The organism is Methyloceanibacter superfactus (assembly GCF_001723305.1).
GTDB classification, from domain to species: Bacteria; Pseudomonadota; Alphaproteobacteria; order Rhizobiales; family Methyloligellaceae; genus Methyloceanibacter; species Methyloceanibacter superfactus.
The window spans coordinates 56839-271514 of record NZ_LPWF01000004.1; the positions used below are offsets into that span (position 1 = coordinate 56839).

The window sequence follows — 214676 nt, forward strand, 5'->3', positions numbered from 1 at the left end:
TTGCCGCGCCGCCGGAGCCGCCGCAGGGCCGCGAGCTCGAGATCCTGAACGAGGTGAAGGATCAGGTGCCGACGGAGGTGTTCACCGAGATACACAAGAACCCGGTCAACGAGGAGCAGGCCGATCTGCGCGGCAATTTGCGTAAAGCGGTGATGCTGCTGAAAGAGGCCGGTTGGCAGGTGAAGGACGGCGTCCTCACCAATGCGAAGACCGGCCAGAAGATGACAATCGAGTTCCTGCTCGTGTCGCCCCTGTTCGAGCGCATCGTGCAGCCTTACTTGCGCAATCTGGAGCGGCTCGGCATCAAGGGCTCGATCCGCCTCGTGGACTCCGCGCAATACACGCGCCGGCTCAACGTGTTCGACTACGACATCATCGTGTCGACCTTCGCCCAGTCGGAGTCGCCCGGCAACGAGCAGCGCGACTTCTGGGGCAGCGAGGCGGCCGACCGCGAAGGCAGCATGAACCTGATCGGCATCAAGGACCCGGCCATCGACAAGCTGGTCGACCGCATCATCTATGCCAAGGACCGGGAGGAGTTGGTCGCCGCCACACGCGCGCTCGACCGCGTGCTCTTGTGGCACGACTTCGTGGTGCCGCAGTGGTTCTCGCCCTATGTGCGCATCGCCTATTGGGACCGCTACGGCCAGCCCGAGCAGTTGCCGGGGCTGACCCCGGGCTTCCTCCAAGTCTGGTGGTACGACGAGAAATTGGGCGAGCGTCTGCCGGGACCGTCGAAGCGTTGATGGGGACGGCGCGCGCAATCACCAATCTTGCGGCCCTGCTTCTCTTGCTGTCCGTCAGCCCCGCCGCGGCCGCCGAGCGCGCGCATGGCCTGTCGGCCTTCGGCGACCTCGCCTACCCGCCCGACTTCGACCATTTTGCCTACGCCAACCCGGATGCGCCCAAGGGCGGCACGTTTGCGCTGGTCGGCTGGGGCGGCGTCACCACCTTCAACAGCCTCAACAACTATATTCTCAAGGGAGACGCGGCGCAGGGGCTGGAGCTTCTGTTCGACTCCCTCATGGTCCGCGCAACGGACGAACCCGACGCGGTCTATGGACTGGTCGCGGAGAGCGCCGAGGTCGCCGATGACGGCATGTCGGTGACCTTCCACTTGCGGCCCGAGGCGCGCTTCAGCGACGGAAGCCCCCTCACCGCCGACGACGTGGTGTTCTCGTTCGAGACGCTGAAGGAGAAGGGCCACCCCATCTATCACCAGACGCTGCGTGACGTGGTGACGGCGGAGGCGCTCGACCCAGCGACCGTGCGCTACACGTTCCAGGGTGATCTCGTGCGCGACCTGCCGCTCACCGTGGCCGAGCTGCCGATCCTCTCCAAGACATATTACGCCACGAAGCCCTTCGATCAGACCACGCTCGAGGCGCCGCTCGGTTCGGGTCCCTATCTGGTCGATCAGATGATGCAAGGGCGCACCATCGTCTACCGCCGCAACCCCGACTATTGGGCCAAGGATCTGCCGGTCAATCGCGGCCGCTGGAACTTCGACAAGATCCGCTACGAATATTTTCGCGACCGTACCGCGGGCATGGAGGCGTTCAAGGCGGGCTTCTATGATTTCCGCGAAGAGTTTACCTCGAAGGTGTGGGCGACCGAGTATGATTTTCCGGCGATCCGCGACGGCCGCGTGAAGAAGGAGGTGCTGCCCGACGAGACGCCATCCGGCACGCAAGGCTTCTTCATCAACACGCGGCGGGACCAGCTCAAGGATCCGCGCGTCCGTGAGGCACTCGATCTTGCTTTCGATTTCGAGTGGACCAATCGGAACATGTTCTACGGTCTCTATGACCGCACCCAGAGCTTCTTCGAGAACTCGCCGATGAAGGCGGAAGGCGAACCTTCGGAGGCCGAGACGGCCCTGTTGCAAGGGCTCGGCGTGCCGGTGCCGGAAGCCGCGCTCGGGCCGGTCTATGTGCCTCCCAAGACCGACGGCTCGGGGCGCAACCGGGAGCTCTTCGTGCAAGCCGGCAAGCTCCTCGACGAGGCGGGCTGGACCGTGAAGAACGGCGTCCGCGTCAACGACAAGGGCGAACCGCTCAAAATCGAAGTGCTGATGTACGAGCCGGTCATGGAACGCATCGCCGCGCCCTACATCAAGAATCTCAAGCTGCTTGGTATCGATGCGCGCCTACGTATGGTCGATCCCGCGCAATATCAGCAGCGGCTGAAGGACTTCGACTTCGACGTTACCACGCAGCGCTATTCCATGCGCAGCACGCCCGGCGTCGAGCTCCGGAGCTATTTCGGTTCTGAAGCCGCCGATATCGACGGGTCACTGAATCTGGCGGGCGCAAAGGATCCTGCGGTGGATGCGCTGATCGAGCGCGTGGTCGCGGCCAAGACCCGCGAGGATATGACCACCGCGGCGCGCGCGCTCGACCGCGTGCTTAGGGCGGGCCATTACTGGGTGCCCCACTGGTATAAGGGCTCCAACTCCGTCGCCTACTGGAACAAGTTCTCCCGGCCCGAGACGAAGCCGAAATATGACCGGGGCATTCTCGATACGTGGTGGTTCGACGAGGCCAAGGCTGCGGCGATCGAGACGACCAAACCGTCGGCGGGTGCGGCGGCGACCGAGGAGGCCGAGCCCGGGAGCATCCGTCTATGGCTGATCCTGGCCGCGCTGCTCGTGGCGGGGATCGTCGTCACCTTGGTGATGCGGGCGCGCCGCAGGCCGAAATCTTGAGATATCGCTATCAAGACGGATCAGGGCGTGGTGCGCGTCCTGTAGGCCCGACTACTTGTAGTAGCCGACGCCGCAGATCTGATCGCCGACCTTGGTGATGTAGCTGGCCTTGGGCACGGGATCGTGCTCGCCCGGGCGCGGAAAGGAATAATCGACGATGTTGAACTCGCCCTCCTTGGCGACGGCATAGATCTCCTCGCCGTATTTCTTTCCGTTGACGTCAACCTGCCCGCGCAAGGTGTCTGTCCCGACGCGCCACGGCTCGGTGCCGTGGGCAGTCTCCATGCCGGTGTCGGCATTGCCGCAGAAGACGTAGAGATCCTTCTCCCTGAAGCCGTCCGCTGCGGCGCTGAACGCGGCAAGCGCGGCGGCCTGATCCTGCTGGAGCGCGGCGACGGCCCGCTCGAGCATGGCTTTCGCTTCGGCGGGCGTGGCGTGGTCTTGCGCTGCGGCGGGCGCAGCGGCGAGGACCACGAACAGGGCGAGGCCCGCAAAAGCTCCAAGGCGGTGCTTCCAGGGTTCCGTCATGGCTCAGCCCCCTCTGTGATCGACCTGGGACGTAGCCTAGCGGACGCGGCCCCCTCGCCACAATCGGGACCGTGCGATCCTTTCCAAATTGCAATGAATCCACGGCCCTCTGTCGGGTTCCCCCTCGGGCTAGAATCCAGTAAGCATCAGGGGTGCAGGCACCGAACCGGACCGCCAAGGCGGGGCAGCGGCCGGGGAACCCTCAACGACAGGACATTTCGCGACATTGGCCGCCTATATCCTTCGCCGCATTCTTCTGATCATTCCCACCATGCTTGGCATCATGCTGGTGACGTTCGTCATCGTGCAGTTCGCGCCAGGCGGCCCGGTGGAACGCCTGATTGCCCAGCTCGCCGGCACCGATCCGGGCGCCACCGCCAAGTTCAGCGGCGGGGGTAGCGATTTCGCCGGGGGCGCCGGCACCCAAGGCATGCCGGGCGATGTGTCCGCGGCGCCGTCCAAATATCGCGGCGCGCAAGGTCTCGACCCGGAATTCATCGCGAGCCTGGAAAAGCAGTTCGGCTTCGACAAGCCGGCGCATGAGCGCTTCGGCATGATGCTGTGGAAATACATCACCTTCGATTTCGGCGAGAGCTATTTCCGCGACACCAAAGTTCTCGACCTGATCGCCGAGCGCATGCCGGTGTCGATCTCGCTGGGCTTGTGGATGACGCTGATCGCCTATGCGATCTCCATCCCCCTCGGTATCCGGAAAGCCGTGCATGACGGATCGCGCTTCGATGTATGGACCTCGAGCGTCATCGTCATCGGCTACGCGATTCCTGGCTTCCTCGTCGCCGTGTTCTTGATCGTGCTATTCGCCGGCGGTTCGTTCTTCCAGATCTTCCCCTTGCGGGGACTGGTGTCGGAGGATTTCTGGTCGCTGCCTTGGTACGAGAAGATCCTCGACTATTTCTGGCATCTGGTGCTGCCGCTGACCGCCATGGCGCTATCGGCCTTCGCCACCACCACCTTCCTCACCAAGAACTCGTTCCTCGAGGAAATTCGCAAGCAATATGTGACCACGGCGCGCGCCAAAGGTCTCGCCGAGCACAAAGTTCTCTACGGGCACGTGTTCCGCAACGCCATGCTGATCGTCATTGCCGGCTTCCCCGGCGCCTTCATCGGTGCGTTCTTCGCCGGCTCGCTGCTCATCGAGACGATCTTCACCCTCGACGGGCTGGGGCTCCTGGGCTTCGAGGCGGTCGTCAACCGCGATTACCCGGTGGTGTTCGCCACCGTCTATATCTTCTCGCTGCTCGGCCTGTTCATCAATCTCATCTCCGACCTCACCTATACGTGGATCGATCCGCGCATCGATTTCGAGACGCGGGAGGTCTGACGCGATGGATGCTCCTACCGATGTCAGCGTCACCGAGGAGATCGCCGCCGAGGGCATCCCAACGCCGCGCCCATGGCTGTCGGCCCTCAATCGCCGGCGTTGGACGACCTTCAAGAAGAACAGGCGGGGCTACTGGTCGTTGTGGATCTTTTTGATCCTGTTCGGCATCAGCCTGTGCGCCGAGTTCATCGCCAACGACAAGCCTATCCTCGTCGAGTACGAGGGCCAACTCTACTGGCCGATCTTCAAGGCCTATCCGGAAACCGACTTCGGCGGCATCTTCGAGACCGAGGCGGACTATCGCGATCCGGTGGTCAAGGAGCTCATCACCGACAGCGGCGGGTGGATGCTGTGGCCGCCGATCCGCTTCTCCTACAACACCCAGAGCAAGAATCCGCCCATGGCCTTCCCGGTGAAGCCCACTTGGCTGCTCACCAAGGAGGACTGCAAGCTCGCGGTGGAGCGGGGATTCCACCCTTGCGATTCAAGCCTCGAGTGGAATTGGCTCGGCACCGACGATCAGGGCCGCGACGTGGTCGCCCGCATCATTTACGGATTCCGCCTGTCGGTGCTGTTCGGGCTGGTGTTGACCCTGTTCTCGTCCCTCATCGGCGTGGCGGCGGGCGCGGTGCAAGGCTATTTCGGCGGCTGGACGGACCTCCTGTTCCAGCGCTTCATCGAGATCTGGACCAGCGTGCCGCAGCTCTATCTGCTCATCATCGTCGCGGCGGTGATCGAGCCGAATTTCTGGATCCTGCTCGGCATCCTGCTCGCCTTCTCCTGGGTGGCGCTAGTCGGCGTGGTGCGGGCCGAGTTCCTGCGCGCCCGTAATTTCGAATATGTCACGGCGGCTCGCGCGCTCGGCCTCTCCAACATGAAGATTATCTTCCGCCATCTCTTGCCGAACGCCATGGTGGCGACGCTGACCTTCATGCCGTTCATCCTCAACGGCTCGATCACCACACTCACCTCGCTCGACTTTCTCGGCTTCGGCCTACCGCCCGGCTCGCCCTCGCTCGGCGAGCTCCTGGCGCAAGGCAAGGACAATCTGCAAGCGCCGTGGCTCGGCCTTACGGCCTTCTTCGTCATCGCCGTGATGCTCAGTCTCCTCATCTTCGTCGGCGAGGCGGTGCGCGACGCGCTCGACCCGCGCAAGACCATGGTGTGAGGCAAGAGATGCACGGCTCCCACGATCACGGACACAGCCATGGCCCCGGCGAGGTCGACGCCAATAACGAGAAGCGCATGGGGCTCGCGGCGCTTCTGACCGGCAGCTTCATGTTCGCCGAGGTGGCGGGCGGCATCGCCGCGGGATCGCTGGCGCTGTTGGCCGACGCCGGGCACATGCTGACCGACTTCGCCTCGTTGTCCCTCGCCTGGTTCGCATTCCGGCTGTCGCGGCGCCCGGCCGACTGGCAGCGCACCTACGGCTTCGACCGCTTCCAAGTTCTGATTGCCTTCGCCAACGGCCTGGCGCTGTTCGTCATCGCTGGGTGGATCGTCTACGAGGCAATCGAGAGGCTGACGGGAGCGCCGCATGTCTCGGGCGGAATCATGGTGGTGGTGGCGGTCGCCGGACTCATCGTCAACATCGTGGCGTTCTGGCTGTTGCAGGGCGCCGACCGGGAAAATCTCAATGTGCGCGGCGCCGCCATTCACGTGCTGGGCGACCTGCTCGGCTCGGTCGCGGCTCTGGTCGCCGGCGCCGTGATCCTGCTCACCGGCTGGACGCCCATCGATGCGCTGCTGTCGATCCTGGTCGCGGCCATCATCGTGCGCAGCGGCTGGCACGTGGTCGCGGCATCCGCCCATATCCTGCTCGAAGGGGCGCCGAAGGAGCTCGACACGCGCGATATCGGTCCCGACCTCGCCGCCAACATTCCAGGTGTCGAGGGTGTGCACCACGTGCATGTGTGGTCGATCACCCAGTCCCGGCGCATGGTGACGCTGCACGCTGTGATCGGCGACACCGCGGATTCCGACACATTGGTCAAAGCGATCAAGACGCGTCTCAAGAACAAGTTCGGTCTCAGCCACGCGACGATCGAGATCGAGCGGGGCGAATGCGCTGACGAAGCGCCGGAGCAGGCCAAGGCATGAGCAAAGAGCCCCTTATCGCGGTCGACGACTTGTCAGTGGACTTCACCGCGGGCAGCACGGTGACGCATGCGGTGAAGAACGTCTCGTTCGATATCGGCCCCGGCGAGACCGTGGCGCTGGTCGGCGAGTCGGGCTCCGGCAAAACGGTGACGGCGCTGTCGATCCTGCAGCTCCTGCCCTATCCGGCGGCGTCCCACCCCTCCGGGGCCATCCGCTTCAAGGGCGAGAACCTTCTGGCGCTGCCGCCGGACGGCTTGCGCCATGTGCGCGGCAACAACATCTCGATGATCTTCCAGGAGCCGATGACCTCGCTGAACCCGCTGCACACGATCGAGCGGCAGATTGCCGAGGTTCTGCGCATCCATAAGGGCCTGTCGGGCCAGGCATGCCGGGCGCGGGTGATCGACCTTCTCGCCAAGGTCGGTATTGAAGACCCGGAGGGACGCCTTGCCTCCTATCCGCATCAGCTTTCCGGCGGGCAACGCCAACGCGTGATGATCGCCATGGCGCTCGCCAACGAACCGGACCTGCTGATCGCCGACGAGCCGACCACCGCACTCGACGTCACCATTCAGGCGCAGATTCTGCAGCTTCTCCTCGATCTCAAGGCCGAGTTCAACATGGCGATGCTGCTCATCACCCACGATCTCGGCATCGTGCGCAAGATGGCCGACCGGGTCTGCGTGATGAATAGCGGCGAGATCGTCGAGCATGGCCCGACCCACGACATCTTCGACCATCCGCAGCACGCCTATACCAAGCATCTGATCGCGTCGGAGCCCAAGGGCTCGCCGCCGCCGGCCAATGCCAAGGCCAAAGTCATCCTCAAGACGGAGGACTTGCGCGTGTGGTTTCCGATCAAGCGCGGCTTTCTGCGGCGCACGGTCGGGCATATCAAAGCCGTGGATGGCATCGACCTCGAGGTGAAGGAGGGGCAGACCCTTGCCGTCGTCGGCGAGTCCGGCTCGGGCAAGACGACGCTGGGGCTTGCCCTGCTCAGGCTGGTATCGAGCGATGGGCCGATCGTCTATCTCGGCGACCGCATCGACGGCTACGACTCAAAGCGCATGCGGCCGCTCAGGCGCGACATCCAGATCGTGTTTCAGGATCCTTACGGCTCGCTCTCTCCTCGCTTGTCCATCGGACAGATCATCGAGGAAGGTCTTGGCATTCAGGCGCCGGATTTGAGCCGGGCGGAGCGCGAGGCCCGCGTTGCCCGCGCCTGAAGGAGGTCGGACTCGACCCGGCCGTCCGCGACCGCTACCCGCACGAGTTCTCCGGCGGCCAACGACAACGCATCGCCATCGCCCGTGCGTTGGTGCTCGAACCGAAATTTCTCATTCTCGACGAGCCGACCTCGGCGCTCGATGTTTCGGTGCAAGCGCAGATCGTCGACCTGCTGCGCGAGCTGCAGCGCAAGCACAAGCTGGCTTATTTGTTCATAAGCCACGACCTCAAGGTCGTGCGCGCGCTCGCCAATTCCATCATCGTGCTCAGACACGGCAAGGTCGTCGAGCAAGGCACGGCGCGCACCGTGTTCTCCAAGCCAAAGACGGACTACACCAAGGCGTTGCTGGCCGCCGCATTCGAGCTCGAGCAACCGGCGGGTCCGCGGTTTCCACCTAAGCGGAACCAAAATCACCGTCCTCACGTTTATGCCTGCAGGTTTCACGGCAACGGAGGACAAAAAAGTGCGCGGCATTCTGTTGTGGCTGATCGGCATTCCGATCCCCATCATCATTCTGCTCTATCTGTTCGGCGTGTTTTAGCCGTGGCGCGTAAGCGGCAACCGGCGCACGTCGGTTATCTCGAAGCCCGCCGCTTTGATGCGGTCACGCGCTTCGGCGAAAGGCTCGGCTTCGACAGCCATGTGATGGGCGTTGGCGTGCAGGAAGTCTTCCGGGCTCGTCATGATGCCCACATGGCCCTCCCAGAACACAAGATCGCCGCGCGCAAGCGCGGCACCGCCCCGCCAGTCGATGGGGTCGCCCGCCTCGGCTGCCTGCATGTCGGCGTCGCGCGGAACGGCGTGGCCGCCGGCGGCGGCAGCAAGCTGCACCAAGCCGGAGCAATCGAGACCCACGCTGGTCCTGCCGCCCCATAGATAGGGCGTGCCGAGAAATGACTCGGCGACGGCCACATAGTCGGCGGCAACTTCCCCCTCAGGCACCGCATGGCGAGCGTAGACGAAACCGCCGCCGGCGAGCCGCAGATAGCGGCCGGCGGCCTCGGCCACGGCGACGCGGGCCGTGAGACTGAGCATCGCCAGTGGCGGCACCTTGGAATCCGGCTCGGGGAAGACGTAGGTCCGCAGCACCGCGACGCGGTGGGTCGGCAAGGTAACGTCCGCGCTTAGGCCTCCGCTCGGCACGTAACCGACATAGTGGTCATGGTGGAGTTGGACCCAGGCCCAACCTTCTTGCTCGTCATAGACGGTCACCCTCTCGCCATGCAGCACCTCGGTGTCGAGGGGCGCATCGAAGCGCGGTTCGCGCCGCAAGGGCAGCGAGGCCGCGGCCACCTGACGATGCTCGCCGGTCGCAAAGCGTTCGGCCTGCACGGTGCCGCGCAAATGCTCGGCGGCCAAATCCGCGCGATAGACATGCCGGCGCGGATCAAGCCGCTTGGTCATGATCCGAGCTTCTGGCGGAAGAACTGGAACAGGGCGCGCGCGCCTTGCGGCTCACCGCCCTGGGGGCGTCCCGGCTGATCGCGCGGCACCCAGCCATAGATGTCGAGATGGGCGAAGTGCTTGGCGTCCTTGACGAAGCGCTTCAGAAAGAGCGCCGCTGTCACCGACCCGGCGAAAGCGCCGTCGGAGATGTGGCTGACGTCAGCGACATTGCTCTTGAGCAGCTTGTCGTAGTTCGCCCAGAACGGCATGCGCCACAGCGGGTCGCCGACAGCGTGGCTGGCGTCGAGGAGATCGCCGGCGAACGCGTCGTCATCGGTGTAGAGCGGCGGCAGGTCTGGGCCGAGCGCCACGCGCGCCGCGCCGGTCAATGTGGCAAGCGTGATGAGATAGTCCGGCGCTTCCTCGTCGGCCAGGCTGAGCGCGTCGGCCAGAACGAGACGGCCCTCGGCGTCGGTATTGCCGATCTCCACAGTCATGCCGTTGCGGCTGGTGAGCACGTCGCCTGGGCGGAAGGCGTTTCCGGCGATGGAGTTGTCGGCTGCCGGAATCAGCACACGGAGACGAACGGGCAGGCCCGCCCGCATGACGAGCAGCGCGAAGGCGAGCGCCGCGGCCGCCCCGCCCATGTCCTTCTTCATCAGGCCCATGCCGCTTCCGGGCTTGATATTGAGGCCGCCGGTGTCGAAACAGATGCCCTTGCCGACAACGGTCAGCTTCGGGGCGTGCTCCGAGCCCCAGTGCAGATCGATGAGCCGCGGCAGCCGGTCGCTGGCGCGGCCCACCGCGTGGATCATCGGAAAGTTGTCGGACAGCAGGCTCGAGCCCTCCGTCACCTTGACGCTGCCACCGAAGGCATTGGCGAGATCGCGCGTGGCCGCCTCGAGCTCAGCCGGGCCGAGATCGCTGGCCGGGGTGTTGATGAGGTCGCGGCCGAGATAGAGCGACTCGGCGAGCGCCAGCACCTGATTGCGGTCGGCGCCCTCCGGCAAGACAAGGCGGGCCGGCTTCTGGCCGTCCGAGGTCTTATAGCGGGTGAAGCGGTAGCCGCCGGCGAGAAACCCGAGCGCGGCGAGCTCCGGGTCGGGAAGCTCGGCCTCGAAGCGATAGTCGCCCGGCGGCAACGCAGCCGCCAGGACGCCGGTGAGCATGGGCGCCGCCTTTGCCCAATCCGCACCGCCGGTGGCGAACAGAACCGCGCCGATCGAACCGCCCTCACCCGGCAGCGGCAGAACCGCGCCTTGCGCCGGCGTCCAGGCGCGTGCCTCGACCCAGCGCCGCTCCAAATCGCCAAGCGCATCAAGATCGCTCTCCGATGTGATGAGACGGATGGGAATGGCGGGCGCGCCTGGTTCGAGCAGCAAATCTTCGAGGTTACGGCGCGTGGTCTCGAGCGTCACAGCTTTGGTGGGCATGAAAAATCCGCAAGTGTCTTGAAGGGGCCGCGCATTAATGGCAGGGGAGCGGAAACATGACAATGGCGGAAGGCGCTGAGATGACAGGGACAGGCTATACGCTCGTAATCGGGGACAAGAACTACTCGTCGTGGAGCTTGCGGCCCTGGCTCGCGCTCAAGACCGGCGGAATCCCCTTCGAGGAGGAGCGCGTGCGCCTGCGCCAGCCCGACAGCAAGGCCGAGATTTTTCGCCATTCCCCGTCCGGCAAGGTGCCGGCGCTCAAGACCGATATCGGCATCATCCACGACAGTCTGGCCATCCTCGAGTATCTCGCCGAGCAGCACCCGCAAGCGCATCTCTGGCCTGAAGACCGCGAGGCGCGGGCGGCCGCGCGCAGCATCTCCGCCGAGATGCATTCGAGCTTCGTGGCGCTGCGCAACGACATGCCCATGGATCTTCTGTCGCAGCTTCCGGCCCCACCCATGAGCGAGGCGCTGGAGGCCAATATCCGGCGCGTCGTGGCCATCTGGGGAGATACGCGGGACCGCTTCGGCAAGAGCGGCCCGTTCCTGTTCGGGGCCTTCACCAACGCGGACGCCATGTACGCCCCGGTGGCGACCCGGTTCCGCACCTATGGGATCGACCTCGGCCAGTTCGGCGACGACGGCGCAGCATCCGCCTATGTGGATGCGATCTACGCCATGCCTGCCATGGCCGAATGGACCAAGGGCGCCGAGGCGGAGATGAAGGCCCGCGCGTCCTAGGAGCCAGCGCCCTCCTATGGTTAATACTTTTTTGACGCCTGTCTCACATCATAACAGCAATCGAACGCGCAAGCCCTCGAGCCAGCTTGTGCCCGTTAAGGATTGCTTAAGTGATGGCCAAAATCTCCCGACCACGCCGCTCCATGGTGTTCGCTCTTCTCGCGACCACCGCTGCCGCGGCGCTGCTCGGCGCCTGCAACCAGACAGGCGGGCTGTTTGCGCGCAATAGCGCATCGAGCGAGGTGAAGATGACGGCGCAGGAGGCTGCCACGGCCACTTCGCGCTGGGCGGTGGCTTACGGCAAGAAACCGAACGATCCGGAACTGGCCCTCGGCTACGCCAAGTCGCTTCGCGCCATCGGCTCCAAAGAGCGAGCGTTGCAAATTCTGAAGACCGCCTACCAGGCCAACCCCGAGGATGGTCAACTCGCGGCCGAGCTAGGCCGTGCTGCCCTCGAAACGGGCCATTTGGATGTCGCTCAGCACGCGCTTACGGTAGCCAACTCGCAAGGCGTGACCGACTGGCGGACGTTATCGGCGCAAGGCACGTTGCACGCCAAGAAGGGCGAGCATGCCGAGGCCCAGCAATATTTCAAAGCGGCGCTGGAGAAGAATCCCGACTCCGCGTCGGTGATCAACAATCTGGCGCTGTCCTATGCCCTCGACGGCAAGGCCAAGGAGTCCGAGGAGCTGCTGCGACAGGCAGCCGCTACCGGGCATGACGACAAGCGCATTCGCCAGAACTTGGCGCTGGTGCTCGGCGTTCAGGGCAAGTTCGACGAGGCGCGCCAAGTCGCCGCCGTCGACATGACCGAGGCCCAAGCCAAGTCGAGCCTGTCCTACTTGCGCAACATGCTGGCCAAACCCACCCAGGTTGCCGCTGCTGCCCCGCGGAACACGCAAGCCTCCGCCGAGGATTGGTCGCCTTTCGCCTCGAATGAGCCGGCGACTCCTCAGACGCCCGTTCACACGGCGTCCGAGACCGCACCCCAGCCGGCGCAACGGGTCGCCAAGGTGCAGGTGGTCAAGCCGATCGACGAGGTCGCGGCGCCCGCCAAGGTCGCCCAAGCGCAGACGGCCAAGCCCGCCGCACCGACGAGCCTGCTCAGGGCCGACGTCCGCTAGGCTCTCATCCACGCATTGCAAGACTGACGGACGTCGCCGGCTCGCGCGTTGGCGCCTCGAGCCGACCGTCTTTCGCGGTGCAGACCCAGACGAGCGTTGCGCCTAGTTGCCGGCCCGCGTGGCCATGAACTGAATCGCCGCCGGACCGAGAATAACGACGAACAAAACCGGCAGGAAGAACACGATCATCGGCACGGTGAGCTTGGGCGGCAGAGCCGCCGCCTTCTTCTCGGCTTCCGCCATACGCATGTCACGGCTTTCCCTGGAGAGCACGCGAAGCGCCTGACCTACCGCCGTGCCGTAGCGTTCGGCTTGGATGAGGCTGGTCCCCACGGCTTTGACCCCCGCCAGCCCGGTACGCTTGCCGAGATTTTCGAACGCCTGGCGGCGTTCCGGCAGATAAGAGAGCTCCGCCGTGGTGAGGCTGAACTCCTCCGCCAACTCAATCGAGCGGGAGCCGATCTCGCCCGCCACCTTGTTCATCGCCGCTTCGACGGACATGCCGGCCTGAACGCAGATGAGGAGCAGATCCAGTGCGTCCGGGAAGACACTCTTGATGGATTTCTGGCGCCGCTGAATGAGATTGGAGATGAAGATGTTGGGGAAATAGAAGCCGAGATAGGCCCCGCCAATGGACATGCCAAGGCGCACGATGGGGGCCAAGTCGTAGGACTTCACGAAGAATAAGTAGAAGAAGACGATCAGGAAGCCGACGATCGGCAAGGTGGCGCGAAAGAAGAGGAACGCCACGACAGGCGCTTGGCCGCGGAAGCCAGCCATCTTCAGGCGCTCGCGCGTGGTATCGGTCTCAAGCGCCTTGCGCAGATTGAGCTGCTCGACGACCTGCTTCATGAAGCTCTTGGGCTCGCGCCGCAGCTTGGCGTTGCGCTGCTCTTCGGCGAGGCTGGCGATGCGTTCGGCGCGAAGCCGCTCACGCTCGCTGGAAACGTATTTCATGCGCGCGCCGAGACGATCGCCCGTCAGAAGCGGCAACACGAAAGAGGCGACAGTTGCGAACGCGGCAATCGCCGCCAGCACCATGACCATGAATTCCGGATTGAGCAGATAGTCTATGATCGGGGACATGGCGCGCGCCTAATATTCGAAGTTGATCATCTTGCGCATGACGAGGATGCCGATGAGCATCCACGTTGCGCCCGCCATCATCATGACTTTGCCCATCGGGGTGGTCCATAACAGCGAGATATAGTCCGGAGAGGTGAGGTAGACGACACCCATGACCAGCGGTGGCAATGCGCCGATGATCATGGCGGAGGCCTTCGCCTCGGCACTGAAAGACCTCACCTTGGCCGCTAGGCGGTAACGATCGCGGAGAACTTGCGAGAGATTCCCCAGGGCTTCGGCGAGATTGCCGCCCGTCTGCGACTGAATGGCGACGACGATGGCGAAGAAGTTCACTTCCTGGAGCGGCATGCGATCGTGCATCCGATCGAAGGCGCGCTGCAGGGGCACGCCGACTTTCTGCTGCTCGACAAGATCGATGAACTCACTGCGTACAGGCTCGGGCGACTCTGCCGCGATAACCTGCATGCAATCGCCAAGGGGTAGTCCGGACTTGATACCGCGTACAATAATGTCGACGGCATTGGCGAACTCGGTCAAGAACTTGGCCTGACGGGACTTGATACGGCGCGCCAACAGCCAGCGCGGCAGGCCAAACGCGAAGGCAAACGCGGCCAGCAGGGAGACAAGCGGCGAGAATCCGGAGAGGAGCACCACGAAGCCGCCAACCAGCCCGGCGATTGCGCTGAAGACATAGTAGATATGCGGTTTGACGTTGAGACCGGCGCGCATGAGCTTGGTTCGAAGCGATATCCGCTTCTTCGCCTTCTGCTTGGCCTCGATATCCCGGATAGTGTCCTGCACTTGCTTGCGGCGCATTTGCAGAGGTTGCGGCGCACCGACTCGCGTGCGCACCCTGTTCTGGCCCTGGGCGACGTTGGCGACGCGCTTGCTCACTTTGCGCTCGTCGCTGAGATACGGCATCATCAAGACGTAGACGATGCCGCCGACGGACAGCGCAATCAGAACGATCGCCGCCAACTGGACTAGCTCAGGACTGAGCAAGACGCTCTCCTAATGCGCGGCCGTGCTCATCGAGCACCTCGCCGGCTCCTAGAATCTCGGTGAGGCGCTTATCCTCGCCAAAATAGCGTGCCTTGTCGTAGAAATACGGCCGCGCGATTCCGGTCGAGCGATGGCGCCCACTGATGCGGCCATTCGCATCCTCGCCGAACATGTCGTAGACGAAGAGGTCTTGCAGGGTCACGACATCACCCTCGACGCCAACCACCTCAGTCACATGAGTGATCTTGCGGCTGCCGTCACGCATGCGCGAGGCTTGGACGATGATGTCAACGGACGATGTGATCATCTCACGGATGGTCTTGCCCGGGAGATTGTAGCCGCCCATCAAGATCATGCTCTCAAGACGGCTGAGGCATTCGCGCGGGCTGTTGGAATGGAGGGTGCCCATGGAGCCGTCATGGCCCGTATTCATGGCCTGCAGCAAATCGAACGCCTCTGGTCCGCGCACCTCGCCGACGATGATGCGGTCGGGACGCATGCGAAGGCAGTTCTTGACGAGGTCGCGCATGGTGATCTCGCCCTCGCCCTCGAGGTTTGGCGGTCGCGTTTCCAAGCGCACTACATGGGGCTGCTGCAATTGCAACTCGGCGGAGTCTTCACAGGTGATAACCCGCTCGTCGGGCTCGATATAGCCCGTCAGGCAATTGAGCAAGGTCGTCTTGCCCGAGCCGGTACCGCCGGAGATGAGGACGTTGCAGCGCACGCGACCGATGATCGCGAGCAGTGTGCGCCCCTCCGGGCTGATCGTGCCGATCCTGACAAGCTGATCGAGAGTGAGCCGCTCCCGCCTGAACTTGCGGATCGTGAGGGTTGGACCGTCGATGGCAAGCGGCGGGGCGATGACGTTCACACGACTGCCGTCAGGAAGGCGGGCGCGCAGATGGGACTGGATTCGTCGACGCGGCGGCCGACTTGGCTCACGATGCGCTGACAGATATTCATCAGCTGCGCGTTGTCGGCGAAGCGGATCGAGGAGGCCTGCACTTTACCCTCGACCTCGATATATGTGGTGTCGGCCCCGTTGACCATAATGTCAGCGATATCGTCGCGGGCAAGCAAGGGCTCGAGTGGGCCGTAGCCCAACACATCGTTGCAAATGTCTTCGAGCAATTCTTCCTGCTCGGCAATCGACATCACCACGTTCTTGATGGCGACGATCTCGCTGACGATGTCGCGGATCTCCTCGCGTGCAGCATCGGGTTCGAGCTTGGCGAGTTGCGTCAGATCGATGGTATCGATGAGCGCGTTGAAGACCGTTGTCTTGACGTCGTAATACTCCTCCGAGCGAGCGCGCTCGGTGGGCTTGCGTTCGGCCTTGGGGGGCGGCGTGGCGGGGCGTGGCGCGGCCGCAGGCGCGGCGCAGCGGGACGTGGGGACGCGGATGGCGGCGGCGCGGCGTCACCGTGAGACTCTGCGCGCGGCGACTCAGGCGCCGCATCCCGGTCGGGGCGAGGCGGGGTTGGGGCCGCAGGCGTACTCCGTTTTCCGAACATGGTCCTACTTTATGCGCGCGCTTTAGTGAGCCTCAGCCGGTTGAGCAAAGGCGCGAGCAGCGAGGTCCGCTCACTCTTCTGCTCTGCCCGATCCGTCAAGAGATTGGCTAGGGTGCGGAAAGCCTCGGCCGCCTTCGACTTGTCGGAGACTTCCTCGATCATCTGACCGTTATTGGCGGCGGTGCCGAAGAGATGCGCGTCGAAGTCGATGACGACCTTCGGATCGAGCTCGATCGCCTGGCCGAAATCCTTCACCGAGATCTCGGGCCGCTTCGGCAGGCCGACCTGGTTGAGCAAGAGAAGCGGCGGCCGGTCGTTGGGGCGCGAGGCCTTGAGCTGATCGACCAGATTCTTGGTGTTACGCAGACTGGCGAGGTCTGGCATCGCCGTGATGACGACGAAATCCGCCTTGAGCACGACCTCCTTGGCCCACGCCGTCCACAAATGGGGCACATCGATGGCCACCCATGGCACGTTTTCGCGGACAACATCGAGCACCGTCTCGCAAGCGCTCATGTCGACATCATAGGGCCGGTCGAGGGCGGTCGGTGCCGCGAACAGGCTCAAATGGTCTGAGCACCGCGACAGCAGCCGGTCGAGCAGAACCTCATCGAGACGCTCAGGCGAGGCGAGCGCGTCGGCGATGCCCTGGAGTGGATCTTGATTGAAGTCGAGCCCGGCGGTGCCAAACGGCAGGTCGAGATCGGCGATGACCACGTCGGCCTCTAGAGTGCCGGCAATAGCGAAGGCGGTGTTGTGGCACACGGTGCTCGAGCCTGCGCCGCCCTTGGCGCCGACAAAGGCGATGACTTGGCCGACGGGGCCGGTCTCCGGGTCGGTATAGACGGACGCGACACTCTCGATCACCTGGGAGACTTTGACGGGCGCCACGACATAGTCGCTGACGCCACGGCGCAGCAGCTCGCGGTAGAGCAGCACGTCGTTGATGTGGCCGATCGCGATGACCTTGGTCCCGGGATCGCACACCTCGGCCAGACGCTCCAGATCGGCGAGCAGCTCCGTCCGATCGAGCAGGGATTCGATGATGATAAGGTTGGGCGTCGATGCATTCCGGTAGAAAGCCGTGGCAGCTTCCACCCCGCCCATCTGCACGGTGACGTGCGCCTTGGCCAGGCGCCGATCCTCGGACGCCCTTTGAATGACCGAAGCGGTGTCCTGGTCCTCGCAGAAGGCCTGAATGTTCACCCGCGGGATCGCCCGCGCGCGCGGCTCCTCAGGCGTCGACTCCGGCGTGGCGGCCGAATCGCCCTCCACCGCGTTCAGCGAATATGCGGCGTCGCTGATCACTGATCCCCTCCGACGTCGGCATCGGTCGAGTTGGCGCGCTCAGACAGCGGGCGATCGTTGGGCGCCCATTTCGATCCAGTCATGTCGCCCTTCACGTACTTGCCCCAGACCACGTCGCGGCGCTCGCTCGGGCGCGGCATCTCGGGATGCGGGCTGAGGAAGTCCTGCGGGTCCGCAACCATAGCGGCGAGATTCTTCTGGGTGGCGCAGCCATATTCGGCCAAGGCAGATTTTGTGGATCGCGCGCCAGGTTCTCCGACCAATCGGGACAATCCGGCCCTTGCGCCACATATTCGAGATAGGACAGGCGCAGGGGCGCACCTCGGTCCCATTTGGCGGAATAGGGCTCGAGCATGACCTCTTTCGGGCTGATGCCGACCCGGCGCATGGCGTAGCGCACGTCGTCATAAGCGCGCATGGCTGCTTTCTCGTTGGCGCCGCCGGACGGCGCCTTGATGACCAGGCCGCCGGCACCGCGCTCGCGATAGCCGTTCAGATAGCCGTAAAGTTGATTCCGCTGCGCGGAGCTCAGGCCACGCGCGTTGGGTGAAACCGCCAAGTCGAGCAACGCCTCTCCCTGCTTGACCGCGATCGGATGCCGCTCGCTCGCATTGGACAGCGTGAAGGGGGCGTTCATGCGCGGGCTGTTGACGCAGCCACCGGCCGGCGCGGCGATCATGATCACCGCGAAGAGGGCGATTGCGGGCCGTGCGCGCGTTCGCGCGTGCGCCCTGTAATGTACGGTTGCCATGATACTGTCCCTCTCCATCCCCTACTCGACGATAAAGCCGACGTCGCCCGTGAAGTTGCCGACAGGCGCCCGCTCGGGATCCCGGCCATAAATGCGGTTCATCTGCCCCAGAAGATCGGCGTTCACGTCCGACGCCCAGCCGAAGCCGTCGTCGGGTTTTGCTAGCTGCTGCTGGGCCACGGGCTTGACGACATAAGGCGTGACCATGACCACGAGCTCGGTCTCGCTTTTCAGGAAGTCGCGGCTGCGGAACAGCGTGCCGATGACAGGCAAGTTCTTGAGACCTGGATAGCCGCTGATCGCCTGGCGCGACTGATCCGAAAGCAGACCGGCGATCACCAGGGAGCCGCCACTCGGCAGCTCAACCGCAGTCTCCGCGCGCCGGACTTTCAATGCCGGGATCGAAATATTGCTGAGAACGACGGCGCCTTCATTCGACAGCTCGCTCACCTCAGTGGAGATCTTCAGGCTGATCAATCCCTCGGACATGACCACGGGCGTGAAAGCGAGGCCGATACCGAACTTCTTGAAGTCGACCGTGATGGTCGGCGTGGCGGAACCGGCATTGTCCTGAGCGACCGGCACCGGGAACTCGCCACCGGCGAGGAAGTTCGCGGTTTCGCCGGAGATCGCGGTCAAGTTCGGCTCGGCCAGAATATGCACAAGGCCGTCCTGCTCGAGAGCCTGCAGAATGGCGCTCACGTTGCTGCTTCCGTCCGACCAGGCGGCACCGGCGACGGCTTGACCCAACGCCCCGGAGATCGGGAACGGCAGGGCCGAGGAGGCGGCGAAGGCGAAGTTGCCGGTATTGATCAGCGCGTCGAGATTGACGCCGAACTGCTTGATAATGTTTCGCTGCATCTCGACCACGGAGACCTTGAGCAGCACCTGCTCGCGGCCTTCGACGGTGATCATGTTGATGACGCGGCTCGGCCCGCTGCTGGAGCCGCCGGACGCGCCCGTGGTGTTGTTGATGGTGACGGCCGCGCCACCGGCCGCGGCCGCGGTCGAGTTGCCGTCGTCGCTGGCGCCGAGGAAGCTGTTGACGATCTCGGCCGCGCGCGTCGCGTCGATCGGCCTCGGCACGCGGCCCGTCAACACGACGTTCTCGCCGATGGTTTCAACCGACACCATTGAGCCGGGAATGAGGCGCGCAATCAGGTTCTGGAGCGCGCCGAGATCGCGTTCGATCGTCACCTCGAAGGTGGCGACTTGATTTCCGTCGCGTCGACAAACAGGATATTGGCCTCGCCGGACTTCTTGCCGATGAGGTAAGCGCGGGTGGAGCTTTGCATCACGGCGTCGATCTGGTCCGGATTGGACACGATCACATCGCGAACGGGACGTGGCAGCTCGACGATCATCGACTTGTTCAGGCCGAGCTTGATCTGACGCGGCGGCTCATTCGCCCCGACCCGCAGGAGCGAGCGGTGCTGGGATTGAGCCAGGACCGCGCTCGCGGTGAAGACGCTGCAGAGCCCCAAGCCGAGAATGGCGGAGACGCCTAGCGCAGCCAGGGCCTTCAATGGAGAGCGACGCATCCTGTTGCCTTTTCGATTATCGCGCCTGCTGCCTGTCCGCATGATCAGTTGATTCCGAAAGTGCGGGAGGGGACGCCGTATTTGAGTACTTTCACCGAGCCCGAGCTCGAATCGCCCAGCTTGGCCGTCGGCTCGCTCCCCGGAACGGCGTCGGCAAGGCTGCGCAGGGACAGAGAGATCTCGCCCATGGACTGCGCCAGAGTGAGAACTTCGGCCTGACGCGGCGTCAGCTCGAGCGTCGCGGTCTTGCCGGTGGCAACCTTCTCGCCGTCCTTGTTCTCGAGCGCTTGGCCGATGGCGAGCACGCGCACATTGCGCAGCACCGCCTCGCTAACGGGCTCTTCCTTGGAGCCGATGCGCATCTTGTAAGAGAGAATGACGTCGACCCGGTCGTTGGGCAGGATGAAGCCGCCGGCCGCCGTCTCCTCGCGGATCGGGGTCGAGATGGCGCGCATGCCCGAGGGCAGGATGGCAGCCATCACGCCGCCTTCCGAAATCTTGATCAGCTTCTGTTCCTTGATTGGCTCGCCGGCGATGAACGGCGCGCGCGCCACCGCGCCAGACAGCTCCGACGGAGCGTCAGGCTGAGATTCCTTGGTGATCAGACCCGGGGTGACCCCCTCGACCGGCCATTGCTGCCATTTGAAATTGTCGGCACGAACCGAGTCGCCAAGATTGATATCGGTGGCGGCGACCAACACGTCGGTGGCGCCCACGGTCTTTTCGACCTGCCGAACCTCAGGCGTGCTGGAGACCATGGACCGGGCAATCCAGGCCGCGCCCAGCGCAGCGGTCACGGCGACGGAGAGGACGACCACTCTTGCTCTTTTCATGACGGATTCTTTCTCTCGAACGCCCCACGTCCCGCGAAGACTGGATTCACTCTGACCATGAAATCTCAACGCGAAGTTAATGAGCGTGCCAATTTGGCCGACGGCCAGGCTTGGCGCCGGGCGAAGAGTCGCGCGAAGCGGGCGGTTTGGCGCCGCCCTCCGCTACGGTCCGAGATTGTGGGTCAGGCTTGGGGGGCTGGATCAGACGCCCAGTGCCGCCATGAAAGGCGTGTCGGGGTAGACGAGCAGACCGGCGGCGGCCAGGGCGATCCCGTAGGGCACGCCCTCCTCGGGGCTATGCAGCCTGGCGAGCCACCCTTGGGAGCTGAGAGTGGCCGGGAGCGGCACCGACCTCAAGAAGAGGATCAGCAGGGTGAGCGCGCCTCCGAGCAACGAGGCGTAGATGCTGTAGATCAGGATCGTCTCAGGACCGAACCACAGGCAAGTGGCGGCGAACAGCTTGGCATCGCCGCCGCCGATCCAGCCGAAGGAGAACATGGCGAAGGTGACGACCAACGCCGCGGCGGCGAGGAGCACGTGCAGCCCGATTTCCGACCATCCGAGCCCCACCAAGGGCGCAAGTACGGCAAAACCGGCGACCAGCAGGAGCGCGATCTTGTTCGGAACCGTCATGGTGAAGAGGTCAGTGGCCGCCGCCAGGGCCATGGCCAACGGGAAGACCGTGATAATGAGAAGGTTTGTAATCATTTGCCTCTTCGTCCCGCCGGTCTCGTGCCGTCCGTGGCGACTTTGGCCGCGAAGGGCTGAAAACTGGGTTAATCGCGCCGCCGGCGGCGTCCGCGGTTTGCCAATCCTTCACCTTTTCGGCGTCAGATGAAGATGACGGACACTCCTCGATTTCAGTTCAGCGTTAGGGGACAGGGCACCAATGGTTTTCCGGTACCGCCCGGTGCGGTCGCCCCGCGGGCTTGTGTTGGCTGCGATGCTGACCACCGCTTCGATTCCAACGGTTTTGGCCGCGGGCCCCGAAGTCGTCGTCATGGTCGACGAGGCCACGATGTTGCGGCTCGAACGGTCGGCGGCGGAGATCGTCGTCGGCAATCCCTCGATCGCCGACGTGTCCGTGCAAAGCGGCAAGGTGCTCGTGTTGACCGGCAAGTCGTTCGGCCAAACCAACCTCATCGTGCTCGACGCGCAAGGCAAGGTCATCATCAACCGACGCGTGGTCGTTCAGGAGCCGAGCGGTGGATATGTGACCGTTTACAGGGGCTCCAGCCGCCAGACGCTCCATTGCGCGCCGGATTGCGAGACGCCCCTCGTCATCGGCGATGAGGCGGCCTATTTCGAGGCCATCGCCAAAGAGATCAAGACGAAGCAGGCGATCGGCCAGTCCTCGGCCGAGGGTTCCAAGCAGGACGAATAGGCGCCCGGCGAACGCCAGCGCCGCATCATCCCGTCTCGACAGTCTGGGATTGGGCGATCCTCAGATCGCCCAAGCCACTCTTACTGGGCAATCCTCAGATCGCCCAAGCCCTGCGCAATGTCCTGAAAGACCGACGCCAGCTGATCGTTGCTCGGCGAGTTGAAATACATGTCGTCCTTGGTGGCGCAGGCCTTCAGCATGTTCTGCGTGGTGGTGTCGTAGACCTTGAAGCCGATCGTGTAGACCAAGATCCCTTTGGCCTTGATGCGGCTGCAAACCGTCGCAGTCTTGCTGTTGAGCTCACTCTCGGCATTGTTGCCGCTCTTGTTTCCGAGATGTCCATTCCGGGCGTAGCCGAAGGCGTTGTAGACGGAATGGTTCTTGCCGTTGCGGCCGCCGCTCACCGAGTTCTCGCCGTCGGTCAGGAGCACGATCGCCCTCACCCGCTCCTCATCGTCCCGTCCCTTACCTTCGGTGAAGGGCGCGGCCGGTGAGAGCACTCGCCAGCCCCAGAGCAGGCCGGCGGGTATGACGGTGTTACCGCTCGGCTGCAGCGCGTCGATGGCGGCGGTCACCTTGCTCTTGGTGTTGGTCAGGGCCGTGACCGCCTTGGGCGGGCAATTCCAGTTCGGACCGCTCGCCCGATAGCTGTCCCTCTTTGGATTGGCGTACTTGCCCGTATATTTCTGGCACCGAATAGCCTTGCGCTTGCTGTTGTTGTTGGTGCCGCAATCATCGTCCTCGATATAGCTGTTGCTGTAATTGTCGCCTTGGTCGTGATCGTCATCAGCCTCGTCGGGCGCGAGATAAGGCGCGAACAGCGACGCGGGTGTTCCCGTGCTCGGCGTGGCGTCGGTCAACTCGTAATCGTCGCCGTCCCGCTCGCGCACGCAGCCGTTCCAATCCCAAGAGCTCTTGTAGTCGGAGAGATCCTTGTAAATGTCGAAGGTCTTCGCCTTGTTGGAATTGTAGTCCTCGGTGGCGATGTCCGACTTGGCGTTGTCGTCGATCCAGTCCTTGTCCTTCATGGCCGTGCCCACATTCACCGCCCCGGCGAAGGGGATGACAGCAGCGGTCAAGGTGTCCGAGGTCGACCGGCCGTTGAACAGAGTCTCGATCATCTTTTTAGCGGCGCTCTGCATCGCGGACATCTTGCCGCTCGAGCCCATCGACCCCGTGGTGTCGAGCACGAGAGCCAGCTCGATATTGCGCTGGCGCCTGGTGACGGTGGTTGTGGCGTCCACACCGATGCTGGGAATGTTGGCCAGCTCCATGAAGGTCGTGGGCACCGAGCCCGAGACATTGACCTTGATGTTGTCGCCGACGAATTTGACATCAATGGCTCCCGCCGTGCCGAGCTCGGAAGGCGGGTAGTTGGCATTGAAAAATTTCTGGCCTTTGACTTTCAGCTCGGCCTCGGTGAGGCCGGACCACGAGCCAATAGCAAGCGCCGCCGCATCGGCCGCATCGGCCATGCGCTCGCGGACCAGAAGTGCGCGCCCGTAATCGACCGCACCACCAACGCCAATCATGATGGGAATGAGTGCAAGTCCGAAAAGGACCGCAACGTTGCCCCCAGTCTCGCGCGCGAAACTCGATAGTCCGAAAAGCGCTGCCTTGCGCATTTTCTACTCCTCTTGCTTGGAAGAGTGCGCCAACCTTCTGGTGGCACCCAGCCTTTCTAAAAATGAAGCATCGGCCGCGAAACGAGCGGCCGATGCTCCGATATGGTGACTTCAGTTATTGAGCGATGCGCAGTTCGCCCAAGCCCTGGGCGATGTCTTTGAAGATCGACGCCAGCTGATCGTTCGACGGCGAGTTGAAAAACATGTCGTCCTTCGTCGCGCAGTTCTTCAGCAGGGTCTGCGTGGCGGAATTGACCTGGAAGCCGATCGTATAGATGAGGATCCCTTTGGCCTTGATACGACTGCAGACGGTCGTCGTCTTACTGTCCAGAGTTGCCTCGGCGTTGCTGCCGTTCTTGCTGCCAAGATGCCCATTCCGAGCGTAGCCGAAGGCGTTGTAGACGGATTTGTTCTTGCCGTTGCCGCCGCCGCTCACGGAGTTCTCACCGTCGGTCAGAAGCACGATCGCCTTCACCCTCTCGTTCTCGTCATAGGCCTTGCCTTCGGTGAACGGCGCGGTCGGCGACAGGATTCGCCAGCCCCACAGCAGGCCGGCGGGGATCACCGTATTGCCGCTGGGCTGCAACTCCTCGATCGCGGAGACCACGGGACCTAATTTGTCGGTCAGCGGCGTGACTGCACGAGGCGGGCAGTTCCAATTGGGACCGCTCGCGCGGTAGCTGTCCTTCTTTGGCTTGTCGTACTTGCCCGTATATGCCTGGCACCTCATGGCTTTGCGCTTGCTGCTGTTGCTTGTGCCGCAGTCACCGTCCTCGATATAGCTGTTGCTGTAGTTGTAGCCTTCATCGTGATCGTCATCGGCCTCGTCGGGCGCAAAGTAAGGTGCAAACAGCGACGCGGGTGTTCCCGTGCTCGGCGCCGTGTCGGTGAGCTCGTAGTCGTCGCCGTCGCGCTCGCGCACGCAGCCTGACCAATCCCAGTTGCCTTGGAGGTCTTTGTAAAGATCGAAGGTCTTCACCTTGTTGGAATCGTAGTCCTCGGTGGCGATGTCCGACTTGGCGCTATCGTCGATCCAGTTCTCGCTTTTCATGTCAGTGCCCACGTTCACCGCGGCGGCGAACGGAACCACAGAGATCTTCACAGTGTCCGAGGTCGGTTTGTCATGAAACATGTCCTGGACCATCTTCTTCGCGGCGTTCTGCATTGCGGCCATCTTGCCGCCGGAGCCCATCGAGCCTGTCGTATCAAGCACGAGAGCCAGCTCGATATTGCGCTGTCGCCGAGTGACCGTGGTCGTGGCCCCCACACCGATGCTGGGGATGTTGGCCAGCTCCATGAATGTCGTGGGCACCGAGCCAGAGACGGTCACATTGATGTTGTCGCCGACGAACTTGACGTCGATGGCGCCGGCCGCTCCGAGCTCGGAGGGCGGATAATTGGCATTGAAGTATTGCTGCGCCTTGACCTTCAGCTCGGCCTCGGTGAGGCCGGACCACGAGCCAATGGCGAGCGCCGCCGCATCAGCCGCATCGGCCATACGCTCACGGACAAGGAGTGCGCGCCCGTAATCAACCGCGCCGCCAACGCCAATCATAATGGGGATGAGTGCCAGTCCGAAAAGGACCGCGACGTTGCCCTTGGTGTTCCGGGCAAAGTGCCGGAACCACAGTCCCACCGCTTGAAGCATCTTACGCCTTCCACCTGTTGCCGGAGGCTTAACCTCTCGGACGCACCTATGCATCGTGCTTAGGGGCAATGTAGGCGTAAAAGTTCTTACGCTTCGTAGTCCGGTTTATTCAAATTCGAGTCAAAGTTACTTAAACTACAACTTAGATAAGCATTTACCTTGTTGCATATCGGTTTTCCCTCTACACAACTCGTTAAGCAAACCTTCTCTATACCTAGCCCCATGGCAAAGGGTGCGGGACAACAAAAAAACAGAGCGGGGTGGCTGGGGCGCTGGCACCGCCTGCGCGGCTTTCAGCACGACACCTCCGGAGCTTCGGCGCTTGAATTCGCCATCGTGGCGGCTCCTCTGATCCTGCTGCTCTTGGCCGTGCTTCAGCTCGGCATCGTCTTCTTCGCGAACTTCATGCTTGAGAGCGCGACCGCACGGGGCGCGCGCCTCATCCGCACGGGTCAGGCCCAGACACAAGGGCTCGACGCTGCGAAATTCAAGCAGGAAGTCTGCAAGCAGCTGACTGCACTAATCAGTTGTTCGAACCTCAAGCTCGATGTCCGCAGCTATCCCAGCTTCGGCGGCGCCGCCGCCGGCTTGACCAGTCCGCTCGGCGCCGACGGCAAGCTCAAATCGGCCTTCAGCTACGACCCCGGCAGCCCGGGCGACGTGGTTGTCGTGAGGGCCTTCTATCCCCTGGATATCGGGACGGTGCTGCCGACGGAAGTCAATCTCAGCAACATGGCGGGCGGCAACCGGCTGATCGTTGCCACCAGTGCTTTCCGCAATGAGCCCTATGAATAAAGAACAGAAAAGCGCACGCGTGCGATTGTATCTCATCGCAATGGCGGGTATCGCGGCGAAGATCACACGCATGGCCCGCGATCAACGCGGCGTCTCGGCGATCGAATTCGCCATGATCGTGCCGGTGCTGATCTTGATTTATGTCGGCACGGCTGAGATCGGCAACGCGCTGACCATCTACCGCCGCACTTCGCAGGTCGCTTCCACCGCCGCCGATCTGACCGCGCAGGTCAGAAGCGTCAACAAGAACGACATCAAGGATATCCAGGCCGCCTCGGGCAGCATTCTCGCGCCATATCCGACGGACCCGCTCAAGATCGTGCTCACCAGCGTCGTGGCCGACGACAAGAACAAGACAAAGGTCGAATGGAGCTGCGCCAACAAAGGCACGGCGCACGTCGCGGGTGCGAATTTCACCCTGCCTGCGGGTCTTACGGAGGCGGACAGCAGCGTCCTCGTGGCAGAGGTCACCTATTCCTTCACACCGTTGCTCGGGATGACGACTTTCTTCAGTCCCGGCTCCTTCGATATGAAGCGGACGTTCTACACGCGGCCGCGCCAGAGCCTCAAGGTCACCAAGACCGACAACGGCTGCTAGCCCGAGGCCGGGGCCTTCGCCGCGAACGGCATGGATGCCGGGGCGACCGGGCTGCCCCACAGATCGTACTCGTTCGCCTCTTCTACCGTGACCATGAGCCGGTCGCCCGGCTTGAGCCCGGTTTCGCCCTCGAGAAAGACATTGCCGTCGATCTCGGGCGCGTCCCAATGGGAACGGGCGATGGCGCCCTCCTCGTCCACCGTATCGACCATCACCTCGATCGTGCCGCCGACACGTTCCGCCAGGAGCGCCTCGCTAATTGCCTGCTGATGCTCCATGAGACGCGCGAACCGCTCGGCCTTGACGTCGTCCGGCACCTGACCGGGAAGCGCATTGGCGGCCGCGCCGTCGACGTCCTCATATTTGAAGCAGCCCACGCGGCTCAGCCGTGCTTCGCTTAGCCAATCGAGCAGCATGGTGAAATCCTGCTCGGTCTCGCCGGGAAAGCCGACGATGAAGGTGGAGCGGATGGCGAGGTCAGGACATATCTCCCGCCACGCGGCGATGCGCTGGAGCGTCTTCTCGCCATGAGCGGGACGCCGCATCGCCTTAAGCACCGTAGGGCTCGCATGCTGGAAGGGGATGTCGAGATAAGGCAGCACACGCCCCTCGGCCATCAACGGAATGACGCGGTCCACATGGGGATAGGGATAGACGTAGTGCAGACGCACCCAGACGCCGAGGCTGCCGAGGGCGGCGGCGAGATCGGCAAAGCGCGTCTCGTAGGTCTCATCACGCCAAGAATTCTCGACATAGCCGAGATCGAGACCATAGGCGCTCGTATCTTGTGAGATGACCAGGAGTTCCTGCACGCCGGCGGCGACCAGACGCTCGGCCTCGCGCATGACGTCCGAAAGCGGCCGGCTCTTGAGCGGCCCGCGCATACTCGGAATGATGCAGAAGCTGCAGGTGTGATTGCAGCCCTCGGAGATCTTCAAATAGGCATAGTGGCGCGGCGTCAGCCGGATGCCTTCCGGCGGGACGAGATCGACGAAGGGATCGTGCAGTCGGGGCACGGCCTCGTGTACCGCCTCGACCACGGCCTCATATTGTTGCGGCCCGGTCACCGACAGCACGCCGGGATATTGGTCACGAATGCGGTCCGCTTCCACCCCCAGGCAACCGGTGACGATGACGCGGCCATTCTCGGCCAGCGCCTCGCCGATGGCTTGAAGCGATTCCGCCTTGGCGCTGTTCAGAAAGCCGCAGGTGTTCACCACAACCGCGTCGGCATCCTCATAGGTCGGCGACAGCGTGTAGCCTTCAGCCCTGAGCCTCGTGATGATGCGCTCGGAGTCGACCAGCGCCTTGGGGCAGCCGAGGCTGACAAAGCCGATTTTCGGGGCAGTCTTGGCTGGCGGCATGGGGGCTCCGCTTGGGGGTTGCGAGGCACATACAGGCAGAGGCTGGCGCGTGGCAAGCATATTGCCTAAGACGTGTTGCCTAAGATTTGAGGCCCGGCTGTCTTGGTCATGAGTTGGCCACGCCGCCTTGTTGAGCTAGCCGTTGGGCACGAACGTTCGCCGCGAGGTTGGAATGAAGTTGTCGGGTTTCAGGGTCGCAAGCGCCGCATTTCTGTTCGGCGTCTTGTTGCTTGGCGCCATGTTGCTCGCGTTGGCTACGGGGCGGGCGCTGGCTCAGGATGGCGGCAACTCGAGCGCAGCCAAGAAGCAGGCACCGCCGGCCGCGGCCCAAAAGAAGGCGCCGTCCGCCGCCCCGAACTGGGCGGCGCCCGCGGACGCCGCGAACAAGCCGCCCCCGGCAAAAGTGGCGGGCAGTTTCGGTAGCTGGACGCTGCTTTGCGGCAAGGAGGCCAAGGATGAGAAGGAGCGCTGCTCGCTCGTCATGCCGCTGATCGAGAAGGAAACCCAGAAGCTCGTGTTCCGGGTGATCGTCACCTACGGACCGAAGGGCAATCTGGTGTTGCGCGTGGACGGACCGACCGGGGTCGCGCTGCAGCGTGGCGTCGAGTTCTCTCCCGATACCAAGAAGATCTATCGCATGCCGTTCCAGACCTGCCTGCCCATGGGCTGCAAGGCGCTGCTTCTGGTCCCGGACGAGCTCAAGAAGGAGCTGTCGGCGTCAAAGCAAGGCGCCATCACCGTCTATGCGCTCAACGGCAAAGCGGTGCAGACGGTCACGGCATTTAGCGGATTTGGCAAAGGCATGGCCGCGCTCGACAAGCATCAGGCAGGCCAATAGCGCCGGGACGGGTCAGCGCAGGATTTCTTCCAGCTCAGGGTCCATCGCCTCGTCGGTGTCGCCCTGATCGGGCTCGGGCGCTTGCGGCGGCGCCAGGCTTGCGGCGCACGCTGCGGCGCCGGCTTGCCGCCACCAATTTGCACATTGCCGAGGAAGCGGCCGATGGCCTCGCCGACCGGCTTGCCCTTGAATTTCTTCTGCAACGCCTCGCCGATCTTGTTCACGGTCTTGGAGGCGCTTTCGGGATTGGCGAAGACGCCACCGATTTGCGGCTTGATCCGCGGGTCTTCGAGCGGACCTATGATCTGCACCGGCACCGTCAGTCCGGCGAGATCGTTGGCGCCGCTCTGACCCTCGGGCCCGGCGATGATCTCCGGATGCGCCAGGATATCGAGATTGCTCCGCGCCAGATCGACCGTGCCTTCCGCGGTCACCTTGAGCAGCGGGCTCACCATTTTGAGGTTTTGCGTCTCGGCGATGCCGTCGGAGATGGTGAAGCTGCCGCCGAGGTCGCTGAAGGCCGTCTTGGCGTCCGGCCCCTGGCGGAGATTGAAATTGCCTTCACCGAGGCCACTGATGAGCGCTGTGACATCGATGCCGGCAATTGTGCCATCGCTTACCACCACGTTGCCCTGGCCGCGCAGCGACGCCTTGATTGCCTCGGCATCCTCGCCCTTGCCGCTGACGCTAAGGTCCAGCTTGGTGCGCCCCGCGAGCATGGTGAACTGAGCCGCGTCGCTGAGCAGCGGTAGGGCCTCGACGCCGTCGAGACGGAAGTCGCCGGTGAAGGCGGGGACGGGCTTTGAGGCATCGACGATTAGCTGGCCACTGGCGCGCCCGTCATAAAGCTCCATGCCGCCGAGCGTGGCGTTCATCACACCGTCGCGGAAGACGAGACCGAGCGAGCTGGGGCCAATGTCCAGATGTCCGACGCGAGCCTTGCGGATATTGAGATTGACGTCGGCGTCGAACGAGGCCGGCGGTGCAACGCGCACGGCGAGCGGCGCGGCGCTTCCGGCCGCATTCGTGTCCGTTTCCGCAGGCGGCGGCGCGACGGCTGTCTCAACTTCCGCGGGCGCGGGATTGCTGAACCAATCCTTCGGCGCGGGCTCCCTGCCGCCGGATGCGCTGTCCACCGGACCGCTGTCCTTGGAAGCAGCCGCGCGCTTCTTCTTTTTCTTCTTCTCGGGCGCGGCGATGAAGGGGTTGAGGTCGAGATGATCCAGGGCGAAGGCGGCGCGGAGATGCGGTCTCGGGCTCTTCAGCGCCACCACGGCCTGGCCTTGACCACTGGCATGCTCGAGGGCGAAGCGCGCATGGGAGAAGGTGATCTCGCTCTTGGTCCAGGAGACGTCGCTCGCCAGCTCACCATCCCCGATCCCGGTCGCCACGGCTGGCTTCTCGCGCATCCAGGCGAGCACCGAGGGGATGGAGCTCGCCTTGGCGGAGAGCTGACCTTGACCGGACAACTGCGGCGCGGTGGCGAGGCTGCCGTCGAACCGCGCGGAGAGCGCCTGCGTGTCGAGCGCAACGAAGAGCCGGGCCGGCCGTTCCGCCCTAAGATCGGCCGGCGTGGTCACCTCGACGCTGAAGTCGACCCTCTGGTCTTTCCACACGAAGCTGCCGTTTCCGGTCAGCGGGTCGTTGATCGCGGGGAGGCTGAGCTGCGCATCGATATGCTCGACGCGCTTCGTGGCCTTGGGGTCCTTGTCGTCATAGACGATGACGACCGTGCCATTCTTGATGCGCATATCCTTGAGGCGAACTTCACGGCTCAGCCTCTGCGCGCCGCTGCCTTGCACCATCTCGCCCGCGGCTTGCGCTTTGGCGAAGCGGATCTTCTCCGCCCCGGTGCCAGGCGCATCGTCTGTCTTCCCCCAGCGCAGCGGCAGCGTGTCCTCACCGAGGCGGACGGTGAGCACCGGTCGCGTCAGCACCACACGCTTGGCGTCGATCTGGCTGCTCAGGAGCTCGCCGAAATCGAGATCGAGGGTGAGCCTTGCCACCGAGAGATCGGCACTGCCTGCGGCGGCGTCAGGATCGGTGATCTTGGCGTCGGTGATGACCACATGCGGACCGGGCGTGAACAGCAGCATGGTGGACCCATTGACCGTGAGGTCGCGTCCGGTCTGCTCCTTGATGCGGGCCGCCACCCGTGACGTCACCCAGTCGGCCGAGAGGATGACATTGACGGCGACGAGGGCCAGCATCAGCACGCCGACGATGCCGCCGGCGATCATCGCGCCGAGCTTCACCGGACGCCGCCTCAGCAGGTCACGCGTCTTGGCGACAATCGGTTTGAGACCATGCATCCTCGCGCCGAGCGCCGTGCGCGGCGGCGCCTTGGCCGGCTCGGGCGCACGCGCAGGCAGATGCGGCTTATGGGGGTCTTGGCTGTTGTGCATTGGGGTCCCGGACGAGGCCCGAATAGGCCCGATAATTAAGGTAACAATAGGAACCGGGCGGCACAGCGTCAGCCAGGGTGCGGCGGATTGGCCCGGCCGTTATCGGACCAGGATGGCGTGGTTGTCCCAGTGGTAGCGCGAGGGGTGACGCCACAGCGAGCCGTCTGCTTGCGCCGTGGCCAGCCAGCCGTCGCCGCTGGTCAGCAGGAAGCTCGCGCTGTGATGGGTGGGCGCCAAGCCGCAACCATCCCCGAGCTCGCTGGTGCCGAGGAAGCGCCTCGCGGCGACGTCCCAATAGGTCACAAGCCCGCCTTTCGGCGCCGAGGCGGCGACGATGCCGCCGGCCGCATCGGCCGTCACCGAACCGATATAGTTGCGCAAGGAGAGCTGCGTGGCAGCGGGTGTCGGTACGATCACCGGCTTCTCCCCGCGGGCGTGGAACCCGATCAGTGGCGGCGTTTCCCCGTCCGGCCCGTGGAACTGGCAGCCGAACACCACCGTATCGTTTTGCGCGACGGCCAGATGACGGATCGACAGTTGATGCAGGTCCGCCGCGAGCTTCTGCTCCTCCAGAAGATCGCCGGTCTCGATATCCACATAGACGAGCGAGGGCTGCATGGTCGGGATGTTGAGCTCCTCCCGTGCGCTGTCGGGATGGGTGAGGATGCCGCCATTGGCGATGACCATGGTGCGGCCGTCGGAGAGGAGCGCGAGATCGTGGGGACCGATACCGTAACCCGGAAACTCGCCGATTTGACGATAGCCCGCGCTCGCGTCGCGGACGCCGATGACGCCGAGGCCGCGGCCGTAGTCGTTCTCCGTGGTGTAGAGCAGACGGCCGTCGGCCGAGAACACGCCATGGCCGAAGAAGTGCCGGTCGGGCTTGGCGGCGAACCACACCGGCTCGCCCGAGCCTACCGGCACCGCCACGCCGAAGCGGCCGGGACGCCTGGCGAAGGCCACCCACTCCTTGCCGCCGGGCCGCAGCGCGACATCGTGGCCACGAGCAGGCAATTCGACGGCGCGCAAATCCCCTCGCTCGAGATCGAACATGGCGGCAGAGAAGATGCCGCGATCGTCCATGCGCGCGGCGGCAAAGCATTCAGGCACAAACGCCGCGGCGAGGCTCTCGGGCACTGTCAGCGCCGTGGCGCTGCCCGCGAGCCTGCAAGAAAAGCGCGGCGGTCGAGCTGCATGATCAATCTCCGTCCAAGGCGTTGAACCCGAAACTCAAGCCCGCGCCGCGCGCGATCATCGTGGCGGCGGTGTCGCGGGCGAACTTCAACGCGACACGCAAGGCTTCCAATTTGTTGCGCTGTGCCGGATCGCGCACGGCCTGGGCGATCGGCTCATCGGCGGCACGAAGCACGTTGATGACACGGTCGAGGTCGAACAGGACCGACTGTTCGACGCCGGGCGATTCCTCGGCAACGACGCTGGCAAAGCCGCCCTCGGCAAAGAGCGCGCGGACGCCTCGAGATTGCCCACCATGTTGGGGAAGGTCAGCCCGCTCCGCCAGAAGGCGGCAAGACGCGGACGCGCTGTCTCGGCCGACGTGCCGAGCGGCTTGCCAAGTTTCTGATCGCGCACGAGCTCGATGCCGGAGGTGAACGCCTTGTAGAGCTCCAGCGTGACATCCTTGGGCGCCCGGTAGAGCGGATCGTCGGGGCCGGGGCTGAGGAAGAGCTTGCTGTATTCCGCGCCGTCGCGCCATTCCTCGGCGACGCCGCGGGCGATGCGGTCGACATTGGTCGCGACGCTCGCGGCGAAGCTGCACCGGAAGCCGACCTCGGGATCGCCGCGCGCCAGGGTTTCGGCGCCGTCGCCATAGAGAAGGTATTCGAGCGCCGGCAGGCCTTGCAGCGCCACGCTTTTGCCGACCAGCATATCGGCCTGCGTCACGGTCTCGTCGTTCTTGGCGAGCGCGGCCTTCACCTGCCGCAAGCCGATGCCCTTGGGGTCGGGCCAATAGAACATGCGCTCGTAGCGGTGCTCCTTATTGATCGGACCGAAACGGAAGATCTCGACCTTGCTCCAGCTTTCGACGGTGGCGGCGAAGGCTTCCTTCGCATCCGTCAGCGCCGCGGCGGATGGTGCGGCACAGAGCGCTTCCGCCTTGTCCTTGAGGCGGCCGGTGCTCACCGTGAGCGCGTCGTAGCCAGGGCGAATGACATTGTCGAGCGCAGCGCGGGCAATGGCGCCATGATCCGCCTCCGCATGCGCGGACGGCAACCCGGCGCATAGGAGCACGGCAGCAAGCAGGAGCGGCCTCATCGGACCCATTATAACGAACTCACAAAGGCAAGGAGCCGGTCACGGTCCACCTTGGACAGCGCGGCGAAGGCATCGCGCGCTGGCTCCGCCTCGCCGCCATGCCAGAGAATGGCCTCGGTGAGGTTACGGGCGCGGCCGCATGGAGAAACAGCGTGTGGCCGCTCACTGTTTCGGTAAGGCCAATGCCCCAAAGGGGGGCCGTACGCCATTCGGTGCCGCCCGCCTCACCGTCGGGACGATTGTCGGCGAGCCCCTCACCCATGTCGTGCAGCAACATGTCCGTATAGGGATAGATCAGCTGGTTCGACAAATGCGGCTGTTTCGGCGCTTTGCCGGTTACGAATTTCGGATTGTGACACTTCGCGCAGCCGATCTCGTAGAACAGCGCCTTACCCTTAAGCACGTCCGGATCGTCTGGGTTGCGTCGCCGCGGCACGGCGAGATTCTGCGAGTAGAAGGTGACGAGCTTAAACAGCTCATCGCCGACCTCGACGTTTTGATATTTCGGCGAGTTGCCGGAGGGCGCGTTCCAGCACTTTTCCTGCTTTTCCGTGCACTCACCAGCACCGCTTGGATGCAGCGTGGTGGAGATGCCGATATCGCCGGAGAACGCGGCAGCCGATTGCTCGGCGATGCTGGGGACGCTTGCCTTCCAGCCGAAGCGGCCGAGCATCGGTTTGTCCTTCTCGATGGACCACACGCGGTTCGCCTTGCCGGAGATGCCGTCTCCGTCGGCGTCGTCGGGATCGGCATGAGCGAGGATCTGCTCTTCCGGCACGGCTTCAAGCAGGCCGAGGCCGATCATCGGCGGCGCACGCGGGGGCTCAGCATGATGTCCGGATGCATGGGCCCATAACCGAGATCCACGATCTCGTATGTGGGCGCGCGCAAGCTCACCGTCTCGCCATCCGCCAGGGTGACGGGCTTCTCTTCGTAGGTGATCTTGGTCTTGCCCTCGGACTCGAAGCCTTGGATGGCGAAGTCCTGGAGTTGGCCGCCATAGACGGGGTCGGGAATGGAGCTGACCTTCCCTGACGCAAGCAGTGCCTTCTCCGCGTCCGTCTTGGGCGGCACGGAAAGCCTGATCAGCATGGAGCCGGTCCGGTCGGGGACGTCGGAGGAGAGTGGCGGATGACCTCGCCCGTCCTTCAGGTGACAGCTCTGGCAGCCGCGCGAATTGAACAGCGGTCCCAGCCCGTCGGACGCATCGGTCGACGACGGCGCTGACACCCAGAGCCGGCGGAAGACGCTGTTGCCGATCTTGAAATTGAGTTCCTTGCGGAAGCCCATATTGCCGGAGGACAGCGAGAAGGCGTTGGCGGTGTCGGTGGAGCCGCGTGAGGTCGCCGCGCCGCCGGGCTTGTCCTCGCCCTGTTCCAGCTTGGAGAAATCGCTGGTCGGCGCGAGCAGGCTCGCAAGTCCGGCATCCTGACCCGTGGCGTAGGTGGTCACCGCGCCGGCAAGCAGCGGCAACGTCGCGCCAAGTGCGAGCGCACCGCCAAGCCAGGCTCGGTTAGCCTGCCTTGACGGCGCTTGCTGGGACGACTTGGTTGCAGCGTTAGACCTTGAACTTGAACGCGTTCTTTTCACTCGGCCTTCTTCAGAATGTGATTGTGGTGCGTGCGCCTAGCACCGTCGCGTCATCCACTCCGGCCACACCGCCGCCTGGGTTCCAGAAGTATTGGAAGTCCGGCTGGAGAATCCAGCCTTCTTTGATTTCGAAGGTATAGGCGATCTCGACCAGGGATTCATAGTTGCGGGCCACCGGCTCGCCGGAATCGACGTCGAACGCCGCCGCCTCGTCGGAGATGCCGGTATAGGCAAAGCCAACCGCCAGCGCATCGTTAGGCCGTCCGGGTATCATGCCGGTGAAGGTGAAGCCGCCGTCGAAGTAGAAGTCGACGAGGTTGCGATCCTCCGGGGCGCCGGCGAAGCGGGCGAAGATGCTCACGCCTTGCGGGTCCTCGCTGCCCGGCACGCGCCAGATCAACTGGTCGATGATGCCATACAACGCCCAGTCGTGATCGAGCGGCTTGCCGCTGTTGCCGGTGACGGCGATCAACTCGCCGCCGACGTCGACGCGCTGATGCTCGAAGCTGCCGAAATGATTCCAACCACCGATCTTGATCGCGCCCGGAAGGCGGCCGCCGGCCAGATCGTAGTGATAGGCGGCTTCAGCCAAGAGCAGCGGGTCGTCGTCGAGTTCGAAATCGAGGCCGTGATCGTTGCAGCGCTGCGGGTCCCCACCAGCCTTGCTACATTGCGGCGCGGGATCGCCGTTATAGAGTCCGAGCATCATGCTCAGCTTGTCCGTCGGCGCTACGGCGACACGAACACCGGGCGTGGCCAAGGGGTAGGCCGGACCGCCATTCGGATTGTTCTCCGCAGCGATCGGGGCCCAACCCCAGGTGCCGTTGAGGAAGTATCCGCCACCTTCGGCGAAGAAGAACTCCGCGTCGGCGGCGAGCTGCCCGATCTTCACCGCCACGGTGTCGTTGAACATGTGCTGCTCGAACCACAACTCGAACAGGCGCGTGGACGGCTCCGCCTCGAGGCTCGAAACGGGCATCAGGCCGCCCACATTCTCGCCGGTGATCGACCGGCCGTGGATCTGGTAGCCGTCAGTGTGGAAGCAGAGGCCCTTCCAGAGTCCGAGCTGTTGCATGTCGGCGTTCAAATAGAGTTCGAGCACGCCGTCATACTGACCACCATCCTTGATGCCGCCCCAGTTGTAAAAGGCCTCGCCGTAATAGGCGCCGCCGACCTCCACGCCATGCTTTCGAAGTTCCCGGCGCACGCCGCCAGGATCGAGCGCGACGGCCGCGCCATCCGGAATGCCCGGTCCTGCCCCGTGAACGATATCCGCTTCGGAAAGATCGCAGTTGGCCGCATGCGCCAGGGTGGGCAAGCTCATGAGCGTGAGGACGAGCATGGAAGCCATGCTCACAGCCTTGGCCAATTTCGCGGTGCCGCGGCCAAGCCGGGTTAGTGGACGCGTGGTGCAGAGTGTTAGTCTCGTTCGGTCGCGGGTCGCGATCGTGGTCTTCGTCATTTTATCAGCCCCCCAAGGCTTTTCTTGCTCTGCCCAGACTGGTTGAGAACTTGTTATGTTATAACGTTGATCAGCTCAGACCCCGAGTCAACGGGATTTTCTTTACTCCCCTGCCACTTTCTCGGGTGAGTCCAAGGAATCGGAGCCTTCGAACTCGATCGACTTGAGGTCGAGGGCCGCCACGGCCCGCTCGATCGCCTTGGTCTGGGCGAGCAGCGCGTCGACCACGTCCTGGACCACCTTGTTGCCCTCGTCGTTGTCCTCGCCGATCATCTGGTCATAGGACTCGGTGGTCAGCGCGCGGAGATACAACGTGTTCATGGCGTCCATGGTGGCGTCGAGCTTCTGGCGCATCTCGGCGTCGACCTCGGGCGCCTTGGCCTTGACGAGATCCGACACGCTGGCGCCGCCGACAATCGTCCCGTCGGCGCGGCGATAGCGGCCGAGATAGACATTGCGAATGCCGAGCGCGTCGAAGAAGTGCGAGGCATGGGTGTTGTCGGAGAAGCAATCGTGCTCCTCCTCCGGATCATGAATCATGAGTCCGAGCTTGATGCGCTCGCCGGCAAGCTCGCCATACGAGAGTGAGCCGAGCCCGGTCATGAGAGCGGTCAGGCCTTCTTCGTCGCTGCCATCGGCGATCACCTTGCGGGCCTCGCCGCCTTCGGCCCACTGGTCGGCCATCCAGGCGAGATCGTCGATGAGAAGATCGGTGACGGTGCTGAGATATTCGGCGCGGCGTGCACAGTTGCCGTTGGTGCAGTTCTTAGGATCGAAGTCGGTTGCGGGCCGCGCGCCCGCGCCGGGGCCGGTACCGTTCACATCTTGACCCCAAAGCAGGAACTCCACGGCGTGATAGCCGGTGGCGACATTCGCCTCCACGCCGCCGGCCTCTTGCAAGTCGTCGGCGAGCAGTTCCTTGGTGAGTTTCGCGGTGTTGAGCGTCTTGCCGCCGATGGTGAGCGAGACATTCTTGATGACGTTGGCGACGTAGAGTTCATTCTCGGGCGACTCGTCTCCGTAAGCCGCGGCGACGTAATCGATCAGGCCCTCGTCGAGGGGCCAGGAATTCACTCTGCCCTCCCAGTCATCGACGATGGCGTTGCCGAAGCGGTAGGCCTCGGTCTGCATGTAAGGAATGCGGGCGGCGATCCAGGCGGCGCGGGCGCCGCGCAAATTCGCCTCGGTCGGCTCGGCAATGAAGGCGTCGATTGCGAGCTTGAGTGTCTTGGCGGTGTCGAGGGAATCCTCGTATCCGGCCTGCGCGATATCCGCGTAGTTCTTCAACACGTCCTTGGACGTGTCGGCCGCGGCCGGTGTGAAACAGAAGCCAAGCGCTAGGGCGGCGGCGGGCAGAGCAGTCAACGGTCCTCGAAACATCTGCATCCCTTTTTCGTAGTTCGGCCCTTCGCCATTGGCTCTGGAACCTCTTCCCGGTTTCTGCCAGCAAACCGCCCGAAAGCGGAAGAATGCGGCGGTCCGCCGGCCGGGACCTTTGGACCGCCGCAAGGTTGAGATGAGGAAGCGTCCAGGCTCGGGCCGAAGACGCTTCAGACATTCGGGCTGGGCGGCCGAACGTCTTGTCAAAACACTAGCCCAGGGCCTAACATGCACGTAGTGAACTCTTTTCAGCAGAATAGTTGAACGAAATGCATTTAAAGGAAATCGACGCCAATCTCCTGGTCACCCTCGACGCCTTGCTGGTGGACGCGAGCGTGACCCGGGCCGCCGAGCGGCTGGGGCGCAGCGCCTCGGCTATCAGCCACGCATTGGCTAAACTCCGCGAAATTTTCGCCGACGAACTGTTCGTCAGGGCCGGCCAGCGGCTGGTGCCGACGGCCAAAGCGCTGGAGCTGGCGCCGACCGTTCACGTCATCTTGGCGGGTATGGAAAGCCTTCTGCGGCCCAATAAACCCTTCGATCCCACGCTTTCCGTGCGCGAGTTTGCCGCAGCATCGGGCGAGGCGGGGGAATTGATTCTGGTCGAACCGTTGCGGCAGCGGCTGCAATCGCTGGCCCCCAGCGTGAAGCTGAGTTGGACGCCGTCGAGTCGCGCCGAGGATATCGACGCGCTGCGCAACGCGCGAAGCCACTTCGTCATCGATATCGAGGGGACGGCGGTCGCCGCTCCCGATGTGCGCGTGGCAAAGCTGTTCGACGACACGCTGGTGACGCTGGCCCGGCCGGCCACCCCTTCACCGCACGGAAGCCGAAGCCGGCCGCCTTTGCCGCCGCCGACCATATCGCCGTAAACGGCCTTCCCACATTGGAACGTCTGGATGAGATGCTGGCCCCCGAAGGGCTTTCCTGCAACGTCACCTCGCAGGTTTCCTCGGCCCTGGTCGGCATTCTCGTGGCGCTCAATCACGACGCCCTGCTCACCCTGCCCGGCTCCCTTGCCGCCATCCTGCAGTGGCAGTTCGGCATGGCCCGCCTCGTTCAGCCGCTTCCGCCGATCGCCTTTCCCCTGCGGCTCATGTGGCATTCGAGCTACGATCGGGACGAGTGCCATCAATGGGTCCGCGGGGAGCTGGCGAAGATCGCCCAAGAGATTGCCGCAGGCACTTAGAGACGCCAGCGCCTGGAGACGAATCCTTACGGCGAATTTAGCAGCGGCTTCCTCGCGGGCCTCTGGCGCCCGTCACAATGGTCCATTACCATGGGCGCCATCGCCCGCCTGCTGCCGAAGGCTGGGCGCTTGGAGGACATAAATGGTCGCATGGTTCCGCGCTGGCCTTGCTGCCGCGCTGCTTTGTTTCGTCTCCGCTCATGCCTCTGCCGCCGACAAGACCTTCCAGGACGACGCGCTCGCCGACGCCGCCATCACGCTTGAGGACAACCTCAAGAATGAGTCCGGCACCGTCGAGTTGCCGGTCGCCAAGCTGAAAGAGCAGGCGGCCGTTCAGTTGCGGCGGCTCGATCTCGAAAGCGCCGCCTTTACCTACGGGCAGATCGTCGCCGTCTCGCCCGACGATTCTCTCGCTTGGCGCCGACTCGCCGATCTGTGGCTCGCCATCCCGCCGGATGAGAATGACGATGGCAGCCTGCGTTATGAAAACGCGCGAACCGCCGCCTATATCGCCTATCAGCGGGCGACCACGCCGCAGTCCGAAGCCGCCGCGCTGACGACCCTCGCCACGGCTTACGGCAAGACCGGCGACTGGCGGCCGGCATTGAATGCGCTCCATCTCGCGCTGCGCCTCGAGGCCAACTCGGGGCGCCAAGCGACCTACGACCAGTTGCGCGAGAAATACGGCTTCCGCGTCTCCAATTTCAGCGTCGACTCCGACGCGGCGTCCCCGCGCGCCTGCTTCCAATTCACCGAGCCGTTGCTGAAGCGGGCCGACTTCTCGCCCTTCGTGTCAGTGGTCGGCGACGATAAGCCGGCGCTGTCCGCCGAGGATCAACAGCTTTGCGTCGAAGGGCTGAAACACGGCGAGACCTACGCCGTCACCCTACGCCAAGGCCTGCCCTCGGCGGTGGACGAGAGTCTGCTCAAGGACGCTGAATTCACGATCTATGTGCGCGACCGGGCCCCGTCGGTCCGGCTCGCCGGCAAAGCTATGGTGCTGCCGAATACCGGTCAGCAGGGCATCCCGCTCGTTTCGGTGAACACCGACGCGGTCAAGGTAACGATCTACCGGATCGGCGACCGCAGCCTGATCGACAACGTGCTCGGCTACGATTTCGAGCGCAATCTCTATCAGTACAGCCTCAACGACATCGCCGACGAGAAGGGCCAGGAGGTGTGGTCCGGCGAGCTCAAGGTCGAGAAGGAGCTGAACGCCGAGATCACCACGGCCTTCCCGATCAGCGAGGCGGTGCCCGAGATGGCGCCGGGCGTCTACCTTCTCGCCGCCCAGCCGGCCGGCGTGCCTGGTGACGACTACGGCGAGCGGACGACCCAATGGTTCATCGTGTCCGACTATGGGCTCACCGCCTATTCGGGAACGGACGGCATTCATGCCTTCGTCAACTCGCTCGCGAGCACTGCGCCGCTCGCAGGCGTCGAGTTGCGGCTGATTGCCCGCAACAACGAGGTGCTTGCGACCGAGACGACCAACGCCAACGGCAGGGTGACTTTTGCACCGGGCCTGGCGCGCGGCGAAGGCGGACTCGCGCCGGCGCTGCTCATCGCCTCGGGGACAGGCGGCGACTATGCCTTCCTCAACCTGAAACAGTCGGGCTTCGATCTCACCGACCGCGGCGTCGCCGGACGCGAGCCACCGAAGGGGCTCGACGCCTTCGTGTTCACCGAGCGCGGCGTCTACCGCACCGGGGAGACGGTGCATGTCACCACGCTGTTGCGGAACGGCGAGGGCGTGGCCGTCGACGGCGTGAACCTGACACTGGTGATGGAGCGACCCGACGGCATCGAGTATCGCCGCACCGTGGTGCCCGACGAGGGGATCGGCGGCCGGGCGCTCAACGTACCGCTCATCGCCTCGGCGCCCACGGGCACGTGGCGTGTGCAGGTCTATTCAGACCCGAAACAATCGGCCATTGGCACAACGAGCTTTCTCGTCGAGGACTATGTGCCGGAGCGGCTCGCCTTCGATCTGAGCACGGAGGCCAAGACGCTGTCGCCGTCGGCCCCCGCCGAAATTTCGCTCGACGGCCGCTTCCTTTATGGCGCGCCCGCGTCGGGGCTCGCCATTGACGGCGAGGTGAACATCATCAAGGCGGCCGAGCGTCCCGGCTTCAAGGGTTATGTGTTCGGTCTCAACGATACGGACTCGCAAGACCAGTTCAGCGTCGAGAGCCTGCCGCTGGCCGACCTGCCGGACACGGACGAAGATGGCCAGGCGACGTTCCAGGTGGCGCTGGACAAGGTACCGGCCTCGACCAAGCCGCTCGAAGCCACGGTCGTGGTGCGGCTTGCCGAGCCGGGCGGCCGTGCCGTCGAGCACACGCTGTCGCTGCCCATCGTGCCCACCGGACCGATGATCGGGGTGAAGCCGCTCTTCACTGGGTCGGCGCTCGGCGATCAGGACATCGCCAAGTTCGACGTGGTTATGGCCGCGCCGGACGGCGCCGCGCTGGCCGCCAAGGGACTCAAATGGCAGCTTCTGCGCATCGAGTCGAAATACCAATGGTATCGCCAATACGGCCAATGGCAGTACGAGCCCATCAAGATCACGCGCCGCGTGGCCGACGGCACGATCGACGTGGCCGCCGGTCAGCCGGGCCATATCGAGGTGCCGGTGACCTGGGGCCGCTACCGTCTCGAGGTGGAAAGCCCGGAGGCGCAAGGACCGCTCACCACCTACGGCTTCGATTCGGGCTGGTACGCGGACGCCTCCGCCGACACCCCGGACTTCCTGGAGATCGCGCTCGACAAGCCGGGCTACGTGGCCGGCGACACCATGACCGTCGCGGTCACCGCGCGTAGTGCGGGCAAGGTCACCCTGTCGGTCATCGGCGACCGCCTCCTCTCCACGACCACCACGGATGTCGAAGCGGGGCTGAACAAGCTGCCGATCACGGTGGGCGACGATTGGGGCACGGGTGCCTATGTGCTCGCCACGCTGCGACGGCCGCTCGACATAGCCGAGAAGCGTGTGCCGGGCCGCGCCATCGGCGTGCAGTGGTTCAGCGTCGACAAGGCCGAGCACACGATCGGCGTGGGCCTCGACCTGCCCGACCTGATCCGGCCCGAGACGACGTTGCGTGTGCCGGTGAAGCTCGCGGGGCTCGCGGGCGAACAGGCCCGCATCGTGGTGTCGGCCGTCGATGTCGGTATTCTCAATCTCACCGGCTACGAACCGCCGGCGCCGGACGACTATTATCTCGGCCAGCGCAAGCTCTCCGCCGAGGTGCGCGATCTTTACGGTCAACTGATCGACGGCATGCAAGGCACGCGCGGCCAGATCCGCACCGGCGGCGATGGCGGTGCGGGCGTGCTGCAAGGCAGCCCGCCGACCCAGCCGCCGCTGGCGCTCTATTCCGGCATCGTCACTGTGGGCGCCGACGGCACCGCCGAGGTGGAGTTCGCCATTCCCGCCTTCACCGGGACGGTGCGGGTCATGGCCGTCGCCTGGAGCAAGGACAAGGTCGGTCACGGCTCCGCCGACGTCGTGGTGCGCGATCCGGTCGTGGTCACCGCCACGCTGCCACGCTTCCTGTTGACCGGAGATCGATCCACGCTTCGCTTGGACCTCGACAATGTCGAGGGCGCCACGGGCGCGTACCAGATCGCGATCTCGACGGGCGGACCGCTCAGCGTCGAAGAAGCGGACCGGTCGATCACCCTCGACGCCAAGAAGCGCGGCGCGGTGACCTTCCCCATCTCCGCGCTCGGCGTCGGCGAGGGCAGCGTGGAGGTCGCGGTTACCGGACCGGAGGATTTCTCGGTCTCCCGCACCTACGCGTTGAACGTCGATCCGGCGACGCAGATCTTGGCGCGGCGCACGGTGACGCCGCTCGAACCGGGCAAGAGCATCACGCTGACCAACGACGTGTTCGCCGGGCTCGTGCCGGGCACGGGCAGCATCGCGCTGTCGGTCACGCCGTCCGCCGCGCTCGACGTGGCGAGCCTGCTCGCCGCGCTCGACCGCTATCCACTCGGCTGCACCGAGCAGGTCATCAGCCGCGCGCTACCGTTGCTCTATGTCAACGAGATGGCGCTCGACGCCAAGCTCGCCGTCGATACCAATGTCGATGAGCGCATCACCAAAGCGATCGAGATCGTGCTGGCTCGCCAAGGCTATGAAGGCGCGTTCGGCCTATGGTCGCCGGGCGGCGAGGACCCGTGGCTCGATAGCTACGTGACCGACTTCCTCACGCGGCCCCGCGCTCGCGGGTTCGCAGTGCCCGACGACCGCTTCAAGCTCGCGCTCAACCGCTTGCGCAACTATGTGAGCACCGCGCCGGACGTCTCGACCGACGGCGGGCTGGCGCTATCCTATGCGCTTTACGTGCTCGCCCGGAACAGCATGACGCCGGTCGGCGACCTCCGCTATATCGCCGATGTCAAACTGTCCGCGCTTGGCACGCCGACCGCCCAGGCCGAGATCGGCGCGGCGCTCGCCATGCTCGGCGACAAGGTTCGGGCCGAGACGGCGTTCCGCGCCGCCGCCAGCGCGCTCCCCGACGACACCGACCCGCTGGTCGGCCGCGTCGATTTCGGCTCGCGCTTGCGCGACGCGGCGGCGGTCGTGACACTCGCTGCCGAAGGCGGCGCGCCGAAGGTGCTGCTGACCCACGCGACCACGCAGATCGGCAAGGCGCGCGATCACGTCACCTATACCTCGACGCAAGAGGACGCATGGCTGGTGCTCGCCGCGCGCGCGCTTGGCACGCAGGGCGTCAAGCTCACCGTCGAGGATGGTGGGTCCGAAGGCGGTCAAGACGGGCCGCTCTATCGCACCTTGAGCGAGGAGGACATCGGCATCAATCCGCTGACGGTGACCAATGCCGGCGATACCCAACTCGATGCGGTGATCTCGGTGAGCGGCGCCCCGACCACGCCGGAGCCCGCCGCCGAGCACGGCTTCAAGCTCGAGCGCAGCTATCATACGCTCGATGGCGAAGAGATCGATATCGCCACGGTGAAACAGAATGAGCGCATCGTGGTGCTGCTCACCGTCACCGAGCCGCAGCCGCAATTCGCCAGAGTGGCGCTCACCGACTACGTGCCGGCGGGCTTCGAGATCGACAATCCGCGGCTCGTCTCGTCGGCCGACACTGGCGGCCTCGATTGGATCAGCCATGCGGCGGACCCGGTGCATACGGCATTCCGCGATAACCGCTTCGTGGCGGCATTTGAGCGGCGAGCCGACAGCAAGCCGCTCTACACCGTGGCCTATGTGGTGCGCGCGGTGTCGCCCGGCAGCTATGTGCTGCCGCAAGCCGTCGTTGAGGACATGTATCGGCCCGACCGTTTCGGCCGCACCGACACGGGCAGCGTGAAGGTGACCCCGCCCAAATGAGCATGCTGGGACGCCGAACCGCTTACGCCGCCATCGGCGCGGCGTGGATCGCCGCGGCAGCCGCCGGGGCCACCATGGGCCTCATCGACTCCTACGGACCGGCGCCGCTGGGGGAGGATCTCGAAATTTCCCGAACGGTGCTCGACCGCGACGGCAGACTGCTGCGCGCTTATCTCACCGAGGAGGGCCGCTGGCGGCTCCCCGCCACGCGCGACGACGTGGACCCGCGCTTCCTCGAGGCGCTGCTCGCCTACGAGGACAAACGCTTCTTCGACCATCACGGCGTCGATCCCCTGGCTATGACGCGGGCGGCCTACCAGCTGGCGAGCCAAGGCCATATCGTCTCCGGCGGCTCGACGATTACGATGCAGGTCGCACGATTGCTCGAGCCGCGGCGGGAGCGGTCGGTCTCCGCCAAGCTGCGGCAGTCGATCCGCGCGCTGCAGCTCGAATGGGCGCTGAGCAAGGACGAGATCCTAGGCCTCTACCTGACACTCGCGCCGTACGGCGGCAATCTCGAGGGCATCCGCGCCGCCTCGCTCGCCTATTTCGGCAAGGAGCCGCGCCGGCTCACCTTGGGCGAAGCCGCCCTCCTTGTGGCGCTGCCCCAATCGCCGGAATATCGCCGGCCCGACCGCTACGCGGAAAAGGCACGGGCCGCGCGCGACCGCGTGCTCGACCGTATTGCCGGCAGCGCCCTCGTTCGCGCCGACGAGATCGCCCGGGCCAAGACCGAACCGGTGCCCGACGCGCGCAAGCCCATGCCCCTCAGCGCACCCCATGCCGCCGACGAAGCGATGACTGCTTCGCAAGAGAACGCCATACGCCTCACTATCGACGGCCGTTTGCAGCGTCGCTTAGAGCGGCTAGCGCGCGAACGGTCAGCGGCGTTGGGTGACGCCATGTCGGCGGCGATCGTGGTGGTCGACAACGAGAGCGGCGAGATCCTGGCGCGGGTTGCCTCCCCCAATTATTTCGATGCTGGCCGCGCGGGGCAGGTGGATCTCACGCGCGCGGTGCGCTCGCCGGGATCGGCCCTGAAACCCTTCATCTACGGGCTCGGCTTCGAGGACGGGCTAGTGCATCCCGAGACGCTGATCGAGGACCGGCCGATCCGCTACGGCGACTATGCGCCGGAGAATTTCGACCTGACCTTCCAGGGCACGGTGACTGTGCGCCGCGCGCTGCAACAGTCCCTTAACGTGCCGGCCGTCGCCGTGCTCGATGCGGTGGGGCCGAGCCGGCTGCTGGCGCGGCTCGGCGAAGCGGGTGCATCCTTGGTCTTGCCGAAGCACGAGACCGCGGGGCTGGCGCTCGGCCTGGGCGGCATCGGCGTGCGACTCATCGACCTCACGGCGCTTTACTCGGGGCTTGCACGGCAAGGCAGCGTGGCGCCGCTCTTCGAGCGCCTCGGTGCCACGCCAAAGCCCGCCAAACGTCTCATAGAGCCGGTGGCCGCGTGGTATGTGGGCGACGTGCTGCGTGGCGCGCCGCCGCCGGTCAACGCGCTCGGCGGGCGCATCGCCTTCAAGACCGGGACGAGCTACGGCTACCGCGACGCGTGGGCCTTGGGCTTCGACGGTCAGTATACGATCGGCGTTTGGGTCGGGCGGCCGGACGGCGCGCCGGTCAGCGGTCTCGTCGGACGCAGCGCCGCGGCGCCAATCCTGTTCGATGCTTTTGCCCGTTTGGGGCGCGATCTCAAGTCGCTGCCGCCGGCGCCGAAAGGCGTTATCTTCGCCAGCACGTCCAAGTTACCGCCGCCGCTGAAGCGGTTTGCCGGGCGCGGCAATGCCGGGGCCGAAACGGCATCGAAGGTGCACATCGTGTTTCCGCCGCATGGGGCGAGCCTGGCGCTCGCCTCGGACGGGACCGTGCTCGATCCGATCGCCATCAAGATCGCCGGCGGCAAGCCGCCTCTCAACCTGCTCATCAACGGCCTGCCGTTCGAGACCGCCAATGCGCCGCGCACATTATTCTTCGACCCGGACGGACCGGGCTTCGTGCGACTCACGATCATGGACGCGGCCGGCACGGTCGACAGCGTCGTGGTCCGGCTCCAGTAGCTATGACTTCTTCGACTTCGAGACGTGCTCCGGCTTCCCTTTGCGCTTGGTGGAAGCCATGTCGTCGAGCTCTTTCTCGCTCATGGATTTATACATGGACTTGGACGCGCCCTTGAGCTCGCTCACTGGCGTGTCTCCCCGCTTGGCGGACAGGGCCGCGCCGGCGGCTTTCTGTTGGGCTCCTGACTTGGCTGGCATGGTCAATCTCCGTGTTTCACAACCAGACGTAAGAAACGCTTCCCCCGCAGAGGCGTTCCCGCTTGGCCGCAGGCCGCTTCCCCTGTAAGCACCACCCCATGGTGGCACCCACCTCACTTGCAGACTTGGCCGTGCCCTTGGACCTCGAACCCATGGAGGCCAAGCTCGTCACGGACCTGCCCGAAGAGCCCGGCTGGCAATTCGAGCCCAAATGGGACGGCTTCCGCTGCTTGGCGTTCCGCGCCGGCGACGAGATCGATCTCAGAGCGAAGTCCGGCAAGCCGCTCACACGCTATTTCCCCGAAGTGGTCGCCTTCCTGAAGACGTTGAAGCCGAAATGCTTCGTGCTTGACGGAGAGTTGGCGATTCCGGGCGGCGACACGCTGTCCTTCGACGATTTACAGCAGCGCATCCATCCCGCCGAAAGCCGCGTCAAGACGCTGGCAGCCGAGATGCCCGCCCTCTTCATCCTGTTCGACATGTTGGTCGACCCGAAGAACAAGAGCCTGATCGAGATGCCGCTGACCAAGCGGCGTGCGGCGCTTGAGGCCTTCTACAAATCGGTGAGCGATCATCGGAATCTAAAGCTGTCGCCCTACACGGTCGATCGTGGCGAGGCAGAGCGTTGGCTCGCCACGGCAAGCGGCGCACTGGACGGCGTCGTCGCCAAAGAACTCGACGGGCCCTATTTGCCGGGCGAGCGGGCCATGCTGAAGGTGAAGCATCTTCGCACCGCCGATTGCGTCGTCGGCGGCTTCCGCTACGCCGCCAAGAGCGACGAGGTTGGCTCCCTGCTGCTCGGCCTCTACAACGAGGACGGCAAGCTCGACCATGTGGGCTTTACCTCGAGCATCACCGACAAGGAGCGGCCGGCGCTGACCAAGCTCTTGAAGACCATGATCGCGCCGCCCGGCTTCAGCGGCAAAGCACCGGGCGGGCCGAGCCGCTGGTCGACGGAGCGCTCGAGCGAATGGGAGCCGCTCGAGCCGAAGATGGTGGTGGAGGTGCGCTACGATCAGGTGACCGGCGGGCGCTTCCGGCACGGGACCAAGATGATCCGCTTCCGGCCGGACAAGGCGCCCGAGCAATGCACCTTCGAGCAGATCGCCCCGCCCGGGAAGCCGCCAAAGCTGGTGGCCGCCATGCTTGCGGAATGACGCAAGCTCTTGACGCGGGCGGCCGTCGTGCCCAACAACGGAGCATGGCGCAGAGCCCCGACAAGCCTTCTGCGAAGAAGCTGCATATCAAGACCTTCGGCTGCCAAATGAATGCGTATGATTCCGAGCGCATGGCCGAAGCGCTTCAGCCTGCCGGGTTCCAGCTCACCGCACAGATGGCCGAGGCCGATCTGGTCATTCTCAATACCTGCCATATCCGGGAGAAGGCGGCCGAAAAGGTCTATTCGGAGCTTGGCCGGGTGCGGCTTGCCAAGGAAGCGCGCAAGGCCCAGGGCCGGGATACGATGATCGCCGTGGCCGGCTGCGTCGCCCAAGCCGAGGGCCGGGAGATCATCGCCCGCGCACCCGTGGTGGACATCGTCGTCGGCCCGCAGAGCTATCACCGATTGGGCCAGCTCGTCGCCGAGGCCGCCTCGACCGGCAAGCGCTCGGTCGAAACGGAGTTTCCGGCGGAAGACAAGTTCGCTGAGCTGCCGGCGCGACCTGCGGGCAAGCGGCAAGTGTCCGCTTTTGTCACCGTGCAGGAAGGCTGCGACAAATTCTGCAGCTTCTGCGTGGTGCCCTATACGCGCGGGGCGGAATATTCACGCACGCCGGGCGAGATCGTCGCCGAGGTGGAGCGGCTCGCCGCGCGCGGAGTCCGCGAGGTCACCCTGCTTGGGCAGAACGTCAACGCCTATCATGGCGACGGCCCGGACGGCGCCGCGTGGTCGCTGGCGAGCCTGTTGCGGCGGCTGGCGGGAATTCCGTCCATCGAGCGCTTGCGCTTCACCACGAGCCATCCGCACGACATGGACGATGGACTGATCGATCTGTTCGGCGAAGAGCCGAAGCTGATGCCCTATCTGCATCTGCCCTTTCAAGCCGGCTCAGACCGCATCCTGGCGGCCATGAACCGCAAGCACACCGCAGACGACTACGAGACGCTGGTCGCCAAGATTCGGCAGGCCCGTCCCGACATTGCCCTCTCCACCGACATTATCGTCGGCTTTCCCGGCGAAACGGAGCGCGACTTCGAGGAGACCTTAGCCTTGGCGGGCCGCGTTCGCTTCGCCCAAGCCTACTCCTTCAAATATAGCGCGCGGCCCGGCACGCCGGCGGCCAAGCTTGAGGATCAAGTGCCAGAGCCGGCAAAGAAAGAGCGTTTGGCCTCCTTGCAGGCCCTGCTCGAGGAGAGCCGCCGCAGCTTCGACCGGCAGACGGTGGGCCGCAGGCTCCCAGTACTATTCGAGGGCAAAGGACGGAAACCGGGACAGATCGCCGGGCGTTCACCCTATCTCCAGGCGGTCTACGTGGATGCGCCTGAGGGGCTGATCGGAAACATCGCCGAGGTTGACATCTCGGCCGCCGGGCCGAACAGTCTTACCGGTGTCATAGACTCGGGATTTGAATGGCGCGAGCCAGTTCAGGCGGCCCTGTGACGAGCAAGGCCAGCGTGCGGAAAACATCCTTGGCCCGCGGGCGTGGATCAGCGGCGAAGCGCCCCGAAATGGCGCCAGGCGAGGCGGGTGGAGAGCCCATCGTCGTCTATTTCGACGACGTGCGGCTCGTGCGCGACCTACTCGGCGACTATGACGCAAACCTTGCCGTGCTTGAGGATCGTCTCGGCGTCGAGGCCGTGGTCAATGGCAACGCCGTGGCCTTGCGCGGTCCTGAAGACGCCTGCGCGGTGGCGCAATCGGTTCTCGAGCAGCTTTATGGCCGACTGGCACAAGGCGAGACGATCGGCGTGGGCGATGTGGCCGGCGCCATCCGCCATGCCCGCGCGGCCACGCCGAAAGAGGGCGCCGAACCCGGTGCGGCCGGCCCCACGGCGCAGCAGATTCGCACGCGCAAGCGCCTCATCACCGCCCGCACCCCGACGCAGAGCGACTATCTGGCTTCGCTCGATCAAAACGATCTGGTCTTCGCCACCGGACCGGCCGGCACCGGCAAGACCTACCTCGCGGTCGCCTTCGCCGCCGCCTGCCTCGAGGCCGGACGTTGCGACCGCATCATCCTCTCGCGGCCCGCGGTCGAAGCGGGAGAGCGTCTCGGCTTCCTGCCCGGCGACATGCGCGAGAAGGTCGATCCCTATCTACGCCCGCTTTACGACGCGCTCTATGACGTGCTCGCGCCGGAGCGTGTCGAGCGCGAGCTTGCCGCGGGCGTCATCGAGATCGCGCCGCTGGCCTTCATGCGCGGCCGCACTTTGTCTCATGCCTGTGTCATTCTCGACGAAGCGCAAAACTGCACGGCGGTTCAGTTGAAGATGTTCCTGACGCGCCTCGGCGAGAACAGCAAAATGATCGTGACCGGCGACCCGACGCAAGTCGACCTGCCGCCGGGCAAGGATTCCGGACTGAACGAGGCGATTGAAATCCTGCGCGGCATCGACGAGATCGGCCATATCGCCTTCACCAAGGCCGACGTGGTACGCCGCGAGCTCGTCGGTCGGATCGTCGAGGCCTACGAGTCCGCGCCTCAGAACGGCGGCCGCTCATGACCGCGGACGGTCCTAGTCGCAACATCGCCGCGCCTGCCCAACCGTTGGCGCTCACGGTCGAAGTGGTCCGCCATGGCAGTGCCTGGGCCCACGCCGGGATCAGCGACGCGACGGTGGAGCTCGCCGCCCACGCGGCCTTCACCGAGGCTCGGCCCTCGCGGCCGGCCTCCTACGAGATTACCATCGTGCTGACGGACGATGCGGAGATGCGGACGCTCAATCGCGACTGGCGCGGCAAGGATGCGCCGACCAACGTGCTGTCCTTTCCGGCGGGCGACGCGCCCGGGGAGCCGGGCCCGCTCGGCGACGTCGTGATTGCCTATGAGACCGCCGCGAAAGAAGCGGCCGACGACAAGCTGACACTCGCCGATCATATCTCTCATCTCGTGGTTCACGGTGTGCTTCACTTGCTTGGCTTCGATCACATGCAGGACGACGAGGCGGAGCGCATGGAAGCTCTGGAGCGACGCGGCCTCGCCTCCCTGGGGATCGCCGACCCTTATCGCGACGAAGGAGAGGCCGGCCTAGCGGAGGCAACATCATGAGCGACGGCCCGTTAGCCGATCACGAACACGAGGCCGAGCAGGCACGACGTGCCGACGAGGATGCATCGTGGTTCGAGCGCTTGCTCCAAAAACTCGGTCTCGGCGAGGAGCCCGACCTCCGCGAGTTGATCGAGGATGCGCTGGCGCGCAGCAAGAGCGACACGCTCAGCGCACAGGAGCGCAGCATGCTGCTGCGAATCTTGCGCTTCGGCAAGCTCACGGTCGAGGACGTCATGGTGCCGCGCGCCGACATCGTCGCGGTCGATGAAAGCGTCTCGCTGGAGGAGCTGATGTGGGTGTTTCGCAAGGCGGAGCATTCGCGCCTGCCGGTCTATCGCGAGACGCTCGACGACCCGCTCGGCATGATTCACATCCGCGATCTCATGTCGTGGATCACCGAGGAAGCGAATGGGGACGACGGGCTCGATCTCGGCAAGGTCAACCTCAAGCGCAGCGTCGCCTCCATCAACATCATCCGCCAGCTGATCTACGTGCCTGGATCCATGTCGGTTCTCGACCTTCTGCTCAAGATGCAGACCTCTCAGCTCCATCTTGCGCTCGTGGTCGACGAATATGGCGGGAGTGATGGCCTCGTTTCCATCGAGGATCTGGTCGAGGAGGTCGTCGGCGAAATCGCCGACGAGCACGACGTGGAAGATGAGCCGATGATCCGCGTCGATCCGCGACTCGGCCTAATCGCCGATGCCCGTACACCGGTCGAGGATCTCGAGGAGCATCTCGGGGTCGAGCTGGTCACGGAGGAACAGGATGAGGACATCGACACGATCGGCGGTGTGGTGTTCTCGATCATGGGCCGCATCCCAGCGCGCGGCGAGCTGGTGAAACATCCGACGGGAATCGAATTCGAAGTGCTGGACGCCGATCCTCGCCGGATCAAGAAACTTCGCATACACCTCCCGCAACCCTCGGGCACCGCATCCGACCCTAAGGCAGGGCAGAGCGCGACCTAGTGTCCCCTCTCAGCCAAGCCGCTGCCTCGGTCGGCCGCTTGCAGGGCGCCAAGCGGGCCGGCTTGGCGATCCTGCTCGGCGCCCTCTCGGTGCTCGCGTTCGCGCCGGTCCATGCGTGGCCCGTGCTGTTCGTCACCTTCGGGGGACTTGTTTGGCTTCTGGATGGATGCCATGCGAAATCGACGCCCAGCGCACGGCTCAATTGCGCGGCCCTCACCGGCTTCTGGTTTGGATTCGGCTATTTCCTCGCCGGCTTTTATTGGGTCGCCGAGGCCTTCCTGGTCGAGCCTTGGCGGCATGGCTGGCTCATTCCCTTCGTCATGGCGGCGCTGCCCGGCGGCATGGCGCTGTTCTTCGCTGCTGCTGCTGCGATCGCCATTGTGATGTGGCGGCCGGGCGCGGCGCGCGTCTTCGCGCTCGCCATCTCCCTCGGTCTTACGGAATATGCCCGCGGTCACGTCCTCACCGGGCTTCCCTGGAATCTGATCGGCTACGGGCTTCTTCCGGAGGGCCCCATGATGCAGATCGCCGCTCTGCTCGGCGTCTACGCGCTGAGCCTTGTCGCGGTCGCGCTGTTCACGGCGCCTGCAGCAATTTGGAGCGCGTCTGAGCCTCCCAGCAAAGGTGCGCCGCACTTGCCGTCTGCCTGCTTGTGGCGCTCGCGCTCGGCTATGTATGGGGCGACCGGCGCTTGGCGGCAGCCACCGATCAGGAAACGGGGGTGCGATTGCGCATCGTCCAAGCGAATATCGACCAGGCCAGCAAATGGCGTCCCGAGAACAGCGCCGAGATTTTCACCGACTATCTCGAGCTCACCCAAGCGCCTGGGGATCGGCGACATCGACATCGTCGTCTGGCCCGAAACGGCGGTCCCGTTCCTTCTCGCGGATTCGCCCGAGGCACTCCAACTGGTTGGCGATGCCTTGCCAAAGGACGGCACGCTTCTCGTGGGCGGCGCGCGTCTCGTCCAGGCCCGGGACGCGGCTGGCCGCTTCGTCGGTCAGCGCATCTTCAACAGCCTTCTGGTGATTGACGACGGAGGCGAGGTCCTCGACAGCTACGACAAGATCCATCTTGTGCCGTTCGGCGAATATCTGCCGTTCCAGGATTTCCTCGAGAGCCTCGGCTTCATGCAGCTCACCGGCGTGCGGGGCGGCTTCAGCGAAGGCGCCGGTCCGCGCCTGCTGCCGATCCCCAGAGCCCCCGCGGCGAGCCCCCTCATCTGCTACGAGATCATCTTTCCCGACGACGTCACCGACCCGCAGGCGCGGCCGGGGTGGCTTCTCAATCTCACCAACGATGCATGGTTCGGGACAAGTGCCGGTCCCTATCAGCACTTTCACCAAGCGCAAGTTCGGGCCGTTGAGCAGGGCCTGCCGCTGGTCCGCGCCGCCAATACCGGCATCTCTGCGGTGGTCGACTCCTACGGCCGCGTTCTCGCCGAGATCGGTCTTGGCGAGAGGGGACTTATCGACGCAGGACTGCCCAAAGTGGGCCCGCCGACCCTGTTCGCGCGCGGCGGAATCGTGCTGGAAATCTCGGTTTTGTTGCTCGCCCTCGCCGGCTGGCTAGCCTTTCGCGTGCGTCAAACAAGCTGAAATGCGCTGCGCAATCGTCTCAAACTTGACGGGGCAAGGAGCCCCCCCTATGAACCGCTTTGCCGAGGGACCCCTGGCAAGACTCTGAACAACCTTCTTTTTTCTTAGATTGCGAGAAGCGGATGGCAGGTAAGAAGCCGAACCCAATTGATACGCATGTAGGCAGCCGCGTGAGATTGCGCCGAATGCTGCTCGGCATGAGCCAAGAGCGTCTTGGCGACAGTATGGGGCTCACATTTCAGCAGGTTCAAAAATACGAGAAGGGCGTGAACCGCATCGGCGCCAGCCGGCTGTTTCAGATCTCCAAAATTCTCGACGTGCCCGTTCAATTCTTCTTCGAGGAAGCACCTTATGCCGGCGATGCCAACGCCCCGCGGGGAATGGCCGAGCCGGATTCCGAAGCCTTCATTTTGGAATTCTTGAATAGCCGCGAAGGGCTCGAACTGAACCGGGCTTTCGTCAAGATCAGCGACGCCAAGGTCCGCAAGAGCGTGGTCGACTTGGTCCGCGCCTTGAGCGCGAGCACAATACCTCCCAAACCGACGTCCTAGTCGAGGGGGGCAGACCCTATAGGTTTGCCTCCGACTTCAAGCTCGGGCTTGACCTCGGGCCTTGCGATTGCCAGAACCGGCCCCAGCTTTGAGGCCTCCGGGCCCATCAACCTATTCCAATGGGGAGTTCTAAGTGTCCCGCGAAAACTACCTTTTCACCAGTGAATCGGTTTCGGAAGGCCATCCCGACAAGGTGTGCGACCGCATCTCCGATGCCGTGGTCGACCTCTATTTGGCTGCCGATCCCTACGCTCGCGTCGCCTGCGAGACGCTTGTCACCACCAACCGCATCGTGCTGGCCGGCGAAGTGCGCGGGCCCGAGAGCATCACTTCCAAGGCCATCGAGGACGCCGCGCGGCGCGCCGTGCGCGAGATCGGCTACGAGCAGGAAGGCTTCCACTGGAAGAATGCCGAGTTCCAGAACTACCTTCACGAGCAGTCGGCGGACATCGCCATGGGCGTCGATGCCAATGTCGAGAGCGAGAAAGACGAAGGCGCGGGCGATCAGGGCATCATGTTCGGCTATGCCTGCCGCGAGACAGAGCCGCTCATGCCGGCACCGATCTATTATTCTCATCGCATTCTCCACGAGATGGCGAAGGCTCGGCATTCGGGCCGCACACCCGAGCTCGGCCCCGACTCCAAGAGTCAGGTGACGCTGATCTATGAGGGCGGCAAACCAGTGCGCGCCGACTCCATCGTGGTCTCGACGCAGCACAGCGCCGATGCCAGCATGGCGCGGATCGAGGAGATCGTGCGCGGCGTCGTCGACGAGGTGCTGCCCAAGGGCTGGGTGAACGGCCACACCAAATTCTTCGTCAATCCGACAGGCCGCTTCGTTATCGGCGGACCGGACGGCGACGCGGGCCTCACGGGCCGCAAGATCATCGTCGACACCTATGGCGGCGCAGCGCCCCACGGCGGCGGCGCCTTCTCCGGCAAGGACCCGACCAAGGTCGACCGCTCTGCCGCCTATGCCGCGCGCTACCTCGCCAAGAATGTCGTGGCCGCGGGTCTCGCCGACAAATGCACCTTGCAGGTCGCTTACGCCATCGGCGTGTCGCAGCCTCTCGCGCTCTATGCCGACCTGCACGGCACTGGAACGGTCGATGAGGCGGATCTGGAAAACGCGTTGCGCAAGGTGATGGATTTGAGCCCGCGCGGCATTCGCGAGCATCTTGGTCTGAGCCGGCCGATCTACGAGCGCACGTCGTCCTACGGCCATTTCGGCCGTCAGCCCGACAATGACGGCGGCTTTTCTTGGGAAGACCTCGATCTCGTCGAGCCGATCCGGGGCGAGCTCAGCTAGTCAGCTTTCGGTCTCGAAAATTGCGCTATGGCCGGCTCGCCGGCCATAGTCGTTTTTGGGATGGATAAATCCGTGGATGCCCGGCACAACGCCGGCATGACGAAAAACCGCGAAAAGCGGGCCGCGGCCGAGACACGGCCGCTCAGGTCCTACGGCCGGCGCAAAGGCAAGCGCCTCAGCCCCCGGAAAGAACGGCTCGTCGCCGACCTGCTGCCTCGCTTGCGCCCCGATCTCGAGCATTCGCCGCCGGACGACTTACGCCTGCTTTTTCCTGTTTCTGTCCGGGAGGTGTGGCTCGAGATCGGCTTCGGCTCGGGTGAGCATCTCCTGTGGCAAGCCGAACATGCCCCGGATGTCGGCATCATCGGTTGCGAGCCCTTCATCAACGGCGTCGCCGCTCTCCTCGGCGGCATCGAGGATCGCAGCCTTGAGACCGTCCGCATTCATGACGGCGATGCGCGCGATGTCCTTGCTTGGCTGCCCGATCAATCGATTGCCCGGGTGTTCATTCTGTTTCCCGACCCCTGGCCCAAGGCGCGGCAGATGAAGCGGCGGCTCGTGTCGCCCGAGCTCGTTCAGTCCCTCACGCGCGTCATCCGGCCCGGCGGCGAGCTCCGCTTTGCCAGCGACGACACCGGCTATGCTGGCGAGGCCCTCCTCGCCGTGCAGCAGAGCGGCGCATTTACCTGGCAGGCTCGCCGGGCCGACGATTGGCGGATCCGCCTGACGATTGGCCAGAGACGCGCTATGAAAGGAAGGCCTTGAGCGGCCGCAAGCCCGTCTATCTCAAATGGGAGCGCCGCTGACCGTTAGGAGAATCCCCATGCGCGCATCAGCTCTTGTTCTTGGCGTATTGGCGTCGACGCTGCTCCTCGGCCCGACCGCGGCCCAAGCCGGGATGGATATTGGCGCCACCTGCTACACCGCGTGCGAGCGGAGCACGACCTCCAACCCCGAATACAAAGCCTGCCTGGCGCGCGCGCGGATGCGGCCGACCGCAAACTGAACGAGCCTATAAACGGCTGCAGACCGCCATCCGCGCCGGGGCCAAGGAGATGGGCCAGCGCCCGGACGAACAGCTCCGCGCGCTCGTCCGGGCCCAAAAAGCGTGGATCGCGTATCGCGACGAGAACTGCACCTTCGAGGACGAATTGGCCTTCGGCGGGACGTCGATCGGCGGCAACTATTCGGCCTGCCTGTGTGCCCTGAGCCATGAGCGGGTGGAGGATTTCGCCCGTATCCGCCAGCACCTCCTGTTCGGCAACTGAGAAAATCTCAGCGAATGGGGCGTTTTGGGCACGCTGGAATGGCTTGAAACCTCGGAAAAAGCTCGTATATTAGCCCCGAACTCATGATTGGATTTTAGTCAGGGGTGGGCCGTCGGCCCGCTCCTTTTTGTTAGGTTCCTCGCCTTCTCGCATCGAGGAGCACGAGACCCCACCATCGATGCCGAGCTCTGCGACACCTGAAGATCGCCGCTTCACCCGTGAGACCGGGCAGGAGCGGGTGATCGCCGATCTCGCCGAGCCCATGCTCGAGGAACTCGGCTTTCGTCTAGTGCGGGTGAAGGTTTCGGCCCGCGACGGCGGCACGGTGCAGATCATGGCCGAGCGGCCGAGCGGTGAAATGACGGTGGACGATTGTGCGATCATCAGCCGGAGGCTGTCTCCGGTGTTCGAGGCCCACGATCCGATGCCGGGACATTACTACCTCGAGGTCTCCTCGCCGGGCATCGACCGCCCGCTGGTCAGGCCGAGCGACTTCGCGTTATGGACGGGTCACACCGCCAAGATAGAGCTGAAAGAGGCGGTCGACGGGCGCAAGCGCTTCAAGGGCACGATCGAAGACGTGGCCGACGAGGAAGTGCATTTGAAGATCGAGCTAGATGGCCAGGCCGAGCCAATCATTATCGGCCTGCCCTTCTCGCTTATCAGCGAGGCGAAGCTGGTTCCCGATCCAGACAGCTTCAGGGCGGATCTTACGGGCAGCAAGCCCGCGAATTGAGCAAGTGACCGGGTGTGCCAGAACGCGCATCGCGGCGAACGTAACTATTGGAGGCAGACAGAATGGCTCAGGCAGGCGTAAGCGCCAATAGGCTGGAGCTCTTGCAGATCGCCGATGCGGTCGCGCGTGAGAAAGCGATCGACCGCCAGGTGGTAATTTCCGCCATGGAGGACGCGATCCAGAAGGCGGCCAAGTCCCGCTACGGCAGCGAGAACGAGATCAAGGCAGAGGTCGATCCCAAGACCGGCGAGATTTCGCTGGCCCGCCTGCTCGAAGTGGTCGAGGACGTGACCTTGGAGGCGACGCAAATCGCGCTGGCCGAGGCGCGGCGCAAGAACCCGGCCGCGCAAGTCGGCGACTTCATCGCCGAGCCCCTGCCCCCGCTCGATTTCGGCCGTGTGGCGGCGCAGAACGCCAAGCAGGTCATCGTGCAGAAGGTGCGCGAGGCCGAGCGCGAGCGTCAGTATGACGAGTTCAAGGATCGGGTCGGCGAGATCGTCAACGGCATCGTCAAGCGCGTCGAATACGGCAACGTGATCGTCGATCTCGGCCGGGCCGAGGCCATCGTGCGCCGCGACGAAACGCTGCCGCGCGAGAACTTCCGCTACGGCGACCGCATTCGCGCCTTCGTCTACGACGTGCGCCGCGAGCAGCGCGGCCCGCAGATTTTCCTGTCGCGCACCCATCCCGAATTCATGGCCAAGCTATTCGCCCAGGAAGTGCCCGAGGTCTACGAGGGCATCGTCACCATCAAGTCGGTGGCGCGCGATCCCGGCAGCCGCGCCAAGATCGCGGTGGTGTCGCGCGACGCTTCCATCGATCCTGTCGGCGCCTGCGTCGGCATGCGCGGCAGCCGCGTGCAAGCGGTGGTCAACGAGCTTCAGGGCGAGAAGATCGACATCATTCAATGGTCGCCCGACGCCGCCACGTTCATCGTCAACGCACTGGCCCCGGCCGAGGTGGTCAAGGTCGTGCTCGACGAGGATGCCGAGCGCATCGAGGTGGTGGTGCCAGATCAGCAGTTGTCGCTCGCCATCGGCCGTAAAGGCCAGAACGTGCGGCTCGCTTCCCAGCTCACCGGCTGGGACATCGACATCATGACGGAGGCCTCGGAGTCGGAGCGCCGCCAGGCGGAGTTCGCGGAGCGGTCGGCGACGTTCATGGAAGCGCTCGACGTCGACGAGGTGATCGCCCAGCTGCTCGCCTCGGAAGGCTTTTCCTCGGTCGAGGAAGTGGCCTTTGTCGAGCCGACCGAGATCTCCTCGATCGAAGGCTTCGACGAGGACACGGCAGCCGAGATTCAGGCACGCGGCCGCGAGCATCTGGAGAAGCTCGAGGCGGAGCTCGACGCCAAGCGTAAGGAGCTCGGCGTCGCCGATGAGCTTTTGGAAGTGCCTGGCCTCAATACGGCGATGCTCGTCGCCCTCGGCCAGAACGACGTGAAGACCGTCGAGGACCTGGCCGATTGCGCCACTGACGACCTCGCCGGCTGGAGCGAGCGCCAGGAGAAAGAGACTATTCGCCACGACGGTTTTCTCGACGGCTTCGGCCTGACTCGTCCGCAGATCGAGGACCTGATCCTCGCGGCGCGGGTGAAGGCCGGCTGGATCGACGAAGCCGACCTCGTCGAGGAAGAGGCGGAAATCGAGGGCGAAGGCGAGGCTGGTGCCGAGCCGGAGGCCACGGAAGCGGGCGAAGCGCCGGCGGCGGACGACGCATCCGCGTCATGAGCCGGCTAGGAGACAGAAGCGTTGCGGCTAGAAGCGGCCAAGCAAGACGAGACCCAGCATGGGCAGACGGCGGATGCCGTTCGCCGCTGCGCCGTCACGCGCGCCCATCGGCCTAAAGACGCCCTTCTACGCTTCGTGCTCGGGCCCGACGGCTCGATCGTCCCGGACTTGAAAGAGAAGCTGCCGGGCCGCGGGGTCTGGCTCACGGCGGCCCATGATACGGTCGCCGAGGCGGTCAAGCGCAAGGCCTTCGGCCGGGCGCTGAAGGCGGAAGCCAAGGCGCCGCCAGAGCTTGCGGACCGGGTCGACCGGCTTCTCGCAGAGGCGGCCGCGGGCGCTCTGGCCATGGCCAACAAGGCCGGCGGGGTCGTGTTCGGCTACTCGAATGTCGAGGAAGCTTGGCCAAGGGCCGCGTGATCGCGCTGATTCACGCACGCGACGCCGCCGAAGATGGTTGCCGGAAACTTGACGGTAAGGCACGCGGCGCCACGGGCGGCGTTGGAATCCCGTCGGTCTGCGCATTTAGCGCGGATGAATTGAGTTTGGCATCGGGCAGGACAAATGTGATACATGCTGCCCTAATCCAGGGCGGAGCGGCTCGAAAGTTTCTCGCGGCAGCCTCGCGCGTGAGCGCTACCGCAGGGGTAGTTCCGCATTTGCGGACCAGAACGGATCGGATACGGACGAAGAATGAGTGAGACCAACGAGACTGAAGGCAAGACTGGCGGGCGCAAAATGACGCTCAACGTGCGCCGGACGGTGGAGTCCGGCCATGTGCGCCAGAGCTTCAGCCATGGGCGCAGCAAGTCCGTCGTGGTCGAGAAGAAAAAGCGCCGCTCGATCGGCTCGGCGCCCGCGGCACCCGCCGAAGAGGCCAAAGCCAAGCCGGCGGAAGCGGCCCCTGCCGCGCCGAAGCCCAAACCCACGCCCGCCGCTCAGCCGCGCCGTCCGGGCGTGGTCTTGCGCCAGCTTTCCGAGGACGAGAAGGGCGCCCGCGCCAAGGCGCTCGCCGATTCGAAGGTGCGCCAAGCCGAAGAGACCGAGCGGGCCAAGGAGATGGCCGCGCAGGAGGCCCTCGCCGAAGTGCAGCGCGCCAAGGAGGCCAAGGAAGCCGAGGCGCGCAAGCTCGAGGAAGAGGCGAACAAGGCAGCCGAGGAACAGGCGAAGCCGAAGGCTGAGGAGCCGCCGCGCAGCAAGCACCTCAAGCAAGAAACCGAGGAAGCCCCGTCACGCACGCCTGACGCCCGCCACAAGAAGGGCACGCCCGCGCCCCGCCGCAACGAGGAGCGGCGCGTCCGCGGCCGCCTCACCATCACCAACGCGCTCGACGAGGAGCAGCGCCAGCGGAGCTTGGCCTCGCTCAAGCGTCACCGCGAGCGCCAGAAGAAGCAGGGCACCGGCCCGCAATCCACTCAGAAGATCCAACGCGAGGTGGTGATCCCCGAGGTCATCACCATCCAAGAGCTCGCCAACCGCATGGCCGAGCGCGGCGTCGACGTCATCAAGTTCCTGATGAAAGACGGCGCCATGCACAAGATCACCGACGTCATCGACTCCGATACCGCGCAGCTCATCGCCGAGGATTTCGGACATACAGTGCGCCGCGTCTCGGAGGCCGATGTCGAAGAAGGCTTCATCGGGGCCAAGGACGAAGACGAGGATCTTCAGCCGCGAGCGCCGATCGTCACCATCATGGGCCATGTCGACCACGGCAAGACGTCGCTGCTCGACGCCATTCGCCTGGCAAATGTGGTTTCCCAGGAGGCTGGCGGCATCACCCAGCATATCGGCGCCTATCAGGTCGAAGTGCCGTCGGGCCAGAAGATCACCTTCATCGACACCCCTGGCCATGAGGCGTTCACCGCCATGCGGCAGCGTGGCGCCAAGGTCACCGACATCGTCATCCTGGTGGTGGCTGCCGACGACGGCGTGAAGCCGCAGACGATCGAGGCGATCAATCACGCCAAGGCCGCGCGCGTGCCCATGATCGTCGCCATCAACAAAATCGATAAGCAAGGCGCCGATCCGAAGCGCGTGCGCACCGAGTTGCTCAGCCACGAGATCGTGGTGGAGAGCCTGGGCGGTGACACGCTCGAGATCGAGGTTTCGGCGCTCAAGAAGACGGGTCTCGACAAGCTGCTCGAAGCCATCGCCCTGCAGGCGGAAGTGTTGGAACTCAAGGCTAATCCCGAACGGGACGCCGAAGGCGTCATCGTCGAGGCCAAGCTCGAGCGCGGGCGCGGCCCGGTGGGCACGGCGCTCGTGCAGCGCGGCACGCTCCGGCTCGGCGATCTGATCGTGGCGGGTTCGGCCTATGGCCGCGTCCGCGCGCTGATCACGACCTCGGCGATCAAGTCAAAGAGGCCGGTCCGTCGGTGCCGGTCGAGGTGCTGGGATTCGACTCGGCGCCCGAAGCCGGCGACCAGTTCGCCGTGGTCGAGAGCGAGGCGCGTGCCCGCGAGATCACCGACTATCGCATGCGCGAGCGGCGCAAGCGGCTGGCGGTGGCCGGCCAGCGCGGCAGCCTCGAGCAGATGATGAGCCAGTTGAAGGAAACCGGCGTCAAGGAATTCACGCTCGTGATCAAGGGTGACGTGCAGGGCTCGGTCGAGGCCATCACCTCGGCGCTTGCCGCACTCGGCACCGATGAGGTCCGGGCCCGCGTCGTGCACGCCGGCGCGGCGGCATCACCGAATCGGACGTGTCGCTGGCGGCAACGTCGGGCGCGGTCTTGCTGGCCTTCAATGTGCGCGCCAACGCGCAGGCCCGGGAAGCGGCCGAGCGGGACGGCGTCGAGATTCGCCAATACGCGGTGATTTACGACCTGGTCGACGACATCAAACAGGCCATGTCCGGCCTGCTGGCGCCGACCAGGCGCGAAACCTTCCTCGGCAATGCCGAAATCCTGGAGGTGTTCACCATCTCCAAGGTCGGCAAGGTGGCCGGCTGCCGCGTCACCGAAGGCAAGGTCGAGCGTGGCGCCCATGTCCGGCTGATCCGCGACAACGTCGTGGTGCACGAAGGCAAGCTCTCCACTCTGAAGCGCTTCAAGGACGAGGTGAAAGAGGTGGTGTCCGGCCAGGAATGCGGCATGGCCTCGAGGCTACCAGGACATGCGCCAGGGCGACGTCATCGAGTGCTTCGAAGTCGAGCACGTTCAGCGCACGCTCTAGGCAGCTACGGCCGCATCGGCCTCACGCCAGAAAGAGAGCGAGCATGACGCGGGCGAAATCAAAAGCCTCCAGAGCGCCAAGCCAGCGCCAATTGAAGGTGGGCGAGCTGATCCGGCACGCGCTGGCCGAGATTTTCACGCGCGGCGAGGTCATGGACGAGGTGGTCAGCAAGCACTCGCTCACCGTGCCGGAAGTCCGCATGACGCCCGACCTCAAGCTCGCCACGGCCTATGTGATGCCGCTCGGCGGCGGCGAGGCGGAAGAGGTGGTGGCTCATCTCGAGAAGCATAAGCGCTTCCTGCGCGGCGAGATGGCCAAGCGGGTGAACCTCAAATTCATGCCGGAACTTCGGTTCCGGGTGGACGTCTCGTTCGAAGCGTCCTCCCGCATCGACGAGTTGCTCGCCTCGCCGCAGGTCGCCCGCGACCTCGACGACTAGCGGCCGAATCCGGAGCAAACCACCATGGCGCGGCGGCGAAAGGGCCAATCGGTCAACGGCTGGCTTATCCTCGACAAGCCGCAAGGCCTGACCTCGACCAAGGCGGTTGGACGGGTGAAACGTCTCTACGACGCCAATAAGGCAGGCCATGCCGGCACCCTCGATCCGCTGGCTACGGGCATCTTGCCCATCGCTTTCGGCGAGGCGACCAAGACCGTGCCGTTCGTGGTCGACGGGACCAAGGCCTACCGCTTTACCGTGCGCTTCGGCGCGGAGACCGACACCGACGACGCCGAAGGCACGGTGACGGAGACGAGCGACCGGCGGCCCTCGCGCGCAGAGATCGAGGCGGCGCTTCCCCAATTCACCGGCGAAATTTCCCAGATGCCGCCGCGCTATTCGGCGCTCAAGGTGGACGGCGCGCGGGCCTACGACCTGGCCCGCGACGAGGAGGCGTTCGAGCTGGCGCCCCGGGTCGTGACCATCGAGCGCTCGAGCTGATGGAATGTCCAGACCGGGACATTTGCGTGATCGAGGCCGAGTGCGGCAAAGGCACCTATGTGCGGTCGATCGCCCGCGACCTCGGCCGGGCGCTGGGCTGCTTTGGCCATGTGGAGGCCTTGCGGCGGACCCGGGTGGGCACTTTCAGCGAGGCGGACGCCCTGCCCCTCGACCGGATCGAGGAGGCCGGCGCGCAAGGCCCGGACGCCCTATTCAGCCTCTTGCGGCCGGTGGAGACGGGTCTCCAGGATGTCCCGTCCCTCAATCTGAGCAGCGCCGATGCGGCCCGGCTCCGGCAGGGCCAGGCCGTGCTTCTGCGCGGCCGGGATGCCCCGATCATGACCGGGACGGTCTATGCGACCTCAAAAGGGGCGCTGGTGGCGCTGGGAGAGGTGAGCCAGGGCGAGTTCAAGCCCCGGCGAATCTTCAATTTGCCGGGCTAGAGGGGCCTCTTCTCCGGCTCTAGGGAGCCAGAGATTCCGCTGGTCTCGGGCACGATTATCCCTATATTGCAGCGGTTGCGCGGGAGGCTGCTTTGGCGGCCCGATTGCGCATATTTTGAGCTGACCGTGCTGGACGACATCCCGGCCCGGCCCTGAAAACCCCTAACAGCAAGGATTTTACGATGTCGGTTAGCGCTGAGCGTAAGCAAGAGCTCATCCAGGAATATGCGACCAAATCAGGCGATACGGGATCTCCCGAGGTCCAGGTTGCCATCCTGACCGAGCGGATCACCAATCTCACCGAGCATTTCAAGACGCACGGTAAAGACAATCATTCGCGTCGCGGCCTGCTGAAAATGGTCAGCCAGCGGCGCCGGCTGCTCGACTATGTCAAGTCGTCAGACCAGGACAGGTATCAAAAGCTCATCAATCGGCTCGGCATCCGCCGGTAACGTCTTCGCTTTCGCGAAGGCGTTTTTGGTTTGAGCTTTTGCATTTGAACGGGCCAGTCCCCGCGCCACCGGGCGTTGGGACCGCCTTATCTTTCCCCACACAATGGGACATGAACATGTTTGAAAAACACACCGTAGAAATCGAATGGGGCGGCCGCCCCCTGACGCTGGAGACTGGCAGGATCGCCCGCCAGGCCGACGGCGCCGTGCTGGCCACCTATGGCGAGACATCCGTTCTCGCCACCGTCGTTGCCGCCAAGGAGGAGAGGGTCGGCATCGACTTCTTCCCTCTGACCGTGAACTACCAGGAGAAGACCTTCGCCGCGGGTAAGATCCCGGGTGGCTTCTTCAAGCGCGAGGGGCGTCCGACCGAGAAGGATACGCTGACCTCGCGCCTGATCGACCGGCCGATCCGTCCGCTGTTCGCCAAGGGCTTCAAGAACGAGACGCAAGTCATCACCACCGTGCTGTCGCACGACATGGAAAACGATCCCGACATTCTGGCCTTGGTTGCCGCCTCCGCCGCGCTGACCCTTTCCGGCATTCCCTTCCTGGGGCCGATCGGTGCCGCGCGCGTCGGCTATATCGAAGGCAAGTATGTGCTCAACCCGATGATCGACGAGATGCCCGAGACGGCGCTCGATCTCGTGGTCGCGGGCACGGCGGACGCCGTGCTGATGGTGGAATCGGAGGCCAAGGAGCTTGACGAGGACATCATGCTTGGCGCCGTGATGTTCGGCCATCAGCAGTTCCAGCCGGTGCTCGACGCCATCGTCAAGCTCGCCGAGAAGGCTGCCAAGGAGCCCTGGGCGCTCAAGAAGATCGACAATTCGGAGCTCGTGGCCAAGGTCGGCGCGCTTGCCGAAGCCGGCCTGCGCGACGCCTACTCCATCGCCAGCAAGCAGGAGCGCCGCGACGGCATCGCCAAGGTCAAGGAGACGGTCATCGCCGCGCTCGTGCCCGAGGACGCCGACGCGACCCTGGCATCAAACGTGTCCGCTGCCTTCAAAGAGGCCGAGAAGAACCTCGTGCGCTCGGGCATTCTCGACACGTCCCGGCGCATCGACGGCCGCGACCTGTCAACGGTCCGCCCGATCGTGTGCGAGGTCGGCATACTGCCCCGCACCCATGGTAGCGCGCTGTTCACGCGCGGCGAGACGCAGTCGCTCACCGTCGCCACGCTCGGCACTGGCGAGGACGAGCAGTTCGTCGACGCGCTCCAGGGCACCTACAAAGAGTCCTTCATGCTGCATTACAACTTCCCGCCCTTCTCGGTCGGCGAAGTTGGCCGCATGACAGGTCCGGGACGGCGCGAAATTGGCCATGGCAAGCTGGCTTGGCGCGCCATTCATCCGGTGCTGCCCGACCATGAGCAGTTCCCCTACACCATCCGTCTGGTTTCCGAGATCACGGAGTCGAACGGCTCCTCCTCAATGGCCACGGTGTGCGCCTCCTCGCTCGCCATGATGGATGCGGGCATTCCGCTCAAGAAGCCGGTCGCCGGTATCGCCATGGGCCTGATCAAGGAAGGCGAGCGCTTCGCCGTCCTGTCGGACATTCTCGGCGACGAGGATCATCTCGGCGACATGGACTTCAAGGTTGCCGGTACGTCCGAGGGCATCACCTCCCTGCAGATGGACATCAAGATCACCGGCATCACCGAGGAGATCATGAAGGTCGCGCTCGATCAGGCGCGCGGCGGCCGCCACCATATCCTCGCCGAGATGGACAAGGCGCTCAACACCGCCCGTCCGGAGCTCGGCGAATACGCGCCGCGCATCGAGACCATCCACATTCCGGTCGACAAGATCCGCGAAGTGATCGGCTCCGGCGGTTCGGTGATCCGTGAGATCGTCGCGGAGTCCGGTGCCAAGATCGACATCTCCGACGACGGCACGGTCAAGATTGCATCGTCGAACGCGGAATCGATCCGCGCGGCGATGGCCCGCATCAAGGGCATCACCGCCGAGCCCGAGGTCGGCGAGATCTACCAGGGCAAGGTCGTGAAGGTCATGGAGTTCGGCGCGTTCGTGAACTTCTTCGGTCCCAAGGACGGCCTCGTGCATATCTCGCAACTCGCTGAAGGGCGTCCCGCTTCCGTCGCCGAAGTCGTCAAGGAAGGCGACCAGGTATGGGTGAAGTTGCTCGGCTTCGACGATCGCGGCAAGGTCAGGCTGTCGATGAAGGTCGTCGATCAGAAGACCGGCAAGGAGATCGAGAAAGCCGAAGCGAGCTAGAACTCGCGGAGCTTACATCGCAAACGATGAGAAAGGGGCGCTTCGGCGCCCCGATCTTTTTGTGCCGATAGGCGGTTTGTCGCCCCCCGCTATTGCGCGGAGGGGGCTTCGGGCGCCTTGGAGTCTTTGGCGCAACGCCAGCCGATGACGAAGTATTTGTTGTTGGCCTTCTGCCACTCGTCGGCCTTCTCGCCGCCGGTCCTGATGCAGGACACGACGTCGCCGGCGCCGCACCGGGAACCTTGTATTCCTCGCACTTCTCCGGCGTGGCCAGGAGACATACCATCACAATGAGCTCGGCCATGCGTCCTCCTTTTACTTGCTGTCCGACGCCATCCGGGCGTCCATACGCGGACAGGATCCTTCTTATGGGGGCCTAGATCGTAAGCCCGTCGGCCCGTGTCAATATGGCGGGCGCCTTGTCCTTACTACTGCGCCGCCTCACGCGGGGTCACTTTGTCGACAGCATTCTCAAGTTCTTCGGCCCGCTCCATCGCCTTGAGCGACTGCAGGTCGGGCATGAAGGTGGTCGAGTAGCCGCAATCCACGAAATGGACCTCGCCGGTGACCGCGCCGGACAGGTCCGACAGCAGATAGAGCGCGGCACCGCCGACCTCGTCCAGCTTCGGCGAGCGGCGCATGGGCGCATGGCGCTGCTGATAATGGAGCAGCGTGCGCGCATCCGAGATGCCGGCACCGGCCAGCGTGCGCATCGGCCCGGCTGACAGGGCGTTCACCCGGATGCCGCGCGGGCCGAAATCGGACGCCAGATATTTGACGCTGGTCTCGAGCGCCGCCTTGGCCACGCCCATGACGTTGTAGCAAGGCACCACCCTGGTCGCGCCGCCATAGGTCAGGGTCAGCAGCGAGCCGCCTTCGCTCATCATGTCGGTGGCGAGCTTGCAGATCTCCGTGAACGAGAAGCAGGAGATCACCATGGTGTGCTCGAAATTCTTGCGGGTCGTGTCGCAGTAGCGGCCCTTGAGCTCGTTACGATCCGAGAAGGCCAGCGCGTGCACGACGAAATCCAGAGAACCCCACTCTTTCCGGATCACGTCGAACATTCGCTCGACGCTCGCGAGATCCTCAACGTCGACCTCTTCGATGATCTTGGCGCCGATGGACTCAGCCAAAGGCACGGCGCGACGGCCGAATGCGCCGCCCTGATAGCTGAAGGCAAGCTCGGCGCCTTGGCCGTGCAGCACGCGGGCGATGCCCCAGGCGATGGAGCGATCGTTGGCGACGCCCATCACCAGGCCCCGCTTTCCCGCCATCAGCGGTCCTGCCTCAGCGATGTCTCTTGTTGGTGCCATGGTACTTACTCTGCTTAGGGGTTAATTTCCGCCGGGTTCCCCGTTCCTCAGTTATCCAAACGACGGAATACGAGTGTGGCGTTGGTGCCGCCAAATCCAAAGCTGTTCGACATCACGGTGTTAATGGCGACATTGTCCTGCCGCTTTAGCGCGATGGGCATATCGGCGACCTCCGGATCGAGATTCTCGATATTGGCGGACTCGCAGACGAAGCCGTTATGCATCATCAGCAGCGAGTAGATCGCCTCATGCACGCCAGCGGCGCCCAGCGAGTGGCCGGTGAGCGACTTGGTAGCGCTGATGGGCGGGCAGTCGTCACCGAATACTTCCCGGATCGCCTCGATCTCGCGTATATCGCCCTGCGGCGTCGAGGTCGCATGCGGATTGATGTAGTCGATCTTGTCACCGTTCAGGTTCTGCATGGCCATGCGCATGCAACGCACCGCGCCCTCGCCCGACGGCAGCACCATGTCGAAGCCGTCCGACGTGGCGCCGTAGCCCACCAACTCCGCATAGATATGGGCACCACGCGCCTTGGCGTGCTCCAGCTCCTCGAGCACCACGACGCCGGCGCCGCCGGCAATGACGAAGCCGTCGCGGGCGGTGTCGTAGGCGCGGCTCGCCTTCTCGGGCTGATCGTTGAAGTCGGACGACATGGCGTTCATGGCGTCGAATAGGACGGACAAGGTCCAGTCGAGCTCCTCGCCGCCGCCGGCGAACACGATGTCCTGCTTGCCGAGCTGGATCAGCTCGCTCGCATTGCCGATGCAATGGGCGGACGTGGAGCAGGCCGACGAGATGGAATAGCTCACGCCCTTGATGTGGTAGGGCGTCGATAGGGTGGCCGAATTGGTGGACGACATCGATTTCGGCACCTCGAAGGGCCCGACCTTTTTCGGACCCTTCTCGCGCGTGGTGTCGGCCGCCTGGACGATGGCCCGGGTCGAGGGGCCGCCGGAGCCCATGATCAGGCCGGTGCGCTCGTTGGAGATGTCCTTCTCCTCGAGGCCCGCATCGCGGATCGCCTGCTCCATGGCAATGTAGTTCCACCCGGCGCCGGCGCCCATAAAGCGACGGACCTTGCGGTCGATCATCTCCTCCCAGTCGAGCTTGGGCGCGCCATGAACCTGACAGCGGAAGCCGAGCTCCGCATAGGTCTCGGCCTTGACTAGGCCGGACTTCGCCTCGCGCAGCGATGCCAGCACCTCCTGGGCGCTGTTGCCGATGGAGGACACGATGCCCATGCCGGTCACGACCACGCGTTTCATGGGGTCAACGTCCTTGAAATCAGTGCCGCAAAAAGATCAAGCACCAGCAGGTGCGGCTTCGTCCGCTTGGAACAGGCCGACCCTCAGGTCCTTGGCCGTGTAGATCGTCTCGCCGTCGGCCTTGACCCAACCATCGCCGGTGCCGAGGGTAAATTTGCGGCGGATGACGCGCCGCAGCTCAACGATGTATTCGACCTTACGCATGGTGGGCAGCACCATGCCGGAAAATTTCACCTCGCCGACGCCAAGCGCGCGGCCCTTGCCGGGGGCGCCGAGCCAGCCGAGGAAGAAACCGAGCATCTGCCAGAGGGCGTCGAGGCCGAGGCACCCGGGCATCACCGGGTCGCCCTTGAAGTGGCAGTCGAAGAACCAGAGGTCGGGCTTCACGTCGAACTCGGCCACAATCCGGCCGTGACCGTGCTCGCCGCCGTCTTCCTCGACATGGGAGATGCGGTCGAACATGAGCATGGGCGGCAGGGGCAATTGAGCATTGCCGGGGCCGAACAACTCGCCCCGGGCGCAGGCAAGCAAATCCTCATAGTCGAATTGGCCCCGCCGTTCGGTCGTCGGTTTCTGCACTCTGTTACGTCCTTCGTTCACTTCGATCCTCAATATCGGCTGGTTTCCTAACACAGTCGAAGCCCCACCAAAAGCCCGGGGAGGCTCCGGTCGGGACCCAGCCAAGTGCAAGCCAAGTGTATGACTCGCCAGCCGCAACCCGCCTCACGACCGCCCGCCCGACCCGGGCTAACGCGGCAAAAAGTCAGCCAAACCACAACGTTGCGGCGGACGCCCCTACCCCCTATATTCGTCGAGCAAATCTATAAGCGAAAAGATCAGATGGAAAAGTTGCCCCAAGGGCCCCATGAGGCCGAAACCATGACCGGAAACGTCGCCGGACTGCTGCGCGGCGCTGGCCTACGGCCAACACGTCAGCGGGTCGCGCTGGCGCGTCTGCTGTTTGCCGAGGGCGACCGGCATGTCACGGCCGAGCGGCTGCACGAGGAGGCCTTGGCCTCCAGGGTGCCGGTATCGCTGGCCACCGTCTACAACACGCTGCACCAGTTCACGCAGGCGGGGCTTCTCCGGGAGGTCGCGGTTGAAGGCGCCAAGACCTATTTCGACACCAATACGTCGAACCACTACCACTTCTTCTGCGAGCGCTCCGGCCGACTCCTAGACATCTCGACCGGTGACATCCGTATCGACGGGCTGCCCGAGGCGCCCGAAGGCATGGCGATCTCCCGTGTCGACGTGCTCGTGCGGCTGGTCAAGAAGGCCGGCAGCTAGGCTCTTGGGCCGCTAGGCTTCGTCAAGGCTGGCTACTACTCGATCGCTTCGCCGCGGTAGACCCCCCAGAGCTTGTTCTGCTCCACATAGCCCGAATAGTCGCCGACGGTGAGTTCGCACCACTCGCCGTCGCATTCGACCACGTTGCCGAGCACGCCGGCCTGAAGCTCGGCGACAGCGCGAGAGCCCGTGGACGCGCTGTCATGCAGCGGGACGCTCTCCTGGCCCTTGGCCCAAGGGCTGATGAGCACCGTGCGCCGCCCGCTCAAGAGGCTATGGAATACCCAGCCCTCGGACCCCTCGCTGTCGCGCACGCGGCGCCAATTCTCCGACTCGGCGACGATCTCGACCGGCAGGCCCGCCCGCGAGAAGACCCAGACGATGGCCTGGTCGGTGCTCGGTCCCCGGCGCACATTGACCTTGTCTGATTTGAGGCTGACGAAGCGCGGCACGGCCAGGCCGGTGGACCCATTGGCGGGAGGTTGCTTGACGCTGTCCTCGGCGGCGCTCTTGGCACTTCCGGCCAAGGCGAGGCCCAGGGCCAGCCCCAACCCGATCAAGACACGATAGCGCAACGTCTCACCCCCATATTGCCCCCCCGAATCGATGGTCCTTCAATGGCCGAGAAAAGTGAAAGGATCGTGGCTCCGCGCTTTTTCGGGGCCCTAAGCCAATATGACGCTTTATCTCGCGAAGCCCCTTCTGTTAGACAAAGCGCGCAAATCAAGCACCTGGCAATTACCCAGGGGGATCCTCCCCCGCCGCCGCTAGCCTCCTGACGGGAAAAGTTATGTCTTCTGATCGTCCGCTCGTTATCGTCACCCGTAAGCTCCCCGACGTCGTGGAAACACGGCTCAGAGAGCTGTTCGACGCGCGCCTCAACATAGAAGACAAGCCGTTTTCGCGGGAAGAGCTGATCGAGGCCGTGAAGACGGCGAATGTGCTCGTGCCGACGGTCACCGACCGCATCGACCGGGCCGTGCTCAGCCAAGCGGGACCCGATCTCAAGCTGATCGCCCAGTTCGGCACCGGCGTCGACAATATCGATCTGGATACAGCGCGGAACCGGTCCATCCTCGTCACCAACACGCCGGGCGTGCTGACCGAGGACACCGCCGACATGACCATGGCGCTGATCCTGTCCGTGCCGCGGCGTCTCACCGAAGGTGCGGCGCTGCTTCGGGCCGACACCGGCGACTGGCAAGGCTGGTCGCCCACCTGGATGCTCGGCCACCGCATCTACGGCAAGCGACTCGGCATCGTCGGCATGGGACGGATCGGCCAGGCGGTGGCGCGGCGCGCCAAGGCGTTCGGCCTCCAGATCCATTATCACAACCGCCGCCGCGTCCAGCCCGACATCGAGCATGCGCTCGAGGCGACCTATTGGGACAGCCTCGACCAGATGCTGGCGCGCATGGACATCATTTCCATCAACTGCCCGCATACGCCGGCGACCTATCACCTGCTGTCAGCCCGGCGCCTCGCGCTGCTGAAGCCGTCGGCCTATATCGTCAATACGGCGCGCGGCGAAGTGATCGACGAGAACGCGCTGGCCCGCATGATCGAGAACAACGAGCTGGCCGGCGCCGGCCTCGACGTATTCGAGCATGAGCCGGCGGTGAATCCGAAGCTGCTGCGCAACGATAAGGTCGTGGTGCTGCCGCATATGGGCTCGGCGACGCTCGAAGGCCGCGTCGACATGGGCGAGAAGGTCATCATCAACATCAAGACCTTCCTCGACGGCCACGCGCCGCCGGACCGCGTCCACCCCGCGATGTTCTAGGAGACCGCGGCTACTCGGCCGCGGCGGGGGAGGCCTCGGGCGTCCTCACGTGCTCGGGCCGGAAGCCCATGCCGATGAGGCGTGCCGGCAAGCGCCTAAGCCACGGAAAGCGGTTCAGCATCTTGGCGACGAATGGCGGCTTCGGCCGCGCCCTCATGGTGAGCACGTTGGAGACGACCCGGTTCTGGACGAAGATCTGGAGCGCCTGGGTCATCTCGGTCGGCCATTGCCGCCGCTTCTGCACCTTGCGCAAGTCGTCCTCGGTCACTTTCCCCTCGCGCAGCGGGCCGGCGAGGATATTGGCGGTGGCGACCGCGTCCTGAACGGCGAGATTGATGCCGACGCCGCCGATGGGAGACATGGCGTGGGCCGCATCGCCGATGCAAAGCAGCCCCGGACGGTACCAGCGCTTCAACCGATCGACCGCCACGGTGAGCAGCTTCACGTCATCCCAAGAGCCGATCTCGCGCACCCGGTCGGACAATTTGGGGTTCAGCGCGGCAATTGCCAGGCGGAAGGCCTCAAGCCCTTTGCGGCGCAGTTCGTTGAAGCCGCCTTTGGGGATGACGAAGGCGCACTGCCAATAGTCGCCGCGGTCGATCATGATGAAGAAGCGGCCCGGCTCGATGCGGCCGAGGCTGTCGGATCCGTCGCTTGGATGCCGGGACAGGCGCAGCCACAGCACGTCCATCGGCGCGCCGCGATCCTCGACCTCGAAGCCGGCGAGCTTGCGCACGGTGGAATGGCGGCCGTCGGTGCCGACCACAAGCTCGGCGCGGACCTCGAGATCGCCTTGCGGGGTCGCCGCCTTGAGGCCAACGATGCGGTCGCCGTCCTTCAGGAGCTCGTCCACCTCCGCCCGCATGCGCAGATGAAATGTTGGGTAGCGCTTTCCCGCCTCGGCAAGGAAGTTGAGGAAGTGCCATTGCGGCATGAAGGCGAGGAATTTGCAGTGGGTCGGCAGGTGCGAGAAGTCGGCGATCTGCACCAGATCATCGCCGATCTGCGCCCCGAGCTGGCGTACCTCTTGGTGCGGCCGCTTGAGGAACTCGTCGATCAGGCCGAGTTCATACATGAGCTCGAGCGTCGAGGGATGAATGGTGTCGCCGCGGAAGTCGCGAAAGAAGTCCTCGTGCTTCTCGAGCACGACCACATCGACGCCGGCCCGCGCCAGGAGAAAGCCGAGCATGACGCCCGCCGGGCCGCCGCCGGCGATCGCGCAATTGGTCGTGATGGTCTCGGACGCATGGTGTCTTGGTACCGGAATTTGGTTAACGCGCGCCTTTTCCATTCAGGTTCCCGGGGGGTTGTTGCGCCGGATCAAGGCGCGCCGTCCTAACTCGCCATCTCATTGAGCGTGGGAAGAAGTGTAGGCGTCAGACGGCTGACGCCCCGGACCTAACGGAGATCGATCATGACTCGCACTCGGGTATTGGCGTGCGTCGTAGGTGGCGCTGCGCTGTTTCTCGGCGTGACGGAAAGCTCCGCCGGAATCCTCGTCTCCGGCCTTGAAGACCTCAGCGCGGCGCCCCGCTCCAGGGCCGAGAAGGTGCACGAGGGCAAAGGGGGTATGCACCAGAACTGTCTCAGGCACGCGGCGCCCGGCGCCTACCCGGACTGCCATTGGCACCATTTCGATCCCAGGACGGGGCAGTGGTACAATAGGAGGCGGTTGCTTGACGGCACCAATTGTCCCGCCAACGACGTTTGCCCGTACGATTCCTCGGGCGCCCGCCGTTGACGCTTTCGGGGACCGCGGCTCCGCTCACTCCGTAGCCTCAGCCGCTGCCTTGCGGTGGTGACTGAGGTCGCGGAAACGCGGATTTCTGCCGTTCAGGGGGTTTTCCGGGTCCCAGGTATAGGCCACGGTCGAGAACCTGGCCTGGAGGGCATCGTAGAGCATGAGCCGCCCCACCAGCCCCTCGCCGATGCCCAAAAGCTCCTTCACCACCTCGACCGCCTGGAGGCAGCCCATGACGCCGGCGACCGCGCCGAGAATGCCGGCTTCCGAGCAGGGCGGCACGGTGCCGGCGGGCGGGCTTTGCGGAAACAAACAGCGGTACGACGGGCGCGGCTTGCCCTCCGCATCCGTCTCGAAGGCGCGGAAGGTGGTGAGCTGGCCGTCGAAGGGGCCGACGGCGGCGAACACCAAGGGCAGCTTGGCGAAATAGCACGCATCGTTGATGAGATAGCGCGTGGCGAAATTGTCGGAACCGTCGGCGACGATGTCGAAGCCACGAACGATGTCGAGTGCGTTCTCCGGCACCAGCCGCGTCGTATAGAGCTTGGTCTTCACATGGGGGTTGAGGCGCTCGAGCGTGGCCGCGGCGCTCCTCGTCTTGGCGCGGCCGACCGACCCCGAGTCGTGGGCGATCTGGCGCTGGAGATTGTCGAGGCTCACGCGGTCGTCGTCGATGATGCCGATGGTACCAACGCCGGCCGCGGCGAGATACAGAAGCAGCGGCGAGCCGAGACCGCCGGCGCCGACCACGAGCACGCGCGCGGCCTTCAGGCGCTGCTGGCCTTCGCCACCGATCTCCTTCAGCACCAGATGCCGCTTGTAGCGTTCGATCTCGTCAGGGGTGAGCATGATGGCCCCAACCTATGCCTTCCAGGCGCGCGCTGCCAGGAGGGTCGCGCTAGCCGGTGGAGCCGAAGCCGCCCTCGCCGCGGCCGGTGTCTTCCAGGCTCTCCGCCGGCACGATCTCCACATGGGTGACCGGCGCGATGACGGCTTGGGCGATGCGGTCGCCGCGCTGAATGAGGAAGGCTTCGCTACCGAGATTGATGAGGATCACCATGACCTCGCCGCGATAGTCGGAGTCGATGGTGCCGGGGCTGTTGAGTACGGTGATGCCGTGCTTCAGCGCCAGGCCGGAGCGCGGCCGCACCTGCGCCTCGTAGCCTTGCGGCAGCGCGAACACGAGACCCGTGGGGACAAGCACGCGGCAACTTGGATGAAGCGTGATCGTGCCGTCCTCGGGTACGGCGGCGACGAGATCGAGACCCGCAGCATGAGCCGATTGATACGCGGGAAGCGGCAGCCCCTCGCCGTGAGGAAGCTGCTTGATCCGAACCTGAACGCTCATTCGGCGGCCGAGCGCAGATTGGGCAACGCCTCGGCGGCGCGGGCAAGGAGCCGCGCGGCCATGTCGTCCTTGCTCATGGACGGCCAGTCCTCGATGCCGGCGCCGGTCACGAGATGCACGCGCGTGGCGTCGCCGCCCATGATGCCGGTGCCATGCGACACATCGTTGGCGACGATCCAATCGGCGCCCTTGGCGCGGCGCTTGGCCTTCGCGTTGTCGACGACGTTCTCGGTCTCGGCGGCAAAGCCGATGACAAGGTCCGGACGCTGCGGCCCCGGAATGGCAATCGTCGCCAGGATGTCCGGGTTTTGCTCGAGGCTCAGCGACACGTCGTTGCCGCCGTCTTCCTTCTTCAGCTTCTGCGCGGCTTCGGTTGCTGCCCGCCAGTCAGCGACGGCGGCGGCGCAAATGGCCATGTCGGCGGGAAGCGCATCGAGCACCGCGTCCAGCATCTCCTGCGCCGTCTCGACCTTGATCAGGGTGACGCCGCCGGGATCGGGCAGCGTCACGGGACCGGACACCAGCGTCACATGCGCGCCGAGCGCTTGCGCGGCGCGAGCCAGCGCGTGGCCCTGCTTGCCCGAGGAGCGGTTGGCGATATAGCGCACCGGGTCCAGCGGCTCATGAGTGGGACCCGAGGTGATCAATACGTGGCGCCCTGAGAGCGGGCCCGGTTGTTGCTGTGCAAGGAGGCGCTCGATGGCATTGGCGATGGCCGCCGGCTCGGCCATGCGGCCCGGACCATATTCGCCGCAGGCCATCTCGCCCTCGTCCGGGCCAATGAAAATGATGCCGTCTTCGCGCAGCGTGGCGACGTTGCGGCGGCAGGCGGGATGCTGCCACATGCGGACATTCATCGCGGGCGCCACAGCCACGCGCTTGTCCGTGGCGAGCAGAACGGTGGAGGCGAGGTCGGACGCGGTACCCGTCGCCATCTTGGCGAGAAGATCGGCGGTCGCCGGCGCGACGACGACAAGATCGGCTTCGCGCGACAGCCGGATATGGCCGATCTCGGCTTCGTCCTTGAGGTCGAACAGATCGGTGAAGGTCTTGTCCTCGGACAGCACGGAGAAGGAGAGCGGCGTCACGAACTCCGCGCCGCCCTTCGTCAAGATGACGCGCACCGACGCGCCCCGCTCCTTCAAGCGGCGCACGAGCTCCAGGCTCTTATAGGCGGCGATGCCGCCGCCGACGATGAGCAGGATGCGCTTTCCTTGCACTCTATCCTCGTTCCTCGTCACGCCCGGCCTCGCGCAGGGCATCCACGGTTAGGAGTAGATCAAATCCCGTCTGTCGGGAAACGCCCGGCCATGACTACCATGTTGGGGTTAATGACCAAAAATCAAAACAAGAGCGCAAGCGCGATGGCCACCAGCGCGATCGCGCCCACCCAGATGCCGATGCGGCCCGCCCGGTCCTGGCGGGTCTGCGCTTGCGCCAAACGCTCCACGCTGTTCGTATCGAGGCGCAAGCCCTGCTCGGCCATGTCGGCGAAGGCGTCGGCGGCGCGCTCGGCCTGCATCAACAGCTTCGGGATGTCGCCGACGAAGCGGCCGACGGAAACCGCGCTCTCGGCCGCCTGCTCGAGCCGCGCGCCGGCGCCGAGCTGGCTTTCCAGCCACTCCTTGGCGACGGGCTCGGCCACCACCCAGATATTGAGGGCCGGATCGAGGCTGCGGCCCACGCCCTCGACCACCACCATGGTCTTTTGCAGGAGGATCAGCTCGGGCCGGGTCTCCATGTCGAACACTTCGGTATATTGGAAGAGCTGGCCCAGGAGCTGGGCCATGGAGATCTCGCTTGCCGGCCGGTCCATGATCGGCTCGCCGATAGCGCGCAAGGCTTGGGCGAATTGCGCCACCGAATGTTTGCGCGGCACATAGCCCGCCTCGAAATGCACCTCGGCAACGCGGGTATAGTCGCGGGTGATGAAGCCGTAGAGGATCTCGGCCAGGAAGCGCCGCTCCTTCATGCTGAGAGGCCCATGATGCCGAAGTCCACGGCGACGATGTCGCCTTTGGCGTCGACGAATAGATTGCCCTGATGCATATCGGCGTGGAAGAAGCCGTCGCGCATGGCGTGGCGCAGGAAAGTCTGCACCAGAGTCCGGCCGAGCACTTTCAGGTCGTGGCCGGCGGCGCGCAACTTATCGAGATCGCCGATGGGGACGCCGTCGATCCACTCCAAGGTCAGCACGCGCCGTGCGCTGCGTGTCCAATCCACCGTAGGCACGCGGAAGCCTTCGTCGTCCTTGATGTTGTCGGCCATCTCCGAGATGGCGGCCGCTTCCATGCGCAGATCCATCTCGATGGCGACGGACTTCGCCAGCGTGTCGACGACGGCAAGGGGTTTTAGGCGCCGCGAGGGCGGATGGAAGCGCTCGATCATGCGCGCGGCCAACACATATGAGTCGAGGTCTTTCTGAAAGCGCTGCTCGATGCCGGGGCGCAGCACCTTCACGGCGACGTCTTTCAGCGAGCGTCCGGCGTCTTGACCTTGGCCTTGTGGACTTGGGCGATGGAGGCCGCCGCCACGGGTGGACCGAACTCGGCGAAGAGCGTGCCGATGGGCGCTTCGAGCGCCGCCTCCACGGCCTTCACCGCCTCGTCTTGCGAGAAGGGCGGCAAGCGGTCCTGAAGGCTGGAGAGATCGCGCGCCAGCTCGCGGCCGATGATGTCGTCGCGGGTGGCGAGGAACTGACCGAGCTTGATGTAAGACGGGCCGAGCGCGGTGAGCGCCGCGGAGAGCCGCGCCTGATTGCCCGCGTCCGCGCCGTTCTTGCGCAAGGGCGCGGTGGCGCGGGCGAACAGACGGAGCGGGCCCGGCAGGTTGGCATGGTCGGGCAGCACGCGGGCGCCGCTCCACGCAAGCGTTGCGCCGGCCTTTGTCAGCCGCGCCATGTTGGCGATGGCGTTCACCTTACTGCCTCACTAAATCCGCCAGCCGGAATGGATGGCGCGATGCCGCCGGTCAGGTTTCGATAGCTCACCCGCTCGAAGCCCGCATCTTGAATCAAACGGGTGAAGCTTTCCTGATCAGGAAAGCGCCGGATGCTTTCCACGAGATAGCGATAGGCCTCGGCGTCACCGGCGACAAGACCGCCCAGCCGCGGGATCGCATTGAAGGAGTAGGCGTCGTAGAGCGTGTCGAGCAGCGGCATCTCCACGCTCGAGAATTCCAAGCAGAGAAACCGTCCGCCGGGCTTGAGCACGCGATAGGCCTCGCTCAGCGCCTTGTCGATATGGGTGACGTTGCGGATGCCGAAGGCGATCGTATAGGCGTCGAAGCGGGCGCTCGGGAAGGGCAGCGCTTCGGCGTTGCCTTGGACGAAGTCGAGCGGGCCCGGCGTCCTTCGCCACGGCGCGCGCCCGGCCGGCCTCGAGCATCTCATTGCTGATGTCGCAGACCGCGCTGCGCCCGAGCCCACCTGCTTCAGGAAGCGGAAGGCGATGTCCCCCGTGCCCCCGGCCACGTCCAAAAGAGCGAAGGGCGTGGCGCTTTTCGGCGGCGCCAGGGCCGTCAGCAGGTCGGCTTTCCACAGGCGATGCATACCCCCCGACATAAGGTCGTTCATCAGGTCGTAGCGGCGCGCCACCTTGGCAAACACCTCGTTCACCAGGCGCTGCCGGTCGTTTTCGGCCACGCGGGAGAAGCCAAAACTCGTCTCAGCTCCCGTCCCGGCGGTGGAATCGCGGTTTTTCAGGTCCTCGGTCATGCGAACGGACAATAGCGTAAGGCCCGAGATCACGCTATTGTTGCAGTGCAATGAGATTTTTTCTGCACTGCACTATGCAGGGACGCCATGCCGGAACTGCCTGAGGTCGAGACCGTGCGCCGGGGTCTGGAACCCATTTTGGTGGGCAACGCCTTCGCGCGCGTCGAGCAGCGGCGGCCCGACTTGCGCTTTCCGCTGCCCCCGGAGTTCGGCGCGCGCCTGGAAGGCCGCACGGTCGAGGCGCTCGACCGGCGCGCCAAATATCTGCTGGCGCGGCTAGACGACGGCGAGGTGCTGGTCATGCATCTCGGCATGACCGGGCGGTTCGCCATCGACAAGGCGAACGGTGACGCGGCCGCGCCCGGCCGTTTTGCGCATCGCCCGAAAGCCACACCAAAGCATGAGCACATCGTGTTCCATCTCGGCGACGGCACGGCGGTGCGCTACAGCGACACGCGGCGCTTCGGGATCATGGACTTGATCCCGGGGGCCATGCTCGACGGTCACGCCCTGTTCAAAGGTCTCGGCGTCGAGCCGCTGGGCGATGACTTCACGCCCGCGTGGTTCGCATCGAAGCTCAAGGGCAAGGCCACGTCCATCAAGGCCGCCCTCCTCGATCAACGGCTGATCGCCGGGCTCGGCAACATCTATGCTTGCGAGGCGCTGCACCGCGCCGGCATCTCGCCGCTGAAACTCGCCGGAACACTCGCCACCAAATCCGGCAAGCCAACAAAAAAAACGGAAACGCTCGTTGACGGGATCAAGACGGTGCTGACAAGCGCCATCAAGGCCGGCGGGTCGTCGTTGCGCGACTATCGCCACACGGACGGACGGCTCGGCCGCTTTCAACATCGCTTCAAGGTCTATGGCCGCGAGGGGAAACCCTGCCGAAGGACGGGATGCAACGGCGTCGTCCGGCGCATCGTCCAGAGCGGCCGCTCGACCTTCTACTGTCCAACCTGCCAGAGATAAGGGAACTGACACTCATGTTTGTGGAAGAGATCGCAAAGGGCGAACAGGTGCCCGAGGAAAACCCATACGAAACGCTGCTGGTCACGCGGCAGGGCAAAGTCGGGCTGATCACGCTCAACCGGCCGCACGCCCTGAACGCGCTCAACACGCTTCTCATCAGTGAGTTGAACCGCGCGCTGAAGGGCTTCGAGACGGACCCAGGTATCGGCGCCATCGTCATCACCGGCAACGAGAAGGCATTTGCCGCCGGCGTCGACATCAAGGAGATGCACACCAAAACCTTCGTGGAGGCCTACGGCAGCGACTTCCTGGCGCCGTTCGATAAGATCGGCAACATCCGCAAGCCGATCATCGCCGCGGTGGGCGGCTACGCGCTCGGCGGCGGCTGCGAGCTCGCCATGTCGTGCGACATCATCTTGGCCGCCGACAACGCCGTGTTCGGTCAGCCGGAGATCAATCTCGGCATCATGCCGGGGGCTGGCGGCACCCAGCGTCTGACCCGCGCGGTCGGCAAGGCGAAGGCCATGGAGCTCTGCCTCACGGGTCGCATGATGGAAGCTGAGGAAGCGGAGCGCGCCAATCTGGTGAGCCGCATTGTGCCGGCGGACGAGCTTCTCGAGGAGGCCATGAAGGTCGCCGACAAGATCGCCAACCTGTCGCAGCACGCGGTGATGATGATCAAGGAGGCGATCAATCGCGGCTTCGCCACGACGCTGGCCGAAGGCACCCGGTTCGAGCGCGGCCAGTTCTACTCGCTGTTCGCCACGGAGGACCAGAAGGAGGGCATGGCTGCCTTCATCGACAAGCGGAAGCCAGAGTTCAAGAACCGCTAAAGGCTCGTTTCGCGGATAGAGGGAGGCAGCCCCCGATTTGCGCCCAGTTGACGCTATTGGGGGTGCTCGCTATAGAGCACGTTAAATCAGTGTTTCTATCGTGCCTTCGCCCCCTTCCGCGGGCCGAAAGCCGCCCTCAAGGATCCTAGAAATGGCCAATACTAAGTCGGCGAAGAAAGCCGTTCGCCAAACCATCCGCCGTACCGCCGACAACAAGAACCGGCGGAGCCAGATGCGCGGCTCCGTGCGCAAGGTCGAGGAGGCGATTGCCTCCGGCAACAAGGACGCCGCCCAGACCGCGCTCAGGGAAGCCGAGCCGCTCATGGTGCGCACGGCGCAAAAGGGCCTGCTCCACCGTAAGAGCGCCTCTCGCAAGGTCTCCCGCCTGGCCAAGCGCGTCGGCGCGATGGAAACCGCCTAGGCGCCGAAAAGACACGACTGTTGCCCCCGCGCCACGGGGCTTGCGCACAGTTCCGCGCGCTACATGTCAATTTGACGAATATTTCAAACGCTTGACAACGGGCCGGTGGCGCGGCCGCCCGCTGTCTTATCCACCGGCTCCCCCCTCGAAAAAAAAAAATTCGCCCCGAACCGGCGCCGAAACCCCAGCTTTCTGGGCTCTTCGCCGCTTCTCCTGGTCGATTCACGCTTGCTGCACAGAGGCTTGGAGAGACAGGCCAACCGCTCCGCCTACTGGTCATCTGGGCGTGGTGACCTTGCCCGGTCGCTTGATCGGCGGGGTTCGCGTGTGTATAGTCTAGTCATCCGAACGGGGAAGTCCCCTCCTTACAATTGAGTATCTTGGCCTTGGTGTTCGCCCGGGACAGGTTTTCTTTGTCTTCGTAGCAAGGAGGGATGAAATCTTGTGGAATTCTTATGCGTAAGCTGTGAATGTTGCGGTACTAGATTGCGTGAAGTCACCACGTATTGTGGGCGGCTCAAAAACAGTTCTTTCGACGTGCTCACATTTTTAGGGGAGGAGGCTCGATTTTGGGCGCGCAGTCTGACGAAAACGCGGTCGACGAGGTTGATGTGGCGGCGGCCTGGAAAGGCCTCATGGCGAACCCTCGATCGCAGCTCGTCGATGTGCGCACCCGCGCGGAGTGGACCTATGTAGGGATTCCCGATCTCGGGCCTTTGGGCAAACGTGCTGTCCTCGTGGAGTGGCAGTCTTTTCCCGATCAGTCCGTGGATCCGCGTTTTGCCGAGCGTCTCGCCAACGAGTTGAAGGCGCTCGGTGTCCAGTCGGACGACGACCTTTTCTTCATTTGCCGTTCGGGAAGCCGGAGTCTGGCTGCGGCCAGGGCGATGGCATCAGCGGGGTACCGTGCTTGCCACAACGTCTCTGAGGGGTTCGAAGGACCGCTCGACGACGAGAGGCATCGCGGGTCCCTATTAGGGTGGAAAGCGATCGGGCTCCCCTGGCAACAGGGATAGGAGCCGGGCGCTAGGACGGTCGTGGCTGTCCGCGTCAATCAAGTTGGCTGCTCAAGTACATGCGTGCGGTGCGTTAAAGGCGCGAACGAGATGAATGGGAAAGATAAGAACCGTGGCACATGCACAGGCACAAGCACCGCAAAAGCAGCAGTGCGCGCCAAGCGACGCTTGGTCGAGAGTCAAAATCCGCCTGCGTGGCGAACTGGGCGAGGATGTTTACGCGAGCTGGTTCAGGGGAGTAGAGGTCGAACAGGTGGGCGACGGGGTGATCCATCTCACCGTGGCCACACGCTTTCTAAGGAACTGGCTGCGGACGCATTACTACGAGTCCGTGCTGCGGCTGGCGCGGTCTGAGTGGCCGACGGCCGAGCGCCTCGAGTTCACGGTTAGACAACCGCATTTTGCCATCGAGTTGCCGAAGGAACCGACGCAGGAACGGCGGACGCCGGCGATGACGACGTCGGACCTAACGCCGCTGCCCATGCCGCTGCGCACAGGTTACGGTGGCTTCGAGGGCTCGCCGCTCGACCCGCGCCTGAGCTTTGGGAGCTTCGTGGTGGGGGCCTCGAACAAGCTTGCCCACGCCGCGGCGCAACAGGTGGCGAGCGCCTTCTCGAGCCCGCAGTCGCCGTTCAATCCGTTGTTTCTGCACGGCAATGTCGGCCTGGGCAAAACCCATCTGCTGCACGCGATTTCCTGGGAGATCAAGCAGCAGAAGCCCGAGGCCGAGGTGCTTTACCTGACCGCGGAGCGCTTCATGTCGGGCTTCGTGCAGGCTTTGCGCGCCCGTGACGCGCTCGCCTTCAAGGAGAAGCTGCGGAACATCGACATCCTGCTGATCGACGACATGGAGTTCCTGCAAGGACCGACCATTCAGCAGGAGTTCTGCCACACGCTGAACTCGCTGATCGACGGCGGGCGGCAGGTCGTCGTGGCGGCGGACCGCGCGCCGACCCATCTCGACAAGCTCGACAAGCGCATGCAGTCGCGGCTCGGAGGCGGTCTCGTGGCCCAGATCAAGGCGATGGACTACGACCTGCGCCACCAGATCCTCGAAAGGCGGGCCGAGGAAGCTTGCACCGACACCAAGGGGCTCGAGGTCTCCGAGACGGTGCTCGCCTTCCTGGCGGAGCGCCTGACCGAGAGCGGGCGCGAGCTCGAGGGCGCCGTCCACCGCTTGCGGGCGAGTTATCAGCTCACCGACGAGCCGGTGACCATCGCGGTGGCCGAGCAGATCGTGCGCGACCTCATGCGGGGAACCGAGCCCCGGCGGGTGCGGATCGACGACATCCTGCGAACCGTGTCCAAGCATTACGGGGTCAATCGCGGCGATCTGCTGTCGGGACGGCGCAACCGGTCGATCGTGCGGCCGCGTCAGATCGGCATGTATCTCGCCAAATTGCTCACCTCGCGCTCGCTGCCCGAGATTGGGCGGCGCTTCGGCAACCGCGACCACACCACCGTGCTGCACGCGATCCGCAAGGTCGAGCAGCTGATGAGCGACGACAATCAGCTGCGCGAGGAGATCGAGCTTCTGAAGCGCTTGCTGCGCGACTAGAGGGAAGGCGGGAGGGGCCTTGTCTGGACCGAGGCCTCTCCCGCCGCTCTTTCAGGGCGCCTCGTGCCCCTTGAAATGTCGCCGCCGTCGCGGCAAGGTCTTGCCGGGAGTTCTGAGCTTTTCACCCAGGCGTCAGCAGATTTTCGACCGGTGCCACGGGCCTTCGGCCAGGTCTTGATGCATCGGCGAAGCGTCAATTTTCGGGGTATTCTCCAACCATGCGCCTCACCATCGACAAGCCGAGCCTCGCCAAGGCGCTCGCCCATGTGGCCAGCGTGGTCGAGCGGCGCAACACCATTCCGATCTTGTCGAACGTGCTGCTTGCGGCGGGGACCAACGAGCTCAGGCTGACGGCCACGGATCTCGACATGGAGCTGGTGGAAACCGTGCCCTGCCGGTCGTCGGGCGACAGCGCCATCACCGTGCCTGCGCATATGTTCTACGACATCGTGCGCAAGCTGCCCGAAGGCAACGAGATCGAGCTTGAGCGTGACGCCGAGCAGGAGCGGGTCGTCATCACCAGCGGCCCGGCTCAGTTCTCGCTGCAGACTCTCCCGGCGGACGACTTCCCGGCGCTGTCCGTCGACGACCTCGACCATAGCTTCAAGTTGCCAGCCGCCGATCTCAGGCGCCTCATCGAGAAGACCCGCTTCGCCATCTCCACGGAAGAGACCCGCTATTACCTGAACGGCATCTATCTTCATGCGGCCGAGACGGACGGCAAGCCGACCTTGCGGGCAGTGGCCACCGACGGCCATCGTTTGGCGCAAGTCGAGCTGCCGCTGCCGACGGGCGCCGAGGGCATGCCGGGGGTGATCGTGCCGCGCAAGACGGTGGTCGAGCTGTCCAAGCTCGTGGAGAACGCCGACGGCGAGGTGCGCGTGGAGCTGTCGCCGGCGAAGATCCGCGTTTCGGCCGGTCGCGTCGTGCTCGCTTCCAAGCTCATCGACGGGACCTTCCCCGACTATGAGCGCGTCATCCCGCAAGGCAACGACAAGCGCATGGAGGTAGACAATGCCGCCTTCGCACAAGCCGTCGACCGGGTCTCCACCTTGTCGAGCGATAAGGGCCGCGCGGTGAAGCTGGCGCTGTCCGAGGGCAAGCTCGTGCTGTCGGTGAACAATCCGGATTCCGGCAGCGCCACGGAGGAGCTCGCCGTCGACTACGGCTTCGATCCGTTGGAGATCGGCTTCACGGCCCGCTATCTGCTCGACATCACCGGCCAACTCGACAGCGGCACGGCAGAGTTTCAGCTCGCCGATCCGGGCTCGCCCACCATGGTGCGTGACGTGAAGGACCCGTCCGCCCTCTACGTCCTCATGCCGATGCGGGTATGAGGGCGAGCCCGCGCGAACAGGATCCCGCAGACGCGCCGACGGACAAAGGCCACGGCCTTGCGCCCGACCGCCTCTTCGTCACCGCGCTCAAGCTCACCGACTTCCGCAACTACGCCAGCGCCAGGTTCACGCTCCAGGCTTCGCCCGTGGTGCTGGTGGGCGACAACGGCTCGGGCAAGACCAATCTTCTGGAAGCGGTGTCGCTGCTCGGCCCGGGCCATGGCCTGCGCGGACGCCCTTACGGCGAGCTTGCCCGCAAGGACGGCCAAGGCGGTTTCACCATCGCCGCCACGGTCATGTCGCGCCAGGGCGAAGTGGACATCGGCACCGGCTTCCTGCCGGGCACGCGCGAGGAAGGGGCAGGCCGCAGCGTGCGCATCGCCGGCAAGGACCAGAGCACCGGCGCGCTCGGCGACTACTTGCAGCACGTGTTTCTAATCCCGGCGATGGATGGACTGTTCACGGGTCCGGCGTCCGAACGGCGGCGGTTCCTCGACCGCCTCGTGCTCGCGCTCGATCCCAAGATGCGCACGCCGCTCGGCCGCTACGACCGGGCCATGCGCCAGCGCAATCGCCTGTTCCAGATGCGGGAGTTTTCGCGCGCGCTGTTCGAGGGGCTGGAGGAGCAACTGGCGGAAGCGGGCGTGGCCATAGCGGCGGCCCGGCTCGACGCGGTGGAGCGGCTGACGGCGCTCATCGACGAGACGAGGGCCGCGCGCGGGCAAGGCCCGTTCCCGCATGCGGTCCTGGCACTCCACGGCACGCTGGAGACGGAGCTGACCATGCGCCCGGCGACCGAGGTGGAGGACGTCTTCCGGGTGATCTTGGAGACGGGCCGCGAGCGCGACCGTGCGGCGTCACGCACCCTTGAAGGACCGCATTTGAGCGACTTACTAGTGGTTCACGGTCCCAAAAACGCCCCGGCAGCGCAGTGCTCCTCGGGCGAGCAAAAGGCCCTTCTGCTGGGCCTCGTGCTGGCCAAGGCCGACCTGATCAAGGCGCTGGAAGGCACCTGCCCTCTGGTCCTCCTGGACGAGGTCGCCGCCCATCTGGATCAGGCCCGCCGCGAGGCACTTTTTGGCGAAATTCTGCGGCTTGGAGCCCAGGCCTGGATGACTGGAACAGACCGGGAACTATTTTCCCCGATTGCACAAGATGCCCAAATCTTGGCGGTGAATCGGGGTAATATCAGCACGTGATTCCAAGGGCCTCAGCGGCCCGCCCAAAAGAGCAACACCGACCGCTTCAAAACAGCCTCAGGGACCCATGACACCAGCTGCCAAACGCAAAGCCGCTGCTGCCGCAGACTATGGCGCAGAGTCGATCAAAGTGCTGAAAGGCCTCGATGCCGTGCGCAAGCGGCCGGGCATGTATATCGGCGACACCGACGACGGCTCGGGCCTCCACCACATGGTCTACGAGGTCGTGGACAACGCCATCGACGAGTCCCTCGCCGGCTATTGCGACGCCGTCCAGGTGACGCTGAACGCGGACGGCTCGGTGACGGTGGAAGACAACGGCCGCGGCATCCCCACCGAGATTCACAAAGGCGAAGGCGTCTCGGCGGCGGAAGTGATCATGACGCAGCTCCATGCCGGCGGGAAGTTCGACCAGAACTCCTACAAGGTGTCGGGTGGTCTGCATGGCGTGGGCGTGTCCGTGGTGAACGCACTTTCGAGCCGGCTCGAGCTCACCATTTGGCGCGCGGGCAAGGAGTATGTCGTGAGCTTCGCCAACGGCGTTCCCGAGGGACCGCTTAAGGAAGTCGGCGACGCGGACGGCAAGACCGGCACGCGCATCACGTTCGTGCCGTCGCCCGAGACGTTCACCATGGTCGAGTTCGACTATGCGACGCTCGAGCATCGCCTGCGGGAGCTGGCCTTCCTCAATTCCGGCGTGCGCATCATCCTGTCGGACCATCGCGGCGTCGAGCCGAAGAGCGAGGAGCTGTATTACGAGGGCGGCTTGCGCGCCTTCGTGAAGTTTCTCGACCGCACCAAACATCCGCTCATCACCGAGCCGGTCATGGTGGAGAAGACGCAAGACGGCATCACGGTTGAGGCGGCCCTGTGGTGGAACGACAGCTACCACGAGAACGTGCTGTGCTTCACCAACAACATCCCGCAGCGCGACGGCGGCACGCATCTGGCAGGCTTCCGCGCGGCGCTCACGCGCACGGTCAACACCTATGCCGCCGAATCCGGCATCGCCAAGAAGGAGAAAGTGGCGCTGACCGGCGACGACGCGCGCGAAGGACTGACATGCGTGCTGTCGGTCAAGGTGCCCGACCCGAAATTCTCAAGCCAGACCAAGGACAAGCTCGTCTCCTCGGAAGTTCGTCCGGTGGTCGAAGGTGTCATGGCCCAGGCCTTCTCCCAGTGGTTCGAGGAGAATCCGGGCGAGGCGCGCAACATCGTGCAGAAGATCGTGGAAGCCGCGGCCGCGCGCGAGGCCGCGCGCAAGGCCCGCGACCTCACGCGCCGCAAAGGTGCGCTCGACATGGCGTCGCTGCCCGGCAAGCTCGCCGACTGCCAGGAACGCGATCCCGCCAAGTCCGAATTGTTCCTCGTCGAGGGCGATTCAGCCGGCGGCAGCGCCAAGCAGGCGCGCGACCGGGCCTTCCAGGCCGTGCTGCCCTTGCGCGGCAAGATCCTCAACGTGGAACGCGCCCGCATCGACAAGATGCTGTCCAGTGCGGAGATCGGCACGCTGATCACGGCGCTCGGCACCGGCATCGGCGATGAGTTCGATCTCGCCAAGCTGCGCTACCACAAGATCATCATCATGACGGACGCCGACGTGGACGGCTCGCATATCCGCACGCTGCTGCTCACCTTCTTCTACCGGCAGATGTTGTCGCTTATCGAAGGCGGCTATCTCTACATCGCCCAGCCTCCCCTCTACAAAGTGAAGCGGGGACAGCAGGAGCGCTACCTGAAGAACGAGACTGACCTTGAGGACTACCTGATCGGCGAAGGCCTCGAGGACGCGGTGCTGATGACCGGCGACGACGCCGCGCGCAGTGGTCGGGACTTGCGCGACATCGTCGAGACGGCGCGGAAAGTGACCTCTGTCCTCAAGGGCCTGCACAGCCGCTATCCGCGCTTCATCATCGAGCAGGCGGCGATCGCCGGCGTGCTCAATCCGAAATTCCTCAAGGACGCCAAGCAGGCGCAGGAAGCTGCCGCCTATATCGCCAAGCGCCTCGATGCGCTGGCCGAGGAGACCGAGCAGGGCTGGCACGGCGAGGCGCTCCCCGAAGGCGGCATGCGCTTCTGGCGTGAGCTGCGCGGCGTCATGGAGTCCCATCTGGTCGACGGACCGTTCATCGCGTCCGCCGACGCGCTCAAGCTCGATCAATATGCCGCTCATCTCCAGGAGGTCTATGCCAAGGCCGCCATCCTGAAGCGCAAGGACACGACGCTGGCGGTGCACGGCCCGACCGACCTTCTCGATGCGGTAATGGAGACGGGCCGCAAGGGGCTCTCCTTGCAACGGTATAAGGGCCTCGGCGAGATGAACCCCAATCAGCTGTGGGAGACCACGCTCGACCTCGACACGCGCACCATCCTCCAGGTGAAGATCAAGGAGGGCGAGGACGCTGACGATGTGTTCTCGCGGCTGATGGGCGACGTGGTCGAGCCAAGACGCGAGTTCATCCAGGAAAACGCGCTGCAAGTCGCCAATCTGGACGTCTAAGCGCTCTCTCCGCCTCATTCCTTAACGCTGTGGCAAGGCGCGACCCCTAGGGTTTTGGCCTTGAGGAGCCTCGTTGCGCCGGTCCGTCGTGCCGTCGCCCGGGGCTCGCTTTGCAGTATCAAGTTCGAGGCGGTCATCGATGGCAGGAGTGCGACGGAGCGCAAAGCCGCGGGCCAAGGCGAGCGCGGCGCGAAGCGCCGGCCGGAGCCCGGGATCGGCGCGCGGCGCAAGGCACCCGCCAAGCGGCGTCCGCAAGCACGCCGCAAGGGCCGGCTGTGGCGCCTGAAGCGCGCGGTACAGCGGCATCCGGTTGCCTTCAAGATCGCCCGCTTCGGTCTGCTGGCGTGCATCTGGGGCACCATCGTGTTCGGCGGCGCCGTCGTCTATTTCATCGCGCAGGTCCCAGATCCGATCCTCGCCACGCTCGACGACCGGCCGCCCAATGTCACGATCCTCGCCGCCGACGGCACCGTGCTGGCGGAACGCGGCTTACGGCGCGGTCATGTGCGCGTGGACGTGCTGCCGAAACACCTCATCGAGGCGGTGACGGCGACCGAGGACCGGCGCTTCTATCATCATTTCGGCATCGATCCGATCGGGCTGGTGCGCGCCACCTACCGCAACTTCCGGGCCGGCACCGTGGTCGAGGGCGGCTCGACTATCACCCAGCAGCTCGCCAAGAATCTGTTCCTCAAGCCCGACCGCACCCTCACGCGCAAGCTGGAAGAGCTGGTCTACGCCGTATGGCTTGAGCAGCGCTTCACCAAGGACGAAATCCTCGAGCTCTATCTCAACCGGGTCTATTTTGGCGGCGGCACCTATGGCGTCGAGGCCGCGGCGCGGCATTATTTCGGCAAGTCGGCGCGCGTCGTGAGCCTACCGCAAGCCGCGCTCCTGGCAGGCCTGCTGAAAGCCCCGTCGCGCTACGCTCCGACACGGAGCGTCAGGCTGGCGAGCGCCCGGGCGGACGAGGTGCTCGACAACATGGTGGAGGCCGGCTCCTCACGGAGGAAGAAGCCGAAGCCGCCGGGCGCGCGCCGCTCAAACTGCGGGCCAAGGGCGACGAGACGGGCTATCCCTATGCCGTCGATTGGGTGGCGGAGCTACTGCCGGAATATGTCGGCGAGCACGAAGGCGATCTCATCGTCGACACGACCATCGACGCCAACCTTCAGCGGGTGAGCCAAGAAAAGCTGCGCGAGCTGCTCGATACGGAAGGCCGCGCGCTCAAGGCGGGCGAAGGCGCCATCGTGGTGCTTGATCCGGTGGGCGGCGTGAAGGCGCTGGTCGGCGGCCGCTCCTATCGGTCGAGCCCCTACGACCGGGCGATCAAATCGCTGCGGCAACCGGGCTCGGCGTTCAAGCCGTTCGTCTATCTCACCGCGCTGGAAAGCGGCTACACGCCGGACTCGCTCGCCTATGACGGCCCGGTCAATATCGGCGGCTGGAAGCCTTCGAACTACACCAATCGCTACAAGGGCGAGGTGACGCTGCGGGAGGCCATGGCGCAATCGCTCAACACCGTGGCGGCGCGGCTCACCAACGAGGTCGGCGCCTGGAAGGTGGTGCGCACGGCACGGCGGCTCGGCATCCATTCGAAGCTCCACGCCCAGCCGTCGATCGCGCTCGGTACCGCCGAGGTGACGCTGTTGGAGCTCGCCGGAGCTATGCCCCCTTCGCCAATGGCGGCCAGCGCGTGCTGCCTCATGTCATCACGCGCGTGCGCAACGGCGACGGCAAGGTGCTCTACCGCCGGCGCCACACCACAACCGGCCAGGTGGTGGCGCTCCAATATGTGGGCGCCATGAACGATATGCTGAACGCGGCGCTGGTGCGCGGCACCGGCAAGCGGGCGGCGATCCCCAATCATGTGGCGGCCGGGAAGACCGGCACGACGCAGAATTCGCGCGACGCCTGGTTCGTCGGCTACACCGCCCATTACGTGGCGGGCGTGTGGATCGGCAATGACGACGGCTCGGTGATGCGCAAAGTCACGGGCGGCACGCTGCCCGCGGAACTCTGGCACGACATCATGCTTGCGGCCCATGAGGGCAAGCAGCCGATGCCGCTGCCCGGCACACATGCGCCACGGCGGCTGCAAGACACCATCGCGGCGCGCATCCCGTGGACCTCGCATGCGACCAAGCAAGAGGCCAGCCAGGACGTGCCGCTCTTTCAACGCGTGCTTGGCATTTTCGGCGGCGGCTAAGCGCGCTCTACTCGATGCTACGCTTCGGCGAGGAGCCGCGTGAGGGATGCGGAAGCCCCTCGGCGCCATAGCTATGCAGGCTCGCGCCGTATTTGCGCAGCCACTCCCTCGCCTCCTCGTGGCGCGGCATGGTGCGGGCGACGACCGCCCAGAAGCGCGGGCCGTGGTTCATATGAGCCAGATGGGCCACCTCATGCGCGGCGAGATAGTCGAGCACGAAGGGCGGCGCGAGCACCAGCCGCCAGGAGAAGGACAGCGCGCCCGTGGTCGAGCACGACCCCCAGCGTGTGGTCTGGTCGCGCACGAAGATGCGCTTCGGCGTCAGGTTGAGGCGCTTGGCGTGGAGATCCACGCGCAGCTTGAGATCGAGATGGGCCTGGCGCTTTAGCCAGTCCAGCAGCCGCCGGGGGGCGTGCTCTTCCTCGCCAGAGACATGGAGGCGCGGCAGGCGCCGCTTGGCCACGCGCGCCCCGGCCGGCCAGGCGGGCGCCACCTTGGCGTCTTCCGGCTCCTCGACCCACACCACGCCACGCCGGCGCACGGAGCCGGCAAAACGCAGCACATGGGCAAGCCCACGCAAGGGAATCACCGCCCCGTCGGTGAAGGGCACGGGCTCGGGCAGGCCGGCGACGCGCTCCTTCAGCCAATCCAGATGACGGGACAGGAACTCGTCCGCATCGGCGAAACTCGAGTAAACCGGCATGGTGAGGACGGCGCCACGGCGGGCCTCGCTCACCTGCAGGCTGAAGCGACGCGCGCGGAGGCTGCGACGCAGGAGCATCGGAATTTCCAGCCCCTTTATTTTGACTTCGATGGTCTCTCCGCGCCCGATATTCAGCCGCTTCAGCATGCCAAGCTCCCTACCAACTGTACCAAAAGGGGCCACGAATCTGAGGAGCCACCGTAGCACAGGGTTTTGTGGGAGCGCTCGCCTCTGCTTTAGGCAACCCGGCCTAGAGCACGCGCCAGAACGCCTCTACGGCGCTCGTGAGCCCTCAGGAAAGCCCGGATTTCCGGCAAAATCTCGGACCGGAATCGCTTTCCATTAAAAACGCCGTAATGGCCTACATCGGGCTGCAAATGATGGGCGCGCATGGCGTCCGGGAGATTTTTGCACAAAGTTTGGGCAGCTTTCGTCTGGCCGATCCCGGAGATATCGTCCTTCTCGCCCTCCACCGTCATCAGGGCGACCCGATGGACCTTGCCGGGGTCCACCAGGGTCCCTCGATGGTGCATTTCGCCCTTGGGCAGCTTGTGCTCCAGGAAGACCGTCTCGATGGTCTGGAGGTAGTACTCGGCGGTGAGATCCATGACCGCGAGGAACTCGTCATAGAATTCCCGGTGCTTGGTGGCCGAGTCGCCGTCGCCGCGGACCAGATTCTGGAAGAGATCGCGGTGGGCGTTCAGATGCCGGTCGAGATTCATGCCCATGAAGCCCGATAGCTGCAGGAAGCCCGGATACACCATCCGCATCATGCCCGGATAAGGCCAGGGAACCTGGGTGATGACATTGCGGCGGAACCAACTCAGCGGCTTGCCGGCGGCGTAGCGGTTAACCTCGGTCGGGCTCTCGCGCGCATCGATCGGGCCGGCCATGAGGACCATGGAGCGGGGCACCGCGCGGTCCTTCTGCGCCTCCATCAGCGAGACGGCGGCGAACACCGGCACGGTCGGCTGGCAGACGGCCATGACATGCACGTCACCGTCGAAAAACCGCAGGAACTCCATGATGTAATCGATATAGACGTCGAGGTCGAAGGGCCCAGCGGCACGCGGCACATAGCGCGCGTCCTGCCATTCGGTGACGTAGACATCGTGATCGGGCAGCAGATCGCGCACCGTACCGCGCAGCAGCGTGGAGAAATGCCCCGCCATCGGCGCGACCACGAGAACCTTGGGATCGCTGCGCTTGAAAGCGTTGCGTTTGGCGCTCGCACCCAAGTCACGCTCGAAGTGGACGAGATCGCAGAACGGCTTCGACAGGACGGTGCGCTCGCGCACCGCCACCTTGCTGCCGTTAACCTCAACCGTATCGATGTCCCAGGTCGGCTTGCGATAACGGCGGGTCGAGCGCTCGAAAAGCTCGAGCGCGGCCGCGGCACCGCGGCCCATGGCCGTGTGGGACGCCGGATTCAGCGGATTGCGGAACAGGAGCCGATAGCATCCGCAGCCGCGCGCGCGGGGCGCAGCGCGGCCTGGTTCAGCTCATAGAGATGGTAAAGCATCATAGCCTCCGACTCAGACGCATCATAATGCTGCATCGCGGAATCAAATGGTGATTTTATGCTGCAGTGCAATGACACCTTGCCGCAGGGGCATCGGACGCGCGGCTATAGGTAGCGGCGCAGAGTCTCCGTCATCTTGTCCGCCGGTGTGCCGTAAGGGATGTGGGTGATGTATTCGCCGTCGGGGCCCATAAGGTAAAGAAGTGCAGAATGGTCGATGCTGTAGTTGTCGCCCGTGCTCTCGTCTTGGAACTTTTGGTATGTGACGCGATAGGCTTTCGCAGCCTTGGCGATTGCCTCGGGCGAACCGGACAGTCCCACGAAGTTCGGTCCGAAATTCTCGACATAGGCGGTGACGGCCTCGGGCGTGTCACGCTCGGGATCGAGCGTAATAAAGATGGGGACGACTTTGTCCGCATCCTTCCCCAGCCCGTCCAACGCCGCCGACATGACCTGCAACTCTGCCGGACAAATGTCGGGGCAGTGGGTGAAGCCGAAAAACACGAGCATGTGGCGGCCGCGGAAATCTTTATCGGAGACGGTCTTGCCGTCTTTGCCGACAAGCTCGAAGGGGCCGCCGACAAGCGCCTTGCCGCTCGTCGTCACGCGGTTGTTTTGCATGTCGGTGTTGAGAATGAGAATGCCGGCGCCGATGAGCGCACCGAGAAGAAAGCCGCCGACAATAACCAGGAGAAACGGACGTCGCATCGAATTCACTCACCAAGTTGCAGCAGCGTGCCGTTGATCCGCGCGCGGCTTAGGAACCAGCTGAACGTGGCATAGCCCGCCGCCAGATAGATCGCGTTCAACGCCAAGGCCCACCACAGATCCATCGGATCGAACGTGTGGTGGAGGAGGATGGAGCGCATACCCTCGAACACATGCGTCGGCGGTAGCGCGAGCGCAACCGGTTGCAGCCAATCGGGCAACACCGACACCGGATAATACACGCAGCACAAGGGCAGCAGCAAAAAGGCGAGCGACCACGCCAGCTCTTCCGCACCGAGTCCGTAGCGCAAAATCACGCCGGCCGAGATCAAACCCAGCGACCAGCTCGTCAGTACGAGCACGCAGAAGAAGACGGCGAGTGGCAGCCCGAGGGTGAGCAGGTTGAAGCCAAAAATGAAATAGGCGGCGATCGCCACGGGCACCATGCTGACGCCGAGGCGAATGATGCTCCACAGGCTCAAGGCGGCCACAAGCTCGTAGGGCCGCAACGGGCTGGTGAGCAGATTGCCGAGATTGCGTGACCACATCTCCTCGATGAAGGTCGTCGAGAAGCCGATCTTCGAGCGAAATAGAATGTCCCACAGCAGGACCGAGCCGATCAGCACGCCGGCGGCCTGCATCAGCGGGCTCGATGTCTCGGCGAGATATTTCTGCAAGAAGCCCCACGTGAGCATTTGCAGGAACGGCCAGTAGATGAGCTCCACCAGACGCACGCCGGAGCTGCGCAACAGGTAGACGTAGCGATGGACGAGCGCCCACACGCGCCGAAACGACGCCGATATGCCGCTCGGGGACAGCAGCACGGGCTCGACGCCATTGCCGCTTGGCGACGTACTCATGACGCCTTCCGCGGCTGTTCGGGCTCGACGGCGGCCAGCTTGGCGCGCCCACGCACGAGATCGAGAAACACGTCTTCGAGCGTGTCGCGCCCGTAGCTCTTAATGAGCGCTCGCGGCGTCTCGTCCTCGATGATGCGCCCCGCCTGAAGCAGGATGACGCGATCGGCGAGACGTTCCACCTCGGCCATGTTGTGGGAGGCGAGCAGCACCGTGGCGTTACGCTCGGCCGCGTAGTCTTTCAGCTTGCGGCGAATCCAATCCGCTGTGTCCGGATCGAGCGAGGCGGTGGGCTCGTCGAGCAACAGCAGCTCGGGCGCGTTCAGCAGGGCCTTGGCGAGGCCCACGCGTGTCTTCTGACCGGCGGAGAGCTTGCCGGTCGGCCGGTCGAGCAGCGGCGCGATCTGCAGATGCTCTACGACATAGGCGATGCGCTCCGCCGCGTTGGCGATGCCGTAAAGGCCCGCGTAAACTTTCAGGTTCTGCTTCACCGTGAGCCGCGCCGGCAGGTCGACATAGGGGCTCTGGAAGTTCAGGCGCTGGGCCACGTCGTAGCGATTGCGGCTCATATCGGCGCCGAATATGCGGACCTCGCCTTCGCTCGGCATGACGAGCCCGAGCAGCATGGCGATGGTCGTGGTCTTGCCGGCGCCGTTCGCCGAGAAGCGCCACGGTCGAGCCGGCCTGGATCGTAAAACTTATGTGATCGACGGCGGTGACGGCGCCATATCGCTTGGTGAGGCCGCGCACCATCACGGGCAGGCGCGTAAGATCGGCGCCGTCGCCGTTTTCCCCTTGTAAGTTGCCCCTTGCGTCGTTCATGACCTTGCGCTGCGCGCCCGCTTTGTCGGAATTATGGCTCACCGCCACATGTTAGGGTTCACCTATGGCCGCCCTGGACAATAGTCAAACCGATCGCCGCGGCGCCGTGCCGGAATGGCTGCGCGCGGGCGAGAGCCGCCTGCGCCTGCAGACGATCGTCAGGCTGCGCTGGCTCGCGGTGCTCGGTCAGAGCCTAACGGTGATCGGCGCCTATTGGGCGCTCGGCATCGACCTGCCGATCGGCGGCTGCTTCGCCGTGATCGCGCTGTCGGCTTGGTTGAACGTCGCCTTGCGCATCCGCTACCCGGCCAGCCAGCGCCTCAAGGCCAACTACGCCTTCATGATGCTGGGATACGACATCCTGCAACTGGCGGCGCTGCTCTATCTCACCGGCGGGCTGGAGAATCCCTTCGCTTTCCTTCTCGTCGCGCCTGTCACCGTGTCGGCGTCGACGCTTCCCTTGCGGATCACCGTGGCGCTCGGCGTGCTGGCCATCGGTGCGGCGACCGTGCTCACCACCTTCCATCATCCGCTGCCCTGGTTCGGGCATGAGGCCTTGGTGCTGCCCTTCCCTTACGTGATGGGTATTTGGGCGTCCGTGGTCGCCGGCATTCTGTTCATCGGTTTTTATTCGTGGCGCACCGCGGAGGAAGGCCGGCGCATGGCCGAGGCGCTCGCCGCCGCCGAGATGGTGCTCGCCCGTGAGCAGAAGCTCTCCGCGCTCGACGGACTGGCGGCGGCGGCGGCGCACGGGCTCGGCACGCCGCTCGCCACCATTGCGGTCGTGACCAAGGAGCTGCTGCGCGACGCCAAGGAGGCCGACCCCCATTACGAGGATCTGCTTCTGGTGCGGGCTCAGGCGGAGCGCTGCCGCGAGATTCTGAAGGAGCTCGCCGGACGCGGCGAGGAGCTGGACATAATCGTCTCGCGCATGCCCGTCAGCCATCTGATCGAGGAGGTGGTCGCGCCGAACCGGCTGCTCGCGGTACCGATCGAGGTGACGACCGGGCCGCTTGCCGGCATCGACCGGTGCAGCGCCGCGGGCAAGGAGCCGGTGACCCAACGCAACCCGGGCGTCATCTACGGCCTCGGCAATCTGGTGGAAAACGCCATCGACTTCGCCGCCTCCAAAGTGGACGTCGACGCCCATTGGTCGCAAGACGAGGTCCGCATCGTCATCGCCGACGACGGGGAAGGCTTTCCCCCGCACGTGCTCGAGCAGTTGGGCGAGCCTTTCGTGACCACGCGGCCCGGCGAGAGCTGGGGCGAGGAGCGCCGGACGAGCCATATCGGCATGGGGCTCGGCTTCTTTATCGCCAAGACGCTGCTCGAGCGCTCCGGCGCTCAACTCGAGCTAGCCAACCGGCCCGAGCCGGAGAGCGGCGCGGTGGTGACGGTGATCTGGCCGCGGGCGCGGTTCGAGCAACCGCCGGGCAAAGACGAGTTCACGCCGTTTATCTGAACGTCGGATTCAGAGCGAAACCGGGCGAAAGACGAGGTTTTCGGAGCGATCTGCCCGGAAATCGACGTCTTTTCGATGGTTTCCGTTCACTTTGATCCCATCGCGTTCTCCCGCTAGGCTTGCTTCGCAGTGCAAAAATCCCTACCTCTAGCTGCAACAAGAACCGTCAATCCGTTTGGGAGGTTACGCCTTAAGGGTTGGCCATCGCAGCGATTTAGGAGCTGATCATGGAAACCCGGCCGGTGTTGCCGACGCCACAGGGCGTGCACGTGCCGCAGGACAATACTCTTCTGATCGTCGACGACGATCGCGCTTTCCTTGCCCGGCTCGCCCGCGCCATGGAAACCCGTGGTTTCGAAGTCGAGGCTGCCGCGTCCGTCGAGGACGGTCTCGCCTCGCTCAAGCGCCGCCCGCCGGCTTTCGCCGTGGTCGATATGCGCCTGGAAGACGGCAACGGCATCGATGTCATCGCCGCGTTGAAGGACGTGCGCCCCGAGGCGCGCGCCGTGGTGCTGACCGGTTACGGCAATATCGCGACCGCCGTCACCGCGGTGAAGATCGGCGCGGTGGACTATCTGGCCAAGCCGGCGGATGCGGACGACGTCTATAACGCGCTCGTCGCCTCGGCCAATACCAAGGCACCGCCCCCGGAAAACCCGATGTCGGCCGACCGCGTGCGTTGGGAGCATATTCAGCGCGTCTATGAGCTATGCAACCGCAACGTCTCGGAGACGGCGCGGCGCCTCAACATGCACCGCCGCACGCTGCAGCGCATTCTCGCCAAGCGCGCGCCGAAATAGCCTTCCGACACTTTCAGCTTTCGAAGCCGCAGCCCGGATCGAGATGATGCTGCAGGCGTAGCGCTGCCGCGCGCGCAAAGCAGATCATCATCGCCTTGCGCCGGGCGGCGGAAAGCCGCGTCTCGGCCGGCTCCCGCACCAACTCGGCCCCATAGCGATCGGCGAGGATGAGGCCCGCATGCTCGGGAATCACCTCGCATGGGAAGTCGGCCGCCACGGCGAAATAGAGCCGATCGCAATAGTCCAAATATTCGTGCCACTTACCGTCAGTGCGGTAATCGACCAGGCAGGATTTGATCTCGACGATCAGCACGTCGCCGCTCGGCGACAAGCCCACCACGTCGGCGCGGCGGCCATTCGCCAGCGGCAGTTCGGCAACGACCGAGTGTCCCAACGCGCGCAAGGTCCGGCAAACGCCGCGCTGCAGCGCTGCGGCGACTTGCGATTGGCGCCCATCGAAGGAAATGAGCGGATCATGCGGATCGGCGCGCGTCTCGCGCAACGGACTATCCCTCGCCTTGAATCAAACAATCGTCACGGAATTGTGCATGTTTGATTATTTCCTGAGTAGGAACAAGCTGCTAAATCGCACGTTGAGAGACAGGCGCCCGAGCCCCACGGGAGGAATCATGAGCCTGAGTAACACCGTCATCGCCGAGCCTCGGCGGACGCCCTCTTCCAAGCTCACAGAACTGCACGATCGTCTGATGGAAACGCGCCGGCTGTCGCTCGCGCTGGCCGATCCGCTGAGCGACGAAGACCAGGTCGTCCAAGCCAATGACGACGCAAGCCCCACCAAATGGCATCTCGCGCATACCACGTGGTTCTTCGAGGCCTTCCTGCTGAAGCGCTTGCTGCCCGGCTACCGGCTGTTCGACGAGACTTACGAATACTGCTTCAACTCCTATTACGAGGCCGTCGGCCCGCGTCATCCGCGGCCCAAGCGCGGCCTCCTGACGCGCCCCACCGCCGCGGACGTGCGCGCCTATCGCGCGCATGTGGACGAGGCGCTCGTGCAAATGTTCGCGGGCGACATGCCGAGCGACGCCGCGGAGATCATCGAGCTCGGCATCAATCACGAGCAGCAGCACCAGGAGCTTCTCCTGACCGACATCTTGAGCCTGTTCTCCGCAGGCCCGCTCAAGCCCGCCTACCGCAAAGCTAAGCCTGGCGTCTCGGTGCAGAACGCGGCGCCACTTGCCTGGTCGTCATTCGACGGCGGCATCTTCGAGGTCGGACACGACGGCAAAGGCTTCGCCTACGACAATGAGGACCCGCGGCACGAGGCCCTCATTCGTCCCTTCAAGCTGGCCAATCGCTGCGTGACCAACGCCGAGTGGATCGATTTCATCGAGGATGGTGGTTATGCGACCGCGTCGCTTTGGCTCGCCGACGGCTGGAACACGATCCAAGGCCAAGAGTGGCAAGGACCGCTCTATTTCGAGGAGGCCGATGGCGGCTACATGCAGATGAGCCTACTGGGCCACCGGCCCGTGGACCCGGCGGCGCCGGTGACGCATGTGAGCTATTTCGAAGCGGATGCCTTCGCCCGCTGGGCCGGATGCCGGCTGCCGTCCGAGTTCGAATGGGAGGTGGCCGCCGCCGATCTACCGGTCGCAGGACGCGACCTCGGCGCCGATCATTTGCGTCCCCTGCCCGCCAATGCTGACGATGGGCTTACGCAGATGTTCGGCGATGTCTGGGAGTGGACGGCAAGCGCTTATCTCCCCTATCCAGGCTTCAAGCCGGCGCCTGGCGCGGTCGGTGAATATAACGGCAAATTCATGTGCAATCAGTTCGTGCTCAAGGGCGGCTCCTGCGCCACGCCCGCCGGCCATATCCGGCGCACCTACCGCAATTTCTTCTATCCCCATCAACGCTGGCAGTTCACGGGCCTCAGGCTCGCGGCGGACGCGTAATGGCGAGCGACATCTCTTCAACCTTGGCTGAGGGCCGGACCTCCGCCTCGTCTGCCAAGTCCACGCGGCGCGAGGCCGAGACCGCGGAGTTCGCCCAAGCGGTGCTCGCGGGACTGGCACGCCGTCCCCGCAGCATCCCTTCGCGCTTTCTCTATGACGCGGTGGGCTCGGCGCTGTTCGAGGACATCACGCGGCTCAAGGAATATTATCCGACGCGAACCGAGACGGCCCTGCTCGAGACCTATGGCGCGGCAATCGCGCGGCTCGCCGGCGACGTGGATATCCTCGTGGAGTTTGGCTCGGGCTCCAGCCGCAAGACGCGCCTATTGATTGACGCGCTGGACGGTCTCGATACCTACATCCCGATCGACGTGTCGGAGTCCTTCTTGACCGAAGCGGCGAGGCGGCTCGAAGCCGAGCATGACGGCCTCACCGTCAAACCGTTGGTCGGCGACTTCACCCGGACCCGTCACCTCGCCGGCGCGCCACGCGGACAGAAGCTCGGTTTCTTCTCAGGCTCGACCATCGGCAATCTGACCCATGAGGAAGCGCGAGACTTCCTGGTCAATGCGGCGCATCTGTTGGGCCGGAACAGCGCCTTCCTGATCGGCGTCGACCTGAAGAAGAGTCTCGACATTCTGCTGCCGGCCTATGACGACGATGACGGCGTCACCGCTTCGTTCAGCCTCAACATGCTGGCGCGCATCAATCGCGAGCTCGACGGGGATTTCGACATCGGCAGCTTCGCCCATCGGGCCGTCTATAACGATGCCAAGGGCCGCATCGAGATATATCTCGAGAGCCTCACCGAGCAGACAGTGCAGGTTCGCGCTCGCCGCTTCAGTTTCGACAAGGGCGAACGCATTCACACCGAGAACTCGCACAAATATTCGGTGCCCGAGTTCCAGGCGCTGGCGTCAAGCTCAGGCTGGCGCCCGGTCGAGGCCTGGACCGATGACGACCGGCTCTTCAGCCTGCATCTGTTGCGCTGCGCCTAGCCGAAAACGCCGCCCGCTCTTCGTCTTGCGCGCCGTCAGCCGTCGAGGCATGGTGCCGCCTCCAAAAACCCAAGGAGGGGGAGCGTGGCTGATCTTCCAACCGGCAACGCCGTTATCGGGCAATCGGGCGGGCCGACCGCCGTCATTAATCAGGCGCTGGTCGGGGTTATCGAGGGCTTGCGCGAGGGCCTGGTCAACGCTGGCAAGGTGAAGCGCATTTTCGGCATGCGGCACGGCGTGCGCGGCATTTCCTCGGGCAAGGCGGACGAGCTTATCGACCTCGCCCCGCTCTCGGCGGAACGCCTGGAGCGCATCGCCCGCACGCCCTCCGCTGCGCTCGGCTCCACCCGGGACAAGCCTGACGCGGCCTATTGCGACCGGATCCTCGAAGGCTGCCGCAGCAACGACATCCGCTACTTCTTCTATATTGGCGGCAACGACTCCGCCGACACCTGCCGCATCGTCGCCGAGAAGGCGGCCGAAGCCGGCTACGAGCTGCGCTGCTTTCATGTGCCGAAGACCATCGACAACGATCTGCGCGAGAACGACCACACGCCGGGCTTTCCGTCGGCCGCGCGTTTCGTGACGCTGGCCCATATGGGCGACGCGCTCGACAATGCCAGCCTCGGCGGCATCAAGATCAACATCATCATGGGACGCAATGCGGGCTTCCTCACCGCCTCGGCGGCGCTCGCGCGCGAGCTGCGCGAGACGGACGAGGATCCGGCGAAGCGCCCGGCACCCCATCTCATCTATGTCCCCGAGGTGCCGTTCGTCATGGACGAATTCCTGGCGGACGTGGATGCCGTCTACACCAAGCTCGGCCGCTGCCAGATCGCCGTCAGCGAGGGCATTCGCGACGCCGACGGCAAGGAGATCGGGCCGCAGCTGATGGGCACGGGCGAGGTCGACGCCCACGGCAATGTGCAGCTCTCGGGCTCCGGCGCGCTCGGCGACGGCTTGGCCGGCTTCCTCAAGAAGGGACTCACGCCCGCCGGGGGCAAGGCGCCGCGTATCCGGGCCGATACGTTCGGCTATCTGCAGCGCTGCTGGCCGGAGACGTCGACGGTCGATGCGGCCGAGGCGCGGGGTGTCGGCCGTTTCGCCGCGGAGCTCGCGAGCAACGGCGAGATGAGCGCCTCGGTGACCATCGTCCGCACCTCCAACGCCATCGATTCCTATCGGAGCGCATTCGGCCGCGCCGAGCTTTCCGCGGTAGCGCGCCACGCGCGGCACGTGCCGCCCGAGCTCCTGTCGGGACGCAACAATGTGAGCCCGTCCTTCTACGATTATTGCCAGCCGCTGGTGGGCGACCTGCCGCATTTCGAGCGGCTGTAGCCCTAAGTCTCGACCAGCTCGCGGATGTAGGTGGGGAGCGCGAAGGCGGCGAGCTGCATGTCGGGGCGCCAATAGCGCGTCGGGAAGCGGCCCGCCTTCTTGTAGCGCCGCTCAATCTTCTTGAGCTTGTGGTGCCTGAGGTCCTTGTCGTCGGTGGCCCAGCCATAGGACATGGAGCCGCCAAAGTAGCTCGGCGTGGTGGCGAGATAGGCGAAGGCGTCGTCGAACAGATCGCGGAAGTAGCTGGCCGACTGCTTGAGTTCCGACGCTTGCAGGAACGGCAGACCATTCTGCGTCACCAGCACGCCGCCCGGCGCGAGCGCCCTGCGGCAATCCGTGTAGAACTCCTTGGTGAACAGCACGGCGCCCGGCCCGATGGGATCGGTAGAGTCCACCAAGATCACGTCGAAGCGGTCGTCCGTCTCATGGACGAACTTGGTGCCGTCGGCGATGACGACACGCGTGCGCTTGTCGTCGAAGGCGCCGGCGGACACGTCCGGGAAATGCTCGCGGGCGAGATCGATGACGCTGCGATCGATCTCGCACAGCGTGGCGCTTTTCACCTCGGGATGCTTCAGCACCTCGCGCAGCACTCCGCCATCGCCGCCGCCAACGATGAGCACGCGTTTCGCCTTTCCGTGCGCGAACAGAGGCACATGCGCCATCATCTCGTGATAGACGAACTCGTCCCGGGTGGAGAGCTGGACGACGCCGTCCAGCATCATCACCCGGCCGAAGTCCGAGTTCTCGAAGATGATCAGCTGCTGGTGCTCGGTCTCGCTATCGAAGAGGACGCGGTCCGCCTTTAGGCGGACACGGAAGCCGCCATGGAGTGTCTCTTCGACCCACCGTTCCATCGCTGAAGTTCCTTGCCCCGAAGTTGCGTTTTGACGACCACCTTGCCTGGCGTAAACGCCTCTTTCAGCACATCGATGGACGCCCGCGGATTGGCATCGCCGCACATGAACACGTCGAGTGCGGCATAGCCGTATTCGGGCCAGCTATGGATGGATATATGCGACTCAGCGAGAACCGCGACACCCGAGACCCCACCATTCGGCGTGAAGTGATGAAGGTGGATATGCAGGAGCGTCGCGCCCGCAGCCTCCACACACCGCCTCAAGGTTTGCTCGATATGGTCTAACTCGTCGAGCCGTTCGGCTCTGACCAGATCGATTAGGAGATGAGTTCCCGCGTAGCGGACTCCGTCTCGCTCACAGAAAAAGTCCTTGCGCTCCTCTCCCATTTCGGGATCGAGGCACCGGGAATGCTTTTCTTCCGTTTGGGCGGTGCTTGAACCATGATCCAAGTCCATCCCCAATTGGAAGAGGGCGTCACTGGACATGGCGTCCTCCCCAACCAGCAGATGTTGATCGAATAAGAGGCGCTATTTGCACCTCGTGTTCCGGCGATGCAAGTGGTTTTTGGGAAGTGGAACAGAATGACGCCGCAGGAGGCGCGCAAGCTGGCGCCAATCGGCCTTCTCGCCGGTTTGTGACAGTGCCGGGCGCGCCGGCGTGGCAAGGAGGAGTGATCGGCCATGGGTTCGCGAAAGGTTAGGCCCGTCACGGGCGCCGCCGTGGCGTTCCTGACCGGCGTCAGTCTCCTGGTCTGTCTCAGCGTCGGCCCATCTCCAGGCCTGAGCGCCGAGGCGCTGCCCCGGCTCGGCACCGAGCTCGGCGCCACCTCGGTGTCCGGGCTGTCGTCCGGCGCGTATATGGCCGGCCAGATCGAGATCGCCCACGCTAAGGACATTGTCGGCGCCGGCATCGTGGCTGGCGGCCCGTTCGCCTGCGCCGAGACGGCAGCCTCGCGCGCCTTTCCCTTTTGGCCCACCGCCATCGGGCAGAACGCGACGCAGGCGCTCTACAGCTGCATGAAGACGACCATGGGCGCGCCCGACCCCGAGGCGCTGGTCGCGCGCACCAAGGCGCTGGCCGACGACGGCGTCATCGATCCGGTCGACGCGCTCCGCGACCACCACGTCTACCTCTATTCCGGCAACGACGATCAGACCGTCACCCGCCCCGTGGTCGCGTCCGCCAAGCGCTTCTACGACCTTCTGGGCGTGGCGCTCGGCAACGTCACCCTGGTGGAGGGCGCCGGCGGCCACGCCTTCATCACCGAGCAAGGCGGCTTGGCCTGCGGTCTGACGGACGAGCCTTACGTCAGCGACTGCAACTACGATCAGGCGCGCGCCATCCTCGGTTGGATCTACGGGCCGCTGCAAGCCGCCTCCGCCGAGCCGCAGGGCAAGTTCGTGGTGTTCGATCAGGACCCCTTCTCCGACCCGGGCGACGGATTCGCCGACGAAGGCGTCGTCTATGTGCCGCCCACGTGCCAGACGGAGCGGGGCTGCCGGGTTCATATCGCGCTTCATGGCTGCAACCAGTCTCGCGAAGAGGTCGGCGATGCCTTCGTGCATGGTGCGGGCTTCGCCGAGTTGGCCGATGCCAATCGCCTCGTCGTCCTGTTTCCGCAGGCCAAGGCGATCACCGGGATCAATCCGGAAGGCTGCTGGGACTGGTGGGGCTATACGGGGCTCGACTATCTCGGCAAGGATGCCCCTCAGATCAAAGCCATCTGGGCCATGGTCGAGCATCTGGCCAAGCGGGAGGCGACCGATGACTGACGCCCCTATCATCGCCATATTCGAGGCGCCGCTCGGCTCGGACCTCTACACGCAGGCCCTGCGACTGCGCGAGATCATCCTGCGCAAGCCGCTGGGGCTATCGGTCACCGGCGAGGAACTGACGGACGACGCCATGCGCCAGCATTTCTGCGCGGTGTCCTATGGCGCGGTCGTCGGCACGGTCTCCTTGCGGCCGCTCGACGAGACGACGCTCCATCTCAAGCAGATGGCCGTGGCCGAGACTCGCCGCCGGGAACGGGTCGGAGCGCGACTGCTGGCCCACGCGGAAGACTGGGGCGCGGGCGGCGGCTTTCGCCTTATGGTGCTTCATGCGCGAATCGGGGCAGAGGGGTTCTATCTCAGACTCGGCTATCGCAAAGAGGGCGAGCCGTTCGACGAGAACACGATCCCGCATGTGAGAATGATCAAGCGGCTTGGGCCGTAGAGGAGCGAAACATGAGCGTGGACGTGGGCGACAAGGCACCTTCCTTCACCTTGCCGGCGGATGGCGGCGGCAAGGTTTCGCTGAAGGATTTCAAGGGCAAAACGGTGGTGCTGTATTTCTATCCGAAGGACGATACCTCGGGCTGCACGGCGGAGGCTTGCGCCTTTCGCGACGCGCTGCCCGACTTCTCCAAGGTGGACGCGGAGATCGTCGGCATCTCGAAGGACCCGGTCAAAAAACACGACAAGTTCAAAGAGAAGTACGAGCTCAACTTTCCGCTGGCCTCCGACGAGGACGGTGCGGTGTGCGAGGCCTACGGCACATGGGTCGAGAAGAGCATGTATGGCCGAAAGTACATGGGCATCGAGCGCTCGACCTTCCTGATCGACGGCAAGGGCGTCGTGCGCAACGTGTGGCGCAAGGTGAAGGTGCCTGGTCACGCCGATGAGGTGCTGAAAGCCGCCGCGGCGCTGAAATAGCAGCGATGTTGCTCGGTCTTTCCCGCGGTTTCTGGGTGATGCTGGCTGTCGTTCTCGTGGTGACGGCCGGGGCCATCGTGCTGCCGAGGGCCTACCGCGTGGCGCTGCTCGCCTCGGGCTACATGGCTCAGACCTTATGCACCGGCGTCTTCGTTTCGGACCGCAGCTTCGACGACGTGATGGCGCAGGACCTGACCGGGCCCGGCTTCGGGCTCGCGGTGTTCTTTCAGCCGTCAGCCAATCCCAAAGCGGAGGCGGTCACCGTTTCCGCCAATGGCATCGCCACCCAGACCTCGCTCCACCGCGACGGCCTCGGCTGCACGTTGATCCACGACGTCAAGCCGGAGACATTGCGCGCGCAAAGCGCCGGACTGTTCTCAGCTGGCACCTCGACGAATAGCGATCCCGACAATGCTGCATTGTGGCCCGAAGGCGAAAGGGTCTTGGCCTGGTCGCCGCCGGACGGGGTGGACGGCGAGGCGCTCGCCGCGGCGATCGAGGACATCTTCGCCGAGCCAGATCCGGCCCATCCCCGCGGCACACGCGCGCTCCTGGTGGTGCATGAGGGCCGCATCGTGGCCGAGCGCTATGCCCCCGGCTTCGATGCATCGACGCCCTTGATCGGCTGGTCCATGTCCAAGGCCGCGACCAACGCGCTGGTCGGTATGCGGGTGATGGACGGGGCGATCAATTTGAACGACAGCGCGCTCTTGCCGGAATGGCGGGCGGTGGACGACCCGCGCCGCGCCATCACGCTGAACGAGCTGATGCGCATGACGAGCGGGCTCGCCTTCCAGGAGGACTATGGCAGCGATCTCAGCGATGTCGCCCAGATGCTGTTCGTGAACGGCGATGCTTCCGGGTTCGCCGCGTCGATGCCGCTCGTGCATGCACCCGGCACCAAATGGTCCTATTCGAGCGGAACCACCAACGTCATCGCCGGCGTCTTGCGCGAAACCTTCGCCAGCGAGCGCGACTATCTCCGCTTTCCGAACGCGCGGCTGTTCAAGCCGCTCGGCATGACCAGCGCCGTGCTCGCCCCGGACGCGGCCGGCACGTTTGTCGGCTCGTCCTTCCTCTATGCCTCGGCCCGGGACTGGGCGCGGCTCGGGCTTTTCTTCCTGCGCGACGGGGTGTGGCAGGGAAACCGGCTGTTGCCGGCGGGCTGGCTCGCCTATTCGCTTCGCCCAACGCCGCTGTCACCCGAGAACGAGTACGGGGCGCAAATGTGGCTCAAGCTGCCGCTGTCGCCTGGACTCGGCGAGCCGCCAATGCCGGACGACGGCTATTACATGCTTGGCTATCAAGGACAGGCGGTGGCGATTCTGCCGTCGCGCGATCTCGTCGTGGTGCGGCTCGGGCTGACACCGGACGGCGGCGACTGGGACACGGCGCGGAATCTCGCGCCGTTAGTCTACGCCTTTCCGGCGAAGGACGGCTGAACGAAAGCGGGACCGCACCGCCGTCCTAACGGCGCGGCCCGTTTCACTCTTCAATCCCTCGACGGCTTACTCAGCCGGCGTGGACGAGTCGTCCATGGATTCGTCGGGCATAGCCTCGGCCGGCTTGGCGGGCATTTCCTCGGCGGGCTTCGCCGGCTCGGCCTTGTCTTCCTTGCCGCCGCCACACTGGTTGGCCGACAGGCCGACGAGCGCAATTGCTGCCGCCGCGGCAATCAAAAGAAATCTGCGCATGATGCTGCCTTCTCCTCGTTGTACGCGCCGGTTATTTGCTCGTTAGATGGTTACTTGGCGCGAAGGGCGAAAATAGCCGAACCCGGGGTCAAAAACCACAGGATACCCAGACGATCCCCAGGTTGTACGGCTACGAAAACTTGGCGATTACACCCCCAAAACCCCTCGTCTGTTTTGCAGCGCAAGGCAGGCGCGGATCGCGCGATTAGCAGCTCAGGCGTCGAGCGTCTTCACGTACACGACCTTGCCGTCGCCCGGGCCGTAGAAGTCGGGCAAGCGCGCCTGCTCGGCGAAACCTTGCTGCTCATAGAAGCCGCGGGTCGGCGCGTAGCGGTCGGACGATGACGTGTCGGCGTAGATGCGCTTGGCCCCGGCCCGGCGCATGGCCGCTTCGGCCCGCGCATAGACTTGCGCGCCGAGCCCCTTGCCCTGCTCTTCGGGCGCCACGGCGATCCAGTAGAGATCGAACGATGCGTCCGTGCCATCGATCGGCCCGTAACAGGCGTAAGCCACGAGCGACGGCCCACGCTCGGCGAGCACGAAATGGTAGCCGGAGCGGATGCCCTTGGTGAGGCGCTCGGTCACGAGCTCGCCGGCGATGTCGACCTCCGCCGCGCTGAAGAAGCCCGTGCTGGTGACCAGCGAGCGGACACGCCCCACATCGTGGGCCATCACGGCGCTGCGCCATTCCAGCGCCTCGCGGGCGCGCTTAGCAGCGGGATCGTGCGGCATCACGGGCACGGCGGCGCGGGCGGTGGAATGACCAGCCACGAGGCCTGAGAAGAAATTGCGCGTATTGGTGCCCAGCGTGCGGACACGATAGCCGCCCTCCTGCACGACCAGCGTCGGATAGTTCTGCTCGCCGATCATGCGGCCGAGCTGCTCGAAGTCGCGGGCGCCGTTGGACCAGGTGCCGGTGGGGTCGCCGCGCGCCGTATCGAGCCCGAGCGAGACCACGAGATAGGCCGGAGCGAAGCGCTTGACGCGGCGTAGGGCCTCGGCGACCGCATTGCGGTGCTGCTCCGGGGTGATGTGCTCGGGCAGCGGAATGTTGAGATTGTAACCGCCGCCGGCGCGATCCCTGTCTCGTCGCGGAACCCGGCGAAATAGGGATAAGCGAAGCTCGGATGACCGTGCACCGAAACGGTGAGCACGTCGGCGCGGCTGTAGAAGATCTCTTGCTGGCCGTTACCGTGGTGATAGTCGATGTCGAGGATGGCGACCTTGCCGTAACGCGCCAGAAGATTCGCCGCGATGGCCGCGTTGTTGAAATAGCAGAAGCCGCCAAAGGCATGGGTCTCAGCGTGGTGGCCCGGCGGTCGCACCAAAGCGTAGGCGAGGCCGGCCCCTTCGAGCACCTTCTCGGCGGCGGTGAGCGAGCAGTCGACGGCCGAGCGGGCAGCGAGATAGGCGCTCTCGTTCAGCGGCGTGAAGGTATCGATGCAGTAATAGCCGGCGAGCACCGTCTCGTCCTTCGGCGGCCGCGCCGCGTTCCGCACCGGGAACACGTAAGGGTATATGGACTTCTTGGAGCCGGCGAGGAGGCATGCCTTGCGAATATAGTCGACGAGCCGACCGTCATGCACGGCGCGGATATGCCGGTCGGAGAAGCGCTTGGTCGGCAGCCGCTCGAACAGACCCGACGGCTCGAGCTCGGCCATGATCGAGCGGATGCGAACCGGTGCCTCCACATAGCCGCGGTCCTGCACATGGTGCAGCGTGTGCTCGTCGTTGAGAACGAGCGCGATGCGCGGCGCGCCGGGCTGTCGCACCTCACCCTTCGGCGCGCGCCGCGACTTGACGTAGCGGGGCGCACGCAAGACCACCGGATCGTCCTTGAACGAGTCCACCACGAGCTGCACGTAGCTGGCGGGCAGCTCGGCGTATTTCCGCTCGAGGATGGCGCGTACCACCTTCCTCGCCTTGTCGCGGCTCGGCAGATCGTTGGAGCCGAGAGGATCGAGCACGAGGTAAGGCGGATCGGTGGCGCCGGGCGTCACCGGCGTCTCATAGGCCGTGTTGACGATCGGGAAAGCACCGTAGCGCTCGTAGAATTTGAGCCGGCTCGCATTGTCCGCGCGGATCTCGGGGTTCGGGCTGAGCGCCGGATCGTCGGGCAGGCACTCGAAGTAGAGCTGGGTGCCGAGCGCGCGCGCCTCTTCGCGGACCCGCTCGTAGAGCGCCGCGCCGATGCCGCCGCCCATGCGGCCCTTGGCGGTCGAGATGATCTCCAGATAGGAAAAGCCGATATCCGGGAAGTAGAGCAGCAGAGCCACGCCGAGCGTCTGGTCGCGGCCGTTCTCCGCCACGAACAGCCGCGAGACGAAGCGGTGCTTCAGCGGGTTCGAGAGCTGGTCGGGCAGCTTGGCGATGTCCGCCTCCGGCATGCCCGAGAACTGCTCGCGCATGATCTTCTGCGCCGCCGCGATGGCTCCACGGTTCACGGCCGTCGTGGCGTCGGCGACTTTGCGGATGCGAAGCATCTCAGGCGCCGTGCATCAGGCAATCGCCCTAAGGCGGCCCAAGGGCGCTTCGACGATGGCCCCGATCATGTCGCGATAGGTGAGCCCGGCCTCGTGCGCCGCGGCGGCGAAGCCGGCATCCGGGGTCAGGCAGGGATTCATGTTGACCTCGAGGATGAACGGTTGCCCGGCCTCATCGACTCTGAAATCGACGCGCGCATAGCCCGTGACGCCGAACAGGGTCCAGCAGGCGCGCGCGTGGCGGGACAGCACCGCGGCAAGCCCGGGCTCGGCCCGTTCCACACCGAAGCGGCGCGGCGTGCCGTGAAGGCCGGGCTGTCCGGCGCCCATTTGGCGTCGTAGCCGACGATCTTTGCAGCGTCGGCGAAGCCCTCGAAGACGATCTCGGCGATGGGCAGCACTTGGACTCCGTCGTTGCACGCGAGCAGCGAGACGTTGAACTCGCGGCCCTCCACGAAGCCTTCCGCGAAATGCTCCGTTTGCCAGCGCGCGGTCCGCTCGGCGATGGCTTGCCGCGCCGCGGCGGCAGGCATCACCGAGGTGTCATCCATGCCGAGCGAGCCGTGCTCCCAGACCGGCTTGACGATGACCTTCGCCGCGGCATCGACCCCGTCGTCACCATTGGGCCATCGCCCATCCTCAGACCAGACCGGCGTCGGCAGGCCCTCATGGGCGAGCTTCAGCTTTGTGCCGACCTTGGACAGGGTGTCGAGCCAGGCGGTCGTGCATGCGCCCGTGTAGCGCAAGCCCAGCGCATCGAGGCGCGCGGGGACCATGGGCGCCAACCGTCCGTCTCCGTTCACCGCATCGACTAGGTTGAACACGACGAGCGGCCGGCGTGACGGCAACGCGTCAAGCCCGCCGAGATCGGGCATGAGACCGACGATCTCGGCGGCGTAGCCGAGCTCACGCAGCGCTAGCGTCACCGCTTCGGCCGCCAGGACCGTATCGATCTCGTCGGGGCGGCTTGCCGTTGCCGCGTGCAGGACGGAGATGAACCCTTTTGTCCCGGGTGCCATCAGGCCGTTCGCCGCAAGCGCTCCCTATCCGGCCGGGTGAGCCCGTAGCGCGCCAGCCCGGCGTCGAGGATCATACCGATCAGCGCGACGAATTCGATGCCGTTCTGGGCGGCGAGGATCGGCAAGTCCGAATGGGACGGGTGGAGCCCCGCGAGCGGATTGGCTTCGAGGAAGAAGGGCTCGCCCTTATCGTCGGAGCGGAAGTCGATGCGGGCGGTGTCGCGGCACTGCAGCGCGCGGTAGGCCGCAAGCGCCCGCGTCCCCGCCAACCGCGCCTCGTCGTCGTCGGCGCGGACGTAGGTCACCAGGTCCTCGCAGAGTTCCTTGTTGTGCAGCGAATAGACATTCGCCTCGGCCTGCGGCTTCAACAAGATCTCGCAGACGCCGATCACGCGGGCGTCGGTGCCGTTGCCGACGATCCCCACGGTGAACTCGCGGCCACCCAGATAGCGCTCGACCAAGGCCGGCTGACGGTAGCGCTCGATCACCTGTGTCACCGCCGCGTGAAGCTCGGCCCGGTTCCGCACCAGCGAGGCGCCTCGCAGCCTTTGCCGGTGCCCTCGGCGAGCGGCTTGACGAAGGCGGGGAACGCATCCCACCCACCGACCTCGGCGGCGCTCCGCTCCGCCACGGCGAAGGCCGGTGTCAACACGCCGGCATCGCGGACGAGCCGCTTGGCGATGGCCTTGTCGAGGGACGCGGCCATCGTCAGCGGGTCGGAGAACAGGTAAGGCTGGTCGAACAGCTCGCACAGCGCCGGCACCTGCGCCTCCCGAGCGCGGCCCTTCACGCCTTCGGCGATGGAGAAGACGAGGTCGAAGCGCTCCCCGGCCACGAGGCGCGCGGCAAGGGCCTGGCCCCGGCCGACGCGGATCGTCTCGCAGCCCAGCGTTTCCAGCGCACCGGCCAACTGGTCGATGGTGTCGATGCTATCGAACTCGGCCACCTCGTCCTCGGAGAAGCCGAGAGCGCGATAGTCGTCGCGCAGATCGTAGACCAGGGCGATGCGCATCAGCCTTCTCCCCGGTCGAGCGGCCGGTCCGCGCCGACGACGCCTTGCGGATCGTTGTAGCGGTAGGTGTTGCCCTCGAAATTGCGGAGGATGAGATCCTCGCCCTCACGGCCAACCACGTAGTCGGGCAGAAGCGGAATCTTGCCGCCACCGCCGGGCGCGTCGATCACATAGGTTGGCACGGCGTAGCCCGTGGTATGGCCGCGCAGGCCCTGCATGATCTCAAGACCCTTGTCGATGCTCGTGCGGAAATGCGACGAGCCGGTGATCGGGTCGCACTGATAGAGATAATAGGGCCGCACGCGGCGCATCAGCAGCCCGTGATAGAGCGTCTTCAGCGTCTCGACGGAGTCGTTGACGCCCTTCAGCAACACCGTCTGACTGCCGAGCGGGATGCCCGCGTCGGCGAGCCGGGTCACGGCCTCGGTCACCTCAGGCGAGAGCTCGGCCGGGTGGGTGAAGTGCAGGCTCATCCACAACGGGTGATGCTTCTTGAGCACGCGGATCAGCGAGCGGGTGATGCGCATGGGCAGCACCACCGGCACCTTGGTGCCGAGCCGCACGAACTCCACGTGCGGGATGCGGCGCAAGCGGCCGAGCAGATAGTCGAGCCGCTCGTCGGACAGGGTCAGCGGGTCGCCGCCCGAGATCAGCACATCGCGGATCTGCGGGTTGTCGGCGATGTAGTTGAGCGCGTCCTCCCATTGCGGCCGGCTGAACGAGTAGTCGCCGCCCGCCTCGCCGACCATGCGCGAGCGCGTGCAGTAGCGGCAATAGGTGGAGCAGAAACCCGTGGCGAGGAACAGCACGCGGTCTGGATAGCGATGCACCAGGCCGGGCACGGCGCTGTGGCCGTCCTCGCCGAGCGGATCGTCCGCCTCGCCCGGCGTCTTGAGATACTCGCTGCCGACGGGGATGTGCGTGCGGCGGAGCGGCTCCAGCGCGTCTTCTCGCGACATGAGGCTCGCATAATAGGGGGTGATGCCGAGCGGCAGCGAACCCTGATGGCGGGCGACGGCGTCACGCTCATCGTCCGACAACTCGAAGATGCGCGAAAGCTCCTCGAGCGAGCGGATCCTGCTTCTCGCCTGCCAGCGCCAGTCGTTCCACTGGGCGGGGTCGACGTGCGGGAAGAAGCGCTTGCGGAAGGCCCGCGTTCTTGGGCCGACGGGGAAGCGCTCGGTGCGCGCGGCGAGCACACCGAGGCCCGACCCGAGGCCGGGGGCCGCGGCGGGGGTGAGCAAGTTGATGGGACGATGTGTGTTGGGAAGGAGTTGATGTGCCGCCAGCGGGCGGCTCGGAGGCTCTTCAGCCTCTTCGCTCTGTAGCTTCATGAGAGATGCGTCCCCTCCGGGGCTTTGACCGGCCGATGGTGGCGCCAACCGCCGACTCTGGACCGCTCAAAATGCGCAGGTCATTTCATCGAGCTTGATGGCATTTTCAAGTGGGAAAATCGGCGGAAGGGGGACTGGGGCGATTTTTTTCTTTTGCCGCCTCGGGCGCTCGCCGGCCGTCGTTTGGCGCCATCCCGGGCGAGGTGCACTCGGGCAAGCGGGGGGCCGCATCGCCATGAGGGATGCAGCCCCGTTGGGCGCTCTTGTCGATGACGCGTCAGATCACTCGACGACGACTTCGCTGATCTGGATGACCGGGGCGAGGTCGGTGTAGTTCGGGATATCCGCCAGGATCTCTCCGGCATGGGGGCCGAAGCCCGCCTGAAAGCTCTCGATCGAGTCGCAGAAGATGTGACACATGCCGACATAGGTGGGCGGGCTGCCGGGCTCGCCTCCGGCAATGCCCTTGTCGACCGTGTAGCGAAGGCAGGCATCGCCCATCTTCTCCGCCACCATGGGCATGTGCTTCTCGGCGTAATAGGCGTGGTCGAATCTCGCGCCCGGCTGGTTGGGATAAAACACGCTAACTTTGATCATCATCTCTCCTCGAATTGCCCCTGTGCCCGGTCTCACCTAGCATAGGACGGACAAGAAGCCATGCTCCAAAGGAGCGGCAACCGGGAGGCTGTGATCCAATTCGATCACGGTGCGTTCACGCGGGATTGTGCGGTCGTGCCGTGGTGAGTTGCATGGCGATCGGCTACTCTGCGGCGCAGCCGAAACGAAATCGCTCCAAAGACTCGCTGCCGCTTCCCATTCCCATGAGAGCGCCATGGCACTGGCCGAGGAACATCACCAAGCAAAGTCTGCCGGACGGCTCGTCTACCGGCAGTCGGTCTGGACGCGGGCGACCCATTGGATCTGGGCCATAAGTCTGTTCTTCCTCCTGCTGTCAGGGCTACAGATCTTCAATGCCCACTCGACGCTCTATATCGGCCAGCAGAGCGGATTTGCCTTCGACAATTCCGTTCTTTCTATGGGAGCGGTCCGGACGCCCGAAGGGCTGGCGGGCCGAACCACCGTCCTCGGCGATCAGTTCGACACAACCGGGGTGTTCGGGGTCAGTGGGACATCTGAGAATCCCCAAGTTCGAGGCTTTCCCGCGGCGCTGACCCTCCCGTCCTACCGCGATCTGGCGACGGGCCGCGTGGTCCATTTCTTCTTCGCCTGGATGTTGGTCGTGACGCTTCTCGTCTGGCTCATCGCCAGCCTCGTGAACGGCCACCTTCGCCGGGATCTCGCCCCGACAGGCCGAGATCTCGCCCATCTGCCGCGAGACGTCGCCGATCACGCGCGCCTTCGCTTCCACCACACAGGAAAATACAACGTCCTGCAAAAACTGAGCTACTGCATCGTGTTCTTCGTGCTGTTCCCGCTCATCGTCTTGACCGGGCTCACGATGAGCCCGGGCATGGACGCCGCTTGGCCTTGGCTCCTGGACGTCTTCGGCGGGCGGCAGACGGCACGCACGATTCACTTCGTGGCGATGATGCTGCTCGTCGCCTTTTTCCTCGTGCACATCATCATGGTGTTCGCAGCCGGCCCGATCAACGAGCTGCGCTCGATGATCACCGGCTGGTATCGCACCGACCCCGAGACCAAGAGGGACTCCGCGTCATGAGCAAAGCCATCCTCACCCGCCGGCGACTTCTGGGCATCGGCGCCGCCGGCGCGTCGTCGCTGATGCTCGGCGGTTGCGATGCATTCGATTTTCTCGGCGACCGCAGCGGCAATGTTCGCGACGTCCTCAAGAAGGCGAACGACGTGACGTATTACGTGCAGCGCTTTTTGATCGGCGATGCGCTGGCGCCTGAGTATGCGGAAAGCGAGGTCCGTCAGGGCCAAAAGCCCAACGGATCGACGAATCCGACCTCGACGGAATACTTAGCGCTGAAGGCCAACGATTTCGCCGACTACCGGCTTTCCGTCACCGGGCTCGTGGAAACGCCGAAGAGCTATTCCTTGGCCGAGCTGCGCAACATGCCGTCGCGCACGCAGATCACGCGCCACGACTGCGTCGAGGGCTGGAGCTGCATCGCGAAATGGACGGGCACGCCGCTGTCCGTCGTGCTCGACGAGGTGAAGCTGAAGCCCGCCGCCCGCTATCTCGTATTCCATTGCTACGACAACATGGGCAGCGGAGCATCCGGACCGAATTTCTATTATGAAAGCTGCGATCTGGCGGATGCGCGGCACCCCCAGACGATCCTGGCTTACGGTCTCAATAACGAGACGCTTCCCGTCCCCAACGGAGCGCCGGTGCGCGTGCGGATCGAGCGGCAGCTCGGTTACAAGCAGCCCAAATACATCCACACCATCGAGGCGGTGAGCGGCTTTGCCGCGATCGGCAAGGGTAAGGGCGGCTATTGGGAAGACCGCGGCTACGAGTGGTACGCGGGGATCTAAAGGGAAGGTTTTGGCGCACCCGACAGGATTCGAACCTGTGACCTCTGCCTTCGGAGGGCAGCGCTCTATCCAACTGAGCTACGGGTGCGTCGCGGAGCGAACCTAGCCAAACCCGAGAAACTAAGCAACGGCGGGGCTCCGGCAGCGGCATCCCTGCACCGCCGCCATTTTCCGTTCTAGCCTGCTCCTTGCAACATATTCCGGGAGGCGTCCCATGCCGGGACGGCGCGCGGAGACGAGGCATGGAAATCAACCAGAATCGCGTGGCGTGGGTCGACTACGCCAAGGGATTCTGCATCGTCATGGTGGTGATGATGCATTCCACCCTCGGCGTTGAGGAGGCCGCGGGCAGACCAGTTGGATGGGAACCCTGGTGGCCTTCGCCAAGCCGTTCCGCATGCCCGACTTTTTTCTCATTTCGGGACTCTTTCTCGCCCGGGTGATCGACCGGCCGTGGCGCGCCTATCTCGACACCAAGGTCGTCCATTTCGCCTATTTCTACGTCCTGTGGGTGACCATCCAGTTCGCCTTCAAGGCGCCGGGCTTCGCCGGCGATCTCGGCTGGGGCGGGGTGGCGCAAGCCTACGCGCTCGCCTTCGTCGAGCCATTCGGGACGCTCTGGTTCATCTACCTCCTGCCCATCTTCTTCGTGGCAACCAAGCTGGCCCGCGACATGCCGCAGGGACTGGTCTGGATGAGCGCGGCCTTTCTGCAGATGTCTGGCGTGGATACGGGATGGACCGTCGTGGACGAGTTCTGCTCCCGCTTCGTCTATTTCTATACCGGCTACGTGATGGCGCCCTATGTGTTCGACTTCGCCGCCACCGTGGTCGGCAATCGGCGCGATGCGCTCCTGTTTCTCGCCGCCTGGGCTCTGTTCGAGGCGGTGATGGTGTTTGGCGGCTATTCCGAGCTGCCGGTCGCCGGGCTCGGTCTCGGCCTGCTCGGCGCGCTCGCCGTGGTCGCGGCGTCGGCGCTGCTGTCGACGCAAGGCTGGGCGCTGCCGCTACGCTATGCCGGCCAGAACTCGATCGTTGTCTATCTGGCCTTCTTCCTGCCCATGGCCACGACCCGGGCCGTGCTTCTCAAATTCGCGCCTGGCCTCGATCTCGGGCTCGTCGCCCTCATCGTCACGGCGGCGGGCGTGGTGACCCCTCTCCTCCTCCATGCGCTGGTGAGGAACACGCAAGCCCGCTTCCTGTTCGAGCGCCCGGGCTGGGCGAAGCTGCCGCCGCGCGCGCCGCAGACCGCGGAAGCCACTGCCTAGGCACGCGGTTAATCCTTTCCTCCCCTCTGATCCATGTTCGGCCATTCCCGCCGCCATGTCGCGGCGATCGGCGTCCCAGTCATCACGGCGTGACTTGACGGGAGGAAGCATTGGCGTAGGTATTCGTCTAACGACGAAAGGCTGGGCAAGCCTATGGCCAAGAAAAAGATCATCGTGATTGGCGGCGGTTTTGGCGGCGTGTTTGCCGCCAAGTCGCTGGAGAAGCTCGGACGCGGCACGCTCGACGTCGAGCTCGTCAACAACAACAACTATTTCGTGTTCCAGCCGTTGCTACCCGAGGTGGCCGCGTCGAGCATCAACTCCGCCGATGCGGTGGTGCCGCTCCGCCAGCTGTTGAGCAACGTCCAGGTGCGCCAGGCGCGCGTCATGGGTATCGACTTCGCCAAGAAGACCGTGATCGTGATGCAGGGCGCCCGCATGACGCCCGTCGAGCTCAAATATGACGAGCTGGTCATGGCGCTCGGCACCGGAGTCGATCTCAATCGCATTCCCGGCATGGCCGACCACGCGCTGACCATGAAGGATCTCACCGACGCGCATCGCTTGCGGACCCACGTCATCGGCTGCCTCGAGACGGCGGACGTGACGACGGAGGCCGAGGTGAAGCAGCAGCTGCTGACCTTCATCGTGGCGGGCGCCGGCTTCTCCGGCGTCGAGACCGCGGCCGAGGTACGGCAGCTCGTCAGCCGGGCGCTGCGCTATTACCCGAACATCAAGCCCGATGAGATCCGCATGTATCTTATCGAGTACGCCGATCGCATCCTCCCGACCTTCCCAGCCGATCTGGCCGAATACGCGACGACGCAGCTCAGGAGCCAGGGCATCGACGTGCTGACCGGCGTCGGCACCAAGTCCGCCACCTCCACGGGCGTCGAACTGACCGATGGCCGCAAGATCAACTCCTCGACCATCGTCGCCACCATCGGCAACGGGCCGCATCCGCTGGTCTCGATGCTCGGCCTCGACATGCAGTGGGGCCGCATCAAAACGGACCGCTTCATGCGCGTGCCGGGCCAGGAGCATGTTTGGGCGCTCGGCGACGCCGCCCTCATTCCGCTGGTCGACAATCCGCAGGAAGACCCGGTCGACTACGCCACGCAGACGGCGCAGTTCGCCGTGCGGGAAGGCCATCAGCTCGCCGGCAATATCTTCGCCAAGCTCAACGGCAAGGAGCTCAAGCCCTTCGCATATGAGTCGAAAGGCTCGCTCGCCTCGCTCGGCATGAGCAAGGCCGTGGCCGACGTCTACGGCATCAAGCTGTCCGGCACCTTCGCCTGGCTGCTGTGGCGCGGGTTCTACCTGTCGTTCCTGCCCGGGATCGCCGCCAAGTTCCGCGTTGGCATGAACTGGATCCTAAACTCCATCATGCCGCCGAATATCGTGCAGCTCAGGATGCCGCCGCCGGCGACCCGCTACATCCACTTTTGGAAGGGCGACAAGGTGTTCGAGCCGGGCATGCTGATCGACGGCTTCTATACGGTGATCAACGGCTCCTTCAAGCTGACCATCGACAACCCCGACACGGGCGAGCATTTCGAGAAGGTGTTCGGCCCGGGCGAGCATTTCGGCGAACGGGTGCTGGTCAAGTCGGAGCTCAGGACCGGGCTGGTCGAGGCGCTGGAGGACGGGCTGCTGCTATTTATCGCCCAGAAGGACTTCACCCGGTTCGCCACGGCCTTCCCCTTCCTCGACAACTATTTCAAAGAGTATATCGAGAAGACCTTCGGCGGCGCGGACAAGGCTTTCGCCCCGGGCTCGACCAACCAGCGCAAGCAGCTGGCAAAGACCCGTTAGCCCCCGCAAGAGGGCCGTGGATGAGGCGGCGAACTGACTCCCTTGGCCGCGCCGCAATCCCTATATTCCCTCATCATGACAACCAAAAAGACCACCACCCCCGCCGCCGGCAAGCCGGTCGCGAAAGGGGACCACGTCTACCTCATTGACGGCTCCGGCTATATTTTCCGCGCCTATCACGCGCTGCCGCCCCTGACGCGGCCCTCGGACGGGCTGCCCGTGGGAGCGGTGCACGGCTTTTGCGGCATGCTGTGGAAGCTCTTGCGGGAGACGGGCGAGCTGGCGCCGCCGACCCATATGGCGGTCGTCCTCGACTACTCCGCCAAGACCTTCCGCAACGATCTGTTCGACGGCTACAAGGCGAACCGGTCGGAGACCCCCGAGGACCTGATCCCGCAATTTCCGCTGGTGCGCGACGCGGTGCGCGCCTTCAACGTCTCTTGCGTCGAGAAGGAAGGCTTCGAGGCCGACGACCTCATCGCCACCTACGCCTTTCAGGCGCTCGAGGCGGGCGCGACGGTGACCATCGTGTCGTCGGACAAGGATTTGATGCAGATCGTCCGCCCCGGCATCGTCATGTACGACACCATGAAGAACAAGGTGATCGATGAGGAAGGCGTGGCCGAGAAGTTCGGCGTGCCGCCGGAGAAGGTCGTCGACGTGCAGGCGCTAATCGGCGATTCATCCGACAACGTGCCGGGCGTGCCGGGTATCGGCGTGAAAACAGCGGCGCTGCTCATCAACGAATATGGCGATCTCGACACGCTGCTGGCGCGCGCCGAGGAGATCAAGCAGCAGAAGCGGCGCGAGAACCTCATCACCTTCGCCGATCAGGCGCGGCTGTCGCGGACGCTGGTCACGCTCGACACCCATGTCGATCTCGACGTGTCGCTGGCCGAGACGGCGGTGCATCAGCCCGACACCGAGGCGCTGACCGCCTTCATGCGGCAGATGGAATTCTCCACCCTGCTGCGGCGCGTGGCCGAAGGCTTGGGCGCGCCGCTCCCCGAGGGCGAGGCGAAGCCCGCCACGGCGCGCAAGAAGAAGGACGACTACGATCATCCGTTGCGGCGCAGCCCCCGCGGCGAGGCCGGACCGGCGCGCGACGTCGAGGTTCAAGGCGGCTCGCCGGCGGAGCTCGCCATCGAGCGGGCGAGCAAGCTCGAGGGCGTGCCCTTCGACCGGGCCAATTACGAGACGGTGACGGAGATTCAGCGCCTCATCGATCTGTTGGAGACCGCGCGCTTCCAGGGCCATTTCGCCTTCCGGGTGAAGCTCAACGGCAGCGACCCCATGCTGGGCGAGATCGCCGGCGTGGCGCTGGCGCTGGTGCCCGGTCACGCGGCCTATGTGCCGCTCGCGCACCGTGCAGGCGACGAGCTCGATCTCGGCGGCGAGACCACCGTAACGCAAATCCCCGTGCGCGAGGCGCTGGACGCCTTGAAGCCGGTTCTCGAGGACGAGGCCGTGCTCAAGATCGTGCAGAACGCCAAGGCCGATATCGTCGCGCTCGGCCGCTACGGCATCGCGCTTCAAGCGATCGACGATCCCTGCCTCATGTCCTACGCGCTCGACGCGGGCCGCGCCGAGCATCTGCCGGGCAAGCTCGCCGGCTCGCTGCTCGGCTACACGTGCCTCACCGAAAAAGAGGTGATGGGGACCGGCAAGGCGGCGGTTGCCTTCGACCGGGTCGCGGTCGAGCGCGCCACGGAATATGCCGGCGAGGAGACCGATCTCGGCCTGCGGCTGTGGACGATCCTGAAACCCCGCCTTGCCGCCGAATCCGTCACCACGGTCTATGAGACGCTGGAGCGGCCGCTCGCACCCGTGCTCGCCGAGATGGAGCGCGCCGGCGTCAAGGTCGACCGCGCCACGCTGGCGAGCCTGTCCGGCGCTTTCGCCCAGACCATCGCCCGGCTCGAGGACGAGATCCGGGAGCTGGCGGGCGAGGACTTCAATGTCGGCTCGCCCAAGCAGCTCGGCGAGATCCTGTTCGACAAGATGAGCCTCGCAGGCGGGCGGCGCACCAAGACCGGCGCGTGGAGCACCGACGCCGCGACCCTCGAGGAGCTTGCCGCGCAAGGTCACGAGCTGCCGCGCAAGGTGCTCGACTGGCGCCTCGTCGCCAAGCTCAAGAGCACCTACACCGACGCGCTGCCCACCTATATCCACCCGGAGACGGGCCGCGTGCACACCTCCTACGCGCTGGCCGCGACGACCACGGGGCGGCTGTCCTCGGTTGAGCCGAATCTACAGAACATCCCCGTGCGCACCTCCGAAGGCCGCTCCATCCGCAAGGCCTTCGTCGCCGATAAGGGCAAGAAGCTGATCAGCGCTGACTACAGCCAGATCGAGCTACGCGTGCTGGCCCACATGGCGGACACGCCCACCTTGCGCCAAGCCTTCGCCGACGGGCTCGACATTCACGCGATGACCGCGTCGGAGATGTTCGGCGTGCCCATCGAGGGCATGGACCCGAACGTGCGCCGCAAGGCAAAGGCGATCAATTTCGGCATCATCTACGGCATCTCCGCCTTCGGGCTCGGCAACCAGCTCGGCATCCCGCGCGGCGAAGCGGCCGATTACATCAACACCTATTTCGAGCGCTTCCCGGGCATCCGCGACTACATGGAGGCGATGAAGGCGGAGGCCCGGCGCACCGGCTACGTGAAGACGCTGTTCGGGCGCAAGATCCACTATCCCGAGATCAACACCAAGAACCCGTCCTTGCGCGGCAATTACGAGCGCGCCGCCATCACGGCGCCGATCCAGGGCTCGGCCGCGGACATCATCCGTCGCGCCATGATCCGCATGGCGGCGGCGCTCGCCGAGGCGGGCCTGCAAGCGCGCATGCTGCTGCAAGTGCATGACGAGCTGATCTTCGAGGCGCCGGAGGACGAGGCCGACAAGACCATGGAGGTGGCACAAGCCATCATGGAGAACGCGGCCGAGCCGGCATTGCGCTTACAGGTGCCGCTGAAGGTGGACGCGCGGGCCGCCGACAATTGGGAGGCCGCGCATTAGGGCTAGCCCTTCCGCGGGCTGACCACGGCGACGATGTTGGTCTGCACCACGCCGTCGACCTTGGCGATCTTGTGAAGGATCGCCTTGTCGCCGTCGGATGAGTCCTTGCAGTCGAGCTGGGCCACCAGCTTCTCATCGGACAGCTTCACCACATTGGCGAACTGGCAGTTGTCCATGTCCAGGGCCTTGAGCGTGTCGAGGGTGGCCACGGCATTGGCCGACCCCAGCAGCTCGATAAACAGATAGATATTCACCATTGTCTCGGTCTCCTCCCAGATTGACGATCTTTCACGTTCGATTGCAGGACTTCAGGATAAACTCCCCGACCCACCAAGGAGGTCCCATGTTTACCGTCCGTCTGCGCCCGGTCTTCGCATTCATCCTGCTCTGCTTTGCCGCCCAGCCGGCGCTCGCGGTTCCTGCGCCCATGTCGGACACGGAGCTGATGGAGAAGAGCGATTTGGTGACGCTGGTGCGCGTGTTGTCGGTGACCTGCACCAGCATCACGAAGGACGAGAAAACGGGCCAGGACCTGCCCGGCTATCTCGCCAAGCTCGAGATCGTCGAGGTGAAGAAGGGCGACATGAAGCCCGGCGAGGTCGTGCTGGTCACTTGGCGGGCTCTGCCTGAGGGCATCATCGGCGGCTGGTCGGTCGCCTATTACCCGGGCGAGGAGGTGTGGACCCATCTCACCAAACGTAGCGGCGGGGTGACCTATGCCACGACCTGGTGGAACGCCAAGGGCACGCCGATCAAAGAGCCGGAGACCACCGACTTGCCGCCGGGGATCGGCCAGACCTCTGCCATGCGGGGCAAGCCGTAAGGCTTAAGCGGATAGCCCGTCGAGCCAGGCTTTGAACAGGGTGCGGCTCGCCTCATTGGTGGGCGGGGCGTAGCGGGCGGTCGCTTCGCGCATCTCGGCCAGATCGACATTGTTCTTGGCGAGCTCGAGCGTGTGTCCGATCAGCCAGCGTTCCATATCCCGCTCCTCGAGCTCCACATGGAACTGCAACGCGAGGACTTTCGGTCCGTAGGTGAAGGCTTGGTTCGGCGTGAGCGGCGTCGAGGCGAGCCGCGTGGCGCCCGACGGCAGATCGAAGGTGTCGCCGTGCCAGTTCAGCACGCGCAAACCTTCGAGCACGCGAAGCGGCGAGGACTTGCCTTCATCGGTCAGGATCAGCTCGTCCCAGCCGAGCTCGGCTTGCGGTCCGGGATAGACGCGCGCGGCGAGCACCGAGGCGAGCGCCTGGGCGCCGAGGCAAATGCCGGCCACCGGGATGCCCCGCTTGACCACCCCCTCGATGACGTTGAGCTCGTCCTTCAGGAAGGGATAGCGGTCGATCTCGTAGATGCCGATGGGGCCGCCCAGCACCAGGACGATATCGGCAGCCAGCGCAGGCGAAAGATCGTCGACGCCGGCTTGCAGATAAGTGAGAGGGATGCCGCGGCCCGCTAGCACGGGGCCGAGCGTGCCGGCGTCCTCGAAGGCGACATGGCAGATGGCGACGGCGTTTTTCATCTTCTTCCCCATATGCTTCGCTCATGCTCCGGCGCGGGCTCACATCTTGCGCCCGCCCATTCCGACCTGTTGACGATTTGCGACGCCTGATCGCCCGTTTACGACATTGACGGCGGTCACACCACGGCCGACCGGCCCTGACGGCGCGGATCGCCGGCGCCTTCCACCGCGCCTTTGGCATCACGGCGGGCGGCATGCACGCGCCGAAGAAGAGATTCTGCTCGGGCCAGGCCCGCGCCCGGTCGCCAAGCGCACGGAACGCGGTTTCGGCCGCCTCGCTCAAGCCCGGCTCGAAACTCGTGGTGCCACAGCGCTCTACATGCAGGCGCGGCGCGGCCACCGCGTCCTCCAGGCGCATGCGGTGAGCGAGCAGATTGACGGCGACTTGCAGGATCGCCGTGCGGATGCGGTTCGAGCCGCCGGTGCCGAGCGCCGTGACCGTGCCGTCCGCTTCCAAGATGATGGTCGGCGCCATCATGGAGGAGAGCCGCGTGCCTTCGGGCCATTGATCGAGCGCGCCGCAAGCGAGGTCCTCCTCGCCCAGCATGTTGTTGAGCATGAAGCCGTGGCCGCCGACGATGAAGCCGTTGCCCTCGCCGTTGGACAGGCTGACGGCCGCGGCGTTGCCGTGCGCGTCGATGACGCTGATATGAGTGGTGCCGCGATAGGCAGGCGGGTGGCTTACGGCCGCGCGGATGTCGTTGGCCAGCTCTCTGCCGACGAGACGCGCCGCGAGCCCGTCGCCATGGGCGGCGCGCGCCGCGTTGGTCGCCTCCATGGCGGCATGCACCGCCAGCGTATCGATGGCGCGGCCGTCCTCGGCGAGCGCCTCGAGATAGGCAAGGCCATAGGCGATGAGCGCGCCGCTGGCGGCCGGCGGCGGGTTGAGCGCCACGCTGGCGCCGCCATGACGCCAGACCAGAGGCTCGCGCAAGGCGACGCGATAGTCGCGCAGATCATCGGCGGTGAGATGGCCGCCGAGATCGCGTGACTGGGAGGCAATCGCCCGGCCCACATCGCCCTCGACGAAGAGCCGCGCGCGTCCTCAGCAAGCCATTCAAGCGTCTCGGCGAGCGCCGGGTTGCGGAAGGTCTCGCCCGCCTTCATCAATTCGCCGCCGGGCGCGAAGATCTTTTTGGCGCCGTCGCTCGCAGTGAGGATCGGCGCGATGACGGTGAACAGGTAAGCTTGGAAACTGGTGAGCGGGAAGCCGGCGCGCGCGGCACGCACCGCCGGCTCGACCAGGCGCTTCATGGGCAGGCGGCAGTAGGCCTCGTGCATCGCGTAAAGACCTTGCGCCATGCCGGGCGTAGCACTCGCGCCGAGGCCGATATGAAACTCCTGGGTGGCGGGGCCGAAATCGGCGTCGATGGGAAAGAATTCGACCTCGTCGGCGGGGCGGCGCTTCAGCGGCGTGTCCACGAAGAAGTCGAACAGCTGCACCGCGTCGCTGTCGGCGCGGCGCGCCATGAGGAAGCCGCCCCCGCCGGGTGAGGCGAACACCGCCTCGGCGACGAAAGACATGCAAAGGCCGGCAAGGGCCGCGTCGAAGGCGTTGCCGCCGTCGGCGAGAATCTCGGCGGCGGCGTCTACCGTGAGCTGATGCCCGGCCGCGACGACACTTCTATCCTTGCTCATGCGGTGTTGCCTAAGGCGAAGCGCGGCAGCGGGCAAGCCTCGCGCGGGTCCCAAAAACAATCATGGCCGGGACAAGCCCGGCCATGACATAGGTCATCTTGTTGGTCCGGCTTTCACCGGCGCGAGGCTAGCTGAGGCGCTTCTCGAGCTGGGAAAGCTCCTCCCTGAGGCCTTGCGGCAGCTTGTCGCCGAAGGTCGCGTAATGCTCCCTGATGAGCGGCAGCTCGGCTTTCCAGCCGTCGATGTCGACCTTGAGTAGCTCCTTCAACGCGCTGTCGTCCACGTCGAGACCGTCGGTGTCAAGCGCGTCTTCCGTCGGCACCTTGCCGATCGGCGTGTCGATCGCCTCGGCAGTGCCGTCGCAACGCTCAAAGATCCATTTCAGGACCCGCGAGTTCTCGGCGAAGCCCGGCCACAGGAACTTGCCCTCGGGGCTCTTACGGAACCAATTCACGTAGAAGATCTTGGGCAGCTTATCGCCGCCCTTCTCGCCGATCTTCAGCCAATGGGCGAAATAGTCGCCCATGTGGTAGCCGCAGAAGGGCAGCATCGCCATCGGGTCGCGGCGGATGTCGCCCTTCGCGTCGGCGGCGGCGGCGGTCTTCTCCGATGCCATGATGGAGCCGAGGAACGTCCCCTGCTTCCAGTCTTCCGCCTCGGTCACGAGCGGGACCACGGAGGCGCGGCGGCCGCCGAACAGGATCGCGTCGATCGGCACGCCCTTGGGATCTTCCCACTCGGGCGCGATCACCGGGCACTGGGAGGCGGGCGCCGTAAAGCGCGCGTTCGGATGCGCCGCAGGCCGGTCGGCCTCGGGCGTCCACGGACGGCGCATCCAGTCGATGGCATGGGCCGGCTTGTGCTTGGTCATGTCCTCCCAATAAACGTCCTCGTCCTCGGTGAGACCGACATTGGTGAAGATGCAATTCTCGTCGAGCGCCCGCATGGCGTTGAGGTTCGACGCTTCCGACGTGCCCGGCGCCACGCCGAAGAAGCCGGTCTCGGGATTGATGGCATAGAGCCGTCCGTCCTCGCCGAACTTCATCCAGCAAATGTCGTCGCCGATGGTTTCGGCTTTCCAGCCGGGGATGGTCGGGTTGAGCATGGCGAGATTGGTCTTGCCGCAAGCGCTCGGGAAAGCGGCTGCCATGTACTTCACTTCACCCTTGGGATTGGTGAGCTTGAGGATGAGCATGTGCTCGGCCATCCAGCCCTCGTCGCGAGCCTTCACGGAGGCGATGCGCAGCGCATGGCACTTCTTGCCGAGCAGCGCGTTGCCGCCATAGCCGGAGCCGAAGGACCAGATCTCGCGCGTCTCGGGGAAATGCGAGATGTTCTTGGTCGAGTTGCACGGCCACGGCACGTCGGCGGTCTTCGGCGTCGGCAGCGGATATCCCACCGAGTGCATGCCGCGCACGAAATCCTCGCTGTCGCCCAGCGCCTTCCACACCTTGTCACCGACGCGGGTCATGATGTGCATGTTGGCGACGGCGTAAGCGCTATCCGTCACCATGACGCCGATGCCGGCGATGGGGGAGCCGACCGGGCCCATGGAATAGGGCACCACATACATGGTGCGGCCCTGCATGGCGCCGTCGTAGAGCTTGGTGATCGTCGCCTTCATCTCGGCGGGATCGGCCCAGTTGTTGGTGGGGCCGGCGTCCTCTTTCTTCACCGAGCAGATATAGGTCTGGTCCTCGACGCGGGCGACGTCGGCGGGATCGGAGCGTACGAGGATCGAGTTGCCGCGCTTGTCGGGGTTGAGCCACATGGCGGTGCCGCAATCGACCATCAGCTTCAGGAGTTCCTGATACTCCTCCTTCGAGCCGTCACACCAACGCACCGCGTCAGGCTTGAACAGGGCTTTCGCCTCCTCGACAAAAGCCAGCACCTTCGGATTGGTCGTCTTGGCCCCTTCGGCCACAATCTTCGCCTGAACGCTCATGCGGTTTCGTCCCCAGATCTCGAAATGATGGAAAATTTGCTTTGTATCGCCCTCTAGCTACCCCGAACTTGGGGGGCTTTCAAGAAAGGTCCTGTGACAGAAAAACGACCCCCGAGGCCGTCAGGACGGTTCGACTGCGGCGCGCGCCTCCTCGGCCAGGCGAACCAGCTCTTTCCGGGCGCCTTGCGGGGTCGTCACAGGCTCGGAAAACATGATCCGGCGGGCATCCTGGCCGAGCGCGATATCGCAGCCCTCGGGATCGATGCCGGTCATCCGCCAAGGGCCCGGGTCGCCGCCCGTGAAGGCGAGCGCATAGAGCGCGATTGCGTCGGCGTGGTCCTCGTTCATGTGGGCGACGATGCCCGCTTCCGCCTCGGCCAGCGCCGCCGCCCCGTCCAGGGGCAGCAGGAGATCGGCCGGCTCCAAGTCGACGATCCGCCCGAAGCCGCCGATGTAATGGGCGCCTTCCACCGCCAGCCGCCAAAAGGCGAAATCGGGGAAATCCACGTAGAAGGCCGCTTCCGCGTGGCGGGCGAGGAACCGTCGCCTCACCGCCTCGTCGTTAACCTTCTCCGCCCGGCCATGGAGGGTGACCCTGGCTCCTTGCAGGGGATCGGCAAGGTCGCCCGAGCCGTCGATGAGGATCGCCGCGCGCGGGTCATGGGCCAAATTGCGGGTATGGCGCGCCAGGGTGGAAATGAGGAAGCTCGGCGCCCCTGCCTGGTCCGTGGCGACCGTGATCAGGGAGGCGTAAGGTGCGCCCGAAGCGCTGTCGAGGGTGGCCAGGGAGGCCTTGAAAGCGCGCCGCGCAAGCCTGCGTGCATCCGCCGCAATCTCGGCCTTGCTGGGCATTTCTTGCGAGTTATTTACTTGCGCCATAACGATATTTGTTGCATCCCGATGGTGAAGGGTATGGCGCTCGGCGCCCTGCTGCTGCCACGATTTTGGGCAGCCCTATAAGCACAACACCCTCGCACTCGCGTCAATCGCGCAAAAGGCCCCCCAATGCCAACAATCGCCCTTGTCGACGACGATCGTAACATCCTGACCTCCTTGCGCATGGTGCTCGAGGCGGAAGGCTATAAGACGCAAACCTATAACGACGGCGCCAGCGCGCTCGACGGCTTCGCGGAGTATCCGCCCGACCTCGCCATCCTCGACATCAAGATGCCGCGCATGGACGGGATGGAGCTGTTGCGCCGCTTGCGCCAGCGCAGCGAGCTACCGGTAATCTTCCTCACCTCCAAGGACGAGGAGATCGACGAACTGTTCGGTCTCAAAATGGGCGCCGACGATTTCATCCGCAAACCCTTTCCCCAACGGCTCCTCGTCGAGCGGGTGAAGGCGGTGCTGCGCCGCTCCCAGCCGCGCGACACGACCCAGGTCGTCGAGGACAAGTCCAAGGTGCTCGAGCGCGGCCAGCTCAAGATGGACCCGGAGCGCCATACCTGCGTGTGGGACAACCGGCCGGTGACGCTCACGGTCACGGAGTTCCTGATCCTTCAGGCGCTCGCCTCCCGTCCCGGCGTGGTAAAAAGCCGGGACGCGCTGATGGATGCGGCCTATGATGATCAGGTCTATGTCGACGACCGCACAATCGACAGCCACATCAAGCGGTTGCGGAAGAAGTTCAAGGCCGTCGACCAAAGCTTCGACGTGATCGAGACGCTTTATGGCGTGGGCTACCGATTCAAAGAATAGCGAGACTGACCGATGACCGCCGAGGCCGATAGGTCCTGGCTGCGGCGGGACAGCTCATTCAAGGAACGCGTCCGCCGCGGCACACGCCGCGCGGTCGCTTGGCTGCGGCGCGCACCCGGCTGGGTCATCGAGCACAGGCCTTTCCGGCACGGCTTCTCCAGCCTGACGCGGCGCATCGTCGTGCTCAATCTCATCGGCCTCGCTATTCTCGTCTCGGGCATTCTCTATCTCAACCAGTTCCGTGCCGGACTCATCGACGCCAAGGTGCAGAGCCTGTTGACCCAGGGCGAGATCATCGCCCGCGCCATCGCGGCTTCCGCCGGCGTGGACAACAGTGAAGTGCCGGTCGACCCGGAGAAGCTGCTGGAGGCGGAACTCGGTCAGGCCGGCACCGGCGACGACAGCGCCGCCTTCTCCAACGCGCTCGGCTTCACCATCGATCCCGAACGGGCGGCGCCGATCCTGCGGCCCTTGGTCAAGCCGACGGGCAGCCGCGCGCGGATCTATAACCGCGACGGCGCGCTGATCCTCGATTCCGATACGTTCTACTCGCGCGGCCAGGTGCTGCGTTACGACCTGCCGCCGCCGGACTCCGCCGAGCCCGACGCGCTCACCACATTCTGGCACGCGGTGACGACCCGCATGCGGCAATACGAGCTTCCGCCCTATACCGAGATTGGCGGCGCGAACGGCAAAGCCTATCCCGAAGTGGCCACGGCCTTGACCGGGACGTCGGTGCCCATCGTGCGCATCAACGACAAGGGTGAGATCGTGGTTTCCGTGGCCGTGCCCGTGCAGCGCATGCGCGCCGTGCTCGGCGTGCTTTTGCTGTCGACCCGCGGCGGCGACATCGACAATATCGTGGCGGCGGAGCGCTGGAGCATCGTGCGCGTGTCGCTGTTCGCCGGCACCGTCACCTTCGTCCTGTCGCTCATCCTCGCCAACACCATCGCCGGGCCCGTGCAACGTCTCGCCAATGCGGCCGAACGCGTGCGCCACAGCGTCAAGGCGCGCGCCGAGATCCCCGACTTCACCGACCGCTCCGACGAGATCGGACATCTGTCGGGCGCGCTTCGCGACATGACCGGCGCACTCTACCGGCGCATCGACGCCATCGAGAGCTTCGCCGCCGACGTGGCGCATGAGCTGAAGAACCCGCTCACCTCCTTGCGCAGCGCCACGGAGACCTGCCTCTTGCCAAGACCGAGGAGTCAAAGCAGCGGCTGATGGAGATCATCCAGCATGACGTACAGCGGCTGGATCGCTTAATCAGCGACATTTCCGACGCCTCGCGTCTCGACGCCGAGCTTGCCCGCGAGGACGCCGAGCCCGTCGCCATGGATGAGCTGCTGCGGGCCACGGTGTCGCTGTTCAACGACATCCACCGCGACGACACGCCGGAGGTTGTCCTCGACATTGCCTATGCGCCGGGCGCCCATCCCTATCGCGTCTCCGGCCATGACAGCCGCTTGCATCAGGTGATCGTCAATCTCCTGGAGAACGCCATCTCCTTCTCGCCGCCGGGCAGGCCGGTCGCCGTGGTGGCGCGCCGCATCGGCCCGGACGTGCAGATCGCGGTGGAGGACGAGGGGCCGGGCATTCCGGAGGAGAATCTCGAGCGCGTCTTCGAGCGCTTCTATACCGACCGGCCGCAAGAGAATTTCGGCCAGAACTCGGGGCTGGGTCTTAATATCTCACGTCAGATCATCGTCGCGCATGGCGGGCGTCTCTATGCGGAGAACCGGCCGGCTGCCGGCGCCGGACGCGGCAAGGGCGACACGCCTTCAGGGATGAGCGGTGGCGCACGGTTCGTCATCCGCCTACCGGCGGCGTAAGGGTCAGCGAAGAGGATCGGTTGGCGCGCGAGCTCGTCCATGGCACCTGCGTGGCCCTCGGCAAGAGCGCCGCGCTCCTGCGTGGCGGGAGCGGCGCGGGAAAGTCTGATTTGGCGCTGAGATTTCTGGCGCTGCCGGGAGAAGGCGCGCTCCGCCCTATCCTTGTGGCCGACGATCAAGTTTGGGTGGACACGGACGGCAACGGCCAGCCGATGGCCTCGGTTCCCGAGGCGATCGCCGGCAAGATTGAGGTCCGGGGGCTGGGAATCACCGAAATGCTGTTCTTGGCGGAGGCGCCGCTGGTGCTTATTTGCGACCTGGTCCCACCGGATCAGGTGCCGCGCATGCCGCCGACCCCTTTTGAGCGGACCATGGTGGCTGGTGCGGCGGTTCCATTGTTGAAACTTTCGGCCTTCGAGGCATCGGCGCCGTTGAAACTGCGCATGGCCCTCTTGCGGGCGTCGGCACAATGAGGTTTAGGGAGACGGGTTCGGGCTTGCGCGCGACCTCTCTCCCGACAAAGATAGCGGCCTTTGAGCGGCCGGCAGCTACCAACGAGGCAATATGATCGGCGTCGTCATCGTCACCCACGGCCAGCTCGCACGCGAATTCCGCGCAGCGCTTGAACATGTGGTCGGTCCGCAGGAGCAGATCGAAACCATCTCGATCGGGCCGGACGACGATCTCGATGTCCGCCGTGCCGACATGCTGGCGGCGCTCGCCAGTGTCGATAGCGGCGAAGGCGTCGTGGTGCTCACCGACATGTTCGGCGGCTCGCCGTCGAACCTGGCGATCTCCGCCATGGAGCAATCGAATGTGGAGGTTATCGCCGGCGTCAACTTGCCGATGCTGGTCAAGCTTGCATCGGTGCGCGGCGAATCCGGGCTCGACGACGCCATCACCCAAGCGCAAGAGGCCGGCCGCAAATATATCAGCGTCGCCAGCCAAATCCTGGCCGCGAACTAGCGATGACCATGGCGCAGGGCACACCAGCCAAAGGCCCGCACGCCGCCGAGGTTACCATTCCCAACAAGAAGGGCCTGCATGCACGGGCCTCCGCCCAGTTCGTGCGCTGCGCGTCCGAGTTCCAGGCGAATATCCGCGTGTCGCGCGAAGGCCACACGGTGGGCGGCACCTCGATCATGGGGCTGATGATGCTGGCCGCCGGCCAGGGCCACTCGATCCATATCGAGGCGGACGGCGCACAAGCCGCCGAAGCGCTTGCCGCGCTCGTGGCGCTCGTCGAGAACGGCTTCGGCGAAGAGGACTGAACGCGGTCTCTCGCGCTAGTGGCACGTCTTGAGATAGCCACTTCCCGATTGATTGACGTAGAGCTGGGCCGTGGCCTTGTCGAACGGCCCGCGGCGGCAATCCAATAGCCATTGGTCAGGTTCGGGCAGGTGTTGGTGTTCAGCGAGATCCAGCCCGGACCGTATTGGTTGGCGCGGGCTTGCGCCTCGCCCTGGGATCTGAACGAGCCGGCAATCGCGTACCAATCTCCGCCGGACGGGGCCGGGCCGGCGTTGCCACTCACGCAGACCCCTTGAGACAGCACGAACCCCGGTGGGCAAGTGGGCGCCACCACGACCGGACCACCGGCAGGTGGCGGCGGCGAAACGGCGCCCTGAAGCGTAAACAGCAGCTTGTCGGCACGGTAGCCGATGACCCGGCAGCTTCCGTCGAGCTTGGGCGCATTGCCTCTGAGGATGATCGAGCCACCGTGATTATGGCCAGTGACGGGGTAGAGAACCGGCCCGCAGGTTTTGTCGAAGCGGCGCGCCTGACCGCTGATCGCGCCACCGGCTTGCTCGACGCCATTGAACAACAGGGTTCCGCTGGTCACCCCGACACCGAGGAGTCCCCGCCGCGGCCGCGTATATGAAATGGACATGCCGCCGCCGTCGCAAACCTGCAGCTCCATGAGCGAGCCGTTGTGGTCATACTCATCGACGGCACAGTTGCTGGCCGCAACCGGCGAGGCGCCGATCCCCAATGCCAATGAAGCTGCAACGAGAAACAGTCGACGCGCCATTTGATCTCCCAAGCTGAACTAAGTGTCCGCTGAGCCACATGCCCGGCGACCGTAGAACGTTTGGTGGCTTCGGCGAAGAGAATTGAGCTCGCTTCGGCGTCCGTGCTTACTTCCGCTTTTTGCCGGTCACCATGGCGCGGACGAGATTCTCGCGATAGACAAAGCTCGCCAGAATCACCGCGCCAGGACGAGGCCACCGACCACGTAGCCGGCCCAGACATGCACGATGAGCGGGTCCTCGGTCAGATAGGCGGTGGCGAAGGCCACGACCAAGGCCCAATGGAAGACCCGCACGAAGGGGTCCCACACACGGACTTCGGCGGCCTGGGATGTCTTTACGGGATTGAGCATGGCGGCAGGTCCTACCCGGTCCTGTCCGGCGCGCGTGAGCGGCGTCAACAATGACGGGACCGGCCGCCAACCAAGCTCCAAGCGCGTTGGGGCGGCGCCGGCGGGCCTGCGGCACAGGTGGGCTCCTTGGGGGGCCCACCGCCACGGCGTGGCCTTTTGCCACTTCGCCTCGCCCGGGGCGCCCTTGACTCCGAGGGGGCCGGATAAGATATAAGGACTTCTTTATATCTTTATGCAGCCAGACAGTGGGAGTTGGCATGAACTACCATGTGAAGGATATCGGGCTCGCCGATTGGGGCCGTAAGGAAATCGCCATCGCCGAGACCGAGATGCCGGGTCTCATGGCCGTGCGCGAGGAATTCGGCAAGGCGCAGCCTCTCAAGGGCGCCCGGATCGCCGGCTGCCTGCATATGACCATCCAGACCGCGGTTCTGATCGAATCGCTGGAGGCGCTCGGCGCCGAGGTCCGCTGGGCCTCCTGCAACATCTTCTCGACCCAGGACCACGCCGCCGCCGCGATCGCCGCGAACGGCACGCCGGTGTTCGCCGTCAAAGGCGAGACGCTGGACGAGTACTGGGACTATGTGGACCGCATCCTCGAATGGCCCGGTGGCGAGACCGCCAATCTGATCCTCGACGACGGCGGCGACGCCACGATGATCGTCATCCTCGGCGCGCAAGCGGAGCAGGATCCGTCGGTGCTCGCCAAGCCCGGCAATGACGAAGAGACGGCGATGTTCGCCACCATCAAGAAGCGGCTGGAACGCGAGCCCGGCTTCTACTCGAAGGTGAAGGCCAATCTGAAGGGCGTGTCGGAGGAGACGACCACGGGCGTGCATCGGCTCTACGAGATGCAGAAGAAGGGCATGCTCCCCTTCCCCGCCATCAACGTCAATGACAGCGTCACCAAGTCCAAGTTCGACAATCTCTACGGTTGCCGCGAAAGCCTTCCGGACGGCATCAAGCGCGCCACCGACGTCATGCTCGCCGGGAAATACGCCGTGGTCGCCGGCTATGGCGACGTGGGCAAGGGTTGCGCCGAGAGCCTGAAGAGCCAGGGCGCGCGCGTGGCGATCACCGAGATCGATCCGATCTGCGCGCTACAGGCGGCGATGGAAGGCTACGAGGTGATCACCATGGAGGAGGCCGCTCCCAAGGGCGACATCTTCGTCACCGCCACCGGCAATAAGGACGTCATCACCGTCGACCATATGCGCGCCATGCATGACCGCGCCATCGTCTGCAATATCGGTCACTTCGATTCCGAGATTCAGGTGGGCGGTCTGAAGAACTTCGTCTGGCATAACGTGAAGCCGCAAGTGGACGAGGTCGAGTTCCCCGACGGCAAGCGCATCCTGCTCTTGGCCGAAGGCCGCCTCGTCAATCTCGGCTGCGCCACCGGCCATCCGAGCTTCGTGATGAGCGCGTCCTTCACGAACCAAGTGCTGGCGCAGATGGAGCTGTGGCAGCATGTCGGCAAATACGAGAACAAGGTCTATGTGCTACCGAAGCATCTGGACGAGAAGGTGGCCCAGCTGCATCTCGGCCGCCTCGACGCACATCTCACCAAGCTGAGCGACGAGCAGGCCGCGTATATCGGCGTGAAGGCCGAAGGCCCGTTCAAGCCGGAGCATTACCGCTACTAGGCGGCAGTCTCCCAGCTCAGTCGTTTCGCGATGGCCGGGCGCAAGCCCGGCCATTTGCGTCGCGAGACCTTGAACACCGCCAATGGCTACTTGGCGTCGGCGCCGGCCTTCTGCGCGTCTTCGAGCTTCGCGATGTCCTCCGGCGTAAGCTGTGGGCGATCCATCTTGATCGTCAGTTTCTCGAACTTGGCGGTCAGTGGAAATGGCGGTTTGTAGTCGGCATCGTTGACGCCCGTAAGCGTGTCCGAGCCGATGTCGAAGCTCTCGTCCCATTGCAAGATCATCGGCAGCGTCTTCTCCATCTTCTTGGTGGCGACGACCTTGCCGTCGACCTTCAGCGTTCCGATTCCCGGTCTGCCGACGCCGCTGAAATTGTTGTAGGCCAACGTCCCGGAGCCCAGGCCGTCATAGACGAAGTCGAACTCGACCGTATGGCGGCCAGGCGAAAGCGCATCCGGGCCCTCCCACTTCAGGCGTTCGAGGTCGACCATGTTCCACAGGAACACGGGCTTGCCGCCCACGAGATAGAAGCCATAGCCACCGAAGCGTCCGCCCGAGGTGAGGATCATGCCCTCAGCCCCGCCTTCCGGCACCTCGATGTCGGCTGTGATCGAGTAGGAGGTGTTCAGCAGCAGTGGCGAGTCGCCTTGCGGCAGGCCAACCATCGGACGCGTGTAGACGAACTCGGAGCGGCCGGCGGTGATATTGGGCCGCGGCGCGACGATGCGGGCCGCCACCGACGCGTCCAGCGGGAAGACTTGATATTTCTTGGCTTCCGCGACGAACTTCTCCCGCATTTCCGCGACCTTTTCCGGGTGTTCCGCGGCGATGTCCGTCGCCTGGTTGAAGTCGTTGCTCAGGTCATAGAGCTGGAACACCTGATTGTTCAGCGGATCGGGATTGGCGGGACCGAAGGCTTGCCAGGGTGCGCGATTGACCTTGGTGCTCAAAAGCCAGCCTTCGTCATAGAGCGCCCATTGCCCCATCATCTCGAAATACTGTGTCTTGTGCCGGGATGCCGTCTTGGCGTTCTCCGCATCGAAAGTGTAGGCGAAGCTCGTGCCCTCGATCGGCGCCTGCTTGATGCCGTCGACCATTTCCGGCGCATTGATGCCGGTAACCTCGAGGAGGGTCGGCACCACATCGATGACGTGGAGGAACTGCTCGCGCAGGCCGCCCTTGTCCTTGATGCGCGCCGGCCACGACACGACCATGTTCTGATTGATGCCGCCGAGCCTCGATGCATTCTGCTTGAACCAGTCGAATGGCGTATCGAAGGCCCACGACCAGCCGGCAGCCATATGATTGTAAGTCTGTTCCGTGCCCCACACGTCGTAGAACTTCATCTGGACGTCGACGGGGATTTCGTTCAGGCCGTTGAAGAACGCGACCTCGTTCGGTGTCCCCAACGGTCCGCCCTCGGCGCTCGTGCCGTTGTCGCCGTTGATGTAGATGACCAGCGTGTTGTCGAGCCTGCCAAGGTCTTCGAAGGCCTGGATAACGCGGCCGATCTCGTAGTCGCTATACGCTGCGTAGGCGGCGAAGACTTCGACCTGCCGGATGAACAGCTTCTTCGCCTCAGGCGTGAGCTCGTCCCACGGTTTCAGGAGGTCTTTCGGCCAGGGCGTCAGCTTCGCATCTTGCGGAACGATACCCAGCTTCTTTTGGTTCTCGAAAATGCGCTCGCGCAGCTTCTCGTAGCCGTCGTCGAAAAGATGCATCGCACTAATCTTGTCGACCCATTCCTTGGTCGGGTGATGCGGCGCGTGCGTGGCCCCAGGCGCGTATTTGATGAAGATCGGCTTGTCCGGCTGGGTCTGGTGTATGCGCGAGATGTAATCGATGGCGTCGTCGGCCATCGCTGTCACGAGGTTCCAAGAGCCCTCCTGACCCTTGAAAGGATAGATCTGCGTGGTGTTGCGGAACAGGTTCGGCTGCCACTGGTTGGCGTCGCCCCCGACGAAACCGTAGAAATATTCGAAGCCCATGCCGGTCGGCCATTGGTCGAAGGGACCGACTTGGCTCGCGGCGAAGGCCGGCGTGTTGTGGTCCTTGCCGAACCACGACGTCGCATAGCCGTTATCCAGCAGGATGCGGCCGATCGTTGCCTTATCCTCGGCGATGATGCTGTTGTAGCCGGGAAAGCCAGTCGACTGCTCGGAGATCACGCCGAAGCCGGCCGAATGGTGATTGCGCCCTGTGATGAGCGCCGCACGCGTCGGCGAGCACAGCGCCGTCGAGAAGACTCTCGTGTACCGCAACCCTTCATTGGCGATGTCGTCCATCGTCGGCGTCGGGATCACGCCGCCAAAGGTGCTCGGCACACCAAATCCGGCGTCGTCCGTGATGATGAGCAGGATGTTCGGCGCTTCCTTCGGCGGTACGATGCGCGGCGCCCACCATGGGGTCGATTGCAGGGCATCGTCTTTGATCACGCCGCCGAACTTGGGATCGGGCGCGGGTAGCTGCTGACCGGGGATTGTCGTCGTCGCGCTGGGCGAACCCAGCTCGCCGATCACCTCCTGTGCCGTAGCGCTGCCGATCGTGAGAAGCCCTGCGAGGCATACAAGCGCCACCCGCCCTGCAAACCGTGAAACCACTGAAACCTCCCTCGTTTGCGCCCCTTGGGCTGCACCGGATCGCCGCGAGCGAGCCGCCAAATTCGTAAAAGACCCCGCCAAGTTTATCCTGCCGACGCGAGATGATACTTGCCATTTGGCGCCAAGTCACCGACCCGCCCCAGCACTTCAGGACACGTGCTGTCCTCCGCGACGCGGTGAAAATGCGTCTTCGCCGCGATTAACCAATGCGCTTGCGCCTGTGGGCAAGAGTCCGCGAAGCAGCTAGTCTGTTCCGTGATTCGCCTTGAGTTCGCGCGGGCCCGGCCGGCCCTAGCGTTTCAGTCTGTGGCAGAATTTGCGGCGCGAGGCGGGGCCATGGACGGCGGCGTGGAGCGAGGGGACCATGCGGACCAGCGGAGGCGAGGAGACACCTGATTCGAGGTGGCCCATAGTGCTGTCCCGCGTATTCGCCTATTCAATTCCGAGCTATCTGTTGCCCATCGACGCCGCCATGGCCGCCGAGGCCGCCAGCTTCGACGCGCAAGCCCTGCTCACGCTCGGCATCAATCTCGGTGTGATCGCGTTTGCCATCGGTACGGCCATCGTGTGCCTGCGCGCGACGAAGCGCGCGCGGAAGCAGGAGGCCAATGCGGCGAGCGAGGCGGAGCGCTACGCCTTGAGCGAGAGCACTCTGGAGACGGTGCTCGCCGCCGAGCCGCAAGCGCTTTTGACCCTGAGCGAGACCGGGGAGCCGGAGCTTCTGGTCTCCAATCTGCCCGCAAGCTTCGGCGTGCCGCGCGAGCCCGAGCGGCTGCTGAATTTCGCCGGCTGGCTTGACGCGGCATCGAGTGCCGAGCTCGAGTCGGCGATGCAGGCGCTGTCCGAGCGCGGCGAGGCGTTCAATCTCATGCTGCACACTCGGCGCGATAAATATGTCGAGGTCGACGGCCGCACCGCGGGCCGGTCGCTGGTGCTGAAGGTGCGCAACATTGCCGGGCAGCGGCTGGAACTCGCCGAACTCTCGGTCAGGCATAAGGCGCTCGAGGAGCAGGTGGCGAGCTTGCGCGCGCTGCTCGATGCCGAGGCGACCAAGGGCGAACGCTCGCTGGCCGAGAGCAAGGCCAGCATGGAGACCCATTTCCGCAGCTTCGACCGTCTCGCGACCGCGTTCGCCGTGTTCGACGCCGGACAGCGCCTCGCCCATTACAATCAGGCTTATGTGGATCTGTGGCAGCTCGATGCCGAATGGCTGGCGACGCATCCGCGCGACGGCGAGATTCTCGACCGTCTGCGCCAGGCACGACGGCTCGAGGAGCGTGCCGACTATCAAGACTGGAAGCGCAACTGGCTGTCAGCCGCCGGCACCGACAAGCAGGTCGAGGACCGCTGGCACCTTCCCGATGGGCGGACGCTGCATGTGATCGCCGATGCCGACGGCGAGGGTGGGGTGACCTATCTCTATGGAAACGTCACCGAGCAGATCGCGCTGGAGAGCCGCTACAACGCGCTGATTCAGGTGCAGCGGGAAACGCTCGATACGCTGCGCGACGGCGTGGCGGTGTTCGCGCCCGACGGGCGCCTCAGACTCTACAATCAGGCCTTCGCCGACATTTGGCGCTTGAGCTCCTCGCAGCTCGACGAGCAGCCGCATGTGGACGACGTCATCGAATGGTGCCGCACGCTCTACGACGCGTCCGAGGAATGGGAACGCACCAAGGCTGCGGTCACCGCCATCGTAGCGGAGCGGCGCCCTTATGAGAGCCAGTTCGACCGGCCCGACGGCAGCGTCATCGCCTGCGCCGCGCTTCCCCTGCCCGACGGCGGCACGCTCCTCACCTATTCCGACGTTTCCGACACCAAGCGCGTCGAGCGCGCCCTGATCGAGAAGAACGAGGCGCTAGAGGCGGCGGACCGCCTCAAGAGCGAGTTCGTATCGCATGTCTCCTACGAGCTGCGGACGCCGCTCAACAGCATGCTGGGATTTGCCCAGATGCTCGCCGAGCCCGCCTTCGGGCCCTTGGGCGACCGGCAGCGCGAATATGTGGACGACATTCTCTCTTCGGGCACGACGCTGCGCGCCATCGTCGATGACATTCTCGACCTCGCCACCATCGACGCGGGCACGCTCGAACTGAAACTCACACCGGTCAATGTGCGCGACCTCATCGAGGCGGCGCGGCAGGGCGTGGAGGAACGTCTCAAGCAGGACGATGTGCGGCTGGAGATCGAGGTCGCCCCCAGCGTCGACGAGTTCGTGGCCGATGCCAGCCGGGTCACCCAGATCCTGTATAATCTCCTGTCCAACGCCATCGGCTTCTCGACGGCGGGCGAGGTGGTGAAGTTGGCTTGCGCCCGGGAGGGTGCCATGATCGCCTTCACCGTCGAGGACCAAGGGGTCGGCATCCCGGAGGATTATCAGCACGCCGTGTTCGACCGTTTCGAGAGCCGCGCCCACGGCTCGCGCCACCGCGGCGCGGGTCTTGGCCTGTCCATCGTCAAGAGCCTGGCCGAGGCTCACGGCGGCACGGTCAGGCTCGTCTCGGCCGCGGGCAAAGGCACCCAGGTCAGGGTCCTTCTGCCGGTGAAGCAGGGCGCCACGCCGGAAGAAGCGGAACCCGACTTGCCCCGCTACCGGGTCAACCGCGCGGGATGAACGCAGGCTGGACGCTGGACGACGTCGATTTGGCGGGACTCGGCATCCTCGCCGGACGGCTCGCTCTGTTTCTGAAAACCGGCGATGTGGTCACGCTGAGTGGACCGCTCGGCGCCGGCAAGACGACCTTCGCCCGTGCCCTCGTGACCCATCTCGGCGATGCGGACGAGGTGCCGAGCCCGACCTTCGCGCTGATGCAGCGCTACGAGACTCATCGCCTGACGCTGCACCATTGCGACTTCTACCGGATCGAGGCGCCGGAGGTCGACGAGCTCGGCCTCGACGATGCACTGGCCGAAGGCGCGCTGCTCATCGAATGGCCCGAGCGCGCAGGTGATTGGCTGCCGGGGGACCGGCTCGAGATCGTCCTCGACGAGACAGCCAATCCGGACACCCGCCGCGTCACCCTGACGGGACATGGAAGCTGGGAACTCCGCCTCGAACGCTTGCGGACCGTGTCGCGCTTTGTCGACACGACGCCGTTCGCTGACGCCGACACGGAATATCTGCAAGGCGACGCCTCGGCGCGCTCCTATGCGCGGCTCGTCCTGCCGGATCGGTCCGCAATTCTCATGAACTCTCCGCGCCAGCCGGACGGCCCGCCGATCCGCGATGGCAAGCCTTATAGCGCGCTGGTGCATCTCGCAGAGGATGTGACGCCGTTCGTGGCGGTGACGAATGCATTACGCGCGCGCGGACTGTCGGCACCCAAGCTCGACGCCTTCGACCTCGACCAGGGCTTCATCGTGCTGGAGGATTTCGGCGACCGGGTCTTCGGGCTCGAGTTGGCGCGCGGGACGCCCCAGTCTGAACTTTGGGCGGCTGCCGTCGATGTGTTGCTGGCACTTGCCACCGAGCCGCCACCCGCCGACCTGACCATCCAAGACCATGCGCCCTATCAGCTGCCGGATTTCGACGTCGACGCCATGCTGATGGAAGCCTCGCTTCTCATCGACTGGCTGTGGCCGGCGCTCCACGGCCGAGAGGCGCCGGAGGCGTTGCGCGCGGAATATCTCTCACTATGGCGCCCGCACCTGGAGAAAGCGGTCGCCGCCGATCCGGGCTGGGTGTTGCGCGATTATCATTCTCCCAATCTGATGTGGCTGCCGGACCGGGAAGGCGTCGGCCGGGTCGGTCTCCTGGACTTCCAGGACGCCCTCAAAGGGCCGCTGGCCTACGATCTCGTGTCCCTACTCCAGGATGCCCGGCTGGACGTGCCCGAAGCGCTTGAACGGGAGCAACTCGACCGGTACTGTGCCGCCCGAAGCGCGCAAAGCGGTCATTTTTCGGCCGATGAGTTCCGGTCGCTCTACGCAACGCTCGGCGCCCAACGCAACTCGAAGATCCTCGGCATTTTTGCGCGATTGGCCAAACGTGACGGTAAGCGCGACTATCTCGCCCATATCCCGCGGGTTGCGCGCTATCTTGAGCGCGACCTTGCCCATGAGTCGCTCGGCGATCTTCGCCGCTTCTACCGCCGCGAATTTCCCGCCGCTGCCGACTTGCCGCCTATCGCTCCGTAGTTTGCACTGTAAGAGGACGTACCCATGACGCGAGCCCGCACGGCGATGGTTCTTGCCGCTGGCTATGGCGCGCGCATGCGCCCGCTCACCGACACGTTGCCGAAGCCCCTAGTGAAGCTCGCAGGGCGGGCGCTGGTCGACCATGTGCTGGATCGGCTGGCTGCGGCCGGCGTGGAAACGGCGATCGTCAATGTCCATTACCTGCCCGAGCAGGTCGAAGCGCATATGCAGGAGCGTTCCGGCCGGGCGCCGAAGACGATCATCTCCGACGAGCGCGATGTGCTGCTCGACACGGGCGGCGGCGCCAAGAAGGCGTTGCCCCAGCTCGGGCCCGGTCCCTTCTTCATCCACAACTCGGACTCGGTCTGGGCCGAGGGTGCCGCTGCCGCCTTGCCGCATATGCTGCGGCAGTGGGACGCAACACGCATGGACTGCCTGCTGCTGCTGGCGCCGATGTCGACCAGCCTCGGCTATCATGCGCGCGGCGATTTCGATATGGCGCCGGACGGGCATCTGACGCGGCGCGGCGAGCGGCAAGTGGTGCCCTTCGCCTTCGCCGGCGTGTCCTTGTGCGAGGCGAAGCTGTTCGACGGCGCGCCAGACGGCCCCTTCTCGCTCAACCTGCTGTGGGACCAGGCCCTGGCCAAAGGCCGGCTCTACGGCTTACGCCTCGACGGGCGCTGGATGCATGTGGGAACGCCCGAGGCGCTAGCGGAGGCCGAGGCCTCGTTCGAGCATGAAGGTGCCTGAGCGGCCGCCCGCGCCTCGCCTCTACACCATTCCGCCCTCGGCGCCGTTCCTCACGACCCTCGCCCGGGCGCTGCTTTCCGGCGACCTGCCGCTGCCCGGCGGGGCAAAGCCCGATCCGTTGACCCTGCCGCTCACCACCATTTACTTGCCACGCGGCGTGCGGCGCGCGCTTTGCGCGAGGCGTTTCTGGCTGAATCCGGCGGCCAGGCTCTGCTGCTGCCGCGCATCCACGCGCTCGGCCACGCCGACGAGGAGGCGGCCATCATCTTCGGCGCCGAGGAAGCGGACGGTGCCGACGGCGCGCTCGGCGCGCCGGCCATCGACGCCCTGCCCCGCCGGCTCGCCCTGATGAAGTTGATCCTCGCCTGGGGCCAGGCTTCCGCGCGAGATGCCACCGAGGCAGAGATCGAGGCCACAAGCTGGGTCAACAGCCCGGGCCAGGCATCGAACCTCGCCGCCGATCTGGCCCGGCTGATGGACTTCGTGGAGTCGGAGGAGGTCGACTTCTCCTCGCTCGACACCCTGGTGCCCGAGGATCTCGCGTCCCATTGGGAGGCGACGATCCAGTTTCTCACCATCGTCACCGAGAACTGGCCGCAATATCTCGCCGACAACGGTCTCGTGTCGCCGGTCGCCCGGCGTAATCTGCTGATGGCGCAAGAGACCGCGCGGCTGGCGCAAGGCTCCCCCTACCCTGTGATTGCCGCGGGCTCGACGGGCACGGTGCCGGCCACGGCGCGGCTGCTCAAGACCATCGCCACGCTTCCCAACGGCGCCGTGGTGCTGCCCGGTCTCGATCTCATGCTGGATGACGACAGCTGGGACAGCCTGACGAAGCATCCCGAGCATCCGCAGACCGGCATGGCGGAACTTCTGCGCAAGCTCGGGGTGGCGCGGCGCGACGTGGCTTACGTTCCCGGGAGCGCGCCAGACGGACCGGCGCGGGCGCGGCTCCATCTCGTGAGCGAGGCGTTGCGCCCCGCGGAGACCACCGACCAATGGCAGGGCTATTTGGAGACCGATACGCTCTCGCCGGATGGACGCGCGAGCTTCGCCAATGCGCTTTCCGGGATCCGCATGGTGGTGGCGCCCACGGCCCACGACGAGGCCGAGGCCATCGCCTTGATTCTCAAATCCTGCATCGATGCGCCTGGCAGGACGGCGGCGCTCGTGACACCGGACCGGGTCCTGGCGCGGCGGGTGGCGGCGCGGCTGAAAGGCTTTGGCCTGACCATAGACGACTCGGCCGGCACGCCCGCCTCCCGCACCGTGCCCGGCGCTTTTCTCGACCTGGTGCTCGCCGCGGCGGAAACGAATTTCGCCCCGCCGGAGCTCATGGCGCTCCTCAAGCATCCCCTGGCACTGCTCGGCCGGGAGCCCGGCACGATCCGCGCGGCGGCGCGGGCGCTCGAGCGTGGTGCGGTCCGAGATATCTATGTGGGTCAAGGTCTTAGCGGCATGTCGACGGCGCTTGAGTCGGCCCGCGATGAGCGCTCCTGGCGGCGCTCGGCGTTGCGGCCGGAGGAGCACACGATGGCCCTCCAACTCGTGCGCGACCTGGAAGAGGCCTTTGCACCGCTTGGCCAGTTGTTCGCAAGCTCAGTAACGCACAGCACGGCGGCGCTTGCCGAGGCCCATGCGGCCACGGCCGAGCGGCTCGCGCGAGACGCGGCCGGCTCCTCCTCGGGGCTGTGGCAGGGCGATGCCGGTGAAGCACTAAGCCTGCTGCTGTCCGGGCTGATCGGCGAAGGGGCGACGCTCGACATGTGCGCGAGAGACTATCCGGCTTTCTATCGCAGCCTGCTCGCCGGCCAAGTGGTGCGCCCGCGCGGCCCCGCGCATCCGCGCCTGTTTATCTGGGGACCGCTCGAAGCGCGGTTGCAGCAGCCGGACGTGGTCATCCTCGGCAGCCTCAACGAGGGGGTGTGGCCGCGCCCGCAAGAGGCGGGCCCCTGGCTCAGCCGGCCCATGCGCGAGAAGCTCGGTCTATCGCCGCCGGAGCGGCGCATCGGGCTCAGCGCCCACGACTTCGCTCAGGCGCTCGGCGCGCCGACCGTCTATCTCACGCGCGCGCTGAAAGTGGACGGGGTGCCGACCGTGACCTCGCGCTGGCTCCAGCGGCTGGAAGCGCTGGTGGAGGCGTCCGGCCTCGCCGGCAAGATCAAGCCCGAGCGGCCCTGGGTCGCCTGGGCGCGGGAGCGTGATCATGCCCCCGGTTTTGCCCCGGTCGAGGCGCCGCAGCCGCGCCCGCCGGTCGACGCGCGCCCGCGCGAGTTGAGCGTGACGCGTATCGAGCGGTGGATCGCCAATCCATACGAAATTTTCGCCCGGCACATCCTCAAGCTCGAGCCGTTGAAGCCGCTCGGCACCGAGCCGGACGCCGCCATGCGCGGCTCGATCGTGCATGACGTGCTGCATGACTTCTCCCGCGCCCATCCGGATGCGCTGCCGGACGACGTCTATGGCGCGCTGATGACGGCCGCCGACGATCTCTTCGCCAAGCTCGGCGGCTCCGCGCGGGTCGAGGCGTTCTGGCGGCCACACTTCCAGCGCTTCGCCCGCTGGTTTGCCGCCACGGAACCGGCGCGGCGCGCATTGGCCACTGGCACGCATACGGAAGTGAGCGGCGCGCTTGAGCTCGACTCGGGCTTCCGCCTGAAGGCGCGCGCCGACCGTATCGACACGACCGCGGATGGCGGCGTCATCATCTACGACTACAAGACGGGGAAGCCGCCGATCCCGAAGCATGTCGAGGATCTTTACAAGCCCCAGCTGCCCTTGGAGGCGGCGATCGCCGCGGCGGGCGGCTTCGCCGATCTGGGGCCGCTTCCCGTGCGGTCGCTGGTCTATATCCAGGCCTCGGGACGCCAAGACGGCGGCGACGAGCAACCGGCCACCAAGAGCGATGCTGGCGCCCTGGCGGAAAAGGCGCTCGAGGATCTGGAGCGGCTCGTCACCCATTTCGCCGAGCCCGATACGGCCTACGAGGTGAAGCGCCGCGCGGCGCCGGCTTCACCAATGCCTATCGCTACGACGAGTATGAGCATCTCGCCCGCGTGCGGGAGTGGCTGACGCAAGAGGCCGAGGAGCAATGGCCATGAGCGCCGATCTCCTGCACGAGGCGGACGCCAATCAGGCGCGTGCCTCCGACCCGAACGCGTCCGCTTGGGTGTCGGCCAATGCCGGCACCGGCAAGACCGAGGTCCTGGTCAAGCGCAGCTTGCGGCTTCTGCTCGACGGCGCGCGGCCCGAAAGCATTCTCTGCCTCACCTACACCAAGACGGCGGCGGCGGAGATGCAGAACCGCCTGCTCAAGGATCTCGCCGCTTGGGCGACGATGCCGGACGCCAAGCTCCACGAGGCGCTCACCAAGCTCATGGGGCGGCCGCCCGCGGACAAGGATCTGCGCGAGGCGCGGCGGTTGTTCGCGCGTGCGCTCGAGGCGCGCGGCGGGCTGAAGATCCACACCATTCACGGCTTCTGCGAGCGGCTGCTGCAGCGCTTTCCGTTGGAGTCGGCGGTCACCCCGCATTTCACCGTGCTCGACGACCAGGGCGCGGCGCTCCTCAAGCGGCGGGCGTCGGATGCGGTCATCGCTCGCGCCGCCGAGGACAGGGACGGCATGCTCGGCCAAGCGCTCGATACCATCGTCACGGTCGCCGGCGAGGAATGGTTTCGCCAAGTGGTCGATACGGTGCTCGCCAAACGCAGCGAGCTCGGTCGCATGGTGGCGCATCACGGCGGGCTAGGGGCCTGGGCAGTCGCCGAAGGCGAGGCGCTGAAGCGGCTGTTCGGGGTGGCCGGCAAGAGCGAAGCCGATCTGATCGATGCGCAAGCCGGCGCGCTTTCGAACGAGGAGATCGACGCCGCACTCGCCGCCTTCGCGTCCATCGGCAGCACCGCCAAGACGGACATCAATGCAGCAGCCGCATTGCAGAGCGCGCGGCGGGCGCAAGGCGAGAGCCGGGCGGCGGCCTTGCGCGCGTTGCTGCTCACTCAAAAGGGAACCCCGTCCGCCACGGTTTGCACCAAGGCCGTGAAGGACGGCGCGCCGGACATCGCCGCGAGGCTCGACGAGGTCAAGGTGCCGTTCGCCGCGCTCGAGCAGGATCTGGCGCATCTGCGCGCGGCGGAAGCCAGCAGTGCGGTGCTCCTCCTCGCCGACGCATTCAGGACGGTTACGCGCGCCACAAGCTGGCGGAGGCGGCGCTCGACTATGACGACCTCATCACAGGCGCGGCATCTCTTGTCGCGCGCGGGCGCGGCCGCCTGGGTGCTCTACAAGATCGACGGCGGCGTCGACCATATCCTGGTGGACGAGGCGCAGGACACCAACCCGGAGCAATGGGCCATCATCGAAGCGCTGGCGGAAGAGTTCTTCGCGGCGGCCGGTGCGCGCGAGACGTTGCGCACGCTGTTCGCGGTGGGCGACGAGAAGCAATCGATCTACAGCTTTCAGGGCGCCAACCCGGCGCGCTTCGGCACGGTGGGCCGCGCCTTCAAGAAGCGTGCGCAGGCTGCCGGCATTGAATGGCACGAGGTGCCTCTCAATCTGTCGTTCCGCTCGACCGTGCCGGTGCTCGACGCCGTGGACCATGTCTTTGCCCGCCCCGTGGCCGCGCAAGGCATGACCTTCATCGAGAGCGCCATCATCAAGCATCACGCCAATCGCCAGGGCGAGGCGGGACTGGTGGAGCTGTGGGAGGTGCAGACCGAGACCAAGCCCGCGCCCGCGCCCGCGTTCGAACCCTGGAACGAAGGCGCGAGCGGCGCGCGCGCCGTGGATGCGCTGTGCCGCCGCATCGCCGCGACGATCAAGGGCTGGCGCAACAGCGGAGAGATGCTCCCTTCCGCCGGACGGCCCATCAAGGCCGGCGACATCCTCATCCTGGTGCGCCGGCGCGAGCCATTCACCGCACCGATGATCCGCGCGCTTAAGCGCGAAGGCATCGCGGTCGCGGGCGCCGACCGCATGCGGCTGATGGATCAGCTCGCCGTACAGGATCTCGTGGCGCTGGCCGACGTGCTGTTGCTGCCGGACGACGATCTGGCGCTCGCGGTGGTGCTCAAGAGCCCCCTCTTCGGTCTCGACGACGACGCACTGTTCGACCTCGCCTATGACCGCAAGGGGTCGTTGTGGTCGGCGCTCAAGGATAAAGCGCACGAACCGCGCTTCAGCGGGGCGGCGGGGCGGCTCAAGGACTGGCTGTCTCAGGCCGACACCATGCCGCCTTATGAGTTCTTCGCCGCGCTGCTCGGCGCCGACGGGCAAGAGATGCGCAAGCGCATGCTGACGCGGCTTGGCCCGGAAGCTGCCGAGGCAATCGACGAGTTTCTCGATGCCGCGCTCGCCTATGACCGGGAAGCGGTGCCGTCGCTGCAAGGCTTCGTCAATCAACTGCGGGCCGGCGACATCGAGATCAAACGCGACATGGAGCAGGACCGGGACGAGGTCCGTATCATGACGGTGCATGGCGCCAAGGGCTTGCAAGCACCGATCGTGTTCCTTCCGGACACCTGCATGTTGCCGCGCCCGCAAGGCCCGCAGCTCTATCCCGTGGAGCGCCAGTCGGCGCCGCCGGACGAGGTCACCCATCTCGTCTGGTCGCCCGGGCGGTCCGATCTCCAGGCCATCGCCGCGGCGAAGGAGGCCCTGAAGCGCGCCGACCGCGACGAGTATCACCGGCTCCTCTACGTGGCCATGACGCGAGCGCGCGACCGTCTGTATGTGTGCGGCTGGCAGGGGCAAAAGGACCCCGAGCAGGACTGCTGGTTCCATCTCGTGCGGGACGGGCTCGACGGATACTTGAATCCGGTGGAGGGACCGGACGGCGTGCGCCGGATGGCCTCAGCGCAAGAGAAGGACGTGCCGCCCACGGAGACCGAGGCCGAAACCGGCGAGACGCCGCCGCTGCCCGACTGGGCCCTGACGCAAGCACCGCCGGAGCGGGTCCGCACGCGGCTCGCGCCCTCGCGCCTGGCGCTCAGCGCCGAGCCCGGGCAGACGGAAGAGACCGAGCAACCGCCTCTGGGGCCGCGGGCGCTCGCCGACACCAAGCGCTTCGCCCGTGGACGCCTGGTGCACGCGCTCCTCCAGCACCTTCCCGAGGTGGCCGCCGACGACCAGGAGCGGGCTGCCCGGGCCTTCGTCGCGGCGCGCGGCACCGAACTGTCTGATGCGCTGAAGGCGGAGATCGTCACCGAGACGCTTGCCATCGTGCGGGACGACGCGTTTGCGCCGCTGTTCCAGCCGGGCAGCCTGGCCGAGGTGCCGGTGGTGGCGCGAATCGGCGAGGGTGCGGCCGGCTTCGACATCGGCGGGCAGATCGACCGGCTGGTGATTCGCGAGAACGACCTCTTGATCCTCGACTACAAGACGAACCGCCCGCCCCCTGCAACCGAGGACGCCGTGGCGGACGCCTATATCAACCAGCTCGCCGAATACCGCCTGGCCCTCGCGCAACTCTTTCCGGGGCGGGAGATCAAGGCGGCGCTGCTGTGGACCGACGGTCCCCACCTCATGGAGATCTCATCAACTTCGCTTGATCGGGCCGAACGCGACATGTTGAACCGCCGGGCCGCCTTGACGCCATAGGTGGGCACACCTAGGTTCCGGTCACTGGGCGCTCAAGAGCCCGTGCCGGCGAGGAGAAGAAAATGGCGACTGGAAAAGTGACCGACGATACGTTCGATGCCGAGGTGCTGAAGTCCTCGACCCCCGTCGTCGTCGATTTTTGGGCCGAATGGTGCGGCCCCTGCCGGCAGATTGCTCCCGCGCTCGAAGAGATCTCCAACGAGCTCGGCGGCAAGGTGAAGATCATCAAGCTCAATATCGATGAGAATCCGCGCACGCCGGGTACCTACAACGTCCGGGCGATCCCCACGCTGATCCTGTTCAAGGACGGCGAAGTGGCCGATACGCTCCGCGGCGCCTACCCGAAGAACCATCTCGCCGCGTGGATCGGCGGCGCCATCGACGGGACCGCTTAGCGGCCAACCCTTCTAGGCGTGAAGTCTGAGAACGTGGCCCGCGAGGTAGAGTGAGCCGCAAATCAGCACGCGCGCCGGCTCGCCGCGTGAGGCCGACCTGAGCAAGGCCTCAGGCACGCTATTCACGGCCACGGCGTCGAATCCTTCCAGGCGCGCGATGTCGGCGAGCGGCTCGGCGGCGAAGGCATTGGGCTCATCGGGGATCGGCACGGTGTACACGCGCTCAACCAGGCCCTTGAACGGGGCGATGAAGCGCCGCGCGTCCTTCGTCTCCATCATGCCCCAGATGACATGCACCGGGCGCGGCACGCGCTCGTCGAGCTCGGCGAGCGCATGGGCAACGGCTTGACCGCCGGCCTCGTTGTGACCGCCGTCCAGCCAGATCTCGGTCCCCTCATCCACATAGGCATGTAGGCCGCCGACCGGCAGGCGCTCGAGCCGCGCCGGCCATTGAGCTTCGGTCACGCCATGCTCAAGCGCCCGCTGGGTCAGCGCGTCGCCGAACACGACGCTGGCGGCGGCGATGGCCGTGCCGGCATTGTCGATCTGATGCCGTCCGGCAAGGCGCGGCAGCGGCAGGTCGAGCAGGCGCGAGGTGGTCTGGAAAACGAGGCGCCCTTGCTGCTCGTACATGTCGAAGTCACGGCCGGCGACATGGAGCGGCGCGCCGATCTCGGCCGCCCTCGCCTCGATCACGTCAAGCGCTTCGGCCTCCTGACGGCCGACGACGCAGGGCACGCCGGGCTTCAGGATGCCGGCCTTCTCGCCGGCAATCTCCGCCAGGGTCTCCCCAAGAAACGACACATGGTCGATGGAGACCGGCGTGATGATGGTGAGCAGCGGCTTCGCCACCATGTTGGTGGCGTCGAGCCGGCCCGCGAGCCCGGTCTCCAGCAGCAGGAGATCGGCCGGGGCCTCGGAGAAGGCGAGAAAGGCGGCAGCCGTGGTGATCTCGAACAGGGTGATGAGCTCGCCGCCATTGGCGGCTTCGGCGCGCGCCAGGCAATCGACCAGCACCTCCTCGCTGACCGGCGCCGCGCCATGGGGGCCGGCGAGGACCACGCGCTCGTGAAAGTCGACGAGATGCGGCGAGGTATAGATGTGCACGCCCTTGCCCAGGGACTCGGCGATGGTGCGCAGGAAGGCGAGCGTCGATCCCTTGCCGTTGGTGCCGGCCACGTGCACGACGGGCGGCAGCTTGTCTTGCGGATTCCCCAGCGCGGCGAGCAGGCGCTCGATGCGGCCGAGCGACAAGTCGATCGACTGCGGATGCAGCTTCTTGAGGCGCTCACAGCAGCGTCGCTCATCGGTGGAGCGGGGGCGGGGCGTTGGATCCCCGGCGCTATAGGGGAGAGTCGACAATCGCGAGAGACCTTAGGCGCTAGTGCGGCGGATTAGGATTAGCGCCATTGCCGGGCGTACCCGTCAAGACCTCATCCTGGGCGTCATCGCCGTCATCGTCGTGGGCGGCGGGCTCGGCGGCAAGGCCATTGCCGCTACGGCTGTTGCCCTCATGGGCGGCGGGCGGCGGCGCTTCGTCCGCGGCCTGGACGGGAATGGCGATATCGCGGCCGGGCTTGCGATGGGTGAACAAATTGCAAAGTCGCGCGAGCGTGCCGCGCAGCTCGTGGCGGTGCACGACCATGTCCACCATGCCGTGCTCGAGCAGATATTCGCTGCGCTGGAAGCCGTTGGGCAGTTGCTCGCGGATCGTCTGCTCGATGACGCGCGGGCCGGCAAAGCCGATGAGCGCGCCGGGCTCGGCGATGTGGATGTCGCCCAGCATGGCATAGGACGCTGTCACGCCGCCGGTGGTGGGATGGGTTAGCACGACGATGTAAGGAAGCCTTGCCTCGCGCAGTTCCTGCACCGCAACCGTGGTGCGCGGCATCTGCATCAGGGACAGGATGCCTTCCTGCATACGCGCGCCGCCCGAGGCGGCGAACAGAATGAACGGCGCGTTGCGGACAAGGGCCGCGCGCATGGCCGCGATCACCGCCTCGCCCGCTGCCGTGCCGAGGGAGCCGCCCATGAAGGCGAAGTCCTGCACCGCAGACACGACCGTGTCGCCGTGGAGCTTGCCGATGCCGGCCATGACCGCGTCGTTGAGACCGGTCTTGTTGCGGGCGTCCTTGAGGCGGTCGGTGTAGCGGCGCTCGTCGCGGAACTTGAGCGGGTCGAGCGGCACGTCGGGCAGATGGATCGCCGCGAATTTGCCGTCGTCGAACAGCGCCTTGAGGCGCGCCGCCGGCGTCATGTGCATGTGATAGTTGGACCCTGGAGCGACGAACTGGTTCGCCTCCAGATCCTTGTAGTAGATCATCTGCCCGGTCTCGGGGCACTTCACCCAGAGATTGTCTGGCAAATCCTTCTTGCGAAGGATGTTGCGGATTTTGGGCCGGACGACGCTGTTGATCCAGTTGTTCACGTGTCTCTGAACTTTCTCGGTCGCAACTCTTCTCTTCGTGCTCTAGACCGCCGCGGCTTCCGCCTCGTGGCGCAGCGCGGCCGACAAGCGCTCGACCAGGCCGAGCAAATGCGGCTTCGTCTTAGCCGTGGCCTTGCCGCCGGCGTCGAGGCTCTCGGCGATCGCCGAGACCAGTGCCGAACCAACCACCACGCCTTCGGCAATCCCGGCGAGCTCGCTCACTTGCTGTTCCGTCTTCACGCCGAAGCCGACGGCGATGGGCAAGTCCGTATGCGCCTTGATGCGGCCTACATGGGCGCCGACCGCGGCGATGTCCGGCGCCGCCGTGCCGGTGATGCCAGCGATGGAGACGTAATAGACAAAACCCGACGTATTCGCGAGCACCGCAGGCAGGCGCTTGGCGTCGGTGGTGGGCGTGGCGAGGCGAATGACGTCCAGTCCGCCCGCATTGGCGGCCGGTCTCAGCTCTTCGTCTTCTTCCGGCGGCACGTCCACCACGATCAAACCATCCACTCCGGCGTCCACCGCGTCGGCGATGAAGCGATCCACCGGATACACATATATGGGGTTGTAGTAGCCCATTAGCACTATCGGCGTCGTATCGTCCTCGGCGCGGAATTCTCTAACCATGGACAGCGTCTTTTTCATGGTCTGGCCCGCGCGAAGGGCCCGCTGGGAGGAGGCCTGGATGGCTGGACCGTCGGCCATGGGATCGGAGAATGGCATGCCAAGCTCGATCACCGTCGCGCCCGCGGCCGGCAGGCCCTTAAGCATGGCCAGCGAGGTGTCGTAGTCCGGGTCACCGGCGGTGATGAAGGTCACGAGCCCGGCGCGGCCCTGGCGCTTCAGCGCGGCGAATGTCTTGTCGATCCGGGTCACCACTTCAGTTCGCGCCTCGTGTTTGAGCATCCAAATAGCTTGCGACCGAGTCGAGATCCTTGTCGCCACGGCCCGAGACATTGACCACCATCAAGTGATCCTTCGGCTTCTTCGCGGCGATGTCGATCACGCGGGCGAGCGCATGGGCCGGCTCCAGCGCGGGGATGATGCCCTCGAGCTTGCTGCAAAGCTGGAACGCGGCCACCGCCTCGTCGTCCGTCGCCGACAGAAACTCGACACGGCCCACGTCGTTGAGCCAGGCGTGCTCGGGGCCGATCCCGGGGTAGTCGAGACCAGCCGAGATCGAATGCGCCTCCTCGATCTGGCCGTCCTCATCCATCAGCAGATAGGTGCGATTACCGTGCAGCACGCCCGGCCTGCCGCCGGCGATCGAGGCGGCATGCTGGCCACTATCGAGGCCGTGACCGGCCGCCTCCACGCCGTAGATCTCGATCCCCGGCTCGTCTAGGAAAGGATGGAACAAGCCCATGGCATTGGAGCCGCCGCCGATGCAGGCGATGAGCGAGTCCGGCAGGCGGCCTTCGGCGGCAAGCATTTGCTCGCGAGTCTCGCGGCCGATGACGGACTGGAAATCGCGCACCATGGCCGGATAGGGATGCGGTCCCGCCACCGTGCCGATGCAATAGAAGGTGTCGTGCACATTGGCGACCCAGTCGCGCAAGGCCTCGTTCATCGCGTCCTTCAGGGTCTTCGAGCCCGATTCCACGGCGCGGATCTCGGCCCCCAGAATTTTCATGCGCAGCACGTTCGGCTTCTGCCGGGCCACGTCCACGGATCCCATGTAGATGATGCAGGGCAGACCGAACTTGGCGCACAGCGTCGCGGTGGCGACGCCATGCATGCCGGCGCCGGTCTCGGCGATGATGCGGGTCTTGCCCATGCGCAAGGCCAGCATGATCTGGCCAAGGACGTTGTTCACCTTGTGCGCGCCGGTGTGGTTCAGCTCCTCGCGCTTGAAATAGATCTTGGCGCCGCCGCAATGCTCGGTGAGGCGCTCGGCGAAATAGAGCGGCGACGGCCTGCCCACATAGGTCGCGAGGTGACCGTCCATCTCGGTCTGGAAGGACGGGTCGGCCTTGGCGTCGGTATAGGCCTGCTCCAGATCAAGGATCAGCGGCATCAGGGTCTCGGCCACGAAGCGGCCGCCGAATAGGCCGAAATGACCGTTCTCGTCGGGTCCGCCGCGATAGGTGTTCTGGGCGCGTGTGTTGGTGACCGTGCTCATGATGCCTTGGCTTGCTGTTGAGTGGCGCCACGCGCGCCCTGAATGAAACGGAGGATCAGTTCTTCGTCCTTGACGCCGGCAGCCGATTCCACGCCGGAGGAGACATCCACCAGATGCGCGCCGGTGAGACGGACCGCCTCGGCGATGTTGCCGGGGTTCAGCCCACCGGAAAGACCGAAGGGCGGACGGGCGGCGGCGAGCATGCGCCAGTCGAACGGCACGCCGTTGCCGCCGGGCAGCGCCGCGTCGGGGGCCGCCTTGGCGTCGAACAGGATCTCATCGGCGATGCCGGCATAGGCGTCCGCAGCGGCGATATCCGCCGCCACGGCCACGGGGATGGCCTTGATCACGGGCAGCCTCGTCCGCGCCTTGATGGCGGCCACGCGCTCCGGGGTCTCGTGCCCATGGAGTTGTAGGAGATCGGGACTGACCGTTTGAGCCACCTGGTCGATCAGCGCGTCGTCAGGATCGACCATGACGGCGACGGTGGCGACCCGGCCGCGCGCGGCCTCAACCAGGCTGGCGGCCTCTTGCAGTCCCAGATTCCTTGGGCTCGTGGCGAAGAACACCAAACCAACGAAATCGGCCCCGGCGGCAACCGCGGTTTCGAGGATGGCAGGCGTCCGCACGCCACAAATTTTGACCTTGACCGTCACGGGGGCTCTGAGCGCTCTCGGGTGAGGGTTTTGCTGGCCTTTTTACAGGCTCGCGCGGGGCCACCCTATGAAATCCGGGCCTCTAAGTCCATCGCACTGCAACATTGGCCTTGCCGAATGGTTCAGGCCGTCCCGGACGCCTGGGAGGTCTTGGACCGCCAGCGCCAGGCCGCCACGCCGGCCCAGACCGCCTCCAGAACGCCGAAGGGCCAGGCCCCCTGGAGGAAGCCATAGGCCGAGCCGAGGAGACAGGCCCCGGCAAAGGCCAGAATGAACCACGGACTGCGGTCCTCCAGCGCATAGGTCACGAGCATGGCGCTGACTGCCACAAGTCCGAAGGCCGTGAGCGGGTCCATGGCGGCGTGGCGCTATTCGGCGGTCAGTTGCGGGCGCGCCGGGCTGACAGTCTCCAGCTCCTTCTCCAGCCGGTCCGCCTGGCGGCGCCAGTCACGGGCCTCGCGGGCTTCCTCGCGCGCGGTCCGGCGCCACTTGCCCTGGTTCAGCCAGGAGGCAATGCCGCCGACCAGCAGGCCGAGGGCGAAGGCGCCAAGCAGGAACAGGAAGAACGGGGCTTGCAGCGACAGATTGGGCTCGGCGCCGCCGAACGGATCGAGGCTGAGCACGGCCGGCTCGCGGTTGACGACCGCAAGCGCGATCAGTACGACGCCGAGCGGCACCACCACGAGTGCAAGGATGAGTTTACGCCACACGGCTGCTCCTCAGGGACCGCCGATGACTTGTCAGCCGTCGTCCCGACCATCAGGGTTCAGGCGCTCGCGCAGTTCCTTCCCGGTCTTGAAGAAGGGCACATACTTGTCCTCGACGAAGACCGTGTCGCCGGTGCGCGGATTGCGCCCCTGACGCGCCGCGCGATGTTTCACCGTGAACGCGCCGAAGCCGCGCAACTCCACGCGGTCGCCGCGCGCCAGCGCACCGGTGATTTCATCGAGCACGATATTGATAATGCGCTCGACGTCACGATGGAATAGATGCGGATTGGCCGCCGCCACCCGCTGAATCAATTCGGATTTTATCATTATACGCCCCACGGGGCAGCGGCCGTTTCCGCCACTGCCCTACGCCCCCCACTAGTTGGACGCAGGGTGCCAAACCGAAACCAGACCGTCAAGCTTGAGGGAGGCCGATGCCTGCCCCAAAACCGCGGCTATTCCACTGGCCGAACTACCGAATATCTTGGCCGTAGAGTCGAAAAACCAGCCGAATAGGCCGCTGGATTCAGTCTTGGGTTTCCACTCCACCACTTTCAGCCCTGGCGGGAGCTTGCGTTCTTTATTCAACCAGCGCAAGGCGGCGCGCTCGTCGCCGATCTGATCGACCAGGTTGAGGGTCACGGCCTGCCGTCCGGAATAGATGCGCCCATCGGTGAGACCGGGGACGGAACGCGGCTCCAGCTTGCGGCGCTCGGCCACCAAATCGAAAAACCAGTCCTTGGCGTCGTCGACCATCTCCTTGGTCATCTCGCGCGCCTGCTCGTCGGTCGGCTCGAAGGGGCTCGGCACGGCCTTCAACGGCCCGCTCTTCACCTCTTCCATCTTGATGCCGAGGGTCTCGAGGAGCTCGGTGACATTCGCCCACTGGAAGATGACACCGACGGAGCCGGTGATGGTGTTGCCGTAGACGAAGATGCGGTCGGTGGCGAGCGCCACGATATAGGCGGCCGACGTGGCCAGCGTGCCGCAGGTGGCGACCACCGGCTTCTTCTCGGCAAGGCGGCGAATGGCGTCGTACATGGCCTCGCCGCCGGTCGTCGTGCCGCCGGGACTATTGATGTCGAGGATCACCGCCTTGACCTGATCGGCCTTGGCGACCGCGTCGATCAGGTTCTTCATCTTGCGGTCGTCGGTGATGACACCGCTGATGTCGATGCGGGCGACATGGGCAGGATGCCGGCGGAACCCGCCATCTGCTTGTCGGCCAGGAAGAGCGCGCCGAAGAACAGCAGGGCGAAGACCACCGCCGCGATACGCCAGATCGTCACCCGCCGCTTGAGACGGCGGCGCTCGATCACACTTTCGGCGTCGAGACCCATTGGCAATCGCAGCTGTCCGCGCCACGCGCGGTGCAAAATAGAGAGGTAAGACGGCCCGAAGGCCGTCTTGCTTATTATTCCTCGGAAGAGGCCTCTGACTCGGCCGCCTCGTCCGCCGCCTTGTCCGCCGCCTTGGCTTTCGCCTTGCGCTTCGGCTTCGGCTTCTCGGCAGCATCGTCGTCGGCCGCCTCGACCTCTTCGGTATCCTCGCCCTTGGCCTTATTCAAGGCCGCGCCGAGAATGTCGCCAAGCGAAGCGCCGGAGTCGGTCGAGCCGTACTGGGCTACCGCCTCCTTCTCCTCGGCGATTTCCAGCGCCTTAATCGAGGTAGAGACCTTGCGGGTCTTGGCATCGACCTGGGTCACGACGGCATCGAACTTCTCGCCGACGCCGAAGCGGTCAGGCCGCTGCTCGGAGCGGTCGCGGGACAGGTCCGACCGGCGAATGAAGGTCATCAGGTCGTGATCGAGGAGCTTGGCCTCGATGCCGTTGTCCTTGACGGCGGTCACCTGGCAGGTGACGCGCATGCCCTTCTTGATCTTGGCCGAGGTCTCGCTGCCCTCAAGCGGATCGGCCGTGAGCTGCTTGATGCCGAGGCTGATGCGCTCCTTTTCGGAGTCCGCCTCGAGCACCACGGCCTTGACCGTATCGCCCTTCTTGAACTCCGCGAGGGCTTCCTCCCCAGACTTGGACCAGTCCAGATCCGACAGATGCACCATGCCGTCGATGCCACCTTCGAGGCCGACGAACAGGCCGAACTCGGTGATGTTGCGGACATCGCCTTCGATGACAGTGCCCGGCTGATGGCTCGCGGCGAAAGCGATCCAGGGATTCTCCTGGGTCTGCTTCAGGCCTAGAGAGATGCGGCGCTTGTCGGGATCGACTTCGAGCACCTGCACCTCGACCTCTTGGCTGGTGGAGATGATCTTGCCGGGATGGATGTTCTTCTTCGTCCAGCTCATCTCCGACACGTGGATCAGGCCCTCGCGCCGGGCTCGAGCTCGACGAAGGCGCCATAGTCGGTGATGTTGGTGACAGTGCCCTTGAAGCGCGCATCCACCGGATATTTGGCGGCGATGCCTTCCCACGGATCGGACTCGAGCTGCTTGATGCCGAGGCTGATGCGCTGGGTCTCCGGATTGATGCGGATGATCTGCACCTTCACCGTGTCGCCGACATTGACGATCTCGCTCGGATGGTTGACGCGGCGCCAGGCCATGTCGGTCACATGGAGCAGGCCGTCGATGCCGCCGAGATCGATAAACGCACCGTAATCGGTGATGTTCTTGACGACGCCCTCGATCACCTGACCCTCCTCGAGGCGGGCGACGATCTCGCTGCGCTTCTCGGCGCGGGTCTCTTCCAGGACGGAGCGGCGCGACACGACGATATTGCCGCGGCGGCGGTCCATCTTCAGGATCTGGAAGGGCTGCGGCGTGTTCATCAACGGCGCCACGTCGCGGATCGGACGGATGTCGACTTGGCTGCCCGGCAGGAAGGCCACGGCGCCGTCGAGATCGACGGTGAAGCCGCCCTTCACGCGATTGAAGATGATGCCTTCGACGCGCTCATTGTTCTTGTATTTTTCCTCGAGCCTGGTCCAGCTCTCCTCGCGGCGCGCCTTGTCGCGCGACAGCACGGCCTCGCCGGCGGCGTCTCGACGCGCTCCAGATAGACGTCGACCTCGTCGCCGACGGAAAGGCCCGCGGGCCGGCCGGCGACGCTGAATTCCTTGATCGGTACGCGGCCTTCGGTCTTCAGACCGACGTCGATAACGGCGACGTCTTTTTCAATGGAAACCACGGTGCCTTTAACGACACTGCCTTCTTCGAGTGCGGTCCCGGCCAGCGACTCTTCAAGAAGGGCCGCGAACTCGTCGTGGCTGGGTTGGCTAATGCTCGTCTGCGGCTCGTTCATTTAGGCTCCTACTCGGCGTCCCACCGAACGCTTCTACTGGCGTGGCGCGAACCCGAGGCTCGTGTTGCAACCGATGCGGCAAAATTCGCGAAAGCCGATGGGCCGCCTGTTAGCCGCCCAGCCTCCGCTCGCTTCAACCGCGGAATTCATTCAAAGATGATGTGCCAATGCCAAATGGGCACGGCCTCAATCGGCCCGCCCCGCATTGCCCATCGCAGCCTCGACCAAATCGATCGCTGCCCTGAACGCGGCGTCTATATCCAAATTTGTGGTGTCGAGCAAGGCTGCGTCTTCGGCCTGGCGCAGCGGCGCCGTGGTCCGGGTCATGTCCCGCTGGTCCCGATCCCGGATATCGGCCAGGACCTCGGCCTCGGCGATGGCCGCCCCAGCGGCTTGAAGCTCCAGAAAACGGCGGTGGGCCCGCTCTTCCGGGGTCGCGGTCACAAACAGCTTCACGTCCGCGTTTGGGCAGATGACCGTGCCGATGTCCCGGCCGTCGATCACGGCGCCCGGCGGAATGCGGACAAATTCGCGCTGATAGGCCAGAAGCACCGCCCGTACCTCCGGGTGGCGGGCCACGACCGAGGCGGCCTCGCCGAGCCCCGCGGTCCGTAGCACCGGATCGTCCAGCGTCGCCACGTCGAGCCGGGACGCGGCCGCGGCCGCAGCGCTCGAATCGGCGAGCTCACCGCCTTGCGCCAGGGTATCGCGCGCCACGGCGCGGTAAAGCGCGCCCGTATCGAGATGGCGCAGCCCGTAGTGGACGGCGATGCGCTTGGCGACGGTGCCCTTGCCGGAGGCCGCCGGACCGTCAATGGCGATGATCATGCGAGCTCGGCTCCAAGGCTGGTCATCAAGGCCGCGAAGCCCGGGAAGCTGGTGGCGATCATGGTCACGTCGTCGACCGTGACCGGCTCGCTGGCGCCGAGCCCGAGGATGAGGAAGGCCATGGCGATGCGGTGATCCATATGGGTCTCGACCAGCGCGCCGCCCTTCACCGCCCCTCGCCCCCGCACGATCAGATCGTCGCCCTCGATGCGGACCGCGACGCCGCAGGCTTCGAGCCCGGCGGCGGTGGCGGCGAGCCGGTCGCTTTCCTTCACCTTGAGCTCGGCGAGACCCGCCATGTGGGTCTCCCCTTCGGCGAAGGCGGCGACCACGGCCAGCACAGGATATTCGTCGATCATGGACGGGGCGCGCTCCGGCGGCACGCGCACGCCCTTGAGAGGTCCGGCCTTGACGCGGAGATCACCCACCGGCTCGCCACCCTCGTCGCGGAGATCGAGCACCTCTATTGACGCGCCCATCTCGCGCAAGGTGTCGAGGAAGCCGGTGCGCGTCGGATTCATCAGCACGTTCTCCACCACCAGGTCGGAGCCGGGGCAAATGAGAGCGGCAGCGATCAGGAATGCGGCGGAGCTCGGGTCGCCCGGCACCGAGAGCGCCGCGCCATGCAGTTCGGCATCGCCGCACACGGTGACGGCGCGCCCGCCGCCGGCTTTGTCCTCGGCGTGAAGCTCGGCGCCGAAGAACGCCAGCATGCGTTCCGTGTGGTCGCGCGTGGCCAGAGGCTCGATCACGGTGGTGCGTCCCGGCGCATGCAGTCCGGCAAAAAGAATGGCTGATTTCACCTGCGCCGACGGCACGGGCAGGTCGTATTCGATGGGAAGAATGTCTCCCGTGCCGCGCACGGTGAGCGGCAGGGTGCCGCCTTCGCCTTGCGCTTCCACTTGCAGGCCCATGGTGATGAGCGGCGTCAGCACACGCCCCATGGGGCGGCGGCACAAGGAGGCGTCGCCGGTGAACTCGACGCGCATGTCATGACCGGCGACGACGCCGAGCATCAGGCGGCTGCCCGTGCCGGAATTGCCGAAATCGAGCGGTCCCTGGGGCGCACGCAAACCGCCGACGCCCTGGCCCAGCACCTCGACGGTGCCGTCCTTTTGCGTGACCTCCGCACCGAGTTCGTCAACGGCCTGCGCCGTGGCCATGACATCCTCCGCGGCGAGGAGCCCGGCGATCCGGGTCCGCCCGATCGCCAGGGCGCCCAAGATCAAGGCACGATGGGAGATCGATTTGTCGCCCGGCACTCTGACACGGCCGGAAATGCGCGCAGATCGGCGGGCGGTCAGAGGGTGCGGCATAGATTCTCGGTTGGGGTTTTGGGGTGCTCGATAGCTTTTGACACTACGCATGAGGCGTGGCAATGGGGAGTCAACTCAAGGCTAGCTTCGAGGAGCGTCAATGTCGAAACCCGCACGGGGAACCAAGCGCGTTTGCCCGAGCTGTGGGGCGCGGTTTTACGATTTGGGTCGTTCGCCAATTACCTGCCCCGTCTGCGAAGCCGTTTATCAGGTGACGCCGCCGTCATCGTCACGGCGGGCCGAGCGCGCTGCACCCGCCGAAGTCAAGAAAGCCGTAGTCGCCGAAGCGGATCCGCCGGCGACGGGCGATGCCGACGTCATCAGCCTCGATGAGGCGGCGGAGGCCGAGGAAGCCGCGGTCGACGACGAGGAGATCGTCCTCGACGACGACGACGACGACATCCCGGCCGGCGACGACGATGACGACACCTTCCTCGAAGAAGAGGAAGACGAAGACGCGGACGTCACCGGCATTGTCGGCGGCGGCCCCAAAGAAGAAAGCTAAGAACCGGGCGCGGACGGCAAGCACGTCCGGCCCCCGCCGGCCCCGTGGCTCGTATTTCTCTTGAACCCACGGGACGCCCGGCCTAAGTGATGCGTCTGATTTCTCGCGGCCCCGCACGGGCCAGCGAAATTTCCCGAGTTCTTAAGGGGCCATAGCTCAGTTGGGAGAGCGCGTGAATGGCATTCACGAGGTCGGCGGTTCGATCCCGCCTGGCTCCACCAAACCCTTCTCCTTGGACACACGAGATGAGGCGTCGCCCAAGCCGCGGGCTTGAACTGCCGTCAGTGCGCGTGCCGGCAGTCGCGTCCGGCGCGTTCGCCATCGGCGCGCTGGCCGTGGGCGCCCTTGCCATCGGCGCGCTGGCGATCGGCCGCCTGGCCGTGCGCCGCGCGGACATGGCCAAGCTTCATCTCGGCGAAGTGGAGATCGACGACCTAACGGTCCGGCGTCTGCGGGTGATCGAGACCGACGACGGGGCAGACGACTAGCGCGCTAGTGACCGCCGACGACGCCGACCGTGACCCGCGCCACACGCGCCGCGCCCACCAGACGCGGCAAATCCTGGTCATAGGCGCCGGCGGCCAGCAGAACCGTATCGCCCTTGGACGCCGCCCCGATGGCGTGCGACAGGGTCTTGAATGCCGTTTCCGGCGTGCGGCCGTCATTGCTGTCGAGGCCGGTCTTGGGGTCTACATACCAGGTCATCGCGCAGGGGCTCCGATTCGACGCTTTCGAGACGTTACGGCAACGCGGCGCGCTCCGATAGCACCGACTATCGGGACAACCCCAGCCCCCTTCACCCTTCTCCTTGAATTCGCGGGCGGATTTCCCCATATGCCAGCTGGTTTATGAGACTCAGCGCCGCGGCGGGCTGAGGTTGCGAGGCGCCGTCAGGGCCTCGAAAGTTCGTCACCAGCACGCGCGGCACGCTGATGAAAGAGGCTTTCCGCCGGATGTCGCGCATGGCACTTTTCGACGGCAATCTTTGGTTAACCCTGTCCACGGATCGCCTGGGCGCGCCCGCCAAGGCAGCCGATGGCGGTTATCCGCCCTACAATATCGAGCTCTTGCCTGAGGGCCGCAACGGTCCGGAGGCCCTGCGCATTACGCTCGCGGTCGCCGGTTTCTCACTTGACGAACTCGACGTGAGCGTCGAGGACGGTGAGCTGACGGTCCGTGGCGCCAAGCGCGACGAGGTCGCCAAGGATTATCTTCACCGCGGCATCGCCGCGCGGCAGTTCAAACGGAGCTTCGCCCTGGCCAAGGGCGTTGAGGTCCGCAAGGCCGAATTGCATGATGGCCTGCTCGCCATCGTGCTGGAACGGCCCCATAGGGAGAAACGTGTACTCAAGGTGGGAATCGCGCCAGTCGGCTAAGCTCGCGTTACGCTATGACGCGCGCTTCTCCACGAGGAACCGGAGTCCGAATGAATAAGATGGAAAACGACGAGACCCGCCATTTGATGAGCCTGAAGGAGCTCGCGCTCCTCGGCGACGGCGAGGTCGCCTATATCAAGCAACTCGACTCGGATTCCGCCGAACGGCTGTTCCCGGCGCTCGACGACGCGCCCGAGGGCATCGATCTGTTCGCCGTGCTCGGTGCCGACGGCACGCCGCTGGCGCTGACCGATAGCCGCAACGCGGCGATCGCCAACGCGCTCGAGAATGACCTCGTGCCCGTGAGCGTGCACTAACTCTCCGCCCAACCAGCCTTCGTCTCCACCACGAGCCGCACGGCGCCGGCATCATCTGGCGATGATGCCCGGCCGCGTGCATAGTCGAGCCATCCAGTTTTCTCCGGAGGGCTCGCATGACATCGCAGATCGTCTTCAAGGCCGCGCGCTGCGCGGCGTTCGTCCTGCTGGCGGCGGTGGCAGGCTTCTCTGCTCATCCAAGTGCGGCGCGGGCGGACCCCTTGCTCGATGAGACCGTCGCGTTCACCGGCGATATCCTCTACCTCCAATACAAAATACCCGGCCTCGTCATCGCCGCGGTGCGCAACGGCGAGACGGCGATCCATGGGGTCGGCGCGGCGCGCGATAGTGGTGAGGCCCCGGACGGCGACACCGTCATGCGCATCGGCTCGATCACCAAGCCTTCACGGGCCAGGTTCTGGCCCAGCTCGCCGCGGACGGAACCGTGTCGCTGACGCAGACGGTCGCCACCACCGCGCCCGATCTCGGCTCCGGCGCCGATCCGAACCTCGCCAATCTGAGACTCATCGACATCGCCACGCAGCGTCGGGACTGCGCGCGAGGTGCCGCATGATGCGGGCCCGGCCGACGATCCCTTCGCGCCGATCACCCGCGAGGCGTTCGCCGCGTGGCTGAGCAAGGAGCCGTTGCTGTTCGCACCGGGGACAGGCGTGCTCTACTCGAACTTCGCCTTCGACGTCCTGTCGATCGCCTTGTCCGAAGCGGCGAAGAAGCCCTATCCCGACCTCCTGGCCGAGCATGTCACCGGGCCGCTCGGCATGACGGACACGACCTTCGCGCCGAACGAGGCGCAAAAGGGCCGGCTGATGCAAGGGCACGGCTTCGACGGCAAGGCGCTGCCGGACGTGCCGACCGGTTCGGTGATCGTCGGCTCGGGCGGCCTCTACTCGACGCCGAAAGATCTGCTGCGCTGGATGCAATGGCATCTCGACCGCCTCGGCAAAGACGGCGCCGAGACCCGCATGCTCGATCATGCGGCCTATCTGGTGCGGGACGGGCTGAACCCAGTGTCAGGCATGGACGAGTCCGGCCAGATGGACGCCATGAGCCTCGCCTGGGTGGTGATGATGCCCGAAGGCGATCGGCCGCTGATCCTGCAAAAGGCGGGCGGGCTGCAGGGGACGTTCTCCTACATCGCCTTTGCGCCGACGCGGGGCATCGCCGTGTTCGTCGCGATCAACAAATTCGACTTCGCCGCGGCCATGGGCATGGCCCAAGCCGTCAACGAGATGATCGCCACGCTGACACCGCGCTAGGCGGCGTGCGAGGAGGTCTCTTCCTGGGTGAGAACCGCGTAAAGCGCGGCGGCATCCTTGGACGCGCGGAGCTTGTCCACGGCGGATCCCTCGCGCAGTAACCGCGAAATCCGCGCAAGCGCCTTCAGATGGTCGGCGCCGGCGCCCTCGGGCGCGAGCAGCAGGAACACGATATCCACGGGCTCGCCATCGACCGCATCGAACTCGACCGGCTCGGGCAGCCGGGCAAAAACACCGACGATCCGTTTCAGCCCGGCGAGCTTGCCGTGGGGGATGGCGACTCCCTGGCCGAGCCCGGTGGAGCCGAGCTGCTCGCGCTGCCAAAGAACATCGAAGACGTCGCGCTCCGGAAGGCCGGCAGTGCGCGCGGCCCGGGCCGAAAGATCCTGCAAGAGCTGCTTCTTGCTCTGCGCCTTCAGCGAAGGAACCACGTCCTCGGGTGAGATGAGATCACCTAGATGCATTCGACTACCCGTGTGACTTGTGTGAGCGGACAGGGCGCGAACGCCGCGTGCCCGACTGGCGCATTCTCAAGAGCTGGAACCCATCCAGCCGATCTTGCGGGACTCCCCGTCCAACTTTTTCGACTCACCCGCCCCGACGGCTGGTGCCCGATGAACGTCTCGACGGTGTGACAACGCAGTCCTGGACGCAACTTGCGCAACGCCTCTCGACGCCCAGGATCATTCGGTAGCTTGCTTCGTCATTGCCGGCGGAAGCTTGTTACAAGACCCTTCTTGTCTGGCGCTTCCCGGGGCGCATACCGCATTCTCGAGATCCGATTCGTGTCGAGACGTCCCAAAGCGCCTCGCTCGTCCTCGATAGCGGCGGGAAGCTAGACCCACGTAACTAGGGTGTCAAACGCAATAAGGTCGATCTGCCCTCTTTACAGATTTCGCCTTCGTGAACAGCGCATTAGACGCAAAGTTCAGGCGCTTGCGCCCATCGCGATGCGCTTCAGCCGGCGGCGCTGCACCGAGGAGGGAATGCCGAGCGCCTCACGATATTTCGCCACCGTGCGGCGGGCGATGTCGATGCCGTCGCCCTTGAGCCGCTCGACGATTTTGTCGTCGGAGAGGACATCGGCGGCCGGCTCCGCGGTGATCATCTCGCGAATCCGATGGCGCACCGCCTCCGAGGAGTGGGCGTCGTCGCCATGGGCGGTGGCGGCAATGGACGAGGTGAAGAAATATTTCAGCTCGAACAGGCCGCGATTGGTGGCCATGTATTTGTTGGCGGTCACGCGGCTGACCGTCGATTCGTGCATCGAAATGGCGTCGGCCACGGTCTTCAGATTCAGCGGCCGCAGATGACGCACGCCGTAGGTGAAGAAGGCGTCCTGCTGGCGCACGATCTCTTGCGCGACCTTCAGTATGGTTCGTGCCCGCTGATCGAGACTCTTCACCAGCCAATTCGCGGTTTGCAGGCAATCGACAAGATAGGACTTGTCCTCTTTGCGCATCTTCGTCTTCGACACCGTCGCGTAGTAGGACTGATTTACCAGCACGCGCGGGAGCGTATCGCTGTTCAGCTCCACGTAGAAGCTCCTGTCGGGAAGCGACCGCACGAGCACGTCGGGCACGATGGGCTGTGCCGGGGCCGAGCCGTATTTCAGGCCGGGCTTCGGATTGAGCCGCCGCACCTCGGCGATCATGTCGCACAGATCTTCGTCGGAAACGCGCGCGGCCCGCTTGAGCGCGACGAGATCGTGGGTGGCGAGAAGATGCAGATTGTCGATCAACGCGGCCATGGCCGGGTCGCAGCGGTCCTGTTCCTTTAGCTGTAGCGTCAGGCATTCGCGCAAGTCGCGGGCGAAGACGCCACACGGATCGAAGGTCTGCATGACGCCGAGCGTCTCCTCGACGAGCTCCTGGGGGGCTCCGAGAAGCTCGGCCAGGCCATCGAGATCGCCGCGCAGATAACCGGCCTCGTCGGTCATATCGATGAGGTGCTGGCCGATCATGCGGCGTGCCGGATCGGAGAACGTGAGGCTGAGCTGCTCGGCAGATGGGTCCGCAGCGTCTTCTCCTCGGCCACATAGGCTTCGAGATTGGAGCCGTCATCGTTGTCGACCCGCGATCCCTGGGTAAGCCCGCTCCACCCTGAATCGGTCATCGCCCCGGGCGTGAAGGTCTCCGAATCGGGGAACATGTCCTGGGGCTCCGCGTCGAGATCGTTGGTTTGGCTCGCGCCGTTCCCCGTCTCGAGGTCGACCCAGTCGTCGCCATCGCCGGTTTCGGCGCTGCCCTCGTCGGACGCCGGCGCGGCCTTCGCGTCGCGCCGTCGTCCTTGGTGGCGGTGGGGGAACGGTCCTCGGCCAGGCCGTTGGGCTCATCCGGATCGGCATGTTCGAGCAGCGGATTGCGCTCAAGCTCAGTCTCGACGAAGGTCGCAAGCTCCATGTTCGACAACTGCAACAGCTTGATCGCCTGCTGCAATTGCGGCGTCATAACCAGACTGTGACTCTGGCGGAGTTCGAGCTTTGTGTTGATCGCCATCTACTAATTCACTCGCGATCGGGTGTTCAGATCTTGAACTGATCACCAAGATAAACGCGTCGCACATCCTCGTTGTTAATGATCTCGTGCGCGGTACCGTGGGTTAGTACCATACCGTCATGGATAATATAGGCTCGGCTAACAAGCTCCAACGTCTCGCGCACATTGTGATCGGTAATGAGAACGCCGATGCCGCGCTCGGTGAGATGCCGCACGAGCGCGCGAATGTCGCCGACGGCGATCGGATCGATGCCGGCGAAGGGTTCATCGAGCAGCATGAAGGAGGGACGCGAGGCGAGCGCGCGCGCAATTTCGACACGCCGCCGTTCACCGCCCGACAGTGCCATGGACGGCGACTTTCTGAGGCGCGTGATGCGGAATTCCTCGAGGAGCGAATCGAGCTGAAGCTGGCGCTCCTTCTTGTTTGGCTCGACCATCTCAAGCACGGCGAGAATGTTCTCCTCCACCGTGAGGCCCCGGAAGATGGACGCCTCCTGCGGCAGATAGCCGATGCCGAGCCGCGCGCGGCGGTACATGGGCAATTTGGTCACGTCACGGCCGTCGATCTTGATCGAGCCTTGGTCGGCCGGGATCAGACCCGTGATCATGTAGAAGACGGTGGTCTTGCCGGCGCCGTTCGGCCCGAGCAGTCCGACCGCTTCGCCGCGCTGAAGATCGAGACTGACGCCGCGCACGACGGTGCGCTTCTTGAAGGCCTTGACCACGGATCGGATGGTGAGCCAGCCGTTGCCTGGCTGGCCTTGATGCGCGGGTTCGCGCACGGCGGGCTCGACCTGCACGGGAGCCTCCGGGGCAGCAACCGCCTGACGGCCTGGAAACGACAGCAACTTGCCCACTGACCCTTTCCGCTCCTCAGTTGAAGCGCTGGCCGGTTGAAATCGGATAGAGCCCCTTAAGGGGTCTCACCGGAACTCAGGCACAATCGGCCATGGCTCGGCTTCATCGACGGCCGCATCTTCCGCTTCCGGCTTCTGTTCGCCTGGAACAGGCTCCTCATTGCTTGCCGCAGGTGCCGGTGCGGATTTCTTAGGCTTGATGCGGACCGGTTCGGCATCGCCATCATCGCCGCCACCGTCTTGCTTAGGCATGAACAGCGCGCGGATACGGCCTCCGGTCGTGGCATTACCTGGATTCTCGAACCGGCTCTCACCCGTCTTCAAGTTAATGATAAGCCGTTCTCCCTTTAGCACATTCTGACCTTGCGATAACACCACATTGCCACCCACGGTTACCAACTGAGCCGGCACATCGTAGAGCGCCCAGTCGCTGGTGGTGGTCTGATCGTCGTCGCTGGTGATGACGACGCTGCCTCTCGCCTCGATCTTGCTGATCTGCGCCTCGGGACCGGCCGGCTTGTCCGGCTGATTGGCGGCGGGCACCGGCTCGGCCGCCTTCTGGCCGGTGATCTTCTCCGCGCCGCCCACGTAATGCACGTCGAGCTCGGCGGCGCGCAGCGTCGTCGTCCCCTGCACCGCTTTCACATTGCCTTTGAACGTCGCGTATTTCTGCGCGTCGTAGACGGTAAGCATGTCGGACTCGATATCGATCGGCGCATCGGAGCTCTCGGACAAGCCGCCGAAGGAGTTGCTGAGCGTTTGCGCGGGAAGCGGGTTCGTCAGGGCGATGAGCCCGAAGAGTGCCACCGCAGGCGCCATGACGGCCGAAGTAAGACTGACCCTCTGTTGCGTGCTCATTGCGGGCTCACCGTATTCGCATCGCCGGCAGCCGGCACCGTCTGTTGTACCGCCTCCGGCGCTTGAGCGGGTTGCGGCGTGCCGTCGCCTTCCTTCGGCTTCTTGACGAGATGCACCGCCACCTTGCCGCGGAAGATCAGAATATGATCCTGCGACCGAAACGTCAGCGCGTTGGCCTTGACCGTGCCGTTGCTGAGATCGAAGGATACGGGCTGGTGCGAGCGCAGCGTCTGGGTGTCCATGTCGAGGCTGGCGTGCTTGAGCTCACCGGTGCGCCCGAGCTGGTGGCGACGGTGATGCGGTCCTGCATCACCAACCGCTCATACTTGCTGTTGAACACGCCGCGCACGGCCTGCATGCGCGACCAGCCGCCGGAGGCGTCGAAAGATTGGCCTGGATCGCGTGCAGCTTGATGATTTCGGGGTTCTTGATGTCCTGGTCGGCGTGATCGGCGCGGATCACGTATTTACCGTTCTTCTTGTCGGTGCCTTCGAGGGTCGGGTTGAGCATGCGCAGATTGCCGTCGACGATGTCCATGCCGTCGATGCTCGCCGTCACGTCGCCGACGGTGATGTTGAGCCGGGTGGAGACGAAATAGGCCACCAGGACGAGAAGGCCGAAAACCGGAAGGCTCTTCCGCAGGATCCGGACCATGCGGCTATGGCGGCCGGCGCTGACAAAGGCGCGCTCGCGCTCCTCGGGTGTCCGCACGCGATAGCGCGGTCCCGAGTTGAGGAGATTCGCGTCAACTACCATGTTTTCCGCCAATTTTTGCGCGGGCCCCCCGGCTTTTCAGCCACCCGAACGTCACCTAGCCGCAGGACTTTGATCACATTGCGACCGCTTGGCCTCGATGCCAATGGCCAATAGCCGCGGCCCATGGCCAGTTCAGTGGGCGAAAGGATCGATCTCGGCCCAGCCTTCGAGGTCGAGTTCGGCCCGGGTGGGGAGAAACTCGAAGCAGGCGCGCGCCAGATGCTCGCGGCCCTCACGCCGCAGCATGGCGTCGAGCCGATCGCGCAGCGCATGTAAATATAGCACATCGCTGGCGGCATAGCTGAGCTGCTCTGGGCTGAGCTCGGCCGCCCCCCAATCGGAGGATTGCTGCTGTTTGGACAACTCGACCCCGAGCAGTTCGCGGCAGAGATCCTTGAGGCCGTGCCTGTCGGTATAAGTCCGGGCGAGCTTGGAGGCGATCTTGGTGCAGTAGACCGGGCCCGGCATGACGCCGAGGAAATGCTTGAGCACGGCCATGTCGAAGCGGCCGTAATGGAAGATCTTGAGCACGCTGTCGTCGGCCAGCAGGCGCTTCAGCTCCGGCGCGTCGTAATCGCCGGAGATCTGCACCAGCGCGGCGGTGCCGTCGCCGTCGGACAGCTGCACGAGGCAGAGCCGGTCGCGATGCGGATTGAGCCCCAGCGTCTCGGTATCGATGGCGACCGTCTTGCCGGCGAAGCGGCCGGGAGGCAAATCGCCCTTATGCAGATCGACGGTCGAAGGCTGGCTCAAGATATTGGCCGTCATCGCGGCCCCGCCAACTTGGGGCGAAGCGGGGTTGGTGCCCAGGAGAAGACTCGAACTTCCACGCCCTTTCGGGCACTAGCACCTGAAGCTAGCGCGTCTACCAGTTCCGCCACCTGGGCTTGAGGCTGTTGAGGTACGATTGGCTGTTCTCGTTGTCAATTGCCCGCAGAAGCGCCTTCAAGGGGCGGCCCCCGTCGTGTAATGCTGCAAGTGCTCATAGCAGGGCCAGGTTAAGAGGCATCTAAGTGGCTGTTCAACTCAACAATCAAGCACTGGTGACCATTTACGGAGGCTCGGGCTTCCTCGGGCGGCACGTGGTGCGCGCCATCGCGCGAACCGGCGCGCGGATGCGGATCGCGGTCCGGCGGCCAGAGCTCGCGGGCCATCTCCAGCCGCTCGGCAGCGTCGGCCAGATCAATCCCGTCCAGGCCAATGTGCGCTTTCCCGACTCGTTGATCGCCGCGGCCGAGGGCGCCGACGCGGTTATCAACCTCGTCGGCATCCTGTTTCCGACCGGCAAGCAGAGCTTCAAGTCCGTTCAGGACGAAGGCGCGCGTCATGTCGCCGAAGTGGCGAAGGCCAGTGGCGCGCGCAGCCTTGTGCATGTCTCGGCCATCGCGCCGACGCCGATTCGCCGTCCGTCTATGGGCGCAGCAAGGCGGCGGGCGAGGCGGCGGAGGCCGTGTTTCCCGAGGGCGGTCATCCTCCGCCCGTCGGTGGTGTTCGGGCCGGAGGACGATTTCTTCAACCGCTTTGCGGCACTGGCGCGCCTGTCGCCGGTGCTGCCGCTCATCGGCGGCGGCCGGACCAAGTTCCAGCCGGTGTTCGTGGGCGACGTGGCGCGGTCCGTGGTGGCGGCGCTCACCGGGCTTGCGTCCGCCGACAAGCCCTACGAGCTCGGCGGGCCCGAGATCCTCACCATGCGCGACGTCATGGAGCGCGTGCTCGACTACTCCATGCGCGAGCGGCCGCTGATGCCGTGGCCCTTCTGGCTCGCCAAGCTGCAAGCCGCCTTCCTGCAATGGCTGCCCACCCCGCCGCTCACGGTCGACCAGGTGCGGCTGCTGCAAAGCGACAATGTGGTGAGCGATGCGGCGATCAAGGCCGGGCGCACGCTGCATGGCTTGGGGATCGAGCCGGTGCCGGTGGCATCCGTGGTGCCCGATTATCTCGAGCAGTTCCGGCCGCGCGGCCAGTTCTCCGTCTACAAGCCGTAACGCGTTCGTCCGGTCCTAGGTGTAGATCATCACCAGCAGGAAGCCGCCGAGCACCATCCGGTAGAGCACGAAGGGCAGGAAGCTGATGCGCCGCACCAGCGCCATGAGGAAGGCGATGGCGGCGAGGCCGGCGAGGAAGGTCAGGGCGGCGCAATAGACCGCGTCCATGGTGATGGTATCGCCGCTCGCCAGCGCATCGCCGACGGTGAGCACGCCGGCGCCGGCGATGGCGGGAATTCCCAACAGGAAGGAGAAGCGCGCCGAATCCGGTCGGGTGAAGCCCAAGAAACGCGCCGCCGTCATGGTGATGCCCGAGCGGCTCGTGCCCGGGATCAGCGCCAGCGCCTGGGCCACGCCGATGAGCAGCGCGCTTTTGAGGGTCATGTTGCCGATGGTGCGCTCCTGCGGCCCCACCGTGTCGGCCACGAGCATGAGCAGCCCGTACAGAATCGTATTCCAAGCGACGATCGTGACGTTGCGCTCGAGATCGCCGATGCCGAATTTCTTGAGGAAGAGCCCGAAGGCGACCGCCGGAATCGTCGCCAGCACGATGTAGATGGCGAGGCGCCCGTCGTCGGTGACCTTGCCCTTGAACAGCTCCAGCCCGCCAACCGTGATGCGCCAGACATCCCGCCAGAAATAGATGAGAATGGCGAGCAGGGTCCCCAGATGCACCATGACATCGACGAACTGGCCTTGGTCGGGCCAGTGCATGATATTGGGGATGAGAATCAGGTGACCTGAGGACGATATGGGCAGGAATTCCGTGATGCCCTGCACCACGGCAATCACGATGATCTGCTCTATCGTCATGGCCCCTCGTCGTGCGGCTTGTTCGGCGCGCGTGCAGGTTCTATACGAGGCTCTGGCCCCGCGCGATTCATTTTGGAACGAATAGCCGCCTAAGCCATCAATGGCGAATCTCCTCCACCATCCTCTATGTGCCTTCTCGCGGTCAATTCGCCTGGCGCTCGCCGAGTGCGGCGTCGAGGCCGAGCTTGTGGAAGAACGGCCCTGGGAGTGGCGGCCGGAGTTCCTGGCGATCAATCCCGCCGGCACGCTGCCCGTTCTGGTCACCGACGACTACGGATCGCTGGCGGGCACATACGCCATCTCCGAATATCTCGAAGACACCGTTGATGAGCGAGAAAAGCGCGGTTTTCAGCCATTTCCCGGGGATGCGGCGGCGCGCGCCGAGGTCCGGCGGCTGGTCGACTGGTTTCACCGCAAATTCCACGACGAGGTCACCGATTATCTGGTGGTGGAGAAGGTCTTCCGCCGTTTCGGGCCGCAAAGCACCTCGCCGAATATGGAGGCCATGCGCGCCGGGCACGACAATCTGCGCTATCATCTGACCTATATCGGCCATCTCACCGAGACGCGCAGCTGGCTGGCGGGCGACGCCATGAGCTTCGCCGACCTGGCCGCGGCCGCTCACCTCTCGGCCCTGGACTATCTCGCGGAGGTGCCGTGGGAAGAGTTCGAGCCGGCGAAGAATTGGTATGCGCTGTTGAAATCGAGGCCGTCCTTCAGGCCGCTCCTGCAGGACCGCGTTGCAGGCTTCACCCCTTCGGGGACTTATGCCGACCTTGATTTCTAACGCCGCGCGCCCCCGGGAGCTGGGCATGGCGCAATCCCTGAAATCGAAGATCGCCGATGCGGCCAAGGCGCTCGGCTTCGATGCGGTGCGCTTCACGGCGGCCGACGCCGCTCCGGATGCCGGCGCAAATCTCGACGCGTTTCTCGCCGAGGGACGCCACGGCGACATGGGCTGGCTCGCCGACACCGCCGACCGCCGCAAGACTCCCCGCGCGCTTTGGGCGGATGCCCGCAGCGTCATCCTGCTCGGACTCAACTATGGGCGCGGCGGCGATCCGCTGGCCATTCTCGACGAGCGCTCGCGCGGCGCCATCTCCATCTACGCGCAAGGCGCCGACTATCACGACGCCATCAAGACCAAGCTCAAGAGTCTCGCCGTGCAGGTCCAGATGCTCGCCGGCGGCGAGGTCAAGGTCTTCGTCGACACAGCACCAGTGATGGAGAAGCCGCTCGCCGCCGAAGCCGGACTCGGGTGGCAAGGCAAGCACACCAATCTCGTGTCGCGCGAATTCGGGTCGTGGCTGTTTATCGGCTCGATTTTCACCAGCGTGGAGATCGCTCCGGATGAGGCGGAAGACGATCATTGCGGCGCGTGCCGGCGCTGTCTCGATATTTGTCCGACCGGCGCGCTCCCCTCGCCCCACCGCATGGATGCGCGCGCGTGCATCTCGTACCTCACCATCGAGCACAAAGGGCACATCGCGCCGCGTTATCGTGCGGCCATGGGCAACCGCATCTTCGGCTGCGACGACTGCCTCGCCGTGTGCCCGTGGAACAAGTTCGCGCAAGCTTCGCATGAGGCGAAGCTCGCGGTGCGCGCCGAAAGCGACAACCCGAAGCTCGCCGAATTGCTGACGCTCGACGATGCCGCCTTCCGCTTGCGGTTTCGCGGCACGCCGATCAAGCGCACGGGTCGCGACAGATTCGTGCGCAACGTGCTCATCGCCGCCGGCAATTCGCGTGACGTCGACCTCGTGCCGCTGGTGGAAGCGCGGCTCGACGATGACTCGCCGCTGGTGCGCGCCATGGCGGTGTGGGCCTTGGCGCGACTGGCGCCCGCCCGGCTGCAAGCGTTGCGATCCGCGTTCGCTGCTAACGAGACCGATCCGGCGGTGCGCGACGAATGGCTGGCGGTGGCCGCGTGAGCCGGTTGTTCGCCTTCGGCCTCGGCTTCTCGGCGCAAGTCCTGGGCGCGCGCTTAGCGGACCGCGGCTGGGAGGTCGCCGGCACGGCACGCGACGCCGACAAGATCGCGCAGCTCCGAGAGCATGGCTACGCGGCGACGCGGTTTGCCGGCGACCGGGACAATGCGGATCTGCCGCCGCTCCTGGCCGGCACCACCCATCTGCTCCACTCGATTCCCCCGGGGCCGGACGGCGACCCGGTGCTGAATGCGTATCGCGAGGAGATAGCCAAACTCGGGAGTTTGGAGTGGATCGGCTACCTGTCCACGGTCGGCGTCTATGGCGACCAGCAGGGCCGCTGGGTGGACGAGGGCACGCCGCCCAAGCCGAACAGCGCGCGCACCGAAGCGCGTGTCGTGGCCGAGCAAGCCTGGATCGATTTCGGCAAGGAGATTGGCGTGCCGGTGCAGGTATTTCGTCTCGCGGGGATTTACGGTCCGGGGCGCAGCGTGTTCGACAAGCTCGCGGCCGGAACGGCGCGGCGGATCAACAAGGACGGCCAGGTGTTCAGCCGCATCCATGTGGACGATATCGCGACGGTACTCGAAGCCTCAATGGCGCGCTCGCGCGCGGGCGCGATCTACAATGTCGCCGACGACGAGCCGGCCGCGCCGGGCGATGTGGTCGCGCATGCGGCGGCGTTGATCGGGGTTGAGCCGCCGCCGGAAGTCGCCTTCAAGGACGCCGACATGACGCCCATGGCGCGCAGCTTCTATGAAGGCAGCCGCCGCATCGGCAATGCGCTGATCAAGTCGGAGCTCGGCGTGACGCTGCGCTACCCGACCTATCGCGAGGGACTCGCTTCGCTTATGCCGCGGGATCGGTAACGGCCAGGCTCGCGACCGTTGCTTCGAGGCGGCGCAGTTGGTCGGGTTGTGACAGGCGGTGATCGCCGTCCTTCACGAGCGTCAGCTCGACATCGTCGCCCGCCACTAGATCGACAAGTGCCAGCGCATGCTGCCAGGGCACGTCCGTGTCGCGCATGCCTTGTAGGATGCGCAAGGGCGCGCCGATCTCGATGCCGCCGTCTACCAAGAGATGGTTGCGGCCTTCCTCGATCAGAATCTTGGTCAGCGGATACGGATCGTCATAGTTCGACGGCGCGTAGAAGACGCCCTCGGTCTCGACGATGGCCCGCGTCTTCGCCGACATTTTCTCCCACATGAGCTTTTCCGTCATGTCCCAGGCGGGTGCGATGAGCACGAGACCGGCAAGCGGCGTATGGCCTTCCTTGGCGAGGGCGCGCGCCAGCAGAAGCGCGATCCAGCCACCCATGGAGGAGCCGACAACGATCACGCGGCGGCCTTCGAGAAGGCGGAGCATGGCGGCCGACTCCTCGAGCCAGTCGCCGATGGAGGCTTCGAGGAGATTTCCCGGCGACAGGCCGTGGCCCGAATAGTCGAAGCGGAGCATGGCGTGCCCCTGGTCGGCCGCCCAGGCGGCAAGGGTTTCAGCCTTGGTGCTCGCCATGTCGGAGAGGAAGCCGGAGAGCCACAAAATCGCCAGGCCGGAGCCGTCCGCGCCCGGATCGCTCCAGCGATAGGCCAGACGGCGGCGTTTAGGCCCTTGGCCAATCTCGATGAATTGTGGTTCCTGAGTGTCCATTCGAATTAGCGCTAGCGCGAAACGGGTTTTTCGCCAAAGACGAGGGTAATGGCAGAGGTGACCATAATGCAGGTCGTGCCGCGGCTGGAGACCGGGGGCAGCGAGCAATCGACCATCGAGATAGCCGAAGCGCTCATCCGCGCCGGCGCGAACGCTCTCGTTGCCACCGAAGGGGGGCGCTTGGCAAGCGCGGTCACGCGCGCCGGCGGCGAGATCATCGACCTGCCCATGGCGAGCAAGAATCCCATCACCATGCTCGCCAATGCGCGACGGCTGGCGAAACTCGTGAGGACGCGCAACATCGCGCTGCTGCATGCGCGCAGCCGGGCGCCGGCATGGAGCGCGTTGATGGCGGCGCGGATGACCAACCGTCCGCTGGTGACGACCTATCACGGGACCTACGGCAAGCCGGGTCCGGTGAAGGCGGTCTATAACGGCGTCATGGGACGTGGCGACCGCGTCATCGCCAATTCCAATTACACGGCGAATCTTGTGGCCTCGCGCCAGCACGTGGCGCGCGACCGCATTCGCGTCATCTATCGCGGGATCGACGGGGCGATCTTCGATCCGTTCGTGGTGCCGCCGGGACCGGTAGCGCGGCTACGTGAGAGCTGGGGCGTGGAGCCGGACCAGAAAGTGGTGCTCCACGGCGCGCGGCTTTCCAGCATCAAGGGACAGCGGCAGACCATCGAGGCGATCCACCGGCTGGACCGCGAGGGCGCGTTCGAAGGCGGCGTGGCCGTCTTCGTCGGCGAGGGGCTACGGGAAGGCTACCGCCGGGAGCTCGCCGACCTGATCGCCAGCTATGGGCTCGAGGACAAAGCCCGGCTGGCCGGTCATTGCGGTGACATGCCGGTGGCCTTCCTCGCCGCCCATACGGCGCTGGTGCCGTCGCTGGTGGCGGAGACCTTCGGCCGGACCAGCATCGAGGCGCAGGCATGGGCTGCCCGGTCATCGTCTCCGATATCGGCGCGCTGCCCGAGACCATCGTGTCGCCGGCGGACGACCCGGCCGGCTTCACGGGCTATTTGGTGCCGCCGGGCGATGTGGCCGCGCTGGCGGAGTCGATCAGGACGGCTCTGGCGCTGACGCCGGCGGAGCGTGAGGCGATCGGGGCGCGGGCGCGGGCGCGGGTCGGCGCGAATTTCGATCTGACTCAAATGCCAGTCGAAGACGCTCGCCGTCTATGACGAGTTGCTTGGGACGGACCTTGCGCGGCTCTTCGAGCACCCGCCCCTCTACGAGCCGGCCGAGGCCACGGGGGACCGCACCTGATGCAGTGAGCGCCGCCGCCTTGCACGGCGTGGCTTGTCAGGCCTATTTGCCATCCTGTAGAACCTTTGGACTTGGTAACAGTTGTCAAAGCGCCCCGTGCCTCGCCGCGGCGAGGGCGCCCGTTCAATAGAGGAGAACGAACATCGTAAGACGGCCCATGAAGCTCACCCCCAACCGGGGAGGCCCCCGTGTCAACGAGGGCATCGACACTCCAAAAATCCAGCTTATTGACGCCACTGGCGAGAATGTCGGCGTGGTCGAGATCGAAGACGCGCGCGCCCGCGCCGTGGAAGCCGGGCTCGACCTGGTCGAGATCTCACCCAACTCCGAGCCGCCGGTCTGCAAGATCCTGGATTACGGCAAGTATAAATATCAGGCGCAGAAGAAGGCTGCCGAGGCGCGCAAGAAGCAGCGCACCGTCGAGATCAAAGAGATCAAGATGCGGCCAAATATCGATACGCACGATTACGACGTGAAGATGCGCTCGATGAACCGTTTCTTCGAGGAAGGCGACAAGGTGAAGGTGACGCTCCGCTTCCGCGGCCGCGAAATGGCCCATCAGGAGCTCGGCACCCAACTGCTGAACAAGGTGAAGCAGGACACCACGGAAATCGCCAAGGTCGAGTCGGAGCCGCGCCTGGAAGGCCGCCAGATGGTCATGGTGCTCGCCCCGCGCTAGACGTTCAGCCGCTTGCAATTGGGGACTATTCCCCTCTATAAGCGCGTTCCAAGGAGCCGCCCGGCAGGGCATGCCGTGGCGGCTCGCATGCTTTCCAGCATCAAGTTCAAGAATGCCGGGTGGGCCTCGCCTGCCACGGCCAAAAGTTAAGGAAGCCAAATGCCCAAGCTCAAGTCAAAGAGCGGTGCCAAGAAGCGATTCAAGATCACGGCTACCGGCAAGGTGAAATGCGCCCAGGCCGGCAAACGTCACGGCATGATCAAGCGGACGACGAAATTCATCCGCGATGCCCGGGGAATGATGGTCCTCGCCGACGAAGACGCCAAGACCGTGAAGAAGAACTTCCTCCCCTACGGCCGCTAGGCCCAGGGCGAGACCTCACAACGAAGGAGCACCGCAATGTCACGTGTGAAACGCGGCGTTACAGCCCATGCCCGCCACCGCAAGGTGCTGAAGGCAGCCAAGGGCTATTACGGCCGCCGCAAGAATACCATCCGCGTCGCCAAGCAGGCCGTCGACAAGGCAGGCCAATATGCCTATCGCGACCGCAAGGTGAAGAAGCGCACGTTCCGCGCTCTGTGGATCCAGCGCATCAACGCCGCCGCGCGCGCCAACGGCATGACCTACGGACGGTTGATTGACGGGCTGAAGAAGGCCGGGATCGAGCTCGACCGCAAGGTTCTGGCCGATATGGCCGTGCACGAGCCGCAAACCTTCCAGAGCCTGGTCGAGGCCGCCTCAGCCGCCGCGCGGGCGTAAGGGCGCCCGCTTGGCCGGGGCGAGGAGCCGCACGCCATGAGCGCATCGGAGCTCGACGGTCTCAAGACCGAACTGCTCGGAGAAATCGCGCAGGCGTCCGACCTCGCCACGCTGGAAGAGGTGCGCATCTCGGCCCTCGGCAAGAAGGGCCAGGTGTCGGCGCTGATGCAGCGGCTGGGCGCGATGCCGCCGGAAGAGCGGCGCGATTTCGGCCAGGCCGTCAACGCGGTGAAGACCGCCGTCGCCGACGCGCTCGAAACCAAGCACGCGGAATTGTCCAGTGCCGCGACCGCGGCGCGGCTGGCGCATGAGCGCGCCGACGTCACCTTGCCGGTACGCGAGGGGCCGCTCAACGAGGGCCGCATCCATCCGGTCAGCCAGGTCACCGAGGAGATCACCGAGATCTTCGCCGATATGGGCTTCCGCATCGCCGAAGGGCCCGATATCGAGACGGACTTCAACAATTTCACCGCGCTCAACATCCCGCCGGACCATCCCGCGCGCCAGGATCACGACACGTTCTATTTCGCCGAAGGGCCCGACGGCACGCGGCCTGTCTTGCGCACCCATACGAGCCCGGTGCAGATCCGCACCATGCTGGCCGACAAGCCGCCCTTGCGCGTCATCGCGCCGGGCCGCGTCTATCGCTGCGACTCCGATCAGACCCACACGCCGATGTTCCATCAGGTGGAGGGACTCGTCATCGACGAGGAGACTCATCTCGGCCATCTGAAATGGGTGCTCGAGGAATTTTGCAAGGCGTTCTTCGAAGTGCCCGAGGTCAAGATGCGGTTCCGCGCGAGCCACTTCCCCTTCACCGAGCCGTCCATGGAGGTCGACATCGGCTACGCCAAGGTCGGCGATGAGCTGCGTATCGGCGAGGGTGACCGCTGGCTCGAGATCCTGGGCTGCGGCATGGTCCATCCCAACGTGCTGAAAGCCGTCGAGCTCGATCCCAAGAAATATCAGGGTCGCCTTCGGCGTCGGCATCGACCGCCTGGCCATGCTGAAATACGGCATGCCGGACTTGCGCGCCTTCTTCGCCGGCGACCTGCGCTGGCTCACCCATTACGGCTTCGCGCCGCTCGTCGTCCCTACGCTCGCCGGAGGCTTGAGCCGCTAGCCATGAAGTTCACCCTCGCATGGCTGAAGGAGCATCTCGACACGGACGCGTCCGTGGAGGAGATCGCCGACACGCTCACCCGCATCGGGCTCGAGGTGGAGGAGGTGTTCGATCCTGCCACCGCGCTGAAAGACTTCCGCGTGGCCGAAGTGGTGAAAGCGGAAAAACACCCGGACGCCGACAAGCTGCAAGTGTTGGAGGTCGACACGGGCAAGGAGCGTTTGCAGGTGGTGTGCGGCGCGCCGAACGCGCGCGCCGGCATGAAAGGCGTGTTCGCGCCCGTTGGCACTTATGTTCCCGGCCTCGACTTCACGCTGACCAAGGCCAAGATCCGCGGCGTCGAGTCGAGCGGGATGATGGTCTCGGAGCGTGAGCTCGAGCTCTCCGACGAGCATACCGGCATCATCGAGCTCAGCCCCAAGACCAAGGTCGGCAGCGCCGCGGCCAAGGCGCTCGGTCTCGACGACGCGGTGTTCGACATCGCCATCACGCCGAACCGGCCCGACTGCCTCGGCGTGCGCGGCGTCGCCCGCGACCTCGCCGCCGCCGGCCTCGGCCAGATCAAGAAGCGCACGGTCAAGCCGGTCAAAGGCGGCTTCGACAATCCCGTTCCGATCAAGCTCGAATTCGCCAAGGACGCGGCGAACGCCTGCCCGATCTTCGCTGGTCGCCTGGTGCGCGGCGTCAAGAGCGGGCCCAGCCCCGAGTGGCTGCAACGGCGCCTGCGCGCGATCGGGCTTCGTCCCATCAACGCCCTGGTCGATATCACCAACTACATCTCCTACGACCGGGCGCGGCCGCTCCACTCTTACGACGCCGACAAGCTCACCGGCGCGATCCGCGCGCGGCTCGGCAAGACGGGAGAGAAGTTCGCCGCCCTCGACGGCAAGACCTACGCGGTGGACGAGACGATGTGCGTAATCGCCGACGAGGCGCGCGTGCTCGGCCTTGGCGGCGTGATGGGCGGAGAAGAGACCGGCTGCACCGAGGAGACGACGAACGTCTTCATCGAGTCAGCCTATTTCGATCCGAAGCGCACGGCGCGCACCGGCCGCACGTTGAATATCCAGTCCGACGCGCGTTTCCGCTTCGAGCGCGGCGTCGATCCGGAATTCGTGCTGCCGGGCTTGGAGCTCGCCACGCAAATGGTGTTCGACCTGTGCGGCGGGAGCCCGAGCAAGGTCACGGTCGCCGGCAAGACGCCGAAGCCGACGCCACCGTTCAAATTCGACATGACCATGATCGGCCGCCTGAGCGGGCTGGCGCTGCCACACCGGGACATCCGCCGCAAATTCGCAGCACTCGGCGTCAAGCTCGAGGGCAAAGCCAACGTGCTGAAGGCGATCGCGCCGTCGTGGCGTCCGGACATCACCGCCGCCGTCGATCTCGTGGAAGAGGTGGTGCGGCTCACCGGCGTCGACCGCGTACCGGCCACGCCGCTCGCACGGCTCTCCGGGGTCGCGGCCCCCGTGCTCACCGAGCGCCAGGCAAGGCAGCGGCTCGCACGGCGCACGCTCGCCGCGCGCGGCTGGTGGAAGCGGCGTGGTCCTTCGTGCCACTCGCCGAAGCGAAGCTGTTCGGGCGGCGGTCAGCCTGAATTGACGCTCGATAACCCGATCTCCACGGAACTTGCCCAGATGCGTCCCTCGCTGCTGCCGGGGCTCATCACCGCGGCCAAGCGCAATCGCGACCGGGGCTTCGCCGACGGGGCGCTGTTCGAGCTGGGGCAGGCCTATCGCGGCGCGGCGCCGGAAGACCAGTATGTGGCCGCCACGGGCGTGCGCTTCGGACAATCGGCGCTTCCCGGCTCGGGCCGGCATTGGTCCGGCGCGGCACCGGAGGCCGATTGGGCCGCCGTGAAGGCCGACGCCACTGCGGTGCTCGCCGCCTTGGGTCTGAGCCAGGCCAATCTCCAAGTCACCCGCGAGGCGCCCGCCTGGTTCCATCCGGGCCGTTCCGGCGCGCTTAAGCTCGGCCCCAAGGTCACGCTCGGCGTGTTCGGCGAGTTGCATCCCGATACGCTTGAAGCGCTCGGCGCCGATGCACCCATGGCGGCCTTTGAGCTTTATCTCGACGCCCTGCCCGCCGCGAAAGCCAAAGGCACGGCGAAGCCGGCGCTACAGGCCTCGGACCTGCAAGCGGTGCGGCGCGATTTCGCCTTCCTGGTGGATGGCGATGTGGAAGCCGGGGCCGTGGTGCGCGCGGCGGGGAGCGCCGACCGGGCGCTGATCACCGATGTCGGCGTGTTCGACGTGTTCACCGGCCAAGGCGTGCCGCAAGGCAAGAAGTCGGTCGCCATCGAGGTGGTCTTGCAGCCGCGCGACAAGACGCTGACCGATGCGGAGATCGACGCGGTGGCGGAGAAGGTCGTGACCGCCGTGGTCAAAGCCACCGGCGGCGAGCTGCGCGGCTGACCTCTAGGCGCTCATCAGTGCGAGCCGAAGCCGAAAAAGCCTGACGGCTGGCGCTTCTTCTTGGGGGCGCCATAGAAGGGCTTGTCCTGGCAGGCGGACGCGAGCTGGCGGCCGAGCTTTGCCGGGATCGCCGGCGCCGGCTGCCACCCGGTGCACATCGCCCCAACCTTGCCGCCGAGCAAATCAGCACCTTCAGTGCAATAGAGCCCGGTGCCGTCCTTGCGCGGGGTGAAGCGCACGCCTTGCGCGCCTTGCCGTCGCCGAGCTGCGCGCCGAGATAGTTCAGCGCGTAGATGCGCCGGACCCCCTGCTCGGGCGCGAAGCGTTCCGGGTGCATATTCGTCTTGGTGACGGGAATCGCCTCGATCGCCGCAGCGCGCCAATAGCCCTGGATGCGCGCCAGATGCACCTTGGCCATCAGGCCGTAGTCGCGGCAGATGCCGAAGCGGCTCATCTCGGCGGTGCCGGGATGGAGAAAATTGCCGAGCCCATAGAAGATGAGCGACGCGCCGTTGAACTCCACCCCTTGGGCTACGTGGGGATGGTGGCCGACGATGAGGTCGATGCCCTTCTCGCTCGAAGCGAAGCCGCGCCAGTCCTTCAATTGCCGCTGATCCGGCACGACGCGGCCTTCCAGCCCGTAGTGAATGGACAGAATGCGGTAGTCGGCCGGCATGCCCGCCAGCCGGTTCACCACCAGCTGGTAATCGGCCGGGTCGCGATAAGACGCCTGGCCGGTCTTGTCCTTGCCGGCGCGATGCTCCTCGCGCTGGCCGGTGACGATGCCGGTGGCGGCAAAGGCGACCCGCGTCTTGCCGAGCTTCAAGCAGCCGGGCCGCGTGGCCTCCTCGAGGGTCGTGCCGATGCCGGCATAGGTGATGGCCCGCTCCGCCGCCGCGACGGCCATGTGATAGAGCGTCTCCTGCGCGCCGTTGGCGCCGTAATCCATGGAATGATTGTTGGCCAGCGAGAACATGTTGAAGCCGGTGTCGATGAGCGCCTTCAGGCCCAACGGATGACTCTGGAAATTATAGGGCGCCTTCTGTCCCTTGCTGTCTGGGACGAGATCGTTGCGGTCGGTGACGACTGTCTCGAGATTGAGAAAGGCAAGGTCGCCGTTCACGTCGGGGGCTACTCCGCTCAGCGAGTCGGCGAAGCCAAGAATCTGGCGATCCTTGCGAAACCCTTCCGGCTGAACCTTGGCGCCCTTTGCGTTGAAGCCGGTGTCGCCGGCAAGCACGATGGTGAGACGGTCGGGATCGAGCTGCTTGGCGGCGCTGCCGATCGAGGCGGTAAACTCGCTATTGGCGCAAGGCTGGAGCCTCGGGGCCCCGTGCAGGGCGCTTCCGCCGGCGACAAGCGCGACGACCCCCGCCGCAGCGCCGGCAGCTTTCACGAAGGAACGCTTGCGCATGCGGCGTGGCATGGGTCAGCCGGCCCTCATGTCATGGCTCGCGTCTCGGCGCGCTCGGCGCCTTGGCGAATCGGAGCTGTATCGAATCCCAGATTGTGGTCGCGGGCAAGGTGCACCATGGCGCGCTCGGTCAGCGCCGTGATGGTGAGTAGCGGATTGACGCCGATGGAGCGCGGGATGACGGCACCGTCACAAACATAAAGTCCGCCATGGATGTCCTCGCCGCTCGGCCCGGCGAACACTTGGCCCTTGTGATTGACCACGCCGCTCGATGCGTCCTCGCCCATGCCGCAGCCGCCGAGCGGATGCGCCGTGGCGGGCTTCACGCCCATGGTGGTGGTGGCGAGCGGGCTCTTGATGTAGCGCGCGCCCACGGCTTGCGCGGCTTTCGTCAGCGCCTCGTCGACGCGGGCGTAGACCGGCTGGTCGCCGACCTTGGGCCAGGCGATCTGGAGGCTGCCGTTGTCGAGATTGATGCGCCCGCGCGCATCGTCATGGGAGACGACGAAGAAGGTCTGCAGGCTCGTCAGCGGCCCCTGATAGACGCCCTTGATGAGGCTTTGCGCCGCGCCGAGAATGCGTCCGCCGGAGATGAAGAAGACGGGCAAGAGAGGGGCCAGCGCGGACGGCAGTACGCCTTCCTGGATGATCATGCTGTGGTCGAGATCGCCGTGGTCGGGCAGCTCGATCTGACCGGCGACGCAGGCACCGATGGTGTCGCCGGTGAATTTCGGCGGCTCGCCGACGCCGATGCCGTTCACGCGCTCGCGCCCGCCGAGCGCGAAAGCGATGATGTCGCCATTGGCGGAGAAGCCCTCCCCGAGCCTGTCGGAAACCCCGAGGCCGTGATCGCGGGAGCGCAGCAGAATCTCGGTCGAGCCCAGCGTGCCGGCCGCGAGCACCACGGTCTTGCCGTCGACGAAAGACGGCGCGGCATCCTTCTCGGCCGTCGGCTTGAAGTGAATGCGCCAGCCGCCGCTCAGCTTCTCGATATGGCTGACGGACAGCTCAGTAAAGATCTCCGCGCCATGGGCGTGTGCGTCGGGGAGATAGGTCATGGCGACGGTGTTCTTGGCGCCGACATTGCAGCCCGAGCAGCAGTCGCCGCACAGCGTGCAGGCGCGCTGGGAGACGCCGGCGGGATTGACCGTGTCCTCGAAGCTCACCACCACGGGTGCAGCCACCGGGTCCTGGCCGAAGGCGGCGCTCGCGGTTTGCAGGGCACGATATTTGGACAGCTCCGGCGCCTTGGCATAGCGGGAGGGGCGCAGCATGGTTTGCGCCCGCTCGAAACCCAGATCGAGCAGGCCGTCCTTGGCGACCGCCTCGGGCCAGGCTCGGTCGGCGAAGACGCGCGCGTCGGGGCGCAGACCCACGCCGGCATTGATGAGGGAGCCGCCACCCAGACCGCAGCCGACCAGCACATGAATGTCGGCGCCAAGCCTGAAGTCATAGAGGCCGGTGCGCGAGCCGGAGCGCATCTTGCCGCCGTTCAATTGCAGCTCGCGCCGTAGCTCCGGCAGACGGTCGGGAAAACCGCCGGTCTGGATCTCGCGCCCCCGCTCGATGACGCAGACACGCTGGCCGGCGCGCGCGAGCCTGGAGGCGGACACGCCGCCGCCATAGCCCGATCCGACCACGACCACGTCGTAGGCCGCTTTCATGGCCGCCGACGGTAGAGACAAAGCCTGTTGCATGCCCCTCCATAACCCAGTTCAACGAGCTTCCCCAAGCGCTTATGCGCCAACGCCCGGCATCACTTCACTTCACGGTCGCGCGAGAGCCACTTTGCCCGCGCTTCCGCACTCCTTATCGTCCCAGACAGACAATACAATGGAGAGACCCCGATGATTGCGCGGTGGATTTGCGCGGGCCTGATGGCGGCCTTCCTGGCGACCTTCCTCATCGCCGGCGGCGCCTACGATACGAAGGCGGCCGAGACCAAGACGGCGATCTTCGCCGGCGGCTGCTTCTGGTGCGTCGAGGATGCCTTCGACAAGGTCGACGGCGTGACCGCGACCGTGTCGGGCTATGCGGGCGGCACCACGCCCAATCCGAACTATCAGAGCCACAAGGGCTATGTGGAAGCTCTCAAGGTGACCTACGACCCGTCGAAGGTGACCTACGCCAAACTGCTCGACCATTACTGGCATAACGTCGACCCGTTCGATCCGGCCGGCCAGTTCTGCGACAAGGGGCCGGCCTATCGGACCGTGGTGTTCGTGTCGGACGACGCGGAAAAGAATTTGGCGCAGCGCACCAAGGCCGAGATCGCGAAGCGCTTCAATCAAACGGTGGCCACCGAGATCAAGCCGGTGACGACGTTCTACGACGCCGAGGGCTATCACCAGGACTACCACACCAAAAATCCGGTGAGCTACAAATACTACAAGTGGCGCTGCGGCCGGGCGCAACGGCTCGCCGAGATCTGGGGCGACAAGCACAGCTGACAAAGAAAAGGCCCGCGCCGAAACGCGGGCCCCTTCGTTACGCATGAAGCGTGACTAGTTCTTCTTGAGCAGGCCGCCCTTGAGCAGGCCCGTCTTCTCGCCCTTGTAATGGGCCTTGCATGCCTTCTTGTAAGCATGGCGCGCCTTGCGGTCGGCCGGGTACTTCGCCTTGGCCATCTTGTGGCAATCGGCATGACCGGCCTGCGCGGCAACCGGCGCCGTCATGGTGGCACCGGCGAGGATCACGGTCGCAGCAGCGGCCAGAAACACGTTCCTAAGCATTGATTTCTCCCATTCGTTAAATGGCGCGATCGCGAAGGCGATCCGCCGTATGAGCCACATAGCCCAAACGTCATTGCCAATGTGTTGATCCGTGCCTGGGCGCATTTGACCCAGACACGAGAAAAGGGGGCCAATTGCGGCCCCCTTTCCTTCAACTCAATTCAAGTCTGGCAGACCAGCCTACTGGGCGGCCTTCCATGCTTCCTTGCAGGCCTTCTTGAAGGAATGACGATCCTTCAGACCCTTGACCATGTCCGGGTACTTCATCTTCGCGGCTTCCTTGCAGGTCATCGCGGCCATGGCCGGCGTGAACTGGAGGGGAAGCGTGGCGGCGGAAACGAGGCCGGCGGCGACGGTGGCGAGAAGCAGTTTCTTCAACATGTGATTCTCCAATCGGGTTGGGAGGACCTTCCTAGCAGGTTTCCTCTAGCGCCCGACAGATACAAATTTAGGGCAATGGCCCCCATGGTTTCGCCTTTATTGTCGCAGGCTGCCGCTTGACCGGCGGGCATTTGCTCCCGTACCTAGCCCGCCATGAGCTCATCCGAGGCGACGTCCCTTTCCAATATCCGCAACTTCTCCATCATCGCCCATATCGACCACGGCAAGTCGACGCTGGCAGACCGCCTGATCCAGCTCTGCGGCGGCCTCACGGCACGGGAGATGAAGGCGCAGGTGCTCGATTCCATGGATATCGAGCGCGAGCGCGGCATCACGATCAAAGCCCAGACAGTGCGCCTCGACTACAAGGCCAAGGACGGCCAGGTCTACGAGCTGAACCTGATCGACACGCCGGGCCATGTGGACTTCGCTTATGAGGTGAACCGCTCGCTCGCCGCCTGCGAAGGCTCGCTGCTGGTGGTGGACGCCACGCAAGGGGTGGAAGCGCAGACCCTGGCCAACGTCTATCAGGCGCTGGACAACAATCACGAGATCATCCCGGTCCTCAACAAGATCGACCTGCCGGCGGCGGAGCCGGAGCGGGTGCGCCAGCAGATCGAAGAGGTGATCGGGCTCGACGCCCATGACGCGCTGGAGATCTCGGCCAAGAGCGGCCTCGGCGTTGAAGACGTGCTCGAGGCCATCGTTCACCGTCTGCCGGCGCCGAAAGGCGATCGCAACGCGCCGCTCAAAGCCTTGCTGGTGGACAGTTGGTACGACGCCTATCTCGGCGTCGTGGTGCTGGTACGTATCATCGACGGCACGCTGTCGAAGGGACAGCGCATCCGCCTGATGCTGACCGGCGGCGCCTATCAGGTGGATCGCGTCGGCATCTTCCGCCCCAAGCAGGAAATGAGGAATTCGCTGGGCCCGGGCGAGATCGGCTTCTTCACCGCCTCGATCCGCCAGGTTGCCGACACCCGCATTGGCGACACCGTCACCGACGAGAAGAAGCCGACGGCGGCGCCGCTGCCGGGCTTCAAGCCGTCACAGCCGGTGGTGTTCTGCGGCCTGTTCCCGGTGGACGCCAGCGAGTTCGAGGATTTGCGCGAGGCGGTCGGCAAGCTGCGGCTGAACGATGCGAGCTTCGACTACGAGATGGAGACCTCCGCAGCGCTCGGCTTCGGCTTCCGCTGCGGCTTCCTCGGCCTGCTGCATCTGGAGATCATCCGCGAGCGCCTGGAACGCGAGTTCAATATCGGGCTCATCGCCACGGCGCCGTCGGTCGTCTATCACGTCTATCTCACCGACGGCACGATGACCGAGCTGCACAACCCGGCCGACATGCCGGACACCCAGAAGATCGCCAAGATCGAGGAGCCGTGGATCGAGGCGACCATCCTGGTGCCCGACGAGCATCTCGGCGCGGTGCTGAAACTGTGCGAGGACCGACGCGGGCGGCAGACGCAGCTCACCTATGCGGGCGCGCGCGCCATGCTGGTCTACGAGCTGCCGCTCAACGAGGTGGTGTTCGACTTCTACGACCGGCTGAAATCGGTCTCCCGCGGCTACGCCTCGTTCGACTATCACATCATCGGCTACGAGGAAGGCGACCTCGTCAAGATGGCGCTGCTCGTCAACGACGAGCCGGTCGACGCGCTGTCGATCATCGTCAACCGCTCCCGCGCCGAGATGCGCGGCCGGGCGATGGTCGACAAGCTCAAAGACTCCCCCGGCCACATGTTCAAGATCCCGATCCAGGCGGCGATCGGCGGCAAGGTGATCGCGCGCGAGACCATCAGTGCGCTGCGCAAGGACGTGACCGCCAAATGCTACGGCGGCGACATCACCCGCAAGCGCAAGCTGCTCGAGAAGCAGAAGGCGGGTAAGAAGAAGATGCGGAGCTTCGGCAAGGTCGACATTCCGCAGGAGGCCTTCATCGCCGCGCTCAAGATGGACGCGGATTAGCGCCCGTCTTCTTTCCGCACTCGGCAACCAAATCACGACATCGGCGTAGGGATGGCGCGACCGCGCGTTTGCGGGCGCGCTTCTAGGCTGCGCCAAGACGACGCCACGGATTTATACCGTCGGCGGACAATTCTTTATGGTTAATGCAACCTTAAAGACTTGCCTTTGTCTTGCCTCTTTGCAGTCATCCAGGCCACATTTGTGGCAATATATTGATATTGTTGTGTTTCATTGGCTTCTCTACTTGACAGCGGCCAAAGTATCACTTCCCATTCGAGCCGTAGGGATTAGCAGCACGATGGGGGATGTCGCGCTCGGGGCTCACGCCTCACACGCCTGTCCTCCGCAAGCAGACTCAAAATTTGCTGCATCGGGCCGTCTCGCCGTTCGCGCTTCAAGCGGGCTGGCCGTGTTCGGGGTGAAGCGTCATCAGAGGGGCAGGTTATGCGTATCGCCCTCGCATTCGGCCTATGCTTGCTTAGCGGCTTGCTCGGCACGCAGCCGCTTGCCGCGGCGGAGCCGTCCGCCAACACCGTTGCCAAAGCCAAGACCGCCGCGGTCACGCAGACGAGCCCGTCCGCGCAGAGCATCCGCGAAAACTATCGCGCGCGGCTGAACGACAACACCGTCACCATCATGGCCGGTAGCGGCCAAGGCACCGACCAGGCCATCGTGCAGGACATCGCCGCGGTGCTCGACGACGGCGATGCGCTGCGGGTCGTGCCCATGGGCGGCAAAGGCCCGGCGCAGAATCTCAAGGACGTGATGTTCATGCGCGGCGTCGACATGGGCATCACCCAGGCCAATGTGCTGAAGCATTTCGCCAAGACCGGCGCGTTGGGACCCAATCTCGAAAGCCAGGTCGCCTATATCGCCAAGCTGTTCAACGAGGAGATGCATGTGCTGGCGCGCGCCGATATCGCCGACGTCGGCGCGCTGGACGGCAAAGTTGTCAATATCGGCAAGGAAGGCAGCGGCGCGGAGATCACCGCGCGCGGTCTTTTCGAAGCCTAGGCGTCACGGTGCAAGAGGTACATCTCGATGAGACCGACGCACTGGCGAAGCTCAAGACGGGCGACATCGACGCGGCGGTGGTGATCGCCGGCAAGCCCGCGCCGATCCTCGCCCATCTCGAGCCGTCGAGCGGACTCAAACTGCTCGCCCTCCCCTACCTCAACGGGCTGGAGGACGACTACTATCCCGCGAGCCTGACCCATGAGGACTATCCGCAGATCATCGCCGACGGTGACAGCGTGGATACGGTGGCGGTGTGCGCCGTGCTGGTGTCGTTCAATTGGGCGCGCAACAATCCGCGCAACGCCAAGATCGACCATTTTGTCGACCGCTTCTTCTCGAATTTCGATGCGTTCCTGGCACCGCCGCGCCACCCGAAATGGCGCCAAGTGAATTTCGCGGCGACCTTGGAAGGCTGGCAGCGCTCGCCGGCCGCGCAAGCCTGGATCGACCGCGCCAAGGCGGCCATGGCCGCCAAAGCGGGCGCCGGTACAAGCGCCGACGACGAAGCGCGGGCGCAGTTCGATACGTTCCTGGCGCAAGCCGATACCGGGGCCGCGGCCGCCTCGGACGACGAGCGCGCCAGACTGTTCCGCGCCTTTCTCGAATGGAGCCGAACGCAGAACCAGAACTAACCGTCCCTTTTTGTCCCATGCGTAGGAGGGTGCCATGGTCCAGCCGGCGCTCAAGACTTTCAAAATGCCAGACATGCCGCAGCCACAAAGCCTCGCCCAGCGGATCGAGGCGGAGATCCGGCTCGGCGCCAGGCCGGAGTTCACCGTGTCCTCCATGGCCGAGCGCTTCGCGCCTCACGGCTTGTACGCGCCACAGGATGCGCTGCGGGCGCTGACAGACGACCCGCCAGCGCGGCCGGCGCTCCGGCGCTGCAAGACTTGGACGGCGAGGCAAGCGCTTTGCCTGACCCGCGGCGTGGTGGTGGTGCTGACGGCGGTGGCCATCGCGCCGGCGGCCATTCTTGCCGGGTTGCTGTGGTTCGGCGCGCTCCGTGGGCCGGCGCATTTCGATTCGGGCGTCTCGCGCCTGGCCCCGGCGCAACAGGCGGCCATCGCCGCCGCGCCCTTCGTCGACGCCGTTGCGCCCGTCCCGGACTTCGCGTTGTCGGCGCCGGAGGCGATCACGGCCAAGGCCGGCGAGGAGACCGGCTTCGCCATCGCCATCGCTCCGGCGGACGCGCTGCCCGAGCGGAGCGTCGTCGCCATCCGCGATCTGCCCGAGGGCGTGATGTTCTCCGCCGGCCGCCTTACGGCACCAGCGAGTGGAGCTTGCGTCCGGACGAGATCTCGGGCCTCACCTTGCAGGCGCGCGAGAGCCAGGCCGGTACGGCGGATCTGCGGGTCGAGCTGGTGGCGGCCGACGGCTCCGTGCGGCACACGCAGCGACCCGGCTCGACATCGCGCCGAACCCCGTCGGCCTTTCCTTGCGCCCCGGCGAGACCGATCGCGTCGAGACGCTCATGGAGCACGGCAACAAGATGATCGCCGTCGGCTATTTCGCCGGCGCGCGCGCTATTTCCAGCGCGCGGCGGAAGCGGGCAGCGGCGAGGCGGCGCTCGCCGTGGGCGCCACCTACGATCCGGCCTTCATCGCCGCGCTCGGCGTGCAAGGCATCAAGCCCGAGCCGCAAGCGGCGCAAGACTGGTACGGCCGGGCGGCGTCGCTCGGCGTCACCGACCGCGCGGCGAAGCTCGAAGAGTTGAAACAGGCCTGGGCGCAGAGCGGCGCCCCGCAAGCCGGGGCGGCAGCCCCCATGGCGCCGGAAGAGGCGGCCCCCGCGGCGGTGGAGAGCCAGCCTGCGCCGCGCGAGGACGAGCGTCCCGGGCCGCTCGGCCGTCTGGTGGCGGCCGCCTCCGAGCTCACCAGCTCGGAGGAATGGGTGGAGGTCTCGAGCGCGGTGAACATGCGCGGAGCGGCCTCGGGCACCGCCGATACGCTGAAGATCATGCCGGCGGGCGCCAAGCTGCGCGTCCAGGCGCGCGAGGGCAATTGGGTGCAGGTCGCCGACCCGGCCACGAACCAGCAGGGATGGATCTACCGGCGCTTCCTGAAAGAGACGGACGCGCCGTAGCACCCGTCACGGCGAGGCCCGGCCTCACTTCGAGGCTCGGGCTTCGCCCTCGCACTGGCGCTTGTGGCAAGTCTAGACCGCAGGTCCGGTGCGCACCTTCCATGCCAGGTAGGTGAGCGCGGCGCCTTCGCAGATCAGCTGGATGCCAAGCAGCACACCGAGCAGCCAATCGGCACTGAGCGGCATGTTGGCCCATAGGATCACGGCCAGCAGAATGCTGATGACACCGGCGCCCAGCACCCAACCCCAGTTGGGGAACGGCTTGATGGTGAGCGCGAAGATGACCTTGGCGATGCCCTCCACCATGAAGAACACGATCAGCAGCACGGTGATGACCAAGAGCCCGCTGTCGGGCGAGCGCAGCAGCAGAAAACCGATGAGAATGGCCAGCACCGCGGAGATCGCCTGCAGCCAGAAATGGGGCACGTGACGGGCGCCGACCAAGCCGATGCCCTGAAGCACGCCGCTGATGATCAGGATCCAGGCCAGCAGGTAGATGATGGCGACCGAAGCGATGAGGGGATAGACCAGGGCGAGAAAGCCGGCGACCACCAGCAAGACGCCCTGAATCAAATACCAGAACGAATAACGCTTAACTGTCTCGCGCATGGCTTGGCGCAGCACCGCGGCAGCTTCGTCCAAGGATATAGCCATGAGAACGCCCTCCTTAAGCGTTGCGGCCGAATCAGGATGATGGCCGCGCGTCAGCATACTCCAAAGCCGGCGGCTCGGAGGACCAACTCCCGCGCCGGTGGGGCGGCAGCCTCGTGTTGCGCTCAGCGGCCGAGGGCGGCTCTCTTGCGGTCCACTTCGGCCTGAGACACGGCGCCGGCGGAGATCAATCCCCTGACGCAAGCTTGGTCAAGCGGTCACCGTGGGCCCGCATGCAGTTCTGAAGACCTCTGGTCTCAAGTCCCCATTGGCTGCAGAACCGGCGGTAGTCGTCCGCGCATTTTCTCTTGCCGGCCATGGCGGAGCCGGTGGTGCCAATTGTTAGAGCAAGCAAGATCAGCAGCGTGGCGCGGTAGGAGGTCATGGCTGGGGTCTTTCCTAGTGGTTGTCCGAAAGCCGGAAATTGCCGCGCCGCATCCTATGAAAGCCGCCCAACCGACGAGTGGGATTTATTTGACACGGGGAAAGAAAATTTCCTTGACCGCAAGCGATTTGCACAAGCCGCGAGAGCGAGACATCACGCTCCTTCATGATATGGATGCGCCCGGGGGACCGGGATGGATTCGACGCAGCAGGAACGGGCACGGCGATCGGCGATCGCCAAGGCGACCAGGCGGCTCATCCCGTTTCTTTGCCTCGCCTACACGGTCAACTTTCTCGACCGGGTGAATGTCGGCTTCGCCGCGCTGCACATGAACAAGGACCTCGGCTTCTCGCCGAGCGTGTACGGCTTCGGCGCCGGTATCTTCTTCCTCGGCTATATTGCCTTCGAGGTCCCCAGCAATCTGGCGCTGCATCGCTTCGGCGCGCGCATCTGGATCGCGCGCATCATGATCTCCTGGGGTCTCGTTGCCTGCGCCATGGCGTTCGTGTGGAGCGAGACGAGCTTCTACGTCATGCGCTTCCTGCTCGGCGTCGCCGAGGCCGGCTTCTTTCCCGGCATCATCCTCTATCTCACCTATTGGTTCCCGGCGGCCGAGCGTGCGCGCATCGTCGCCTTGTTCATGGCCTCGGTGCCGCTCGCCACGGTGTTTGGCGGACCGATCTCCGGCGCGCTGTTGAACATGCACGGCTTTCTCGGGCTGGCCGGGTGGCATTGGCTGTTCATCATCGAGGGGCTGCCGGCGGTCCTCCTTGGCGTGCTCGCTCTCAAGGTCCTCACCGACAGGCCGGCGGACGCGGCGTGGCTCACACCGGAAGAACGACGCGCGCTCAGCGAGCGCATCGAAGCCGAGAACGCTGTCGCCAAGGAAGTCGGCTACAGCGACATCTACGCGGCGATGACGCGCCCGCGCGTGCTGGCGCTCGGACTCCTGTGGTTCCTCATCGTTATCGGCCTGTACGGCATGGGCTTCTGGCTGCCTCAGGTCCTCCAGAGCTACGGCCTCGACGATCTCAGCATTGGCTTCATCACGGCCATTCCCTACGTGTTCGCCTCCATTGGCATGGTGCTCTGGGGGCGCCGCTCCGACCGGGCGAACGAGCGGCGCTGGCATATCGCGCTGCCGCTCCTTGTCGCCGCGGTTGCTTTCGCCTGTTCGGCTTACACGGCGTTGCTCGTGCCCACGATGATCGCTCTGACCATCGCCATGGTCGGCTTCTACGCCACGCTCGGTCCGTTCTGGTCGCTGCCGACCGCCTTCCTCGCCGGGACCGGCGCGGCGGCAGGCCTCGCCCTCGTCAACTCTATCGGCAATATCGCAGGCTTCGCCGGCGCCTACATCGTCGGCCTTCTGAGGGAAGCCACCGGCAGCTTCTCGATGGCGCTGCTGTTCCTCGCGGGCGCCCTGGCGCTCGGTGGGCTCATGGCGCTCGGCTTCCGCAACCCCGAGACGCAAGCGCCGGGCGTCAAGCCCCAAGGGGCAACCGAGACGTCCTAGGACGCCGCGCCGGTGACGATGTGGACGCGCGCGTCCAGGCGGACGACGCCGTCCTCCATATGCCGGGCGAAATGCGCCGCGAGCGCATCGCGCACCGCCGCATAGGCCGAATCTCCCGCTTCGCTCGCCAGCTCTCCGACCGAGAAAGACGCCAGCGCGAAATCCGCGGCCTCCGGCGCCGGCAGGCCGCCGCCGATGGGGAGCCGGCCCCGCCAATCCGCAACGGCGAGGCCGCCGAGACCCGCTTGATCGAGCAACGCGAGCAGCTTGTCGGCCCCGGCATAGCGGAACGGACCGGGTGCCTCCGGATCGGGCGGCGGCACGTCGATGATCCCGGCCGCCACCTCGCGCAGACTAGCCATCCACGGATTATCGGACGGAGGGCCCCAGACCGCGAAGGCGAAGCGCCCGCCGGGCTTCAGCCAGCGTGCGATCCGGGCAAAGGCGGCGGGCGGATCGTCGTAGAACATGATGCCGAAGCGCGAGACCAGGCGGTCGTAGGGCACCTCGGGGGCGGGCGCCGTGCCCATGTCGGCGCAAGAGAAGGCGATGGCGCGCTCGTCCGCCGCTCTGTCGCGCGCCGCCTCGATCAAAGCCGGCGAGATGTCGAAGCCGTGCACTTCGCTTCCCGCTTCCGCCCGGCGCGCAATGGCAAGGGTGGTGCCGCCCCCGCCACAGCCGATATCGGCGATTTTATAGGGGGCATCGAGCTGGAGCGCATCGATCAGCGGCGCGTCGACGGCGGTGAGCATCGCCTCCAAGGGCGAGAGCTGGGCGCGCCATTTCTCGCCGCGCGCGGCGGCCCAGTCCGAAGCTGTCGGGGTCTCGCTCATGGCTTTGACCTATTTGACCAGGGGTGACCCGTCTATTGGGCGCAGGGTCGCAAGGGCACGTGCCGGGTGCTATCGTCTTCCGGGGGACGCGTAGCCATGTGGCAAGGTCAGAAGGACCGGCAAGAACTTGCCGTGACGGGCATGACCGACAAGTCGTTCGCCAAGACGCTCTCCTTGCTCGAAGAGGCGTGGGAGGAAGGCGCGAAGGAAGCGGTGGCGGTGGCGGTGAGCCTATGCTCGGCGCATAAGCAACCGCCGCCCTATTGGGTCACGCTGGCCGTTGCGTGTCTCGTAAGCCCCAGATACCAGCACGACATGGTGCATATCCGGCGCTGGCATCTCGTCCGCATTCTCCGTGGCGAAGGCATTCCCTGGAGCGACGTCTACGACGAGGCGAGCAGGCGGCTCGCCCATGAGGGGGCGGCCTGCGCTCCGCGATCCGTGCGCGAGAGCTACGAGAGCGTGCAGAAGCAACTAGGCTCTCCGAAATAGACCGGCCACGCGGGACGGCATTCATCGGATCACGCCGCGGTCGCGGGCGCCTTCTTGTCCTTCGGCTCGGGCTTCGTCTTGGCTTTCGTATCGCCATTCGGCGCCTCGCCGGTGGCGGCGTTGATGATGACCTCTACGGCCTCGTGCAGCGTGGTGGCGTAGGCGTCAGCCTGGGCGGTCTCCTTGAGCGACTTCATGGCTTGCGCGTCCTCCTCTTCGTGCCAATAGGCGACGAGGATCAGCGTGTCCTGGGGCAAGAGGCGCCGCAGGCGGCGGACGAGATAGCGGATATGGGCGGGGCCTGAACCAAGGCCGAGATAGGACAAGCAGACGGCTTTCGCCTTGGTCGAGGCGAGCGTCGTGATATGGCCCGCGGAGATTTCATCCGGCGGCAGCGCCTCGGCCCCGAGACCGCGCTTCGCGAGCACCGCGGCGAGCATGGCGCCGGCGGCCTCGTCCAGCATCGAGCGCCCGCCGATGCATAGAACCGGCACGTCGTCATGCCAGCCCCGCGCCAGGCTGTCGCGGGGGATGACATGCTCGGCGTCGGCGTCCTCCTCGGCGGGGGCCTCCAGTGAAGCGAGACCCTCAGCCTCCTCGTCGGCCGGCTTCTCGGGCTTGTGGCGCAGCTTGTCGAACCAGCGGCGCGGCTCGAAATCGGCGAGGTTCTCCAGCATCTCATTGACGGTGGTGGCGATGCGCTCCATCTGGTTGGCGCCGAGCGCTCCGCGGGCCGCATCGCGTTCGGCCAGCTTCAGCCCGCTGAGCGCCACGCCCCCGAGATAGGCTTCGAGACTTTGATCGCGCAGCGCGAGCTCGGCCTGATAGGTGGCCTCGGCGGCGTCGCCGATCAGGGCGCGCTGGTAGAAGCTCTGCTCGGGCGTGAGTGCCGGCTGATCGCCGAGCAGCACGTCGAAGAAGCCCAATCCCTCCACATGACGGCCGAGCACGGCAAGGCACACGGTGATGGGGGTGGCGATGATGAGCCCCAGCGGCCCCCATAGCCAGGTCCAGAAGATGGTGGAGCCGATCACGGCGATGGGCGTCACGCCGGTGCCGCGGCCGTAGACCATCGGCTCGACCACCTGGCCCATGGTCAGCTCGCCGATGACGAAGAGCCCGACGACCATGAGCACGGTGGTCCAGCCGGGATCGATGGCCGCGGCGATGAGCGCGGGAAAGGCGGCGGCGATATAGGAGCCGACGTAAGGCACGAAGCGCATGAGCATGGCCAGGATGCCCCAGGCGATGGGGCTCGGCATGCCGATGGCCCACAGGGCCAAGCCAATGAACACGCCGTAGGTGGCGTTGATCAGCACCTGGCTCAGGAAGTAGCGCGAGAGCCGTGTCGCCGCGTCGCTCATGGTCGAGGTGGCGCGCTGAAGGTCGGAGGCGCCAAAGAGTCGAATCAGCCGGTCGCGCAGATCCTCACGTTGGAGCAGGATGAAGACGACGAAGAGCAGGATGATGCCGGCGGTGACCAGGGGCGGCAGGAGCGTGCCGGCGATCGACTGGTAGAGCGCGAGGCCTTTCGGGTCCGGCTCTTTTATCTCGACCTGAATCGGCTGATCGTCCGGCCGGTCGGCGGCATCGCCGACCTGGGGCGCATCGGTATCGGGGGACGGTTCGTTGAGCTGATCTTGGAGATCGGTGAGCACATCGCCAGCCTTCTCCAGCACCTTCGATTCGCTGGTGCTCTCGCGCAGCGACTTGATCTTCTCCGATAGGGTGGCGCGATAGCTAGGAAGCTCGGCGGCGAGCTTCGTTGCCTCGCGGGAGATGAGCCAGCCGAGACCGCCGATGATGGCGAAGGCGGTGATGACGACGACGGCGACAGCGAGCACGCGCGGCACCTTGATCCGTCGCAGCAGCAGGAGCGGCGGCGTCAGCACGAAGCTCAGCAGAATGGCGACGGCGAGCGGCAGCAGCACCTCGCGGCCGAAATACAGTCCGCCGATGACGATGGTGGCGATGAGCAGCCCTTGCAGGACGCTCGCGCGCGTCTCGGGGGTCGTGGGAAGGAAGGGCAATGGCGAACGGGGCATGACGGTCTCCGGCGGGCGGTTCCGGCACACCAAGTCGCCCGTGGTCCCTAGACGGGCCCAGCCGGCGCTTGGCTCTGGAGCGTCTCGCTCCAGGGTTCGGCACTATGGGGCTCAATAAAACAAGAAACCGTTGAGAAGCCTAGTCGTTCCCGATCGTTCCGCACTCATAATCGGTTAGCCAATAATCGGTTGGCCAATAATCGGTTGGCCAATAATCGGTTGGCCAATAATCGGTTGGCCAATAATCGGTTGGCCAAGTCACGCGGGCCGCCGGTCGCGTGCGGCGTGAACTCCTCGCGCCTCGGGGGTTGAGTCTACTCCCGCAACGGATGAAGGAGGAACACAGTGACCAAGGGACTTTTCTTGAGCACCGCACTCGCGGCCTCCCTGCTGTTCGCCGGCTCCATGCAGCCGGCCGGCGCCGCGCCATCGGCGCCCGCCATGGCGCAGGCGACAGCCCCGTTCGCGGCGCAGAGCGCGCTCCTCGAAGATGCGGCATGGCGCTGCGGTCCGCGCCGCTGCTGGTGGGTCCGCAATTATTGGGGCCCGGTGCCCGACTACGCGCTCGGCTGGGGCCCGCCCCTCAGGCCGGACTGCTACTGGAAGCGCGGGCTGCTCGGAAAGTGGAAACACAAGTGCGACGACTAGGGAGGAACTCGCCTCCCGCCCAAGGAGACGCCAGCGGGCTTAACATAGCCCGCTGGCTCTTTACTTATTGAGCGGCTTCAGTCTGGCTCATGAAGGTCGTGGAGTCGTCGGCGATCGCCGGCTCGCTGCCCATTTCGATCTGGCGGATCTCACCCTTGGCGGCGGCGAAAGCCTTGGCCAGGTCGATCATGTGGATGCTCTGGCTGCCATAGGTCTTGAAGTAGAAGCGCATGTTCTTCATGTCGGACACGGTGGTCCACTGGGTGAGCTCGGCCAGCGGTTTGCCGCCGCTTTCCTCGCGCACCGAGCCCAGCGGAATGTCGAACTGATTCATGATGTGAAAGCCCGACCAGACCGCCTCCTCGGCGGTGTCGGAGGGATACTCCGCCTGGCTGAAGGCCACCGCGCGCACGAAGCGTGACGGCGGCGTGAAGTCGCCCGGCAGGCCGTGCATGCCGGCGCCATTGCCGAGCTGGCCGAACGTGGTGCCGCCGAGATCGACGGGCGGCACGCCGGTCACGCTCAGATTCACGTAGTTGCGCAAATTCGTCGTGTGCCAATCGTAGGTCGGCGCGTTGGTCATCACGCCGAGCGGTGCGTCGGTGACCTGCAACGTGCCGCCGATCGGCTCGATGACGATCGACTTGCCGCTCTTGTCGGAGACGATGTAGTGAAGCGGCTGCACCTGATTGAGCACCGGCGCCGGGGTCGGCACGACGGCGACTTGCCCTAGTCCGGCCTTCACCTCGTCGACATTGGCGAAGCTGCCGAGCACCCAGTTGCCGAACTCGTGCGGCGCCATGGCGCGGTTCGCGTTCTCGGGCGTCGCCTTGGCGTATTCCGCGAAGCCCGGGAAATACAGCAGGCCGATGCTCAAGCCCTGATCGTTCATGCCGTCGAGAATGATGTCCTGACCGAGGGCGTTGGCGCCGAGCATGTTGTATTTCGTGGTGTAGGCGATGCCCTTGCCGCCGTCGGGCAGGGTCCCGTGCATGGCGGCGCCTTTCGGGACGACCGATACGCTGGAGTGGAGCAGATTCGCGAACTCCATGGTCCTGGCGCGGATGGTGGCGCCGTCTTTGGCCTTCAGGGCAATGTTGGTGCAGGCGAGGCCCGGCGTGGTGGCGCAGGCGAATGCGGCGACGAGCGCGTAAATCGAGACGCGGCGGATCATGGGGGCGATCTCCTCCTGAGAATGCGGGTCGCGCATCATCGGGGATGGGTCCGAAGGCCGGGTTAAGGCCGCGGGAGGCGCGCGATGCCGTTAAGGGTGGGTCACCAAGCACGCAGGGTTTGCCGCAATATGACGAGGCCCGCTAGCCGGTCTCGTCGCCGCGCGTCATCGGCTTGAAGATCTGCCCGCTTTCGAGCGTGCCGGCGTTGCAGAGATATTGGAACACCGTGCGCTGCTTGCGTTCGAACACGTCGTAATAGTCGGTCCAGCCCCACACGACGATGGTGGCGTCGCCGTTCATGACGCGGTCGGCGAGGCTCGGCGTCGAGTCGCACTCGACGATGTCGACGAACGTGGCGTCGCGGCCAAGCCGCGGCCGCGCGGCGCTCGCCGACCGGTTATCGGGCAACGGCATGATGGGCAGCATGTCCTCGTCGGCCACGTCGCGGATGCCGACATTGGTGGCGGTGCGCATGCGCAAGGCGGGCGTCTGGCCGCTGTTGCGGAAGATCACCTTGACCTTGACGATGCCCTCGGACTCCGGAGTCTCGATGAACTCGAGCTTGTCGACATCGACATAGGCACGCACTCGTCGGCGCGGCCATCCTCGTCGCGTCGCCCAACCGCCGATTGGCTCGCGCCATCGGCGCCGCGCGCGGCCCGGCGTGCGGCCAGCGCCGCCATGAGCAGCGGAATGAACATCATCAGCAGCAGCGCAGTCGCGAGCGCGCCGACGAGCATCAGAAGGCGGGTGAGGCCGACATTGCGCTCCGACGCCACGGCCGTCTTCTCGGCGGCCTCGGCCGTGCGCCATTGCTGGCAGAGATCGGCCTCGTAGGGATGCTGATAGTTCTCGCAAGGCTTGGCGATGTCCCAGCCGGTGGCGGCGGGAGCCGCATCCTCGGCCGCGGCCGCCTCGGGTGCGGGAGCCTCGGGGGACGCCGCTTCCGGCGCCGGCGACTCGGGAGCCGCCTCCTCGGGAGCCGCATCGGGGGCCGCTTCGTCGGCGGGGGCTTCTTCCGCCGGAGCCTCTTCGGCGGGGGCTTCGTCCGCCGGCGCGTCCTCCGTCGCCTCCGGATCCTGCGCGGCCGCATACGGCGGCGCCAAGGTCATGGTCATGGTCATGGTCATGGCGGCGCAGGACAACGCGGTCACATAGGCGAGCGCCCGCAGGCATGCGAATGGGTCGGACGGCAATCGATGATTTGACATGGCAGCGCGCAGCGAAATTTCCCCAGGGCGCCGATCCTATTCATCGAAACGCCATCTGTCTCGTCTTCAACGCGGCCTTCTCGCTTCGTTCCGCGCCATCCGTATCCAAATGGGACAGATCCTGCGTCTCTCGTGCAACGCGGCCAAAAAAACGGCCCCGGGGAGACCCCGAGGCCGTGATTTCCTTCGGCTCAGCCTGGACTGCGGGGGCTAGTTCGCCGCCTGTTTCAGGGTCGTCACGTCGCTGGAGACGTTGGCGACCGGCTGGGTCGCGGCCTCCATGTTGATCGTGCGGATCTCGCCCTTGGCAGCCTTGATGGCTTCCTTGAGGTCGACCATGCGGATCGACTGATCCTGATGGGTGCGGAAATACCAGCGCAGATTCTTGAGGTCGTTGACGCTGGTCCACTCCGTGATCTCGGCGGACGGCTTGCCGACCGCGCCGTTGATCACCGAGCCCTTGGGGATATCGAACTGGTTCAAGATGTGGAAAGCGGCGAACACGGCGTCCTCGCTATCGGCATTCGGCACGGCCGCCTGGCTGAACATGGCGGCGCGGACGAAGCGCGACGGCGGCGTGAAGTCGCCCGGCAGGCCGAGCATGCCTGAGCCCGAGCCGGTGGCGTTCAACGTCACCGGGCCAAGCGTCTCGGATGTGATGTCCTTGGCGGTGAGGTTGATGTAGTTGTCGAGATTGGTCATGTGCCAATCATAGGTCGGCGCGTTGGTCATCACGCCGACCGGCGCCTCGGTCACCTTGAGCTTGCCGTCGATGGGCTCGATGGCGATCGACTTGCCGCTCTTGTCCTGCACGAAGAAGTGCACGTCGGCGACCATGCCTTCGGAACTGCCGAGGCCCGGCAGGGCCGTCGGCACCATGGCGACGTCTTGCACCGCCTTGGTCACCTCATCGACCGTGGCGAAGTTGCCGAGCACCCATAGTCCGAAGTCCTGCGGCGCCAAGGCGCGCGAGACGTTCTCCTTGGTGACGGGGGCGTATTTGGCGAAGCCCGGGAAATAGAACAGGCCGATCGACAGGCCCTGGTCGTTGAGGCCGTCGACAATCATGACTTGACCGACGGCGTTGGCGCCGACGACGTCATAGCGGGTCTTGTAGGTGAGCCCCTTGCCGCCATCGGGCAGGGTCCCGCTGAACTCCTTGCCCGCCGGAACGACGATGACGTTGGACTGAAGCGGAAAGCCAAACTCCAGCGTGCGCCCGCGAATGGCGCCGCCGTCGGTGGCTTTCAGGCTGATGCCCGTGCAGGCAAGGGTGGGCGTGGTGGCGAGTGCGAGTGAAGCGGCGAGTGTGAGAATAGCAGCGCGGCGGAACATGGTGACCTCCTCCAGATGACGTTCCGCATCATGAGACGGCCCGCTTAAGGTGCGTTTAAGTAAGCCCGCCGACCTTGCCGGAGGCTTAATCAGTCCTCGCCACGGCCCGTATAATTTGCGGCAAATCGTGCTGGGCTAGATGCCCGAGACGTCGAACAGGGAGCCGATGAAATAGGTCGCCGCCGCCGCCGCCGCGCCGATCGCCAGCATGCGGGCGCCGCCGACAAGCGCGCTGCGCCCCGAGAACAGGCTCAAGGCGGCACCGACACAGAACAGCGCCGTGCCGGAGATCAGCGAGGCGATCAGGATGCCGTGCTTGGCGTCGCCGAAAAGATAGGGGATCAGCGGCAGGCTGGCGCCGACGGAGAAGGTGAGGAAGGACGAGATGGCCGCGCCGAGCGGCGAACCGAGGTCGTCGGGATTGAGGCCGAGCTCCTCGCGGGTCAGCGCGTCAAGCGCCTTTTCCGGATTCTCGATCAGATGGCTGGCGAGGTGGCGCGCCTCGTCGATGGGGATGCCGCGCGCCTGGTAGATCAGCGCCAGCTCCTCGGCTTCCTCCTTGGGGTATCGTTCGAGCTCGTCTTTCTCCTGGGCGATCTGGTGCTCGAACATCTCCTTCTGCGACAGCACGGAGATGAACTCGCCCGCGCCCATGGAGAAGGCGCCGGCGAGCAGTCCCGCCACGCCGGTCAGGAGGATGACGCTGCCGCTGGTTCCGGCGCCGGCCACGCCCATGACGAGGCAGGTATTGGACACCAGGCCGTCATTGACGCCGAATACGCCGGCGCGAAGCGTGCCGCTGCCATAGGTCTTATGCCGCCGCCCGACCTCCTCCACGGAGGTGGGCATGGGATGGCCTTGCGCGTCCTCGCCGCCCGAGGACGTGGCCTTGCCGCGATAGACCGACACGCCGCGCACCTTCGAGGCCGACAGCACATGGCGCATGGCGCGCGGCCCCACGACGCCGAGCAGGAACACCGTGATCCGCGACCGCAGCGAGGGGGTAAAGACCGGGGTGTGTTTCAGATCCTTGGCGAGAATGCCGGCCTGCTCCTCGGCCGCCGCGGCCATGTCGCGAAACAGCTTGGCCCGCGTGGGATCCTTTTCCGCCGCGGCGACGGCGCCCGATAAATAGGCGGCCGTCTTCTCCGACCGCCAGCGTTCGGCAGCGTCTTCCATGGCCAGATTCCCCCTTCTCGCACTCAGATCAGATTCACAGTGCCCTTCGCGAGGTCATAGACGCCGCCCTGGATGACCACCTTGCCGGACTTGACGGCGTCGCCGATCACGTCCGAGCGCGTCTTCAGGTTGCTCATGCCGAGGCGGACATTCTCCTCGATCGTGGCGGCGAGAAGATCGCCCGGATGCTTGCCGTGAGCGGCGTCCACCGCAGGCTGGATCGCCTCGACGAGTTCAGGCAGATGGCCCGGCAGCTTACTGCGCTCCCGCGCCGACTGGAGCGCCGCGGCCACGGCGCCGCAGTTCGAATGGCCCAGCACCAGGATCAGCGGCACGTTGAGAACCGCGACCGCGAATTCCATGCTGGCGAGCCCGTAATTGCTGACGACGTTGCCGGCGTCACGCACCACGAACACCTCGCCGGGGCCCTTGTCGAAGACGATCTCCGGCGGGACGCGGCTGTCGGCGCAGGCGAGCACGCCAACGATGGGAAATTGCGCGGCGACGCTCGCGGCGCGGTCGGCGAAATAGTCCCGCTCGTTGAATTCGCCCGCGAGATAGCGGGCATTGCCGGCCTTCAAGCGGTCCAGGGCCTCGGCGGGGGAAATGGCGTTCGCCGCCGGTTCGGCGGCGCGGCCACGGCTCACGGGAATGGTGGTCGCGGCCAGAAGCGCGCCGGCTCCGGCCATGAGATGGCGCCGCGACAAAGTCTTGGAATCGCAATTTCCGCACATGGCTTTGAGTCTCCCTTGTAGGCGCACCCTTTCGGATGCGCCGCGGACAAGCTCAACCCTTACGCGGCAAATTCTTAAAACTTACGATCCGCAACTTATGCGTTTTTAGGTTTGGACAGGATCATCCGGTAGCAGTCGAGATTGCGGGCGAGGAATTCGTAGGTGGCGCCCCATAGATAGAGGCGGAAACGGCGATACTCGAACTCGCCGAAGGCCTTGATGACCGCGTCCTTGTTGGACTCCAGATTCTCGGCCCACTGCTTGAAGGTGAGGTAGTAGCTCCAGCGGTCGCTGTGCACTTCCTCGCACTCGAACTCGGTCTTGTTGAGCTTGTTGAGGAAGTCGTCGAGCACGAGGAAGGAGTGATTGCCCGGATAGATGTAGCGGACCATGAAGGTGGACAGCTCGTATTTCTTGCGCGCGGCGCTGCCGTCGAGGAACACGAGACCGCCCGGCTTCAGCAGCCGGTAGAATTTCCGCAGCACCTTCTCGTAGTTCGGCAGATGCTCGATGACGCCCATGATGACGATGGCGTCGTAGGGCTCGTCGGGCTCGAAATCGTAGAAGTCCGTCAGCAGGATGTCGAACTGGTCGCCGAAATTGGCGAGCTTGTCGCGCAGGAAACTCTGCGACACTTCCGAGTTGGTGATGCCGGTATATTGGATGCCGGATTGCAGCGCATGGCCGGAAAACGCGCCCCAGCCGGGGCCGATCTCGAGCACGCGCTTGCCCGGTCCGAGCTCGCATTTCTCGATCGCCCAATCGAATTTGCGCTGTAGCGCTTTCGACAGCGGCTCGTCGTCGCTCTCGTAGATGCCCTGGCTGTAGGCCGGGAACACGGGATCGAGGAAGCTCAGAAACAACTTGGGGTCCAGGTTGTAGTGCGAGGCGATAGCCTGCTTGTTGGTGTAGACCTGGCCGAACAGCAGCGGCTGGATAAAGCGCCAGGCGGCGACCAGCGGATGGCTGTCGTCGAGCGACGCCCGAAGCGCGAAAGGCTTCAGCATGTCGCCTTCGATGTCGATGTCGCCTTGCAGGTAGGCCTCGGCGATGTCGGCCTCGTCTAGCGTGCGCAGCGCCTTGATGGCCCGCTCGTTATGCAGGCCGACGTGGAATTCGGGATCCCCTTGGCCAACCGTCCGCTTGGCGCCGTCCGGCAACTCGATGGAGAAGGGCGTCGCGATCCCACCGACACGATTGATGAAGGCGTCGAGCGTGGTTGCGGCTGATGACATTCGCATTATCCCCCGGCTTTGTTGCGCCCGCGCGTGGGTCCGCGCCAGGCAGGCGTTCTTGTCGGTCGCACGTTCTTGGCAATCGCCTTCGGCAATCGCGGTCTTGGCGTTCGGTCCCGGACCAATTGTGCCCTGGAAGCGGTCAGAATGAAATGCCCACGACGCGGGACGGGCCCTGAGCCTCGTTGTCGCGGCCCCCGCGGGCGTCTAAGGGTATCCACCCGTTCGCCCCCGCAACCTGGAGTTTGGAATGCGCCTCATGAAGCCCTGCCTGCGACGGGCCCTCGCGGCCTTATCTCTACTCGGCCTCTGCTCGGCGCTGGCCGGTCCGGCGGTGGCGGCCGAGCCAGGCTCCATCGTCAATGTCTGGCCGCTGACAGGCGGCAGCCCGGACGGCGGCGAGGCGTTCCGTATTCTCTACCGCTCGACCGGTTTGAAGGGCGAGCCGATCTCCGTCTCCGGGGCGATCTACATCCCGCCCGGCAAGGCGCCGGCCGGCGGGCGCGACGTGATCGCCTACGGTCATCCCACCTCGGGCGTGGTCGAGAAATGCGCGCCGTCGCTGATGCCCGACAATGCCGGCCTGATCTGGGGCCTGAAGTCGATGCTGGCCCAGGGCTATATCGTCGTCGCCACCGACTATCCGGGGCTCGGGACGCCGGGTATCCACCCCTATCTCATCGGCATCAGCGAGGGCCGCGCGGTGCTCGATTCGGTGCGCGCCGCCCGCGCCTTGCCGCGTTCGGGCGCCTCCGACCGGTTCGTGCTGTGGGGGCACAGCCAGGGCGGCCATGCGGTGCTCTATGCCGGGGAAATGGCCAAGGCCTACGCGCCCGAACTCAAATTATTCGGGATCGCCGCGGCGGCGCCGGCCACCTATCTCGCGGAGCTGTTCGACGCCGACAAGTCGAGCTCGGCCGGCAAGGAGCTGACCGCCATGGCGATCTGGTCGTGGTCGAATCTCTATACGACCCGGCATCGAGCCTGGTCGAGCCGGACGCGATGCAAGTCTACGAGACGATGGCCCATGACTGCATCGAATCGGTGCCCCAGTTCGAAGCTCTCGACAAAGCGGAGCGGCCTCTGCAGACGGAAAAATTTCTGAAAGCGAATCCCGCCAAGACCGAGCCGTGGGCTTCGATCATGCAGCGCAACTCGCCGGGCAAGGCGGCCGCCGGCGCGCCGGTGTTCCTGGCGCAAGGCACCGCCGACACCATCGTGCGGCCCTACATCACCAAGCAGTTCGGCGACGCGCTGTGCAAGCAGGGCGCAAAGGTGACGTTCGTCGAGATGCCGGGCGTGACGCACACCTTCGCCGCCAAGGAGAGCGTGACGGCGGCGCTGAAATGGATGGACGAGCGCTTTCGCGGCGCGCCCCCTCCCAATAGCTGCGGCCGCTAGGACATCAGCGCCAATCGCCGATGGCGAAGGACAGAATCACGATCGCGACGAACAGAACCAAGAAGATGACAAATAGGAGCTTGGCGACTTTGGCCGCGCCGTGCTCAAGGCGTGTGAAACCGAAGGCTCCGGCGAGCACCGATATCACAAGCGCGATGATCGCCCATTTGAGCAGCCCCACGGCCTGCCCCTAGCGTGTGATCTTGATGGTCGTGTTGCCGGGGCCGTATTTCTGCACCAGCGAATAGAGCGCGGCGGCGTTGGACGGATGCAGCCGCACGCAACCGTGGCTCGCCGGACGGCCGAGATATTTGGTCTCGTAGGAGCCGTGGATGGCGTAGCCCTTGTAGAAGAAGATCGAATAGGGCATCGGCGAGCCATCATAGATGGACGAGCGGTGATAGCGCGACAGGGCAGTCGGCTTATAGGTGCCGGTCGGCGTGCGGTAGCCGCTGCGCGCGGTGGAAACTTTCCATGTGTAGGTCGGCCTGCCGTTCACATAGACCTGCATGCGCTGGTTGGAGAGGCTGATCTGAGCGACCACGCCGGCATGGGCAAGACTAGGAATGGCGAGCGCCACGCTCAGCAAGGCCGCCAGCAGAAAACTCCGTCTCATGATCATTCTCCCTCAGGGCAGGTTGTGTGCCGCCGCCTGGCGCGTGCCGGCACCGGGCGGGGCGTAGGATCCAGCGTATCGCAGCAGACTAGGCCCCGCGGCTGAATATCTGCTGAACAAGACCGGTCGAGCCGTGCGCCGGGGACCAGCATAGGGCCTAACGGGGTCCAATTTCCCCTATGACTTGTGCTAAGCTTGTGCTGCCATACGCAAAGCTTGGCGGGGAGCCGGTTGAGTGCCGATGCGCGGGCTAGTCCTGAGTCTCACATTATTGTCATTCTGCACGGGCGCCGCCGCGGAGCAGATCGGCATGCCTAAGGTCGCCACGCGGCCCGCGGCGTCGGCCGCGACCGAGAAGCCGGCACCGAAACCGGTGAAGAAGAGGCCCCGGCGCCGAAAACACCCCCGGCGAGAGAGTTGTTCGGCTCGGTGGCGGAACCGGCGCCGCTCGAGGCCCGCTCCATCGGCGGCTATGCCAAAGGCTGCCTTGCCGGCGGACTGTCGCTGCCCATCAACGGTCCCGACTGGCAGGTGATGCGGCTCTCGCGCAACCGCAATTGGGGCAACCCGCGACTCCTCGACTATCTCGAGCGATTGTCGAGCGATGCCCGGGCGCTCGACGGCTGGCCCGGTCTCCTCATCGGCGACATGTCGCAGCCGCGCGGCGGACCGATGCTCACCGGGCATACCAGCCACCAGGTCGGGCTCGACGCCGATATCTGGTTGACGCCGATGCCGGACCGCATCCTCACGCCTCAGGAGCGGGAGGAGATCAGCGCCGTGTCGATGTTGAAGGACCCGCTCACCGTCGATCCCGCGAAGTTCACCATCGGTCAGGTCAAGCTCATCAGGCGGGCGGCCACCTACCCGCAAGTGGCCCGCATCTTCGTGCATCCGGCGATCAAGAAATCGCTGTGCGCCCAAGCGGACTCGGTGGGCAAGGACCGGTCCTGGCTCGGCAAGGTGCGGCCGTGGTGGAACCATTATTATCATTTCCACGTGCGCCTCTCTTGTCCGCCGGGGCAGGAGGGCTGCGAGAATCAGAACCCGGTGAACGGCGACGACGGCTGCGGCAAGGAGCTCGACAATTGGTTCGACATGCTGAAGAAGTCCGCCATCTGGACGGCGCAGCAGCCGCCGCCAGACCCCAACGCCAAGCCGGTGCCGAAGAAGAAGCAGCTCAAGCTCACCGACCTGCCGGGGGACTGCAAGACCGTGTTGACCGCGGGCGGGCACGAGCCGCTTGCCGCCGACGGCGATCTGCCGCCGCTCGCGCTCAAGGCCGCCGCCAGCAAGGAGGCCGGCCCGCCGCTACCCCGGCTGAGCGAGACCCAACTTGAGATCTTGGTCGCGGGCGGCAAGCTCGGCATGCCGCTGCCCGACCGCAACCCGATCCGCTGACAACTCAGGCCTTCACCCTTCACCCCGCAGGGCACATTCGCACCATGTTGAAACGCCGCTCTCATCCTCTCGAAGGCCAGAAGAACGTCTACGGCGAGCCGCTGAAGGCCTGCTCGGAACGGCCGGTGACCGGCTTCTACCGCACGGGCTGCTGTCACACCGGTCCTGACGATGTCGGGCTGCATACGGTGTGCGTGGAGGTGACGGCCGAGTTCCTCGCCTTCTCCAAGGCGCCGGCAACGATCTCACCACGCCGCATCCGGATTTCGGCTTTCCCGGCCTCAACCCCGGCGACCGCTGGTGCCTGTGCGCGCCGCGCTGGCGCGAGGCCTTGGAAGCAGGCTTCGCGCCGCGGGTGATCCTCGGCGCCACCCACGAGGCGACGCTCGAGGTCGTGGATCTCGAGGATCTCAAGCGCTACGCCATCGACTTGGCGTGACACACTTGGCGTGAGAACGACTTGGCGTAGCTGATCCAGGGCGCCTCGGACCCTCTAACCCTTCTTGTTGACAGCGCCTGGAGGTGGCAGCATGGCCAGCATGGCCCAGACCAAGAAGCCTGCCGCAAAGAAGAAGTCAGCTCCCGCCGCGGCGCCGAGGTCGCGGAAGAAGCGGCAAATCTATTCGGAAGGGCACAAGCGCAAATTCCTGGTGGTCGTCGACGAGACGCCGGAGTGTGAAAGCGCGCTGGCTTTTGCCGCCAGCCGGGCGCAACGCACCAAGGGACAGCTGGCGTTGCTTTACGTCATCGAGCCGGAGGGCGAGGCCATGCATTGGCTCGGCGTCGAGGACGTAGCGCGCGAGGAAGGTCAGACCAAGGCCAAGGCGGTGTTCCGCCTGTTCGGCCGCAAGCTCAAGACCATGGGCTTCGAGGATCTGGTGCCGGAAGAGATCGTGCGCGAAGGGATCAAGTCCGAGGAGATCACGTCGCTGATCGAGGAGGACGAGGATATCGGCGTGCTCGTGCTCGGCGCCTCGAAAGATCCCTCCGGACCCGGGCCGCTGGTATCGAGTCTGGCGGGCGGGCGTCTCGCCGGAGTCTTCCCGACGCCCATCACCGTCGTCCCCGGCCACCTGTCCACCGACGAAATTCTGGCACTGGCATAGCCAGGCAAGAGGCGGCCCCGGGAGCTTCGTCCCGAGACCGCTTCAGCAACAGATGATCGGGACCGCCTAGCGGCAGTCCATCATGCCGTGCATGGCCATCTTGGCCTGGCGCTTGGTGGAATAGACGCCCATCACCTTGTAGTGCTTGGAACTCGGGGCCGTGTTGGTCATGACGCAGCCACCGCCGTAGCGGAGCGACACGTAGTAGTCGGCGGCGAGCGCCGGGGTGGCAACGGCGACGAGCAGCGCGCCGGCAACGATATATTTCAGCATGGGGGGTCTCCAGGGACTGAGAGTTGAGGACCGGGAGAATTCCCGAGCCCTGGGCCGGCTCGATCCGGCCTAATGAGAGGCTAGAAATCTCGAGCCTCTCTTCCCAATACCTTCTGTCTATTGACCCCCAACGGTCCGCCTATCGCGCCCGGTATTGAACCGCCGAACCTCTAGAACAGCAACGTGAAGCGGCCTTTGACGCCGTTGTCCGAAACGCCGTCGCCGAACTGGCCCGAATAGGACACGCCCGCCGTGGTCCTTGCGCCGAGTGCGAAGTCGAGGCCGGCGTCGATCAGGGCTGAGTCCTCGGCCAGCGGGCGCTCTCCCCGCTTTATCCTCGCCCTCCGAAGCGGCGGTACAATCCCTCCATCCCTCGTCCATGAGGACGCGAGCTGCAGACCGTCTGCTTCTCGGGACGTGGGGCGCGGCGCCCGAGGTGGCGCGGTACAGATGGGCTGATCTCGGACGCACCATTCCCGATAGGCCCGGACACCCGCGCCATGGACAACGGACCGGCCTCGGGGGTCTCTACTCCGCCCGCCTGCGCTGTAACGCGTGGGCCTTCGGGTGAGGCGTGCTCTGCCTTTCGCACCGCGCCTGTGCCACTGGCGATAAGCGGCGGTCTGAGGCTGTAAAAAGATGCCGTGAGCGGGGCGCCGAGAGGCCGCCCTAGACCTGCAGTCGGACGCGGTCGATCGGTGCCCCGCCGTCCTTGTTTTTGGCATTGCCTGGCGCACCTAGCGCCGGGGTCAAATCGGCTTGCGAGTCGTGCTATGAGGGGCTCCGAAACCTTGACTTTGGGCCTTCCGAAGCTCAAATATGGGCTAGAATAATTCTAAGATATGCAGGCTTTCATCAGCGAAAATGCGTTGAAAGCCCAGAGGCAGAAAGATGTTCATCCAGACCGAAGCCACGCCGAATCCCGCCACCCTGAAGTTCATTCCGGGGCGGCCGGTGCTCGGCGAGGAGGACGCCATCGAGTTCCGCGATCCGGCCGAGAGCGAAGGCTCGCCGCTGGCGCACCGCCTGTTCGAGATCGAAGGCGTGCGCGGCGTGTTCCTCGGGTCCGACTTCATCAGCGTCACCAAGGGCGAGGGCGAATGGCAGCATCTGAAGCCCGCCATTCTCGGCGCCATCATGGAGCATTACCTCTCCGGCGAGGCGATGACCGACGCGCGCCGGATCAGTATGACGGCGACGAGTTCTTCGCCCCCGGAGGACGCCGAGACGGTCAAGACCATCAAGGAGCTGCTCGACACGCGCGTGCGCCCGGCGGTGGCGCAGGACGGCGGCGACATCACCTTCCAGGGCTATCGCGACGGCGTCGTGTTCCTACACATGCGCGGCGCGTGCTCCGGCTGCCCGAGCTCGACGGCGACGCTGCGCCACGGCATCGAGAACCTGCTCCGGCACTTCATCCCCGAGGTGCAAGAGGTCCGTCCGATTTGACGGACAAGCTGCCAGACGCCTCCCTCGATCAGCTCTTTCGCGACGCGCGCACCCGCGGGTCGTGGCACGACAAGGACGTGCCCGACGCGCTGCTGCATGAGCTTGTCGAGCTGGTGAAGCTCGGACCGACGTCCGGCAATTGCAGTCCGGCACGCTTCGTCTTCGTGAAGTCGCCCGAAGCCAAGGCCCGGCTGAAGCCGTTCCTGTCGGACGGCAATCGCGACAAGACCATGAAGGCGCCGGTCTGCGTCATCATCGGCTACGACCTCGAATTCCACGAGCATCTGCCAAAGCTGTTTCCGCATACCGACGCCAAGAGTTGGTTCGAAGGCAAGCCGGAGAAGATCGCCGACACCGCGTTCCGCAACAGCTCGCTGCAAGGCGCCTATCTGATCCTGGCGGCGCGGGCACTCGGTCTCGACTGCGGCCCCATGTCCGGCTTCGACAATGCCGGCGTCGATAAGGAATTCTTCGCCGGCACCGAGGTGAAGTCGAACTTTTTGTGCAATCTCGGCTATGGGGACGATTCGCCCCTCCGGCCCCGCTCGCCGCGCTTCGACTTCGACGAGATGGCGCGCATCCTTTAAGAAGCTCCCCATGAACATCCTCGCGCTGGATACGAGCATGGGCGCCTGCTCGGCGGCCCTGCTATGCGCCACGGACGGCACGCGTGCGCTCCATGCGCGCCAAGACGAGATGCAGCGCGGCCATGCGGAGGCGCTGATGCCGATGGTGGCGGCGGTCATGGCCGAGGGAGACGTCAGGCCAGGCGATCTCGACGTGATCGCGGCGACGCTCGGACCGGGCAGTTTCACCGGCGTGCGCATCGCCATCGCCGCGGCGCGCGGGCTCGCGCTGGCGACGGACGCTGAGCTCTACGGCACGGACAGTCTCACGGTGATGGCGCGCATGGCGGTCTTGGCGATCGCGCCGGACGGTCCCTTCGCCGTCGCCGTCGATGCGCGACGAGAGATGCTCTATCTCGGCCTTTACGACGCGGCGGGGCGCAAGCTCGACGGCCCACTGCTCATCGCCCCCGGCGATGCGGTGGAGCGTCTTCCGCGGGAGCTCGGCCTTGCGGTCGGCAGCGGCGCGCAAGCCCTCGCCGACGCGGCGGCGGCGCGGGGCCGCGATGTGTCGCCCGCGCTAACCACATTGCAGCCGAGCGCCATGGCGCTGGCCGACATCGCCAAGCGAAGGCGGCGAGTCTCCGACGCTCTTCCGTCCGCTCTATCTGCGACCACCCGACGCCAAGCCCCAGCGCCCGCGATCGGGAGCATGTGATGCGACCCGCATGGTGCATCGCGCCCTGCCGGGCGACGCCGGCTTGATGGCCGCCATTCACGCGAGCTGCTTCGACCGGCCCTCGGACCGGCCCTGGGACGAGGCAGCCATGGCACAGCTCATCGCCAGCCCCGGCGTGCTCTGTCTGCTCGGCGCCGCGACCCATGTGGTGGCCGCGCCCGCCGGCCTTCTGATCGCGCGGCGTGCCGCCGACGAGGCCGAGTTGCTCACCCTCGGCGTGACGCCCGCCTGCCGCCGCTCTGGGCTCGGCCGCGCGCTGGTGACCAAGGCTTTGGAGGATCTGCGGGCCAGCGGCGCGGCAACGCTTTTCTTGGAGGTGGACGAGGGCAACGAGGCCGCGCTCGCGCTCTACCGCTCGTTCGGCGCCCAGCCGGTCGGGCGCGCCCCGGATATTACGAGAGCGGCGCCGACGCCGCGATCTTCAGCCTTGCCCTTTCAGACCGGCCCTCCGATGATGGGCAAATCGCCGATCAAGTCCCATGAAGACCAGCGATAAACAGGGGTCCATGTCACAGCCAGCGACACGAGAGAGCAGGCTGGAGCGCTTGTGCGCCGATAGCGGCATGCGCATGACCGGGCAGCGCCGCATCATCGCCGCTGTGCTGTCGGAGGCGCACGATCATCCGGATGTGGAGGAAGTCTACCGGCGGGCCAGCGCGCGGGATTCGCGCATCTCGCTTTCCACCGTCTATCGCACCGTGCGGTTATTGGAGGAGGCCGGGATCGTCGAGCGCCACGATTTCGGCGACGGCCGCGCGCGCTACGAGCCGGCGCGCCACGACCACCACGACCATCTGATCAACGTCAAGACCGGCGAGGTCATCGAGTTCAAGAACGAGGAGATCGAGCGCCTGCAGGAGCGCGTCGCCAAGGAGCTCGGCTTCAGCCTCATCGGCCACCGGCTGGAACTGTTCGGCAAGCCCCTCAAGAACGGCAAATAAGGGCCGCCGCAAGCGCGTTTGACTTCGTGCCTGGGCCGGGACAACGTTACCGCAGCGTCCAAAACAAATAAGGGGGTGGCGTGATGGGAAAGCGGTGGAGTCTCGCGGCAATCTTGACGTTGTTCAGCAGCATGGCCTTGGCCCAACATGCCGTTCCGCTGGAGCCTGATACGGCGCCGGTCGCGGCGCCGGCCGCACCAATAGAGGCCACACCGGAGAGCGATACGGTTGCGCCGGAAAGCAGCGCGCCGGCCCCCGTGGCCGCCGCCGCGGTGCCAGAGCCCGAGCCGGCGCCGGCGCCCCAAATCACGGTCCAAGCAAGCTATCCGTCCGAGGTCGATGTCTATCTGGTCCCGGCGGCCATGCGCCAATCTGCACGACCGGGGAATGGGGCTTCGATGAGATCCGCACGGATTGCCGCACCGAGCCCGTTCCGGTACGGCGCCTGGACCCGGCGCTGCGCGGGCTCTGCGTCACACGCTATGGGCAGCGCACCTGCTATTGAGATCTGCGACTTGCGCTCTAAGTTTGGATTGACCGCAGACCCATGAGAAGCGTGCGTGCGTTCCTAGTGCTGTCGGCGTTTTTCGCCTTCACCATTCCGTTGATGCCGCTCCAGCTCCTGTTCGTGCGGACGGGCTCGCGCTTCGCCCGCAGCTTCCCGCATTGGTATCATCGCCAGGTTTGCCGCATCGTTGGCATCCGTCTCCTCGTCGAGGGCGAGGTGGCCGAGAGCCAAGGCGTACTCATCATCTCCAATCATGTGTCGTGGCTCGACATCACCGTGCTGTCGGCGGTGGCGCCCGTCTCCTTCGTGGCCAAGAAAGAAGTCTCGACTTGGCCCTTCGTGAAATGGCTCGCCAAGCTGCAGCGCTCGGTATTCGTCGACCGCGAACGGCGAAACCAGGTGGGCGACAAGGCCAACGAGATCCTGAGCCGGCTCGAAGGCGGCGACCATGTGGTGCTGTTCGCCGAAGGCACGTCGAGCGACGGCAACGGCGTGGAGCCGTTCCGCACGGCGCTGTTCGCCGCGGCGAAGCCGTCCGGCGGTCAGCCCATGGGATCGAGCGTGTCGGCGCAGACCTTGGCGCTGACCTACACCAAGGTCTACGGGCTGCCGCTCGGGCGCCGTGGCCGGCCGCAGGTCGCCTGGTATGGCGATATGGACATGGCGAGCCACGCCTGGAAGCTGCTGGGGCTCGGCCCGCTCGACGCCAAGATCCGCATCGGGCCTCCGGTGCCGCTCGACGACTTTCCCGACCGCAAAGCGCTTGCGCGCTATGCGGAAGAGAAGGTCCGGCAAGACGTCGTCGAGTTGTTGCGGGGGCCCCGCTAGGACGGAGCCCCGGCAATCGCGCCTTAGATCGCGCGCCTCAGCCTGATCGTGTCCATGACCGTCGCCGGTGCGAAGCTGCCATTCGGCAATTGCCGGATGAAGCCCGCCTTGGCGACATTGGTGAGCGTCACGTGGACGGCCCGGTCGGCGATCTCGCCTTCGGCGAAATAGCCTCCTGCACCGCCACATGGCAGAGGTCGTCCAGCGTCATGGCGCCGATCTCGCTCAGCTTGCGAATCAGGAAGTCGGCGAGCGGCGGCGGTTGCTGGCCGGCCATCGCGGGCCGGCGCTGCTCGGGCTCCTGGGCGGCGGCGGGGGCGGGCGGACGGCGATAGATCTGCGGCGCGACGGGCCGGCGGTCATCCTCGTCCATTTCACCCCTCGGCGCGGCATCGGCACCGGACGGCGCTGTGGCTCGGCTTCGGCCGCGGGCCGGCGGTAGGGCTCGGCTTGTGGCGCCGGACGGCGATCCCGCTCGGCCTCGGCGGCGACAGGCCGGCGATATTGCTCGGCTTGCGGCTCCGGACGGCGGTCCCGTTCGGCCTCGGCGGCAACCGGC

At 65.2% G+C, this 214676-nt stretch carries 191 protein-coding genes, 3 tRNA genes and 19 pseudogenes (1 of these 213 running past the window's edge); 112 read left to right on the top strand and 101 right to left on the bottom strand.

Annotated elements, in window-relative coordinates; all coding sequences use genetic code 11:
* Positions 1–746 carry the 3' portion of an extracellular solute-binding protein gene (locus tag AUC69_RS01205; protein ID WP_069440532.1) on the top strand. 1108 nt of this gene lie to the left of the window's left edge, so 746 of the gene's 1854 nt are visible here — the last part of the coding sequence; the start codon falls outside the window, past its left edge; the stop codon is at positions 744–746.
* On the top strand, positions 746–2707 hold the full coding sequence (locus AUC69_RS01210; protein WP_069440533.1) for an extracellular solute-binding protein: 1962 nt from the start codon (positions 746–748) through the stop codon (positions 2705–2707). The genes AUC69_RS01205 and AUC69_RS01210 overlap by 1 nt, the downstream gene beginning before the upstream one ends.
* Before the next feature lie 51 nt (positions 2708–2758).
* Here the strand turns inward: AUC69_RS01210 and AUC69_RS01215 are convergent, their stop codons facing one another.
* The gene (locus tag AUC69_RS01215) at positions 2759–3235 is read right to left on the bottom strand and encodes a cache domain-containing protein (protein WP_083238959.1); all 477 of its coding nucleotides are present in this window, start codon (positions 3233–3235) and stop codon (positions 2759–2761) included.
* Positions 3236–3461: 226 nt separating this feature from the next.
* Between AUC69_RS01215 and AUC69_RS01220 the strand changes: the two genes are divergently transcribed.
* From AUC69_RS01220 to AUC69_RS01235, 4 genes and pseudogenes are all read left to right on the top strand, one after another.
* Positions 3462–4577 carry a microcin C ABC transporter permease YejB gene (locus AUC69_RS01220; RefSeq protein ID WP_069440534.1) on the top strand — a complete coding sequence of 372 codons (1116 nt, stop codon included), beginning with the start codon at positions 3462–3464 and terminating at the stop codon, positions 4575–4577.
* A gap of 4 nt (positions 4578–4581) precedes the next feature.
* The gene (locus AUC69_RS01225) at positions 4582–5745 is read left to right on the top strand and encodes an ABC transporter permease (protein ID WP_069440535.1); all 1164 of its coding nucleotides are present in this window, start codon (positions 4582–4584) and stop codon (positions 5743–5745) included.
* An 8-nt stretch (positions 5746–5753) separates the two neighbouring features.
* Positions 5754–6677 (top strand): cation diffusion facilitator family transporter, encoded by a 924-nt coding sequence (locus AUC69_RS01230; RefSeq protein ID WP_069440536.1) that lies wholly within the window; start codon positions 5754–5756, stop codon positions 6675–6677.
* Positions 6674–8292, top strand: a pseudogene (locus AUC69_RS01235) (ABC transporter ATP-binding protein); the annotation flags it as partial. The gene AUC69_RS01230 and the pseudogene AUC69_RS01235, both read left to right, overlap by 4 nt.
* Positions 8293–8442: 150 nt before the next feature.
* Here the strand turns inward: AUC69_RS01235 and AUC69_RS01245 are convergent.
* Together AUC69_RS01245 and AUC69_RS01250 are read right to left on the bottom strand one after the other, a co-directional pair.
* On the bottom strand, positions 8443–9309 hold the full coding sequence (locus tag AUC69_RS01245) for a C40 family peptidase (RefSeq protein ID WP_069440539.1): 867 nt from the start codon (positions 9307–9309) through the stop codon (positions 8443–8445).
* Positions 9306–10724: a leucyl aminopeptidase family protein gene (locus AUC69_RS01250; RefSeq protein WP_069440540.1), complete on the bottom strand. Its 1419-nt coding sequence runs from the start codon at positions 10722–10724 to the stop codon at positions 9306–9308. Before AUC69_RS01250 ends, AUC69_RS01245 begins: the two co-directional genes overlap by 4 nt.
* Positions 10725–10804: 80 nt before the next feature.
* On the opposite strand from AUC69_RS01250, the gene AUC69_RS01255 reads away from it, so the two are divergent.
* Positions 10805–11470 (top strand): glutathione S-transferase family protein, encoded by a 666-nt coding sequence (locus AUC69_RS01255; protein WP_069440694.1) that lies wholly within the window; start codon positions 10805–10807, stop codon positions 11468–11470.
* A 113-nt stretch (positions 11471–11583) separates the two neighbouring features.
* Positions 11584–12594: a tetratricopeptide repeat protein gene (locus tag AUC69_RS01260; protein ID WP_141700515.1), complete on the top strand. Its 1011-nt coding sequence runs from the start codon at positions 11584–11586 to the stop codon at positions 12592–12594.
* A gap of 102 nt (positions 12595–12696) precedes the next feature.
* Here AUC69_RS01260 and AUC69_RS01265 read toward each other — a convergent pair whose 3' ends face one another.
* From AUC69_RS01265 to AUC69_RS01305, 9 genes and pseudogenes are all read right to left on the bottom strand, one after another.
* Positions 12697–13680: a type II secretion system F family protein gene (locus AUC69_RS01265; protein WP_069440542.1), complete on the bottom strand. Its 984-nt coding sequence runs from the start codon at positions 13678–13680 to the stop codon at positions 12697–12699.
* Positions 13681–13689: 9 nt separating this feature from the next.
* Positions 13690–14682, bottom strand: coding sequence for a type II secretion system F family protein (locus AUC69_RS01270; protein WP_244500031.1), 993 nt, complete (start codon positions 14680–14682; stop codon positions 13690–13692).
* A pseudogene (locus tag AUC69_RS01275) lies at positions 14669–16196 on the bottom strand (TadA family conjugal transfer-associated ATPase). Before AUC69_RS01275 ends, AUC69_RS01270 begins: the two are co-directional and overlap by 14 nt.
* 9 nt (positions 16197–16205) lie before the next feature.
* Positions 16206–17501 carry a CpaE/TadZ family protein gene (locus AUC69_RS01280; protein WP_069440695.1) on the bottom strand — a complete coding sequence of 432 codons (1296 nt, stop codon included), beginning with the start codon at positions 17499–17501 and terminating at the stop codon, positions 16206–16208.
* Positions 17501–18273, bottom strand: a pseudogene (locus AUC69_RS01285) (CpaD family pilus assembly protein). Before AUC69_RS01285 ends, AUC69_RS01280 begins: the two are co-directional and overlap by 1 nt.
* A 3-nt stretch (positions 18274–18276) precedes the next feature.
* Positions 18277–19452: a type II and III secretion system protein family protein gene (locus AUC69_RS01290; protein WP_069440545.1), complete on the bottom strand. Its 1176-nt coding sequence runs from the start codon at positions 19450–19452 to the stop codon at positions 18277–18279.
* A complete protein-coding gene (locus AUC69_RS01295) occupies positions 19449–19796 on the bottom strand; it encodes a pilus assembly protein N-terminal domain-containing protein (RefSeq protein ID WP_141700516.1) in 348 nt (115 codons plus the stop codon). Before AUC69_RS01295 ends, AUC69_RS01290 begins: the two co-directional genes overlap by 4 nt.
* A 44-nt stretch (positions 19797–19840) precedes the next feature.
* Positions 19841–20629, bottom strand: coding sequence for a Flp pilus assembly protein CpaB (cpaB, locus tag AUC69_RS01300; RefSeq protein WP_069440547.1), 789 nt, complete (start codon positions 20627–20629; stop codon positions 19841–19843).
* Between the two features lie 201 nt (positions 20630–20830).
* A complete protein-coding gene (locus tag AUC69_RS01305) occupies positions 20831–21337 on the bottom strand; it encodes an A24 family peptidase (protein ID WP_069440548.1) in 507 nt (168 codons plus the stop codon).
* 235 nt (positions 21338–21572) lie between these two features.
* Here AUC69_RS01305 and AUC69_RS01310 point away from each other — a divergent pair, with 235 nt between their 5' ends.
* Complete coding sequence (locus AUC69_RS01310) at positions 21573–22013, top strand: pilus assembly protein N-terminal domain-containing protein (protein ID WP_158007972.1); 441 nt, start codon at positions 21573–21575, stop codon at positions 22011–22013.
* 80 nt (positions 22014–22093) lie between these two features.
* Here the strand turns inward: AUC69_RS01310 and AUC69_RS01315 are convergent, their stop codons facing one another.
* Together AUC69_RS01315 and AUC69_RS01320 are read right to left on the bottom strand one after the other, a co-directional pair.
* On the bottom strand, positions 22094–23638 hold the full coding sequence (locus tag AUC69_RS01315; RefSeq protein ID WP_069440550.1) for a pilus assembly protein: 1545 nt from the start codon (positions 23636–23638) through the stop codon (positions 22094–22096).
* A 115-nt stretch (positions 23639–23753) separates the two neighbouring features.
* A complete protein-coding gene (locus AUC69_RS01320) occupies positions 23754–25286 on the bottom strand; it encodes a pilus assembly protein (protein ID WP_069440551.1) in 1533 nt (510 codons plus the stop codon).
* Positions 25287–25445: 159 nt separating this feature from the next.
* Between AUC69_RS01320 and AUC69_RS01325 the strand changes: the two genes are divergently transcribed.
* Both AUC69_RS01325 and AUC69_RS01330 read left to right on the top strand, forming a co-directional pair.
* Positions 25446–26081 carry a TadE/TadG family type IV pilus assembly protein gene (locus tag AUC69_RS01325; protein WP_141700517.1) on the top strand — a complete coding sequence of 212 codons (636 nt, stop codon included), beginning with the start codon at positions 25446–25448 and terminating at the stop codon, positions 26079–26081.
* A 19-nt stretch (positions 26082–26100) separates the two neighbouring features.
* Positions 26101–26679, top strand: a complete 579-nt coding sequence (locus AUC69_RS01330; RefSeq protein WP_158007973.1) for a TadE/TadG family type IV pilus assembly protein — start codon at positions 26101–26103, stop codon at positions 26677–26679.
* On the opposite strand, the gene rimO is transcribed toward AUC69_RS01330, so the two are convergent.
* Positions 26676–28043, bottom strand: coding sequence for a 30S ribosomal protein S12 methylthiotransferase RimO (gene rimO / locus AUC69_RS01335; RefSeq protein ID WP_069440554.1), 1368 nt, complete (start codon positions 28041–28043; stop codon positions 26676–26678). The genes AUC69_RS01330 and rimO overlap by 4 nt on opposite strands.
* A 172-nt stretch (positions 28044–28215) precedes the next feature.
* Between rimO and AUC69_RS01340 the strand changes: the two genes are divergently transcribed.
* Positions 28216–28881, top strand: a complete 666-nt coding sequence (locus tag AUC69_RS01340; protein WP_069440555.1) for an invasion associated locus B family protein — start codon at positions 28216–28218, stop codon at positions 28879–28881.
* Here the strand turns inward: AUC69_RS01340 and AUC69_RS01345 are convergent.
* From AUC69_RS01345 to AUC69_RS01370, 6 genes and pseudogenes are all read right to left on the bottom strand, one after another.
* Positions 28866–31286 (bottom strand): AsmA family protein, encoded by a 2421-nt coding sequence (locus tag AUC69_RS01345; RefSeq protein ID WP_069440556.1) that lies wholly within the window; start codon positions 31284–31286, stop codon positions 28866–28868. The two genes, AUC69_RS01340 and AUC69_RS01345, sit on opposite strands and share 16 nt — an antisense overlap.
* Before the next feature lie 99 nt (positions 31287–31385).
* On the bottom strand, positions 31386–32423 hold the full coding sequence (locus tag AUC69_RS01350) for a DUF1513 domain-containing protein (RefSeq protein WP_069440557.1): 1038 nt from the start codon (positions 32421–32423) through the stop codon (positions 31386–31388).
* Positions 32424–32567: 144 nt separating this feature from the next.
* Complete coding sequence (locus AUC69_RS01355) at positions 32568–33560, bottom strand: imelysin family protein (protein ID WP_158007974.1); 993 nt, start codon at positions 33558–33560, stop codon at positions 32568–32570.
* An 8-nt stretch (positions 33561–33568) separates the two neighbouring features.
* A pseudogene (locus AUC69_RS19540) lies at positions 33569–35033 on the bottom strand (di-heme oxidoreductase family protein).
* Between the two features lie 127 nt (positions 35034–35160).
* A complete protein-coding gene (locus tag AUC69_RS01365; RefSeq protein WP_083238964.1) occupies positions 35161–36612 on the bottom strand; it encodes a carbohydrate porin in 1452 nt (483 codons plus the stop codon).
* Positions 36613–36714: 102 nt separating this feature from the next.
* On the bottom strand, positions 36715–37998 hold the full coding sequence (locus tag AUC69_RS01370; protein WP_069440560.1) for an imelysin family protein: 1284 nt from the start codon (positions 37996–37998) through the stop codon (positions 36715–36717).
* Between the two features lie 263 nt (positions 37999–38261).
* On the opposite strand from AUC69_RS01370, the gene AUC69_RS01375 reads away from it, so the two are divergent.
* From AUC69_RS01375 to pbpC, 4 genes are all read left to right on the top strand, one after another.
* Positions 38262–38864: a LysR family transcriptional regulator gene (locus AUC69_RS01375; RefSeq protein WP_069440561.1), complete on the top strand. Its 603-nt coding sequence runs from the start codon at positions 38262–38264 to the stop codon at positions 38862–38864.
* Between the two features lie 14 nt (positions 38865–38878).
* Positions 38879–39181 carry a type 2 periplasmic-binding domain-containing protein gene (locus tag AUC69_RS01380; protein WP_069440562.1) on the top strand — a complete coding sequence of 101 codons (303 nt, stop codon included), beginning with the start codon at positions 38879–38881 and terminating at the stop codon, positions 39179–39181.
* Between the two features lie 142 nt (positions 39182–39323).
* Positions 39324–44543 (top strand): alpha-2-macroglobulin family protein, encoded by a 5220-nt coding sequence (locus AUC69_RS01385; RefSeq protein ID WP_069440563.1) that lies wholly within the window; start codon positions 39324–39326, stop codon positions 44541–44543.
* Entirely contained in the window at positions 44540–46609 is a 2070-nt protein-coding gene (gene pbpC / locus AUC69_RS01390; RefSeq protein WP_069440564.1) for a penicillin-binding protein 1C, read from the top strand. The genes AUC69_RS01385 and pbpC overlap by 4 nt, the downstream gene beginning before the upstream one ends.
* Here the strand turns inward: pbpC and AUC69_RS01395 are convergent, their stop codons facing one another.
* Entirely contained in the window at positions 46610–46807 is a 198-nt protein-coding gene (locus AUC69_RS01395; RefSeq protein ID WP_069440565.1) for a DUF3008 family protein, read from the bottom strand. It abuts the gene before it with no gap.
* A gap of 98 nt (positions 46808–46905) precedes the next feature.
* On the opposite strand from AUC69_RS01395, the gene AUC69_RS01400 reads away from it, so the two are divergent.
* The 19 genes and pseudogenes from AUC69_RS01400 to pnp all read left to right on the top strand — a co-directional run bounded on the left by AUC69_RS01400 (position 46906) and on the right by pnp (position 66423).
* Positions 46906–47964, top strand: a complete 1059-nt coding sequence (locus AUC69_RS01400) for an ATP-dependent DNA ligase (RefSeq protein WP_083238965.1) — start codon at positions 46906–46908, stop codon at positions 47962–47964.
* Positions 47965–48008: 44 nt separating this feature from the next.
* Positions 48009–49406 (top strand): tRNA (N6-isopentenyl adenosine(37)-C2)-methylthiotransferase MiaB, encoded by a 1398-nt coding sequence (gene miaB / locus AUC69_RS01405; protein ID WP_069440566.1) that lies wholly within the window; start codon positions 48009–48011, stop codon positions 49404–49406.
* A gap of 68 nt (positions 49407–49474) precedes the next feature.
* Positions 49475–50470 carry a PhoH family protein gene (locus tag AUC69_RS01410; RefSeq protein ID WP_083238967.1) on the top strand — a complete coding sequence of 332 codons (996 nt, stop codon included), beginning with the start codon at positions 49475–49477 and terminating at the stop codon, positions 50468–50470.
* Positions 50467–51015, top strand: a complete 549-nt coding sequence (ybeY, locus tag AUC69_RS01415) for an rRNA maturation RNase YbeY (protein WP_083238968.1) — start codon at positions 50467–50469, stop codon at positions 51013–51015. Before AUC69_RS01410 ends, ybeY begins: the two co-directional genes overlap by 4 nt.
* Entirely contained in the window at positions 51012–51986 is a 975-nt protein-coding gene (locus AUC69_RS01420) for a hemolysin family protein (protein WP_069440567.1), read from the top strand. Before ybeY ends, AUC69_RS01420 begins: the two co-directional genes overlap by 4 nt.
* Positions 51986–53584, top strand: coding sequence for an apolipoprotein N-acyltransferase (gene lnt / locus AUC69_RS01425; protein ID WP_083238969.1), 1599 nt, complete (start codon positions 51986–51988; stop codon positions 53582–53584). The genes AUC69_RS01420 and lnt overlap by 1 nt, the downstream gene beginning before the upstream one ends.
* A 122-nt stretch (positions 53585–53706) precedes the next feature.
* Entirely contained in the window at positions 53707–54135 is a 429-nt protein-coding gene (locus tag AUC69_RS01430; protein ID WP_069440568.1) for a helix-turn-helix domain-containing protein, read from the top strand.
* A gap of 133 nt (positions 54136–54268) precedes the next feature.
* Positions 54269–55444: a methionine adenosyltransferase gene (gene metK / locus AUC69_RS01435; RefSeq protein ID WP_069440569.1), complete on the top strand. Its 1176-nt coding sequence runs from the start codon at positions 54269–54271 to the stop codon at positions 55442–55444.
* A gap of 72 nt (positions 55445–55516) precedes the next feature.
* Complete coding sequence (trmB, locus tag AUC69_RS01440) at positions 55517–56209, top strand: tRNA (guanine(46)-N(7))-methyltransferase TrmB (protein WP_244500033.1); 693 nt, start codon at positions 55517–55519, stop codon at positions 56207–56209.
* Between the two features lie 58 nt (positions 56210–56267).
* On the top strand, positions 56268–56450 hold the full coding sequence (locus tag AUC69_RS18105) for a hypothetical protein (protein WP_244500049.1): 183 nt from the start codon (positions 56268–56270) through the stop codon (positions 56448–56450).
* Positions 56451–56460: 10 nt separating this feature from the next.
* A pseudogene (locus AUC69_RS18110) lies at positions 56461–56712 on the top strand (lysozyme inhibitor LprI family protein); the annotation flags it as partial.
* Positions 56713–56890: 178 nt separating this feature from the next.
* Positions 56891–57448: a ribosome maturation factor RimP gene (rimP, locus tag AUC69_RS01450; RefSeq protein ID WP_069440571.1), complete on the top strand. Its 558-nt coding sequence runs from the start codon at positions 56891–56893 to the stop codon at positions 57446–57448.
* A 62-nt stretch (positions 57449–57510) separates the two neighbouring features.
* Positions 57511–59178: a transcription termination factor NusA gene (nusA, locus tag AUC69_RS01455; protein WP_069440572.1), complete on the top strand. Its 1668-nt coding sequence runs from the start codon at positions 57511–57513 to the stop codon at positions 59176–59178.
* A gap of 21 nt (positions 59179–59199) precedes the next feature.
* Positions 59200–59595, top strand: coding sequence for a DUF448 domain-containing protein (locus tag AUC69_RS16790; protein WP_069440573.1), 396 nt, complete (start codon positions 59200–59202; stop codon positions 59593–59595).
* A 273-nt stretch (positions 59596–59868) separates the two neighbouring features.
* Positions 59869–62351 (top strand): annotated as a pseudogene (infB, locus tag AUC69_RS01465) (translation initiation factor IF-2).
* 43 nt (positions 62352–62394) lie between these two features.
* Entirely contained in the window at positions 62395–62790 is a 396-nt protein-coding gene (rbfA, locus tag AUC69_RS01470; protein WP_069440574.1) for a 30S ribosome-binding factor RbfA, read from the top strand.
* Positions 62791–62814: 24 nt separating this feature from the next.
* Positions 62815–63734 (top strand): annotated as a pseudogene (truB, locus tag AUC69_RS01475) (tRNA pseudouridine(55) synthase TruB).
* A 182-nt stretch (positions 63735–63916) separates the two neighbouring features.
* The gene (gene rpsO, locus AUC69_RS01480) at positions 63917–64186 is read left to right on the top strand and encodes a 30S ribosomal protein S15 (RefSeq protein ID WP_069440575.1); all 270 of its coding nucleotides are present in this window, start codon (positions 63917–63919) and stop codon (positions 64184–64186) included.
* Between the two features lie 116 nt (positions 64187–64302).
* Positions 64303–66423, top strand: a complete 2121-nt coding sequence (pnp, locus tag AUC69_RS01485) for a polyribonucleotide nucleotidyltransferase (RefSeq protein ID WP_069440699.1) — start codon at positions 64303–64305, stop codon at positions 66421–66423.
* Between the two features lie 89 nt (positions 66424–66512).
* On the opposite strand, the gene AUC69_RS18855 is transcribed toward pnp, so the two are convergent.
* From AUC69_RS18855 to fabA, 4 genes are all read right to left on the bottom strand, one after another.
* Entirely contained in the window at positions 66513–66638 is a 126-nt protein-coding gene (locus AUC69_RS18855; protein WP_280136607.1) for a hypothetical protein, read from the bottom strand.
* 213 nt (positions 66639–66851) lie between these two features.
* Positions 66852–67697, bottom strand: a complete 846-nt coding sequence (fabI, locus tag AUC69_RS01490; RefSeq protein WP_244500034.1) for an enoyl-ACP reductase FabI — start codon at positions 67695–67697, stop codon at positions 66852–66854.
* Between the two features lie 86 nt (positions 67698–67783).
* A complete protein-coding gene (fabB, locus tag AUC69_RS01495) occupies positions 67784–69004 on the bottom strand; it encodes a beta-ketoacyl-ACP synthase I (RefSeq protein WP_069440577.1) in 1221 nt (406 codons plus the stop codon).
* Between the two features lie 36 nt (positions 69005–69040).
* Positions 69041–69583, bottom strand: coding sequence for a 3-hydroxyacyl-[acyl-carrier-protein] dehydratase FabA (fabA, locus tag AUC69_RS01500; RefSeq protein ID WP_069440578.1), 543 nt, complete (start codon positions 69581–69583; stop codon positions 69041–69043).
* 300 nt (positions 69584–69883) lie between these two features.
* Here fabA and irrA point away from each other — a divergent pair, with 300 nt between their 5' ends.
* Positions 69884–70294 carry an iron response transcriptional regulator IrrA gene (irrA, locus tag AUC69_RS01505; protein WP_069440700.1) on the top strand — a complete coding sequence of 137 codons (411 nt, stop codon included), beginning with the start codon at positions 69884–69886 and terminating at the stop codon, positions 70292–70294.
* Between the two features lie 35 nt (positions 70295–70329).
* On the opposite strand, the gene AUC69_RS01510 is transcribed toward irrA, so the two are convergent.
* Positions 70330–70869 (bottom strand): SH3 domain-containing protein, encoded by a 540-nt coding sequence (locus AUC69_RS01510; RefSeq protein WP_193427387.1) that lies wholly within the window; start codon positions 70867–70869, stop codon positions 70330–70332.
* Between the two features lie 215 nt (positions 70870–71084).
* On the opposite strand from AUC69_RS01510, the gene AUC69_RS01515 reads away from it, so the two are divergent.
* Complete coding sequence (locus AUC69_RS01515) at positions 71085–72077, top strand: 2-hydroxyacid dehydrogenase (RefSeq protein WP_069440579.1); 993 nt, start codon at positions 71085–71087, stop codon at positions 72075–72077.
* Between the two features lie 10 nt (positions 72078–72087).
* Here the strand turns inward: AUC69_RS01515 and AUC69_RS01520 are convergent, their stop codons facing one another.
* Positions 72088–73368 (bottom strand): FAD-dependent oxidoreductase, encoded by a 1281-nt coding sequence (locus AUC69_RS01520; RefSeq protein ID WP_069440580.1) that lies wholly within the window; start codon positions 73366–73368, stop codon positions 72088–72090.
* Positions 73369–73491: 123 nt separating this feature from the next.
* Between AUC69_RS01520 and AUC69_RS01525 the strand changes: the two genes are divergently transcribed.
* Positions 73492–73818, top strand: a complete 327-nt coding sequence (locus tag AUC69_RS01525; RefSeq protein WP_141700519.1) for a hypothetical protein — start codon at positions 73492–73494, stop codon at positions 73816–73818.
* Positions 73819–73842: 24 nt separating this feature from the next.
* On the opposite strand, the gene AUC69_RS01530 is transcribed toward AUC69_RS01525, so the two are convergent.
* The 5 genes and pseudogenes from AUC69_RS01530 to AUC69_RS01550 form a co-directional block, all read right to left on the bottom strand.
* Positions 73843–74667 carry a HesA/MoeB/ThiF family protein gene (locus tag AUC69_RS01530; RefSeq protein ID WP_069440582.1) on the bottom strand — a complete coding sequence of 275 codons (825 nt, stop codon included), beginning with the start codon at positions 74665–74667 and terminating at the stop codon, positions 73843–73845.
* Between the two features lie 49 nt (positions 74668–74716).
* A complete protein-coding gene (gene dut / locus AUC69_RS01535) occupies positions 74717–75166 on the bottom strand; it encodes a dUTP diphosphatase (RefSeq protein ID WP_069440583.1) in 450 nt (149 codons plus the stop codon).
* A complete protein-coding gene (gene coaBC / locus AUC69_RS01540) occupies positions 75163–76428 on the bottom strand; it encodes a bifunctional phosphopantothenoylcysteine decarboxylase/phosphopantothenate--cysteine ligase CoaBC (RefSeq protein WP_069440584.1) in 1266 nt (421 codons plus the stop codon). The genes dut and coaBC overlap by 4 nt, the downstream gene beginning before the upstream one ends.
* An 80-nt stretch (positions 76429–76508) precedes the next feature.
* Positions 76509–78066, bottom strand: a pseudogene (gene ubiB / locus AUC69_RS01545) (2-polyprenylphenol 6-hydroxylase).
* A gap of 14 nt (positions 78067–78080) precedes the next feature.
* Positions 78081–78881, bottom strand: coding sequence for a class I SAM-dependent methyltransferase (locus tag AUC69_RS01550; protein ID WP_425283494.1), 801 nt, complete (start codon positions 78879–78881; stop codon positions 78081–78083).
* 87 nt (positions 78882–78968) lie between these two features.
* Between AUC69_RS01550 and mutM the strand changes: the two genes are divergently transcribed.
* The 11 genes from mutM (at position 78969) to AUC69_RS18865 (ending at position 90926) form a co-directional block, all read left to right on the top strand.
* Positions 78969–79853 (top strand): bifunctional DNA-formamidopyrimidine glycosylase/DNA-(apurinic or apyrimidinic site) lyase, encoded by an 885-nt coding sequence (gene mutM, locus AUC69_RS01555; protein ID WP_069440585.1) that lies wholly within the window; start codon positions 78969–78971, stop codon positions 79851–79853.
* A 14-nt stretch (positions 79854–79867) separates the two neighbouring features.
* Positions 79868–80686: an enoyl-CoA hydratase gene (locus AUC69_RS01560; RefSeq protein ID WP_069440586.1), complete on the top strand. Its 819-nt coding sequence runs from the start codon at positions 79868–79870 to the stop codon at positions 80684–80686.
* Positions 80687–80837: 151 nt separating this feature from the next.
* Positions 80838–81107 carry a 30S ribosomal protein S20 gene (gene rpsT, locus AUC69_RS01565; protein WP_069440587.1) on the top strand — a complete coding sequence of 90 codons (270 nt, stop codon included), beginning with the start codon at positions 80838–80840 and terminating at the stop codon, positions 81105–81107.
* A gap of 635 nt (positions 81108–81742) precedes the next feature.
* Complete coding sequence (locus AUC69_RS01570) at positions 81743–82123, top strand: rhodanese-like domain-containing protein (RefSeq protein ID WP_083239005.1); 381 nt, start codon at positions 81743–81745, stop codon at positions 82121–82123.
* Between the two features lie 103 nt (positions 82124–82226).
* The gene (dnaA, locus tag AUC69_RS01575; protein WP_425283497.1) at positions 82227–83681 is read left to right on the top strand and encodes a chromosomal replication initiator protein DnaA; all 1455 of its coding nucleotides are present in this window, start codon (positions 82227–82229) and stop codon (positions 83679–83681) included.
* Positions 83682–83899: 218 nt separating this feature from the next.
* Complete coding sequence (dnaN, locus tag AUC69_RS01580; protein WP_069440590.1) at positions 83900–85018, top strand: DNA polymerase III subunit beta; 1119 nt, start codon at positions 83900–83902, stop codon at positions 85016–85018.
* The gene (recF, locus tag AUC69_RS01585; protein WP_083238972.1) at positions 85015–86217 is read left to right on the top strand and encodes a DNA replication/repair protein RecF; all 1203 of its coding nucleotides are present in this window, start codon (positions 85015–85017) and stop codon (positions 86215–86217) included. The genes dnaN and recF overlap by 4 nt, the downstream gene beginning before the upstream one ends.
* A gap of 67 nt (positions 86218–86284) precedes the next feature.
* Positions 86285–88717 carry a DNA topoisomerase (ATP-hydrolyzing) subunit B gene (gene gyrB, locus AUC69_RS01590; RefSeq protein ID WP_069440591.1) on the top strand — a complete coding sequence of 811 codons (2433 nt, stop codon included), beginning with the start codon at positions 86285–86287 and terminating at the stop codon, positions 88715–88717.
* Between the two features lie 60 nt (positions 88718–88777).
* Entirely contained in the window at positions 88778–89899 is a 1122-nt protein-coding gene (locus AUC69_RS01595) for a transglycosylase domain-containing protein (protein ID WP_158007976.1), read from the top strand.
* Positions 89812–90525 carry a penicillin-binding transpeptidase domain-containing protein gene (locus AUC69_RS18860; protein WP_069440593.1) on the top strand — a complete coding sequence of 238 codons (714 nt, stop codon included), beginning with the start codon at positions 89812–89814 and terminating at the stop codon, positions 90523–90525. The genes AUC69_RS01595 and AUC69_RS18860 overlap by 88 nt, the downstream gene beginning before the upstream one ends.
* On the top strand, positions 90438–90926 hold the full coding sequence (locus AUC69_RS18865) for a penicillin-binding transpeptidase domain-containing protein (protein ID WP_280136608.1): 489 nt from the start codon (positions 90438–90440) through the stop codon (positions 90924–90926). Before AUC69_RS18860 ends, AUC69_RS18865 begins: the two co-directional genes overlap by 88 nt.
* A gap of 7 nt (positions 90927–90933) precedes the next feature.
* Here AUC69_RS18865 and AUC69_RS01610 read toward each other — a convergent pair whose 3' ends face one another.
* The 5 genes and pseudogenes from AUC69_RS01610 to AUC69_RS01630 all read right to left on the bottom strand — a co-directional run bounded on the left by AUC69_RS01610 (position 90934) and on the right by AUC69_RS01630 (position 95342).
* Positions 90934–91776: a M48 family metallopeptidase gene (locus AUC69_RS01610; protein WP_069440595.1), complete on the bottom strand. Its 843-nt coding sequence runs from the start codon at positions 91774–91776 to the stop codon at positions 90934–90936.
* 89 nt (positions 91777–91865) lie between these two features.
* Positions 91866–93151 (bottom strand): annotated as a pseudogene (locus AUC69_RS01615) (polyhydroxyalkanoate depolymerase).
* Positions 93152–93256: 105 nt separating this feature from the next.
* Positions 93257–93859 carry an SCO family protein gene (locus AUC69_RS01620; RefSeq protein ID WP_069440703.1) on the bottom strand — a complete coding sequence of 201 codons (603 nt, stop codon included), beginning with the start codon at positions 93857–93859 and terminating at the stop codon, positions 93257–93259.
* A gap of 5 nt (positions 93860–93864) precedes the next feature.
* Positions 93865–94719, bottom strand: a complete 855-nt coding sequence (locus AUC69_RS01625; protein WP_083238975.1) for an ABC transporter permease — start codon at positions 94717–94719, stop codon at positions 93865–93867.
* Positions 94716–95342 carry an ABC transporter ATP-binding protein gene (locus AUC69_RS01630; RefSeq protein WP_342018505.1) on the bottom strand — a complete coding sequence of 209 codons (627 nt, stop codon included), beginning with the start codon at positions 95340–95342 and terminating at the stop codon, positions 94716–94718. Before AUC69_RS01630 ends, AUC69_RS01625 begins: the two co-directional genes overlap by 4 nt.
* Between AUC69_RS01630 and AUC69_RS19210 the strand changes: the two genes are divergently transcribed.
* The 3 genes from AUC69_RS19210 to AUC69_RS01640 all read left to right on the top strand — a co-directional run bounded on the left by AUC69_RS19210 (position 95341) and on the right by AUC69_RS01640 (position 97800).
* On the top strand, positions 95341–95517 hold the full coding sequence (locus AUC69_RS19210; protein WP_342018506.1) for a hypothetical protein: 177 nt from the start codon (positions 95341–95343) through the stop codon (positions 95515–95517). The two genes, AUC69_RS01630 and AUC69_RS19210, sit on opposite strands and share 2 nt — an antisense overlap.
* 85 nt (positions 95518–95602) lie before the next feature.
* A complete protein-coding gene (locus AUC69_RS01635; RefSeq protein WP_083238976.1) occupies positions 95603–97000 on the top strand; it encodes an ActS/PrrB/RegB family redox-sensitive histidine kinase in 1398 nt (465 codons plus the stop codon).
* Between the two features lie 227 nt (positions 97001–97227).
* Complete coding sequence (locus AUC69_RS01640) at positions 97228–97800, top strand: ActR/PrrA/RegA family redox response regulator transcription factor (protein ID WP_069440596.1); 573 nt, start codon at positions 97228–97230, stop codon at positions 97798–97800.
* A gap of 13 nt (positions 97801–97813) precedes the next feature.
* Here AUC69_RS01640 and AUC69_RS01645 read toward each other — a convergent pair whose 3' ends face one another.
* Positions 97814–98302 carry an MmcB family DNA repair protein gene (locus AUC69_RS01645; RefSeq protein ID WP_069440597.1) on the bottom strand — a complete coding sequence of 163 codons (489 nt, stop codon included), beginning with the start codon at positions 98300–98302 and terminating at the stop codon, positions 97814–97816.
* 127 nt (positions 98303–98429) lie between these two features.
* On the opposite strand from AUC69_RS01645, the gene egtB reads away from it, so the two are divergent.
* The 3 genes from egtB to AUC69_RS01660 all read left to right on the top strand — a co-directional run bounded on the left by egtB (position 98430) and on the right by AUC69_RS01660 (position 102055).
* Complete coding sequence (gene egtB, locus AUC69_RS01650) at positions 98430–99719, top strand: ergothioneine biosynthesis protein EgtB (RefSeq protein WP_069440598.1); 1290 nt, start codon at positions 98430–98432, stop codon at positions 99717–99719.
* Positions 99719–100717 (top strand): L-histidine N(alpha)-methyltransferase, encoded by a 999-nt coding sequence (egtD, locus tag AUC69_RS01655; protein WP_069440599.1) that lies wholly within the window; start codon positions 99719–99721, stop codon positions 100715–100717. Before egtB ends, egtD begins: the two co-directional genes overlap by 1 nt.
* An 84-nt stretch (positions 100718–100801) precedes the next feature.
* Complete coding sequence (locus AUC69_RS01660) at positions 100802–102055, top strand: diphosphate--fructose-6-phosphate 1-phosphotransferase (RefSeq protein ID WP_069440600.1); 1254 nt, start codon at positions 100802–100804, stop codon at positions 102053–102055.
* 2 nt (positions 102056–102057) lie between these two features.
* Here AUC69_RS01660 and speE read toward each other — a convergent pair whose 3' ends face one another.
* Both speE and speD read right to left on the bottom strand, forming a co-directional pair.
* Complete coding sequence (gene speE, locus AUC69_RS01665; protein ID WP_069440601.1) at positions 102058–102912, bottom strand: polyamine aminopropyltransferase; 855 nt, start codon at positions 102910–102912, stop codon at positions 102058–102060.
* Positions 102861–103400, bottom strand: a complete 540-nt coding sequence (gene speD / locus AUC69_RS01670) for an adenosylmethionine decarboxylase (RefSeq protein ID WP_069440602.1) — start codon at positions 103398–103400, stop codon at positions 102861–102863. The genes speE and speD overlap by 52 nt, the downstream gene beginning before the upstream one ends.
* 195 nt (positions 103401–103595) lie before the next feature.
* On the opposite strand from speD, the gene AUC69_RS01675 reads away from it, so the two are divergent.
* From AUC69_RS01675 to AUC69_RS01690, 4 genes are read left to right on the top strand one after another with little or no spacing between them, the layout of a single operon-like run.
* Entirely contained in the window at positions 103596–104687 is a 1092-nt protein-coding gene (locus tag AUC69_RS01675; protein WP_083238977.1) for an extracellular catalytic domain type 2 short-chain-length polyhydroxyalkanoate depolymerase, read from the top strand.
* Positions 104680–105132 carry a GNAT family N-acetyltransferase gene (locus AUC69_RS01680; RefSeq protein ID WP_069440603.1) on the top strand — a complete coding sequence of 151 codons (453 nt, stop codon included), beginning with the start codon at positions 104680–104682 and terminating at the stop codon, positions 105130–105132. Before AUC69_RS01675 ends, AUC69_RS01680 begins: the two co-directional genes overlap by 8 nt.
* A gap of 11 nt (positions 105133–105143) precedes the next feature.
* The gene (gene bcp / locus AUC69_RS01685; RefSeq protein ID WP_069440604.1) at positions 105144–105611 is read left to right on the top strand and encodes a thioredoxin-dependent thiol peroxidase; all 468 of its coding nucleotides are present in this window, start codon (positions 105144–105146) and stop codon (positions 105609–105611) included.
* 5 nt (positions 105612–105616) lie between these two features.
* The gene (locus tag AUC69_RS01690) at positions 105617–107053 is read left to right on the top strand and encodes a serine hydrolase domain-containing protein (RefSeq protein ID WP_069440605.1); all 1437 of its coding nucleotides are present in this window, start codon (positions 105617–105619) and stop codon (positions 107051–107053) included.
* A gap of 66 nt (positions 107054–107119) precedes the next feature.
* Here AUC69_RS01690 and AUC69_RS16795 read toward each other — a convergent pair whose 3' ends face one another.
* The 9 genes and pseudogenes from AUC69_RS16795 to AUC69_RS01715 all read right to left on the bottom strand — a co-directional run bounded on the left by AUC69_RS16795 (position 107120) and on the right by AUC69_RS01715 (position 113750).
* Positions 107120–107305 carry a hypothetical protein gene (locus AUC69_RS16795; protein WP_141700522.1) on the bottom strand — a complete coding sequence of 62 codons (186 nt, stop codon included), beginning with the start codon at positions 107303–107305 and terminating at the stop codon, positions 107120–107122.
* Positions 107306–107518: 213 nt separating this feature from the next.
* On the bottom strand, positions 107519–108037 hold the full coding sequence (locus AUC69_RS19545; protein ID WP_425283498.1) for a GNAT family N-acetyltransferase: 519 nt from the start codon (positions 108035–108037) through the stop codon (positions 107519–107521).
* A gap of 102 nt (positions 108038–108139) precedes the next feature.
* A pseudogene (locus AUC69_RS18870) lies at positions 108140–109788 on the bottom strand (hypothetical protein); the annotation flags it as partial.
* 15 nt (positions 109789–109803) lie between these two features.
* Complete coding sequence (locus AUC69_RS18875) at positions 109804–110040, bottom strand: D-alanine--D-alanine ligase family protein (RefSeq protein ID WP_158007977.1); 237 nt, start codon at positions 110038–110040, stop codon at positions 109804–109806.
* A complete protein-coding gene (locus AUC69_RS18880) occupies positions 109926–110807 on the bottom strand; it encodes a D-alanine--D-alanine ligase family protein (RefSeq protein WP_141700523.1) in 882 nt (293 codons plus the stop codon). Before AUC69_RS18880 ends, AUC69_RS18875 begins: the two co-directional genes overlap by 115 nt.
* Entirely contained in the window at positions 110807–111334 is a 528-nt protein-coding gene (locus tag AUC69_RS17815) for a D-alanine--D-alanine ligase family protein (RefSeq protein WP_204377232.1), read from the bottom strand. The genes AUC69_RS18880 and AUC69_RS17815 overlap by 1 nt, the downstream gene beginning before the upstream one ends.
* The gene (locus AUC69_RS17820) at positions 111301–111819 is read right to left on the bottom strand and encodes a D-alanine--D-alanine ligase family protein (protein WP_204377233.1); all 519 of its coding nucleotides are present in this window, start codon (positions 111817–111819) and stop codon (positions 111301–111303) included. Before AUC69_RS17820 ends, AUC69_RS17815 begins: the two co-directional genes overlap by 34 nt.
* The gene (locus tag AUC69_RS01710; protein ID WP_069440606.1) at positions 111819–113153 is read right to left on the bottom strand and encodes a KamA family radical SAM protein; all 1335 of its coding nucleotides are present in this window, start codon (positions 113151–113153) and stop codon (positions 111819–111821) included. The genes AUC69_RS17820 and AUC69_RS01710 overlap by 1 nt, the downstream gene beginning before the upstream one ends.
* A gap of 282 nt (positions 113154–113435) precedes the next feature.
* On the bottom strand, positions 113436–113750 hold the full coding sequence (locus AUC69_RS01715) for an EthD family reductase (RefSeq protein ID WP_069440706.1): 315 nt from the start codon (positions 113748–113750) through the stop codon (positions 113436–113438).
* Positions 113751–113985: 235 nt separating this feature from the next.
* Between AUC69_RS01715 and AUC69_RS01720 the strand changes: the two genes are divergently transcribed.
* Together AUC69_RS01720 and AUC69_RS01725 are read left to right on the top strand one after the other, a co-directional pair.
* Entirely contained in the window at positions 113986–114834 is an 849-nt protein-coding gene (locus AUC69_RS01720) for a cytochrome b/b6 domain-containing protein (RefSeq protein WP_069440607.1), read from the top strand.
* Positions 114831–115619, top strand: coding sequence for a molybdopterin-binding protein (locus AUC69_RS01725; protein WP_069440608.1), 789 nt, complete (start codon positions 114831–114833; stop codon positions 115617–115619). Before AUC69_RS01720 ends, AUC69_RS01725 begins: the two co-directional genes overlap by 4 nt.
* Positions 115620–115630: 11 nt before the next feature.
* Here the strand turns inward: AUC69_RS01725 and AUC69_RS01730 are convergent.
* A tRNA-Arg gene (locus tag AUC69_RS01730) sits at positions 115631–115707 on the bottom strand.
* A gap of 154 nt (positions 115708–115861) precedes the next feature.
* On the opposite strand from AUC69_RS01730, the pseudogene AUC69_RS01735 reads away from it, so the two are divergent.
* From AUC69_RS01735 to polA, 3 genes and pseudogenes are all read left to right on the top strand, one after another.
* Positions 115862–116886 (top strand): annotated as a pseudogene (locus AUC69_RS01735) (acyltransferase family protein).
* Positions 116887–117039: 153 nt separating this feature from the next.
* The gene (locus tag AUC69_RS01740) at positions 117040–118701 is read left to right on the top strand and encodes an FAD-dependent oxidoreductase (protein WP_069440609.1); all 1662 of its coding nucleotides are present in this window, start codon (positions 117040–117042) and stop codon (positions 118699–118701) included.
* Positions 118702–118776: 75 nt separating this feature from the next.
* On the top strand, positions 118777–121725 hold the full coding sequence (polA, locus tag AUC69_RS01745) for a DNA polymerase I (RefSeq protein WP_069440610.1): 2949 nt from the start codon (positions 118777–118779) through the stop codon (positions 121723–121725).
* A 2-nt stretch (positions 121726–121727) separates the two neighbouring features.
* Here polA and AUC69_RS01750 read toward each other — a convergent pair whose 3' ends face one another.
* Positions 121728–121982, bottom strand: a complete 255-nt coding sequence (locus AUC69_RS01750) for a hypothetical protein (RefSeq protein WP_069440611.1) — start codon at positions 121980–121982, stop codon at positions 121728–121730.
* An 86-nt stretch (positions 121983–122068) separates the two neighbouring features.
* Between AUC69_RS01750 and AUC69_RS01755 the strand changes: the two genes are divergently transcribed.
* Entirely contained in the window at positions 122069–122548 is a 480-nt protein-coding gene (locus tag AUC69_RS01755; RefSeq protein ID WP_069440612.1) for a hypothetical protein, read from the top strand.
* Positions 122549–122551: 3 nt separating this feature from the next.
* Here AUC69_RS01755 and AUC69_RS01760 read toward each other — a convergent pair whose 3' ends face one another.
* From AUC69_RS01760 to AUC69_RS01775, 5 genes and pseudogenes are all read right to left on the bottom strand, one after another.
* Positions 122552–123244, bottom strand: coding sequence for a glutamine amidotransferase (locus AUC69_RS01760; protein WP_069440707.1), 693 nt, complete (start codon positions 123242–123244; stop codon positions 122552–122554).
* 289 nt (positions 123245–123533) lie between these two features.
* Positions 123534–124259, bottom strand: a pseudogene (locus tag AUC69_RS19550) (gamma-glutamyltransferase); the annotation flags it as partial.
* Positions 124260–124294: 35 nt separating this feature from the next.
* A pseudogene (locus AUC69_RS19555) lies at positions 124295–124882 on the bottom strand (gamma-glutamyltransferase); the annotation flags it as partial.
* Positions 124883–125009: 127 nt separating this feature from the next.
* Positions 125010–126827 (bottom strand): phosphoenolpyruvate carboxykinase (GTP), encoded by a 1818-nt coding sequence (locus tag AUC69_RS01770; RefSeq protein ID WP_069440613.1) that lies wholly within the window; start codon positions 126825–126827, stop codon positions 125010–125012.
* Between the two features lie 120 nt (positions 126828–126947).
* Positions 126948–127706 carry a HugZ family pyridoxamine 5'-phosphate oxidase gene (locus AUC69_RS01775; RefSeq protein ID WP_069440614.1) on the bottom strand — a complete coding sequence of 253 codons (759 nt, stop codon included), beginning with the start codon at positions 127704–127706 and terminating at the stop codon, positions 126948–126950.
* Between the two features lie 126 nt (positions 127707–127832).
* Here AUC69_RS01775 and AUC69_RS01780 point away from each other — a divergent pair, with 126 nt between their 5' ends.
* The 5 genes and pseudogenes from AUC69_RS01780 to AUC69_RS01805 all read left to right on the top strand — a co-directional run bounded on the left by AUC69_RS01780 (position 127833) and on the right by AUC69_RS01805 (position 131634).
* Positions 127833–128528 carry a response regulator transcription factor gene (locus tag AUC69_RS01780; RefSeq protein ID WP_069440615.1) on the top strand — a complete coding sequence of 232 codons (696 nt, stop codon included), beginning with the start codon at positions 127833–127835 and terminating at the stop codon, positions 128526–128528.
* Positions 128529–128540: 12 nt separating this feature from the next.
* A pseudogene (locus AUC69_RS01785) lies at positions 128541–130363 on the top strand (stimulus-sensing domain-containing protein).
* A gap of 20 nt (positions 130364–130383) precedes the next feature.
* Positions 130384–130836, top strand: a complete 453-nt coding sequence (locus AUC69_RS01795; RefSeq protein WP_069440618.1) for an HPr kinase/phosphorylase — start codon at positions 130384–130386, stop codon at positions 130834–130836.
* A gap of 91 nt (positions 130837–130927) precedes the next feature.
* Positions 130928–131329 carry a PTS sugar transporter subunit IIA gene (locus tag AUC69_RS01800; protein ID WP_069440619.1) on the top strand — a complete coding sequence of 134 codons (402 nt, stop codon included), beginning with the start codon at positions 130928–130930 and terminating at the stop codon, positions 131327–131329.
* 2 nt (positions 131330–131331) lie between these two features.
* Positions 131332–131634 carry an HPr family phosphocarrier protein gene (locus tag AUC69_RS01805; RefSeq protein ID WP_425283495.1) on the top strand — a complete coding sequence of 101 codons (303 nt, stop codon included), beginning with the start codon at positions 131332–131334 and terminating at the stop codon, positions 131632–131634.
* 935 nt (positions 131635–132569) lie between these two features.
* Here the strand turns inward: AUC69_RS01805 and AUC69_RS01810 are convergent.
* Positions 132570–132746 carry a hypothetical protein gene (locus tag AUC69_RS01810; RefSeq protein ID WP_193427388.1) on the bottom strand — a complete coding sequence of 59 codons (177 nt, stop codon included), beginning with the start codon at positions 132744–132746 and terminating at the stop codon, positions 132570–132572.
* A 257-nt stretch (positions 132747–133003) separates the two neighbouring features.
* Here AUC69_RS01810 and ahcY point away from each other — a divergent pair, with 257 nt between their 5' ends.
* Positions 133004–134392, top strand: coding sequence for an adenosylhomocysteinase (ahcY, locus tag AUC69_RS01815; protein WP_069440621.1), 1389 nt, complete (start codon positions 133004–133006; stop codon positions 134390–134392).
* A gap of 86 nt (positions 134393–134478) precedes the next feature.
* Here the strand turns inward: ahcY and AUC69_RS01820 are convergent, their stop codons facing one another.
* On the bottom strand, positions 134479–136911 hold the full coding sequence (locus tag AUC69_RS01820) for an arylsulfatase (RefSeq protein ID WP_244500035.1): 2433 nt from the start codon (positions 136909–136911) through the stop codon (positions 134479–134481).
* Positions 136912–137356: 445 nt separating this feature from the next.
* On the opposite strand from AUC69_RS01820, the gene AUC69_RS01825 reads away from it, so the two are divergent.
* The 6 genes from AUC69_RS01825 to trxA all read left to right on the top strand — a co-directional run bounded on the left by AUC69_RS01825 (position 137357) and on the right by trxA (position 148869).
* Positions 137357–139606: a sensor histidine kinase gene (locus AUC69_RS01825; RefSeq protein WP_083238983.1), complete on the top strand. Its 2250-nt coding sequence runs from the start codon at positions 137357–137359 to the stop codon at positions 139604–139606.
* Positions 139603–141129 (top strand): tRNA (adenosine(37)-N6)-threonylcarbamoyltransferase complex ATPase subunit type 1 TsaE, encoded by a 1527-nt coding sequence (gene tsaE, locus AUC69_RS01830; RefSeq protein WP_069440624.1) that lies wholly within the window; start codon positions 139603–139605, stop codon positions 141127–141129. Before AUC69_RS01825 ends, tsaE begins: the two co-directional genes overlap by 4 nt.
* A 24-nt stretch (positions 141130–141153) precedes the next feature.
* On the top strand, positions 141154–141879 hold the full coding sequence (locus AUC69_RS01835; RefSeq protein ID WP_069440625.1) for a nucleotidyltransferase family protein: 726 nt from the start codon (positions 141154–141156) through the stop codon (positions 141877–141879).
* Between the two features lie 171 nt (positions 141880–142050).
* Complete coding sequence (addB, locus tag AUC69_RS01840) at positions 142051–144951, top strand: double-strand break repair protein AddB (protein ID WP_244500036.1); 2901 nt, start codon at positions 142051–142053, stop codon at positions 144949–144951.
* A gap of 25 nt (positions 144952–144976) precedes the next feature.
* Positions 144977–148474 (top strand): double-strand break repair helicase AddA, encoded by a 3498-nt coding sequence (addA, locus tag AUC69_RS01845; RefSeq protein ID WP_158007978.1) that lies wholly within the window; start codon positions 144977–144979, stop codon positions 148472–148474.
* 62 nt (positions 148475–148536) lie between these two features.
* Complete coding sequence (trxA, locus tag AUC69_RS01850; RefSeq protein ID WP_069440626.1) at positions 148537–148869, top strand: thioredoxin; 333 nt, start codon at positions 148537–148539, stop codon at positions 148867–148869.
* 12 nt (positions 148870–148881) lie between these two features.
* Here the strand turns inward: trxA and AUC69_RS01855 are convergent, their stop codons facing one another.
* From AUC69_RS01855 to aroA, 13 genes and pseudogenes are all read right to left on the bottom strand, one after another.
* Entirely contained in the window at positions 148882–150231 is a 1350-nt protein-coding gene (locus tag AUC69_RS01855; RefSeq protein ID WP_083238985.1) for a bifunctional folylpolyglutamate synthase/dihydrofolate synthase, read from the bottom strand.
* A gap of 19 nt (positions 150232–150250) precedes the next feature.
* Positions 150251–151297: an acetyl-CoA carboxylase, carboxyltransferase subunit beta gene (accD, locus tag AUC69_RS01860; protein ID WP_083238986.1), complete on the bottom strand. Its 1047-nt coding sequence runs from the start codon at positions 151295–151297 to the stop codon at positions 150251–150253.
* A 42-nt stretch (positions 151298–151339) separates the two neighbouring features.
* On the bottom strand, positions 151340–152179 hold the full coding sequence (gene trpA / locus AUC69_RS01865; protein ID WP_069440627.1) for a tryptophan synthase subunit alpha: 840 nt from the start codon (positions 152177–152179) through the stop codon (positions 151340–151342).
* Position 152180: 1 nt separating this feature from the next.
* Positions 152181–153422: a tryptophan synthase subunit beta gene (trpB, locus tag AUC69_RS01870; protein WP_069440628.1), complete on the bottom strand. Its 1242-nt coding sequence runs from the start codon at positions 153420–153422 to the stop codon at positions 152181–152183.
* Complete coding sequence (locus AUC69_RS01875; RefSeq protein WP_069440629.1) at positions 153419–154078, bottom strand: phosphoribosylanthranilate isomerase; 660 nt, start codon at positions 154076–154078, stop codon at positions 153419–153421. Before AUC69_RS01875 ends, trpB begins: the two co-directional genes overlap by 4 nt.
* A 122-nt stretch (positions 154079–154200) precedes the next feature.
* Positions 154201–154434, bottom strand: coding sequence for a hypothetical protein (locus tag AUC69_RS01880; RefSeq protein WP_069440630.1), 234 nt, complete (start codon positions 154432–154434; stop codon positions 154201–154203).
* A gap of 12 nt (positions 154435–154446) precedes the next feature.
* Positions 154447–154788: a lipopolysaccharide assembly protein LapA domain-containing protein gene (locus AUC69_RS01885; RefSeq protein WP_069440631.1), complete on the bottom strand. Its 342-nt coding sequence runs from the start codon at positions 154786–154788 to the stop codon at positions 154447–154449.
* Between the two features lie 30 nt (positions 154789–154818).
* Positions 154819–155115, bottom strand: a complete 297-nt coding sequence (ihfB, locus tag AUC69_RS01890; protein WP_069440632.1) for an integration host factor subunit beta — start codon at positions 155113–155115, stop codon at positions 154819–154821.
* A gap of 51 nt (positions 155116–155166) precedes the next feature.
* Positions 155167–155928, bottom strand: coding sequence for a signal peptide peptidase SppA (gene sppA / locus AUC69_RS01895; RefSeq protein ID WP_244500037.1), 762 nt, complete (start codon positions 155926–155928; stop codon positions 155167–155169).
* On the bottom strand, positions 155925–156128 hold the full coding sequence (locus AUC69_RS18130) for a hypothetical protein (RefSeq protein WP_244500038.1): 204 nt from the start codon (positions 156126–156128) through the stop codon (positions 155925–155927). Before AUC69_RS18130 ends, sppA begins: the two co-directional genes overlap by 4 nt.
* Before the next feature lie 74 nt (positions 156129–156202).
* Positions 156203–158045: pseudogene (rpsA, locus tag AUC69_RS01900) on the bottom strand (30S ribosomal protein S1).
* A 186-nt stretch (positions 158046–158231) separates the two neighbouring features.
* On the bottom strand, positions 158232–158873 hold the full coding sequence (cmk, locus tag AUC69_RS01905; RefSeq protein ID WP_069440633.1) for a (d)CMP kinase: 642 nt from the start codon (positions 158871–158873) through the stop codon (positions 158232–158234).
* On the bottom strand, positions 158870–160240 hold the full coding sequence (aroA, locus tag AUC69_RS01910; protein ID WP_069440634.1) for a 3-phosphoshikimate 1-carboxyvinyltransferase: 1371 nt from the start codon (positions 160238–160240) through the stop codon (positions 158870–158872). The genes cmk and aroA overlap by 4 nt, the downstream gene beginning before the upstream one ends.
* A gap of 49 nt (positions 160241–160289) precedes the next feature.
* Here aroA and AUC69_RS01915 point away from each other — a divergent pair, with 49 nt between their 5' ends.
* The 3 genes from AUC69_RS01915 (at position 160290) to AUC69_RS01925 (ending at position 161182) form a co-directional block, all read left to right on the top strand.
* Entirely contained in the window at positions 160290–160694 is a 405-nt protein-coding gene (locus AUC69_RS01915) for a TIGR02300 family protein (RefSeq protein WP_069440635.1), read from the top strand.
* A 145-nt stretch (positions 160695–160839) separates the two neighbouring features.
* Positions 160840–160915: transfer RNA gene (locus AUC69_RS01920), tRNA-Ala, on the top strand.
* Between the two features lie 24 nt (positions 160916–160939).
* Entirely contained in the window at positions 160940–161182 is a 243-nt protein-coding gene (locus AUC69_RS01925) for a hypothetical protein (protein WP_069440636.1), read from the top strand.
* Between the two features lie 4 nt (positions 161183–161186).
* Here AUC69_RS01925 and AUC69_RS01930 read toward each other — a convergent pair whose 3' ends face one another.
* A complete protein-coding gene (locus tag AUC69_RS01930) occupies positions 161187–161399 on the bottom strand; it encodes a DUF1565 domain-containing protein (RefSeq protein ID WP_069440637.1) in 213 nt (70 codons plus the stop codon).
* Positions 161400–161647: 248 nt separating this feature from the next.
* Between AUC69_RS01930 and AUC69_RS01935 the strand changes: the two genes are divergently transcribed.
* The 3 genes and pseudogenes from AUC69_RS01935 to AUC69_RS01945 all read left to right on the top strand — a co-directional run bounded on the left by AUC69_RS01935 (position 161648) and on the right by AUC69_RS01945 (position 163664).
* Positions 161648–162070 carry an Hsp20 family protein gene (locus AUC69_RS01935; protein WP_083239006.1) on the top strand — a complete coding sequence of 141 codons (423 nt, stop codon included), beginning with the start codon at positions 161648–161650 and terminating at the stop codon, positions 162068–162070.
* Between the two features lie 50 nt (positions 162071–162120).
* Complete coding sequence (locus tag AUC69_RS01940; protein WP_425283496.1) at positions 162121–162387, top strand: BQ00720 family protein; 267 nt, start codon at positions 162121–162123, stop codon at positions 162385–162387.
* Positions 162388–162503: 116 nt separating this feature from the next.
* Positions 162504–163664: pseudogene (locus AUC69_RS01945) on the top strand (serine hydrolase).
* On the opposite strand, the gene ptsN reads toward AUC69_RS01945, so the two are convergent.
* The 8 genes and pseudogenes from ptsN to AUC69_RS01985 all read right to left on the bottom strand — a co-directional run bounded on the left by ptsN (position 163661) and on the right by AUC69_RS01985 (position 169520).
* A complete protein-coding gene (gene ptsN / locus AUC69_RS01950; protein ID WP_069440638.1) occupies positions 163661–164128 on the bottom strand; it encodes a PTS IIA-like nitrogen regulatory protein PtsN in 468 nt (155 codons plus the stop codon). The pseudogene AUC69_RS01945 and the gene ptsN sit on opposite strands and share 4 nt — an antisense overlap.
* Positions 164129–164592: 464 nt before the next feature.
* A pseudogene (gene rpoN / locus AUC69_RS01955) lies at positions 164593–166162 on the bottom strand (RNA polymerase factor sigma-54).
* A gap of 26 nt (positions 166163–166188) precedes the next feature.
* Positions 166189–166944, bottom strand: a complete 756-nt coding sequence (gene lptB, locus AUC69_RS01960) for an LPS export ABC transporter ATP-binding protein (protein ID WP_244500048.1) — start codon at positions 166942–166944, stop codon at positions 166189–166191.
* A 141-nt stretch (positions 166945–167085) separates the two neighbouring features.
* Positions 167086–167877, bottom strand: a complete 792-nt coding sequence (locus AUC69_RS01965) for an LptA/OstA family protein (RefSeq protein ID WP_083238990.1) — start codon at positions 167875–167877, stop codon at positions 167086–167088.
* Entirely contained in the window at positions 167874–168119 is a 246-nt protein-coding gene (locus tag AUC69_RS01970) for a hypothetical protein (protein ID WP_069440640.1), read from the bottom strand. Before AUC69_RS01970 ends, AUC69_RS01965 begins: the two co-directional genes overlap by 4 nt.
* 67 nt (positions 168120–168186) lie before the next feature.
* The gene (locus AUC69_RS01975; RefSeq protein ID WP_069440641.1) at positions 168187–168633 is read right to left on the bottom strand and encodes a hypothetical protein; all 447 of its coding nucleotides are present in this window, start codon (positions 168631–168633) and stop codon (positions 168187–168189) included.
* 132 nt (positions 168634–168765) lie between these two features.
* Positions 168766–169401, bottom strand: a complete 636-nt coding sequence (locus tag AUC69_RS01980; protein ID WP_069440642.1) for a ribonuclease D — start codon at positions 169399–169401, stop codon at positions 168766–168768.
* A gap of 32 nt (positions 169402–169433) precedes the next feature.
* Positions 169434–169520, bottom strand: a tRNA-Leu gene (locus tag AUC69_RS01985).
* Between the two features lie 126 nt (positions 169521–169646).
* Here AUC69_RS01985 and AUC69_RS01990 point away from each other — a divergent pair.
* Positions 169647–170618, top strand: a complete 972-nt coding sequence (locus AUC69_RS01990; RefSeq protein WP_069440643.1) for a complex I NDUFA9 subunit family protein — start codon at positions 169647–169649, stop codon at positions 170616–170618.
* 15 nt (positions 170619–170633) lie between these two features.
* On the opposite strand, the gene AUC69_RS01995 is transcribed toward AUC69_RS01990, so the two are convergent.
* The gene (locus tag AUC69_RS01995; RefSeq protein WP_069440644.1) at positions 170634–171431 is read right to left on the bottom strand and encodes an undecaprenyl-diphosphate phosphatase; all 798 of its coding nucleotides are present in this window, start codon (positions 171429–171431) and stop codon (positions 170634–170636) included.
* Positions 171432–171531: 100 nt separating this feature from the next.
* Between AUC69_RS01995 and AUC69_RS02000 the strand changes: the two genes are divergently transcribed.
* The 3 genes from AUC69_RS02000 to AUC69_RS02010 are packed head-to-tail and all read left to right on the top strand — an operon-like array spanning position 171532 to position 174228.
* Positions 171532–172218 carry a glutathione S-transferase family protein gene (locus tag AUC69_RS02000; RefSeq protein ID WP_069440645.1) on the top strand — a complete coding sequence of 229 codons (687 nt, stop codon included), beginning with the start codon at positions 171532–171534 and terminating at the stop codon, positions 172216–172218.
* Between the two features lie 25 nt (positions 172219–172243).
* The gene (gene queG, locus AUC69_RS02005) at positions 172244–173362 is read left to right on the top strand and encodes a tRNA epoxyqueuosine(34) reductase QueG (protein WP_069440646.1); all 1119 of its coding nucleotides are present in this window, start codon (positions 172244–172246) and stop codon (positions 173360–173362) included.
* Positions 173359–174228: an SDR family oxidoreductase gene (locus AUC69_RS02010; protein ID WP_244500041.1), complete on the top strand. Its 870-nt coding sequence runs from the start codon at positions 173359–173361 to the stop codon at positions 174226–174228. Before queG ends, AUC69_RS02010 begins: the two co-directional genes overlap by 4 nt.
* On the opposite strand, the gene AUC69_RS02015 is transcribed toward AUC69_RS02010, so the two are convergent.
* The gene (locus tag AUC69_RS02015; protein WP_069440648.1) at positions 174209–175006 is read right to left on the bottom strand and encodes an alpha/beta hydrolase; all 798 of its coding nucleotides are present in this window, start codon (positions 175004–175006) and stop codon (positions 174209–174211) included. The two genes, AUC69_RS02010 and AUC69_RS02015, sit on opposite strands and share 20 nt — an antisense overlap.
* A 66-nt stretch (positions 175007–175072) precedes the next feature.
* Between AUC69_RS02015 and AUC69_RS02020 the strand changes: the two genes are divergently transcribed.
* From AUC69_RS02020 to pheT, 6 genes and pseudogenes are all read left to right on the top strand, one after another.
* Positions 175073–176095, top strand: coding sequence for a glycosyltransferase (locus AUC69_RS02020; protein ID WP_069440649.1), 1023 nt, complete (start codon positions 175073–175075; stop codon positions 176093–176095).
* A 343-nt stretch (positions 176096–176438) separates the two neighbouring features.
* Positions 176439–176960, top strand: a complete 522-nt coding sequence (infC, locus tag AUC69_RS02025; RefSeq protein ID WP_069440650.1) for a translation initiation factor IF-3 — start codon at positions 176439–176441, stop codon at positions 176958–176960.
* Between the two features lie 159 nt (positions 176961–177119).
* Positions 177120–177323 (top strand): 50S ribosomal protein L35, encoded by a 204-nt coding sequence (rpmI, locus tag AUC69_RS02030; RefSeq protein WP_069440651.1) that lies wholly within the window; start codon positions 177120–177122, stop codon positions 177321–177323.
* 36 nt (positions 177324–177359) lie between these two features.
* Positions 177360–177719, top strand: a complete 360-nt coding sequence (gene rplT, locus AUC69_RS02035) for a 50S ribosomal protein L20 (RefSeq protein ID WP_069440652.1) — start codon at positions 177360–177362, stop codon at positions 177717–177719.
* A gap of 36 nt (positions 177720–177755) precedes the next feature.
* Positions 177756–178842 (top strand): annotated as a pseudogene (gene pheS / locus AUC69_RS15870) (phenylalanine--tRNA ligase subunit alpha).
* A gap of 2 nt (positions 178843–178844) precedes the next feature.
* A complete protein-coding gene (pheT, locus tag AUC69_RS02040; RefSeq protein WP_069440712.1) occupies positions 178845–181256 on the top strand; it encodes a phenylalanine--tRNA ligase subunit beta in 2412 nt (803 codons plus the stop codon).
* Here the strand turns inward: pheT and AUC69_RS02045 are convergent.
* Entirely contained in the window at positions 181225–182670 is a 1446-nt protein-coding gene (locus AUC69_RS02045; RefSeq protein ID WP_069440653.1) for a CapA family protein, read from the bottom strand. The two genes, pheT and AUC69_RS02045, sit on opposite strands and share 32 nt — an antisense overlap.
* A gap of 26 nt (positions 182671–182696) precedes the next feature.
* Positions 182697–184367, bottom strand: a complete 1671-nt coding sequence (locus AUC69_RS02050; RefSeq protein ID WP_083238993.1) for a GMC family oxidoreductase N-terminal domain-containing protein — start codon at positions 184365–184367, stop codon at positions 182697–182699.
* Between the two features lie 150 nt (positions 184368–184517).
* Here AUC69_RS02050 and msrA point away from each other — a divergent pair, with 150 nt between their 5' ends.
* On the top strand, positions 184518–185120 hold the full coding sequence (gene msrA / locus AUC69_RS02055; protein ID WP_204377234.1) for a peptide-methionine (S)-S-oxide reductase MsrA: 603 nt from the start codon (positions 184518–184520) through the stop codon (positions 185118–185120).
* Positions 185121–185174: 54 nt separating this feature from the next.
* On the opposite strand, the gene AUC69_RS02060 is transcribed toward msrA, so the two are convergent.
* Positions 185175–185402, bottom strand: a complete 228-nt coding sequence (locus tag AUC69_RS02060; protein ID WP_141700528.1) for a hypothetical protein — start codon at positions 185400–185402, stop codon at positions 185175–185177.
* Positions 185403–185582: 180 nt separating this feature from the next.
* A complete protein-coding gene (locus AUC69_RS02065; protein WP_069440656.1) occupies positions 185583–185783 on the bottom strand; it encodes a hypothetical protein in 201 nt (66 codons plus the stop codon).
* Between the two features lie 153 nt (positions 185784–185936).
* Between AUC69_RS02065 and lepA the strand changes: the two genes are divergently transcribed.
* The 4 genes from lepA (at position 185937) to AUC69_RS02085 (ending at position 190850) form a co-directional block, all read left to right on the top strand.
* Entirely contained in the window at positions 185937–187751 is a 1815-nt protein-coding gene (gene lepA, locus AUC69_RS02070; RefSeq protein ID WP_069440657.1) for a translation elongation factor 4, read from the top strand.
* A 444-nt stretch (positions 187752–188195) separates the two neighbouring features.
* Entirely contained in the window at positions 188196–188765 is a 570-nt protein-coding gene (locus AUC69_RS02075) for a TAXI family TRAP transporter solute-binding subunit (protein WP_069440658.1), read from the top strand.
* Positions 188766–188773: 8 nt separating this feature from the next.
* A complete protein-coding gene (locus tag AUC69_RS02080; RefSeq protein ID WP_069440659.1) occupies positions 188774–189400 on the top strand; it encodes a TAXI family TRAP transporter solute-binding subunit in 627 nt (208 codons plus the stop codon).
* Positions 189401–189434: 34 nt separating this feature from the next.
* A complete protein-coding gene (locus tag AUC69_RS02085; RefSeq protein ID WP_069440660.1) occupies positions 189435–190850 on the top strand; it encodes an SH3 domain-containing protein in 1416 nt (471 codons plus the stop codon).
* 72 nt (positions 190851–190922) lie between these two features.
* Here AUC69_RS02085 and AUC69_RS02090 read toward each other — a convergent pair whose 3' ends face one another.
* The gene (locus AUC69_RS02090; protein WP_069440714.1) at positions 190923–191504 is read right to left on the bottom strand and encodes an HdeD family acid-resistance protein; all 582 of its coding nucleotides are present in this window, start codon (positions 191502–191504) and stop codon (positions 190923–190925) included.
* 575 nt (positions 191505–192079) lie between these two features.
* Here AUC69_RS02090 and AUC69_RS02100 point away from each other — a divergent pair.
* Positions 192080–193402, top strand: coding sequence for an MFS transporter (locus AUC69_RS02100; protein WP_069440662.1), 1323 nt, complete (start codon positions 192080–192082; stop codon positions 193400–193402).
* On the opposite strand, the gene AUC69_RS02105 is transcribed toward AUC69_RS02100, so the two are convergent.
* Positions 193399–194235 (bottom strand): class I SAM-dependent methyltransferase, encoded by an 837-nt coding sequence (locus AUC69_RS02105; RefSeq protein ID WP_069440663.1) that lies wholly within the window; start codon positions 194233–194235, stop codon positions 193399–193401. The two genes, AUC69_RS02100 and AUC69_RS02105, sit on opposite strands and share 4 nt — an antisense overlap.
* Before the next feature lie 96 nt (positions 194236–194331).
* Between AUC69_RS02105 and AUC69_RS02110 the strand changes: the two genes are divergently transcribed.
* Positions 194332–194727, top strand: coding sequence for a hypothetical protein (locus AUC69_RS02110; RefSeq protein WP_069440664.1), 396 nt, complete (start codon positions 194332–194334; stop codon positions 194725–194727).
* 29 nt (positions 194728–194756) lie between these two features.
* On the opposite strand, the gene AUC69_RS02115 is transcribed toward AUC69_RS02110, so the two are convergent.
* Positions 194757–196772 carry an AI-2E family transporter gene (locus tag AUC69_RS02115; RefSeq protein ID WP_083238994.1) on the bottom strand — a complete coding sequence of 672 codons (2016 nt, stop codon included), beginning with the start codon at positions 196770–196772 and terminating at the stop codon, positions 194757–194759.
* Positions 196773–197117: 345 nt separating this feature from the next.
* On the opposite strand from AUC69_RS02115, the gene AUC69_RS02120 reads away from it, so the two are divergent.
* A complete protein-coding gene (locus AUC69_RS02120; protein WP_069440666.1) occupies positions 197118–197420 on the top strand; it encodes a hypothetical protein in 303 nt (100 codons plus the stop codon).
* A gap of 64 nt (positions 197421–197484) precedes the next feature.
* Here the strand turns inward: AUC69_RS02120 and AUC69_RS02125 are convergent, their stop codons facing one another.
* From AUC69_RS02125 to AUC69_RS02155, 7 genes are all read right to left on the bottom strand, one after another.
* On the bottom strand, positions 197485–198594 hold the full coding sequence (locus AUC69_RS02125) for a linear amide C-N hydrolase (protein ID WP_069440715.1): 1110 nt from the start codon (positions 198592–198594) through the stop codon (positions 197485–197487).
* Between the two features lie 142 nt (positions 198595–198736).
* On the bottom strand, positions 198737–199183 hold the full coding sequence (locus AUC69_RS02130; RefSeq protein WP_069440667.1) for a hypothetical protein: 447 nt from the start codon (positions 199181–199183) through the stop codon (positions 198737–198739).
* Positions 199105–199806 carry a hypothetical protein gene (locus tag AUC69_RS17705; RefSeq protein WP_193427390.1) on the bottom strand — a complete coding sequence of 234 codons (702 nt, stop codon included), beginning with the start codon at positions 199804–199806 and terminating at the stop codon, positions 199105–199107. The genes AUC69_RS02130 and AUC69_RS17705 overlap by 79 nt, the downstream gene beginning before the upstream one ends.
* Before the next feature lie 210 nt (positions 199807–200016).
* Positions 200017–201141, bottom strand: a complete 1125-nt coding sequence (locus AUC69_RS02140; protein WP_069440669.1) for a linear amide C-N hydrolase — start codon at positions 201139–201141, stop codon at positions 200017–200019.
* A gap of 135 nt (positions 201142–201276) precedes the next feature.
* A complete protein-coding gene (locus tag AUC69_RS02145) occupies positions 201277–202320 on the bottom strand; it encodes a VIT1/CCC1 transporter family protein (RefSeq protein WP_069440670.1) in 1044 nt (347 codons plus the stop codon).
* Positions 202321–202343: 23 nt separating this feature from the next.
* Positions 202344–203009 carry a carbonic anhydrase gene (locus tag AUC69_RS02150; RefSeq protein ID WP_244500042.1) on the bottom strand — a complete coding sequence of 222 codons (666 nt, stop codon included), beginning with the start codon at positions 203007–203009 and terminating at the stop codon, positions 202344–202346.
* A 140-nt stretch (positions 203010–203149) separates the two neighbouring features.
* Positions 203150–204289, bottom strand: a complete 1140-nt coding sequence (locus tag AUC69_RS02155) for a class I SAM-dependent methyltransferase (protein ID WP_069440672.1) — start codon at positions 204287–204289, stop codon at positions 203150–203152.
* A 259-nt stretch (positions 204290–204548) separates the two neighbouring features.
* Between AUC69_RS02155 and AUC69_RS02160 the strand changes: the two genes are divergently transcribed.
* Positions 204549–205394: an alpha/beta fold hydrolase gene (locus AUC69_RS02160; protein WP_158007980.1), complete on the top strand. Its 846-nt coding sequence runs from the start codon at positions 204549–204551 to the stop codon at positions 205392–205394.
* A 38-nt stretch (positions 205395–205432) separates the two neighbouring features.
* Positions 205433–205690 carry an alpha/beta hydrolase family protein gene (locus AUC69_RS17240; protein WP_158007981.1) on the top strand — a complete coding sequence of 86 codons (258 nt, stop codon included), beginning with the start codon at positions 205433–205435 and terminating at the stop codon, positions 205688–205690.
* A 4-nt stretch (positions 205691–205694) separates the two neighbouring features.
* Here the strand turns inward: AUC69_RS17240 and AUC69_RS02170 are convergent, their stop codons facing one another.
* A complete protein-coding gene (locus tag AUC69_RS02170) occupies positions 205695–205871 on the bottom strand; it encodes a DUF1328 domain-containing protein (protein WP_069440675.1) in 177 nt (58 codons plus the stop codon).
* Positions 205872–205880: 9 nt separating this feature from the next.
* A complete protein-coding gene (locus AUC69_RS02175) occupies positions 205881–206306 on the bottom strand; it encodes a L,D-transpeptidase (RefSeq protein ID WP_204377235.1) in 426 nt (141 codons plus the stop codon).
* 429 nt (positions 206307–206735) lie between these two features.
* Between AUC69_RS02175 and mepA the strand changes: the two genes are divergently transcribed.
* The 3 genes and pseudogenes from mepA (at position 206736) to AUC69_RS02190 (ending at position 208813) form a co-directional block, all read left to right on the top strand.
* Positions 206736–207707, top strand: coding sequence for a penicillin-insensitive murein endopeptidase (gene mepA / locus AUC69_RS02180; protein ID WP_069440677.1), 972 nt, complete (start codon positions 206736–206738; stop codon positions 207705–207707).
* Between the two features lie 44 nt (positions 207708–207751).
* Positions 207752–208146 (top strand): annotated as a pseudogene (locus AUC69_RS02185) (DUF2237 family protein).
* A 100-nt stretch (positions 208147–208246) separates the two neighbouring features.
* Positions 208247–208813 (top strand): universal stress protein, encoded by a 567-nt coding sequence (locus AUC69_RS02190; RefSeq protein WP_083239010.1) that lies wholly within the window; start codon positions 208247–208249, stop codon positions 208811–208813.
* Positions 208814–208879: 66 nt separating this feature from the next.
* Here the strand turns inward: AUC69_RS02190 and AUC69_RS02195 are convergent, their stop codons facing one another.
* Entirely contained in the window at positions 208880–209086 is a 207-nt protein-coding gene (locus tag AUC69_RS02195) for a hypothetical protein (protein WP_069440678.1), read from the bottom strand.
* An 891-nt stretch (positions 209087–209977) separates the two neighbouring features.
* Between AUC69_RS02195 and AUC69_RS18135 the strand changes: the two genes are divergently transcribed.
* The 6 genes from AUC69_RS18135 (at position 209978) to olsA (ending at position 214117) form a co-directional block, all read left to right on the top strand.
* Positions 209978–210535 carry a NifU family protein gene (locus AUC69_RS18135; protein WP_069440679.1) on the top strand — a complete coding sequence of 186 codons (558 nt, stop codon included), beginning with the start codon at positions 209978–209980 and terminating at the stop codon, positions 210533–210535.
* Entirely contained in the window at positions 210532–211122 is a 591-nt protein-coding gene (locus AUC69_RS18140) for a malonic semialdehyde reductase (protein ID WP_069440680.1), read from the top strand. The genes AUC69_RS18135 and AUC69_RS18140 overlap by 4 nt, the downstream gene beginning before the upstream one ends.
* A gap of 10 nt (positions 211123–211132) precedes the next feature.
* A complete protein-coding gene (gene tsaB, locus AUC69_RS02210; protein ID WP_069440681.1) occupies positions 211133–211819 on the top strand; it encodes a tRNA (adenosine(37)-N6)-threonylcarbamoyltransferase complex dimerization subunit type 1 TsaB in 687 nt (228 codons plus the stop codon).
* Positions 211820–211829: 10 nt separating this feature from the next.
* Positions 211830–212336: a GNAT family N-acetyltransferase gene (locus AUC69_RS02215; RefSeq protein WP_204377236.1), complete on the top strand. Its 507-nt coding sequence runs from the start codon at positions 211830–211832 to the stop codon at positions 212334–212336.
* A gap of 10 nt (positions 212337–212346) precedes the next feature.
* Positions 212347–212781: a Fur family transcriptional regulator gene (locus tag AUC69_RS02220; protein WP_069440717.1), complete on the top strand. Its 435-nt coding sequence runs from the start codon at positions 212347–212349 to the stop codon at positions 212779–212781.
* A 547-nt stretch (positions 212782–213328) separates the two neighbouring features.
* Positions 213329–214117 carry a lyso-ornithine lipid O-acyltransferase gene (gene olsA, locus AUC69_RS02230; protein WP_083238999.1) on the top strand — a complete coding sequence of 263 codons (789 nt, stop codon included), beginning with the start codon at positions 213329–213331 and terminating at the stop codon, positions 214115–214117.
* Between the two features lie 127 nt (positions 214118–214244).
* On the opposite strand, the gene AUC69_RS02235 is transcribed toward olsA, so the two are convergent.
* Positions 214245–214490 carry a hypothetical protein gene (locus tag AUC69_RS02235; protein WP_069440684.1) on the bottom strand — a complete coding sequence of 82 codons (246 nt, stop codon included), beginning with the start codon at positions 214488–214490 and terminating at the stop codon, positions 214245–214247.
* Positions 214491–214676: the final 186 nt, after the last annotated feature.

What these genes read in the sequence shown, in the direction of transcription:
- AUC69_RS18130 (WP_244500038.1), bottom strand. Translation starts at nt 156,128, where the DNA reads ATGGGTCTCGACGCCGAAAGTGTGATCGAGCGCCGCCGTCTCAAGCGG.
- ihfB (WP_069440632.1), bottom strand. Translation starts at nt 155,115, where the DNA reads ATGATAAAATCCGAATTGATTCAGCGGGTGGCGGCGGCCAATCCGCAT.
- ahcY (WP_069440621.1), top strand. Translation starts at nt 133,004, where the DNA reads ATGAACTACCATGTGAAGGATATCGGGCTCGCCGATTGGGGCCGTAAG.
- AUC69_RS02115 (WP_083238994.1), bottom strand. Translation starts at nt 196,772, where the DNA reads ATGCCCCGTTCGCCATTGCCCTTCCTTCCCACGACCCCCGAGACGCGC.
- tsaB (WP_069440681.1), top strand. Translation starts at nt 211,133, where the DNA reads ATGAACATCCTCGCGCTGGATACGAGCATGGGCGCCTGCTCGGCGGCC.
- AUC69_RS01550 (WP_425283494.1), bottom strand. Translation starts at nt 78,881, where the DNA reads ATGACCGAGGACCTGAAAAACCGCGATTCCACCGCCGGGACGGGAGCT.
- miaB (WP_069440566.1), top strand. Translation starts at nt 48,009, where the DNA reads ATGGCGCAGAGCCCCGACAAGCCTTCTGCGAAGAAGCTGCATATCAAG.
- AUC69_RS01710 (WP_069440606.1), bottom strand. Translation starts at nt 113,153, where the DNA reads ATGAAGCTACAGAGCGAAGAGGCTGAAGAGCCTCCGAGCCGCCCGCTG.
- addA (WP_158007978.1), top strand. Translation starts at nt 144,977, where the DNA reads ATGAGCGCCGATCTCCTGCACGAGGCGGACGCCAATCAGGCGCGTGCC.
- rpsT (WP_069440587.1), top strand. Translation starts at nt 80,838, where the DNA reads ATGGCCAATACTAAGTCGGCGAAGAAAGCCGTTCGCCAAACCATCCGC.
- AUC69_RS01430 (WP_069440568.1), top strand. Translation starts at nt 53,707, where the DNA reads ATGGCAGGTAAGAAGCCGAACCCAATTGATACGCATGTAGGCAGCCGC.
- fabB (WP_069440577.1), bottom strand. Translation starts at nt 69,004, where the DNA reads ATGAAACGCGTGGTCGTGACCGGCATGGGCATCGTGTCCTCCATCGGC.
- AUC69_RS01805 (WP_425283495.1), top strand. Translation starts at nt 131,332, where the DNA reads ATGACCATGGCGCAGGGCACACCAGCCAAAGGCCCGCACGCCGCCGAG.
- AUC69_RS01340 (WP_069440555.1), top strand. Translation starts at nt 28,216, where the DNA reads ATGAAGTTGTCGGGTTTCAGGGTCGCAAGCGCCGCATTTCTGTTCGGC.
- AUC69_RS17705 (WP_193427390.1), bottom strand. Translation starts at nt 199,806, where the DNA reads ATGTCAAATCATCGATTGCCGTCCGACCCATTCGCATGCCTGCGGGCG.
- AUC69_RS01925 (WP_069440636.1), top strand. Translation starts at nt 160,940, where the DNA reads ATGAGGCGTCGCCCAAGCCGCGGGCTTGAACTGCCGTCAGTGCGCGTG.
- AUC69_RS01720 (WP_069440607.1), top strand. Translation starts at nt 113,986, where the DNA reads ATGGCACTGGCCGAGGAACATCACCAAGCAAAGTCTGCCGGACGGCTC.
- AUC69_RS01930 (WP_069440637.1), bottom strand. Translation starts at nt 161,399, where the DNA reads ATGACCTGGTATGTAGACCCCAAGACCGGCCTCGACAGCAATGACGGC.
- AUC69_RS01260 (WP_141700515.1), top strand. Translation starts at nt 11,584, where the DNA reads ATGGCCAAAATCTCCCGACCACGCCGCTCCATGGTGTTCGCTCTTCTC.
- AUC69_RS19210 (WP_342018506.1), top strand. Translation starts at nt 95,341, where the DNA reads ATGGCGATGGTCGTGGTCTTGCCGGCGCCGTTCGCCGAGAAGCGCCAC.
- AUC69_RS01230 (WP_069440536.1), top strand. Translation starts at nt 5,754, where the DNA reads ATGCACGGCTCCCACGATCACGGACACAGCCATGGCCCCGGCGAGGTC.
- AUC69_RS01365 (WP_083238964.1), bottom strand. Translation starts at nt 36,612, where the DNA reads ATGACGAAGACCACGATCGCGACCCGCGACCGAACGAGACTAACACTC.
- AUC69_RS01995 (WP_069440644.1), bottom strand. Translation starts at nt 171,431, where the DNA reads ATGACGATAGAGCAGATCATCGTGATTGCCGTGGTGCAGGGCATCACG.
- aroA (WP_069440634.1), bottom strand. Translation starts at nt 160,240, where the DNA reads ATGCGTAGTGTCAAAAGCTATCGAGCACCCCAAAACCCCAACCGAGAA.
- AUC69_RS01370 (WP_069440560.1), bottom strand. Translation starts at nt 37,998, where the DNA reads ATGCAGATGTTTCGAGGACCGTTGACTGCTCTGCCCGCCGCCGCCCTA.
- rpmI (WP_069440651.1), top strand. Translation starts at nt 177,120, where the DNA reads ATGCCCAAGCTCAAGTCAAAGAGCGGTGCCAAGAAGCGATTCAAGATC.
- AUC69_RS01935 (WP_083239006.1), top strand. Translation starts at nt 161,648, where the DNA reads ATGTCGCGCATGGCACTTTTCGACGGCAATCTTTGGTTAACCCTGTCC.
- AUC69_RS17240 (WP_158007981.1), top strand. Translation starts at nt 205,433, where the DNA reads ATGCAGCGCAACTCGCCGGGCAAGGCGGCCGCCGGCGCGCCGGTGTTC.
- AUC69_RS02075 (WP_069440658.1), top strand. Translation starts at nt 188,196, where the DNA reads ATGCGTATCGCCCTCGCATTCGGCCTATGCTTGCTTAGCGGCTTGCTC.
- AUC69_RS18880 (WP_141700523.1), bottom strand. Translation starts at nt 110,807, where the DNA reads ATGGCACCCGGGACAAAAGGGTTCATCTCCGTCCTGCACGCGGCAACG.
- queG (WP_069440646.1), top strand. Translation starts at nt 172,244, where the DNA reads ATGGCGCAATCCCTGAAATCGAAGATCGCCGATGCGGCCAAGGCGCTC.
- AUC69_RS01755 (WP_069440612.1), top strand. Translation starts at nt 122,069, where the DNA reads ATGTTTACCGTCCGTCTGCGCCCGGTCTTCGCATTCATCCTGCTCTGC.
- AUC69_RS01725 (WP_069440608.1), top strand. Translation starts at nt 114,831, where the DNA reads ATGAGCAAAGCCATCCTCACCCGCCGGCGACTTCTGGGCATCGGCGCC.
- AUC69_RS01625 (WP_083238975.1), bottom strand. Translation starts at nt 94,719, where the DNA reads ATGAGTACGTCGCCAAGCGGCAATGGCGTCGAGCCCGTGCTGCTGTCC.
- AUC69_RS01210 (WP_069440533.1), top strand. Translation starts at nt 746, where the DNA reads ATGGGGACGGCGCGCGCAATCACCAATCTTGCGGCCCTGCTTCTCTTG.
- pnp (WP_069440699.1), top strand. Translation starts at nt 64,303, where the DNA reads ATGTTTGAAAAACACACCGTAGAAATCGAATGGGGCGGCCGCCCCCTG.
- AUC69_RS01375 (WP_069440561.1), top strand. Translation starts at nt 38,262, where the DNA reads ATGCATTTAAAGGAAATCGACGCCAATCTCCTGGTCACCCTCGACGCC.
- AUC69_RS02195 (WP_069440678.1), bottom strand. Translation starts at nt 209,086, where the DNA reads ATGCTGAAATATATCGTTGCCGGCGCGCTGCTCGTCGCCGTTGCCACC.
- AUC69_RS01775 (WP_069440614.1), bottom strand. Translation starts at nt 127,706, where the DNA reads ATGGCGCAAGTAAATAACTCGCAAGAAATGCCCAGCAAGGCCGAGATT.
- rimO (WP_069440554.1), bottom strand. Translation starts at nt 28,043, where the DNA reads ATGCCGCCAGCCAAGACTGCCCCGAAAATCGGCTTTGTCAGCCTCGGC.
- AUC69_RS01385 (WP_069440563.1), top strand. Translation starts at nt 39,324, where the DNA reads ATGGTCGCATGGTTCCGCGCTGGCCTTGCTGCCGCGCTGCTTTGTTTC.
- speE (WP_069440601.1), bottom strand. Translation starts at nt 102,912, where the DNA reads ATGGAACGGTGGGTCGAAGAGACACTCCATGGCGGCTTCCGTGTCCGC.
- AUC69_RS19545 (WP_425283498.1), bottom strand. Translation starts at nt 108,037, where the DNA reads ATGCCGCACGATCCCGCTGCTAAGCGCGCCCGCGAGGCGCTGGAATGG.
- ptsN (WP_069440638.1), bottom strand. Translation starts at nt 164,128, where the DNA reads ATGCATCTAGGTGATCTCATCTCACCCGAGGACGTGGTTCCTTCGCTG.
- AUC69_RS02175 (WP_204377235.1), bottom strand. Translation starts at nt 206,306, where the DNA reads ATGAGACGGAGTTTTCTGCTGGCGGCCTTGCTGAGCGTGGCGCTCGCC.
- nusA (WP_069440572.1), top strand. Translation starts at nt 57,511, where the DNA reads ATGGCTCAGGCAGGCGTAAGCGCCAATAGGCTGGAGCTCTTGCAGATC.
- lepA (WP_069440657.1), top strand. Translation starts at nt 185,937, where the DNA reads ATGAGCTCATCCGAGGCGACGTCCCTTTCCAATATCCGCAACTTCTCC.
- AUC69_RS01305 (WP_069440548.1), bottom strand. Translation starts at nt 21,337, where the DNA reads ATGATTACAAACCTTCTCATTATCACGGTCTTCCCGTTGGCCATGGCC.
- msrA (WP_204377234.1), top strand. Translation starts at nt 184,518, where the DNA reads ATGATTGCGCGGTGGATTTGCGCGGGCCTGATGGCGGCCTTCCTGGCG.
- AUC69_RS01880 (WP_069440630.1), bottom strand. Translation starts at nt 154,434, where the DNA reads ATGGACCCGCTCACGGCCTTCGGACTTGTGGCAGTCAGCGCCATGCTC.
- speD (WP_069440602.1), bottom strand. Translation starts at nt 103,400, where the DNA reads ATGTCCAGTGACGCCCTCTTCCAATTGGGGATGGACTTGGATCATGGT.
- rimP (WP_069440571.1), top strand. Translation starts at nt 56,891, where the DNA reads ATGCCGAGCTCTGCGACACCTGAAGATCGCCGCTTCACCCGTGAGACC.
- AUC69_RS16795 (WP_141700522.1), bottom strand. Translation starts at nt 107,305, where the DNA reads ATGCGCAGATTTCTTTTGATTGCCGCGGCGGCAGCAATTGCGCTCGTC.
- AUC69_RS18105 (WP_244500049.1), top strand. Translation starts at nt 56,268, where the DNA reads ATGCGCGCATCAGCTCTTGTTCTTGGCGTATTGGCGTCGACGCTGCTC.
- AUC69_RS02020 (WP_069440649.1), top strand. Translation starts at nt 175,073, where the DNA reads ATGCAGGTCGTGCCGCGGCTGGAGACCGGGGGCAGCGAGCAATCGACC.
- AUC69_RS01215 (WP_083238959.1), bottom strand. Translation starts at nt 3,235, where the DNA reads ATGACGGAACCCTGGAAGCACCGCCTTGGAGCTTTTGCGGGCCTCGCC.
- AUC69_RS02105 (WP_069440663.1), bottom strand. Translation starts at nt 194,235, where the DNA reads ATGAGCGAGACCCCGACAGCTTCGGACTGGGCCGCCGCGCGCGGCGAG.
- AUC69_RS02090 (WP_069440714.1), bottom strand. Translation starts at nt 191,504, where the DNA reads ATGGCTATATCCTTGGACGAAGCTGCCGCGGTGCTGCGCCAAGCCATG.
- AUC69_RS02085 (WP_069440660.1), top strand. Translation starts at nt 189,435, where the DNA reads ATGGTCCAGCCGGCGCTCAAGACTTTCAAAATGCCAGACATGCCGCAG.
- AUC69_RS01355 (WP_158007974.1), bottom strand. Translation starts at nt 33,560, where the DNA reads ATGAGGCCGCTCCTGCTTGCTGCCGTGCTCCTATGCGCCGGGTTGCCG.
- AUC69_RS17820 (WP_204377233.1), bottom strand. Translation starts at nt 111,819, where the DNA reads ATGCGCATCGCCCTGGTCTACGATCTGCGCGACGACTATCGCGCTCTC.
- bcp (WP_069440604.1), top strand. Translation starts at nt 105,144, where the DNA reads ATGAGCGTGGACGTGGGCGACAAGGCACCTTCCTTCACCTTGCCGGCG.
- AUC69_RS01760 (WP_069440707.1), bottom strand. Translation starts at nt 123,244, where the DNA reads ATGAAAAACGCCGTCGCCATCTGCCATGTCGCCTTCGAGGACGCCGGC.
- AUC69_RS01800 (WP_069440619.1), top strand. Translation starts at nt 130,928, where the DNA reads ATGATCGGCGTCGTCATCGTCACCCACGGCCAGCTCGCACGCGAATTC.
- egtB (WP_069440598.1), top strand. Translation starts at nt 98,430, where the DNA reads ATGAGCCTGAGTAACACCGTCATCGCCGAGCCTCGGCGGACGCCCTCT.
- AUC69_RS02190 (WP_083239010.1), top strand. Translation starts at nt 208,247, where the DNA reads ATGGCCCAGACCAAGAAGCCTGCCGCAAAGAAGAAGTCAGCTCCCGCC.
- AUC69_RS02060 (WP_141700528.1), bottom strand. Translation starts at nt 185,402, where the DNA reads ATGCTTAGGAACGTGTTTCTGGCCGCTGCTGCGACCGTGATCCTCGCC.
- AUC69_RS01320 (WP_069440551.1), bottom strand. Translation starts at nt 25,286, where the DNA reads ATGCTTCAAGCGGTGGGACTGTGGTTCCGGCACTTTGCCCGGAACACC.
- AUC69_RS01680 (WP_069440603.1), top strand. Translation starts at nt 104,680, where the DNA reads ATGACTGACGCCCCTATCATCGCCATATTCGAGGCGCCGCTCGGCTCG.
- egtD (WP_069440599.1), top strand. Translation starts at nt 99,719, where the DNA reads ATGGCGAGCGACATCTCTTCAACCTTGGCTGAGGGCCGGACCTCCGCC.
- AUC69_RS01525 (WP_141700519.1), top strand. Translation starts at nt 73,492, where the DNA reads ATGACTCGCACTCGGGTATTGGCGTGCGTCGTAGGTGGCGCTGCGCTG.
- AUC69_RS02235 (WP_069440684.1), bottom strand. Translation starts at nt 214,490, where the DNA reads ATGGACGAGGATGACCGCCGGCCCGTCGCGCCGCAGATCTATCGCCGT.
- AUC69_RS01520 (WP_069440580.1), bottom strand. Translation starts at nt 73,368, where the DNA reads ATGGAAAAGGCGCGCGTTAACCAAATTCCGGTACCAAGACACCATGCG.
- AUC69_RS01965 (WP_083238990.1), bottom strand. Translation starts at nt 167,877, where the DNA reads ATGAGCACGCAACAGAGGGTCAGTCTTACTTCGGCCGTCATGGCGCCT.
- AUC69_RS01980 (WP_069440642.1), bottom strand. Translation starts at nt 169,401, where the DNA reads ATGACGGCCAATATCTTGAGCCAGCCTTCGACCGTCGATCTGCATAAG.
- AUC69_RS01810 (WP_193427388.1), bottom strand. Translation starts at nt 132,746, where the DNA reads ATGCTCAATCCCGTAAAGACATCCCAGGCCGCCGAAGTCCGTGTGTGG.
- AUC69_RS02110 (WP_069440664.1), top strand. Translation starts at nt 194,332, where the DNA reads ATGTGGCAAGGTCAGAAGGACCGGCAAGAACTTGCCGTGACGGGCATG.
- cpaB (WP_069440547.1), bottom strand. Translation starts at nt 20,629, where the DNA reads ATGAAAAGAGCAAGAGTGGTCGTCCTCTCCGTCGCCGTGACCGCTGCG.
- AUC69_RS01620 (WP_069440703.1), bottom strand. Translation starts at nt 93,859, where the DNA reads ATGCGACGTCCGTTTCTCCTGGTTATTGTCGGCGGCTTTCTTCTCGGT.
- AUC69_RS01310 (WP_158007972.1), top strand. Translation starts at nt 21,573, where the DNA reads ATGCTGACCACCGCTTCGATTCCAACGGTTTTGGCCGCGGGCCCCGAA.
- AUC69_RS01245 (WP_069440539.1), bottom strand. Translation starts at nt 9,309, where the DNA reads ATGACCAAGCGGCTTGATCCGCGCCGGCATGTCTATCGCGCGGATTTG.
- AUC69_RS01940 (WP_425283496.1), top strand. Translation starts at nt 162,121, where the DNA reads ATGAATAAGATGGAAAACGACGAGACCCGCCATTTGATGAGCCTGAAG.
- AUC69_RS01395 (WP_069440565.1), bottom strand. Translation starts at nt 46,807, where the DNA reads ATGCCAGCCAAGTCAGGAGCCCAACAGAAAGCCGCCGGCGCGGCCCTG.
- AUC69_RS01315 (WP_069440550.1), bottom strand. Translation starts at nt 23,638, where the DNA reads ATGCGCAAGGCAGCGCTTTTCGGACTATCGAGTTTCGCGCGCGAGACT.
- AUC69_RS02100 (WP_069440662.1), top strand. Translation starts at nt 192,080, where the DNA reads ATGGATTCGACGCAGCAGGAACGGGCACGGCGATCGGCGATCGCCAAG.
- recF (WP_083238972.1), top strand. Translation starts at nt 85,015, where the DNA reads ATGAGGGCGAGCCCGCGCGAACAGGATCCCGCAGACGCGCCGACGGAC.
- dnaN (WP_069440590.1), top strand. Translation starts at nt 83,900, where the DNA reads ATGCGCCTCACCATCGACAAGCCGAGCCTCGCCAAGGCGCTCGCCCAT.
- infC (WP_069440650.1), top strand. Translation starts at nt 176,439, where the DNA reads ATGAAGCTCACCCCCAACCGGGGAGGCCCCCGTGTCAACGAGGGCATC.
- AUC69_RS02050 (WP_083238993.1), bottom strand. Translation starts at nt 184,367, where the DNA reads ATGCAACAGGCTTTGTCTCTACCGTCGGCGGCCATGAAAGCGGCCTAC.
- AUC69_RS01570 (WP_083239005.1), top strand. Translation starts at nt 81,743, where the DNA reads ATGGCGAACCCTCGATCGCAGCTCGTCGATGTGCGCACCCGCGCGGAG.
- AUC69_RS02160 (WP_158007980.1), top strand. Translation starts at nt 204,549, where the DNA reads ATGAAGCCCTGCCTGCGACGGGCCCTCGCGGCCTTATCTCTACTCGGC.
- AUC69_RS02220 (WP_069440717.1), top strand. Translation starts at nt 212,347, where the DNA reads ATGTCACAGCCAGCGACACGAGAGAGCAGGCTGGAGCGCTTGTGCGCC.
- dut (WP_069440583.1), bottom strand. Translation starts at nt 75,166, where the DNA reads ATGAGCGTTCAGGTTCGGATCAAGCAGCTTCCTCACGGCGAGGGGCTG.
- gyrB (WP_069440591.1), top strand. Translation starts at nt 86,285, where the DNA reads ATGACACCAGCTGCCAAACGCAAAGCCGCTGCTGCCGCAGACTATGGC.
- AUC69_RS18135 (WP_069440679.1), top strand. Translation starts at nt 209,978, where the DNA reads ATGTTCATCCAGACCGAAGCCACGCCGAATCCCGCCACCCTGAAGTTC.
- AUC69_RS01400 (WP_083238965.1), top strand. Translation starts at nt 46,906, where the DNA reads ATGGTGGCACCCACCTCACTTGCAGACTTGGCCGTGCCCTTGGACCTC.
- AUC69_RS02215 (WP_204377236.1), top strand. Translation starts at nt 211,830, where the DNA reads ATGGTGCATCGCGCCCTGCCGGGCGACGCCGGCTTGATGGCCGCCATT.
- AUC69_RS01225 (WP_069440535.1), top strand. Translation starts at nt 4,582, where the DNA reads ATGGATGCTCCTACCGATGTCAGCGTCACCGAGGAGATCGCCGCCGAG.
- olsA (WP_083238999.1), top strand. Translation starts at nt 213,329, where the DNA reads ATGAGAAGCGTGCGTGCGTTCCTAGTGCTGTCGGCGTTTTTCGCCTTC.
- AUC69_RS02150 (WP_244500042.1), bottom strand. Translation starts at nt 203,009, where the DNA reads ATGGCCGGAGCCGGCGCGCTTCTGGCCGCGACCACCATTCCCGTGAGC.
- AUC69_RS01515 (WP_069440579.1), top strand. Translation starts at nt 71,085, where the DNA reads ATGTCTTCTGATCGTCCGCTCGTTATCGTCACCCGTAAGCTCCCCGAC.
- pheT (WP_069440712.1), top strand. Translation starts at nt 178,845, where the DNA reads ATGAAGTTCACCCTCGCATGGCTGAAGGAGCATCTCGACACGGACGCG.
- AUC69_RS01420 (WP_069440567.1), top strand. Translation starts at nt 51,012, where the DNA reads ATGAGCGACGGCCCGTTAGCCGATCACGAACACGAGGCCGAGCAGGCA.
- rbfA (WP_069440574.1), top strand. Translation starts at nt 62,395, where the DNA reads ATGACGCGGGCGAAATCAAAAGCCTCCAGAGCGCCAAGCCAGCGCCAA.
- AUC69_RS01780 (WP_069440615.1), top strand. Translation starts at nt 127,833, where the DNA reads ATGCCAACAATCGCCCTTGTCGACGACGATCGTAACATCCTGACCTCC.
- trxA (WP_069440626.1), top strand. Translation starts at nt 148,537, where the DNA reads ATGGCGACTGGAAAAGTGACCGACGATACGTTCGATGCCGAGGTGCTG.
- AUC69_RS01345 (WP_069440556.1), bottom strand. Translation starts at nt 31,286, where the DNA reads ATGCACAACAGCCAAGACCCCCATAAGCCGCATCTGCCTGCGCGTGCG.
- AUC69_RS02000 (WP_069440645.1), top strand. Translation starts at nt 171,532, where the DNA reads ATGGCGAATCTCCTCCACCATCCTCTATGTGCCTTCTCGCGGTCAATT.
- AUC69_RS01975 (WP_069440641.1), bottom strand. Translation starts at nt 168,633, where the DNA reads ATGGTAGTTGACGCGAATCTCCTCAACTCGGGACCGCGCTATCGCGTG.
- AUC69_RS01690 (WP_069440605.1), top strand. Translation starts at nt 105,617, where the DNA reads ATGTTGCTCGGTCTTTCCCGCGGTTTCTGGGTGATGCTGGCTGTCGTT.
- AUC69_RS01750 (WP_069440611.1), bottom strand. Translation starts at nt 121,982, where the DNA reads ATGGTGAATATCTATCTGTTTATCGAGCTGCTGGGGTCGGCCAATGCC.
- pbpC (WP_069440564.1), top strand. Translation starts at nt 44,540, where the DNA reads ATGAGCATGCTGGGACGCCGAACCGCTTACGCCGCCATCGGCGCGGCG.
- AUC69_RS01255 (WP_069440694.1), top strand. Translation starts at nt 10,805, where the DNA reads ATGACAGGGACAGGCTATACGCTCGTAATCGGGGACAAGAACTACTCG.
- AUC69_RS01715 (WP_069440706.1), bottom strand. Translation starts at nt 113,750, where the DNA reads ATGATCAAAGTTAGCGTGTTTTATCCCAACCAGCCGGGCGCGAGATTC.
- rplT (WP_069440652.1), top strand. Translation starts at nt 177,360, where the DNA reads ATGTCACGTGTGAAACGCGGCGTTACAGCCCATGCCCGCCACCGCAAG.
- fabI (WP_244500034.1), bottom strand. Translation starts at nt 67,697, where the DNA reads ATGGCGGGAAAGCGGGGCCTGGTGATGGGCGTCGCCAACGATCGCTCC.
- AUC69_RS01530 (WP_069440582.1), bottom strand. Translation starts at nt 74,667, where the DNA reads ATGCTCACCCCTGACGAGATCGAACGCTACAAGCGGCATCTGGTGCTG.
- AUC69_RS01675 (WP_083238977.1), top strand. Translation starts at nt 103,596, where the DNA reads ATGGGTTCGCGAAAGGTTAGGCCCGTCACGGGCGCCGCCGTGGCGTTC.
- AUC69_RS02145 (WP_069440670.1), bottom strand. Translation starts at nt 202,320, where the DNA reads ATGGAAGACGCTGCCGAACGCTGGCGGTCGGAGAAGACGGCCGCCTAT.
- AUC69_RS01970 (WP_069440640.1), bottom strand. Translation starts at nt 168,119, where the DNA reads ATGGACACCCAGACGCTGCGCTCGCACCAGCCCGTATCCTTCGATCTC.
- mutM (WP_069440585.1), top strand. Translation starts at nt 78,969, where the DNA reads ATGCCGGAACTGCCTGAGGTCGAGACCGTGCGCCGGGGTCTGGAACCC.
- AUC69_RS01770 (WP_069440613.1), bottom strand. Translation starts at nt 126,827, where the DNA reads ATGAGCGTTCAGGCGAAGATTGTGGCCGAAGGGGCCAAGACGACCAAT.
- coaBC (WP_069440584.1), bottom strand. Translation starts at nt 76,428, where the DNA reads ATGCCCTGCGCGAGGCCGGGCGTGACGAGGAACGAGGATAGAGTGCAA.
- AUC69_RS01640 (WP_069440596.1), top strand. Translation starts at nt 97,228, where the DNA reads ATGGAAACCCGGCCGGTGTTGCCGACGCCACAGGGCGTGCACGTGCCG.
- AUC69_RS01295 (WP_141700516.1), bottom strand. Translation starts at nt 19,796, where the DNA reads ATGCGTCGCTCTCCATTGAAGGCCCTGGCTGCGCTAGGCGTCTCCGCC.
- AUC69_RS01610 (WP_069440595.1), bottom strand. Translation starts at nt 91,776, where the DNA reads ATGCTGAAGCGGCTGAATATCGGGCGCGGAGAGACCATCGAAGTCAAA.
- cmk (WP_069440633.1), bottom strand. Translation starts at nt 158,873, where the DNA reads ATGATCATCGCCATTGACGGTCCGGCGGCCTCCGGCAAGGGCACCGTC.
- rpsO (WP_069440575.1), top strand. Translation starts at nt 63,917, where the DNA reads ATGTCGGTTAGCGCTGAGCGTAAGCAAGAGCTCATCCAGGAATATGCG.
- AUC69_RS01250 (WP_069440540.1), bottom strand. Translation starts at nt 10,724, where the DNA reads ATGCCCACCAAAGCTGTGACGCTCGAGACCACGCGCCGTAACCTCGAA.
- AUC69_RS02045 (WP_069440653.1), bottom strand. Translation starts at nt 182,670, where the DNA reads ATGCGCAAGCGTTCCTTCGTGAAAGCTGCCGGCGCTGCGGCGGGGGTC.
- irrA (WP_069440700.1), top strand. Translation starts at nt 69,884, where the DNA reads ATGACCGGAAACGTCGCCGGACTGCTGCGCGGCGCTGGCCTACGGCCA.
- trpB (WP_069440628.1), bottom strand. Translation starts at nt 153,422, where the DNA reads ATGAGCACGGTCACCAACACACGCGCCCAGAACACCTATCGCGGCGGA.
- AUC69_RS01635 (WP_083238976.1), top strand. Translation starts at nt 95,603, where the DNA reads ATGGCCGCCCTGGACAATAGTCAAACCGATCGCCGCGGCGCCGTGCCG.
- AUC69_RS01560 (WP_069440586.1), top strand. Translation starts at nt 79,868, where the DNA reads ATGTTTGTGGAAGAGATCGCAAAGGGCGAACAGGTGCCCGAGGAAAAC.
- AUC69_RS01835 (WP_069440625.1), top strand. Translation starts at nt 141,154, where the DNA reads ATGACGCGAGCCCGCACGGCGATGGTTCTTGCCGCTGGCTATGGCGCG.
- ybeY (WP_083238968.1), top strand. Translation starts at nt 50,467, where the DNA reads ATGACCGCGGACGGTCCTAGTCGCAACATCGCCGCGCCTGCCCAACCG.
- AUC69_RS01915 (WP_069440635.1), top strand. Translation starts at nt 160,290, where the DNA reads ATGTCGAAACCCGCACGGGGAACCAAGCGCGTTTGCCCGAGCTGTGGG.
- tsaE (WP_069440624.1), top strand. Translation starts at nt 139,603, where the DNA reads ATGAACGCAGGCTGGACGCTGGACGACGTCGATTTGGCGGGACTCGGC.
- AUC69_RS02155 (WP_069440672.1), bottom strand. Translation starts at nt 204,289, where the DNA reads ATGTCATCAGCCGCAACCACGCTCGACGCCTTCATCAATCGTGTCGGT.
- AUC69_RS01410 (WP_083238967.1), top strand. Translation starts at nt 49,475, where the DNA reads ATGGCGCCAGGCGAGGCGGGTGGAGAGCCCATCGTCGTCTATTTCGAC.
- polA (WP_069440610.1), top strand. Translation starts at nt 118,777, where the DNA reads ATGACAACCAAAAAGACCACCACCCCCGCCGCCGGCAAGCCGGTCGCG.
- AUC69_RS01825 (WP_083238983.1), top strand. Translation starts at nt 137,357, where the DNA reads ATGCGGACCAGCGGAGGCGAGGAGACACCTGATTCGAGGTGGCCCATA.
- AUC69_RS02140 (WP_069440669.1), bottom strand. Translation starts at nt 201,141, where the DNA reads ATGTTCCGCCGCGCTGCTATTCTCACACTCGCCGCTTCACTCGCACTC.
- sppA (WP_244500037.1), bottom strand. Translation starts at nt 155,928, where the DNA reads ATGAAGAACCTGATCGACGCGGTCGCCAAGGCCGATCAGGTCAAGGCG.
- AUC69_RS02125 (WP_069440715.1), bottom strand. Translation starts at nt 198,594, where the DNA reads ATGATCCGCCGCGTCTCGATTTACGCGCTCGTCGCCGCATTCGCCTGC.
- AUC69_RS01630 (WP_342018505.1), bottom strand. Translation starts at nt 95,342, where the DNA reads ATGCTGCTCGGGCTCGTCATGCCGAGCGAAGGCGAGGTCCGCATATTC.
- AUC69_RS02065 (WP_069440656.1), bottom strand. Translation starts at nt 185,783, where the DNA reads ATGTTGAAGAAACTGCTTCTCGCCACCGTCGCCGCCGGCCTCGTTTCC.
- AUC69_RS01740 (WP_069440609.1), top strand. Translation starts at nt 117,040, where the DNA reads ATGGCCAAGAAAAAGATCATCGTGATTGGCGGCGGTTTTGGCGGCGTG.
- AUC69_RS01265 (WP_069440542.1), bottom strand. Translation starts at nt 13,680, where the DNA reads ATGTCCCCGATCATAGACTATCTGCTCAATCCGGAATTCATGGTCATG.
- AUC69_RS02015 (WP_069440648.1), bottom strand. Translation starts at nt 175,006, where the DNA reads ATGGACACTCAGGAACCACAATTCATCGAGATTGGCCAAGGGCCTAAA.